The organism is Brevundimonas phoenicis, assembly GCF_047237745.1.
GTDB lineage: Bacteria > Pseudomonadota > Alphaproteobacteria > Caulobacterales > Caulobacteraceae > Brevundimonas.
The window spans coordinates 1,574,017-1,798,143 of sequence record NZ_JBDFLN010000001.1; the positions used below are offsets into that span (position 1 = coordinate 1,574,017).

The 224,127-nt window shown below is 66.6% G+C and carries 212 protein-coding genes, 3 tRNA genes and 1 pseudogene (2 of these 216 cut by a window edge); 115 read left to right on the forward strand and 101 right to left on the reverse strand.

Annotated elements, in window-relative coordinates:
* The 3 genes in view from rplI to rpsF are tightly spaced (at most 11 nt apart) and all read right to left on the reverse strand, a layout consistent with a single transcriptional unit that may run on beyond the window.
* Positions 1–573: the 5' portion of a 50S ribosomal protein L9 gene (gene rplI / locus ABC419_RS07800; protein ID WP_125899765.1), read on the reverse strand. The gene continues 12 nt to the left of window position 1, outside the view; the window shows 573 of its 585 coding nt (coding positions 1–573); it begins with the start codon at positions 571–573; the stop codon falls past the left edge of the window.
* Between the two features lies 1 nt (position 574).
* Positions 575–850, reverse strand: a complete 276-nt coding sequence (gene rpsR, locus ABC419_RS07805) for a 30S ribosomal protein S18 (RefSeq protein WP_003167100.1) — start codon at positions 848–850, stop codon at positions 575–577.
* Positions 851–861: 11 nt separating this feature from the next.
* Positions 862–1,239 carry a 30S ribosomal protein S6 gene (gene rpsF / locus ABC419_RS07810; RefSeq protein WP_087139219.1) on the reverse strand — a complete coding sequence of 126 codons (378 nt, stop codon included), beginning with the start codon at positions 1,237–1,239 and terminating at the stop codon, positions 862–864.
* A gap of 245 nt (positions 1,240–1,484) precedes the next feature.
* Between rpsF and ABC419_RS07815 the strand changes: the two genes are divergently transcribed.
* The 11 genes from ABC419_RS07815 (at position 1,485) to ABC419_RS07865 (ending at position 11,776) form a co-directional block, all read left to right on the forward strand.
* A complete protein-coding gene (locus ABC419_RS07815) occupies positions 1,485–2,768 on the forward strand; it encodes an Nramp family divalent metal transporter (RefSeq protein ID WP_412877822.1) in 1,284 nt (427 codons plus the stop codon).
* A gap of 100 nt (positions 2,769–2,868) precedes the next feature.
* On the forward strand, positions 2,869–4,299 hold the full coding sequence (locus tag ABC419_RS07820; protein WP_412877821.1) for a purple acid phosphatase family protein: 1,431 nt from the start codon (positions 2,869–2,871) through the stop codon (positions 4,297–4,299).
* Between the two features lie 77 nt (positions 4,300–4,376).
* Positions 4,377–4,745, forward strand: coding sequence for a hypothetical protein (locus ABC419_RS07825; RefSeq protein WP_412877820.1), 369 nt, complete (start codon positions 4,377–4,379; stop codon positions 4,743–4,745).
* A 179-nt stretch (positions 4,746–4,924) separates the two neighbouring features.
* Complete coding sequence (fabD, locus tag ABC419_RS07830; RefSeq protein ID WP_412877819.1) at positions 4,925–5,869, forward strand: ACP S-malonyltransferase; 945 nt, start codon at positions 4,925–4,927, stop codon at positions 5,867–5,869.
* 162 nt (positions 5,870–6,031) lie between these two features.
* Entirely contained in the window at positions 6,032–6,772 is a 741-nt protein-coding gene (gene fabG, locus ABC419_RS07835; protein ID WP_412877818.1) for a 3-oxoacyl-[acyl-carrier-protein] reductase, read from the forward strand.
* A gap of 185 nt (positions 6,773–6,957) precedes the next feature.
* Positions 6,958–7,197 carry an acyl carrier protein gene (locus ABC419_RS07840; RefSeq protein WP_003165440.1) on the forward strand — a complete coding sequence of 80 codons (240 nt, stop codon included), beginning with the start codon at positions 6,958–6,960 and terminating at the stop codon, positions 7,195–7,197.
* 118 nt (positions 7,198–7,315) lie between these two features.
* Positions 7,316–8,596 (forward strand): beta-ketoacyl-ACP synthase II, encoded by a 1,281-nt coding sequence (gene fabF / locus ABC419_RS07845; RefSeq protein WP_200215864.1) that lies wholly within the window; start codon positions 7,316–7,318, stop codon positions 8,594–8,596.
* Position 8,597: 1 nt separating this feature from the next.
* Positions 8,598–9,794: an endolytic transglycosylase MltG gene (mltG, locus tag ABC419_RS07850; RefSeq protein WP_412877817.1), complete on the forward strand. Its 1,197-nt coding sequence runs from the start codon at positions 8,598–8,600 to the stop codon at positions 9,792–9,794.
* Positions 9,791–10,687, forward strand: coding sequence for a YicC/YloC family endoribonuclease (locus ABC419_RS07855; RefSeq protein WP_412877816.1), 897 nt, complete (start codon positions 9,791–9,793; stop codon positions 10,685–10,687). Before mltG ends, ABC419_RS07855 begins: the two co-directional genes overlap by 4 nt.
* Positions 10,677–11,318, forward strand: coding sequence for a guanylate kinase (gmk, locus tag ABC419_RS07860; RefSeq protein WP_040345659.1), 642 nt, complete (start codon positions 10,677–10,679; stop codon positions 11,316–11,318). The genes ABC419_RS07855 and gmk overlap by 11 nt, the downstream gene beginning before the upstream one ends.
* 5 nt (positions 11,319–11,323) lie before the next feature.
* Positions 11,324–11,776 (forward strand): nucleoside deaminase, encoded by a 453-nt coding sequence (locus tag ABC419_RS07865; protein ID WP_412877815.1) that lies wholly within the window; start codon positions 11,324–11,326, stop codon positions 11,774–11,776.
* On the opposite strand, the gene ABC419_RS07870 is transcribed toward ABC419_RS07865, so the two are convergent.
* The 8 genes from ABC419_RS07870 to ABC419_RS07905 form a co-directional block, all read right to left on the reverse strand.
* On the reverse strand, positions 11,773–12,813 hold the full coding sequence (locus ABC419_RS07870) for a L,D-transpeptidase family protein (protein ID WP_412877814.1): 1,041 nt from the start codon (positions 12,811–12,813) through the stop codon (positions 11,773–11,775). The two genes, ABC419_RS07865 and ABC419_RS07870, sit on opposite strands and share 4 nt — an antisense overlap.
* Positions 12,814–12,849: 36 nt before the next feature.
* The gene (locus ABC419_RS07875; RefSeq protein ID WP_412877813.1) at positions 12,850–14,007 is read right to left on the reverse strand and encodes a pyridoxal phosphate-dependent aminotransferase; all 1,158 of its coding nucleotides are present in this window, start codon (positions 14,005–14,007) and stop codon (positions 12,850–12,852) included.
* Positions 14,004–14,816: a 16S rRNA (adenine(1518)-N(6)/adenine(1519)-N(6))-dimethyltransferase RsmA gene (rsmA, locus tag ABC419_RS07880; RefSeq protein ID WP_412877812.1), complete on the reverse strand. Its 813-nt coding sequence runs from the start codon at positions 14,814–14,816 to the stop codon at positions 14,004–14,006. Before rsmA ends, ABC419_RS07875 begins: the two co-directional genes overlap by 4 nt.
* 8 nt (positions 14,817–14,824) lie before the next feature.
* On the reverse strand, positions 14,825–15,844 hold the full coding sequence (gene pdxA, locus ABC419_RS07885) for a 4-hydroxythreonine-4-phosphate dehydrogenase PdxA (RefSeq protein ID WP_412877811.1): 1,020 nt from the start codon (positions 15,842–15,844) through the stop codon (positions 14,825–14,827).
* Positions 15,841–17,217 (reverse strand): peptidylprolyl isomerase, encoded by a 1,377-nt coding sequence (locus tag ABC419_RS07890; RefSeq protein ID WP_207896327.1) that lies wholly within the window; start codon positions 17,215–17,217, stop codon positions 15,841–15,843. Before ABC419_RS07890 ends, pdxA begins: the two co-directional genes overlap by 4 nt.
* 102 nt (positions 17,218–17,319) lie before the next feature.
* Entirely contained in the window at positions 17,320–19,794 is a 2,475-nt protein-coding gene (locus tag ABC419_RS07895; RefSeq protein WP_412877810.1) for an LPS-assembly protein LptD, read from the reverse strand.
* A gap of 56 nt (positions 19,795–19,850) precedes the next feature.
* Positions 19,851–20,954 (reverse strand): LPS export ABC transporter permease LptG, encoded by a 1,104-nt coding sequence (lptG, locus tag ABC419_RS07900; RefSeq protein ID WP_125899773.1) that lies wholly within the window; start codon positions 20,952–20,954, stop codon positions 19,851–19,853.
* Positions 20,951–22,084, reverse strand: a complete 1,134-nt coding sequence (locus ABC419_RS07905) for an LptF/LptG family permease (RefSeq protein ID WP_200166836.1) — start codon at positions 22,082–22,084, stop codon at positions 20,951–20,953. Before ABC419_RS07905 ends, lptG begins: the two co-directional genes overlap by 4 nt.
* A 157-nt stretch (positions 22,085–22,241) precedes the next feature.
* On the opposite strand from ABC419_RS07905, the gene ABC419_RS07910 reads away from it, so the two are divergent.
* The 4 genes from ABC419_RS07910 to ABC419_RS07925 are packed head-to-tail and all read left to right on the forward strand — an operon-like array spanning position 22,242 to position 24,863.
* Positions 22,242–23,717, forward strand: a complete 1,476-nt coding sequence (locus tag ABC419_RS07910; RefSeq protein ID WP_412877809.1) for a leucyl aminopeptidase — start codon at positions 22,242–22,244, stop codon at positions 23,715–23,717.
* Positions 23,718–23,743: 26 nt separating this feature from the next.
* The gene (locus ABC419_RS07915) at positions 23,744–24,205 is read left to right on the forward strand and encodes a DNA polymerase III subunit chi (RefSeq protein WP_412877808.1); all 462 of its coding nucleotides are present in this window, start codon (positions 23,744–23,746) and stop codon (positions 24,203–24,205) included.
* An 8-nt stretch (positions 24,206–24,213) separates the two neighbouring features.
* Positions 24,214–24,543: a hypothetical protein gene (locus ABC419_RS07920; RefSeq protein ID WP_292057351.1), complete on the forward strand. Its 330-nt coding sequence runs from the start codon at positions 24,214–24,216 to the stop codon at positions 24,541–24,543.
* Between the two features lie 17 nt (positions 24,544–24,560).
* On the forward strand, positions 24,561–24,863 hold the full coding sequence (locus ABC419_RS07925) for a hemolysin (RefSeq protein WP_412877807.1): 303 nt from the start codon (positions 24,561–24,563) through the stop codon (positions 24,861–24,863).
* Positions 24,864–24,988: 125 nt separating this feature from the next.
* Here ABC419_RS07925 and ABC419_RS07930 read toward each other — a convergent pair whose 3' ends face one another.
* Positions 24,989–25,231, reverse strand: coding sequence for a DUF2164 family protein (locus tag ABC419_RS07930; protein ID WP_003165418.1), 243 nt, complete (start codon positions 25,229–25,231; stop codon positions 24,989–24,991).
* Complete coding sequence (locus tag ABC419_RS07935) at positions 25,231–27,111, reverse strand: ABC-F family ATP-binding cassette domain-containing protein (RefSeq protein WP_412877806.1); 1,881 nt, start codon at positions 27,109–27,111, stop codon at positions 25,231–25,233. Before ABC419_RS07935 ends, ABC419_RS07930 begins: the two co-directional genes overlap by 1 nt.
* Positions 27,112–27,214: 103 nt before the next feature.
* Here ABC419_RS07935 and ndk point away from each other — a divergent pair, with 103 nt between their 5' ends.
* Together ndk and ABC419_RS07945 are read left to right on the forward strand one after the other, a co-directional pair.
* On the forward strand, positions 27,215–27,634 hold the full coding sequence (gene ndk / locus ABC419_RS07940) for a nucleoside-diphosphate kinase (RefSeq protein WP_087139197.1): 420 nt from the start codon (positions 27,215–27,217) through the stop codon (positions 27,632–27,634).
* Between the two features lie 125 nt (positions 27,635–27,759).
* The gene (locus ABC419_RS07945) at positions 27,760–27,972 is read left to right on the forward strand and encodes a YMGG-like glycine zipper-containing protein (protein ID WP_040346808.1); all 213 of its coding nucleotides are present in this window, start codon (positions 27,760–27,762) and stop codon (positions 27,970–27,972) included.
* A gap of 194 nt (positions 27,973–28,166) precedes the next feature.
* Here the strand turns inward: ABC419_RS07945 and ABC419_RS07950 are convergent, their stop codons facing one another.
* Positions 28,167–30,224, reverse strand: coding sequence for a M13 family metallopeptidase (locus ABC419_RS07950; protein ID WP_412877805.1), 2,058 nt, complete (start codon positions 30,222–30,224; stop codon positions 28,167–28,169).
* A 115-nt stretch (positions 30,225–30,339) separates the two neighbouring features.
* Positions 30,340–30,924: a phosphoribosylglycinamide formyltransferase gene (purN, locus tag ABC419_RS07955; protein WP_412877804.1), complete on the reverse strand. Its 585-nt coding sequence runs from the start codon at positions 30,922–30,924 to the stop codon at positions 30,340–30,342.
* Positions 30,925–31,126: 202 nt separating this feature from the next.
* Between purN and ABC419_RS07960 the strand changes: the two genes are divergently transcribed.
* Positions 31,127–32,719 carry a S10 family peptidase gene (locus ABC419_RS07960; protein ID WP_412877803.1) on the forward strand — a complete coding sequence of 531 codons (1,593 nt, stop codon included), beginning with the start codon at positions 31,127–31,129 and terminating at the stop codon, positions 32,717–32,719.
* Between the two features lie 232 nt (positions 32,720–32,951).
* On the opposite strand, the gene purM is transcribed toward ABC419_RS07960, so the two are convergent.
* Complete coding sequence (gene purM / locus ABC419_RS07965) at positions 32,952–33,989, reverse strand: phosphoribosylformylglycinamidine cyclo-ligase (protein ID WP_412877802.1); 1,038 nt, start codon at positions 33,987–33,989, stop codon at positions 32,952–32,954.
* An 81-nt stretch (positions 33,990–34,070) separates the two neighbouring features.
* Between purM and rnd the strand changes: the two genes are divergently transcribed.
* Entirely contained in the window at positions 34,071–35,225 is a 1,155-nt protein-coding gene (rnd, locus tag ABC419_RS07970) for a ribonuclease D (RefSeq protein ID WP_412877801.1), read from the forward strand.
* A 235-nt stretch (positions 35,226–35,460) separates the two neighbouring features.
* On the opposite strand, the gene ABC419_RS07975 is transcribed toward rnd, so the two are convergent.
* The 3 genes from ABC419_RS07975 to ABC419_RS07985 all read right to left on the reverse strand — a co-directional run bounded on the left by ABC419_RS07975 (position 35,461) and on the right by ABC419_RS07985 (position 40,063).
* Entirely contained in the window at positions 35,461–36,951 is a 1,491-nt protein-coding gene (locus ABC419_RS07975) for a Ppx/GppA phosphatase family protein (RefSeq protein WP_412877800.1), read from the reverse strand.
* Positions 36,951–39,182 (reverse strand): RNA degradosome polyphosphate kinase, encoded by a 2,232-nt coding sequence (locus ABC419_RS07980; RefSeq protein WP_412877799.1) that lies wholly within the window; start codon positions 39,180–39,182, stop codon positions 36,951–36,953. The genes ABC419_RS07975 and ABC419_RS07980 overlap by 1 nt, the downstream gene beginning before the upstream one ends.
* A 221-nt stretch (positions 39,183–39,403) precedes the next feature.
* Positions 39,404–40,063 carry a P-loop NTPase family protein gene (locus ABC419_RS07985; protein ID WP_292057372.1) on the reverse strand — a complete coding sequence of 220 codons (660 nt, stop codon included), beginning with the start codon at positions 40,061–40,063 and terminating at the stop codon, positions 39,404–39,406.
* A 196-nt stretch (positions 40,064–40,259) separates the two neighbouring features.
* Between ABC419_RS07985 and aspS the strand changes: the two genes are divergently transcribed.
* The gene (gene aspS / locus ABC419_RS07990; RefSeq protein ID WP_412877798.1) at positions 40,260–42,092 is read left to right on the forward strand and encodes an aspartate--tRNA ligase; all 1,833 of its coding nucleotides are present in this window, start codon (positions 40,260–40,262) and stop codon (positions 42,090–42,092) included.
* Between the two features lie 64 nt (positions 42,093–42,156).
* On the opposite strand, the gene ABC419_RS07995 is transcribed toward aspS, so the two are convergent.
* From ABC419_RS07995 to ABC419_RS08005, 3 genes are all read right to left on the reverse strand, one after another.
* Positions 42,157–43,056: a pentapeptide repeat-containing protein gene (locus ABC419_RS07995; protein WP_412877797.1), complete on the reverse strand. Its 900-nt coding sequence runs from the start codon at positions 43,054–43,056 to the stop codon at positions 42,157–42,159.
* 65 nt (positions 43,057–43,121) lie between these two features.
* Positions 43,122–43,616 (reverse strand): pentapeptide repeat-containing protein, encoded by a 495-nt coding sequence (locus ABC419_RS08000; RefSeq protein ID WP_087140316.1) that lies wholly within the window; start codon positions 43,614–43,616, stop codon positions 43,122–43,124.
* A gap of 85 nt (positions 43,617–43,701) precedes the next feature.
* A complete protein-coding gene (locus ABC419_RS08005) occupies positions 43,702–46,311 on the reverse strand; it encodes a TSCPD domain-containing protein (protein ID WP_412877796.1) in 2,610 nt (869 codons plus the stop codon).
* A gap of 207 nt (positions 46,312–46,518) precedes the next feature.
* On the opposite strand from ABC419_RS08005, the gene ABC419_RS08010 reads away from it, so the two are divergent.
* Genes ABC419_RS08010 through ABC419_RS08020 form a run of 3 tightly spaced genes read left to right on the forward strand, consistent with a single transcriptional unit; the run spans position 46,519 to position 47,941 of the window.
* On the forward strand, positions 46,519–46,911 hold the full coding sequence (locus ABC419_RS08010; protein ID WP_040346802.1) for an NADH:ubiquinone oxidoreductase subunit NDUFA12: 393 nt from the start codon (positions 46,519–46,521) through the stop codon (positions 46,909–46,911).
* Positions 46,908–47,606 carry a DUF2155 domain-containing protein gene (locus tag ABC419_RS08015; RefSeq protein ID WP_200166863.1) on the forward strand — a complete coding sequence of 233 codons (699 nt, stop codon included), beginning with the start codon at positions 46,908–46,910 and terminating at the stop codon, positions 47,604–47,606. The genes ABC419_RS08010 and ABC419_RS08015 overlap by 4 nt, the downstream gene beginning before the upstream one ends.
* Positions 47,607–47,617: 11 nt before the next feature.
* On the forward strand, positions 47,618–47,941 hold the full coding sequence (locus ABC419_RS08020; protein ID WP_368923869.1) for an EF-hand domain-containing protein: 324 nt from the start codon (positions 47,618–47,620) through the stop codon (positions 47,939–47,941).
* Positions 47,942–48,062: 121 nt separating this feature from the next.
* Here the strand turns inward: ABC419_RS08020 and lepB (ABC419_RS08025) are convergent, their stop codons facing one another.
* The 5 genes from lepB (ABC419_RS08025) to aroQ are packed head-to-tail and all read right to left on the reverse strand — an operon-like array spanning position 48,063 to position 51,943.
* A complete protein-coding gene (lepB, locus tag ABC419_RS08025; RefSeq protein WP_412877795.1) occupies positions 48,063–48,848 on the reverse strand; it encodes a signal peptidase I in 786 nt (261 codons plus the stop codon).
* A gap of 19 nt (positions 48,849–48,867) precedes the next feature.
* Positions 48,868–49,593 (reverse strand): leucyl/phenylalanyl-tRNA--protein transferase, encoded by a 726-nt coding sequence (aat, locus tag ABC419_RS08030; RefSeq protein WP_412877794.1) that lies wholly within the window; start codon positions 49,591–49,593, stop codon positions 48,868–48,870.
* 7 nt (positions 49,594–49,600) lie between these two features.
* Positions 49,601–50,953, reverse strand: coding sequence for an acetyl-CoA carboxylase biotin carboxylase subunit (accC, locus tag ABC419_RS08035; protein ID WP_412877793.1), 1,353 nt, complete (start codon positions 50,951–50,953; stop codon positions 49,601–49,603).
* A gap of 5 nt (positions 50,954–50,958) precedes the next feature.
* The gene (accB, locus tag ABC419_RS08040) at positions 50,959–51,447 is read right to left on the reverse strand and encodes an acetyl-CoA carboxylase biotin carboxyl carrier protein (RefSeq protein WP_003165401.1); all 489 of its coding nucleotides are present in this window, start codon (positions 51,445–51,447) and stop codon (positions 50,959–50,961) included.
* Between the two features lie 40 nt (positions 51,448–51,487).
* Complete coding sequence (gene aroQ, locus ABC419_RS08045) at positions 51,488–51,943, reverse strand: type II 3-dehydroquinate dehydratase (RefSeq protein WP_368923862.1); 456 nt, start codon at positions 51,941–51,943, stop codon at positions 51,488–51,490.
* A gap of 741 nt (positions 51,944–52,684) precedes the next feature.
* Between aroQ and thiS the strand changes: the two genes are divergently transcribed.
* On the forward strand, positions 52,685–52,882 hold the full coding sequence (gene thiS / locus ABC419_RS08050) for a sulfur carrier protein ThiS (protein ID WP_412877792.1): 198 nt from the start codon (positions 52,685–52,687) through the stop codon (positions 52,880–52,882).
* A 197-nt stretch (positions 52,883–53,079) separates the two neighbouring features.
* Positions 53,080–53,868: a thiazole synthase gene (locus ABC419_RS08055; RefSeq protein ID WP_003168099.1), complete on the forward strand. Its 789-nt coding sequence runs from the start codon at positions 53,080–53,082 to the stop codon at positions 53,866–53,868.
* A 25-nt stretch (positions 53,869–53,893) separates the two neighbouring features.
* On the opposite strand, the gene ABC419_RS08060 is transcribed toward ABC419_RS08055, so the two are convergent.
* The 3 genes from ABC419_RS08060 to ABC419_RS08070 are packed head-to-tail and all read right to left on the reverse strand — an operon-like array spanning position 53,894 to position 58,886.
* The gene (locus ABC419_RS08060) at positions 53,894–54,691 is read right to left on the reverse strand and encodes a DsbA family protein (protein ID WP_412877791.1); all 798 of its coding nucleotides are present in this window, start codon (positions 54,689–54,691) and stop codon (positions 53,894–53,896) included.
* Positions 54,692–54,734: 43 nt separating this feature from the next.
* Entirely contained in the window at positions 54,735–56,159 is a 1,425-nt protein-coding gene (locus ABC419_RS08065; protein WP_412877790.1) for a M48 family metalloprotease, read from the reverse strand.
* 54 nt (positions 56,160–56,213) lie between these two features.
* Positions 56,214–58,886, reverse strand: a complete 2,673-nt coding sequence (locus tag ABC419_RS08070) for an Rne/Rng family ribonuclease (protein ID WP_412877789.1) — start codon at positions 58,884–58,886, stop codon at positions 56,214–56,216.
* Between the two features lie 449 nt (positions 58,887–59,335).
* Here ABC419_RS08070 and ABC419_RS08075 point away from each other — a divergent pair, with 449 nt between their 5' ends.
* The gene (locus ABC419_RS08075) at positions 59,336–60,547 is read left to right on the forward strand and encodes an N-acetylmuramoyl-L-alanine amidase (RefSeq protein WP_412877788.1); all 1,212 of its coding nucleotides are present in this window, start codon (positions 59,336–59,338) and stop codon (positions 60,545–60,547) included.
* Between the two features lie 136 nt (positions 60,548–60,683).
* Here ABC419_RS08075 and ABC419_RS08080 read toward each other — a convergent pair whose 3' ends face one another.
* Together ABC419_RS08080 and ABC419_RS08085 are read right to left on the reverse strand one after the other, a co-directional pair.
* On the reverse strand, positions 60,684–61,328 hold the full coding sequence (locus ABC419_RS08080; protein WP_368925403.1) for a uracil-DNA glycosylase: 645 nt from the start codon (positions 61,326–61,328) through the stop codon (positions 60,684–60,686).
* Positions 61,325–61,906 carry a LabA-like NYN domain-containing protein gene (locus ABC419_RS08085; protein WP_368925401.1) on the reverse strand — a complete coding sequence of 194 codons (582 nt, stop codon included), beginning with the start codon at positions 61,904–61,906 and terminating at the stop codon, positions 61,325–61,327. Before ABC419_RS08085 ends, ABC419_RS08080 begins: the two co-directional genes overlap by 4 nt.
* Positions 61,907–61,941: 35 nt before the next feature.
* Between ABC419_RS08085 and folK the strand changes: the two genes are divergently transcribed.
* The 11 genes from folK to ABC419_RS08140 all read left to right on the forward strand — a co-directional run bounded on the left by folK (position 61,942) and on the right by ABC419_RS08140 (position 71,872).
* A complete protein-coding gene (folK, locus tag ABC419_RS08090; protein ID WP_412877787.1) occupies positions 61,942–62,484 on the forward strand; it encodes a 2-amino-4-hydroxy-6-hydroxymethyldihydropteridine diphosphokinase in 543 nt (180 codons plus the stop codon).
* A 128-nt stretch (positions 62,485–62,612) separates the two neighbouring features.
* Positions 62,613–62,972, forward strand: coding sequence for a DNA-directed RNA polymerase subunit omega (gene rpoZ / locus ABC419_RS08095; protein WP_125899808.1), 360 nt, complete (start codon positions 62,613–62,615; stop codon positions 62,970–62,972).
* Positions 62,973–63,139: 167 nt separating this feature from the next.
* Positions 63,140–65,293 (forward strand): RelA/SpoT family protein, encoded by a 2,154-nt coding sequence (locus ABC419_RS08100; RefSeq protein ID WP_200166889.1) that lies wholly within the window; start codon positions 63,140–63,142, stop codon positions 65,291–65,293.
* 37 nt (positions 65,294–65,330) lie between these two features.
* Positions 65,331–66,110, forward strand: coding sequence for an LOG family protein (locus tag ABC419_RS08105; protein WP_412877785.1), 780 nt, complete (start codon positions 65,331–65,333; stop codon positions 66,108–66,110).
* A gap of 45 nt (positions 66,111–66,155) precedes the next feature.
* On the forward strand, positions 66,156–66,740 hold the full coding sequence (gene pyrE, locus ABC419_RS08110; RefSeq protein ID WP_412877784.1) for an orotate phosphoribosyltransferase: 585 nt from the start codon (positions 66,156–66,158) through the stop codon (positions 66,738–66,740).
* 15 nt (positions 66,741–66,755) lie between these two features.
* Positions 66,756–67,514 (forward strand): pyridoxine 5'-phosphate synthase, encoded by a 759-nt coding sequence (locus tag ABC419_RS08115; RefSeq protein WP_412877783.1) that lies wholly within the window; start codon positions 66,756–66,758, stop codon positions 67,512–67,514.
* The gene (acpS, locus tag ABC419_RS08120; protein ID WP_128116208.1) at positions 67,511–67,912 is read left to right on the forward strand and encodes a holo-ACP synthase; all 402 of its coding nucleotides are present in this window, start codon (positions 67,511–67,513) and stop codon (positions 67,910–67,912) included. The genes ABC419_RS08115 and acpS overlap by 4 nt, the downstream gene beginning before the upstream one ends.
* 112 nt (positions 67,913–68,024) lie before the next feature.
* Positions 68,025–68,951 (forward strand): signal peptidase I, encoded by a 927-nt coding sequence (gene lepB, locus ABC419_RS08125; RefSeq protein ID WP_412877782.1) that lies wholly within the window; start codon positions 68,025–68,027, stop codon positions 68,949–68,951.
* Positions 68,951–69,667: a ribonuclease III gene (gene rnc, locus ABC419_RS08130; RefSeq protein WP_412877781.1), complete on the forward strand. Its 717-nt coding sequence runs from the start codon at positions 68,951–68,953 to the stop codon at positions 69,665–69,667. Before lepB (ABC419_RS08125) ends, rnc begins: the two co-directional genes overlap by 1 nt.
* Positions 69,664–70,629, forward strand: a complete 966-nt coding sequence (gene era / locus ABC419_RS08135; protein ID WP_200215878.1) for a GTPase Era — start codon at positions 69,664–69,666, stop codon at positions 70,627–70,629. The genes rnc and era overlap by 4 nt, the downstream gene beginning before the upstream one ends.
* Positions 70,630–70,633: 4 nt before the next feature.
* On the forward strand, positions 70,634–71,872 hold the full coding sequence (locus ABC419_RS08140; protein ID WP_412877780.1) for a serine hydrolase domain-containing protein: 1,239 nt from the start codon (positions 70,634–70,636) through the stop codon (positions 71,870–71,872).
* 6 nt (positions 71,873–71,878) lie between these two features.
* Here the strand turns inward: ABC419_RS08140 and scpC are convergent, their stop codons facing one another.
* Both scpC and ABC419_RS08150 read right to left on the reverse strand, forming a co-directional pair.
* Complete coding sequence (scpC, locus tag ABC419_RS08145; protein WP_412877779.1) at positions 71,879–73,387, reverse strand: succinyl-CoA:acetate CoA-transferase ScpC; 1,509 nt, start codon at positions 73,385–73,387, stop codon at positions 71,879–71,881.
* Positions 73,388–73,501: 114 nt separating this feature from the next.
* A complete protein-coding gene (locus tag ABC419_RS08150; RefSeq protein ID WP_412877778.1) occupies positions 73,502–73,942 on the reverse strand; it encodes a VOC family protein in 441 nt (146 codons plus the stop codon).
* Positions 73,943–74,033: 91 nt separating this feature from the next.
* Between ABC419_RS08150 and ABC419_RS08155 the strand changes: the two genes are divergently transcribed.
* On the forward strand, positions 74,034–74,489 hold the full coding sequence (locus ABC419_RS08155; protein WP_412877777.1) for a nuclear transport factor 2 family protein: 456 nt from the start codon (positions 74,034–74,036) through the stop codon (positions 74,487–74,489).
* Positions 74,489–75,220, forward strand: a complete 732-nt coding sequence (gene recO, locus ABC419_RS08160) for a DNA repair protein RecO (protein ID WP_412877776.1) — start codon at positions 74,489–74,491, stop codon at positions 75,218–75,220. The genes ABC419_RS08155 and recO overlap by 1 nt, the downstream gene beginning before the upstream one ends.
* 75 nt (positions 75,221–75,295) lie before the next feature.
* Here the strand turns inward: recO and ABC419_RS08165 are convergent, their stop codons facing one another.
* The gene (locus tag ABC419_RS08165) at positions 75,296–76,369 is read right to left on the reverse strand and encodes an NAD(P)H-dependent flavin oxidoreductase (protein ID WP_412877775.1); all 1,074 of its coding nucleotides are present in this window, start codon (positions 76,367–76,369) and stop codon (positions 75,296–75,298) included.
* A gap of 103 nt (positions 76,370–76,472) precedes the next feature.
* On the opposite strand from ABC419_RS08165, the gene parC reads away from it, so the two are divergent.
* The 3 genes from parC (at position 76,473) to ABC419_RS08180 (ending at position 80,534) form a co-directional block, all read left to right on the forward strand.
* Positions 76,473–78,674 (forward strand): DNA topoisomerase IV subunit A, encoded by a 2,202-nt coding sequence (gene parC, locus ABC419_RS08170; RefSeq protein ID WP_412877774.1) that lies wholly within the window; start codon positions 76,473–76,475, stop codon positions 78,672–78,674.
* Positions 78,675–78,929: 255 nt separating this feature from the next.
* Complete coding sequence (locus ABC419_RS08175; protein ID WP_046654201.1) at positions 78,930–79,499, forward strand: LemA family protein; 570 nt, start codon at positions 78,930–78,932, stop codon at positions 79,497–79,499.
* A 6-nt stretch (positions 79,500–79,505) separates the two neighbouring features.
* Positions 79,506–80,534 carry a M48 family metallopeptidase gene (locus ABC419_RS08180; protein WP_412877773.1) on the forward strand — a complete coding sequence of 343 codons (1,029 nt, stop codon included), beginning with the start codon at positions 79,506–79,508 and terminating at the stop codon, positions 80,532–80,534.
* 16 nt (positions 80,535–80,550) lie between these two features.
* On the opposite strand, the gene ABC419_RS08185 is transcribed toward ABC419_RS08180, so the two are convergent.
* Positions 80,551–81,282, reverse strand: a complete 732-nt coding sequence (locus ABC419_RS08185; RefSeq protein WP_412877772.1) for an arginyltransferase — start codon at positions 81,280–81,282, stop codon at positions 80,551–80,553.
* Positions 81,283–81,415: 133 nt separating this feature from the next.
* On the reverse strand, positions 81,416–82,318 hold the full coding sequence (locus ABC419_RS08190; RefSeq protein WP_412877771.1) for a flagellar motor protein MotB: 903 nt from the start codon (positions 82,316–82,318) through the stop codon (positions 81,416–81,418).
* 122 nt (positions 82,319–82,440) lie between these two features.
* Between ABC419_RS08190 and ABC419_RS08195 the strand changes: the two genes are divergently transcribed.
* Positions 82,441–82,953 (forward strand): flavin reductase family protein, encoded by a 513-nt coding sequence (locus ABC419_RS08195; RefSeq protein ID WP_412877770.1) that lies wholly within the window; start codon positions 82,441–82,443, stop codon positions 82,951–82,953.
* A 15-nt stretch (positions 82,954–82,968) separates the two neighbouring features.
* Here ABC419_RS08195 and hemB read toward each other — a convergent pair whose 3' ends face one another.
* Complete coding sequence (gene hemB / locus ABC419_RS08200) at positions 82,969–83,970, reverse strand: porphobilinogen synthase (protein ID WP_412877769.1); 1,002 nt, start codon at positions 83,968–83,970, stop codon at positions 82,969–82,971.
* A 301-nt stretch (positions 83,971–84,271) separates the two neighbouring features.
* Between hemB and ABC419_RS08205 the strand changes: the two genes are divergently transcribed.
* The gene (locus ABC419_RS08205; RefSeq protein ID WP_412877768.1) at positions 84,272–85,408 is read left to right on the forward strand and encodes an acyl-CoA dehydrogenase family protein; all 1,137 of its coding nucleotides are present in this window, start codon (positions 84,272–84,274) and stop codon (positions 85,406–85,408) included.
* A 3-nt stretch (positions 85,409–85,411) separates the two neighbouring features.
* Here ABC419_RS08205 and ABC419_RS08210 read toward each other — a convergent pair whose 3' ends face one another.
* The gene (locus tag ABC419_RS08210) at positions 85,412–85,843 is read right to left on the reverse strand and encodes a hypothetical protein (RefSeq protein ID WP_412877767.1); all 432 of its coding nucleotides are present in this window, start codon (positions 85,841–85,843) and stop codon (positions 85,412–85,414) included.
* 110 nt (positions 85,844–85,953) lie between these two features.
* Between ABC419_RS08210 and ABC419_RS08215 the strand changes: the two genes are divergently transcribed.
* The 7 genes from ABC419_RS08215 (at position 85,954) to ABC419_RS08245 (ending at position 92,125) form a co-directional block, all read left to right on the forward strand.
* A complete protein-coding gene (locus ABC419_RS08215) occupies positions 85,954–87,009 on the forward strand; it encodes an enoyl-CoA hydratase/isomerase family protein (RefSeq protein ID WP_412877766.1) in 1,056 nt (351 codons plus the stop codon).
* A 51-nt stretch (positions 87,010–87,060) separates the two neighbouring features.
* The gene (locus ABC419_RS08220) at positions 87,061–88,431 is read left to right on the forward strand and encodes a class II 3-deoxy-7-phosphoheptulonate synthase (RefSeq protein ID WP_087140277.1); all 1,371 of its coding nucleotides are present in this window, start codon (positions 87,061–87,063) and stop codon (positions 88,429–88,431) included.
* Entirely contained in the window at positions 88,428–88,994 is a 567-nt protein-coding gene (locus tag ABC419_RS08225) for a prephenate dehydratase domain-containing protein (RefSeq protein WP_200166950.1), read from the forward strand. The genes ABC419_RS08220 and ABC419_RS08225 overlap by 4 nt, the downstream gene beginning before the upstream one ends.
* 309 nt (positions 88,995–89,303) lie before the next feature.
* Positions 89,304–90,065: a chorismate mutase gene (locus ABC419_RS08230; protein WP_200166952.1), complete on the forward strand. Its 762-nt coding sequence runs from the start codon at positions 89,304–89,306 to the stop codon at positions 90,063–90,065.
* 49 nt (positions 90,066–90,114) lie between these two features.
* Positions 90,115–90,735 (forward strand): SPOR domain-containing protein, encoded by a 621-nt coding sequence (locus tag ABC419_RS08235; RefSeq protein WP_412877765.1) that lies wholly within the window; start codon positions 90,115–90,117, stop codon positions 90,733–90,735.
* A gap of 120 nt (positions 90,736–90,855) precedes the next feature.
* Positions 90,856–91,689 carry a division plane positioning ATPase MipZ gene (locus ABC419_RS08240; protein WP_412877764.1) on the forward strand — a complete coding sequence of 278 codons (834 nt, stop codon included), beginning with the start codon at positions 90,856–90,858 and terminating at the stop codon, positions 91,687–91,689.
* A gap of 7 nt (positions 91,690–91,696) precedes the next feature.
* On the forward strand, positions 91,697–92,125 hold the full coding sequence (locus ABC419_RS08245) for a J domain-containing protein (protein ID WP_412877763.1): 429 nt from the start codon (positions 91,697–91,699) through the stop codon (positions 92,123–92,125).
* Between the two features lie 12 nt (positions 92,126–92,137).
* Here ABC419_RS08245 and ABC419_RS08250 read toward each other — a convergent pair whose 3' ends face one another.
* On the reverse strand, positions 92,138–92,908 hold the full coding sequence (locus ABC419_RS08250; protein WP_412877762.1) for a tRNA1(Val) (adenine(37)-N6)-methyltransferase: 771 nt from the start codon (positions 92,906–92,908) through the stop codon (positions 92,138–92,140).
* 142 nt (positions 92,909–93,050) lie between these two features.
* On the opposite strand from ABC419_RS08250, the gene ABC419_RS08255 reads away from it, so the two are divergent.
* Both ABC419_RS08255 and ABC419_RS08260 read left to right on the forward strand, forming a co-directional pair.
* Entirely contained in the window at positions 93,051–94,025 is a 975-nt protein-coding gene (locus tag ABC419_RS08255) for a polyprenyl synthetase family protein (RefSeq protein WP_207896330.1), read from the forward strand.
* A complete protein-coding gene (locus ABC419_RS08260; RefSeq protein WP_412877761.1) occupies positions 94,025–94,438 on the forward strand; it encodes a hypothetical protein in 414 nt (137 codons plus the stop codon). The genes ABC419_RS08255 and ABC419_RS08260 overlap by 1 nt, the downstream gene beginning before the upstream one ends.
* Positions 94,439–94,442: 4 nt before the next feature.
* Here ABC419_RS08260 and ABC419_RS08265 read toward each other — a convergent pair whose 3' ends face one another.
* Positions 94,443–95,648, reverse strand: coding sequence for a pyridoxal phosphate-dependent aminotransferase (locus ABC419_RS08265; RefSeq protein ID WP_412877760.1), 1,206 nt, complete (start codon positions 95,646–95,648; stop codon positions 94,443–94,445).
* Positions 95,649–95,769: 121 nt separating this feature from the next.
* Here ABC419_RS08265 and ABC419_RS08270 point away from each other — a divergent pair, with 121 nt between their 5' ends.
* From ABC419_RS08270 to ABC419_RS08305, 8 genes are all read left to right on the forward strand, one after another.
* Entirely contained in the window at positions 95,770–96,492 is a 723-nt protein-coding gene (locus ABC419_RS08270; RefSeq protein ID WP_165906513.1) for a TVP38/TMEM64 family protein, read from the forward strand.
* A gap of 13 nt (positions 96,493–96,505) precedes the next feature.
* Entirely contained in the window at positions 96,506–97,123 is a 618-nt protein-coding gene (locus ABC419_RS08275; RefSeq protein ID WP_125899841.1) for a glutathione S-transferase family protein, read from the forward strand.
* Between the two features lie 252 nt (positions 97,124–97,375).
* Positions 97,376–98,416: a rod shape-determining protein gene (locus ABC419_RS08280; protein WP_003164688.1), complete on the forward strand. Its 1,041-nt coding sequence runs from the start codon at positions 97,376–97,378 to the stop codon at positions 98,414–98,416.
* A 118-nt stretch (positions 98,417–98,534) separates the two neighbouring features.
* Positions 98,535–99,686, forward strand: coding sequence for a rod shape-determining protein MreC (mreC, locus tag ABC419_RS08285; protein ID WP_412877758.1), 1,152 nt, complete (start codon positions 98,535–98,537; stop codon positions 99,684–99,686).
* Positions 99,687–99,706: 20 nt separating this feature from the next.
* Positions 99,707–100,201 carry a hypothetical protein gene (locus ABC419_RS08290; RefSeq protein ID WP_003164690.1) on the forward strand — a complete coding sequence of 165 codons (495 nt, stop codon included), beginning with the start codon at positions 99,707–99,709 and terminating at the stop codon, positions 100,199–100,201.
* Entirely contained in the window at positions 100,198–102,198 is a 2,001-nt protein-coding gene (gene mrdA / locus ABC419_RS08295; protein ID WP_125899843.1) for a penicillin-binding protein 2, read from the forward strand. Before ABC419_RS08290 ends, mrdA begins: the two co-directional genes overlap by 4 nt.
* Positions 102,195–103,352 (forward strand): rod shape-determining protein RodA, encoded by a 1,158-nt coding sequence (gene rodA / locus ABC419_RS08300; RefSeq protein ID WP_046653517.1) that lies wholly within the window; start codon positions 102,195–102,197, stop codon positions 103,350–103,352. Before mrdA ends, rodA begins: the two co-directional genes overlap by 4 nt.
* Positions 103,353–103,380: 28 nt before the next feature.
* Positions 103,381–103,857: a DUF6173 family protein gene (locus ABC419_RS08305; protein ID WP_368922392.1), complete on the forward strand. Its 477-nt coding sequence runs from the start codon at positions 103,381–103,383 to the stop codon at positions 103,855–103,857.
* A 21-nt stretch (positions 103,858–103,878) separates the two neighbouring features.
* Here the strand turns inward: ABC419_RS08305 and pip are convergent, their stop codons facing one another.
* A complete protein-coding gene (pip, locus tag ABC419_RS08310) occupies positions 103,879–104,850 on the reverse strand; it encodes a prolyl aminopeptidase (RefSeq protein ID WP_412877757.1) in 972 nt (323 codons plus the stop codon).
* 24 nt (positions 104,851–104,874) lie between these two features.
* On the reverse strand, positions 104,875–105,246 hold the full coding sequence (locus tag ABC419_RS08315) for a DUF423 domain-containing protein (RefSeq protein ID WP_412877756.1): 372 nt from the start codon (positions 105,244–105,246) through the stop codon (positions 104,875–104,877).
* A gap of 47 nt (positions 105,247–105,293) precedes the next feature.
* Here ABC419_RS08315 and ABC419_RS08320 point away from each other — a divergent pair, with 47 nt between their 5' ends.
* On the forward strand, positions 105,294–106,463 hold the full coding sequence (locus tag ABC419_RS08320) for an MFS transporter (protein WP_412877755.1): 1,170 nt from the start codon (positions 105,294–105,296) through the stop codon (positions 106,461–106,463).
* Here the strand turns inward: ABC419_RS08320 and ABC419_RS08325 are convergent.
* The 3 genes from ABC419_RS08325 to ABC419_RS08335 form a co-directional block, all read right to left on the reverse strand.
* A complete protein-coding gene (locus ABC419_RS08325) occupies positions 106,449–107,048 on the reverse strand; it encodes a hypothetical protein (protein WP_125899920.1) in 600 nt (199 codons plus the stop codon). The genes ABC419_RS08320 and ABC419_RS08325 overlap by 15 nt on opposite strands.
* Positions 107,049–107,144: 96 nt before the next feature.
* On the reverse strand, positions 107,145–109,730 hold the full coding sequence (locus ABC419_RS08330; protein WP_412877754.1) for a tipN: 2,586 nt from the start codon (positions 109,728–109,730) through the stop codon (positions 107,145–107,147).
* 145 nt (positions 109,731–109,875) lie between these two features.
* The gene (locus ABC419_RS08335) at positions 109,876–110,058 is read right to left on the reverse strand and encodes a hypothetical protein (RefSeq protein WP_125899849.1); all 183 of its coding nucleotides are present in this window, start codon (positions 110,056–110,058) and stop codon (positions 109,876–109,878) included.
* Between the two features lie 163 nt (positions 110,059–110,221).
* Between ABC419_RS08335 and ABC419_RS08340 the strand changes: the two genes are divergently transcribed.
* Positions 110,222–111,700, forward strand: coding sequence for a phospholipase D-like domain-containing protein (locus ABC419_RS08340; RefSeq protein WP_412878771.1), 1,479 nt, complete (start codon positions 110,222–110,224; stop codon positions 111,698–111,700).
* On the opposite strand, the gene ABC419_RS08345 is transcribed toward ABC419_RS08340, so the two are convergent.
* From ABC419_RS08345 to folD, 5 genes are all read right to left on the reverse strand, one after another.
* Positions 111,685–112,440 carry an endonuclease/exonuclease/phosphatase family protein gene (locus ABC419_RS08345; RefSeq protein WP_412877752.1) on the reverse strand — a complete coding sequence of 252 codons (756 nt, stop codon included), beginning with the start codon at positions 112,438–112,440 and terminating at the stop codon, positions 111,685–111,687. The two genes, ABC419_RS08340 and ABC419_RS08345, sit on opposite strands and share 16 nt — an antisense overlap.
* An 82-nt stretch (positions 112,441–112,522) precedes the next feature.
* Positions 112,523–113,206 (reverse strand): TPM domain-containing protein, encoded by a 684-nt coding sequence (locus ABC419_RS08350; protein ID WP_412877751.1) that lies wholly within the window; start codon positions 113,204–113,206, stop codon positions 112,523–112,525.
* Complete coding sequence (locus ABC419_RS08355; protein WP_412877750.1) at positions 113,206–114,072, reverse strand: TPM domain-containing protein; 867 nt, start codon at positions 114,070–114,072, stop codon at positions 113,206–113,208. The genes ABC419_RS08350 and ABC419_RS08355 overlap by 1 nt, the downstream gene beginning before the upstream one ends.
* Before the next feature lie 7 nt (positions 114,073–114,079).
* Positions 114,080–114,772: a LemA family protein gene (locus ABC419_RS08360; protein WP_087139498.1), complete on the reverse strand. Its 693-nt coding sequence runs from the start codon at positions 114,770–114,772 to the stop codon at positions 114,080–114,082.
* A gap of 247 nt (positions 114,773–115,019) precedes the next feature.
* Entirely contained in the window at positions 115,020–115,943 is a 924-nt protein-coding gene (gene folD / locus ABC419_RS08365) for a bifunctional methylenetetrahydrofolate dehydrogenase/methenyltetrahydrofolate cyclohydrolase FolD (protein WP_200167500.1), read from the reverse strand.
* 93 nt (positions 115,944–116,036) lie between these two features.
* On the opposite strand from folD, the gene ABC419_RS08370 reads away from it, so the two are divergent.
* The 3 genes from ABC419_RS08370 to ABC419_RS08380 are packed head-to-tail and all read left to right on the forward strand — an operon-like array spanning position 116,037 to position 119,713.
* Positions 116,037–117,851, forward strand: a complete 1,815-nt coding sequence (locus ABC419_RS08370; protein WP_412877749.1) for a PPC domain-containing protein — start codon at positions 116,037–116,039, stop codon at positions 117,849–117,851.
* Positions 117,852–117,886: 35 nt separating this feature from the next.
* Positions 117,887–118,900 carry a type 2 isopentenyl-diphosphate Delta-isomerase gene (gene fni, locus ABC419_RS08375; protein ID WP_412878282.1) on the forward strand — a complete coding sequence of 338 codons (1,014 nt, stop codon included), beginning with the start codon at positions 117,887–117,889 and terminating at the stop codon, positions 118,898–118,900.
* Positions 118,901–118,951: 51 nt separating this feature from the next.
* Positions 118,952–119,713: a peptidase gene (locus ABC419_RS08380; protein ID WP_412877748.1), complete on the forward strand. Its 762-nt coding sequence runs from the start codon at positions 118,952–118,954 to the stop codon at positions 119,711–119,713.
* Positions 119,714–119,747: 34 nt separating this feature from the next.
* Here ABC419_RS08380 and ABC419_RS08385 read toward each other — a convergent pair whose 3' ends face one another.
* The 3 genes from ABC419_RS08385 to hutU are packed head-to-tail and all read right to left on the reverse strand — an operon-like array spanning position 119,748 to position 123,488.
* A complete protein-coding gene (locus ABC419_RS08385) occupies positions 119,748–120,230 on the reverse strand; it encodes a hypothetical protein (RefSeq protein WP_368922411.1) in 483 nt (160 codons plus the stop codon).
* 56 nt (positions 120,231–120,286) lie between these two features.
* Positions 120,287–121,819 carry a histidine ammonia-lyase gene (gene hutH, locus ABC419_RS08390; protein ID WP_412877747.1) on the reverse strand — a complete coding sequence of 511 codons (1,533 nt, stop codon included), beginning with the start codon at positions 121,817–121,819 and terminating at the stop codon, positions 120,287–120,289.
* A gap of 4 nt (positions 121,820–121,823) precedes the next feature.
* On the reverse strand, positions 121,824–123,488 hold the full coding sequence (gene hutU, locus ABC419_RS08395) for a urocanate hydratase (RefSeq protein WP_412877746.1): 1,665 nt from the start codon (positions 123,486–123,488) through the stop codon (positions 121,824–121,826).
* 89 nt (positions 123,489–123,577) lie between these two features.
* Between hutU and hutC the strand changes: the two genes are divergently transcribed.
* The 7 genes from hutC to ABC419_RS08430 all read left to right on the forward strand — a co-directional run bounded on the left by hutC (position 123,578) and on the right by ABC419_RS08430 (position 135,182).
* Positions 123,578–124,279, forward strand: coding sequence for a histidine utilization transcriptional repressor HutC (hutC, locus tag ABC419_RS08400; protein ID WP_164918018.1), 702 nt, complete (start codon positions 123,578–123,580; stop codon positions 124,277–124,279).
* A gap of 5 nt (positions 124,280–124,284) precedes the next feature.
* Positions 124,285–125,175: an agmatinase family protein gene (locus tag ABC419_RS08405; RefSeq protein ID WP_412877745.1), complete on the forward strand. Its 891-nt coding sequence runs from the start codon at positions 124,285–124,287 to the stop codon at positions 125,173–125,175.
* Positions 125,175–126,386: an imidazolonepropionase gene (gene hutI, locus ABC419_RS08410; RefSeq protein ID WP_412878021.1), complete on the forward strand. Its 1,212-nt coding sequence runs from the start codon at positions 125,175–125,177 to the stop codon at positions 126,384–126,386. Before ABC419_RS08405 ends, hutI begins: the two co-directional genes overlap by 1 nt.
* 36 nt (positions 126,387–126,422) lie before the next feature.
* Positions 126,423–128,009, forward strand: coding sequence for a phytoene desaturase family protein (locus ABC419_RS08415; protein WP_412877744.1), 1,587 nt, complete (start codon positions 126,423–126,425; stop codon positions 128,007–128,009).
* Positions 128,010–128,102: 93 nt separating this feature from the next.
* On the forward strand, positions 128,103–131,570 hold the full coding sequence (locus ABC419_RS08420; RefSeq protein ID WP_412877743.1) for a class I SAM-dependent DNA methyltransferase: 3,468 nt from the start codon (positions 128,103–128,105) through the stop codon (positions 131,568–131,570).
* A 136-nt stretch (positions 131,571–131,706) separates the two neighbouring features.
* Entirely contained in the window at positions 131,707–134,451 is a 2,745-nt protein-coding gene (locus tag ABC419_RS08425; protein ID WP_412877742.1) for a valine--tRNA ligase, read from the forward strand.
* Positions 134,448–135,182 carry a TlyA family RNA methyltransferase gene (locus tag ABC419_RS08430; protein WP_412877741.1) on the forward strand — a complete coding sequence of 245 codons (735 nt, stop codon included), beginning with the start codon at positions 134,448–134,450 and terminating at the stop codon, positions 135,180–135,182. The genes ABC419_RS08425 and ABC419_RS08430 overlap by 4 nt, the downstream gene beginning before the upstream one ends.
* A 73-nt stretch (positions 135,183–135,255) precedes the next feature.
* On the opposite strand, the gene ABC419_RS08435 is transcribed toward ABC419_RS08430, so the two are convergent.
* Complete coding sequence (locus ABC419_RS08435; protein ID WP_412877740.1) at positions 135,256–135,909, reverse strand: YMGG-like glycine zipper-containing protein; 654 nt, start codon at positions 135,907–135,909, stop codon at positions 135,256–135,258.
* Positions 135,910–136,062: 153 nt separating this feature from the next.
* Here ABC419_RS08435 and ABC419_RS08440 point away from each other — a divergent pair, with 153 nt between their 5' ends.
* A complete protein-coding gene (locus ABC419_RS08440; protein WP_412877739.1) occupies positions 136,063–137,307 on the forward strand; it encodes a class I SAM-dependent RNA methyltransferase in 1,245 nt (414 codons plus the stop codon).
* Positions 137,308–137,313: 6 nt separating this feature from the next.
* Here ABC419_RS08440 and ABC419_RS08445 read toward each other — a convergent pair whose 3' ends face one another.
* From ABC419_RS08445 to ABC419_RS08465, 5 genes are all read right to left on the reverse strand, one after another.
* A complete protein-coding gene (locus ABC419_RS08445; protein ID WP_412877738.1) occupies positions 137,314–138,144 on the reverse strand; it encodes an alpha/beta hydrolase in 831 nt (276 codons plus the stop codon).
* Positions 138,145–138,204: 60 nt separating this feature from the next.
* Positions 138,205–139,281, reverse strand: a complete 1,077-nt coding sequence (locus ABC419_RS08450) for a PA0069 family radical SAM protein (protein WP_412877737.1) — start codon at positions 139,279–139,281, stop codon at positions 138,205–138,207.
* Positions 139,282–139,367: 86 nt separating this feature from the next.
* Entirely contained in the window at positions 139,368–143,606 is a 4,239-nt protein-coding gene (locus ABC419_RS08455) for a translocation/assembly module TamB domain-containing protein (RefSeq protein ID WP_412877736.1), read from the reverse strand.
* Positions 143,603–145,390: an autotransporter assembly complex protein TamA gene (locus tag ABC419_RS08460; protein WP_412877735.1), complete on the reverse strand. Its 1,788-nt coding sequence runs from the start codon at positions 145,388–145,390 to the stop codon at positions 143,603–143,605. The genes ABC419_RS08455 and ABC419_RS08460 overlap by 4 nt, the downstream gene beginning before the upstream one ends.
* Before the next feature lie 56 nt (positions 145,391–145,446).
* Positions 145,447–145,704, reverse strand: coding sequence for a hypothetical protein (locus ABC419_RS08465; protein ID WP_234287756.1), 258 nt, complete (start codon positions 145,702–145,704; stop codon positions 145,447–145,449).
* 244 nt (positions 145,705–145,948) lie between these two features.
* Here ABC419_RS08465 and ABC419_RS08470 point away from each other — a divergent pair.
* The 3 genes from ABC419_RS08470 (at position 145,949) to ABC419_RS08480 (ending at position 148,425) form a co-directional block, all read left to right on the forward strand.
* A tRNA-Lys gene (locus tag ABC419_RS08470) sits at positions 145,949–146,025 on the forward strand.
* A gap of 1,094 nt (positions 146,026–147,119) precedes the next feature.
* Positions 147,120–147,689, forward strand: coding sequence for a hypothetical protein (locus tag ABC419_RS08475; RefSeq protein WP_412877734.1), 570 nt, complete (start codon positions 147,120–147,122; stop codon positions 147,687–147,689).
* 187 nt (positions 147,690–147,876) lie between these two features.
* A complete protein-coding gene (locus ABC419_RS08480; RefSeq protein WP_412877733.1) occupies positions 147,877–148,425 on the forward strand; it encodes a hypothetical protein in 549 nt (182 codons plus the stop codon).
* Here ABC419_RS08480 and tgt read toward each other — a convergent pair.
* Positions 148,422–149,534 (reverse strand): tRNA guanosine(34) transglycosylase Tgt, encoded by a 1,113-nt coding sequence (gene tgt / locus ABC419_RS08485; protein WP_412877732.1) that lies wholly within the window; start codon positions 149,532–149,534, stop codon positions 148,422–148,424. The two genes, ABC419_RS08480 and tgt, sit on opposite strands and share 4 nt — an antisense overlap.
* A 195-nt stretch (positions 149,535–149,729) precedes the next feature.
* Here tgt and ABC419_RS08490 point away from each other — a divergent pair, with 195 nt between their 5' ends.
* Positions 149,730–152,336 (forward strand): TonB-dependent receptor, encoded by a 2,607-nt coding sequence (locus tag ABC419_RS08490; RefSeq protein WP_412877731.1) that lies wholly within the window; start codon positions 149,730–149,732, stop codon positions 152,334–152,336.
* Positions 152,337–152,343: 7 nt separating this feature from the next.
* Here the strand turns inward: ABC419_RS08490 and ABC419_RS08495 are convergent, their stop codons facing one another.
* Both ABC419_RS08495 and queA read right to left on the reverse strand, forming a co-directional pair.
* Positions 152,344–152,820 carry a hypothetical protein gene (locus ABC419_RS08495; RefSeq protein WP_412877730.1) on the reverse strand — a complete coding sequence of 159 codons (477 nt, stop codon included), beginning with the start codon at positions 152,818–152,820 and terminating at the stop codon, positions 152,344–152,346.
* Positions 152,817–153,911 (reverse strand): tRNA preQ1(34) S-adenosylmethionine ribosyltransferase-isomerase QueA, encoded by a 1,095-nt coding sequence (gene queA, locus ABC419_RS08500; protein WP_412878020.1) that lies wholly within the window; start codon positions 153,909–153,911, stop codon positions 152,817–152,819. Before queA ends, ABC419_RS08495 begins: the two co-directional genes overlap by 4 nt.
* A 113-nt stretch (positions 153,912–154,024) precedes the next feature.
* Here queA and ABC419_RS08505 point away from each other — a divergent pair, with 113 nt between their 5' ends.
* Entirely contained in the window at positions 154,025–154,483 is a 459-nt protein-coding gene (locus tag ABC419_RS08505; RefSeq protein ID WP_125899882.1) for a MaoC family dehydratase, read from the forward strand.
* On the opposite strand, the gene ABC419_RS08510 is transcribed toward ABC419_RS08505, so the two are convergent.
* Positions 154,480–154,908 carry a GNAT family N-acetyltransferase gene (locus ABC419_RS08510; RefSeq protein WP_412877729.1) on the reverse strand — a complete coding sequence of 143 codons (429 nt, stop codon included), beginning with the start codon at positions 154,906–154,908 and terminating at the stop codon, positions 154,480–154,482. The two genes, ABC419_RS08505 and ABC419_RS08510, sit on opposite strands and share 4 nt — an antisense overlap.
* 93 nt (positions 154,909–155,001) lie before the next feature.
* On the opposite strand from ABC419_RS08510, the gene ABC419_RS08515 reads away from it, so the two are divergent.
* Together ABC419_RS08515 and ABC419_RS08520 are read left to right on the forward strand one after the other, a co-directional pair.
* Complete coding sequence (locus tag ABC419_RS08515) at positions 155,002–156,669, forward strand: lysine--tRNA ligase (RefSeq protein WP_412877728.1); 1,668 nt, start codon at positions 155,002–155,004, stop codon at positions 156,667–156,669.
* 180 nt (positions 156,670–156,849) lie between these two features.
* On the forward strand, positions 156,850–157,329 hold the full coding sequence (locus tag ABC419_RS08520) for an SH3 domain-containing protein (protein WP_412877727.1): 480 nt from the start codon (positions 156,850–156,852) through the stop codon (positions 157,327–157,329).
* A gap of 62 nt (positions 157,330–157,391) precedes the next feature.
* Here ABC419_RS08520 and ABC419_RS08525 read toward each other — a convergent pair whose 3' ends face one another.
* From ABC419_RS08525 to ABC419_RS08545, 5 genes are all read right to left on the reverse strand, one after another.
* Positions 157,392–158,024: a S24 family peptidase gene (locus tag ABC419_RS08525; RefSeq protein ID WP_412877726.1), complete on the reverse strand. Its 633-nt coding sequence runs from the start codon at positions 158,022–158,024 to the stop codon at positions 157,392–157,394.
* A gap of 41 nt (positions 158,025–158,065) precedes the next feature.
* Complete coding sequence (locus tag ABC419_RS08530; RefSeq protein ID WP_125899887.1) at positions 158,066–158,500, reverse strand: hypothetical protein; 435 nt, start codon at positions 158,498–158,500, stop codon at positions 158,066–158,068.
* An 89-nt stretch (positions 158,501–158,589) separates the two neighbouring features.
* Positions 158,590–158,925, reverse strand: a complete 336-nt coding sequence (locus tag ABC419_RS08535; RefSeq protein ID WP_200167545.1) for a hypothetical protein — start codon at positions 158,923–158,925, stop codon at positions 158,590–158,592.
* A 113-nt stretch (positions 158,926–159,038) separates the two neighbouring features.
* On the reverse strand, positions 159,039–159,443 hold the full coding sequence (locus tag ABC419_RS08540; protein ID WP_200167546.1) for a PaaI family thioesterase: 405 nt from the start codon (positions 159,441–159,443) through the stop codon (positions 159,039–159,041).
* Entirely contained in the window at positions 159,440–159,919 is a 480-nt protein-coding gene (locus ABC419_RS08545) for a PaaI family thioesterase (RefSeq protein WP_412877725.1), read from the reverse strand. The genes ABC419_RS08540 and ABC419_RS08545 overlap by 4 nt, the downstream gene beginning before the upstream one ends.
* A 72-nt stretch (positions 159,920–159,991) precedes the next feature.
* Here ABC419_RS08545 and ABC419_RS08550 point away from each other — a divergent pair, with 72 nt between their 5' ends.
* Complete coding sequence (locus ABC419_RS08550; protein WP_412878019.1) at positions 159,992–161,032, forward strand: ligase-associated DNA damage response exonuclease; 1,041 nt, start codon at positions 159,992–159,994, stop codon at positions 161,030–161,032.
* A gap of 2 nt (positions 161,033–161,034) precedes the next feature.
* Here ABC419_RS08550 and ABC419_RS08555 read toward each other — a convergent pair whose 3' ends face one another.
* Complete coding sequence (locus tag ABC419_RS08555; protein ID WP_412877724.1) at positions 161,035–162,621, reverse strand: response regulator; 1,587 nt, start codon at positions 162,619–162,621, stop codon at positions 161,035–161,037.
* Positions 162,622–162,824: 203 nt separating this feature from the next.
* On the opposite strand from ABC419_RS08555, the gene queC reads away from it, so the two are divergent.
* Together queC and queE are read left to right on the forward strand one after the other, a co-directional pair.
* The gene (queC, locus tag ABC419_RS08560) at positions 162,825–163,532 is read left to right on the forward strand and encodes a 7-cyano-7-deazaguanine synthase QueC (protein ID WP_412878018.1); all 708 of its coding nucleotides are present in this window, start codon (positions 162,825–162,827) and stop codon (positions 163,530–163,532) included.
* Positions 163,529–164,164: a 7-carboxy-7-deazaguanine synthase gene (queE, locus tag ABC419_RS08565; protein ID WP_200167553.1), complete on the forward strand. Its 636-nt coding sequence runs from the start codon at positions 163,529–163,531 to the stop codon at positions 164,162–164,164. Before queC ends, queE begins: the two co-directional genes overlap by 4 nt.
* Before the next feature lie 3 nt (positions 164,165–164,167).
* On the opposite strand, the gene ABC419_RS08570 is transcribed toward queE, so the two are convergent.
* The 4 genes from ABC419_RS08570 to ABC419_RS08585 all read right to left on the reverse strand — a co-directional run bounded on the left by ABC419_RS08570 (position 164,168) and on the right by ABC419_RS08585 (position 166,853).
* Positions 164,168–164,431: a hypothetical protein gene (locus ABC419_RS08570; RefSeq protein WP_200167555.1), complete on the reverse strand. Its 264-nt coding sequence runs from the start codon at positions 164,429–164,431 to the stop codon at positions 164,168–164,170.
* 96 nt (positions 164,432–164,527) lie between these two features.
* Positions 164,528–165,223 (reverse strand): pirin family protein, encoded by a 696-nt coding sequence (locus tag ABC419_RS08575; protein ID WP_412877723.1) that lies wholly within the window; start codon positions 165,221–165,223, stop codon positions 164,528–164,530.
* An 86-nt stretch (positions 165,224–165,309) separates the two neighbouring features.
* On the reverse strand, positions 165,310–166,395 hold the full coding sequence (aroC, locus tag ABC419_RS08580; RefSeq protein WP_412877722.1) for a chorismate synthase: 1,086 nt from the start codon (positions 166,393–166,395) through the stop codon (positions 165,310–165,312).
* A gap of 11 nt (positions 166,396–166,406) precedes the next feature.
* Positions 166,407–166,853: a DnaJ C-terminal domain-containing protein gene (locus ABC419_RS08585; protein WP_243637546.1), complete on the reverse strand. Its 447-nt coding sequence runs from the start codon at positions 166,851–166,853 to the stop codon at positions 166,407–166,409.
* A gap of 446 nt (positions 166,854–167,299) precedes the next feature.
* On the opposite strand from ABC419_RS08585, the gene pdxH reads away from it, so the two are divergent.
* The gene (pdxH, locus tag ABC419_RS08590) at positions 167,300–167,962 is read left to right on the forward strand and encodes a pyridoxamine 5'-phosphate oxidase (protein ID WP_412877721.1); all 663 of its coding nucleotides are present in this window, start codon (positions 167,300–167,302) and stop codon (positions 167,960–167,962) included.
* A 10-nt stretch (positions 167,963–167,972) separates the two neighbouring features.
* Here the strand turns inward: pdxH and ABC419_RS08595 are convergent, their stop codons facing one another.
* Positions 167,973–168,587 (reverse strand): TetR/AcrR family transcriptional regulator, encoded by a 615-nt coding sequence (locus ABC419_RS08595; RefSeq protein WP_200167653.1) that lies wholly within the window; start codon positions 168,585–168,587, stop codon positions 167,973–167,975.
* Positions 168,588–168,667: 80 nt separating this feature from the next.
* Positions 168,668–169,405 (reverse strand): uridine kinase, encoded by a 738-nt coding sequence (gene udk / locus ABC419_RS08600; protein ID WP_412878772.1) that lies wholly within the window; start codon positions 169,403–169,405, stop codon positions 168,668–168,670.
* Between the two features lie 80 nt (positions 169,406–169,485).
* On the opposite strand from udk, the gene ABC419_RS08605 reads away from it, so the two are divergent.
* Positions 169,486–171,117 (forward strand): long-chain-fatty-acid--CoA ligase, encoded by a 1,632-nt coding sequence (locus tag ABC419_RS08605; RefSeq protein ID WP_412877719.1) that lies wholly within the window; start codon positions 169,486–169,488, stop codon positions 171,115–171,117.
* Between the two features lie 47 nt (positions 171,118–171,164).
* Positions 171,165–171,815, forward strand: coding sequence for a DUF1499 domain-containing protein (locus ABC419_RS08610; RefSeq protein ID WP_412877718.1), 651 nt, complete (start codon positions 171,165–171,167; stop codon positions 171,813–171,815).
* 4 nt (positions 171,816–171,819) lie between these two features.
* Here ABC419_RS08610 and ABC419_RS08615 read toward each other — a convergent pair whose 3' ends face one another.
* Genes ABC419_RS08615 through ABC419_RS08625 form a run of 3 tightly spaced genes read right to left on the reverse strand, consistent with a single transcriptional unit; the run spans position 171,820 to position 173,695 of the window.
* Positions 171,820–172,740: an MBL fold metallo-hydrolase gene (locus ABC419_RS08615; RefSeq protein WP_412877717.1), complete on the reverse strand. Its 921-nt coding sequence runs from the start codon at positions 172,738–172,740 to the stop codon at positions 171,820–171,822.
* Between the two features lie 8 nt (positions 172,741–172,748).
* A complete protein-coding gene (locus tag ABC419_RS08620) occupies positions 172,749–173,153 on the reverse strand; it encodes a protein tyrosine phosphatase family protein (protein ID WP_412877716.1) in 405 nt (134 codons plus the stop codon).
* A complete protein-coding gene (locus ABC419_RS08625; RefSeq protein WP_412877715.1) occupies positions 173,150–173,695 on the reverse strand; it encodes a hypothetical protein in 546 nt (181 codons plus the stop codon). Before ABC419_RS08625 ends, ABC419_RS08620 begins: the two co-directional genes overlap by 4 nt.
* A 256-nt stretch (positions 173,696–173,951) precedes the next feature.
* On the opposite strand from ABC419_RS08625, the gene ABC419_RS08630 reads away from it, so the two are divergent.
* The 4 genes and pseudogenes from ABC419_RS08630 to ABC419_RS08645 all read left to right on the forward strand — a co-directional run bounded on the left by ABC419_RS08630 (position 173,952) and on the right by ABC419_RS08645 (position 178,260).
* Positions 173,952–174,188: a hypothetical protein gene (locus ABC419_RS08630; protein ID WP_412877714.1), complete on the forward strand. Its 237-nt coding sequence runs from the start codon at positions 173,952–173,954 to the stop codon at positions 174,186–174,188.
* A 27-nt stretch (positions 174,189–174,215) separates the two neighbouring features.
* Positions 174,216–174,368 (forward strand): annotated as a pseudogene (locus ABC419_RS16795) (transposase); the annotation flags it as partial.
* A complete protein-coding gene (locus ABC419_RS08640) occupies positions 174,335–175,402 on the forward strand; it encodes an IS3 family transposase (protein WP_250132254.1) in 1,068 nt (355 codons plus the stop codon). The pseudogene ABC419_RS16795 and the gene ABC419_RS08640, both read left to right, overlap by 34 nt.
* Complete coding sequence (locus ABC419_RS08645) at positions 175,399–178,260, forward strand: TonB-dependent receptor domain-containing protein (RefSeq protein WP_412877713.1); 2,862 nt, start codon at positions 175,399–175,401, stop codon at positions 178,258–178,260. Before ABC419_RS08640 ends, ABC419_RS08645 begins: the two co-directional genes overlap by 4 nt.
* Positions 178,261–178,489: 229 nt before the next feature.
* On the opposite strand, the gene ABC419_RS08650 is transcribed toward ABC419_RS08645, so the two are convergent.
* The 3 genes from ABC419_RS08650 to ABC419_RS08660 form a co-directional block, all read right to left on the reverse strand.
* Positions 178,490–178,566 (reverse strand) — tRNA-Asp (locus ABC419_RS08650).
* Between the two features lie 103 nt (positions 178,567–178,669).
* On the reverse strand, positions 178,670–179,212 hold the full coding sequence (locus tag ABC419_RS08655; protein WP_412877712.1) for a GNAT family N-acetyltransferase: 543 nt from the start codon (positions 179,210–179,212) through the stop codon (positions 178,670–178,672).
* The gene (locus tag ABC419_RS08660; RefSeq protein WP_412878773.1) at positions 179,209–181,383 is read right to left on the reverse strand and encodes a S9 family peptidase; all 2,175 of its coding nucleotides are present in this window, start codon (positions 181,381–181,383) and stop codon (positions 179,209–179,211) included. Before ABC419_RS08660 ends, ABC419_RS08655 begins: the two co-directional genes overlap by 4 nt.
* Positions 181,384–181,456: 73 nt before the next feature.
* On the opposite strand from ABC419_RS08660, the gene ABC419_RS08665 reads away from it, so the two are divergent.
* A complete protein-coding gene (locus ABC419_RS08665; protein ID WP_412877710.1) occupies positions 181,457–182,290 on the forward strand; it encodes a trypsin-like serine peptidase in 834 nt (277 codons plus the stop codon).
* Here ABC419_RS08665 and ABC419_RS08670 read toward each other — a convergent pair.
* The 3 genes from ABC419_RS08670 to ABC419_RS08680 all read right to left on the reverse strand — a co-directional run bounded on the left by ABC419_RS08670 (position 182,245) and on the right by ABC419_RS08680 (position 185,599).
* Positions 182,245–182,961 (reverse strand): energy transducer TonB, encoded by a 717-nt coding sequence (locus ABC419_RS08670; RefSeq protein WP_412877709.1) that lies wholly within the window; start codon positions 182,959–182,961, stop codon positions 182,245–182,247. The two genes, ABC419_RS08665 and ABC419_RS08670, sit on opposite strands and share 46 nt — an antisense overlap.
* Before the next feature lie 21 nt (positions 182,962–182,982).
* Positions 182,983–183,750, reverse strand: a complete 768-nt coding sequence (locus ABC419_RS08675; RefSeq protein ID WP_412878146.1) for an energy transducer TonB — start codon at positions 183,748–183,750, stop codon at positions 182,983–182,985.
* A gap of 64 nt (positions 183,751–183,814) precedes the next feature.
* Positions 183,815–185,599, reverse strand: a complete 1,785-nt coding sequence (locus ABC419_RS08680; protein WP_412877707.1) for an acyl-CoA dehydrogenase — start codon at positions 185,597–185,599, stop codon at positions 183,815–183,817.
* Between the two features lie 137 nt (positions 185,600–185,736).
* Between ABC419_RS08680 and ABC419_RS08685 the strand changes: the two genes are divergently transcribed.
* On the forward strand, positions 185,737–186,675 hold the full coding sequence (locus ABC419_RS08685; RefSeq protein ID WP_368922485.1) for an L-threonylcarbamoyladenylate synthase: 939 nt from the start codon (positions 185,737–185,739) through the stop codon (positions 186,673–186,675).
* A gap of 162 nt (positions 186,676–186,837) precedes the next feature.
* On the opposite strand, the gene ABC419_RS08690 is transcribed toward ABC419_RS08685, so the two are convergent.
* The 4 genes from ABC419_RS08690 to ABC419_RS08705 form a co-directional block, all read right to left on the reverse strand.
* Complete coding sequence (locus ABC419_RS08690; RefSeq protein WP_412877706.1) at positions 186,838–187,863, reverse strand: patatin-like phospholipase family protein; 1,026 nt, start codon at positions 187,861–187,863, stop codon at positions 186,838–186,840.
* A 40-nt stretch (positions 187,864–187,903) separates the two neighbouring features.
* Positions 187,904–188,701: a 3-hydroxybutyrate dehydrogenase gene (locus ABC419_RS08695; protein WP_412877705.1), complete on the reverse strand. Its 798-nt coding sequence runs from the start codon at positions 188,699–188,701 to the stop codon at positions 187,904–187,906.
* Between the two features lie 65 nt (positions 188,702–188,766).
* Positions 188,767–189,540, reverse strand: coding sequence for a peroxide stress protein YaaA (yaaA, locus tag ABC419_RS08700; protein ID WP_200167580.1), 774 nt, complete (start codon positions 189,538–189,540; stop codon positions 188,767–188,769).
* 95 nt (positions 189,541–189,635) lie between these two features.
* Positions 189,636–191,039, reverse strand: a complete 1,404-nt coding sequence (locus tag ABC419_RS08705; RefSeq protein WP_412877704.1) for an FAD-binding oxidoreductase — start codon at positions 191,037–191,039, stop codon at positions 189,636–189,638.
* Between the two features lie 77 nt (positions 191,040–191,116).
* On the opposite strand from ABC419_RS08705, the gene ABC419_RS08710 reads away from it, so the two are divergent.
* The 3 genes from ABC419_RS08710 to ABC419_RS08720 all read left to right on the forward strand — a co-directional run bounded on the left by ABC419_RS08710 (position 191,117) and on the right by ABC419_RS08720 (position 193,052).
* A complete protein-coding gene (locus ABC419_RS08710; RefSeq protein WP_412877703.1) occupies positions 191,117–191,551 on the forward strand; it encodes an NUDIX hydrolase in 435 nt (144 codons plus the stop codon).
* Between the two features lie 70 nt (positions 191,552–191,621).
* Entirely contained in the window at positions 191,622–192,590 is a 969-nt protein-coding gene (locus ABC419_RS08715) for an SPFH domain-containing protein (protein WP_313045405.1), read from the forward strand.
* Positions 192,591–192,593: 3 nt separating this feature from the next.
* Positions 192,594–193,052, forward strand: coding sequence for an NfeD family protein (locus ABC419_RS08720; RefSeq protein ID WP_200167587.1), 459 nt, complete (start codon positions 192,594–192,596; stop codon positions 193,050–193,052).
* Here the strand turns inward: ABC419_RS08720 and rnhA are convergent.
* Positions 193,049–193,501 (reverse strand): ribonuclease HI, encoded by a 453-nt coding sequence (gene rnhA, locus ABC419_RS08725; RefSeq protein WP_087139397.1) that lies wholly within the window; start codon positions 193,499–193,501, stop codon positions 193,049–193,051. The two genes, ABC419_RS08720 and rnhA, sit on opposite strands and share 4 nt — an antisense overlap.
* Positions 193,502–193,614: 113 nt before the next feature.
* On the opposite strand from rnhA, the gene ABC419_RS08730 reads away from it, so the two are divergent.
* The 4 genes from ABC419_RS08730 to ABC419_RS08745 are packed head-to-tail and all read left to right on the forward strand — an operon-like array spanning position 193,615 to position 196,035.
* Positions 193,615–193,830, forward strand: coding sequence for a twin-arginine translocase TatA/TatE family subunit (locus ABC419_RS08730; RefSeq protein ID WP_003164813.1), 216 nt, complete (start codon positions 193,615–193,617; stop codon positions 193,828–193,830).
* 23 nt (positions 193,831–193,853) lie between these two features.
* Positions 193,854–194,450 (forward strand): Sec-independent protein translocase protein TatB, encoded by a 597-nt coding sequence (gene tatB / locus ABC419_RS08735; protein ID WP_412877702.1) that lies wholly within the window; start codon positions 193,854–193,856, stop codon positions 194,448–194,450.
* On the forward strand, positions 194,447–195,334 hold the full coding sequence (tatC, locus tag ABC419_RS08740) for a twin-arginine translocase subunit TatC (protein ID WP_412877701.1): 888 nt from the start codon (positions 194,447–194,449) through the stop codon (positions 195,332–195,334). The genes tatB and tatC overlap by 4 nt, the downstream gene beginning before the upstream one ends.
* Positions 195,335–195,387: 53 nt before the next feature.
* Positions 195,388–196,035, forward strand: coding sequence for a CatB-related O-acetyltransferase (locus ABC419_RS08745; protein ID WP_200167592.1), 648 nt, complete (start codon positions 195,388–195,390; stop codon positions 196,033–196,035).
* Between the two features lie 59 nt (positions 196,036–196,094).
* On the opposite strand, the gene glnA is transcribed toward ABC419_RS08745, so the two are convergent.
* Together glnA and ABC419_RS08755 are read right to left on the reverse strand one after the other, a co-directional pair.
* Complete coding sequence (gene glnA / locus ABC419_RS08750; protein WP_412878147.1) at positions 196,095–197,504, reverse strand: type I glutamate--ammonia ligase; 1,410 nt, start codon at positions 197,502–197,504, stop codon at positions 196,095–196,097.
* 58 nt (positions 197,505–197,562) lie between these two features.
* Positions 197,563–197,901 (reverse strand): P-II family nitrogen regulator, encoded by a 339-nt coding sequence (locus tag ABC419_RS08755; RefSeq protein WP_125901264.1) that lies wholly within the window; start codon positions 197,899–197,901, stop codon positions 197,563–197,565.
* Between the two features lie 118 nt (positions 197,902–198,019).
* On the opposite strand from ABC419_RS08755, the gene ABC419_RS08760 reads away from it, so the two are divergent.
* Together ABC419_RS08760 and ABC419_RS08765 are read left to right on the forward strand one after the other, a co-directional pair.
* Positions 198,020–198,856, forward strand: a complete 837-nt coding sequence (locus ABC419_RS08760) for an NAD(P)H-hydrate dehydratase (RefSeq protein WP_412877700.1) — start codon at positions 198,020–198,022, stop codon at positions 198,854–198,856.
* A gap of 47 nt (positions 198,857–198,903) precedes the next feature.
* A complete protein-coding gene (locus tag ABC419_RS08765) occupies positions 198,904–199,125 on the forward strand; it encodes a hypothetical protein (protein ID WP_412878774.1) in 222 nt (73 codons plus the stop codon).
* Positions 199,126–199,150: 25 nt separating this feature from the next.
* On the opposite strand, the gene ABC419_RS08770 is transcribed toward ABC419_RS08765, so the two are convergent.
* Positions 199,151–199,235, reverse strand: a tRNA-Leu gene (locus ABC419_RS08770).
* Between the two features lie 141 nt (positions 199,236–199,376).
* On the reverse strand, positions 199,377–201,035 hold the full coding sequence (locus ABC419_RS08775) for an amino acid permease (protein WP_200167600.1): 1,659 nt from the start codon (positions 201,033–201,035) through the stop codon (positions 199,377–199,379).
* A gap of 157 nt (positions 201,036–201,192) precedes the next feature.
* Here ABC419_RS08775 and hrpB point away from each other — a divergent pair, with 157 nt between their 5' ends.
* Positions 201,193–203,628 carry an ATP-dependent helicase HrpB gene (hrpB, locus tag ABC419_RS08780; protein WP_412877699.1) on the forward strand — a complete coding sequence of 812 codons (2,436 nt, stop codon included), beginning with the start codon at positions 201,193–201,195 and terminating at the stop codon, positions 203,626–203,628.
* Between the two features lie 64 nt (positions 203,629–203,692).
* Positions 203,693–204,982 carry an MFS transporter gene (locus ABC419_RS08785; protein WP_412877698.1) on the forward strand — a complete coding sequence of 430 codons (1,290 nt, stop codon included), beginning with the start codon at positions 203,693–203,695 and terminating at the stop codon, positions 204,980–204,982.
* Here ABC419_RS08785 and ABC419_RS08790 read toward each other — a convergent pair.
* The 3 genes from ABC419_RS08790 to ABC419_RS08800 are packed head-to-tail and all read right to left on the reverse strand — an operon-like array spanning position 204,979 to position 208,104.
* Entirely contained in the window at positions 204,979–205,791 is an 813-nt protein-coding gene (locus tag ABC419_RS08790) for a TrmH family RNA methyltransferase (protein WP_412877697.1), read from the reverse strand. The genes ABC419_RS08785 and ABC419_RS08790 overlap by 4 nt on opposite strands.
* On the reverse strand, positions 205,788–206,687 hold the full coding sequence (locus tag ABC419_RS08795) for an RsmD family RNA methyltransferase (protein ID WP_412877696.1): 900 nt from the start codon (positions 206,685–206,687) through the stop codon (positions 205,788–205,790). Before ABC419_RS08795 ends, ABC419_RS08790 begins: the two co-directional genes overlap by 4 nt.
* Positions 206,688–206,703: 16 nt before the next feature.
* Positions 206,704–208,104, reverse strand: a complete 1,401-nt coding sequence (locus ABC419_RS08800) for a glycosyltransferase (RefSeq protein ID WP_289647759.1) — start codon at positions 208,102–208,104, stop codon at positions 206,704–206,706.
* Between the two features lie 123 nt (positions 208,105–208,227).
* On the opposite strand from ABC419_RS08800, the gene ABC419_RS08805 reads away from it, so the two are divergent.
* From ABC419_RS08805 to ABC419_RS08820, 4 genes are read left to right on the forward strand one after another with little or no spacing between them, the layout of a single operon-like run.
* Positions 208,228–208,863, forward strand: coding sequence for a TetR/AcrR family transcriptional regulator (locus ABC419_RS08805; RefSeq protein ID WP_125901279.1), 636 nt, complete (start codon positions 208,228–208,230; stop codon positions 208,861–208,863).
* Positions 208,860–209,657: an ABC transporter substrate-binding protein gene (locus ABC419_RS08810; RefSeq protein WP_289647758.1), complete on the forward strand. Its 798-nt coding sequence runs from the start codon at positions 208,860–208,862 to the stop codon at positions 209,655–209,657. Before ABC419_RS08805 ends, ABC419_RS08810 begins: the two co-directional genes overlap by 4 nt.
* Complete coding sequence (locus tag ABC419_RS08815; RefSeq protein ID WP_412877695.1) at positions 209,654–210,643, forward strand: FecCD family ABC transporter permease; 990 nt, start codon at positions 209,654–209,656, stop codon at positions 210,641–210,643. Before ABC419_RS08810 ends, ABC419_RS08815 begins: the two co-directional genes overlap by 4 nt.
* Positions 210,640–211,407 (forward strand): ABC transporter ATP-binding protein, encoded by a 768-nt coding sequence (locus ABC419_RS08820; RefSeq protein ID WP_412877694.1) that lies wholly within the window; start codon positions 210,640–210,642, stop codon positions 211,405–211,407. Before ABC419_RS08815 ends, ABC419_RS08820 begins: the two co-directional genes overlap by 4 nt.
* Here ABC419_RS08820 and ABC419_RS08825 read toward each other — a convergent pair.
* The gene (locus ABC419_RS08825) at positions 211,398–213,428 is read right to left on the reverse strand and encodes a lytic transglycosylase domain-containing protein (protein ID WP_412877693.1); all 2,031 of its coding nucleotides are present in this window, start codon (positions 213,426–213,428) and stop codon (positions 211,398–211,400) included. The genes ABC419_RS08820 and ABC419_RS08825 overlap by 10 nt on opposite strands.
* 115 nt (positions 213,429–213,543) lie before the next feature.
* On the opposite strand from ABC419_RS08825, the gene dapA reads away from it, so the two are divergent.
* The 4 genes from dapA (at position 213,544) to prfB (ending at position 218,580) form a co-directional block, all read left to right on the forward strand.
* Complete coding sequence (dapA, locus tag ABC419_RS08830) at positions 213,544–214,428, forward strand: 4-hydroxy-tetrahydrodipicolinate synthase (protein WP_412877692.1); 885 nt, start codon at positions 213,544–213,546, stop codon at positions 214,426–214,428.
* Positions 214,428–214,898 (forward strand): SsrA-binding protein SmpB, encoded by a 471-nt coding sequence (gene smpB, locus ABC419_RS08835; protein ID WP_412877691.1) that lies wholly within the window; start codon positions 214,428–214,430, stop codon positions 214,896–214,898. Before dapA ends, smpB begins: the two co-directional genes overlap by 1 nt.
* 71 nt (positions 214,899–214,969) lie before the next feature.
* Positions 214,970–217,390: a penicillin-binding protein 1A gene (locus ABC419_RS08840; protein ID WP_412877690.1), complete on the forward strand. Its 2,421-nt coding sequence runs from the start codon at positions 214,970–214,972 to the stop codon at positions 217,388–217,390.
* Between the two features lie 76 nt (positions 217,391–217,466).
* Positions 217,467–218,580, forward strand: a protein-coding gene (prfB, locus tag ABC419_RS08845) for a peptide chain release factor 2 (RefSeq protein ID WP_200167615.1) whose coding sequence is annotated in 2 segments (ribosomal slippage) — positions 217,467–217,535 and positions 217,537–218,580 — 1,113 coding nt in all. Because the reading frame shifts where the segments join, the coding sequence is not laid out codon by codon here.
* Positions 218,581–218,655: 75 nt separating this feature from the next.
* Here prfB and ABC419_RS08850 read toward each other — a convergent pair.
* The 3 genes from ABC419_RS08850 to tyrS form a co-directional block, all read right to left on the reverse strand.
* On the reverse strand, positions 218,656–219,222 hold the full coding sequence (locus ABC419_RS08850) for a bactofilin family protein (RefSeq protein ID WP_412877689.1): 567 nt from the start codon (positions 219,220–219,222) through the stop codon (positions 218,656–218,658).
* Between the two features lie 133 nt (positions 219,223–219,355).
* Positions 219,356–219,823: a thioredoxin-dependent thiol peroxidase gene (gene bcp / locus ABC419_RS08855; RefSeq protein ID WP_412877688.1), complete on the reverse strand. Its 468-nt coding sequence runs from the start codon at positions 219,821–219,823 to the stop codon at positions 219,356–219,358.
* Positions 219,824–219,836: 13 nt separating this feature from the next.
* Entirely contained in the window at positions 219,837–221,117 is a 1,281-nt protein-coding gene (gene tyrS, locus ABC419_RS08860) for a tyrosine--tRNA ligase (protein WP_412877687.1), read from the reverse strand.
* A 179-nt stretch (positions 221,118–221,296) separates the two neighbouring features.
* Here tyrS and ABC419_RS08865 point away from each other — a divergent pair, with 179 nt between their 5' ends.
* The 3 genes in view from ABC419_RS08865 to ABC419_RS08875 are tightly spaced (at most 57 nt apart) and all read left to right on the forward strand, a layout consistent with a single transcriptional unit that may run on beyond the window.
* Entirely contained in the window at positions 221,297–222,436 is a 1,140-nt protein-coding gene (locus ABC419_RS08865) for an anhydro-N-acetylmuramic acid kinase (RefSeq protein ID WP_412877686.1), read from the forward strand.
* The gene (locus ABC419_RS08870) at positions 222,436–223,392 is read left to right on the forward strand and encodes a DMT family transporter (RefSeq protein ID WP_412877685.1); all 957 of its coding nucleotides are present in this window, start codon (positions 222,436–222,438) and stop codon (positions 223,390–223,392) included. Before ABC419_RS08865 ends, ABC419_RS08870 begins: the two co-directional genes overlap by 1 nt.
* Before the next feature lie 57 nt (positions 223,393–223,449).
* A protein-coding gene (locus tag ABC419_RS08875; protein WP_412877684.1) for a DUF6624 domain-containing protein crosses the window boundary here: on the forward strand, positions 223,450–224,127 show its 5' portion. It continues 24 nt past the right edge of the window; only the first 678 of its 702 coding nucleotides appear in the window; it begins with the start codon at positions 223,450–223,452; its stop codon lies off the right edge, out of view.

The window sequence follows — 224,127 nt, forward strand, 5'->3', positions numbered from 1 at the left end:
GCCGAAGCCTTCCTGTTGGCCGGCTCCGCCTTCCAGCAGCTCCTGAGCGGCCTGGTCGGCGGCGTTGCGCTCGTCGTCGAACTGAGCGCGGATCACGTCCTCGCCCTTCGCTTGACGCTCGGCTTCGTCGGCCGAACGGGCGATGTTGATCTTGACGGTGGCCGAGACCTCCGGGTGCAGGCGAACCAGCACTTCGTGGACGCCCAGCGTCTTGATCGCCGTGTTCAGCACGACCTGCGAGCGCTCGACCTTGCCGCCTTCGGCGCGAACGGCCTCAGCGACGTCGCGGCCGGCGACCGAGCCGTACAGCTGGCCGGTTTCACCAGCCTGACGGATCATGACGTAGCTCTGACCGTCGATCTTGTCGGCGATCTTCTGAGCTTCAGCCTTGTTCTTGTCGTTGCGGGCCTCAATGGCGACGCGCTCGATTTCGAAGGCTTTCAGATTGGCTTCCGTGGCCCGACGCGCCTTGTCGCGCGGCAGGAGGAAGTTACGGGCGAAGCCGTCCTTGACGGTGACGACGTCGCCGATGGCGCCGAGGTTCTCGACGCGTTCCAGCAGAACGACCTTCATCTTACTTCACCACGTACGGCAGGAGGGCCAGGTAGCGGGCGCGCTTGATGGCCTTGGCCAGTTCGCGTTGCTTCTTGGCGGAAACGGCGGTGATGCGCGAAGGCACGATCTTGCCGCGTTCGGAGACGTAACGCTGCAGCAGCTTCACGTCCTTGTAGTCGATCTTCGGCGCGTTGGCGCCCGAGAACGGGCAAACCTTGCGGCGACGATAGAAGGGGCGACGGGCCGGGCCGGAGCCGGCCGGAGCGCCCGGGATGGGGGCAGTCGTATCGGTCATGATCCGGTTCCTTATTCCGAAGCCGCGGCGTCGTCGGTGCGCGGGCCGCTGCGGTCACGTTCGCGTTCGCGGCGGGCCAGCAGGGGCGACAGCTCCAGGTCGAGTTCCTCGACGCGGATGGTCAGCCAGCGCAGCACGTCTTCGTTGATCGACAGCTGACGCTCGACTTCGGCCATGGCGGCCGGCGGGCAATCAACGGCCATCAGCGAATAGTGAGCCTTGCGGTTCTTCTTGACCCGGTAGGTCAGGTTGCGCAGACCCCAGTACTCGATCTTGGCGACGGAGCCGCCGCCTTCTTCGATCAGAGCCTTGATGGTGTCGTTCAGCGCTTCGGCCTGTTGCGCCGAGATATCCTGGCGCGTCATGACCGTGTGCTCGTAAAGAGCCATGCGGCATTCTCCCTTGGCGGACATCGGCGCGGGCGAACCGGGTAGTTCGTCCACGATGGCTCCTGACACGGCGGACGGGAGTTTCCCGACCCTTTGACATTCCGCAGCAGGACCGAAGCCCTGGAAAGGGGGCGCCTATACGGGAAAAACCCCGGCAGGGCAAGGCGCGGGGGCCCTTGCGCCGGCGATTGGCAGGGGCGGCGAAGCGCGGCACGGTTGGGGCTCACGCAACCGGAGCCTTCAGCATGACGCAAACGCCGACGCCGAGGAACCGCTGGTCGCTGATCGGGCCGGGAATCGTGGTGGCCGCGACCGGGGTGGGGGCGGGCGATCTGGTCGCCACCCTGATCGCCGGATCGCGCTTCGGCTACGCCCTGCTGTGGGCCGCCGTCATCGGGACCGTGCTGAAGATCGCCCTGGCCGAGGCCGTGGGCCGGTGGACCCTGTCCAGCGAGCGGACAATGTTCGAGGGCTGGTCCAGCCTTGGGCGTTCTCGTTTGGGAGGCGGCTGGCTGGACGGGCGGCTGAACTGGGCCGGGCTCTATTTCGGCGTCTATGTGGTGGTCTGGGGCTTCGTCTATGGGGCGGCGGCCATGACCTCGACGGCCCTGCCGCTGGCGGCGCTGTTCCCCGTGCTGGACCTGAAGGCCTGGGGGATGTTGAGCGGGATCGCCGGGCTGATCTTCGTCTGGTTCGGCGGCTACGGCCTGTTCGAGAAGGTGATGACGGCCTGCGTCGGGGTGATGTTCGTCACCGTCGTCGGCCTGGCTGTGATCGTTACGCCGAACCTGCCCGAACTGCTGACCGGCATGTGGCCGAGCCTGCCGGAAGGGTCGGCCTTCTATACCCTGGGCCTGATCGGCGGGGTAGGGGGCACCATCACCATGGCGGCCTATGGCTACTGGCTGAACGCCAAGGGCTGGAAGGGGCCGGGCTGGATGGCCGTGATGCGGCTGGACAACCGGGTGGCCTATGTCGTCACCGGCGTCTTCGTGGTCGCCATGCTGATCGTCGGGGCCGAGCTGCTCTATAGCGCGGGCATCGCCTTGCAGGGCGGGGACCGGGGCTTGCTGGATCTGGACCAGGTGCTGCGCGAGCGGTTCGGGCGGCCGATCTCCATTCTGTTCCTGGTCGGCTTCTGGGCCACCAGCTTCTCCAGCCTGCTGGGCGTTTGGCAGGGCGTCAGCCTGATGTTCGCCGACTTCACCGCCCATGTGCGCGGGCGCTCCGACGATCCGAAGGCGCGCGGCGACAAGAGCCGGGCGTTCCGCGCCTACGCCCTGTGGCTGACCTTCCCGCCGATGCTGCTGCTGTTCATGGATCGGCCGTTCGGGCTGATTGTCGCATATGGGGTGTTGGGCAGCCTGTTCATGCCCTTCCTGGCCGGAACGCTTCTGTGGCTGCTGAACAGCGCCCGGACGCCGCAGGAATGGCGCAGCGGCTGGATTTCCAACCTGTTGCTGGGGGCGGCGGCCCTGCTGTTCGCCGTGCTGGCGGGCAAGGAGCTGCTGGGTCTGATCCCGTCGTAGGCGGCCTATTCCTCGCAGGAGTTTCACAAAAGCCCCGGCGAACCGTCGCATTGGGCCGTTAGGCCTCGCCCTCGACCATATCGGTTCGGGGAAAATCGTCATGAAGCTGTCCGTCGCTTGTCTGGCCGCATCCGTCCTGCTGGCCGCCGCGCCTTCGATGGCCCAGGTCGTCGCGCCGCCGGACCCCGATCAGCCGCCGCCGCCGCTGCACGCGCCGAACGGCCGCTGGGCCGCCAAGGGCTGGGCCGACCGCATCGTGCTGAGCCCGGCCGCCGACGCCGCACGCGGCGCCGCCGTCGCCTGGCGCACCGACACGCGCCAGACCGCCGCCGAGGCCCAGATCGCCGAGGAGATCGACGGCCCCCTGCTGGGCTTCGCCGCCCGGACCGTGGCCGGGACCACGGCGCCGATCGAGAACGAGAACGGCCGCGCCCTCTATCATCAGGCGCGCTTTGACGGGCTGAAGCCGGACACGCGCTATGTCTATCGCGTGCGCGCCGCCGACGGCTGGAGCGAATGGCTGCCGTTCCGCACGGCCAAGGCCGAGTTCGCGCCGTTCCGTTTCATCTACCTGGGCGACACGCAGAACGACATTCTGGAGATCGGTTCGCGCGTGATCCGCTCGGCCTTCAAGGAAGCGGGACCGGCGGCCCTGGTCGTCCACGCGGGCGATCTGGTGGCCCAGCGCGAGGTCAAGGTTCACGACGACGAGTGGGGCGAATGGACCGAGGCCGGCGGGCGCGCCTTCGCCATGACGCCGCAGCTGCCCGCCAGCGGCAACCATGAATACGTCGACCATATCTTGCCGAACGGCGAGGAAGCGCGCGTTCTCGGCCCGCACTGGCCGCTGCAGTTCGCCCTGCCGGACAACGGCGCCGAGGGAGCCAAGGCGACCAGCTATTACGTCGACTATCAGGGCGTGCGCTTCATCGTGCTGGACGGCACGGCGGCGATCGACCTGGGCGCCGGGGAAAGTCAGACGCGCTGGCTGGATCGCGTGCTGGCCGAAAGCCCGGCGCGCTGGAACGTCGCCCTGTTCCACCAGCCGATCTACACCTGCGCCCGGCCTGAAGACACCGAAGAGCTGAAGGCCGCCTGGAAGCCGATCTTCGACGCCCGCAACATCGATCTGGTGCTGCAGGGGCATGACCACTGCTATGGCCGCGTCTCCAACCCCGCCGGGGCCGAGGCTTCGCGCGCCGACAGTGATGCGGGCCGCCCGCAGGGGCCGGTCTATGTCGTCTCGGTCACCGGCTCCAAGATGTACGGGCTGAACGACCGGGCGGACACGCAGCCGGTGCGCGCGGCCGAGAACACCGAGCTGTATCAGTTGATCGACGTCGAGGCCGACCGCCTGTCGTTCCGCGCCTTCACGGCGACGGGCGGGCTGTACGACGCCTTCACGCTGGAGCGGCAGGCCGATGGGACGAAGCGATTGGTCGAGACGCAGGACACCCTGCTGGCCCTGCGTCGTTGCGACGGCGCGGCGGGGCCAGACGACCGTCCCTGTACGGCGGAAATCAAGGACTGAGGGGGAACTTCGACGCGAACAGCGGCTTTGGCTTGATCAACGGCGACGCCTGTCGCCTTACCGTTCAAGGGGGATTTATGCGTATCACCATCCTGGCCTGCATGGCCGCCTTCGTCGCCCTGGCCGCTTGCGGCAACGCCGCCCAAAGTCAGAACGATCCAGGTCGCTCTCCTAGCGGAGCCTACAAGGTCACGATGATGGACGGGACTGCAGTCGACGTCGATCTGAAGGCCGACGGCTCCTTCACCATGTCGGAACCCGGCGGTCCGGTGGCGCGTGAAGGCACGTGGCGTCGCGCCGACGGGCAGTTCTGCCTGAATGATACGGCGCGCCCGCGCGAGGTCTGCATGGATGAAGCGTCTGTGGGCGACAATGGCGGCTTCGACCTTAGCGGGCGAGGTAAGGTGGTGATGCAGTTCCGTCCCATGGCGGCTGCAAGCACCTGATTGAGACAGAGCGCCCGGCCTGAGCCGTGTCCTGTCGGCCTCAGCGCCTTGCAGCCAAAGCACTGAATCCCGGCGCCCGCCGGGATGAGCGGGGGTGAAACGGCGGCGTTCTTCTTGCCGTAGGGGAGGGATTCGCCTACCCCTCGCGGCTTGATTCAACGGATGACGGACGATCCCGGATGAGCCTCGCGCTTCTCTTTCCCGGTCAGGGTAGCCAGTCGGTCGGCATGGGCGTCGCCCTGTCGGACGCCTTCGCCAGCGCGCGCGAAGTCTTCGCCGAGGTCGATGACGCCCTGAACCAGAAGCTGTTCGAGCTGATGCGCGAAGGCCCGGAAGATCAGCTGACCCTGACCGAAAACGCCCAGCCCGCCCTGATGGCCGTGTCGGTCGCCACGGCGCGGGTGTTGAAGGTCGAGTTCGGCGTCGATGTGACGCGGGCGGCCTTTGTCGCCGGTCACTCTCTGGGCGAATATTCGGCCCTGGCCGCTGCGGGCGCGATCAGCCTGTCGGACACCGCGCGCCTGTTGAAGCTGCGCGGTCAGGCCATGCAGCGCGCCGTGCCGGTGGGCAAGGGCGCAATGGCCTCGCTGATCGGCCCCAAGACCGATCTGGCGCTGGCTGAAGAGGCCGCCAAGGCCGGTTCGGCGGCGGGCGTCTGCGTCGTCGCCAACGACAACAACAAGGGCAACGTCGTCATCTCGGGCGACAAGGCCGCCGTGGATCTGGCCACTGAAAAGGCCAAGGAACTGGGCGCGCGCGCCATTCCGCTGAACGTCTCGGCGCCCTTCCACTGCCCGCTGATGCAGCCGGCCGCGGACGAGATGGCCGCCGCTCTGGCGGACGCCAAGATCATCGCGCCCGTCGTGCCGGTGGTCGCCAACGTCACCGCCCGCCCGGAAACCGACGCCGAGGTCATCCGCCGCCTGCTGGTCGAGCAGGTCACGGGGCGCGTGCGCTGGCGCGAGAGCATGGAGTGGATGGCGACCGAAGGCGGCGTGACCCGCTTCGTCGAGGTCGGCTCGGGCAAGGTGCTGACCGGCATGGCCAAGCGTATCGCCCCCGACGCCGAGGCCCTGGCGCTGAACACGGCCGAAGAGCTGGAAGCTTTCGCGAAAAGCCTTTGATCCTTCTCCCCTTGCGGGAGAAGGTGGCTGGCGCAGCCAGACGGATGAGGGGTCGCTGCGGCCCCTCAAGATTGAAGACACGGCAGGGGTCGGCAAGACCCCTCATCCGGCCCTGACGGGCCACCTTCTCCCGCAAGGGGAGAAGGAAGAGGAGAGACAGAGATGTTCAACCTTACCGGCAAGACCGCCCTCGTGACCGGCGCCACCGGCGGCATCGGCGGAGCCATCGCGCGCGCCCTGCACGCGCAAGGCGCCACCGTCGTCCTGTCCGGCACGCGCGAAGCCGTGCTGGCCGATCTGGCGAAGGAGTTGGGCGAGCGCGCCCACTTCGCCACGGCGAACCTTTCGGACCCGGAATCGGTCGACAATCTGGTCAATGCGGCCGAGACGGCGGCGGGCGCGCCGCTGGACATCCTGATCGCCAACGCGGGCATCACCAAGGACGGCCTGCTGATGCGGATGAAGGACGAGGACTTCCAGTCCGTCATCCAGATCAACCTGGAGTCCTATTTCCGCCTGACCCGCGCGGCGGTGAAGGGGATGATGAAGCGCCGTTCGGGCCGCATCATCGGCATCACCTCGGTGGTCGGCGTCACCGGCAATCCCGGCCAGACCAACTATTCCGCCTCCAAGGCCGGGATGATCGGCTTCTCCAAGTCGCTGGCGCAGGAAGTCGGTTCGCGCGGGATCACGGTCAACTGCATCGCGCCGGGCTTCATCGCCTCGCCGATGACGGACGTGCTGAACGACCAGCAGCGCGAGGCCATCCTGTCGAAGATTCCGGCCGGACGTCTGGGCGCCGGTGATGAAATCGCCTCGGCCGCCGTCTATCTGTCGTCGGATGAAGCGGCCTACGTCACCGGCCAGACCCTGCACGTCAACGGCGGCATGGCGATGATCTGAACCCGTTGTGCGGCGTCATCACGACGCGCAACAGACTATTTCCACGCCGTCACCCTGTGCTAAAGGGCACGGACGTCTTTCGGGGGTGAGTCTCATTGAGGCTTGATCCCGGCAGGCAGCCGTGACACGGCGAAACAACCCAAGACCCGCCTTCACGGCGATTTCAAACAGGCAGAGAGACACTCATGTCCGACACCCTCGAACGCGTCCGCAAGATCGTGATCGACCACCTGGACGCCGATCCGGACAAGGTCACCGAGAAGGCTTCCTTCATCGACGACCTGGGCGCCGACTCGCTCGACAACGTCGAACTGGTCATGGCCTTCGAAGAAGAATTCGACGTCGAAATCCCGGATGACGCCGCCGAGCACATCCAGACCGTCGGCGACGCGGTGAAGTTTATCGACGAGAAGCTGGCCGCCTGATCCGGCTGCGATTCGTCGCACTTACCAGCTGATGGCCGCCGTGACGGACCCCTAGCGGGACCGTCCGGCGGCCATTAGTGTTTCTGGCTACGATTCTGACCAAGAAGGAGCGCGAACCATGCGCCGCGTCGTCATCACGGGCCTTGGCCTGGTCACTCCGCTCGGTTCGGGCGTCGAGCACGTCTGGCAGGGCATTCTGGACGGCCGGTCGGGCATCCGTCCGATCACCGCTTTTGACACCGAAGGCTACGGCTGCACCATCGCGGGCGAAGTCCCCAGCGTCGACGGACGCGGCGGCGGCGAGGCGGGTCAACCGGGCGTCTTCGATCCCGATCAGGTCATGTCGGCCAAGGACCGCAAGCGCGTCGACGACTTCATCCTGTACGCCATCGCGGCGGCGGACGAGGCGCTGGCCGACGCGAACTGGAAGCCGGAATCGGAAGACGACAAGGAAGCCACCGGCGTTATGGTCGGCTCCGGCATCGGCGGCCTGGGCCCCATCGCCGACACCGCCATCGTGCTGAAGGAACAGGGCGTCCGCCGGGTCAGCCCCTTCTTCATCCCCTCGGCCCTGATCAATCTGGCGTCGGGCCAGATCTCGATCCGCCACGGCCTGAAGGGGCCGAACCACTCGGTCGTCACCGCCTGCGCCACGGGCGCCCACGCCATCGGCGATGCGGCCCGGATGATCGCCCTGGGCGACGCCGACGTCATGGTGGCGGGCGGCGCCGAAAGCTCGGTCGTGCCGATCGGCATCGCGGGCTTCCTGGCCTGCAAGGCGCTGTGCACCGCCTATAACGACACGCCGGAGAAGGCTTCTCGCCCCTATGACCGGGGCCATGCGGGCTTCGTCATGGGCGAGGGCGCGGGCGTCATGGTTCTGGAAGAGTACGAACACGCCAAGGCGCGCGGCGCCAAGATCTACGCCGAGGTCGTCGGCTACGGCATGAGCGGCGACGCCTATCACATCACCGCGCCCTCGGAAGACGGCGACGGCGGCCTGCGGGCCATGAAGGCGGCGCTGAAGCGCGCCGGGATGCAGCCTTCGGACCTCGATTACGTCAACACCCACGGCACCTCGACCATGGCCGACTGGATCGAGCTGAAGGCGGTCGAACGGCTGGTCGGCGATCACGCCAAGGATCTGGCCGTGTCGTCCACCAAGTCCATGACGGGCCACCTGCTGGGCGCCGCCGGGGCGATCGAAAGCATCTTCTCGGTCCTGGCCATCCGCGACCAGATGGCGCCGCCGACCATCAATCTGGACGACCCGGAGATGGAGACGCCGATCGACCTGATCCCGCACAAGGGGAAGGCCAAGAAGATCGACGTGGCGATGTCCAACAGCTTCGGCTTCGGCGGCACCAATGCGGCCGTGATCTTCAAGAAGGTCGACTGACTTGGCCAAGGCTCCGCCCCCCCGCACCCCCAAGGTTCGCATTCCCAAGTCGCGCGTTCCGAAAAAGGGCGGCGGGGGCGGAGGCTCTCGTTTCGGCCTCGGCGTCGGTCTGATCACCGCCGCCGGGACGTTGGGCCTGTTTCTGGTCGCCGCGCTAGTGGCGTTCTGGGCCATCTACTGGGGACCGGGGCCGAAGGCGGTGGAAGGGGAGGCGACCATCGTCACCCTGCCGTCCGGGGCGGGCGTTCCGGCCATCGCGGCCAATCTGAAATCGGCGGGGGTGATCCGCTCCACCGACCTGTTCCGCGCGGCGATCAGTCTGACCGGCGCCGACCGCAAGATCCGCGCGGGCGAGTATGAGGTGCCGTCGGGCGCCTCTCTGGCGACGGTGGTGGGCCTGCTGGTCGACGGCAAGGCGGTCCGCCACTACGTGACCCTGCCCGAAGGCTGGTCCAGCGCCCAGGCGGTCGACATCCTGATGAAGCAGCCGGTCCTGACCGGCGAGGTCGAGGTTCCGCCCGAGGGCAGCCTGTGGCCGGAAACCTATGAGGTCACGCGCGGCGAGACCCGCGCCGCCGTCGTCGCCCGGATGCAACGCGCGGCCAAGACCAAGCTGGAAACCCTTTGGGCCGCCCGCTCGCCCGCCACAGTGGTCACGACGCCGGAAGAGGCCGTCATCCTGGCCTCCATCGTCGAGAAGGAGACGGGCATCGCCTCCGAACGGCCCGAGGTGGCGGCCGTCTTCACCAACCGCCTGCGTCTGGGGATGCGGCTGGAGAGCGACCCGACCATCGTCTATGGCGTGACCAAGGGACGGCCGCTGGGACGCGGCATCCTGTTGTCCGAACTGCGCAATCCGACGCCGTGGAACACCTATCTGATCGACGGCCTGCCGCCGACGCCCATCGCCAATCCGGGTGAGGAGGCGATCAAGGCCGTGCTGAACCCGCCGCGCTCGGAATACGTCTTCTTCGTCGCCGACGGTACGGGCGGCCACGTCTTCGCCCGCACCTATCAGGAGCACCTGCTGAACGTGGCCCGCTGGCGCGAGATCGAGCGCCGCAAGGCCGGTCTGGCGGCGGGTGAGAGCGCGCCGGAGACCTCGCCTGCGCCGATGACGGACGAAGCCGCCGGCCCGGCCATCGCCATTCCGCCGGGCGCCAAGGTCATTCGCGTGCCGACGGAGGCCGGACGATGAGTCAGATTTCAGGCCAAATTTCAGGCATGACCGGCTTCGGCCGGGCCGACGGGGCGCTGGACGGCTGGACGTGGACGGTCGAGGCGCGCTCGGTTAACGGGCGCTCGCTGGAGACGCGCTTTCGCGGCCCGCACGGCTTCGACAATCTGGAGCGGCTGGCCAAGGCGGCGGCTCAGACGCGGCTGAACCGGGGGCAGGTGACGCTGGGCCTGCAGGCCAAGCGCGCCGAAGGCGCCGAGCCCGCACCGCGCGTCAATGAGGCGGTGCTGGCGACCTATCTGCGGCTGGCCAACCAGTTGGCGGAGGAGGGGGCGACCCCGCCCTCGGCCGACGGCCTGCTGGCCCTGCGCGGCGTCATCGAGGTCGCCGAAGAGGATGAGGACGCCGAAGGCCGCGCCGCCTTGGAAAGCGCCATGGCCGTCACGGTCGAACAGGCGCTGGACGCGTTGAAGGCCTCGCGCCAGCGCGAAGGCGAGCAACTGACGCCGGTCATCCACGACTTTGTCGGGACCATCGAGGCTCTGGTCGCCCGCGCCGAGCTTGAGGCGTCGGCGCAGGTCGAGGCCATCCGCGAACGCTTCACCCGCCGCATCAGCGAACTGGCGCCCGATGCGCCCGGCCTGGACGAGCGCGTCTTCCTTGAGGCCGCCGCCCTGGCGACCAAGGCCGATGTGCGCGAGGAGCTGGACCGGCTGACGGCCCACGTCGCCTCGGCCCGCGCACTGTTGCAGCAACCCCCCGCCGGTCGAAAACTCGACTTCCTGATGCAGGAATTCATGCGCGAGGCGAACACCCTCTGCTCGAAATCCGCTACGACCGCGCTCACCGGAATCGGCCTGGAGTTGAAGGCCGTCATCGAGCAGCTTCGAGAACAAGTTCAGAATGTCGAATAACCGCACCCCCCGCCGTGGCGTCCTGCTGATCGTGGCCAGTCCGTCGGGGGCCGGAAAGACCTCGCTGTGCCGCCGCCTGATGGCCGACCACAAGGGGCTGGAGCTGTCGGTCTCCATGACCACCCGCGACATCCGTCCGGGCGAGGTGGACGGCCGCGACTACAACTTCGTCAGCAAGGAGCAATTCCAGCGCCTGGTCGATGCCGACGCCTTCCTGGAATGGGCCGACGTGCACGGCAATCGCTACGGCAGCCCGGCCGCTCCGGTGGAGCGCGCGCTGGCGGAAGGCCGCGACGTCCTGTTCGACATCGACTGGCAGGGCGCCCGCGACGTGGCCGCCAAATGCCCCGGCGACGCCGTGCGGGTCTTCATCCTGCCGCCCAGCCTTGAGGAGCTTCGCCGCCGTCTGGTGACGCGCTCTCAGGACGCCGAGGACGTGATCGAGCGCCGCGTCGCCAACGCCAAGGGCGAGATCGAGCACTGCGACGACTTCGACTATGTGCTGGTCAACGAGGACTTCGACCGGTCCTACGCCGAACTGGCCCACATCTATCACGCCGAGCGCAGCCGCCGTCATCGCAATCTGTGGGTCGACGGCTACAAGCAGGCCCTGCTGAAGGAAGTGGTCTGACGCCCATGTCCGAGGCCGAACACCGCCGCTGGCTGGCCCAGGCCGTCGATCTGGCGCTGGAGAACGTCAGGGCGGGCGGTCGGCCGTTCGGGGCGGTGCTGGTCAAGGACGGCGCCCTGATCGCCAGCGGCGTCAACCGGATGCTGGCGACGAACGATCCCAGCTCCCACGCCGAGATGGAGGCCCTGCGTCAGGCCGGGCCGGCGCTGGGCGGCGTCGATCTGTCGGGCGCGATCCTCTACGCCAGCGGCCACCCGTGCCCCATGTGCCTGGCGGCGGCGGTGATGACGCGGGTCAGCGCTGTCTATTACGCCTTCAGCAATGCGGATGCCGAGCCTTACGGCTTCTCCAGCGCGGCGACTTATCAAGCCCTGGGCGTGACGCTGGACCCGCCGCCGCTGCCGCTGACGCAATTGGACGCGCCCGGTCGGACGGCGGCTGATCTCTACGGCGGCTAGCGGAAAGTCACCCGTACGCCCGGCTTGACCTTGGACGCCAACTGCTCGGCGTCCCAGTTGGTCAGGCGCACGCAGCCGCTGGAGAAGGTCTTGCCGACCTTGGATGGGTCCGGCGTGCCGTGGATGCCGTAGGTGTCGCGCGACAGGTCGATCCACACCGAACCGACCGGATTGTTCGGCCCCGGCGGCACGATGACCTTGCGGTCGCCTCGGTCATAGCTGACCCGATCCGGGTCGTAGGTGTAGTTCGGCTCGGGCGCGACGCCGACGACAGTCAGTTCGCCCGAAGGCGCTGGGCGCGTCGAACTGCCGATGGTGGCCGGATAGAAGGCCAGAAGCCTGTCCGCTGCGTCATAGACCCGCACCGACCGCTCGGCCTTGTCGACGACGATATGGGCCACGTCGCCCGTCAGCTCGGTCTGGGCCACGGCGGCGACGACGATGCTCTGGCCCGCCTTGCCGAAGTCGATGCCGGGGTTGAGCGCCTGCAGCAGGCCCTCGGTCATGTGGAATTTCTCGGCCAGCATCTCTAGCGGCGTGGCGTAGCCGACGGTCTGGAGCTTGGCCATGTCGGCCAGATCGGCCGGAACCTGGCCGATGAAGGGACCGGCCAGGTCGGCGGCGGTGATCGTATAGTCGGTCAGGACGCGGCCGTCGTCGCCGGCGGTCAGGCGGCGGAAGACCTCGGCGTCCAGCACACCGTCCTGGGGCAGTCCGGCGGCCTTTTCGAAGGCGGCGATCGCCTGGCGGGTGTTGTCGCCGCCCAGGCCGTCGATCACGCCGGGCGAGAAGTTGGCGCGGTCCAGCAGGATTTGGGCGCGCGCCGTCGCCGCGTCGGGCCGCGCGGGTTGACCCTCGACGGGGGCGGCAACGGTCTCGAAGACGGCCGCCTCGACCGCCTGTCGGGTCAGGGGCGCGGCGGCGCCTTGAGCGGCCGGGGGCTGTTCGGGATTCGGCGTCTCGGCAGGCGATCCGCAGGCCGTGAGGACGGCCGCGACGAAGGGCAGGGCAGAGACGGCGAGGCGCGATTTCGACATGAAAGCTCCGAAGGTTCCGGGGCTTGTCGAACGCTTCTAGGCTGTCCGCTGTTCCTGCGCTTCCTCGGTGCGGGCAGCGAAGAAGGGCTTCAGACGGCTGAGGGCGTCCTCGATCTCGGGCGTCGAGACGGCGAAGCTGAAGCGGATGAAGCGGTTGCCGTTCACGGGGTCGAAGTCCACGCCCGGCGCCGTCGCCACGCCTGTTTCGCGCACCAAGGTCTCGCAGAAGGCCATGCTGTCGTTGGTCAGGTGGCCGATGTCCGCATAGATGTAGAAGGCGCCGTCCGGCGGGGCGATCGAACGCAGACCCATGGCGGGCAGGGCCTTCAGCATCAGCTCGCGGTTGGCGCGATAGACGTCGATGTTGGCTTCCAGCTCTTCTTCGCAATCCATGGCGGCCAGCCCCGCGAACTGGCTGAGCGTCGGCGGCGTCAGGAACATGTTGCCCATGCGCGCGCGGGCCTGCTGGACCTCTTCTTCCGGCAGGATCAGCCAGCCCAGGCGCCAGCCCGCCATGCTCCAGTATTTGGAGAAGCTGTTCACGATCATGGCCTTGTCGTCGAACTGCAGCATGCAGGGCGTGTCGTGGCCGTAGGTGATGCCGTGATAGATCTCGTCAGAGATGATGCTGATGTTGCGCTCGCGGCAGACCTCGACGATGGCCTTCAACTCGTCCTCGGCGATGACGGTGCCGGTCGGGTTGGCGGGGCTGGCGATGATGACGCCCTGAGGCGCGGGGTCCAGTTCGCGCAGGGCCTTGGCCGTCAGTTGGAAGCGCACGTCGGGGCCGCAGTCGATCTCCTGCGGGACGATGTGCAGGGCCTTCATCGTGTTGCGATAGGCGACATAGCCGGGGCGGGCGATAGCTACGCGGTCGCCGGGGGCGAATCGCATGTTCAGCGCCACCACCAGGGCGGGCGAGGCGCCCGCTGTCATGATGACGCGCTCGGGATCGATGACGACGCCGTAGCGGTCCTTGTACAGCTTGGCCACGCGGGCGCGCAGGTTGGGGCTTTCCCAATAGCCGCCGGCCTCGGCGTCGACCACGCGGTGCGCCTCGGCGATGGCGCGGCTGGGGGCGCCGGTCGAGGGCTGGCCGAACTCCATATGGATGACTGACTGACCTTCAGCCTTCATCTCATGGGCGATGCGGCTGATGGCGATGGCGCGGAAGGGTTCGATTTCTACTGTCATGTCAAAGCGTCGGCCAATCTGAGGAAGCCCGCCACGTCGATGGTCTCGGCGCGGGCGTCGGGTTCGATTCCAGCGGCTTCGCACAGGGCGGCGCCGCCAAGTTGTTTCAGGCTGGAGCGCAGCATCTTGCGACGCTGGCCGAATGCGGCCGCCGTGACCCGTTCCAGCCGCTTCAGGCGGTCGGGGGCGGGGCGCTCGGCCAAGGGTATCAGATGCACCACGGCCGACGCCACCTTCGGCGGCGGGGTGAAGGCGGCGGCGGGCAGGTGCATGACGATGCGCGCCTCGGCCACGGCCTGGCTGATGACGGCCAGACGGCCATAGGCGTCCTCGCCCGGCTGGGCCACCACGCGTTCGGCGACTTCCTTCTGGAACATCAGGGTCAGGGCGCACGGCGTCCACGGCCCCGTCAGCCACTTGATCAGCAGCGGCGTGCCGACGTTGTAGGGCAGGTTGGAGACCAGGTGCGCCGGTCCCTCGACCAGATCGGCTTCCTTCACCTTCAGGGCGTCGGCCTCGACGATGGTCAGGCGGCCCGCGCCGTCGTCCAGTTCAGACAGCAGGGGGATGAAGCGCGGATCCTTCTCGACCAGCACCACCTTGCCCGCATCGCTTTCCAGCAGGGCGCGAGTCAGGCCGCCGGGGCCGGGACCGACCTCAATGACGGCGCGGCCCTCGAACGGTCCGGCGTAGCGGACGATCTTCCGCGTGACGTTCAGGTCCAGCAGGAAGTGCTGGCCGAAGCTCTTCTTGGCCGACAGGCCGTGGGCGTCGAGCGTTTCACGCAGGGAGGGCAGATGATCGGTCACGAGGCCTGTTAGCGCGCCGCGCGGGCGGACGCCATCTCAGAAGCCAGGCGGACGGCGGCGATGAAGCTGTCGGCGCGGGCGACGCCCTTGCCGGCGATGTCGAAGCCGGTGCCGTGATCGGGAGAGGTGCGGACGATGGGCAGACCCAGGGTGGCGTTGACTCCGCCCCAGAAGTCCAGCGTCTTCACCGGGATCAGGGCCTGATCGTGATAGAGGCAGACGACGGCGTCGTAACGCGCCCGCGCCTCTTCGTGGAACAGGGTGTCGGCGGGCAGGGGGTCGGTGATGTTCAGGCCTTCGGCGCGCAGGGCCTCGGCGGCGGGGCGCAGCACCGTCACCTCCTGCAGCCCGATGGCGCCGCCTTCGCCCGCGTGGGGGTTCAGGGCGGCCAGGGCCAGGCGCGGGGCGGTGATGCCGAAATCGCGCTTCATCGATTCGTGGACGACGCGGGCGACGCGAGCGACGCGCTCGCCCGTCACCAACTCGGGCAGCTGGTCGATCGGCACATGGATGGTGACGAGGCAGGCGCGCAGGTTCTGAGCCGTCAGCATCATCACCGGGCCGCGCGTGCCGCTGAACGGGACGTCGGCGGTCAGTTCGGCGATGAACTCGGTGTGGCCGGGAAAGCGGAAGCCGGATGCATACATCGGCGCTTTGGCGATCGGGGCGGTCACAAGGCCGCAGCCTTCACCCGACAACACCAGATCGACGCCGCGTTCGATCCAATCCGCCACGGCGACGGCGTTGGCGGGCTCAGGCTGGCCCGCCGTCACGGGCGCGGGCGCCGGATGGTGCAGGACAGGGATGGCGCGGCCGAAGACACCGGCCGCATCGGCAGGGCTGATGACGGCTTCCACCGGCTGGCCCTGCGCCTTCAGAACATCGGCGTCGCCGACCACGACGAAGGGCACGACCGGCGGCAAGGGGCCGGGCGCGGAGCCCAGCACCGACCAGGCGCGGGCGATGATTTCCGGCCCCACCCCGGCGGGGTCGCCCATCGTGACGATGAGCGGCCGGATCATCGTCATTGCTTGATTTCGATCAGGGCGTCTTCGCGCAGATCACGCAGATAACGCCGGCCCAGCATGGCGTAGTTCTGATTCTGCAGACGCGCCTCGACCTGTTGCGACGAAGGGGCTTCCGGACCACCCAGGCGACGGTCGCAGACGGCCAGCAGGTGGACGCCCAGCGGGGTGCGGACGGGCGTGCTGATCGAGCCGAGTTCGGCAGAGCGGGCGACCTGTTGGAACTGCGGCGCCAGGTCATCGACGTCGCTTTCGCCCAGGTCCGCGCCCAGCAGGCCGGTTTCCGAACGGGCGCGGTCCAGAATGTTGTCGCAGGTCAGTTGGCCGCGCAGGGCCTCCAGGCGCTGGGTGGCGGCGGCTACTTGGGCGTCGTCAGCATTTTCCGGCACTTCGACCATGATCTGCTTCATCTTGACCATACTGGTCGAAGCGCCCGAACGCTTGTCGCGCATGTACAGGATGTAAACGCCGCCATCGACCGGGATGGGGTTCGACAGCTGGCCGACTTCCAGCGTGTCCATGACGGTTTGCAGCGCAGGCTGAACCGTGCCTTGAACCACCCAACCGGCGTCGCCGCCACGCGCGGCGGAAGGAGCCGCCGAGAATTGACGGGCGACGGCCATGAAGGGCGCGCCCTGGATCATCTGCTGCACCAGTTGGCGCGCGCCGTTCACGGCTTCCTGCATGCCGCCGACGCGAGCAGCCTCGATATAAATCTCACCAACCAGATATTGGGGCTTGGTGGCGGATTCCGTCAGCTGACGCATGGCCTGATCGACCTGGCTCTTGCTGACCCGCGCGCGGTCGCGGAAACGGCCGCCGACCAGATCGCGCCAGCCGACCTCGGTGCGAATCTGTTCGCGGAAGGCCGGAATGGCGATGCCGCCTTGCTGAAGGAAGGAGACGAAGGCGTCGGGGCTGGCGCCGGTCTGGCGCGCCATGTCCGCGATTTCGCGGTCGACTTCTTCGTCAGTGATCTTCAGCTGATCGAATTTGGCGATTTCCTGGGCCTGCAGATGCTGCTCGATCAGATCGTTGAGCGCCTGCTGCTGGATGGCGGCGATGTTCTCTTCGGTCGGCTGCATCTGCGACATGGCCATGACGACCAGCATCCGCTGACGCAGGTCGAAGCCGGTGATGATGCGGTCATTGACCGTGGCGATGATGCCATCGGCCATGCGGAACTGAGGCGCGGCGGTCGCGCGCTGGGGCGCTTCTTCCGCCGCTGGGTTCAGGGCGCCTGCGGCCGGTTGCGCTTGGGCGCCTTGCTGTTGAGGCGCGGGTGTCGAGGTCGCCTGAGCCCATGAAGGCTCCACGGCTGCAACGACCATCAGGGCGGCCAGTGCGGCTCCCGTAGAGTAACGCTTCAAACGCATCGTCAGTCCTGATTCCCTAAAGCGGTCCCAACCCGATGTGCGACGCCGTCAGCGCCGCCACGCCAGGGCGCACGTCCCCGTAAGCCGCAATGCACGCCATGCCTACCGCATATTGTTGCGATCATAGCCTGAACCTCCAAAAGTGGCGAGGTTAAGACGAATATAGACGCCCTCGGTGGGGCCGGTGGGGCGCACCCGAGTGTTGTCGCGACGCCAGCCCAGTTCGATTCGGAAGCAGTCGTCATCGAACAGAAGTCCGACTTCCGAACGAGTGATGATGTCTCGCTCCAGATCGGCGATGCCGGTCACCGCCACGCCCCAGTTGCCATAAACGAACTGGTGTCCCGAGAGCTGAACAAACTCGTAGTTGCGGTTCTCCGGACCGTTCAGCGGGTTGGAGTTGTCCACGATATAGCTCAGACTGGCCAGGTTGCGACGACCCCAGCGGCCATCGACCGTCGCCTCGGCGCGACGAATCTCTCCGTTGCCGTCGATCGTGGCGTGGAACCAGCCGCGCATGCGATCCGAGGGATTGAACGTGCCTTGCACCACCCAGTCCGACGTCCGTCCGGCCAGGCCAGAGGGGTCGTAGAGACGCGTCGGATCGTCAGGAATGGGCGTCAGATATTCGTCCTGGTCATCGGCGCGCATGCTGCGGCCGATGAAGAAGCTGGCTGAACGCACATCGTCCCAGCGCAAGGTCGCGCGGGCGCCCGCCGTAAAGCGCAGACCGCCTTCCAGCAGATCGTAACCAGGGAAGCGGTCCATGCGGAAAAGGGACAGGTGATCCAGTTCCGTGATCTGACTGTCCTCGTTCGGAATGCGCGGATCCAGGTCGGCCTTGTTGGAGATCGACATCTGGGCCATCGGCTCCAGAATCAGGTCCGACGAGGCGCTGAGACGACGGTACAGGGGATAGCTGATATCGACACCGGCGCTCGCCCGGGCGCGAGTGTAGGTCTCGGTTCCCACGCCCATGGCGGGCGGCAGGTCACTCACTGAGTAGAAGTCGGTACGCAGGTCGACGAAGGGCTCCCAACGCACGCCGATGGGGGAAATCATCGTCCGGCGCCATTCCGCCTGGCCGGTGACGCGACGGCTGTCGACGCCGGGCAGGCCGTCGGTGGGACCGCCGGGAATCAACTCGGGCGCCAGGGTCGGGAAGCCGACATAGGCATCGCGAGTCAACGCCACGGCTGAGCCGCGCAGGCGCAGACGGCCGCCGAAGACGGGCCCGTCCGGTTCCCACCGGGCCTCGATCAGAGGCGCCACCAGCGGCAGAGTGTTGTCGTCCTCGAACACCAGATAGCCGTCGGCGTCACGGAAATCCGTGTCGGCATAGGACGGATCAAGCCGCAAGCTCTGCATGGAGAAGGCGGCGACCGACAGATAGGATCGTTCGGTCTGACGCTCTGCGTAGATCTGGCTGATTAGACGTCGGCTGTCGCCATAGTAAAGGCCGTTGTCCTGATAGGCGTTGCGCACGTCGTAACGGTCGAACAGCGTCTTGTCCGACACGCGCTCGGCCGTGAAGCCCCAGCGCCAGGGGCCTGCGGGATCGAACGCGCCGTGGGCCAGCAGATAGCTGCGGCTGGTCTTGTCGCCGAAGCGGACGTTGCTCTCGGCGTCGCCGTCGCCATCCAGATCAAAGTCGCCGAAGCTGCGGCCATAGGTATAGCCGCCGCGGGCCACGATCATGCCGTCGGCGAATCGCTTGCGCCATTGCAGGTTCAGCAGCGGCGCGACTTTGGTGTTGAATTGCGGGCTGAACAGCACGTCCTCGGATGGGGAAATGACGTGCAGATAGGGAATCTCCAGCGAAACGCCCCGACCTGCCTGGTAATCGCCCCAGGGGACCAGGAAGCCTGAGGCGCGATCAACGGTCGGGTCCGGGTGAGAGAAGGCCGGCAGGTAGAAGATCGGCACCCCGCCCACGCGGAACACCACGTCGCGATACAGGATCGCGCGCAGTTCTTCGTTCTGGACCGCCTTGGAGGCCTGGATGGAGACGCTGGGCGTCTTGCCGCCATCCGCCGCGCAGACGGGACAGGGCGTGAAGATAACCCGGTTTAACTCGCTGACGGTTTCAGAGCGCCGTACGGCGGTCGCCGCCATCAGGCTGGAGCCGTCGGCGAGGCGGGTCGCCAGATCGACGGCCACGCCGGCCTTGAGGTCGGAATCAAGCTCGATGCGCTCGGCGTGCACGACCGATCCGTCAGGCGCGGTCAGTTCGGCGTCGCCGGACGCCGTGGCGATACGGCTTTTCAGGTCGTAGGTGACGTCCTGGGCGCGCAGGCTGTGATCCTGAAAGCGCGCCAGCACGCGATCCTCGGCTGACCCCTGGGCGGAGACGACTTCGCCTTCACGCTGGGTTGCATCCGCGTCGACATAGACGGCTTCAGGCGTCAGGCCGTCGGCGTTGCGTGTCTGCGAAGGCGTCGCCGACGTCTGCGACGGGGCCTGAGCTTGCTGGGCTAAAACCGGGCTTGCGGCCAAGGGCGCGCCTATGACCAACGCCGCCCCGGTCAGCAACCGAAGGCGCAGGGCTCCCATGCGGGGGAGGCGGCGGTTGATCATGCACTATCCACTCTGTTGCCGGCTACTGTCATGCGAGGGCGGGCGAAACCGCTCGATTAGCCGTCTTCGGTATAGAACAGCAAGGTGAAGGCGGCGAGGGCCGTCAATACAGGCGGCAGCCAGGCGGCGATGATAGGCGGCACCACCTCAGCCGACCCCATGGCCGACGAGAACTGGTTCAGGAAGAAGAAGGCGAAGCCCAGCACCACGGCCGCGACCGTCATGCGCGCCAGATCGCCCAGGCGCATCAGTCGCAAGGAAAAAGCGGCGGCCAGGATCGACATGGCGCCGAACACCAGCGGCGTGGCCAGAAGTTGCTGCAGCCGCAGCCGATAGGCGGTGGAGGCGAACCCGGCGTCCTCGATCCGGCGAATCTGGTTGGGCAGGGACCAGAACGGCGTGGATTGCGGTCGGGCGAATCGCTGGAAGGCTTCCTTGTCGGCCAGGTTGGAGGGCAGATCCAGGGTGGCGTAGCGCACGGCCCGCTGTCCGGTCTGGGCGCCCCTGGCGTCGGTCAGGCGCCAGCGTCCGGCGTTCAGGGCGGCGGTGGCGGCGTCGATCCGTTCCGTGAAGACGCGCCGTCCCCCGGACGTCGTGGTGTAGATGAAGAAGGTCGCGTCCAGCAGACGGCCGGTGGCCTGTTCCTGGCGGCCGCCGCGAATGATCATCTGCCGGTTCTCGTCTCCTTCGCGAAGCCAGACCGACTCAGCGGTTTCTCCTCCGGGGACGGAACCGGAGATCCGACCGCGTTCGCGCTGCCAGATGCCGTCTCCGGCTGCGGCCATCGGGCCCAGAACCGTCACTGTGAGCGCGCCCATCAGCACGGCTGCGCCTGCCGCCGGAAGCACGAAGCGCCAGGCCGAGACGCCCGCCGCCCGCATGGCGATCAGCTCGCTGCGCCGGTTCAGGCTGACGAAGGCGCCCAATGTCCCGAACAGGAAGACGAAGGGCAGAAGCTGGAGGATGACGGATGGGGATTTGACCAGCACCAGGCCGAGGATCCGCGCGCTGGACAACTCGCCGGAAGAGTTCAGCCCGCGCGACACCTCGACGAAGTCGATCAACATGACCAGGGCGGCGATGACGGCCAGAGCCACGCCCAGCGACTTCATCTGCTGGATCAGCACATAGCGTTCGATGCGCCCGAGACGAAGCTTCATGCGGTCCTCGCCTTCACGCGGGCCAGCGGCGACAAGGCGCGGCGACGGCGCGGTTTGAGCGCGCGGAACAGGATGCGCAGGGCCAGGGCCGTGGCGGCCAAGGGCACGACGTATTGCAGGATGTTCAGGGCGCCGTTCCAGGCGCTGGCCGCGACCAGGCCGTAGCCGATGACGCGCAGGATCAGAAAGGCGCCCGCCGCCTTGGCGATTCGCCCTGTGTAGCCGATCCGGCTGAAGGCGCCGCCCAGGATGGCCGCCAGCGCAAAGGCCATGGCCGCCAGGGCGTAGAGGGGCGAGGCCAGGCGCGAATGCCCCTCGGCCGCCAGTTCGCCGCGCGTTCCGGCGGTCTCAAGCAGGGCGGGGGTGGGGTCGAACAGGTCCGTCAGCCATAGGTCCGATGGTTTGAAGCGGATTCTTTCGTTTGTCTGGGCGTAGGGCGACAGGTCGAACACCTGCTGGTCGAACGACAGCTGGTTCAGCACCTCGCGCGAGGAATAGCGCTGCATCGACCCGTTCTGCATGGTCAGCACCGGCAGGCCGTCGACGCGGCCGAAGCGGGCGGTCTCGGCGTCCCAGGTCGTGACCGTCTTGCCGTTATCGAGATAGACGAAGAGGTTCTTCATCAGGCCGTTCTGCTCGATTTGCTGGACGTAGACGGTCAGGCCGTCCGGCCCCTGGACGAAGCGGCCTTCCTCGACCAGCAGGGCGGCCAGATCGGTGCGGATGGCGAAGGCCTGGCGACGGCCCTCGCGTTGGGCCCAGGGCTGGACAAAGACGTTCACCAGCAGGGCGACGACCGTGACGATCAGGGCGATCTGCAGGGCGGGCCGGATCAGGGCCCAGCGGCTGACCCCGGCGGCGTAGGCGGCGGTCAGCTCCTGCTCGCGCTGCAGCCGCGTCAGGGCGATCAGGGCGCCGACGAACAGGCCGATGGGCAGGATGACGGCGATCAGCTGCGGCAGGGCCAGCAAGGTCAATTTGACCATGACCCAGACGCTTTGGCCGCGCTCGACGATGACCTCCAATTGGTCAAGGCTCTGACTCAGCAGGCCTATCCCGGCCAGCGCCGCGACCGCCGCCACGATGGGCAGGCCGATCTGGCGGAAAAGATACCTCTGAATCAGGGTCATGCGGCGGGTAAGGTCGTATAATCGGCTGCGAACGTGTTGCAGCCCAGGGCGATGCGAGCCATGTAATACACATCCGGCCGCCCCGACGAAACCGTCGCCGCGACCATGGCAAATTCAAGCGTCACCGGGGCATGATTTCTCGGTCTGGAGTCAGTTTATGAAAATCGAATTCGTCGCTTCGTCGGGCGCAGCCGAAATTCTCGCCGTGCTGGCGCACGAAGGACGAGCCCTTGCAGGCGCCGGTTCGGCGCTGGATCAGGCCGCATCGGGCGCCCTGGCCAAGGCGATGAAGAACAGCCGCTTCACCGGCGCGGCCAACAGCACCCTGAACGTCGCGGCCCCGGCCGGGATCGACGCGAACGCCGTCCTGCTGGTCGGCGCGGGCGCGGCGGACAAGCTGGACGATCTGGCGGTCGAAACCACCGCCGCCGCCGCCTATCACGCCGCCAAGCTGTCGGGCGCCGAAGTCCTGACCATCGAGGCGTCGCACCTGTCGCCGGAACTGGCCGCCCGCGCCGGTTTCGCCGTGCGCCTGGCCGCCTACCGCTTCGCCAAATACCTGACCAAGCAGAAGGCCGATAAGATCCCGTCGGTGACGACCGTGCGCGTCGTGACCTCGGACGTGAAGGCCGCCGAGGCCGCCTTCCAGCCGCTGTCGGCCGTGGCTGACGCCGTTCTGTTCTCGCGCGATCTGGTGTCGGAGCCCGCCAACATTCTGTACCCGGCCGAGTTCGCGCGCCGCGTGAAGGAGTTGGAGGCCCTGGGCGCCAAGGTCGAGATCCTGGGCGAGGCCGAGATGCAGAAGCTGGGCATGGGCTCGCTGCTCGGCGTCGGTCAGGGCTCGGTGCGTGAAAGCCAGCTGGCCGTCATCCAGTGGAACGGCGGCAAGGAAGGCGAGGCCCCCATCGCCTTCGTCGGCAAGGGCGTCTGCTTCGACACCGGCGGCATCAGCCTGAAGCCCGCCGATGGCATGGAAGAGATGAAGTGGGACATGGGCGGCGCCGCCGCCGTGGCCGGCCTCATGCACGCCCTGGTCGGCCGCAAGGCCAAGGTCAACGTCGTCGGCGTCCTGGGCCTGGTCGAGAACATGCCGGATGGAAACGCCCAGCGTCCGGGCGACGTCGTCACCTCCATGTCGGGCCAGACCATTGAGGTGCTGAACACCGACGCCGAAGGCCGCCTCGTGCTGGCCGACGCGCTTTGGTACACGCAGGACCGCTTCAAGCCGAAGTTCATGATCGACCTGGCCACCCTGACGGGCGCCATCATCATCTCGCTGGGCCTGGAATACGCGGGCGTCTTCACCAACAGCGACGAATTGGCCGCCAATATCGCCGACGCCGGTCCGAAGGTGGGCGAGAAATCCTGGCGCCTGCCGATCCCGGCGGAATACGAGCGTCACATCGACAGCCCGATCGCCGATGTGAAGAACATGGGCAACGGCCGCGCCGGCGGCTCGATCACCGCCGCCCTGTTCCTGCAACGCTTCACCAACGGCACGCCGTGGGCGCACATCGACATCGCCTCGACCGCCTGGGTGAAGGACTCCAAGAACCCGACCGTGCCGGACGGCGCCGTGGGCTATGGCGTGCGTCTGCTCGACCGCATGGTCGCCGACCACTACGAAGGCTGAACACGTCCTTGAAGGGGTAGGGCCGGGTGTCTGACGCCAAGCCGGAAATCTGGTTCTACCACCTGGAGCGCTCGACGCTGGACCAGGTGCTGCCGACCCTGCTGGAGCGCACGCTTCAGCGGGGCTGGCGCGCCTTGATCCGGGGCGCGACCTCGCACCGGCTCGACGACATCGACGAGCTGTTGTGGACTTATCGCGACGACAGCTTCCTGCCGCACGGACGGGCCGATGGCGACCATGCCGCGCGCCAGCCTGTGCTTCTGTCCGAATCGGGCGAGAATCTGAATGGCGCTCAGGCGCTGTTCATCGTCGATGATTCAGAGCTTGGGGCCACGCAGGAGTTCGCACGTTGCTTCATCATCTTCGACGGTCGGGACGAGCAGGCGCTGAACCACGCGCGCGGGCGCTGGCGGACGCTGAAGACGGACGGCGCCGACCTGGCCTACTGGAAACAATCGGACGAGGGCCGCTGGGAAAAGGCGGCCTGATCCTGGGCGTGGGCCTGGTCGCCCTGTCGGCCTGCGCCTCGCCGCCCGCCCGGCCCGTCGGCCAGCCGACCGCGCCCGTCCGGACGCCGGTCTCTTCGACCGAGCGGCCCTATCTTTCCGAACCGGGCGTTCGCAGCATTGACGGCGATATGTGCAAGGCCGGCGAGCTTCAGTGGCTGGTCGGGAAACCGCGCAGCCAGATTCCCGTTCCGGTGGATGTGGTGAACCGTCGCGTCGCTTGCACGACCTGTCCCGTGACTGAAGATTACTCGCCTTACCGCTTGAATATTTTCTATAATCAGCAGACGGGCCTGGTTGAACAGGTTCGCTGCGGCTGATCGAAAAGGACGCCGCCATGAAGACGATTCTGACCCTGAGCGCCGCTGTGGGCTTCCTCGCCCTGGCCGCCTGCGCCCCGACCCAGGGCGGCGGCGCGACACCGACGCCGGGCGGCGAGGCGATCCCCGTCGCCTGCAAGGCCAGCGACTATCAGGAGTATGTGGGCCGCAATCGCTCGACCATTCCGACCGCGCCGGAAGGCCGTATTTTCCGCGTCCTGTGCAGCAGTTGCGCGGCGACCATGGACTATCGCGAGAACCGCGTGACCTTCACCTACGACGACAAGACCAACGTCGTGACGCGCGTCAGCTGCGGCTGAGTTCAACCAATATCCGCTCATCCCGGCGGAGGCCGGGATCCAGTGCTTTGGCTGCAAACGCGGCGGATGAAGTTCTCACTGGGCCCCGGCGTCCGCCGGGGTGAGCGGAAAGCAGGGGCTGGGGCTTAGCGCTCCAGGCCGTAGAGGGCGTCGGCGACGTCCTCTACCTTCTGGCGCACCACGGTCTCCGCGTCGCGCAGGCCGCGGTTGTAGAACAGGCGGCCGATGTCGCGGCCGATGAACTCCACCAGCATCTCGGCGGGCAACTGGCCGACCTCCACCTCCATTTCGTCGCGCAGGTAGGCGCGCAGACGGGCGGACGCCTCCTGCATCTCGTCCTTGGTCAGCAGGGGCGGCGTTTTGCTCATCACGAGACCTCGGCCAGGGCTTCTTCGGCGGCGATCCAGTCGATCTCGGCCTGATCCAGGTCTGCCTGGGTCTTGGCCCGCGAGCGGGTCAGGCCTTCCAACTTCTTCGGATCGTTGACGGCGGCGTTGGCCAGATCGTCGTCCAGACGCGCCAGGTCGGCGGTCAGTTGGGCCATCTTCTCTTCCGCCTTCTTCACCGCATGGCGCAGGGTCGAGGGCGAGGGGCCCTTCTTCTTCTCGGCCTTGGGCGTGGGCGCGGGAGCCTCGGCCACGGCTTCTTCATGCTTGACTTGGCTCGGCTTCATCCCCGCCTGCTTGGCGCGGTCCAAAACGAACTTCTGATAGTCGTCCATGTCGCCTTCGAACGGCTTCACCGACCCGTCGGCGGCCAGCCACAGGCGGTCGGCCACCAGCTCCATCAGCGAGCGATCGTGGGTGATCAGGATGACCGCGCCCGTATATTCGTTCAGCGCGTCCAGCAGGGCGCGGCGGCTGTCGATGTCCAGGTGGTTGGTCGGTTCGTCCAGGATCAGGATGTGCGGCGCATCCATCGCCACCAGGTTCAGCAAGAGGCGCGCGCGCTCGCCGCCCGACAGGGACGCGACGGTGGTCTCCTGCTTCTCGAACGGCAGACCGAACTGGGCCAGACGGCTGCGGCGGCTGCTCTCCGAGGCGTCCGGCATGGCGCGGCGAATGATCTCCAGCGGCGTGTCGGTCGGGTCCATCGCTTCGATCTGGTGCTGGTGGAACCAGCCCACGCGCATCTTGCCGTCACGGTGGAACTCGCCCGTCTCGACGGTCAGGGCCTTGGCGATCAGCTTGGCGAAGGTCGACTTGCCCGCCCCGTTGACGCCCAGCAGGCCGATGCGGTCGTCCAGATCCATCCGCAGGTTCAGGTTCTTCAGGATCGGCTTGCCCGGCTCATAGCCGACGTTGGCCTTCTCCAGCCGGATCAACGGCGGGGGCAGGGGGCGTTCGGGCGAAGGCAGGGTGAAGGGGGCGACGCGCTCTTCCGGCGGCAGTTCGATGCGCTGCATCTTCTCCAGCCGCTTGACGCGCGACTGGGCCTGTGTGGCCTTGGACGCCTTGGCCTTGAAGCGGTCGATGAACTTCTGCAGGTGAGCGCGTTCGGCGTCTTGCTTGGCCTGGGTCGACGCCATCAGGCGCAGTTTTTCGGCCCGCGTCTTTTCGAAGGTGTCGTAGTTGCCGGTGTAGAGGTCCAGCTTGCGGTTCGACAGTTGCAGAATGTGGGTGCAGACGCCGTTCAGCAGCTCGCGGTCGTGGCTGATGATCAGGGCCGTGTGCGGATAGCGCTTCAGCCGCTGCTCCAGCCACAGGGCGCCTTCCAGATCGAGGTAGTTGGTCGGTTCGTCCAGCAGCAGCATGTCCGGCTCGGCGAACAGGGCGGCGGCCAGGGCTACACGCATCCGCCACCCGCCCGAGAACTCGGCCATCGGGCGCAGGATGTCGTCGTGGCTGAAGCCCAGACCCGCCAGGATTTCAGAGGCGCGGGCGGGGGCGCTGTCGGCGTCGATCTCGATCAGGCGGCCCCAGATCTCGCCCATTTCCTCGGGCTCGGCGGTTTCCAGCCGGGTCAGCAGGTCGTGGCGCTCGACGTCGGCTTCCAGAATGGTGTCCAGCACGCTGACGGGCGTCGCGGGGTGTTCCTGATCGACCGAGCCGATGCGGGCGGTCTTGGGCAGGGAGATTTCGTCGCCGTTGGCGGCCAGTTCGCCCAGGATCAGCTTGAACAGGGTCGACTTGCCAATGCCGTTGCGGCCGACCAGGCCGACCTTGGCGCCCGGCGGCAGGCTGACGGAGGCGTCGTCCAGGAACTCGCGGCCCCAGGCGTTGTAGGTCAGGTTTTTGATCTGCAGCATGGGAACCGGAAAGAAAAAGGCTTACGCGCGGGGATATTGGAAAGATGTGCGGCGCTCGCTATAAGCCGCCGACCCTCAAACTCCCAAACAAGAAGTCACTCCCATGACCGAACGTACGTTCTCGATCATCAAGCCGGACGCCACCCGCCGCAACCTGACGGGCGCCATCAACGCCGTCATCGAAGGCGCTGGCCTGCGTATCGTGGCTCAACGCCGCGTCAAGCTGACCGAAGCCCAAGCCAAGAAATTCTACGAAGTGCACGCCGAGCGTCCCTTCTACGGCGAACTGGTCTCGCAGATGATCGCCGAGCCGGTCGTCGTGCAGGTGCTGGAAGCCGAAGGCGCCGTCGCCAAGTACCGCGAAGTCATGGGCGCCACCAACCCGAACGACGCCGCTGAAGGCACCATCCGTAAGCTGTTCGCCCTGTCGATCGGCGAGAACTCGGTCCACGGTTCGGACTCGCTGGAGAACGCCGGCATCGAGATCGCCCAGTTCTTCACGGACGCCGACATCGTCGGCTAAGGGTTGAGGCAGGCCTCTCTGTGAGGCCTGACACAGCGATAAAGCGGCCCGCTCCCGGAACCGGGGGCGGGCCGTTTCGTTTTCATGGTCACGCTGTCTCTCGAAGAAGAACAAGGATGACCGCCATGAAGACGATGCTGAAGCTTGCCCCGGTGATCGGCCTGACGGCCCTGCTGGCCGCCTGCGGCACCACGACGGAACAACGCGCCGCCACGGGCGCCCTGGGCGGCGCGGTCGCCGGTCAGGCGATCGGCGGCAACACCGGCGCGACGGTCGCCGGCGGCGTCATCGGCGCCGTCGCAGGCGCCGCCACCACGCCGAAGAAGCCGCACGAGTAAGGCTTTCCGCCCCACTATGTGGTGAGGGGGACCACGAAGTGGTGGAGGGGCTTGCGACAGGTCGCGGCGCCAAGCGGCCCCTCCGTCTCGTCGCCTTCGGCGTCGATCCACCTCCCCATGAGATGGGGAGGAGAAAAAGGGCGTCGGCCGCGAAGCCGACGCCCTTTCCTTTTGTCCGTCGCCGGCCGCGCCGCTTACCAGATGCGGGCGCGCTTTTCGGGGGCGATGTACTCCGCCTGATCCGGGGTGACGCCGAAGGCGGCGTACCAGGCGTCGATGTTGCGCGGCGGGGTGGCGGCGCGCGCCATGCCGGGCGAGTGCGGGTCGGTGGTCAGCTGCTCTTTCAGAGCCTCTTCACGCGACTTCTCGCGCCACACCTGGGCCCAGCCCAGGAAGACGCGCTGCTCGCCGGTCAGGCCGTCGATCACCGGGGCCGGCTGGCCGTTCAGGCTGCGCTTATAGGCGTCCAGCGCCATCAGCAGACCGCCCAGGTCGGCGATGTTCTCGCCCATGGTCAGCTCGCCGTTGATGTGCGTGCCGGGGACCGGCTCCTCGGCGGCGTAGATGGCGCCCAGCGTCTTGGCGCGTTCCTCGAAGCGGGCGGCGTCCTCGGGCGTCCACCAGTCGCGCAGCACGCCGTTGGCGTCGGTCTTGCGGCCCTGATCGTCGAAGCCGTGGGTGATCTCGTGGCCGATCACGGCGCCGATGCCGCCGTAGTTGACCGCCGGATCGGCGTTCGGGTCGAAGAAAGGCGCCTGCAGGATGGCGGCCGGGAAGACGATCTCGTTGCGCGGCGGGTTGTAGTAGGCGTTCACCGTCTGGGGCGTCATGCCCCATTCCAGCGGATCGACCGGCTGGCCGATCTTGCTGCGGTTCCAGGCCCAGTCGAAGGCGGAGGCGCGCTCGACGTTGCCGTAGAGGTCGCCCGCCGTCAGCTCCAGCCCGTCATAGCTGCGCCATTTCTCAGGATAGCCGATCTTCACGCCGAACTTGGACATCTTCAGGATGGCCTGCTCGCGGGTGGCGTCGCTCATCCAGTCCAGGGCCTTCAGGCGCTCGGTCATGGCGGCGCTGAGATTGGCGACCAGTTGCTCCATCTGCGTCTTGGACGAAGCCGGGAAGTGCAGGCGCACGTATTCCTGGCCCAGAACCTCGCCCAGCTGGCCGTCGACCAGGGCGACGCCGCGGTTCCAGCGCGGACGGTTCTCGGGCTGGCCGCGCAGGGTCTTGCCGCGGAACTCGAAGCGCGAGTCGACGAAGGCGTCGGACAGGTAGGGGCTGGCCTGATCGACGGTCTGGAAGGCCTGCCAGGCCTTCAGCGTCTCGATCGGGGTGTCGGCGAACACCTGGGCGATGCCGGGGATGGCGGTATTCTCCATCAGCACCAGGGTCGGCACGCTTTCGACCTTGGAGGCCTGTAGGAAGGCGGCCCAGTCGAAGCCCGGCGCGAAGGTCGACAGCTGCGCGGCCGGGGTCGGGTTGTAGATCTTGTCGATCTGGCGGCGCTCGACCGTGGTCCAGTGCTTCTCGGCCACCTTGGTCTCGAAGGCCAGGATGTCGGCGGCGGCCTGGGCCGGGTTGCTCCAGCCGGCGGCGGTCAGGGCGCGCGTGACATAGCCGACATAGGCTTCGCGCTGGGTCGCGAAGTCAGGCTTCAGATAATAGTCGCGGTCCGGCAGGCCCAGGCCGCCCTGGCCCAGATAGGCCGAGTTGACGTTGGGGTCTTGCAAGTCCTCGAACACGGCCACTCCGAACAGGGAGCCGCCGAAGCCTTCGTGGCTGGCGCCCATCAGGCGGGCCATGTCGCTGTGGTTCGCCACGGCGCGGATGGCGGTCAGGTCTGCGGCCAGGGGCTGGGCGCCCAGCTGGTTCACGCGGGCCTCGTCCATGAAGCTGGCGTACAGGGCGCCGACCTTGCGGGCGTTGTCGTTGACCGGATTGGCGGCGCTGGCCTCGATGATGGCGCGAAGCTGGGCCTGCGAGTTCTCATACAGGACGTCGAACGGGCCGAAGCGGGCCTTGTCGGCCGGAATCTCGGTGTCGCGCAGATAGACGCCGTTGGCGTAGGCGTTGAAGTCGTCGCCCGGCTTCACCGTCAGATCGCGACCGTCCAGGTCGAAGCCCCAGGGCTTGATCTCGGGCGCGGTCGAGGCTGTGGCCGAAGCGTGGGCGTGTTGGGCCAAGGTCGGTTGAGCCGTGAAGGCGAGGGCGAGGGCCATGGCGGCGGCGCCCATCAGGCGAGTTTTCATCATCGGGTCTTTCCCAGTGGTGCAGACGTGCGCGATTGCGCCATCGGGACGGCGCATCCGTGCTTGCGGGCAACCTGCGCGGGCTGCGACCGGCTGTCGCATTAAAAATCGTTAAGGATCAGGCGCGGCGGATGAAATCGGCGAGCGCCTGGGGATAAAGGCCGTGCTCCGCCGCCTTGACCCGTTCGGCCAGGATGTCGGGCGTGTCGCCGGGCTGGATCGGCACGCGCGCCTGGCCCAGGATCGGGCCTTCGTCAACGCCCTCGGTGACGATGTGGACGGTGCAGCCCGCCTCAAGGTCGCCGGCCTCGATGGCGCGGGCATGGGTGTTCAGGCCGGGATAGAGCGGTAGCAGCGACGGGTGGATGTTCAACATCCGGTCCGCCCATTTGCCGACCAGCCACGGGGTCAGCAGGCGCATGTATCCGGCCAGGGCCACGACCTGGACGCCGCGCTCGACCAGCAGGGCGTCGAGGGCGCGTTCATGCGCCTCGCGGTCCTTGCCGAAGGGCTTGTGCTCGACGGTCAACGCCTCGACGCCCGCCGCCTCGGCCTTGGTCAGGCCGCCTGCGCCCGCGATGTTGGAGATGACGACCACGACTTCATAGGGCGCGTCCGCCGTCTGACCCGCTGCGATCAGGCTGGCCATGTTCGAGCCGGTTCCCGAGATCAGGACGGCGACGCGGGTTTTGGCGACGGACATGGGCGGCTCACGCGTTGAAAAAGGCGCGACTGCCATGCGGCCCCGACGGCGACTTAGCAAGAGGGACTGCAAGGCGAAGGGGAGGGCGCAGCGCCGCCGAACGAATATCGACCAACTGACGCAAACTCCGTTGCTTCTTCGGAAACGGCGGCGCTAGCGTCGATCCGCCGGAGAGTCCGGCATCCTAGGGGGAGTATCCTATATGCGTCGTCTGTTGACCGCCGCCTGCGCTGCGGCCCTGTTGGCCGCGCCGGCCGTTTCCATGGCTCAGGAAGCCGCGTCCAGCGGCGGTTCGGGGCCGGTCCGCTCGGCCTCTGATCGCCTGCGCAATGTCACCGCCGAACAGATCGAAAAGAACTGGGCGCGCGCCACGGCCGATGAAACGGAAGTGACCACCAGCCACTCGATCAACGCCCACGGCCGCACCCTGCGCTATAAGGCGACGGCGGGGACGCTGACAGTCCGCAACGACGCGGGCATGCCGACAGCCAGCCTCTTCTATGTGGCCTATACGCTGGACGGCCAGCCGGTCGGTCGTCGCCCGATCACCTATATGTTCAACGGTGGGCCGGGTTCGCCGACGGTGTGGCTGCACATGGGCGCCTTCGGCCCGATGCGGGTCCAGACCGACGCCCCGGTGGTCGAGCGTCCGGGGCCGTTCAACCTCGCGCCCAACGACATGACCCTGCTGGACAAGACCGACCTGGTCTTCATCGACATGGTCGGCGCCGGCTATTCGCGCCCGCTGGGCGAGACGCCGGGTTCGGCCTTCTGGGGCGTGGATCAGGACGCGGACACCTTCGCCCGCGCCATCATGCGCTACACGACCAAGTTCGACCGCTGGTCCAGCCCGAAATACGTGCTGGGCGAAAGCTACGGCACCTTGCGCGCGGGCGCCCTGGTGCATCAGCTGGAAAGCCGCGGCATGTCGCTGAACGGCGTGGTCCTGCTGTCGTCGATCATGAACTACGGCGTGCGCCAGCCGGGCTATCCGCAGAACTTCGTCACCCTGCTGCCGACCTATGCGGCGACGGCCTGGTATCACAACAAGATCCCGAACAAGCCCAGCCTGGAGGAACACGTCCAGCGCGCCCGTGAATTCGCCATCGGCCCGTACTCGGCCGCCCTGTCGAAGGGGCATCTGATCTCGGACGCCGAGCGCGCCCAGATCGCCCAGCAGATGAGCGCCCTGATCGGCATTTCGCCGGACGTTCTGGATCAGGCCAATCTGCGCCTTGAGCTGAGCCCCTTCCGCAAGGAGCTGCTGCGCGATCGTCGCCAGACGGTCGGCCGTCTGGACACCCGCTACCTGGGCATCGACGCCAATGCGGTCGGCGGCTCGCCCGAGGAAGACCCCTCCAGCAGCGCCATCACCGGCGCCTATTTCAGCATCTTCCGCGACTATGTGGCCACGACGCTGAACTACCGCACCGACATGGACTATCGCCAGTCGGCGCGCGGCCTGCCGGGCTTTGACTGGGACTGGAGCCACCGCCCGCCGGTCGGCGGCCCGCAGACGACGCCGAACACGGCGGTCGACCTGGCCACGACCATCCGCCGCAATCCGCACCTGAAGGTGCTGGCGCTGAACGGCTACTACGACGCCGCCACGCCCTTCTTCAGCACGGAGTACGACCTGGCCCAGATGATGCTGGAGCCGCACCTGCGCGGGAACCTGGAGTTCACCTACTATGAAGGCGGCCACATGATGTACACGGCCCGCCCGGCGCTGGAGCAGCTCTACACCGACATGGCCAAGTTCTACGACGAGACGCAGAACGGCGGCCTGCGCTGATCTTGGCGACAGTCTGAACAAGGAAGGCCCCGGTCAACGCGATCGGGGCCTTTTTCTCTTTATGCCCGCTCATCCCGGCGGACGCCGGGATCCAGTGCTTTGGCCTTCGGCTCGGCGCTTGAGGTTCTCACTGGGCCCCGGCGTCCGCCGGGGTGAGCGGAAGAAGCGTGGACGCAAAAAAGCCCCCGGCCGCGTTGACCGGGGGCTTTTGTCTTGTCGGAAGGCTGTCGCCTTACGCCGCCTGCAGTTGTCCGCAGACAAACGCCGTCTCGCCCGCGTTCAGCAGGGCGGCCAGCACCGGCTCGACGTTCTCCGGCGCGACGATCAGGATGAAGCCCACGCCGCAGTTGAAGGTGCGGCGCATCTCGTGGTCCGAAATGCCGCCCGTCTCGCCCAGCCACTGGAAGACCGCGGGCATCGGCCAGGAGTCCCAGTCGAAGCTGGCTTCCAGGCCCTCGGCGATGCAGCGCGGCGGGTTTTCGATCAGGCCGCCGCCCGTGATGTGGGCCGCGCCCTTGATCAGGTCGGCCTTCATCAGCGGCAGGACCGGCTTCACATAGATGCGGGTCGGCTCCATCAGGGCCTGGGCCAGGGTCTGGTCCTTGGCGAAGGGGGCGTCGTCGCCCCAGGCCAGGCCGGACTTCTCGACCACCTTGCGGATCAGCGAATAGCCGTTCGAGTGCGGACCCGAGGAGGCCAGGCCGATGATGACGTCGCCCGGCTTCTGCTGGTCCAGATAGGGCAGAACCTTGCCGCGCTCGACCGCGCCGACCGAGAAGCCGGCCAGGTCGTAGTCGCCGCCCGAATACATGCCCGGCATTTCGGCCGTCTCGCCGCCGACCAGGGCGCTGCCCGACTGGCGGCAACCCTCGGCGATGCCGGCGACGACGCGGCGCGCGGCGTCCACGTCCAGCTTGCCCGTGGCGTAGTAGTCCAGGAACATTAGCGGCTCGGCGCCCTGGGCCAGCAGGTCGTTGACGCACATGGCGACCAGATCGACGCCCACGCCATCATGGCGGCCGGTCTCGATGGCGATCTTCAGCTTGGTGCCGACGCCGTCCGTGGTGGTGACGATCAGCGGGTCTTCAAAACCGGCGGCCTTCAGGTCGAACAGGGCGCCGAAACCGCCCAGCGAGGCCTCTGCGCCGGGGCGGCGCGTGGACTTGGCCAGGGGCTTGATCGCGTTGACCAGCTGTTCTCCGGCGTCGATATCCACGCCTGCGTCGGCGTAGGTCAGACCGTTTTTCAGGGCCTCAGGGGTGTCGCTCATCGGTCACGGCTCGAAATCGGGGGCGAAAATATGTCGCGGCGCTCTTGCCACGACGGCGTCGCGCGGGGCTATAGCATCGGAATGACGCCAATCACCACCAATGACGCGCTGATCGCCTTCTGCGATCGTTTGGCCAAGGCCCCGTACATCACCGTTGATACGGAATTTATGCGGGAAACGACCTACTGGCCCAAGCTCTGCCTGATTCAGGCTGCGGCTTCGCCTACGGACGCCGCCATCATCGATCCGATGGCGGAGGGGCTGGATATGACGCCCTTCCTCGACATCCTGCGGGACGAATCGATTCTGAAGGTCTTCCACGCCGCCCGGCAGGACGTGGAGATCTTCAACAAGCTGGGCGCCATGCCGCGCCCGCTGTTCGACACCCAGGTCGCCGCCATGGCCGCCGGTTTCGGCGATCAGGTCAGCTATGAGGCCCTGGTCCGTCAGATGCTGGGTCAGGAGCTGGACAAGGGCAGCCGCTTCACCGACTGGGCGCGCCGTCCGCTGTCGGATGCGCAGCTGACCTATGCCCTTGGCGACGTGACGCACCTGTCGGCCCTCTATCCCAAGTTGCGCGACCGGCTGCAGAAGGAAGGTCGTCTGGACTGGGTCATGTCGGAAATGGGCGCCGTCACGGACCCGGCCCTCTACGACACCTCGCCCGAGAACGCCTGGAAGCGGCTGAAGCCGAAGAAGTTCAACGCCAAATATCTGGCCGCCTTTGTCGCTGTCGCCGTCTGGCGCGAGCGCGCGGCCCAGGAGCGCGACCAGCCGCGCGGCCGCATCCTGAAGGACGAGGCCATCGACGAGATCGCCGTCCAGGCGCCGACCGACCCGGACGCCTTCAACCGCCTGCGCTCGGTGCCCAAGGGCTTCGGCGGCTCGCGTCTGGGGCTGGAGCTGGCGGCGGAACTGAAGCGCGTCCTGGCCGACCCGGAAGCCCATGCGCCCAAGCTGGAGCGTCCGGCCAACAACCAGCCGGCGCCGCCCTCGGTGGTGGAACTGCTGAAGGTGCTGCTGAAGGCCAAGAGCGACAACGCGGGCGTGGCGGCCAAGCTGATCGCCACCGTCTCCGATCTGGAGAAGATCGCGCTGAACGACAACGCCGACGTCGAAGCCATGAAGGGCTGGCGCCGCCAGTTGTTTGGCGAGGACGCGCTGAAGCTCAAGAAGGGCGAGATCGCCCTGGTGCTGAACGGCGCCCGCGTCGAAGTGGTCGAGATCGAGGGCTGATCAACCCTCTCCCGGCGGGAGAGGGCTTGAGCGCACGAGAGTGTAGCGATCGTTCTTTGCGCGACCCGAAGGGCGGCGGGTAGCAGCCAAAGGGTGAGGGGTTTGTCCTGTCAGTCGGCGTGAGTCGTTGCGCGGGGGCCTGCGGCCGACTTCGCGCGCGAACCCTCACCCTTTTGCCTTGGCCAATCGCCTTCGGCTCTTGGAGGCTCAAGCCCTCTCCCATCGGGAGAGGGTTTTAGATTTTCAACGTCAGATCCATCGCTTCGGCCAGGGCCTTGGCCCGGCGTTTCGTCTGTTCGCCCAGCAGCATGTCGGCGTAGCCGTTGGCGGCGGTGACGCGCAGGGCGCCTTTCTCGACCGTGGCCGTGGCGTTGGCGAGAAGCTGCGGCGAGCGGCCGGACAGGTCGCAGGCCAGCCGCATGGCCAGGCCCAGGGCGCGGGCGCGCTTCTGGCCCTTTTCCGACAGCAGGCGGTTGACCGTGTCCGGCGCGGGTGTGCGCGCTTCGCCGCCATAGCGGGCGTTCATGGCCACGGCCATGAAGGCGCGTTCGGCGTGGGTCTGGCCCGGAATGGGCGACCACAGCACCTGATCGAACACCAGGTTGGTGCGGTGGTCCGGGTGCAGGCGCGCGCCCAGGTCGGCCAGGCGGCACACCGAGGACGTCAGCAGGGCGTCGCGTTCCTCGCCGAACACTTCAGGTAGGGCCGAGGCGACCGACTGCAGCCAGCCGTCCAGGGCGCGGGGCAGGGCGGGGTCCACGCCCTGGCGGCCGCCCCAGGCCGAACATCCGGCCAGCAGCGGATCGACGGCCCGCATGGCGGGCTCCATGCCGTCATACAGCAGCCCCTCGCGCACGCCCCAGGCCGAGAAGATGATCGAGCCAAGCCCCAGCCGGTCGATCAGCCCCTCCAGCACCAGGGCGGCGTAGGGCAGGGTCTCGGCGCGGCGCTTGGACAGGCCGGGCAGCTTCTCCAGCGAGGCGCGGGACTGACGCGCGACCAGCCGGGCCATATCGCGGGCGTCGGCGGCGTTCAGGACGTATTGGTGGACGATGCGGATCGGGTGCTCGACCATCGCCATATGCATCTGGGCCAGGCTGCGCCATGCGCCGCCGACGGCGTAGAGCGTCGAGGTCGCATAGTCGTCCTGGATCGGCTCCAGCCGTCTGGCGATGCGCGTCCGCAGGCGATCGGCGTCGAAGCCCTTGGCGTCTAGCAGGGCGAAGGGGCCCAGCGGCAGGGTCACGCCCTTGCCCCGCGGACCGTCGCCGATGCGCGTCAGCTCCAGACTGGCCCCGCCCATGTCGGCGGCCACGCCGCGCGCGCCCGGATCGCCCGCCAGCACGCCCAGCGCCGAATATTTCGCCTCTTCCTCGCCGCTCAGGACGCGGATGCGCAGCCCCGTCTCGGCGGCCACGCGCTCGCAGAACAGGGGACCGTCCTCGGCCTCGCGCACGGCGGCGGTGGCGGCGACCAGCACCTGATCCGGCTGGACGCCTTCGATCACGGCGGCGAAGCGGCGCAGCGCCGTCATGGCCATGACTACGCCCGGTTCGGACAGGCGCCGGGTGGCGGCCAGATCGCGGCCCAGACCGGCCAGAACCTTCTCGTTGAACATGGTCCAGACCGCGCGGCCTTCCAGCCGGTACAGCACAAGGCGCACCGAGTTGGAGCCGATGTCGATGACGGCGATCTGTTTCGATTCGTATTCGCGCTCGGGGCTCATCAGCGGCGCTTCCGCGGCTTGAGGCCTGGATAGGACAGGGCGCCGGGCAGGGTCTTCACCTTGCGGCCGCGCCCGGAGAGGCTGGGGTTGGTCATGAAGTACTTGTGCGCCGAGAAGGGCCGCTCCGACCCGCTGGGGATCACCCGCCGATACGAGCCGTCCGAGGCCAGAACCCAGCTCTGGGCGTCGTCCTTCAGATTGGCGACCATGATCTGGTCCAGCACCTGATCGTGGACGGTGGCGTTCAGGATCGGCGTCATCGCCTCGACCCGACGGTCCAGATTGCGCGGCATCCAGTCGGCCGAGGAGATGTAGACCCGCGCCCGGTTGCTGGGCAGATCGTGGCCGTTGGCGAAGGCGACGATGCGGCTGTGCTCCAGGAATCGGCCGACAATGGACTTGACCCGAATGTTCTCCGACAGGCCGGTCACGCCGGGACGCAGGCAGCAGATGCCCCGGATGACCAGTTCGATGCGCACGCCCTGTTGGCTGGCGCGATACAGGGCGTCGATGATCTCCGGGTCGACCAGGGCGTTCATCTTGGCCCAGATGGCGGCGGGCTTGCCCTTGGCGGCGGCGGCCATCTCCTTGCCGATCATCTCGATCAGGCTGGTCTTCATGTTCAGCGGCGAGACGACCAGGGCTTCCAACTCGTCCGGCTCGGCGTAACCGGTGATGTAGTTGAACACCCGCGTCGCGTCGCGGCCCAGCGCCTGGTCGCAGGTGAACAGGCTCAGGTCCGTGTAGATCTTGGCCGTGACCGGGTGATAGTTGCCGGTGCCAAAGTGGCAGTAGGTGCGAAGGCTGTCGCCCTCGCGCCGCACGACGACGCTCATCTTGGCGTGGGTCTTGTACTCGACGAAGCCGAAGACGACGTGGACGCCCGCCCGCTCCATCTGACGCGCCCAGCGCAGGTTGGCCTCTTCGTCGAAGCGGGCCTTCAGCTCGACCAGGGCGGTGACGTTCTTGCCGTTCTCGGCCGCCTCGATCAGGGCGGCGACGATGGGGCTGTCCTTGGAGGTGCGATAGAGCGTCTGCTTGATGGCGATGACGTGCGGGTCGCGCGCCGCCTGACGCAGGAACTGGACCACCACGTCGAAGCTCTCGAACGGGTGGTGGATCAGCATATCCTTTTCGCGCACGGCCGCGAAGATGTCGCCGCCGTTGTCGCGCACCCGCTCGGGGTAGCGCGGCTCATAACCCTTGAACTTCAGGTCGGGGTGGCCGCCGGGGATCAGTTCGGACAGTTGGGCCAGTCCCAGCATGCCGTCGACCAGCACCACGTCCTGCGGCTGGGCGTGAAGCTGGGCGATGATGAAGTCGCGCAGGTCGTCCGGCATGTCCGCCTGGATCTTGATGCGGACGACCGAGCCCATGCGGCGCTGCTTCAGCGCTTCCTCGAACTCCATGACCAGGTCTTCGGCCTCTTCCTCGATCTCGATGTCGGAATCGCGGATCAGGCGGAACAGACCCTTTTCCAGGATCTCGCAGCCCGGAAACATGTGGTCGATGAACAGCAGCAGCAGGTTTTCCAGCGAGACGTAGCGCGTGCGCCCCGGCGTGGAACGCCCGTCTGTCGCCAGCGCCCAGAAGCGCCGCACCTGCGTCGGCACCGGCACCAGAGCATAGAGGACGCGGTTGTCGCTGTTGCGCCGCAGCTTCAGCGCCAGCGAGAAGCCGAGGTTGGGCAGGAAGGGGAAGGGATGCGCCGGGTCGATGGCCATCGGCGTCAGGACGGCGAACAACTGGTTCAGGAACTCCGGCTCCAGCCGCTCGCGCTCGGTCTTGGTGATACGGCTGCGCTCGACGATCTCGATGCCCGCGGCGGCCATCTCCTTGCGCAGGACGCGCCACTGACGCTGCTGTTCGGCCATCAGGCCGCCTGCCGCCGCATTGACCTGCTCCAACTGTTCGGCGGGGGTCAGGCCGTCGGGCGAGACCACGCGGACGCGCTCGCGCACTTGTCCTTTCAGACCGGCGACGCGGGTCATGAAGAACTCGTCCAGGTTGTTGGCCGAGATGGACAGGAAGCGCACCCGCTCCAGCAGGGGGTGGCCCTCGTTCGCCGCCTCTTCCAGCACCCGGCCGTTGAAGGCCAGCCAGGACAGCTCGCGGTTGATGAACCGCTCGGGCGAGGCCATCAGCGCCTCGGACAGCTCCAGCTGCGGGGCGCGCGAGGAAGGGACTTCCTCGCCGGTGGTGTCGACGGCGATGGGCGCGAGATCAGTCATGATTCCGTTGTCGCTCGCGCCTGTGACGGCTGCAACCGCGATTGTGTCGCGGCGGGTGAGACTTTGGAGCGCCACCTATAATTCCGCTCATCCCGGCGGACGCCGGGATCCAGTAAGAGCCTCAGTCGCCCCGCTAAAAAAACCTGCTCACCCATCCACGCGCGAGTTTGCAGTCAAAGCACTGGATCCCGGCGTCCGCCGGGATGAGCGGGTAGGGGCGGCTACTCCCCGTCCAGCACCTGACGGGCCAGCACGCGCGTCACCGGGCGGTGCAGGGCGTCCAGGCGGTCGACCACGGCCTCGGCGGCGTCGGCCGAGCGGTCGATGCGGCGGACCAGATAGTCGATCAGTTCGTCGGCCGGGGTGATGTTCCGGCTGGCGAAGGCGCGGCGCAGCATGGCGGCGAAGACCACGTCGTCGGGCGCCTCGATCCCCACGGTGCGGATGGCGTTCAGGCGCGAGCGCAGGTCGGGCAGGTCCGTGGCCCATGATGCGGGCGGATCGCGCGACACCAGCAGTAGGGCGCCGCCGCCCGACTGGGTCAGGTTGATCAGGTGGAACAGGCTCTCGTCGTCGGCGTCCTGGGCCCGATCCAGCAGGACGGGGCGGCCCTCAAGCTCCAGCGGGTCGACCAGGGCGGCCTCGGCGCCGTGCAGGGCGATGGCGCCGGTGCGTTCGACCCAGGCGGCGGCCAGGTGGCTCTTGCCGCAGCCCGCCGGGCCGAACAGGGCCAGGATGGCGCCCGGCGCTTCCGGCCAGGTGGTCAGGGCGGCCACGCCCGCGGCGTTCGCTTCCGAGATCGCCAGGTCGGAGGCGCGTTGCGGCGTCTCCTGCTGCAGCGGCAGGCGCAGTTGACGGATTTCGGCGGCCGAGGCGTTCATGAGGACGGACCCTAGCCGGGCCGAGCCGTGGGCGTCTCTGTTGATAGGGCGGGATCACGGGGACAACCTGTCCGCCGCTGTGGATGGCGCGTCGTGGGCGATTCAGCCGCCAGCCTTGACTTTCGGGGGCGATGATGGGCCTTTCCCCGCTCCTAATTCACGCTGTTCGACAGCCGTTTTCAGACGAAAATCCGATATGCACGCCTATCGCTCCCATACCTGCGGCGCCCTCCGTTCGACGGATGCGGGCGCGAATATTCGTCTGTCGGGCTGGATTCACCGCAAGCGCGACCACGGCGGCCTGCTGTTCATCGACCTGCGCGACCACTACGGCCTGACCCAGCTGGTCCTGCACCCCGAGACGCCGGGCTTTGACGTCGTCGAGCGCCTGCGCGCCGAAAGCGTCATCAAGATCGACGGCGAAGTGGTCCTGCGCGAAGGCTCGACCGTCAACGCCAACCTGCCGACCGGCGAGGTCGAGGTGCGTGTCCAGTTGGTGGAAGTGCTGTCGGAAGCCGCCGAGCTGCCGTTGCCGGTCTTCGGCGAGCCGGAATACCCCGAAGAGATTCGCCTCAAGAACCGCTTCCTGGACCTGCGTCGCGAGACGCTGCATCGGAACATCGTCCTGCGTTCGCGCGTGATCCAGTCGATCCGCAACCGCATGTGCGCCCAGGGCTTCCTCGAGTATCAGACGCCGATCCTGACGGCCTCGTCGCCGGAAGGCGCACGCGACTTCCTGGTGCCGTCGCGGATGCACCCCGGCAAGTTCTACGCCCTGCCGCAGGCCCCGCAGCAGTTCAAGCAGCTGCTGATGGTGTCGGGCTTCGACCGTTACTTCCAGATCGCGCCCTGCTTCCGCGATGAAGACCTGCGCGCCGATCGTTCGCTGGAATTCTACCAGCTCGACGTGGAAATGAGCTTCGTCACGCAGGAAGACGTCTTCCAGGCGATCGAGCCGCTGATGCACGGCCTGTTCACCGAGTTCGGCGAAGGCAAGCCGGTGTCGCCGATCGACGGGACGCATACCTTTACCAACGACTTCGGCCAGACGATGGAGCACAAGGGCTTCGAGCGTCTGACGTTCGAACAGTCGATGAAGTGGTACGGTTCGGACAAGCCGGACCTGCGCAACCCGATCAAGATGCAGGACGTGTCGGACCACTTCCGCGACGGCGGTTTCGGCCTGTTCGCCAAGATCCTGGGCGCCGACGCCGCCAACGCCGTCTGGGCCATCCCGGCGCCGACGGGCGGTTCGCGCGCCTTCTGCGACCGCATGAACTCCTGGGCGCAGGGCGAGGGCCAGCCGGGCCTGGGCTACATCTTCTGGTCGGACGATCAGCAATCGTGGGGCGGCCCGATCGCCAAGAACCTGGGTCAGGAGCCGGCCGAGGCGCTGATGTCTTCGCTGGGTCTGGGCAAGGGCGACGCGGCCTTCTTCACCGCCGGCCTGCCGTCGGTCTTCGCCAAGTTCGCCGGTCTGGCCCGCACCCGCGTCGGCACGGAGCTGAAGCTGGTCGACGAAGACCAGTTCAAGTTCTGCTGGATCGTCGACTTCCCGATGTTCGAATGGTCGGAAGAAGAGAAGAAGGTCGACTTCAGCCACAACCCCTTCTCGATGCCGCAGGGTGGCATGGAGGCGCTGGAGACGCAGGATCCGCTGACCATCCGCGCCTATCAGTACGACATCGTCTGCAACGGCTATGAGCTGTGCTCGGGCGCGATCCGGAACCACAAGGCCGAGATCATGCTGAAGGCCTTCGAGATCGCTGGCTATGACGCCTCGGTGGTCGAGGAGCAGTTCGGCGGCATGCTGAACGCCTTCCGCTACGGCGCGCCGCCGCACGGCGGTCTGGCGCCGGGCATCGACCGCATCGTCATGCTGCTGGCCGGCGAACAGGCCATCCGTGAGGTCATCGCCTTCCCGCTGAACCAGCAGGGCCAGGATCTGCTGATGAGCGCCCCGGCCGAGGCCGAGGAGCGTCAGCTGAAGGAGCTGTCGATCCGCACCCAGCTGCCGATCAAGATCTGATCGCGGCGACAGCGCTGAAGTGGAAAAGGGAGGGGGCGACCCCTCCCTTTTTTGTGTCCGGTCCTCAGTTGCCCGAGGTGATGACCAGGTTGCGCTGGCGCGGAGGAATGGGCGGAACAGGCGGCGCGGGCGGCGTGCGGATGACGCGGACGCCGCCGCGGCAGTTTCGGGCCGTCAGGCCGCCCGGAAGGCGGGTCGAGGCGTCGCCGCAGGCCTCCTCGACCTGATCGGCGGTCAGGCCGCGCGCACGGGACAGGTCCAGGCCGCGAATGTCGGTACGGCGCAGGGAGGCGTCGCGGAAATCGGTGCGATTGAAGCTGCCGCCGGACAGGCGTGCGCTGTCCAGGTCGGCGTCGCGGAAGGTGGCGTTGTCGAAGTTTCCGCCCGACAGGTTGGACGCCTTGATGTCGGCGCCGGTGAAGTCTGCGCCGCTGGCGTTCACATTGGCCAGGGTGGCGCCGAAGATCTCCGCATCGTTCAGGCGGGCGCGGACCAGGACGGCGCTGTTCATGTTGACGCCCTGAAGCTCGGCGCCGGTCAGATTGGCGCCGGTCAGATTGGCCCGGATCAGGACGGCGCCGGTCGCTTCTGCGCCCATCAGTTGGGCGCCGGTCATATTGGCGGTGGTGAAGGTCGAGCCGACCATTTCGATGCCGCGCATGTCGGCCCGGCTGAAGTCGGCGCCGACGAAGTTCGAACCGACCAGTTCGGCGCCGCGCAGATTGGCTCCGACCAGGGTGGCGTTGGCGAAGTTGGCGCCGGTCAGGGTGGCGCCGGACAGGTCGCGGCCCGACAGTTCGCAACGGACGCAGCTGCCGCCCAGGGACACCATGCGGGCGACGTCGCGATCCTGGGACGAGGTCATGTCCACAGCGCCGGCCAAGGCGGGGGCGGCCGTCGTCAATCCCACAAGGGCTGAGGCGGCGAGGGCCAGACGGCGCAGGGGTGAAATCGAGCGTTTCATCACCCCTCTTGAATGCGCCTTAGTCCGTAAAAACCCTACTTAAATCGCGGTAACGAAGGCGACGCTCAACAGGCGGGAATGCGTAGTCCCGAAGGCAGAACCGTGTTCTGGTCGCCGCAGGCCTGATTGAGCTGCGACTGGGTCAGGCCGCGCGCGCGCGACATCTCGGCGCCCGACAGATTGGTCCCGTTCAGCTTGGCCCCGGCGAAGGCGGCGCCTTCCAGATAGGTTCCGACGAAGCTGGCGTTGGTTAGGTCCGCCCCGGTGAAGTTCGAGCTGGACAGGACGGCGCCGTAGGCCTCGACGTCGCGCAGGTCGGCGCGGCTGAAGTTGGTGCGGTTCATCACCGATAGGCTGATGTCCGCCTGACGGACGCGGGCGCCCGCCAGGTTCAGACCCGTGCGCTCCAGGCCCGAGAAGTCGCCCTGGAACAGGTTGCAGCCGGGGCAGGAGGCGCCGCGGCGCACCTGGCTGATCTGAGAGGCGTTCTGCGCCGAGGCGGGCAGGGCCGTCAGCGTCAGGCCGACGGCGGCGAGAAGGGCGATTGCGGGACGGATCATGCGGATGGCTCCAGGCTTTGCCGCCTCGCAGCAAGAAGCGGGCCGCCGTTTCGGGACAGTGCGTCCCGTTTCAGCCCTGAACTTGTTAACCCTGAACCTTGGGCGCCGCGCCGCAGGCCCCGCATACGGGCGTCCCGTTCCGATCCGTCAGCATCAGGTCGCCGCACTCGGGACAGGGGCCGGCCTGCGCCTGCGGCGTGGTGCGTGGCGACGGCTCCTTCCGGCCGAAGGGAGCGACGATCAGATTGTCGGGCGCCGCGCCGCGGGCGAAACCCTTGGAGATGAAGCGGGCGGCGGGCACGGGCTGGGGCGCGTCGGTCGGGGCGCCGTCCATACCGTCCAGATTGGCGGCCTCGGGCGTGACCTGCGCCAGTTCGCGACGGTCCAGATAGGAGACGCCCAGCTCGCGGAAGACATAGTCGAGGATGGAGGTCGCCGAGCGGATGGAGTCGTTGCCCGTGACCCGTCCCGACGGCTCGAAACGGGTGAAGACGAAGGCGTCCACGAACTCGTCCAGCGGCACGCCGTATTGCAGGCCGATGGAGATGGCGATGGCGAAGTTGTTCATCATCGAGCGGAAGGCGGCGCCTTCCTTGTGCATGTCGATGAAGATCTCGCCCAGTTCGCCGTCTTCGTACTCGCCGGTGTGGATGTAGACCTTGTGGCCGCCGACCGAGGCCTTCTGGATATAGCCCTTGCGGCGGTCGGGCAGGCGGCGGCGGGTGCGGTCGCGCTCGACCACCTTCTCGATCACGCGCTCGACGGTCTGGTGCGCGGCTTGCGGCGGGGCCTCGGCGCGGCGGGGGGCTTCAACTTCGGGCAGGGTCAGGCGGAAGCTGAGCGGGGCTTCCGCGCGGCGCAGGGCCACGGCGCGGCGATCGTCGCGCGCGCCGTCGGCGATGGCGCGGCTTATCTGCATGGCGTCGGAGCGCCAGTCCAGCAGGCGGGGGCGGGCGTCGGGGGCGTCGCTGAACGGCTCGATCGTCTGGCGCAGGGCCGCCTCGAGATCGGCGCCCGGCGTCGCCAACAGGGCTGTCAGCGAAGGCGGCGCCTGATCCCAGTCCGACAGGTCCGGTCGGCCGAAGACATAGGCGGTCGCGGCTTCGATCTCTTCAGCCGTGAAGCATAGACGAGGCAGCAAGGCGCCTTCGTCCGGCGTCAGCCCCAGCACGTCGCCGATGAAGCCCGCGTCCAGCACCGGCGGAGCGAAGGCGGGGCCGAAGTCCTCGACCAGGGCCAGGGCGCGCTCGATGGCCTCCAGCTCCAGATCGGTGAAGCCCAGTTCGCGCAGGCGTCCGTGGCTCACGCCCGGCGCCTCGGCCAGGGTGCGGCGGCCGAACAGATGGCGCTCCGCCGCCTCGACGTCGCCGCCCGCCGCGACGATGGCGGCGGCCAGGTCGGGCCTCAGGCGTCGGGCGATTTCGTCGTCGGCGGTCTGGAACACATCCGTCGCGCCGAACGGCGACAGGCCTAGCCGCAGGTCCAGCTCGGCCTCGTCGACGAACAGGCCGATCACGGCGTTGCGTCGCCCGTTCGACTCCAACGCGGCGGCGTCGCGCCCTTGCGCCTGAAGCGCGGCGATGACGTCGTCCTTGGCGGTCGCCCATTCGGGGCAGGGCGCCAGTCGGGCCGCCAGATCGCAGGAGGCTTGGGACGCCATGTCAGCGACGCGCCGCCCTAGCGCGGACGCCTGCGCGACAGGGTCGGCCCCGTCCTGGCTGACCGCCCAATCCGCCAGACCGCCGAGGCCCAGCGCGATGGGCCGCGCGGCCTGCGCCTCGGCCTGGCCTGCCTGGTCCAGTTCGATATCCAGCGCCGTGGTCCACAGGGCGACTAGCGCGTCTAGGGCAGAATCGAAGTCCGCCCCAGCCAGCGCCGCCAGCGCGGGCAGGTTCAGGATCGCGCGCGCGCCCGTCTGGGCGGCGGTCATGGCCTCGGCGTCGGCGGGTGAGAAGACGATCACGACCGGGCCTTCCTGCGCCGCCTCGGCCACGGCGGCGGTCTGGGGATCGCCTGAGGCGGTCGTGTCGCGCGCCGCCAGCACGGGCAGGGCGGCGGGCTGTTCGGCGGCTTCGATCGTGAGGTCGGCGGCCTCGCCCTGAATGGCGCGCAGGATGTCGGCGTCGCCGGCGCCGCAGCGGCGCGCCGCCACGGCCGCGCGGGCCAGGGCCGGGTTGGCGGCGGGATCGGCGCAGGCCTCGCGCGGGCCTTCGCAACGGGAGACGGCGTCGGCGACCTCGCCCAGCGCCTTGGCCAGGGCTTCGGTCGCGCGGGTGGATAGGCGACGCCCGCGCCAGGCGGCGGCCTGGGCCGACAGGGCCTGCGCCGCATCCGGTTCGGACAGGTCGATCAGCGGCCGGAAGCCGTTCGTCGTCGGCAGGGCGGGCGCAGCGAGGCCTAGCAGCATGGACGCGGCGAGTTCAGCAGCGAATCGCTCGGCCTCGGCGGCTGTGGTCAGGGCGCCGCTTTCGCGTCCATCAGATGCGAGTCGGGCGGCCCAGCCCTGGATGGCGTCGTCGAGGGCATGGGAGGACGACGACGCCTGGCTTTCAGCCCAGTCCAGCCAGGCTTCGACGCGAACGTCGGTCCACCCGGCGGGCGCTGCGACCGGCGTCAAGGCGCGGCCGCGCTCGATCTCGCGGGGCTCGAAAGCGAGCGTCGCGGCGAGAGGAGCAAAGCGAGCCTTGAAGCGCATTCCACGTCTCCACGCATGTCGTCTGAACCAGCTTACCGACAGACCTGACGGGCGTTCAACGTATGTTGTGGTTTGTGCGGGGGTTGCCCACAAGATGTTGAGGCGTTTCCCTTGCGCTCCCTGCTGGACGTAGGGCGTCGCGGTTTCTATGATCGCGCCGCGCCGCCGGACCTTCCCTGGGCGGTGGATTCGAGTGAGTTCGACGACGTGCTGAGCAAGATCTTCACCTGGTGGAACGGCGCCACGATCGGCACCCTGTTCACCGTCGGCAAACGCGGCCAACTGGTCGGCACGGACGAGTTCGGCAACCGCTATTACGAATCCCGCGACGCCGTCAGCTATGACGGCCGCAAGCGCCGCTGGGTCATCTATGACGGCTACGCCGAGGCGACCAAGGTGCCGCCGGAATGGCAGGGCTGGCTGCGCTACACCTATGACGAGACCCCGGCCGAGCGCCCGCTGCCGCGCCAGGCGTGGGAAAAGGATCACCTGCCGAACCTGACAGGCACGCCGATGGCGCGCCGTCCGCAAGGCTCGCTGGCGGCCCTGGGCCAACGCCCGGCCGCCACCGGCGACTATCAGGCCTGGAGCCCGGAATGACCCTTCGCCATGTCCTGCTGGCCGGGGTGGTCGTCGCGGGACTGGCGATCTCGGGCGTCGGCGTGGCCAGCGCCCTGATGGACCTGCCGCAGGACGCGACGCCGGCCCCGGCCGATCCGATCGGCGACCTGCTGCGCGACACCGGCCGCACGCCGCTGCAACCGACGCAGCCGCAGACTCCGCCCGCCAACGGCGGCCAGACTCCGGCGACGAACCCGACCACGCCTCCCGCCCCCGTACAACCGGGCGTCCCGACCGTCGCGGTCCAGGGACAGGAAGTCGCCGTTCAGGAAGAAGTGCCGGAAGACCTGACCGCCGAAGAGGAAGAGGCCGCGCCCGCGCCCGCCGCTCCGACCACGCCGCCGGGCGTGCGCCAGCGCCGCCGCGTCGCCGTCATTCAGGCGGTCGACAAGACGACGGCCGAGACCATGCGGTTCGAAGTCGAGGTGGGCGGTCGCCCGGTGCGTTTTGGCAAGACCCTAATCTTCAAGGCCCGCGCCTGCGAGGTCTCCGCTTCGGATGAAATGACCGAGGACGCCATCGCCTATATGGAGGTCGGGGTTCAGCCGCGCGGTCTGGCGGCGCCGACCGAGGCCCGTCAAGTCTTCAAGGGCTGGATGTTCGCCTCGTCGCCCAGCGTCAGCGGGCTGCAACACCCGGTCTACGACGCCTGGGTTGTCGGCTGTAAGGGCTAAGGGGCGCGCGAATGACGCATCGGAAATCCCCCAAGAAGACCGAAACCGTCGAAATTCGGCTTTCGCACGCCGCCAAGACCGCCTTCATGGCGCGATGCCGGGCCCAGGGCATGACGGCCAGCGAGGCGATCCGACGTTTCATTGATGCTGATCGGGCGGATGTTCGCGTTGCGTCGTGGCGCCAGATATGGATCGCAGCGGTCGCCGGGCTGGCGTTGGGTGCGATTGCGGCGCCGTCGCTGGCTCAGAGCCTCTCGCCGTCGCGCGCCGCATTCGATCGCCTGGACCGCGACCGGAACGGCGTCGTCACCTTTGAAGAGTTTCGCGCCCGCTAGAGCGAAATCGGTTCAGGTGCGATTGCATCTGAACTCAGGTATTCGCTCCAGCATCAATGCTGGAGCCTGATTCACGGCATCAGCGGAATCGCGAAGCGATTCCACCTCAACCGATCAGACTCTAGCGGATGGGTTTCAAAAACCGGTCGGTCTGAAGGTTCAGCCACGTCCCGGGTCTGGTCAGGCCGGCGCCCGGTTCCCATGACGCAAGCACGATCTCCGCTCGGCCGATGATGTTCTCGGCCGGCAGCAGACCGACGCCGACCTCGGCGGGCCATCGGCTGTCCAGCGAGTTGTCGCGATTATCGCCCATCACGAAATACCGGCCCGCCGGCACGCGATAGACGTCGGTGTCGTCGCCGGGCTGAGAAGGGCCGCCATCGTAGGTGACATAATCTCGACCGTCATCTCGACCGTCGCCCAGCGTTTCGTGCACGGCCAGCACCTGTCGCTCGGGCGCGTCGTGATCCTGGGTCAGACCCAGGGGCGTGCGTTTGACGGCGTGTCCGTTGATGAAAACCTGGCCGCTTCGAACCTGAACCGTATCGCCTGGCAGGCCCACGACGCGCTTAACCCAGGCGGTTGACGGGTCGTTGGGCCGACGAAAGACGACCACATCGCCCCTGGCCGGCGAACGCGCCAGAAGCCGCCTCGGCTTTATGGGCGGGTTGAACGGCAGCGACGCCGTGCTCCAGCCGTAGCTGTACTTCGACACGACGATGTAGTCGCCGGTGACAAGGCCCGGCTCCATCGATGAGGAGGGGATGGTGAACGGCTGGAACAGCACGGTCCTGACGACGAAGACGAGCAGCAGGGCGTAGGCCAGGGTTCGAGCGATATCGACGACTTCACGGCGCCAGGCGGGCGGTGCGTCTACAGGGGCGGGGGCGTTGGCGACATGGGTCATGACGCCATGGCGCGCCGGGTCAGTCGGTAAGGCCAGCCTTATCGTGTCCCGACAGTTGCAAAACCTGTCCGGACACGGCCGCCGCCACGGCTTCGACGCCTGTCAGCGGGACGAACAGTGCGGTGGAGTCCGGTACGACCTTCAGGGCCGGAGCCAGCATTCGCAGATAGGCCGTCTGCGGCGTCTCGACGGCCCCGAACTGGCTGAGGTGGTCGGTCAGGAACTGCGCGTCCAACAGGCGCCAGCCGCCCTTTCTCAGTCGTGCGACCAGATGGACCAGGGCGACCTTGGAGGCGTCCGTGGCCCGGCTGAACATGCTCTCGCCGAAGAAGGCGCCGCCCAGCGTCACGCCGTACAGGCCGCCAACCAGCGTCTCATCGTGCCAGCACTCGATGCTGTGGGCGAAGCCGCGCTGATGCAGTTCGACGTAAAGGCGACGGATCGGGGCGTTGATCCAGGTGTCCTCGCGCCCCGGCGCGGGCGCGGCGCAGGCGTCCAGCACGGCGGCGAAGGCCGTGTTCACCCGGACCTGAAACGGCTCGCCTCGCACGGTGCGGCGCAGGCGTGACGGAATGTGGAAGCGATCCAGCGGTATGACGCCCCGCTGGTCCGGCTCGACCAGGAAGACACGCGGATCATCGTGCGCCTCGGCCATGGGGAAGACCCCCCGCGCGTAGCAGGCGAGCAGCGCTTCCGGTCCGAAGACGTCGGAAGGGCCGCTCGCGCTGAAGCCCGGCTCGTCCAAAGGGCGCTTAGGCCTTGGCCTTGCGCGCCGCCGCCCACTTCTCCAGCCAGTGGATGTCGTAGTCGCCCGACAGGATGTCCGGCTCCTGCAACAGCTTCTGGAACAGGGGGATGGTGGTGTCGACGCCGCTGATGACCGTCTCGCCCAGCGAACGCTTCAGACGGGCCAGCGCCTCTTCGCGGTCGCGGCCGTGGACGATCAGCTTGCCGATCAGGCTGTCGTAATAGGGCGGGATCGAATAGCCGGCGTAGATGGCGCTATCCAGACGCACGCCCAGGCCGCCCGGCGCGTGGAACTCGGTGATCGTGCCCGGCGACGGGGTGAAGGTCTCCGAGTTCTCGGCGTTGATCCGCACCTCGATGGCGTGGCCCTTGAACTCGATGTCATCCTGCGTGAACGACAGCGGCAGGCCCGCGGCGATGCGGATCTGTTCGCGCACCAGATCGACGCCCGTGATCATCTCCGTGACCGGGTGTTCGACCTGCAGGCGGGTGTTCATCTCGATGAAGAAGAACTCGCCGTCTTCCCACAGGAACTCGATGGTTCCGGCGCCCAGGTAGCCGATGGCGGCGATGGCCTTGTTGACCGTCTCGCCGATCTTGGCGCGGCCCTCGGCCGACAGGGCGGGCGAGGGGGCCTCTTCCAGCACCTTCTGGTGACGGCGTTGCAGCGAGCAGTCGCGTTCGCCCAGGTGGACGACGTTGCCGTGGCTGTCGGCGATGACCTGGATCTCGATGTGGCGCGGCTTCTGGAGGTAGCGCTCCATGTAGACGGCGCCGTTGCCGAAGGCGGCCAGGGCCTCGGTCTGGGCCGTCTGGACGGCCTCGACCAGGTCGTCGGCCGTCATCGCCACCTTCATGCCGCGCCCGCCGCCGCCGGCGGCCGCCTTGACGATCAGGGGGAAGCCGATGGTCTTGGACGCCTCGATGGCCTGTTCGACCGTCTCGACCTCGCCGTCCGAGCCGGGGACGACGGGAATGCCCGCGTCCTTGACCGTCTGCTTGGCGGTGATCTTGTCGCCCATGACCCGGATATGCTCGGGCTTTGGACCGATGAAGGCCAGGCCGTGGGCCTCGACGATCTCGGCGAAGCGGGCGTTTTCCGACAGGAAGCCGTAGCCGGGGTGGATGGCCTGGGCGCCGGTGATTTCCGCCGCCGCGATGATCGAGGGGATGTTCAGATAGGACTTGGCCGCCGGCGCGGGGCCGATGCAGACGCTCTCGTCGGCCAGGCGCACCCACATGGCGCCGCGGTCGGCTTCCGAGTGCACGGCGACGGTGGAGATGCCCATCTCCTTGCACGCGCGGTGGATGCGAAGCGCGATCTCGCCGCGGTTGGCGATCAAAACCTTGTTGAACATGGGGCTCAGGCTTCCAGCACGACCAGGGCTTCGCCGAACTCGACCGGCTGGGCGTCGCCCACCAGGATTTCAGCCACCACGCCGTCGCGCGGCGACTGGATCGGGTTCATGGTCTTCATGGCTTCAACGATGACCAGGGTCTGACCCTTCTTCACCTTGTCGCCGACCTTGATGAAGGGATCGGCGCCCGGCGCGGGCTGCAGATAGGCGGTGCCGACCATCGGCGACTTCACCTCTTCGCCGGCGCGGGCGACGATGGTGGCCGGGTCCGACGGCATGGAGAGCGGCGCGGCGGCGGCCGGCGCGGCGTGGGCGACCGGGGCCGGTGCGGCGGCGTACTGGATCGGCGCGGCGGCGACGGTGACTTCGCGCTTCACCTTGATCTTCAGATCGCCGCGCTCGACTTCGATCTCGGTCAGGTCGGTGTCGTTCAGGATGTCGGCCAGGCTGCGGACCAGGTCGGCGTCGATGTTCTTGTTCTTGTCGTCGGACATGGGGGTCTCTTCTACTTGATCTTCAGACGGCGCGCGGCGGTCAGCCCTTGGCCCCGGCGCGGCGCGCCAGGTCCAGAGCGGCCCGGACGGCCAATTCATAGCTGCGGGGGCCGAAGCCGGCGATCACGCCGGTCGCGGCCAGGGACACATAGGAATGATGCCGAAACGCCTCGCGCGCAGCGGGGTTCGACAGGTGGCACTCGACCACGGGGATGCTCAGCGTCTTCAGCGTGTCCAGCAGGGCCACCGAGGTATGGGTGAAGGCGGCCGGATTGATGACCAGGGCGTCGGCCTCAGTCCTGGCTTCCTGGATCCAGTCGATCAACTGGCCTTCATGGTTCGACTGACGGAAGACGACGCGGGCGCCCTCGGCCGCCGCCTCGCACATGGCCTGAACGTCGGCCAGCGTCTCGCGGCCATAGATATCCGGCTCCCGAACCCCCAGCAGGTTCAGGTTCGGCCCGTTCAGGACATACAGGGTGAGAGTTTCGGGCATTCGCTCGCAAAACAGGCGCGCCGCCGCGCGGAATCGAGCGCGCGTTGTAGCCTAGGTGGCGCGCGGCGCAAAGCGGGCGGGGAAAAAGGTGACGTAGGGGGAGGGAAGCTCAGGAAAGTGGAACGATGGTGTCGCCGTGTGTGCGGATCCGTCGCCCTATGCGGCAAGCGTGTCGGCCGTCACGAATCTCGAACTCGACAGACGATCTATCCGCGATATCGTAAACCGTTATTGCATTGCCTTGTTCTATAACAAGATATCCTGGACTTCCAAACGTACAGCGCCCAGCGCTTGTCTGATGGAAGGTGCAGCGAATAGACCCCTTCTCGGTACGGATTAGCCAGTTGCCGATAAGCAAACTGTTTGAAAATTTTCACGATGAGTGAGCGTTGGCGCAATAGAGGGGCAAGGAACTTGACCTGAAGCTTCTGCGGGCACGTATGTCCATAGCATTTTTGGCACAACAGAATGTTGCTCGGATGAAGCGACTGCAGCGCTCGCGACCATGCCCGCGCCCGCGAGGGTCATGGAGTTTAGAAGGGTATTTAAAGCAAGCTTCATTCGCGGCTCCAAATTCGATGTGTATACTGGTTAATCGATCAGTGCGTTTCAATCTAAGAATTGCGAGTAACCTAAAAGCAGATTTTAATGGCGGGGTTTGATGTCTCACGCTCGAACTCCCATTATCAGACGTCTCCGGGAGGCTCTGCCTCTTCCCCTTCATTCCCTGGAGCGAACAGTTTGCGTATCGAAGTCAACGGCGAGGCGCGGGACACCGCCGCCACGACCATTCTGGGTCTGGTTCGGGAACTGTCGCTGGACCCCAAGAAGGTTGCGGTCGAGCGCAATCTGGAGATCGTGCCGCGGTCGCTGCACGGCGAGACGGTGCTGGCCGAGGGCGACAAGATCGAACTGGTGCAGTTCGTGGGCGGGGGCTGACCCTAACCCCCGCTCATCCCGGCGGACGCCGGGATCCAGTCCTTTGGCGACAGGTTCGCCCTTCAAAGGTTACGGGTGAGGCTCTCACTGGATCCCGGCGTCCGCCGGGATGAGCGGGAAGGGGGCGCAAGCGCAAGCCGATCAAATCCCGCAACGGCGCTTCCCCCCGGCGGCGGGCGGCGCTAGGTCACTAAACCATGACTGACACCGCTCCCCGCACCGACAGCTGGACCGTCGCCGGCCGCACCTTCAACTCGCGCCTGATCGTGGGCACCGGCAAGTATCGCGACTACGCCCAGAACGCGGCGGCGGCCGAGGCTTCGGGCGCCGAGATGGTCACCGTGGCCGTGCGCCGGGTGAATCTGACCGATCCGAACCAGCCGGTGCTGACGGACTTCATCGACCCGAAGAAATACACCTATCTGCCGAACACGGCGGGCTGCTTCACCGGCGAGGACGCGGTGCGGACCCTGCGTCTGGCGCGCGAGGCGGGCGGCTGGACCCTGGTGAAGCTGGAGGTTTTGGCGGACCCCAAGACCCTGTTCCCTGACATGGAAGAGACCCTGCGGTCGCTGAAGCTGCTGACCGCCGAGGGCTTTGAGGTCATGGTTTATTGCACCGACGACCCGGTCTATGCGCGCAAGCTGGAGGACGCGGGCGCTGTGGCCATCATGCCGCTGGGCGCGCCGATCGGCTCGGGGCTGGGGGTGCAGAACCCGATCAACATCCGCCTGATCGTCGAGCAGTCCAAGGTGCCGGTGCTGGTTGATGCGGGCGTGGGCACGGCCTCGGACGCCGCCATTGCGATGGAACTGGGCTGCGACGGGGTGCTGATGAACACCGCCATCGCCGAGGCGCGCGATCCCCTGCTGATGGCCAGCGCCATGAAGCACGCGGTCATCGCCGGGCGTGAATCTTATCTCGCGGGGCGGATGAAGAAGCGGTTCTACGCCGACCCGTCCTCGCCGTTGGCGGGGCTGATCTGAGAAGGCTCAGGGGCTGACCGGAAGGTCAGCCCTTTTTCTTGGCCGCTTCGATCAGGGCGCCGACCTCGCGCGGGTCGATGCCGGGGCTGGCGACGCCGTTGATGAAGAAGGTCGGCGTGCCCTGCAGGCCGAGCGCAGCGGCGGCGGCATGAATGTCGGTGACGTGGCGCGTCATCTCGGGTGCGGAGATGGCGGCGTTGGCCTTGGTCATGTCGACGCCGTTGTCGGATAGGATGCGGTCGATGGCGGCGCGGTCCAGCGCGCGTTCGGCCATCAGGGCGTCATAGACGGCCAGGTATTTGCCCTGCTGGTGCGCGGCCAGGGCGGCGCGGGCGGCGTACTGTGAGGAGACGTCCTCGCCCCGGTCCAGAATCGGCCAGTCCTTGAAGACGAAGCGCACGTCCGGGTGGGCGGCCATCAGGGCGCGGTAATCGTGTGCCACGGCCTTGCAGCCGGGGCAGCGGAAGTCGAAGAACTCGATCACCGTCACCTTGGCGTTCGCCGGGCCGAAGGCCGGATCGCGCGCATCGGCGGCCAGCAGGGCCGGGTTGGCGGCGGCGGCGGCGTTGATGGTCTGGACGCGCGACTGGGATTCCGCCGTCTCGCGCGCCGCCAGGATTTCATCCAGCACTTGCGGGTTCTGGATCAGATAGGCCCGCACCCGTTCGCCGAATCCGCCGGTCAGGTAAGGCGCGGCCGACAGGACCAGGGCGACGGCTGACATCCCTGCGGCGGCCCAGCCCAGCGTCGCGCCCGACAGGCCTAGGCGCGCCTTTCTCGGCGTAGCGGTCGGGGTGGGATCGTGGCGTGCGTCGTCGGTCATCAGTCTCTCGTCTTACTCAGTAAAGCCGTGGGGCGGGGCGGAATCAGCCGCCTCCTGGCGGGATAACGCCGGATCGGCTGCGCTGCTCATTGCGACGCTCGGCGTCCTGGATATCTTTCTCAGTCGCACCGGTCGCCAGTACGATGTCCGTCGCGCGGCGCCATTCGATCGAGCTGCGGTCCAGCATGTCGCGGGCGCGCATGGCGAACTGGGCGGCCTGGTCCGGACGGCGCAGAGCGAACCAGTATTCGGCCGAGGCCAGGCGCGCCTCGCCCTCCTTGCCCTGGCTGGAATAGGCCTGAGACAGCAGGCGCCAGGCCAGGTTGTTGTCGCCTTCCAGAGCCACGGCGCGCTTCAGCTGGTTTTCCGCTTCGGCCAGCTTGGTCGTATCGTTCGTCTCTATAAGGGCATGGGCCAGGTTGATGCGCAGAAGCGGAGCGTCGGGCTTGAGCTGCACAGAGCGTTCATGGGCGCCGATGGCTTCGGTCGGGCGGCCTTCTTCGAATAAAATCTGGCCCTTGAGTTCCCAGAAATAGGGGTTCTCGGGCTGTTCGGTCAGAAGCAGATCGACGGCGTCCAGCGCCTTCTGCGTCTGGCCGTCGCGGTACCAGGCGATGGCGCGAGCATAGCGGGCGGGCAGGGTGACGTTGCTGGACGGATAGTCGCGCAAGGTCGAATTGGGCGCGTCCATGAAGGCGCGGATCTTGGCCACGACCAGGGCGTGTTGAGCCATACGCTCGGCGCTATCGCGCTTGTTGTAGTTGGAGGCGGCTTCGACCGGCGGTCGCAGGGCCTCGATGCGTTGCGACGATAGGGGGTGGCTGCGGAAATAGGGGTAGCGGCGCTGGTCCGAGAAGATTTCCTGCGAGCGGAAGTTCTCGAAGAACTCGACCATGCCGCGTCCGGATTCCCCGGCGCGCTCCAGGGCGCGGGCGCCGGTGATGTCGGCCTCGCCCTCCTGGCTCTGCATGTAGCGCAGGGCGCCCAGAGTGCCGAAGTACTGGCTGGAGGCCAGCAGGGCCGCGCCCGCGTCGGGCGCGCCTGCGATCGCGGCCAGGGCGCCCAGCGCCATGGTCATGATCATCGGCTGCATCCCGGCGTTCTGGGCGCCGTCGCGCAGGGTATGCCGGTTCTTGATGTGCCCGGCCTCGTGGGCGATCACGCCCAGGAGCTGATTGGGGCTTTTGGTCCGCAGGATCAGGCCGGTGTTCAACCCCATGATCCGCCCGCGCGTGGCGAAGGCGTTCAGGTCGTTGTCGTTGACCAGCAGGATCTCCACCTCGTTCGGGTCCAGCCCCATGGCGTCGAGCACGGGCTCGGACCACTCGTGGATGATGCCCTCGATCTCGGTGTCCCGGATCAGGCTCTGGGCCTGGGCCGCGGCGGATGAAGCCAGCACCGCGAGGGCGCCGACGCCGGCGGCCAGATAGCGCCGAAAGCGGGTTGCGGCGGGGGGCGTCCTGGTCATGACGAACTCCAGAGCGATAGTCTCCCCCGCAGCTTCCAGCTTAATCGTGTCCGATCAACGGCGCCACCAGCCCCGCTTGGGCTTGGCGGGCGCTTCGCCGATCTGGTTCGGATCGTCGGCGATGATGGCCGCGATGTCGACCTCTGCGGCAGGCGTCGGTGTCGGTTCGGTCAGGACCACGGCTTGGGCCTGGTCTTTGACCATGACGTCTTCGATCACGACGTCTTCGGTCAGGGCCTCTTCGATCGCCTGCTCGATGCGGGCGGCGACGGCCGGGGGTACGTCCAGGTCGGCCGCGACCGGTTGAGGTTCCGGCTCGACCGGCGCTGCATCCTCGCTGGTCGTTTCCACGACAGGCTCAGCGGCGGTTTCAGACGCGACCTTGCGGCGAACGCGACGACGCTTGGGGGGCTCGATGGTTTCTACGACGTGGGGGACGTCGGCGGAGGTTTCCCCCACGGAATCACCATCGATCATCACGGCGATGGGCGTGTCCGGCGAACCGACGGGCGGCAGGCCTTCATTAAGGGCGCGATCCTCGACCTTGGCGTCGTGCGTCACTTCGCCACGACCGCGGCCGCGACCGCGACGACGACGCGAACGGCCGTTGCGGCCTTCGCCATCGTTCGCCTGTTCGACGGAGACTTCACGGATGTCCCCGTTCTCAGCCTCATCCCTTGCAGGGCGTTCGGCGATGATAGGCGCGGGATTGATCGGATCGAACCAGACGTAAGGATCCTGCAGCGAGGGCGTGCGGCCCCGCACCCAGGTGAAGACGTCGCGTTCGCCTTCCTCGCGCACGCGGCGACCGCCGCGACGGCCCCGACGGCGACGACCGCCGCGCCCGTCGTCATCGTCCTCGACAACAACGGCTTCGGCTTCTTCTTCACGACGACCGCCGCGACGGCGACGACGGCGACGACCGCCGCGACCGTCGTCGTCCTGTTCCAGGCGAGCGCGGGCTTCGTCGTCGTCTTCGTCTTCACGGTCCAGGTCAGCGTCGTCTTCATCGTCGCCGCCGAGGTCTTCGTCCTCGTCGACGTCCTCATCCTCATCAGCGAAGGCGCTGTCGTCGAAGCCGTCGTCGAGGTCAGCCAGGTCGATGTGGCTTTCCGGCGCGACGAAATCCTCGTTGGTTTCTGTGCGCTCGATCGAGTGCTCGCCCTGGGCCAGGCTGTCGTCGATCTGGATGACGACGTTCACGCCGCGCTGCTCCAGCAGGAACTGCAGATAGTCGCGCTTGTGGTTCAGAATGTAGAGGGCGACGGTCGTCGAGACGCGCAGGTTCACCGAACCCGCGCCGTTCTTGCCGGCTTCGATGTCGACGGCGCGCAGGGTGGTCAGCGCCGCGGATTCAGCCGAGCGGATACGTCCGGCGCCCTGGCAGCATTCACAGACCTCGGTCGCCCCTTCGATCACGCCCAGGCGGCGGCGTTGACGGCTGATCTCCATCAGGCCGAAGCCCGAGATGCGGCCCATCTGGATGCGGGCGCGGTCCTTGGCCAGGGCGTCCTTGAGGGCCTTCTCGACCGCGCGGTTGTTCTTGCCCTCGTCCATGTCGATGAAGTCGATGACGATCAGACCGGCCAGGTCGCGCAGGCGCAACTGGCGAGCGGCCTCGACGGCGGCTTCCAGGTTGGTCTTGGTGGCCGTGGCCTCGACGTTGCGTTCCTTGGTGGCGCGGCCAGAGTTCACATCGATGGCGACAAGGGCTTCGGTCTGGTTGATCACCAGATAGCCGCCCGACTTCAGCGGCACGACCGGCTGGTGAATCTGGGTCAGAATTTCTTCGATGCCGTTCGCCGCGAACAACGGACGCGAGCCCTGGTAGAGATGAATCTTCTTGGCCTGGGAAGGCATCAGCACGCGCATGAAGTCACGGGCCTGCTTGAAGCCTTCGACGCCCTCGACCTGAATGCCGTCGAAGTCCTTGTCGTACATGTCACGCACGGCGCGACGGACCAGGTTTTCTTCTTCGTAGATCATCGCCGGAGCGTTGGAGCTCAGCGTCGTCTCGCGGATCGTCGACCACAGGCGCAGCAGGTATTCATAGTCGCGCTTGATCTCGGCCTTGGTGCGCTTGGCTCCGGCCGTACGGATGATAAGACCCATCCCCTGCGGCACCTTCAGCGACGAGGCGGCGGCCTTGAGGCGGCGGCGGTCCGAGGTGTTGGTGATCTTGCGCGAAATGCCGCCGCCCTTGCCGGTGTTCGGCATCAGCACGCAGTAGCGGCCGGCCAGCGACAGCCAGGTGGTCAGGGCCGCGCCCTTGGCTCCGCGCTCATCCTTGACGACCTGCACCAGCAGGATCTGACGGCGCTTGATGACGTCCTGGATCTTGTAGCGACGCATCAGCCGACGCTTCAGGCGCTCTTCGTCGGCCAGACCGCCTTCGGATTCGTCGTCGCCTTCACGGCCTAGATCATCGTGATCGTCATCGTCCGACTGCGCTTCGGCCATGATGGCTTCGCGATCTGCGACCGGGATCTGATAATAGTCTGGGTGGATTTCGTTGAAGGCCAGGAAGCCGTGGCGGTTGCCGCCGTATTCGACGAATGCGGCCTGCAGGCTGGGCTCTACGCGGGTGACCTTGGCGAGATAGATGTTCCCGCGAAGCTGGCGACGCGCGCGGGATTCGAAATCGAATTCCTCAACCTGGCGGCCGTCCACGATCGCGACGCGCGTTTCTTCCGCGTGCGCCGCGTCTATCAACATGGTTTTTGACATTGAAGGTCTCTCTCAGGCGCGCCAGGCCGTGCGCCGCGATTTCAATCGCGGGAAGGGGGGCGGCTCGCCGAATGGAAATGGGGGCCAGGGCGCGCGTCATCCCCTCGCAGAAAGCGAGAGCGGCATGGTCTTGCCGGTGGGGATCGCAGGCGGGTCGGCCCATAAGGTTGTCGGTCCTGGGTCCGGACGCGCCGATCAAGGCCGCGTCCTGAACCCGTTCTTCGGATCGTCGGCCAGGCCGGGCAATCCTCGGAATAGGTGAAAAGTCAGCGCCGCGAGGAGGGCGCGGCCGATCCCGCAGGACTGCGGGCGGCGCGATCAGTCGCGTACGAAGTTCATAATAGGCATATGCGACGGAAAATAAAAGAACCGCGACGGTAAGAGGTCTTAACGAAATCCTTAATCCGCCGGGTCATCCTAGCGATGAAACTACAGGGTAACTTCGGTTCATGGCCGGTCGGTGGCGTGACAATCTGGCCCGTTGGGGCGTACGCGAATGGGCGATGACGGCCTTGGCCTTCATCGTCGTTTGCGGCGTCGTGCTGGCGGCTGGGCGCGGTCTCGCCTTTGGATCGGATGGCGAGGTCATGCGAATCCGTTTCGGCGGGGACGCTCAGCGGACTCGCATCGTGGTCGACTTGGGCCGGGCTACGCGGGGTCAGGTGGTCGAGGATGGAACGTCCGGGCGCGTCATTGTCGCCCTGTCGGGCGTTCAGCCGGCGCGGGGGCTGGACGGTGCGGGATCGGGACTGGTGCGCGGCTATGACGTGTCCGCTTCCGGTTCTTCGTCTCGGGTGCGGTTGGATCTGGCGCGAGGCGCGGAGATTGAGCGTCGTTTCCTGCTGCCGCCCGGCGATGGGGTTCAACACTATCGCTATGTGATCGACCTGAAGGCGACAGGCGCCGCCGCGGTGACGCCGGTCGCCGCCGCGCGCCGCGCGCCGGCGCGCGCTGAAAAGCCACTGATCGTCATCGATGCCGGTCATGGCGGTCGCGATCCGGGCGCTCAGGGCCAGCATGTTCAGGAAAAGGCCGTCACCCTGGCGGCCGCCCGCGAGTTGAAGACGGCGCTGGAACGGACCGGCCGCTATCGGGTGCGCCTGACCCGCGACGGCGACGTCTATGTGGTGCACGGCCGCCGAGTGCAGATCGCCCGCGACGCCGGGGCGGATCTGTTCATCTCGCTGCATGCCGACGCCGGTTCGGACCCGGCCCTGCGCGGCGCCAGCGTCTATACCTTGTCCGAACAAGGCGCCGGACGCGCCGTGCGTGAGTTCACCAAGGGCGACGACTGGCAGCGCGACCTGCGCCTGCCGGGGCGCGACCCTTCGGTCGACCGCATCCTCCTGGACATGACCCAGCGCGCCACCCAGAACCGCTCGGCCCAGTTCGCGCGCGTCCTGCTGACCCACATCGAGGGCGACAATCATCCCCTGCTGCGGCGCAGCCACCGCGACGCGGGTCTGGCCGTACTGCTGGCGCCCGACGTGCCGGCGGTTCTGCTGGAGATGGGCTTCATCACCAATCCGGAAGATGAGCGCGTTTTGACCGATGAGCGCGCTCGCCGTCGTCTGATGCGCTCGGTCGCCGATGGCATTGACCGCTACTTCCGCGAACCGGCGGCTCCCGTCATGGTCGCGGGCGAAGTCGCCGGGGGCTGATTTCCTCCCTATGCAACGGGGAGGTGGATCGACGGCGAAGGCGACGAGACGGAGGAAGCCGCTTGGTTTGGCTGTCGGCAGCCCTCCACTACTGCGTGGTTCCTCTCCCATCGGAATGGGGAGAGGGTGTTCTTTACTAGTCTTCTAGGGCCGCCCTGGCGCGAATGAAGATGTCTTCGAACATCTCTGCCGTCAGGCGCCCCGTATTCGTGTTCAGTCGCGAGCAGTGATAGCTGTTGATCAGGATGTAGCGGCCGGCCTTGCCTTCAACCCCATGTCCGGCGGGAATGGCCGAACCAGGATAGCCGAGCGTGCGCAGTATGCTGCGGCGTGACACGTCGCCCAACGTCACGATCACCTTCAGTCGGGGAAGGGCGGTCAGCCGGTCGACGAGGAAGGGACGGCACGTGTTCTCTTCCGCCGCCGTCGGCTTGTTCTGAGGCGGAGCGCAACGCACGGCGTTCGTGATCATGCAGTCGATCAGCGTCAGATCATCCTTGCCGTCAGGATCGTAGCGGCCTGTCGCGAAGCCGGTCTTCTTCAGCGTGTCGTAAAGCAGCCAGCCTGCATGATCGCCGGTGAAGGGGCGTCCGGTCCTGTTGGCTCCGGTGCGGCCGGGCGCCAGGCCTGCGACCAGCAGACGCGCGTTCGGATCGCCGAACGACGGCGCAGGACCGTTCCACCAGTCCGGGTTCTGACGAGCGTTCTCCGCGCGGTACTCGACCAGACGGGGGCACAGGGGGCAGTCGCGGGCAGGTTCAGGGTTCAGCCCGACCTTCACGCGCGGTCGCTCCGATCCAGGGTGCGGGTCACGCCCTGATTCATGGGCGCTTTGGGCTTGCCTATCTCGTTGATGATGTCGGCCAGATCGATGAAGGCGTCAGCCTGGCGGCGCAGGTCGTCGGCGATCTGCGGCGGCTGGCTCTTCACCGTCGAGACAACGGTGACGCGCACGCCTTTGGCCTGCATCGCTTGCGCCAGGCGGCGGAAATCGCCGTCACCCGAGAACAGCACCACGTGATCCAAGCGCGGCGCGAGTTCCAACATGTCCACTGCGATCTCGATGTCCATATTGCCCTTGGTGCGGCTATGGCCCTGAGCGTCGACGTAGCGTTTGACGGGTTTCGTCACTACGGTGAAGCCGTTGTAGTCGAGCCAGTCGACCAGCGGCCGGATCGGTGAGAATTCCTCGCCCTCGACCACGGCCGTATAATAGTATGCGCGGACCAGCCGGCTTTCGCCGGTGAAACGTTCCGTCAGCTTCTTGAAGTCCAGATCGCAGTTCAGGGCGCGGGCCGCCGAGTACAGATTGGCGCCGTCGATGAACAGGGCGATGCGGTCGTCGGGATGGTTGGTCATGAGCGAAAAATGAGTCCGTCGGTATGGTCGAGAAAATGAAGACCCAAAGCGAAACGGCCGAAAGCGCGCTCGATCTGGATGGCGCAGTCATCGTCGCACTTGGCTGTAATGACAAGGGCGATTGGTCATCGTGCGCCGAGGCGCTGGAGGCGGCGCTGGCGCGTTTTCGCGCGGAGGGCGTGGATGTGCTGGCCCGGTCGTCCTGGTGGGCGTCGCAGGCCTGGCCTGATCCGGGCGACCCGCCCTTCCTGAACGGGGTGGCGATCGTCAGCACGACACAGGACGCGCCGACCTTGATGCGGACCCTGGGGCGAATCGAGGATTTGTTCGGGCGTGTACGGACGGCGCGCAACGCACCGCGTACGCTGGACCTCGATCTGATCGCCTACGGACAACTCAGCGGCGATCTGGACGGGTTGATTCTGCCTCATCCGCGCGCGGCGGATCGGTTGTTCGTCATGGGCCCCCTGGCCGAGATCGCGCCGAACTGGCCACATCCGGTCTGTGGCGGACGAGCAGGGGATCTGGCCTTGCGCGCCGAGGTCGGCGACGATGCGAGGCCTGTTCCCAAGGCTTGACGTGGAGCGGGTCTCGGGCGAGGGAGGCGCAACTCACGCCGATCCGCCCCAATGCCGCCTTCGCGGCGTTGCACAATCGGCTTTCAACCTATATTTTGTGCGGTTCTCCCTGCCGCCAGAGGAATTTCATGGCCCGCGTCACTGTCGAAGACTGCATCGAGAAGGTGCCGAACCGCTTTGGTCTGGTTCTGCTGGCCGGTCACCGCGCCCGCAACATCGCCAACGGCGCGCCGCTGACGCTGGACCGCGACAACGACAAGAACCCGGTCGTCGCCCTGCGCGAACTGGCCGAGGACACCGTCACCCCGGAAGAACTGCGCGAGAACATCATCACCACGCTGCAGCGCGTCGACGAGCGTACCGAGGCTGAGGATGAAGCCGAAGTCGTGGCCCTGCTGGCCGAGCCGCAGCACATGAACATGGCCGAAGCCGAACTGATCCGCGCGCTGCAAAGCGATCGCGACGGGGGCCAGGAGGAACGCTACTGACGGCGCAGCCGGTCACTGGCGTCACTCCCTCAACGGCGCGGCCCCTGGCGGACACGCCGATGGACCAACCCGCGAATCTGCAAGACAAGTCGGCGTCGCCCCCTGCTGGGGCGGCGCCGAAGTCGTCTGAAGGCCCTGTATTGTCTGAACCCAAACGCGCACCGATCATGCGCCAGTTCGAATTGATCGAGGCGGTCAAGGCCTATGACCCGACCGCCGATGAGGCGCTGCTGAACCGCGCCTATGTCTATGCGATGAAGATGCATGGCTCGCAGTTGCGGGCCTCGGGCGATCCCTATTTCGCCCACCCGATCCAGGTCGCGGGCATCCTGACCGACTATCGGCTGGACACGGCGACCATCGTCACCGCCCTGCTGCATGATGTGGTCGAGGACACCTCGGCCACCCGCGAGGACATCGCCGAGATGTTCGGCGAAGAGGTCGCCGTCCTGGTCGAAGGCGTGACCAAGCTGTCTCGACTAGAGCTTCAGGCCGAGCACACACGCCAGGCCGAGAACCTGCGCAAGTTCATTCTAGCCATCTCGCGCGACGTGCGGGTGCTGCTGGTCAAGCTGGCCGACCGCCTGCACAACATGCGCACCCTTCACTTCGTGAAGCCTGAAAAGCGCGAGCGCATCAGCCGCGAGACGTTGGAAGTCTACGCCCCCCTGGGCCGGTCGATCGGCATCCACTCCATCGCCGCCGAGCTGGAGGAGTTGGCGTTCGAGCATTTGAACGCCACGGCGCGCGTCGCCATCCAGCGCCGCCTGGAGGCGCTGAAGCTGGAGAACGGCAGCGCCATCGAGGCCGTCTCGCCCGAGATTGAGCGGGTGCTGTCCGAGGCGGGTCTGACCGCGCGGGTCAAGGGCCGAGAGAAGACGCCCTATTCCATCTGGCGCAAGCTGCAGCGCAAGACGGTCGGCTTTTCGTCCCTGTCGGACATCTACGGCTTCCGCGTCATCGTCGAGAGCGAGGACGACTGTTACCGCGCCCTGGGCGTCATCCACCGCGCCTGGCCGATGGTGCCGGAACGCTTCAAGGACTTCATCTCGACGCCGAAGTCGAACAACTACCGCTCGCTGCACACGACGGTCGTCGGGCCGGGCGGCCTGCGCATCGAGATGCAGATCCGCACCGAGATCATGGACCGTGTGGCCGAGGACGGGGTGGCGGCGCACTGGGCCTACAAGAACCAGTCCTACGGCTTCGACCGCGAGGCGATGGAGGCCGACGGCGGCCGCGATCCCCTGTTGAACCTGCGCCATCTGGTTCAGGTGATCGAGCACGGGGAGGGGGGCGAGGACTGGGTCGAGCACGCCAAGCTCGAAATGTATCTGGATCAGGTCTTCGTCTTCACGCCGAAGGGGACGCTGATCACCCTGCCGCGCGGCGGGATGCCGCTGGACTTCGCCTACGCCGTCCACACCGAGGTCGGCGACACGGCGGTCGGGGTCAAGATCAACGGCGAACTGAAGCCCATGCGCACGGCGCTTCAGAACGGCGACGTGGTCGAGATCATTCGCGGGACCAAGCGCGAGGTGCCGACCGACTGGCGCAGTCTGACGGTCACGGGCCGCGCCCGCTCGGCCATCCGCCGCCACATCCGCACCTCGGAGCGCGAAGAGTTCGTGCGTCTGGGCAAGACGACGCTGGAGCAGACGCTGGAGCGGGCGAGCAAGTCGCTGGCCGACGTCAAGCTGACGGAGGTGCTGAAGACCTTCGCCATGCCGTCCGAAGACGACATGTTCGACGCCATCGGCCGGGGCCGTCTGACCGCCACGCGCGTGGCTGAGACCCTGTTCCCGGCGCTGAAGGGCCAGCTGAAGGCCGGTCCCGAGCGCAAGCGCATCGGCGCGGAATCTCCGCGCCTGTTTGTGCGCGGCAGCGGCCTGACGCCGGGCGTCAGCATCCACTTCGGCCAGTGTTGTTCCCCTGTGCCCGGCGACCGCATCGTCGGCATCCTTGAGCCGGACAAGGGGCTGACGGTCCACACCATCGACTGCCAGACCCTGGCCGACTTCGCCGACGACGATTCCGTCTGGCAGGATCTGCAATGGACGCCGCAGGCCGAGCGCAGCGCTGTCGGCGCGGTCAAGCTGCACGCCACCATGAAGAACGCCCCCGGCGTTCTGGGCCAGGTCGCCACCATCATCGGCGAGGCGGGCGGCAACATCCTCAATCTAAGCATGGCGCACCGCCAGCAGGACTTCTTCGACGTCGATATCGACGTGGAGGTTGAAGACGCCCGCCATGCGACCATGATCATCGCGGCCCTTCGGGCCAATCCGTCCGTCGACACCGTCGACCGCGCGCGCGGCTGAACGCCGCCGCCTCTTTGTGTTTTACGACAAGGCCGTCATGTCCCCCGAACAACAGAAGCTCGCCAACGAGGCCCAGATGGCCTCGCCCTCCTATCGTCTGGCCGCCCTGGATCAGGATTTCCTGCTGGGTGAGTCGATGCGCGGCGTGCGCTTCCTGATGGAGTACGAGAAGGCCGAGCAGGCGCTGAAGGCCTGGGGCGTGCGTTCGACCATCGTCGTCTTCGGCAGCGCCCGCGTCGGCGTGAACGGCGACGGTCGTCACGCCTATTGGTACGAGCAGGCGCGCGAGTTCGGCCGCATCGCCTCTGAACGCGGCGGCGCCTTCCGCGGCGAGCCGGGCGAGGTGCGCGACAACGTCATCGCCACGGGCGGCGGGCCGGGCATCATGCAGGCCGCCAACCAGGGCGCGCATGAGGCGGGGGCGCCGTCGATCGGCTTCAACGTCACCCTGCCGCACGAGCAGTTCCCGAACCCCTGGTCGACGCCCGAGCTGACGTTCCAGTTCCACTACTTCGCCATGCGCAAGATGCACCTGGCCATGCGGGCCAACGCCCTGGTGGTCTTCCCCGGCGGCTTCGGCACGTTGGACGAACTGTTCGAGATCCTGACGCTGCGCCAGACGGACAAGGCGCCGCCGATCCCCATCGTCCTGTTCGACGAGGCCTATTGGCGCTCGGTCATCAACTTCGACACCTTGATCGAGCATGGCATGGTCAAGGCGTCGGACATGGATCTGTTCGCCTTCGCTGACGACGCCGAGACCGTGTGGGCCAAGCTGCTGGAAGGCGGACTGAAGCCCAACTGCGAGATCAAATAGGGCGCGGGTTGAGGGCGACCGCCGCAGGGTCTAAGGACGGCTTTCATGAACACTGAAGACGTCCTCAACGAATTCCGCGACGCCGGCGCCCTGCGCGAAGGCCATTTCGTCCTCTCGTCCGGCCTGCACAGCCCGGTCTTCCTGCAGAAGAACCTGGTCTTCATGGACGGCGCCCGCTGCGCGCGCCTGTGCAAGGCGCTGGCGGAAAAGATCGTCGCGACGGTCGGGCCTGTCGATGCGGCGATCTCGCCCGCAGTCGGCGGCATCATCCCCGGCTATGAGACGGCCAAGCACCTGAACGTTCGCTCCATGTACGTCGAGCGCGAGGGCGGCGAGTTCCGCTTGCGTCGCGGCTTCTCGGTCGAGCCGGGCGAGAAGATCGTCATGGTCGAGGACATCGTCACCACGGGGCTTTCTTCGCGCGAATGCATCGCCGCGATCCAGAAGGCGGGCGGCGAAGTCGTCGCCGCCGCCTGCATCGTCGACCGCTCGGGCGGCAAGGTCGATGTGGGCGTGCCCCTGATCGCGTTGGCCTCGATGGAGGTGCCTGCCTATCTGGCCGACGCCCTGCCGCCGGAACTGGCCGCCCTGCCGGTCGAGGATCCGGGCAGCCGGCGCCTGTCCAAATAGGAAAGAGAGAACGGGATGAAGCGTCAGCGGGTTCGTCTGGGCGTCAATATCGACCACGTCGCCACGGTTCGTAACGCGCGCGGCGGCGCTCATCCCGATCCGGCTCGCGCGGCCGAGGCGGCGCTGGCGGCCGGCGCCGACGGCATCACCGCTCACCTGCGCGAGGACCGCCGTCACATCACCGACGCCGACATCGACGTGCTGACGGCCCTGTGCCGCCGCGCGGACAAGCCGCTGAACTTCGAGATGGCGGTGACGGAGGAGATGCTGGCCATCGCCCTGCGCCACCGTCCGCACGCCGCCTGTCTGGTGCCTGAACGGCGTGAAGAAGTGACGACCGAGGGCGGTCTGGCCGTCGCCGGTCACGAGGCCCGCATCGCCCCGGTGGTGAAGGCCCTGTCCGACGCCGGTATCCGCGTCAGCCTGTTCATCGAACCGTCCGAGGATCAGGTCGAGGCCGCCGCCGCCGTCGGCGCCCAGGTAGTCGAGTTCCACACCGGCCGCTATTGCCACCTGACCGACCCGGCCGTGCGCGCGGCCGAATTCGACCGTCTGGCCGCCGCCGCCGCACAGGCCGACATTCTGGGGCTGGAGGTTCATGCGGGGCACGGCCTCGACTACGCCTCGGCGAGCGAAATTCTGGTCATCCGTGAGATCGTCGAGCTGAACATCGGTCACTTCCTGATCGGCGAGGCGGTCTTCGTCGGTCTGGACGCCGCCATCCGCCGCATGCGCGCGGCGATGGACGAGGCGATTTCAGGATCGGGGTCATGATCATCGGCGTCGGCGCTGACCTGTCGGACATCCGCCGCATCCAGGCGTCGCTGGACCGTTTCGGCGACCGTTTCAAACAGCGCGTCTTCACCGAGCTTGAGCGCAGCCGCTCCGACCGCAAGGCCGATCCGGCGTGGAGCTACGCCAAGCGGTTCGCCGCCAAGGAAGCCTGCGCCAAGGCGCTGGGCACCGGCATGCGCTCCGACGTCTACTGGCGCGACATGGGGGTGGTGAACCTGCCTTCGGGTCAGCCGACGCTGGCCCTGACCGGCCACGCGGCCGAGCACTTGGCCCGCCTGACCCCGCCGGGGCATGAGGCGCGCATCCACCTGACCCTCAGCGACGAACACCCCTACGCCCTGGCCTTCGTGGTGATCGAGGCCCTGCCCAAGGCCTGACGCCGCCGCGAAGGTTGCGGTTCCTTCATCATCCAGAGTCTTGCTCGCGGCGGGTTCAGCGACTACGCCTCGACCTTCAAACCCCGCGTTCGGCGGGGGATTCGAGCAGACGATGAGCGACGACCCCAAGGCGAACGGCGGAGCAGCCGACCCAGCCCTCGATCCGGCTGACCAACGGCCGATCTGGAGCGACGACGGCGACGCCCCCTTCGACATGGGGGACGACCCCGAAGCCCTCGACAGCGAGACCCCGATCTATGCGCCCCGGCGCGCCAGGAAGGCCAAGCGAGTGAAGAAAGAAAAGTCCGCGAGCAACGAAACGGTCGAGATCATCAAGACCGTCGTTTTCGCCCTGCTGATCGCGCTGGTGCTGCGGGTGCTGCTGTTCCAGCCCTTCACCATCCCGTCGGCCTCGATGGAGCCGAACCTGTACGAGGGCGACTACATCGTCGTGTCGAAGTGGTCGTACGGCTATTCCAAGCACTCGATCCCGTTCAGCCCGCCGGTGTTCAACGGCCGCATCCTGGGCAAGGGCCCCGAGCGCGGCGACATCGCCGTGTTCAAGCTGCCGCGCGACAACAAGACCGACTACATCAAGCGCGTGATCGGCCTGCCGGGCGACAAGGTGCAGATGATCGCCAACAAGCTCTACATTAACGGCGCGCCGGTGCAGGACGCGGTGGTCAGCCGCGCCCAGATGGCCGACATGTTCGGCCCGCGCGCCGTGACCCAGCTGCGCGAGACCCTGCCGGGCGGCCGCACCTTCATGACGCAGGACTTCGGTCCCGGCGGCGATCTGGACGACACCCCGCTGTATGAGGTGCCGGCCGGTCACTACTTCATGATGGGCGACAACCGCGACAACTCGATCGACAGCCGTGTCGAGATGTCGGCGGGCGTGGGCATGGTTCCGGCCGAGAACCTGGTCGGCAAGGCCGAGATCATCATGTTCTCGTGGACGCCGGGGGCCTCGCTGTTCAACCCGGTCAGCTGGTTCGCCAATGTGCGCTTCAGCCGGTTCTTCAAGATCCTCGACTGATGGCCGGCGGACGCACGAACGTGCGCGCCGAGGCCGTGGCGGCCCTGCGCCAGCGCCTGGGTCATGACTTTGAAGACGCCTCCCTGCTGGAGCGCGCCCTGACGCACTCCAGCGTGGGCGAGGGGGCGGGGCCGCAGACGCCCGCCGACAATGAGCGGCTGGAGTTCCTGGGCGACCGGGTGCTGGGTCTGCTGGTCGCGGATCGGCTGGTGCGTGATTATCCGGCGGCTGACGAGGGGCAGCTTTCCGCCCGCCTGCACGCCCTGGTGGACAAGAGCGCCTGCGCCCGCGTGGGCGAACGGCTGGGCGTCGGCGACGCGCTTCGCCTGTCGCCGGGCGAAACCAAGACCGGCGGCCGCAGAAAGGCCGGAGTCATCGCCGATGCTGTGGAAGCGATCCTGGCGGCCGTCTATCGCGACGGCGGTCTGATCGCTGCTCAGGCCGTGTTCGAACGCGCCTGGGCCGAAGAATTGGCCGCACCTCCGAGTGCGGCGGTGACCAACCCCAAGTCCGCCCTGCAGGAATGGGCGCAAGGCCAGGGCCGACCGCTGCCGACCTATGAAGTGGTCCAGCGCACCGGCTCGGATCACGCGCCGACCTTCACGGTCGAGGCGACGGTGACGGGCTATGAACCGGCCCGCGCCCAGGGACGTTCGCGACAGGAGGCGGAAAAGGCCGCCGCCATCGCCTTATTGAAACGAGAAGACGTAATTTGACCGAGACCACCGAAACCGCCGAGATCACCGGCCAGCGCGCGGGCTTCGCCGCCATCATCGGCGCGCCCAATGCGGGCAAGTCGACGCTGGTGAACCGGTTGACCGGCTCCAAGGTCTCCATCGTCACCCAGAAGGTCCAGACCACGCGCTTCCCCGTGCGCGGCATCGCCATCAAGGGCGACGCCCAGATCGTGCTGGTGGACACGCCCGGCATCTTCACGCCGCGCCGCCGTCTGGACCGCGCCATGGTCGCCTCGGCCTGGGGCGGGGCGCAGGACGCGGACGTGGTCGTCCACCTGATCGACGCCCAGTCGCACATCGACGCTGAAGGTCGCGAAGGCACCGCCGCCGACCGCCGCTCGGCCGAGGACACAGAGACCATCATCGCCAATCTGAAGGCGACCGACACCAAGGTCATCCTGGCGCTGAACAAGATCGACGGGATGCGCCGCGACACCCTGCTGGCCCTGTCGCAGCGCCTGTTCGAGACGGGCGTGTATTCCGAGGTCTTCATGATCTCGGCACTCAGCGGCGACGGCGTGGACGATCTGAAGACGCGCCTGGCCCTGGCCATGCCCGAGGGGCCGTGGCTGTACCCGGAAGATCAGTCGGCGGACGTGCCCCTGCGCGTCCTGGCGGCCGAGATCACGCGTGAGAAGGTCTATCTGCGCGTTCACGAGGAACTGCCCTATTCGGCGGCGGTCGAGACGACCTCGTTCGAGGACAAGGCGGACGGCTCGGCCCGCATTGAACAGACCATCTATGTCGAGCGGGAAAGTCAGCGCCCGATCGTTCTGGGCAAGGGCGGCCAGACCCTGAAATGGATCGGCCAGAAGGCGCGCGAGGAGCTGATCGAGATCCTGGATCGGCCCGTTCACCTGTTTTTGACCGTCAAGGTCGATCCCAAATGGCAAGACTCAAAGGCATTGTACGCCCAGTTCGGCCTGGAGTTTGACGTCTAGTCTCGTGTTCATTGTTCCCAAGACCGCGGGCGGAAGGCCCTGGTTCCTCGGTTCCCTCGTCGCCGCCGGCCTGATTTCGGCCGGCGCGGGCGCGTGGTTCGTCAAGGCCGTCGCGCCGGAAACCCAGGCGGCCGCCGTTTATCGGACAGACCTGCCCAAGCGCCCGCCGGTTGAGGTGGTCGAGGCCCTGCCGCAGTTGAAGGAACGTCTGGACCACCTGGCGGCCAGCAAGCAGTTCACCGGCGCCGTCCTGGTGGCCCGGGGCGATCAGGTTCTGTTCCGCCAGGTCTACGGCAAGGCGAACTATGAGCAGGACACGCCCTTCGCCCTGGACACCCGTTTCCGCCTGGCCTCGGTGTCCAAACAGTTCACCGCCGTCGCCGTTCTGAAGCTTCAGGACGAGGGCAAGCTGTCGGTCGACGATCCGGTCTGCAAATGGATCGAGCCGTGCCCCGACGCCTGGCGGCCGCTGCGTATCCATCACCTGCTGTCGCACACTTCGGGCATTCCGGACGTGATGGCCCAGGCCGAGTGGGGCCGCATCCGCGTCACCCACCGCACGCCGCAGGAACTGACCGAGACCTCGGCCCGCTATGGCCTGCAGTTCGAGCCGGGGACGAAGGTCCGCTACAACAACGCCGCCTTCAACCTGGCGGCCGAGATCGTGTCAAAGGCCAGCGGCCAGCCGTTCGAAACCTATATGGAGCAGGCGATCCTCAAGCCCCTGGGCATGAAGGACACCGGCTCGGACGTGAATGACGACGCCCAGGGACTGGCCATGGGCTACGGGCTGTTTCCGGCGGGCCTGACGCCGCAGCCTATCGCCAACGTCAGCGTCGTTGCGGGCGCCGGGGCGTTGTATTCGACGCTGGATGACGTGCTGGCCTGGAACCGCTCCCTGCATCAGGGCCACATCCTGAGCGACAAGGCCTATGCCGACCTGATCGCCGATCACGCCCCGGACGACATGCCCGAGCGGCGCGGCCCTCATCGAGCCTATGGCTACGGCATCTACGTCAGCGCCTTGGGCGAGCGGACCTCATCGCCGTTCAGCGATCGCCAGATTTATCACACGGGCAGTTGGGCGGGCTTCCGCAACCTTGTGTCCTACCAGCCCGATCAGGAGGTGACGGTGGTGGTGTTGTCCAACAACTACCACCTGCGCGATCAGGTGCTGCTGATCAACCAGCAGGCCATGGCTGAGGCCCTGGGGCGTCCGTTCCCGGCGGCTCTGGCGCGCTAAGGCCGATCAGGCCTTCATCGACCCCGTCTCGATATAGCGTTGGTGCCACGACAGCGCCTCGGTCAGCAGGTGCGGCGACTGCAGGCCGTATGAGCCTTCCAGCGCGCGGTCGTAATAGTCCTTCAGCGCGTCGCGATAGTCGGGGTGGGCGCAGTTGGCGATGATGACCCGCGCGCGCTGTTTGGGCGACAGGCCGCGCAGGTCGGCCAGGCCCTGTTCCGTGACGATGACCTGCACGTCCTGGGTGATGTGGTCGACGTGGCTGGCCATGGGGACGATGGCCGAGATTTTTCCACCCTTGGCCGTCGACGGCGTGACGAAGCAGGAAATATAGGCGTTGCGCGCAAAGTCGCCCGAGCCGCCGATGCCGTTCTGGATGCGCGAGCCCATGACGTGGGTCGAGTTGACGTTGCCGTAGATGTCGGCCTCGATCAGGCCGTTCATGGCGATGCAGCCCAGGCGGCGGATGATCTCCGGGTGGTTCGAGATTTCCTGCGGGCGCAGGATGATCTTGCCGCGGAACTGCTCCATGCGGCTGTTCAGATCGGCGGCGGCCTCGGGGCTGAGCGAGAAGGCGGTGGCCGAGGCGACAGTCAGCTTGCCGCTATTCAGCAGGTCCAGCATCCCGTCCTGCAGCACTTCGGTATAGGCGGTCAGGTTCTCGAACGGGCTGTCGGCCAGACCGGCCAGCACGGCGTTGGCGACATTGCCCACGCCCGATTGCAGCGGCAGCAGATGGGCGGGCAGGCGGCCCAGCTTCACCTCATGCTGCAGGAACTCGATCAGATGCCCGGCGATGGCCGTCGCGCTGGCGTCCGGCGCGGCGAAGGGCAGGTTGCGGTCCGGGCTGTCCGTCTCGACGATGGCGGCGATCTTGGACGGATCGACGCGGAAGACCGTCTCGCCGATCAGGTCGGTCGGCTTGATCAGCGGGATCGGCACGCGCGCGGGCGGCAGGGCCGTGCCGTAGTAGATGTCGTGCATTCCCTCCAGCGCGGCGTTCTGCCAGCTGTTGACCTCCAGGATGATCTGGTCGGCGCGGTCGAGCCAGGTCTTGTTATTGCCGATGGACGACGAGGGGATCAGCGCCCCGTCCTCGCGGATGCCCGACACCTCGACCACCGCCGTCTCCAGCGGGCCGAGGAAGCCCTGCCAGGCCACCGGCGCCACCTGCGACAGGTGCATATCGAGGTATTCCATCTCGCCCTTGTTGATCTTCTCGCGGGCGATGGGGTCGGAGTTGTAGGGCAGGCGGAACTCGATGCCGTCGGCTTTTGCGAGCGCTCCGTCCAGTTCCGGCCCGGTCGAGGCGCCGGTCCAGACCTTCAGCTTGAACGGATTGCCCGCCGCGTGCTCGGCCTCGATCCGCTCGGCCAGAGCCATCGGCACGACCTTCGGGTAGCCCGAGCCGGTGAAGCCGCTCATGCCCACGGTCGAGTTGGCCGGGATCAGGGCGGCGGCGTCCTGGGCGGACATGATCTTCGACTTGAGGGCGGCGTTACGGACGCGGGACATCGCAAACCTGACGGCTGGAGCCGGGGAGGGCTCAAGGAACGACGCGGACATAGGCGCCGCATCACCCTGATTCCAATACGGCTTTGGTCGTAACGGTCCGTGATCACAAAGGCGTCAACCGCCGGGTTTCCACGCCTCTGTCGGGTTGGTGTTGACCATCCAGGGGATGCCGAACCTGTCGGTGAAGCTGCCGAAGCCGGGCGACCAGAAGGTTTCGGCGAAGGGCATCGACACCTTGCCGCCTTCGGACAGGGCGTCGAAGACCTGTCGCGCCTTGCCGAGGTCGTCGGTGTGATACGACACGTCGAAGCCGTTCTTGGGCTTGTCGATGTTCGGCGCGAACTCGGGCGGCAGGTCGGCGCCCATGATCGCCTGGTCTCCGATCTCCAGCCAGCCGTGCATCAGCCAGTCCTTGTATTTGGGATCGACCGGCATGTCGGGCGGGCCTTCGCCGAACGGAAAGGCGGCCGTGACCTTGCCGCCCAGCACGCGGGCGTAGAACTCCAGCGCCTCGCGGCACTGGCCCTGAAAGCTGAGGCTGGTGACGATCTTCATGGGATCCTCCTTCGGATGGAGCCGGAACGCGCCAGGCGGGCGTCGTTTCCCGGCGCTTCCCCCATTGACGGAACAGGACTAGAACAAAGCCATGATCACCGCCGCCCTGATGATGCTTCAACTGTCCGCCGCGCCCGCAGAGACCGCGCCGATCGAGCGCACGCTGGACGCCATGCACGCCGCCGCCTCGGTGGCGGACGGCGAGGCCTATTTCGCGGCCTTCACGCCGGACGCCCGTTTCATCGGCACGGATGCGGCTGAGCGGTGGAGCCTGTCGGAATTCCGCGCCTACGCCACGCCCTACTTCTCGCAGGGCAGGGGCTGGACCTATCGGCCGACAGCGCGGACCGTGACTATCGCCCCGATCGAGTGCCGCTGCGTCGCCTGGTTCGACGAGGTGCTGGACAATGACGCCTATGGGACGACGCGCGGCTCGGGCGTGCTGCGCCTGACCGACGAGGGCTGGAAGATCGAGCAATACGTCCTCAGCTTCGCCGTACCGAACGACAAGGCGCGCGCCGTCGTCGACGCCATCAAGGCCAACTGATGGAGGTTCAGGACGACGCCTTCGTTCTGTCGGCGCGGGCGCATGGCGATACGGGGGCGGTGGTCGATCTGCTGACTGAACGGCACGGTCGCCGCGCCGCCTATGTCGCGGGCGGGGCGTCGCGGCGGATGCGGCCCTTCCTTCAGCCGGGCGCGCGGGTCGTGGCCGATCTGCGGTCGCGGACGTCGGATCAGTTGGGCTCGGCGCGACTGGAGCCGGTGGGCGAAGGCCCGGCCGCACTGTTCGACGACCCGCTGGCCCTGACCGGGCTGAGCGCCGCCGCTGCGGTGGCGCAGGGCGCCCTGCCGGAGCGGGAGCCGCATCCGGGCGCCTTTTACGCCTTCGAGGCGCTGATGGGCGCGTTCGCCGTGCCCGAGGTCTGGCCCGCCATTTTCGTGCGGTTCGAGGCTGGGTTGCTGGAGGACTTGGGCTTCGGTCTCGACCTGTCGCGCTGCGCGTCAACGGGGTCGATGGACGACCTGGTCTGGGTCAGCCCCCGCACCGGCCGCGCCGTCAGCCGCGAGGCGGGCGCGCCCTATGCCGACAAGCTGCTGGCCCTGCCGCCTTTCATGCTGGGCGCGCAGGCGGGGCTGGGCGCGGGAGACGTGAAGGCGGGGCTGGAGCTGACGGGGCATTTCCTTGAGCAGTTCGTCTTCCACGCCCTGAACCGGCCGCTGCCGCCCGCGCGCGTTTGGATGATCGACAAGCTGGGCGAGGCGGGGCGGCTTTAACTCCGGTAAGGCGGTTGAAACCTCACCGTCACCCTTGGGCTTGTCCCGAGGGTGACGGGATTTGAGTGTGCGCGCTTACCGATTCAGCGCCGACAGCCCCGCAATCGCCTCGCGCGTTTCCCTTTCCAACATCGCGACCAGTTCAGGGGCAGGCAATGCCCGGCCTAGCGACGCGCCTTGTCCCGCCCAGTGCGGCGCATAGCCGTTGTCGCCCTTGGCCTTTGCCGCCGCGTTCAGCGCCTTGCCGAGGTCGTAGGCGTAAGGATAGGCGGCGATCTTCGTCTCATCGGCCCGGCGCATGAAGGCGTTCTCCACCCCGCGCGCCGGGCGGCCGGAGATGGCGGCGCTGACCCGCGTGCGCCCGGCCTCCTCGCCTGCCAAGGCCGCTCGATAGGCCGCATCCGCCGCCGATTCTGGGCACGATGCGAAGGCTGTGCCCATCTGCGCCCCGGCCGCGCCCAGCGCCAGCGCCGCCGCGATCCCGGCGCCGTCCATGATCCCGCCCGCCGCGACGACCGGAACCGACAGGTCGCGCGCCAGCAGGCGTGTCAGCGGCAGGGTGGCGAAGCGCGGATCGTCGGCCGGATCGAAGACGCCGCGATGGCCGCCCGCCTCGACCCCTTGCGCGATCACCATGTCGAACCCGGCGGCGACGGCGGCGCGGCCTTCCTCGGGCGTGGTGGCGCTGGCGATCAGGACGCAGCCCGCCGCCTTCAGCGCCGCGATCTGATCGGCGCGCGGCAGGCCGAAGTGGACGCTGACCACGGCGGGCCTTTCTTCGACCAGCACGGCCAGCTTGGCGTCGTCGGTCAGGAAGCTCTGATAGATGTCGTTGAGCCGTTCGGGCGGGGCCGCGCCGAACTCAGCGAAGATCGGGCGCAGGCTGTCGATCCATGCCGCGTCGCGCGCTGGATCGGCCGCGATCGGCGCGTGGCAGAACAGATTGACGTTGAACGGCCGGTCGGTCAGCGTCTTCACCGAGCGGATGGCCTTGCGGCTCGCCTCGGCGTCGATGGCCCCCAGGGCGATGGAGCCAAGCGCTCCCGCGTTCGACACGGCGGCGGCCAGTTCGGCGGTCGAGGTTCCGGCCATCGGCGCCTGGATCAGAGGAACGGAAAGGCCGAGGCGGTCGGTCAGGGCGGTCTTCATCGGCGCTCCTTCGCGCGTTTCTGCACAGATAGGCGCTGACAATCCCGGCGTCAGGCCCCGGCTGCGCTAGACTTTCCTCGCCCGATCATTGATTCGAAGTCGTATGACCATCCACACCCCGACGCCCGAAGGCGGCCGCATCGTCGAAGAACCGATGGGCGATGCGCTGTCGCGCCGCTATCTGGCCTACGCCCTGTCGACCATCACCAACCGCGCCTTGCCCGACGTGCGCGACGGCTTCAAGCCCGTGCACCGGCGCATCATGTACGCCATGCATCAGATGCGGCTGAACCCGCAGGCGGCCGCGCGCAAATGCGCCAAGGTCGTCGGCGAGGTCATGGGCGGCTATCACCCGCACGGCGACGCCTCGATTTACGAGGCTCTGGTCCGTCTGGCCCAGGACTTCGCCCAGCGCTATCCGCTGGTCGACGGGCAGGGGAACTTCGGCAACATCGACGGCGATAGCGCGGCCGCCATGCGCTACACCGAGTGCAAGCTGACGCCCGCCGCCGTCCTGCTGCTGGACGGCATCGATCAGGACGCGGTCGACTTCCGCCCCACCTATGACGATCAGGACGAAGAGCCGGTGGTCCTGCCGGCGGGCTTCCCCAACTTGCTGGCCAACGGGTCGTCGGGCATCGCCGTGGGCATGGCGACGTCGATCCCGCCGCACAACGTCGGTGAACTGATCGACGCCTGCCACCTGTTGCTGGAGCGGCCGGACGCCACGACCGAAGATCTGGTCAGGATCGTGCCGGGACCGGACTTCCCCACCGGCGGCGTGTCGGTCGAGAGCCAGGCCGCCATCCTCGATGCCTATGAGACGGGACGCGGGGGCGTTCGCCTGCGCGCTAAATGGGTCGAGGAAAAGCTGGATCGCGGCGCCTATCAGATCATCATCACCGAGATGCCGTATCAGGTGCAGAAGTCGCGCCTGATCGAGGCGCTGGCCGACCTGATCGAAAACAAGAAGGCGCCGCTTCTGGGCGACGTGCGCGACGAGTCGGCTGAGGACATCCGCCTCATCCTCGAACCGAAGAACCGCACCATCGAGCCTGAAATGCTGATGGAAAGCCTGTTCAAGCTGTCCGATCTCGAGGTGCGCTTCCCCATCAACATGAACGTGCTGGACGCCACCGGCACGCCGCGCGTCATGGGGCTGAAGGAGTGCCTGCGGGCCTTCCTCGACCACCGCCGTGTGGTGCTGAACCGCCGCAGCCAGTGGCGCATCGCCCGCGTCGAAAAGCGCCTGCACCTGTTGGAAGGCCTGCGCATCGTCTTCCTGAATCTGGACGAGGTCATTCGCATCGTCCGCGAGGAAGAGCAGCCCAAGGCCGAACTGATCGCCCGTTTCAGCCTGAGCGAGCTTCAGGCCGACTTCATCCTCGACACCCGCCTGCGTCAGTTGGCCCGTCTCGAAGAGATGACGATCGAGAAGGAATTCAATGAGCTGTCGGAAGAACTTGCGGCGCTGCAGGCGCTGACGTCCTCCGAGGCCAAGCAGTGGAAGGCCATCGGCAAGGAACTGGAGGCCGTGCGCAAGGCGCTGGTGTCGCCGCGCCGGACCGTGATCGGCGAGGCGGTTGACGCCTCGGCCTTCGTGGCGCCGGAAGCCTTCATCCCGCGTGAGGCGATCACCGTCATCCTGTCGGATCGCGGCTGGATCCGCGCCGCCAAGGGCAAGGTCGACGACCCCTCCGAACTGAAGTTCAAGGAAGGCGACAAGCTGGGCTTCCTGGTCCCCGCCTATACGACCGACAAGCTGCTGGTCGGGGCGTCGGACGGGCGCATCTTCACCATCGGCGCCGACAAGCTGGCGTCGGGGCGCGGGCATGGCGAGCCGTTGCGCCTGATGATCGACCTGGACGAGAAGGCCGACATCATCAACGTCGTGGCGCACGAACCGAACGCCAAACTGCTGGTCGCGTCGAAGGCGGGCTACGGCTTCGTGGCGCCCGAGAACGACCTGCTGGCCCAGAAGCGCGGCGGCAAGCAGGTGCTGAACGGCGAGATGCTGGCCATGCTGCGGATCAATGGCGATCACGTCGCGACCATCGGCGAGAACATCAAGACGCTGATCTTCCCCCTGGCCGAACTGCCCGAAATGGGCCGGGGCAAGGGCGTGAAGCTGCAGAACTACAAGCAGGGCGGCCTGGCCGATGTGACGGTGTTCAACGCCGAACAGGGGCCGGAGTGGGCCGACGGCGGCGGCCGCCGCCGCAACTGGCCGGACTGGAAGGACTGGCTGGGCAAGCGCGCCGGGGCGGGCCGCCAGGGGCCGCGCGGCCTGCGCAAGTTCCGCTGATTTATCTTTCTCCCTCCCCTTCATGGGGAGGGTGGTCGCGCAGCGACCGGGTGGGGAGAGGGCGCTGCGCCTGAATAGCTCTGTCGTCCCCACTCGGCTTCGCCTTTCAGGCTCAGCTACCCTCCCCATGAAGGGGAGGAAGAAGGCGCGCGCGTTTTCCTTCCTATTGCGTGGAGAGGAGAGGTGACGCCGAATTCACTGGTTGCGGCGTCTTTCGGCCTCCATATTCACACCTGATCTTTCGGAGGAGGCTCAATGATCACCTGGATCATCATCGGCGTCATCGTCGTCATTCTGCTGTTCGTCGTGGTCGGCGCGTACAACAGGCTGGTGAAGCTGGATCAGACGGCGAACCAGTCGTTCGCGGACATCGACGTGCAGCTGAAGCAGCGCCAGGACTTGATCCCCAATCTGGTCGAGACGGTGAAGGGCTACGCCACGCATGAGCGCGGCACCCTGGACGCCGTGACCCAGGCGCGCGCCGCTGCTGCGGGGGCCCGAACGGTCGATGAGAAGGTGCAGGCCGAGAACATGCTGACGGCGACCCTGGGCCGCCTGTTCGCCGTGTCCGAGGCCTATCCGGACCTGAAGGCCAACGCCAACTTCCAGCAGTTGCAGATGGACCTGTCGGACATCGAGAACAAGCTGGCCGCCGCGCGCCGCTTCTTCAACAACGCGGTCAGCGAGTTCAACGCCGTGCGCCGCCAGTTCCCGACCGTCCTGTTCGCCGGGATGTTTGGATTCGGCGCCGACAAACCCTTCTTCGACGTGGGCGAGGGCGAACGCGCCGCCCTGAACGCCGCCCCGCCGACGGTGAAGTTCTAAGCCCCAATGGCGGTTTTCGGTCAGGCCGTCGGCCTCAAGACCCACATCTGGCGAAACAATACCCGGTCGGCGATCTTGCTGGCCGGGTTCCCGGTGCTGCTGGTCGGCATATTGTTCGGCGTCCAGGTGCTGATGATGGGCTTCGGCCTGCTGCCCAACTCGGGCGGCGACCTGGGGCAGGATCTGGCGCTGGCGGCGTCCATGCTGGGCTGGACCGTGCCCTTCGCCGCCGTCGCGGCGGCGATCTGGTTCGTCATCGCCTATTTCGGCAATCAGATGATGATCGACGTCATGACCGGCGCGCGCAAGGTCGAGCGCCGGGTCGAGCCGGAGCTCTACAATCTGCTGGACAACCTGGCGATCTCGCGCGGGATGAAGACGCCCGCCCTGCGCATCATCGAAAGCCCGTCTCTGAACGCCTATGCGTCCGGCCTGCACGAGGGCAACTACAGCGTCACCGTCACGCGCGGCCTGATGCAGACCCTGAACCGGGACGAGATGGAGTGCGTCCTGGCGCATGAGCTGACCCACGTCATCAATAAGGACGTGCGGACCATGGTGATCGCCTCGATCTTCGCGGGGATCATCAGCGTGGTGGCCGAACTGGTGTTCCGCAGCCTGTTCTACATGCGCGGCGGGCGAGGGCGGGACAACAAGAACGCCATGCCGCTGATCCTGATCGGTCTGGCCATCGGGGTGATCGGCTTCGGCTTGGCCGCCGTCATCCGCATGAGCCTGTCGCGAACGCGGGAGTATGTGGCCGACGCCGGGGCGGTGGAACTGACCAAGAACCCGGATGCCATGATCTCGGCCCTGCGCAAGGTGTCGGGCCAGTCGAAGCTTGAGGCGCCGGATGAACTGCGCGGCATGTTCCTGGATAATACGGCGGAGAAGACGGGATTCTCAGGCCTGTTCGCCACCCATCCGCCGATCGAGAAGCGGATCGCCGCGCTGGTGCAGTTCGCCGGCGGCCGCGACGACGGCCCGTGGGGCGGAGCGCCGCAAGCGGCGGGCACGGCGGTCCCGACAACGTAGCTAGGGGAGAAGGGCTTTACAGCCGCTCCCAGCCCCAGGGCCGCAACGCCTCCAGCGGGCGGAACTCAGCCTTGTAGTCCATCTTGGGCGAGCCCTGGACCCAGTAGCCCAGATAGACATAGGGCAGTCCCACCGTCTCGGCCTGATGCAGGTGGTCCAGAATGGCGAACCGGCCCAGGCTGCGGCGCTCCAGATCCGGGTCGAAGAAGCTGTAGACCATCGACAGGCCGTCATGCAGCAGGTCGGTCAGGCAGACGCCGACCAGACGGCCGGGGCCGTCGTCCTGGCTGGGCAGGCGGTATTCGATCAGATGGGTGCGGACGGCCGTGTCCTCGACCATCGACACATAGTCCAGCCAGCTCATGTCGCTCATGCCGCCGCCGGGGTGGCGGGCGTTCAGATAGCGGCGCAGCAGGTCGAACTGCTCCATCGTCGCCTCGGCCTCGACCAGGCCGCGCGACAGGTCGGCGTTGCGCGCCAGGATGCGACGGCGTGAGCGCGAGAGTTTGAAGTCCGCCACCGGAATCCGCACCGAGACGCAGGCCGCGCAGGCCTCGCAGGCCGGGCGGTAGGCGATGTTCTGACTGCGACGGAACCCGGCCTGGGTCAGGGCGTCGTTGACGTCGGCCCCGTCGCTGAACGGCAGGTTGGCGAAGACCTTGCGCTCGAACTGACCCGGCAGATAGGGGCAGGGCGCGCTGGCGGTCATGAAGAAGCGGAGTTGGCGCGAGAAGAAGTGCTGGGTCACGGCTGTCGCTCCGTGACGGCGTCAGCGCCCGCACAGGGGCCGGATGAATAGGCGCGGCTCATATTCTGATTTGGCGCGCAACCGGCCGTTTTCGCAAGCCTTCTTCGCGCGGCGAGCGTATCGCCGCGCGCGGTCACAGGCTGGTGTCCGTGGGCAGGACCGGCGCCTCGCGCAGCAGGACGATGGCGATGCGGCGGTTGCCCGCCAGCGACGGGTCGTCGGGATAGAGGGGATCGGACCCCGCCTTGCCTGCGACGGAATAGACCCGGTCGCTGTTCACGCCAGCGCTTTGCAACGTCAGGCGCGAGGCGTCGGCGCGGGCCGAGGACAGGGGCCAGTCGCCGGGGCTGCTGGCGCGGCTGGAGCCGGCGACGGCGCTGGTGTGGCCGGTGATGGAGATGCGGTTGGGCAGTTGGTTGATCACCTTGGCCACGGCGCGCAGCAGCAGCTGGGCCCGCGGATTGGGACGCGAGGAGCCGTTCTCGAACATCGAGCGGCCTTCCTGATCCACCAGCTGGATGCGCAGGCCCTCGGGCGTCTGGTCGATGATCAGCTGTTTCGACAGTTCGGCCAGTTCCGGCATGGACTGCATGGCCTGGCGCAGGGATTCGGCGGCGCTGGCGAAGTCGGCGGCTTCGCGCCGGGCGATCTCGGCGCGCAGGGCGGCTTCGCTGGCCGAGGCCAGGTTGGAGTTCTGGCCCGCTTCCTGCGGCGCGTCGGGGGCTTCGGGGGCCAACTGTTCGATCACGGCGTTGGAGCCGGCGCCCTTGGCCCCTTCGGAATCGCCCAGCGAGGTGCCGCCCAGGATGCCGCCGGAGCCCGAGGTCGAGGCCGAGACGTTGGCCGGGGCGAAATATTCGGCGATGCCGCGCTTCTGCTCCGGGTCGGTCGTGTTGATCAGCCACATCAACAGGAAGAAGGCCATCATGGCGGTGACGAAGTCGGCGTAGGCCACCTTCCACGCGCCGCCGTGGTGGCCGTGTCCGGCAACCTTCTTCACCTTCTTGATCAGGATCGGGCGATCGTTCAGCGCCATGGGGCGGGTCCGTCTTAACCGTGTTCGTTCGCCCTAAATCCCATGCGGGGCTTAAGAAGCGGTTGCGGTGAGATGCGACGGCGCGCCGCGCCCTTGCCGATGCGGGCTTCACGGCCTAGCTGATGGCCATGTCACAGTCGCTCGCTTCCCCCGCCGCTGATTTCGATGCCCGCGCCTATCGCCGGGCGCTGGGCGGATTTGCGACCGGGGTGTGCGTGGTCACGGCCCATACCGTCGATGGGCCTCTGGGGATCACGGTGAACAGCTTCACCTCTGTGTCGCTGGACCCGCCGCTGGTGCTGTGGTGCATGGACATCAAGTCCGACCGTCATGACGCCTTCGCCGGGGCGGATCGGTTCGCGGTGCATATGCTGCCGGTCGAGGATCAGGCCATGTCGGACCGCTTCGCCTGGGGCGTCTGCCGCCTGTCGGACGACGAGTTCGCGGTCGATGATCCCGAGCCGCCGCGCCTGCTGAATGCGGTGACGCGCCTGACCTGCCGGACGCACGACCGCATTGTCATGGGCGACCACCTGGTCATCGTCGGCCGGGTCGAGGCGTTCGACACCCGGCCGGGCGATGCGCTGACCTATTTCCGCGGGAAGTACGGCAAGGCCGCCGATCCGACGGCCTGAGCCTTTGCGCGGGCTTCAGCCCATCATCCGGGCCGCTTGCGGCGCGAAGTAGCTGATGACGCCGGACGCCCCCGCGCGCTTGAAGGCGTGCAGGCTTTCCAGGATGGCGCGGTCCGGGTCCAGCCAGCCGTTGGTGAAGGCGGCCTGCATCATCGCGTACTCGCCCGACACCTGATAGGCGAAGGTCGGAACCTTGAACGTCTGCGACACCAACCGGACGATGTCGAGGTAAGGCAGGCCCGGCTTGACGATCAGGGCGTCGGCGCCCTCCGACAGGTCCATCGCCACCTCGCGCAGGGCCTCCTCGGCGTTGGCGAAGTCCATCTGATAGGTTTTCTTGTCGCCGGTCAGCGACTTGGACGAGCCGACCGCGTCGCGATAGGGGCCATAGAAGGCCGAGGCGTATTTGGCCGCATAGCTGATGATCAGGGTGTCGCTGAGGGCGTTGGCCTCCAGCGCCTCGCGGATGGCCTGGACGCGGCCGTCCATCATGTCGGACGGGGCCACGGCGTCGGCGCCTGCGTGGGCGTGGATGAAGGCCTGTTCGGCCAGCCGCTCCAGTGTCGGATCGTTGACGATGCGGCCGTTCTCCAGAACGCCGTCGTGGCCGTGGTCGGTGTAGCAGTCCAGCGCCACATCGGTCATGACGCCGATCTCGGGCGCGGCGTCCTTGATGGCGCGGATGCAGTCGGGGATCAGGCCGTCCGGGTCGGTGGCTGCGGTGGCGACATTGTCCTTCAGCCCGTCGTTCACGTTGGGGAACAGGGCGACCATCGGGATGCCCAGATCGCGCGCCTCGACGGCGGCCTTGGCGGCCTCCTTCGGCGACAGGCGGAAGACGCCGGGCATGGAGGCGACCGGCTGGCGGTCTTCCGGGCCGTCATGGACGATCAGCGGCCAGATCAGATCGGCCGGCGTCAGGGTCGTCTCGGCGACCAGACGGCGCACCCAGGGCTGCGAACGCAGGCGGCGCGGGCGGGCGTAGGGGAAGGCGGCGGGCTGGAAGGGCATGGTCATGCGCGCGGCTTAAAACAAAGCGCGTGGAGAGGCAAAAGACGAACTGTCCAAGCGGGCGCGCCCCCTTTCTTCCCGCTCATCCCGGCGGACGCCGGGATCCAGTGCTTTGGCCACAGGCTCAGCGTGTGAAGCCCACGCTCTTTTATCAATGCTGCGCGCGTTGCTCTTACTGGATCCCGGCATCCGCCGGGATGAGCGGAGTGTGGGTGCTGACGCATCTGCAAGGTGACGCGCGCTTCGCCAGCCGTTAGAAGCGCCCCGAACGCCCCGTCAGAGGGCAGGCTGTAATGCGGGAGCTTTCATGGACTTCGCCCTCACCGACGATCAACGCGCCATTCAGGACGCGGCCCGCGCCTTCGCCGAGGCTGAACTGGCTCCGCACTCGGCCCGCTGGGACGAGGACAAGCACTTCCCGGTCGACGTGCTGAAGGCCGCCGCCGAGATGGGCTTCGCCGGCATCTATACGGGCGAGGAACACGGCGGCCTGGGCCTGGGCCGTGTCGAAGCGGCGGTGATCTTTGAAGAGCTGTCGCGCGGCGATGTGGCGACGGCGGCCTTCATCTCGATCCACAACATGGCGACGTGGATGATCGACAGCTTCGGCTCGGACGAGCTGCGGGCGCGCTTCGTGCCGTCGCTGGTCGGGATGGAGAAGATCGCCAGCTACTGCCTGACCGAGCCGGGCTCGGGCTCTGACGCGGCGGCGCTGCGGACGACGGCGGTGCGCGACGGTGACCACTATGTGCTGAACGGCGCCAAGGCCTTTATTTCCGGCGCCGGGACGTCGGACGTCTATGTCGTCATGGTCCGCACGGGCGGCGAGGGCCCCAAGGGCATCTCGACCATCGTGGTCGAGGCGGGGACGCCCGGCCTGTCGTTCGGAGCCAATGAGAAGAAGATGGGCTGGAACGCCCAGCCGACCGCCGTGGTCAGCTTCGACGACTGCCGGGTGCCGGTCGCCAATCTGGTGGGCGAGGAAGGCGCGGGCTTCAAATACGCCATGGCCGGTCTGGACGGCGGACGCCTGAACATCGCCGCCTGCTCGCTGGGCGGGGCGCGTCTGGCGCTGGAGACGGCTCAGGAATACGTCGCCGGCCGCAAGCAGTTCGGCCAGGCCATCGGCCAGTTCCAGAACACCCAGTTCGAGCTGGCGGACATGGCGACGGACCTTGAGGCCGCCCGCCTGATGGTGCTGCGCGGCGCCTGGGCCATCGACACTGGCCACGCCGAAAAGACCAAGTGGTGCGCCATGGCCAAGCGCCTGACGACCGACGCCTGCTTCCAGATCGCCGATCAGGCGCTGCAACTGCACGGCGGCTACGGCTATCTGAAGGACTACCCGCTGGAGCGGATCGTGCGCGACCTGCGCGTTCACCGCATCCTGGAAGGCACCAATGAGATCATGCGTGTGATCGTGGCGCGCGAGCTGGCGCGCTAGGCGTTAGCCGCAGCGCCTCGCCAGATTCACCAGCGCGGCGGACTGGCCCAGATACCACGGCTCGTCCGCCTCGTTCGGGGCGTCCAGATCGACGTTGCGCGCCTGTTTCAACGCGGCCTTGCCTTCGGGCGACAGGGTGTAGACCTGCCGGTCCATGTCATCGACCGAGGGCGTCAGCCGGTAGTCGGCGCCGTCGACGGTCAGGGCCAGGGCGCGCTGACCGGGGGCGGGCGATCCCGGAAAGTCATAGAAATACTGGAACGTGACCTGGCCGCCTGCGCAGTGCGCGCGAGTGATGACGCTGGTGAAGTTCCAGTTCAGGAAGCTGGCGACCGTGCCTTCGCCGGATATGTCGTGCGTCACCCACTGGGCGCTGCGTTCATCGCCGGGCGCGGCGGTCAGGGTCAGGGCGGCAGTCATCGCGGCGATGAGCATGGGGGAGGTCTTTCGTGAGCGATACGGGCGACATACCAACGCTGCATCGCGTCGAATGCAAGACGGCTCTTCGGCTTTACCCGCGACGGCGCGGGCTCTAGACCCAAGACATGAGCACTGAATCCGAAGTCATCACCCGCATCGAAAATGGTGTCGGCCGCATCACCCTGAACCGGCCCAAGGCGATCCACGCCCTGAACCGGGCCATGTGCGAGGCGATGATCGAGGCCCTGCTGGCCTGGCGCGGGGACGACGCGGTTCAGTCGGTGCTGATCGACCATGCGGGCGAGCGCGGCTTCTGCGCGGGCGGCGACATCCGGATGATCGCCGAGAGCGGGGCAGGGGACGCCTCCGAGGCCAAGGCCTTCTTCAAGGCCGAGTATCAGCTGAACCATCTGATGTTCGTCTACCCCAAGCCGATCACGGCGGTGGTCGACGGCATCGTCATGGGCGGCGGCGTGGGCATCAGCGAGCCCGCCGACGTCCGCATCGCCACCGAGCGCACCACCTACGCCATGCCGGAGACGGGCATCGGCCTGTTCCCCGACGTGGGCGGCGGCTGGTTCCTGCCGCGCTTGCCGGGGCAGACGGGCGTGTGGCTGGCGCTGACCGGCGCGCGGCTGAAGGCGGCGGATACGGTCGCGCTGGGCATTCATACCCACTTCGTGCCGAGCGAGGCCGTCGAGGGCCTGAAGACCGAACTTCTGGCCGCGTCCGCCGACCCGAAGGCGGTCGCCGATCGCGCCGCCGGAGACGCCGGACCCTCGCCTTTGGCCCCGCACCGCGAGGCCATCGACCGCCTGTTCGCCTTCGACAGCGTGGAAGAGATCGTCGCCGCCCTTCAGGCCGACGGTTCGGACTGGGCGCAGAAGCAGCTCGACATCCTGAAGACCAAGTCGCCGCAGTCGTTGAAGGTGTCGCTGCGCCAGATCCGCACCGGGGCGACGCTGACCGACTTCGCTGACAACATGGCGATGGAATATGCGCTGGGCGGGCGCGTGGTTCAGACCCACGACTTCCAGGAAGGCGTGCGCGCCGTCATCATCGACAAGGACAACGCCCCCCAATGGTCGCCGGCCGAGCTTTCTTCGGTTTCGGACGCCCAGATCGAGGCTCTGTTCGCGCCCTTGCCCGTCGATGAGGCATGGAAACCGCTGATCGGCTGATTTCGCGCAAGCTTCATTGTTCAGGGCGGGGGAAAAGCCTATCTTGCCGGCATGAGTAAGCGCTGGACCCCAGAATCCTGGAGAAACAAGCCCGTCCTGCATATGCCGACGGACTATCCGGACGCCGCCGAACTGGCGCGCGTCGAAGACGAGTTGCGCGCGATGCCGCCCCTCGTCTTTGCCGGCGAGGCGCGCAAGCTTACGGACCATCTGGCCCAGGTCGAGGCGGGCAACGCCTTCCTGCTGCAGGGCGGCGACTGCGCCGAGAGCTTCAAGGAGTTCTCGACCGACAACATCCGCGACACCTTCCGCCTGATCCTGCAGATGGCGGTGGTCCTGACCTTCGCTGGTCGCAAGCCGGTGGTGAAGGTGGGCCGCATCGCCGGTCAGTTCGCCAAGCCGCGCTCGTCCCCGGTCGAGGAGATTGGCGGGGTCGAGCTGCCGTCCTATCGCGGCGACATCATCAACGGCATGGGCTTCACGCCGGAAGAGCGCATGCCCGATCCGCAGCGCCTGATCCGCGCCTATAACCAGTCAGCCTCGACGCTGAACCTGCTGCGCGCCTTCGCGGGCGGGGGATACGCCGACCTGTACAACATCCACCGCTGGACGCTGGGCTTCGCCGACGACGGCGCGGGCGCGGCCTACCGCGAACTGGCCGACAAGATCACCGAGGCGCTGGCCTTCATGGAGGCGGTCGGCGTCACGCCCGAGACGCATCCCGACCTGTCGCGCGTCGAGGTCTTCACCAGTCACGAAGCCCTGCTGCTGAACGTCGAGAGCGCCCTGACCCGTCTGGACGGCTCGACCGGCGAATGGTTCGACACCTCGGCCCACATGCTGTGGATCGGCGAGCGCACGCGCCAGCTGGACGGCGCCCACATCGAGTTCATGCGCGGCATCTCCAACCCCATCGGGGTCAAGTGCGGGCCGACCATGACGGCGGACGACCTGCTGCCGCTGATCGACGCCCTGAACCCGAACAACATCCCGGGCCGACTGACGCTGATCGGCCGCTTCGGCCACGACAAGGTGGGCGACCGCCTGCCGGGTCTGATGCGGGCGGTGAAGGCGGCGGGCAAGCGCGTCATCTGGTCGATCGACCCGATGCACGGTAATACGCTGAAGGCCGGCAACGGTTACAAGACGCGGCCCTTCGACCGCGTCATGGGCGAGGTCCGCAGCTTCATCGACGTGGCCGAGGCCGAGGGCGTCCACCCCGGCGGCGTCCATCTGGAGATGACCGGCCAGAACGTCACCGAATGCATCGGCGGCGCCCAGGCGGTCACGGAAGACGACCTGTCGAGCCGTTACCACACCCACTGCGACCCGCGTCTGAACGCGGATCAGGCGCTGGAGATGGCCTTCCTGGTCGCTGAGCGCCTCAAGGCCGGGCGGCAGGCCCGGTCCGAGGCCGCATGACGGCAGAAGACGAAACGCCCGGCCGCGTCGCCTATCAGGGCGCGCCGGGCGCCTTCAGCCATGAGGCCTGCCTGGACCTGCGCCCGTGGGACGAGGCCGTCGGCTATGAGACCTTCCAGGGCGCGATCGACGCCGTCCTGAGCGGGGATTGCCACTGCGCCCTGATCCCCGTCGAGAACTCGACCGTGGGCGTGGTCGAGCCTGCGGCCACCCTGGTGCGGCAAGCGGGACTGGTCGAGGTCAGCGAGGCCTGGCGGCCGATCCGCCTGGCCCTGCTGGGCGCGCCTGACGCGCGCCTCTCGGACGTGAAGACGGCCGAGAGCCACCCTGTCGCCCTGCAGCAGTGCTCCAAGGCGCTGAACGAGATGAAGATTACGGCCGTCGAGGTGTTCGACACAGGGGGCGCCGCCGCCGCCGTGGCCGAGGCGGACGACGCGACGCGCGCCGCCGTGGCGCCCGCCCGCGCGGCCGAGGTCTATGGGTTGGTGGTTCTGCGCAACGATTTGCAGGATTTCAGCGACAACCGGACCCGTTTTGTCCTGTTCACGGCCCCTCAGGGTTGACCGCGCATAAAGTTTGCGGCTTTAAGGTCCGGTCGGATCGACCTTGATCCAGAAACCGGACCGGATTCATGTCCTCGCTGCGCGCACAAATGACCGTTGAAACCACCACGCGCGCGGTGGCCGGCTTTTATTTTGGCTACGGCTATTACGGCTTTCGATACGCCGGCTGAGGCGTCGGGCTTCTAACCAACCCTGACTGTCTCACTGGCGACCGCTTCTCCCCAAGCGGCCATACCGCGCGTCCCTGCCTGATCTTCATCGGCGGACGCGGCTTCCTTATCGAAAATCCCATGCTGAAAGCCATTTCCCATGTCGCAATCCGCCATCCAGCAAGTCTGGCCCGCTGAAACCGTTGAATTGAGCGCCGAACAGAAGGCGCTGGCCGCCCTGCGCGCCGAAATCGACAATCTGGACGATCAGATCCTCGAACTGTTCGAGCGCCGCCTGTCCGTCGCCGCCCAGGTGGGCAAGGCCAAGGACGCCCCGACCGGCCCCCACACCAAGCTGCGCCCCGATCGCGAACAGGCCGTCCAGGCGCGCCTGCTGAAGCAGTGCGACCCTGAGAACCGCGAGGCGGTCGAGCATCTGTGGCGCGAGATCGTCGGCTGGGGCCTGGCGCGCCAGGGCCGTCTGCAGGTCCAGGTCTGGGCGCCCATCGACCCGGCCAAGGCCGTGGACGGCGCCCGCCTGCGTTTCGGCGCCGCCGCCGACATCAAGCTGGTCCTCGACCCGCAGGCGGCCCTGGCGCATGCGGCCGAGGGCAAGGGCGTGGCCGTCCTGTCGATCAGCGGCGACGATCCCTGGTGGATCGGCCTGCGCCGCGAATGGTCGATGCTCAGCGTGTTCGACGGCTATGGCGGCGAGACGCCGACGTCTCTGGCCGTGGGCAAGATCGATCCGCCGGCTCTGCCGAAGGGCCGCCGCGTCGTGGTTACGGCGGGCGGCGACGCGGGCGACGGCTCGGGCGCGCGGCGCTGGGGCCTGAACACCCACCACGGCTGGACCCTGGCCCTGACTGACGCCGATGTGGCGCCGGGCGATGTCGAGGGCGGCGTCGGCGCCATCGGCTGACCGCAGGCCGTTAACTCCGTCTCAAAGCCGGGCGGGCGAGGGTGGCTGCATGGCCCAGCCCGTCCTGCATCGACCACGCCTTGTCGTCGCCCTCTCAGCGGCGGCGCTGGCGCTTGCGGGCTGCGGCGTGAACGAAGCCGATCCGCACCGCTTCGAGAGTCTGGCGCAGTCGGTGGCCTCCATTCCGGTATCGGCGGAAGGCGAGGGCGAGGAGCGGCCGACGGTCACGCCCGATCCGCCGCGCGAGCGAGCCGCGCCGTTGAAGGTCGAACTGATGACTCCGCACGAGCTGTGGGACGCGCGCGAAGGCCTGAGCGCCAAGGTTCGCCTTGCCTCTGCGCCTGCATCGGCGCCGACGGCCTATGCCGACCCCGAGGCTCTGCCGCAGACCGTGACGGCGCCCAAGCCCGCCGTGGTCGCCGCGCGTCACGTGCAACTGGGCGCCTATTCCAGCGAGGACGGCGCCCGCGCGGCCTGGACGCGACTGAACCGCGGGCCGGGCGGGGCGGTGCTGTCGGGACTTCAGCCCGTCTATGAGGCGGTCGAGGTCGGCGGCCGTCGCCTGGTCCGGCTGAAGGTCGCCGCCTCCGTCGAACAGGCTCAGGCCCTGTGCCGCGACCTGGCGGCGTCGGACCCCTGGTGCGCGCGGTCCGGTGGCGCCGCAGCCTGATCGTCCACAGGCTCAGCTTAAGGTTTCGTTGACGATTGTCTCTCGGGGGCTGATCTTGCGGCCCATGGGCGGGCGACGGACGAAGATGAGTCGCGCCTGCTGATCACAGTAGGATTTCACATGGCGCAGCCTCAGGTCATCGTCATCGGCAATGAAAAGGGCGGGGCGGGCAAGTCCACCCTGGCCATTCACATCGTCACCGGCCTTCTGCACGCTGGACGCAAGGTCGCGGTCATCGACCTGGACCTGCGCCAGCGCTCGCTGGAGCGGTTCTTCGCCAACCGCGCCGCCTGGACCAAGGCCAACGGTCATGAGCTGCCGCAGCCGATCGTGCCGGACATGGGCGACGGCAAGGCCCTGCATAAGGCCGACGAGACCGAGCAGATGGCCCGCTTCGAGGCCGCCTTCGTCGAGGCCAAGGCTGTGGCCGACGTCATCTTGATTGACACGCCAGGCGGCGATACGGCCCTGTCCCGCGCCGCGCACGGGCGGGCGGACCAGATCGTCACGCCGATGAACGACAGCTTCGTTGACTTCGACCTGCTGGGCGAGGTGGACCCGGTGACGCTGGATCTGGTCAAGCCGTCCATCTATTCCGAAAGCGTCTGGGAGGCGCGCAAGCACCGCGCCATCACCGAGGGCCGTCAGGTGACGATCGACTGGATCGTGGTCACCAACCGTCTGGCCGTGGCCGAGGCCCGCAACCGTCGCCGTCTGGAAGCCCGCATGAACAAGCTGGCCAAGCGTGTCGGCTTCCGTGTCGGGCCGGGCCTGCGTGACCGGGTCATCTATCGCGAACTCTTCCCCTTCGGCCTGACCGTGGCGGACCTGTCGAACGACATCCGCCCGGTGTCGGTGTCGCTGGCCCATGTCGCCGCGCGTCAGGAGATGCGCAATCTGATGCAGGCCCTGGGTCTGGACGACGCCATCGCCGCCATGGACGCGGCGGCCTGATCACTTCATGGGGCTGATCTGGCTGGGTCTGGCCGCCGTGGCCCTGTGGGCCATGGTGCGTCTGGGCCGTCAGACCGAGCGCGCCAGGCGCGGTCACTGGCGCATCTCCGCGACCATATTGAGCGCCGCCCTGCTGGCCGGGGCGGTGTTCGCCGTCGCGCGCGGAGCGTGGCTGATCGCGGGCGGTATGGCGTCTGCGGGCGTCTGGCTGGCCGTGCAGTCGCGCATCCGCCCAGTGACGGTGAAGGCCCGTCCTGTCGAACGCATGAGCAAGGCTGAAGCCCGCGCTATTCTGGGCGTTGCGGCAGATGCGGACGTCCAGACGATCCACGCCGCCTGGCGCCGTCTGATGGCGCGCGCCCATCCAGACCAGGGCGGTACAGAAGGGCTGGCCGCCCGCGTCAACGCTGCGCGCGACCGTCTGTTGAAGGAGTAGGGGCGTTGTCCTCTAGAAACGGAGATCGGCCTCGCCGCGCAGGATCGCTTCGGCTTGCGGGCTGTGTTTGGCGCCGTCGCGGTCGTGCAGGATCAGGGGCGGCAGCAATCGCAAGGGCGCCTTGCCGGTCTTGATGGCCTGGACCAGCACGCGCTTGGCGGGTTGATCGGCGTAAGGGTGGATCGGGCGGACGGCGAAGGAGCCCGCCTTGGGCGCCAGCAGGCTCAGGATGTCGGCGAGGCGGTCGGCGCGGTGGATGACGACGATGCGTCCGCTCTCGCGCACCGCCTTCAGCAGGAAACCCGCCCAGGCGGTCAGGCCGTCGTCGGCCATCCAGGCGCCGAGCTTGCCCTCGGCGGGGGCGCGCAGGGCGCCGGGGTCGTCGAAGAAGGGCGGATTGCTGACCGCCCAGTCGAACGGCGGCAGGTCCAGGGCGCGAAAACCCCGCGCCACGTCGCCGTCCATGATAGCGGTGCGCGCCTCGGCGTTGTTCAGTTCGGCATTCTGACGCGCGAGGGCGGCGGCGGCTGTGTCGCGCTCCAGTCCCGTCAGCAGGACGCCGGGGCGTCGGGCGGCGATCTGCATCAGGACGGCGCCCGCGCCGCAGCCCGCTTCGATCAGTCGTTCGCCGGGGCGCGCCTCGACGGCGGCGGCCAGCAGGGCGGCGTCCATGCCCGCGCGATAGCCCTTCGTCGGTTGGCGCAAGCGGATGCGACCGCCCAAAAAGGCGGATTCGGCCACATCTGCGGCGACAGTAAGGGATGACTCGGCTTGACCCATCATAACGCCGCCACCATTGTGCGCCGCATCGCGTCCGGGCAAGCGGATGCGTGTGAATTTCGGGCGAATCTCCCCCTTCGCCCCTGTGCTGAAAGAGATTTCCGTGGACGCAGCTCTCGCCGTCGCTCCCCGTCCCAAGGGCGATGTGGACGCCCTGGTTCATCTGGCTAAGGACGACATGGCGGCGGTCGACGCCCTGATCATCGCGCGGATGCAGTCAGACGTGCCGGTGATCCCCCTGCTGGCCGAGCATCTGGTGTCGGCGGGCGGCAAGCGTCTGCGCCCGCTGCTGACCGTAGCGGCGGCGCGCGCGATCGGTCAGACAGGCGCCATCGAAGGCCCCAAGAAGCTGGCCGCCTCGGTTGAGTTCATCCACACCGCCACCCTGCTGCACGACGACATCGTCGACGGCTCGGAAATGCGCCGGGGCAAGGTCGCGGCGCACCTCATCTGGGGTTCGGCCTCGTCGGTGCTGGTCGGCGACTTCCTGTTCGCCCGCGCGTTCGAGTTGATGGTCGAGACCGATTCCCTGCGCGCGCTTGGCATTCTGGCGCGAGCCTCGGCCGTGATCGCCGAGGGCGAGGTGCTGCAGCTGACGCGCGCCCACGACCTGAACCTGGACCTCGACACCTATCTGCAGATCATCCGCGCCAAGACGGCCGAACTGTTCGCCGCCGCCGCCGAATCCGGCGCGGTCGGGGCGGGTGCGACGGACGAACAGGTCGCGGCCCTGCGCGACTACGGCATGGCGCTGGGCATCGCCTTCCAACTGGCGGACGACGCCCTGGATTACGGCGGCGCGACCGAGACCCTGGGCAAGAACGCGGGCGACGATTTCAACGAGGGCAAGGCCACCCTGCCGCTGTTGCTGGCCGTTCAGCGCGCCAAGGGGACCGAAGACCTGTTCTGGGATCGGGTCATCACCAAGGGCGACCGCAAGCCCGAGGACTTCGACCGCGCGCGGCAGTTGATCGTCGCCAGCGGCGCCGTTGAAGCCACGCTCGATACGGCGTCGGAATACGCCGACCGGGCCAAGACGGCCTTGCAGGTTCTGCCCGCCGGGCCGTGGCGCTCGGCGCTGGAAGCCCTGGCCGATTTCGCCGTCAGCCGGGCGATGTGATGCTGGCGGCGCTGCTCGTCGCCGGGCAACTGGCCGCGCAGGAGCCGCCGCGCTTCCTCATGCCGCAAAGGCCGGGGGACGGTTTGAGGGCTGAGCTGTTCCGTCTGGAGCCGGGCGATCCCGGCGGTCAGGCGCGCGCCCTGCTGGGCGAGGCGATGATGCGGGACGACGCCGAACTGGTGGTGCGCCCCGTGCCGCCGATCATCATGCTGTATCGCGAGGGCAGCCTGCCGGACGGCCCGATCGTGCTTTACGCCGGACCTGAGGTGGACGGCGAGCCGGACGCCGCCTGCCGTCTGTCACGCCTTTCCGGCGGAGAGATCGACAATTCGGAGCGTGCGCTGGCGTGGTGCGCGGGCTTCATCCTGAAAACGGCGCCGACGTTGAACATTCCGCCGGCGCCGGTTCACTGAAGGCTTATTTCAGGCTGGCGCAGAAGCGCTGGATGCGGGTGCAGCCTTCTTCCAGCACGGCTTCCGAGGTGGCGTAGCTGATGCGGAAATAGGGGCTGAGGCCGAAGGCCGCGCCCTGGACCACGGCCACGCCCTCGGCGTTCAGCAGTTCGGTGGTGAAGGTTTCGTCGTCGGTGATGACCACGCCCGACGGCGCCGTCTTGCCGATCAGGCCTTCGATCGACGGATAGACGTAGAAGGCGCCTTCCGGCTTCGGACAACGGATGCCCGCCGTCTGATTCAGCATGGAGACGACCAGGTCGCGGCGCTTCTCGAAGGCGGCGGCGCGCGGGGCCAGGAAGTCCTGCGGGCCGTTCAGGGCCTCGACGGCCGCCCACTGGCTTATGGACGAGGGGTTGGAGGTCGTCTGGCTGGCCACCTTGCGCATCAGATCGATCAGCGGCTTGGGCCCGCCCGCATAGCCGATGCGCCAGCCGGTCATGGCGTAGGCCTTGGACACGCCGTTGCAGGTCAGGGTGCGGTCGTACAGGTCCGGCGCGACCTGGGCCATGGTGACATAGTCGAAGTCGCCGTAGACGAGGTGCTCATACATGTCGTCGGTCAGGATCCAGACCTGCGGGTGCTTGCGCAGCACCACGGCCAGGGCTTCCAGCTCGGCGCGGGTATAGGCGGCGCCGGTCGGGTTCGACGGCGAGTTCAGGATGATCCACTTGGTCTTGGGCGTGATGGCGGCGTCCAGCACCTCGGGACGCAACTTGAAGCCGTCGGCTTCCTGACCGATCACGCTGACGGGTTCGCCGCCGGCCAGCAGCACCATGTCGGGATAGGACACCCAGTAGGGCGCCGGGACGATCACTTCGTCGCCGGGGTTCAGCGTGGCGACCAGGGCGTTGTAGATCACCGGCTTGCCGCCCGAGGCGACGTGGATCTGATTGGTTTCGTAGGTCAGGCCGTTTTCGCGGGCGAACTTGGCGGCGATGGCGGCCTTCAGTTCGGGCATGCCGTCGGCGTCGGTGTATTTCGTTTCGCCGCGATTGATGGCTTCGATGGCGGCGGCCTTGACGTTGTCAGGCGTATCGAAGTCCGGCTCGCCGGCGCCCAGACCGATGACGTCGCGGCCCTGGCGTTTCAGTTCGCGCGCCTGGGCGGTCACGGCCAGGGTGGCCGACGGCTTGACGCGAGCGAGGGAGGCGGACTGAAGGCTGGACATGTCTATCCCGTCTGGTGGAAGTGATGGGGCCGGGGAGGCTGAGGCTTGATACGCAACCCCGCAGGGGCGCACAACGTTTGTGCGCGGCCTGGACGATCAAAAGGCGATTTGGGCGAAATTTATGCGGCGGGTCGTCGATTTTCTGCTGAATATGGAGGCCAAGCGGTGGCGCACCCTGGCCGTGACCCTGCTGCTGCTGGCGGGAATCATCGCCCTGTTCGCCCTGGGCAAGACGCAGCTGGCGTTGGGGGCGGAGGACCGGCTGGAGCATTGGCTGGCCGGATACCGCATCGGCCCGTGGGGGCTGGCGGCGGCGGTGCTGGTCTTCACTCTGTCGGCCTTCATCGGCGTGCCGCAGTTCCTGTTGATCGCCGCCTGTGTCGTGGCCTTCGGGCCGTGGTTCGGTTTTCTCTATAGCTGGATCGCCACCATCGCCTCGGCGGCCGTCACCTATTGGCTGGGGCGCGGGCCGACCGCGCGCACGCTGGAACGCTACGGCGGCGGGACGGTCGAGCGCATCCGCAAATTCGTCGGCCGCAACGCCTTTTCGGCCAGCTTCATCATCCGCAACGTGCCCTCGGCGCCCTTCATCGTCGTGAACATGGCGTTCGGCGCGGTGCGGGCGTCGTTCCCGGCCTATCTGGCGGGGTGCGCTTTAGGAGTGCTGCCCAAGACGGCGCTAGTCGCCTTTTTCGGCGGGTCGTTCATGGCGGCGGTCAGCGGCGATGGAATCTGGACGTCGGTGATCCTGGCGGCGGTCGCGGGCGTTTGGCTTGTATTGATGCTGGCGGTGCGCGAGTGGGTGAAGCGCCGCGAGGCTGCACGCAACCTGCAAGTGGATTGATCGGAGAACGACGATGCTGAAGCTCTATTATTCGCCCGGCGCTTGCGCCATCGCTTCGCACATCGGCCTGGAAGAGGCGGGAGCGGAGTATGTGATCGAGAAGATCGACCTGCGCGCCGGCCAGCAGCGCACGCCGGAGTATCTGGCCATCAACCCGGCGGGCGTGACCCCGGCCCTGCAGACCCCCAAGGGGGTGCTGACCCAGAACGGCGCCATCCTGGCCTATGTCGCCCAGACTCATCCGCACGCCCAACTGGCCGATCTGGACGATCCGTTCGAGTTTGCGCGGATGCAGGCCTTCAACGGCTGGCTGGCGTCGTCGCTGCACCCGGCGATCGGCAAGGCGCTGTTCTCCAAGCCGCCGTTGGAAGGCGATGCCAGGGACGAGGCCGTGCGGATTGCGCTCGAGAAATATGACCTGGCTGAGAATCATCTGCTGGCCGGTCCGTGGGTCATGGGCGAAGATCATTCGATGGCGGACGGTTATCTGCTGGTCTTCACGCGTTGGGCGCGTCAGGCGGGCCTTCTGGACAAGGCGCGTTTTCCGAAGCTGAACGCCCATCTGGACCTGGTGCAATCGCGCCCGGCCGTGCAGCGCGTGCTCCATGCCGAGGGCATCACGGCGGTCTGAGCCGCGAACCCGCAAGCGGGGCTGGAAAGCTTGAGCGGCAAGGCTTTCAAGCCTTGCCGTGACAAGCCTGTGATCGAGGAGTCATAGGCGCTTGCAATCCCCGCGGCATGAGGGCAAACGGGCCTGTAGTCGGCTCGGCGAAGACGGTCAGGACAGCTTTGCGATCAACGTGAAGCGGGGGTAGGGCGTCGCCACAGCGGACGAATGAAATTCACGCCCTTGCAGGCCCGAACTAAAGCGGTACCGACGCCCATGCTTTCACCCCTCTTCGGCATGATTTCCAATGACATCGCAATGGACCTGGGGACGGCCAACACCCTGATCTACATGCGCGGCAAGGGGATCGTCCTGAACGAGCCGTCGGTCGTCGCCCTGCGTAACGTCGGCGGCCGCAAGATCGTCCACGCCGTCGGTCTGGAAGCCAAGCAGATGCTGGGCCGCACCCCCGGCCACATGGAAGCCATCCGTCCGATGCGCGACGGGGTCATCGCCGACTTCGAAGTCGCCGAAGAGATGATCAAGCACTTCATCCGCAAGGTTCACAACCGCAAGGGCTTCGTGAACCCGAAGATGATCGTCTGCGTCCCGTCGGGCGCCACGGCCGTCGAGCGCCGCGCCATCAATGATTCCTGCCTGAACGCTTCGGCGCGTCGCGTCGGCCTGATCGACGAGCCGATGGCCGCCGCGATCGGCGCCGGCCTGCCGATCCACGAGCCGACCGGCTCGATGGTCGTCGACATCGGCGGCGGCACGACCGAAGTGGCCGTTCTGTCGCTGTCGGGCATCGTCTATTCGCGCTCGGTCCGCGTCGGCGGCGACATGATGGACGACGCCCTGATCGCCTATATGCGCCGCAACCATAACCTGCTGATCGGCGAAACGACCGCCGAACGCATCAAGAAGGACATCGGCACCGCCCGCATCCCGGCCGACGGCGAAGGCCTGTCGATCGAGGTCAAGGGCCGCGACCTGATGCAGGGCGTGCCGCGCGAAGTGAAGATGAGCGAGCGTCAGGCGGCTGAAGCCCTGGCCGAGCCGGTCTCGCAGATCGTGGAGGCCGTGAAGGTCGCCCTGGAGGCGACGCCGCCGGAACTGGCCGCCGACATCGCCGACAAGGGCATCATGCTGACGGGCGGCGGCGCCTTGCTGCGCGGCCTGGACGCCGAGATCCGCGACCACACGGGCCTGCCGGTGCAGGTGGCGGACGATCCGCTGTCGTGCGTCGCCATCGGCTGCGGCAAGGTGCTGGAGCACCCGTCGTGGATGAAGGGCGTCCTCGAGTCGTCGCTCTGAGACTGATCGGCCTGCCGCAGGCGCCGCATTCCTGAAAAGGAGCGGATTTCTGAGGCAGGCTAACGCTTTCGGCGGGCTTCGCCCCGCCGATTCCTAAGCTCTAGCAGGAAGGCTGGCCGTGGCGTTTCGCGACGGACCGTTCGAGAATCTGAAGGTGCCGCTGGCCTGGACGGCGGCGGTCATGGTCGTCGGCGGAATTGTCGCCGCGGTCATGCTTCTGCTCGCCGATCGGCCGCAACCGGCGGCTGCTGACCTGGAGCCCGCGCGCGCAGCCTTCGACAGCGCCGCCGGGACCACGGGCGGCGTTCTGGCCGCGCCCGTCCGCTGGGGCGGCGACGCCGTGGATTACGTCAAAGGCTATTTCTTCGCCGTGTCGGAGAACCGCCGCCTGCGCCGCGAACTGGCGGAGATGAGCGCCTGGCGCGACGACGCCCTGGCGCTGAAGAACCTCAACGCCCGTTACGAACAACTGCTGGGCCTGCAGACCGAGCCGCCCATCGCCATGACGGCCGGACGCGCCATCACCGACGCGCGCGGACCGTTCGCTCGGTCGCGCCTGCTGAACGTCGGCGCCGGCAAGGGCGTGCGCGTGGGCAATCCGGTGCTGAGCGAGCACGGACTGGTCGGCCGCATCTCGGGCGTCTCGGGCGCACACAGCCGCATGGTGCTGCTGACCGACGTGGCCTCGCGCATTCCGGTGATGGTGGAGCGCACAGACGCCCGCGCCATGCTGACCGGCGACGGCAGCCGCAGTCCGCGCCTCGACTATGTGCGCGGGCAGGGCTCTGTGCAGGAAGGCGACCGCATCCTGACCTCGGGCGACGGCGGCGGTTTCCCGCGCGGCCTGCCGGTCGGCGTCGTGGCCAAGGGCGTGGACGGCTCGTGGCGGGTCAAGCTGTACAGCGACCGCACGGCCATCGACTATGTGCGCGTCCTGCTGTTCCAGGACTTCAGCCAGCTGGCGGATCAGAACGCCCTGAACGCAGCCCCATTGGCCAGTCTGAACACGGCGCCGCCGCCGAACGCCGCCCAGGCCGCCGCTATTCAGGACGTGGCCACGCGCCGCGCCGCCGCCGCACAGGCCGCCGCAGAGCGCGTCCGCGCCGCCAACGCCGCTCCGCCTCCGACGCCGGTTGCGCCCGCGACTGCGACGCCGCCTCAGGCCCAGCCGACGCCGCGTCCCGCCGCGCCCCGGCCGGCCGCCGCCACGCCGCCGCAACCTTCGGCGCAGGCTCCGGCGCCGACCGCGCCTGACGGAGGTCGCGAGTGAGACGGACGATCACCGTGCGGATGGTCGGTCCGATGCAGTGGATCGGCTACCCGGCGCTGATCGCCGCTGCGGCCACCATCCTGTTCGCCATTCCGCTGCGCCTGTTCGGCCTGACCCTGCCCGAGCCGGTCTGGCCCATGGTTCTGGCCTTCGCCTGGCCGCTGATCCGTCCGTCCATGCTGGCGCCGGCGGTGCTGTTCGGTCTGGGCGTGTTTCTCGACTTCTTCTGGGGCGGCCAGACCGGCATGTGGGCGCTGAGCCTGCTGCTGATCTATGGTGCGATGCTGTTGGCGTCGAAGTATCTGGCGGGGCAGGCGACGATCGTCCTGTTCGCCCTCTATGTCGCTTCGACGGGCCTGGCCTTCGCGGTCGCCTATTTCGTGACGCGCGGCAGCCTTGGGAATGCTCCCAATCTGCTGGCTGTTATGGGGCAGATGATCCCGACGCTTCTGCTCTTCCCCCTGGCTGACTGGTTGATCGAGCGTTTCGACGACGCGGACGTGCGATTCCGATGAGCAGCGAACCGCATATCTTCTTTTCCGATGTGAACGAGCGGCAGGGCTCCTTCCTGCGGCGCACCATGCTGCTGGGCGGGGCGACGGTCGTGGGCGGGCTGGCCCTGGTCGGGCGCCTGGCGCATCTGCAGCTCTTCAAGTCGGAAGAGTTCGCCACCCTGGCGACGCGCAATCAGTTCAACTTCCGTCAGGTGCCGCCGCCGCGCGGCCTGATCAAGGACCGCAACGGCGTGGTCATCGCCGGGAACCGGCCCAGTTTCCGCGTCCTGGTCGTTCGCGACGAGACCAAGGATCTGGACCAGACGCTGGACCTGCTGGGCCAGCTGTTGCCGGACACTCTGGAGCGCCGCCGCACCATCATTCGCGAGGTCAACGCCGCGCCGCGTTTCTCGCCGGTTCCGGTCAAGAGCGACCTGACCTGGGAGGAGTTCTCCAAGGTCAATCTGCATGCGGCGGAACTGCCCGGCGTCATGGCCGACATGAACGAGGCCCGCTACTATCCGCACGGCGGCGCCTACGCCCACGTGGTCGGTTATGTAGCCAAGGTGTCCGACCGCGACGTGAAGGCGATCCGAGACAAGGGCGAACAGCCGCCGGCCATCCTGTTCAACCCCGGTTTCCGCATCGGGCGTCAGGGCATTGAACGATCGCTGGATCTGGACCTTCGCGGCGTCGAAGGCGGCAAGCGGGTCGAGGTCAATGCGCGCGGCCGCGTCGTGGCCGAGGATATCGCCGGATCGCGTCCGGCGGTTCAGGGTTCCGAGGTGGTGCTGACGCTGGACAACGATGTCCAGCAGCGTGCGCTCGAGGTGTTCGGCGAAGAGGCGGGCAGCATCGTCGTCATGGATGTGCGCAACGGCGACATTCTGGCCATGGTGTCGTCGCCGTCTTTCGATCCCAATCTGTTCGTGTCGGGCGTTCCGTCCAAGATCTATCGCGCCCTGGCGGACTATGAGCGCCGCCCGTTGCTGGACAAGGCGCTGAGCGGCACCTTCGCGCCGGGCTCGACGTTCAAGCCGATCGTCGGCCTGGCGGCGATGAAGCGGGGCCTGGATCCCAGCCGCCGCATCTTCTGCAACGGCAGCTTCTATCTGGGGCGCCGGTTCGCCTGCCTGGGGCGGCACGGGGCGTTGGATCTGCGCGGGGCCATCAAGGCCTCCTGCAACGTCTACTTCATGACCCTGGCGACCGAGATGGGGCCGGACGCCATCGCTGAGACGGCGCGGGACATGGGCTTCGGCCAGACCTTCGACATCGGCATTCCCGGCCAGAAGGCCGGGTTGGTGCCTGACCGCGAATGGCGGCGGAAGAATCCCGTGCGCGGCGACGGCAAATGGTACCCGGGCGAGAACCCCAGCTATGGCATCGGTCAGGGCGCTCTGACGGTGAACGCTCTGCAACTGGCGGTCTATACGGCGCGCGTCGCCAACGGCTCCAAGGCGGTGTCGCCGCGCCTGATCAAGTCGATCGGCGGGGTGGAGCAGGGCGGCAGCGCCTTCGCCGATCTGCCCTATGATCCGCAGATGCTGCAGGTTCTGCGCGACGGGATGGAGGCGGTGACGGCCGCCGGGGGCACGGGCTTCCGCAACAGCCAGCTGGGCCTAGGCACGGTCAAGATGGCCGGCAAGACCGGCACGGCCCAGGCGCGCAACTACGGCTCAGGCTCGCGCAAGGGCGCCGGACGTCCCTGGGACCAGAAGGACCACAACCTGTTCGTGGCCTATGCGCCGACGGATAATCCGCGTTACGCCGTCTCGGTCATCGTTCAGCACGGCGGTCTGGGCGGCGGCACGGCCGGCGCGCCGCGCGCGCGCGAGGTGATGAAGGTCGCCCTGCTGAAGGATCCGGAAATCCGCGCCCGCATCGAATCGGCAGGCTTTGAGGCCCAGGAGGACGCCGGCGCGCGCGAAGCCGAGGCGCGAGGCGAGCCGATCGACGGCGCTGGCGTCGGCGTCGACGTCGTCGCGCCGCCGCCCCTGACGGAGCCCGGACAATGACCGCATCCGCCCTGACCCGTCCCGGCGAACGCGATCGCCTGTCCAGCAAGTTCGCCGAGCTGGATTGGCGCGTCATCGGCTTGCTGTGCATCCTGGCCGGGATCGGCACGGCCATGCTGTATTCCATCGCGGGCGGCCACTGGCAGCCCTGGGCGGCCAAGCATCTGATCCGTTTCGGCGTCCTGCTGGTCGCCATGATCGGCATGGCCATGGTTCACCCCAAGTGGTGGTTCCATGCGGCCTATCCGCTGTACGGCGTGCTGCTTGTACTGGTGCTGATGATCGAGTTCACGCCGCTGGGCTATACGGCGGGCGGGGCCAAGAACTGGCTGAACCTGGGCTTCACCCGCATCCAGCCGGCCGAGTTCGTCAAGATCGGCCTCGTGCTGGCTCTGGCGCGTTGGTACCACGGCCATTCGGCGCAGGAGGCGCGCTGGTCATGGAAGCTGCTGATCCCCGTGGGGATGATCGGCGTGCCCTTCCTGTTGGTCGCCAAGCAGCCGGACTTGGGTTCGGCCATGATCATCGGCCTGACCGGCGCCGCCGTCATGTTCATGGCGGGACTGAGCTGGCGCGTCATCGCCGCCGCCGTGGCCGCCGCCGTGGCCGTCATTCCGCCCTTCGTCATGTTCGTGATGCACGACTATCAGCGCAACCGCGTGCTGACCTTCCTGAACCCGGAGGCCGACCCCTCCGGCACCGGCTACAACATCATCCAGTCGAAGATCGCCCTGGGTTCCGGCGGCCTGATGGGCAAGGGCTACGGCCTGGGCAGTCAGAGCCAGCTGGAGTTCCTGCCGGAACGCCATACGGACTTCATCTTCTCGACCGTGTCCGAAGAGTTCGGCTTCCTGGGCTCTTTCACCGTTCTGGCCTGCTATGTCGCGCTGATCCTGATCTCGCTGCGGATCGCGGCCCTGTCGCACAGCCATTTCGGCCGGATCAGCGCGGCCGGCATGACGGCCTTCCTGGCGCTGTTCGTGCTGATCAACGGGGCGATGGTGATGGGGTTGGCGCCGGTCGTGGGCGTGCCCATGCCGCTGCTGTCCTATGGCGGATCGACCATGATGACGGTGATGATCGGCTTCGGCCTGATCCTGTCGATGCGGGTGCATCGCTATGTCGAGCTGCCGAAGGGGCAGGGGCTGTTCTAATCGGCAGTAGGGGCGTTAGGCTGTCGTCATGACTGTTCAGACGCCCGAAGCCGAAGCCGCCGACATCCCAAAGGCCGATCCGGCCATGTTCTCCGACTGCGGCGACACGCCCTGTCCGCAACCTGTGCTGGCTGATCCGAAGAATGAGGCGGCGGTCCAGGCCGAGGGGTTGCGGATGCGCGACAACCCGGCCGAGTGGGCCTTCGTCCGCCTGTCCAAGCTGATCGAGGAGTTCGAGGCCAACCTCGACAAGGACGAAGAGATCGGCGCGCGCGTCGTCGGCTTGCCGGGCGATGGGGCCATGCAAATCATGGACGTGGGCTTCTGGGGCCCGGACCTGATCATGTTCTTCGGCCGCAACGCTGACGGCAAGCCGGTGCGCCTGATCCAGCACTACAGCCAGATCAATGTGGTGCTCAGCGCCATGAAGAAGCCGGAGGAGCGCGAGGCGCGCCGTATCGGCTTCCAGCTCAGCGAGATGGTCGAGAAGACCAACCCGAAATAGCGCCTGAACGCGCTGTGACGCCTAGAGCGTCGCCGCCCAGTCGGTGGCGCGGATCAGGCTGTCGATGATGCCGGGCTCGCTGGAGGCGTGGCCGGCGTCGCCGATGATGTCCAGCTTGGCCTCGGGCCAGGCGCGATGCAGGGACCAGGCGCCCGAGATCGGCGTCACCACGTCGAAGCGCCCTTGCGCGATCCAGCAGGGGATATGGCGGATGGTCTCGATGTTCTCGAGGATCCAGTGCTCGCTGTCGAAGAAGCCGCCGTTGGTGAAGTACCAGTTCTCGATGCGGGCGAAGGCCACGGCGAAGTCGGGATCGGCGAACTTGTCGGGCTTGCCTGACGGGCCCTGGATGCTGACGGTCTCGCCCTCCCAGGTCGCCCAGGCCACGGCGCAGCGGTTGCGTTCCTCCACGTCGTCGCCGGTCAGGCGCTTGTAGTAGGCGGCCATCAGGTCGCCACGCTCGGCCTCGGGGATGGGCGCCAGGAAGCGCTCCCAAGCGTCAGGGAAGATCATCGAGGCGCCGTCCTGATAGAACCAGTGCAACTCCTTCTTCGTCAGCAGGAAGATGCCGCGCAGCAGCAGGGCCAGGCATCGATCCGGATGCTTGATGGCGTAGGTCATCGACAGGGTCGAACCCCACGACCCCCCGAACACCACCCATTTGTCGATGCCCAGCATTTCGCGCAAGCGCTCGATATCGGCGACCAGATCCCAGGTGGTGTTGTTCTCAAGCGAGGCGTTCGGCCGCGACAGACCGCAGCCGCGCTGGTCGAACATGACGACGCGGTACTTGGCCGGGTCGAAATAGCGCCGCATCCCCGGATTGACCGCCCCGCCGGGGCCGCCGTGCAGGACGATGACCGGCACGCCGTGCGGATTGCCGCTTTCCTCGTAGTAGATCTCATGGACGCTGTCGGTCTGCATCCAGCCCGAGGCGTAGGCTTCGATTTCCGGGTAGAGGTCGCGGCGGAGCGTGTCGTTCACGGAAAACATGCGTGGACCCTGTTCAGCTGAAGATCAAACGTTCGTCGGGGAGGGCTTGAGAGCGGCGGCGACGATCAGGCACCAGGCCGCGATCATCATGACTCCGCCGACTGGGGCGATGGCTCCCATTGCGGGAAGGCTCAACAGGCCGATCATGGCCAGGGCCAGGCAGAAGACCAAGCCGCCGCCGCTGGCCAGCCATCCCGCCAGCCGGGCCAAGCGTCCGCCGCTGTTCCATAGCGCCAGCGCCACGGCCAGGGCCGCATGGACCATCTGATACTGGCCGCCTGTGGTCAGCAGGGTTTTGACGGCAGGTGCAGCGCCGTGAGCCGCAAAGGCGCCCAGCGCTACGGCCATGGCGCCGTTGAACCCGGCGAAGACGAGAAGGTTGCGGTCGGGACTCATGGTTTATGTCTAGACCACAAATCGAGGGAAGTCTGCTATGGCGCGCCATGACGTCCGCCCCGCGCATGGCCCTGCAATACGTTCTGCTGTTCGGCGCCAGCGGGGTGACGCTTCCGTTCGCGGGCCTGTGGTTCCGAAGTCAGGGGCTGAGCGGGACGCAGATCGGCGTGCTGCTGGCGATTCCCATGCTGGCGCGGGCGCTGACTGGGCCGCTGATCGCCGTCTGGGCCGACGGCTTCACGCATCGGCGCTCGCCGATCGCCCTGCTGGGGCTGGCCATGGCTGCCGGCTATGGCGGGGCGGGGCTGGTTCAGGGGATCGTCCCCTGGGCTGTCTTCTGGCTGATCGGAGCGTCGGCGGCGGCGGCTCTGATCCCGCTCAGCGACGTGCTGACGCTGAAAGTCGCGCGACGCGAAGGCTTTCCCTTCTCCCTCCCGCGCGGGTGCGGCTCGGCGGCCTTCGTTATCGCCAACGTCGTCATGGGGGTGCTGCTGACGCGGACATCGACGGATGTGGTGATCGTCTGGGCGGTCTCGGCCTCGCTTCTGATCGCGGTGACGGCGTGGCGGTTTTTGCCGGCGGAGCGGGTAGGCGAGGACGGGCCATTATCCGGTTTCGAGCGCTTTAGAGGGTTGGGGCGGCTGGCGGCGGATCCCGTGTTCATGACGGCCATCTTCGCCGTGGGAGCAGTACAGGCGGCCCACGCCTTCTATTATGGTTTCTCCGCCATTCTCTGGCGGGCGCAGGGCGTGGCCGAAAGCATGACGGGCCTGTTGTGGGCCTTTTCCGTCATGGTCGAGATCGGCTTCATGTGGGTGGTCGAGCCATGGCGCCGAAAGAGAGGAATCGGCCCGTGGTTCATCCTGGCCTTGGGCGCAGGCGCTGCCGTGTTGCGCTGGACGGCAATGGCCTTCGCCCCGCCGCTGTGGCTGTTGTGGCCGTTGCAGGCTTTGCACGCCCTGACGTTCGCAGCCACCTTTCTGGCGGGTGTGCAGATTGTGGAGCGCCTGTGCCCGCCCGACAATCATACGGCGGCTCAGACGTTAAGTTCGGCGCTGTCTGCGGGGGTGCTGATCGGGCTGGCGACCTTGGCTGGCGGACCGTTGTACGATGCTTTCGGCCCGCGCGCCTACCTGGCCATGGCGGGGCTGGCGCTGGTCGGCGGAGTGACGGGGGTGGTGTTGGCGCGGCGGCTGGAGATCTCAGGCCGCGCTTGAACGGGGCAAGGGGGTGAGGTGGCGCGCCATTGCCGAGGCGGTGGTCTTGATCGCGGTCCGCACGGCGTCTTCCGTCGCTTCGTCGGGGATACGCAGGAGGCCGATAGAGGGCGAGTTCAGGCTGTCTGGCAGATCGGCCAGGACGCGATACAGAATATAGCTGCCCTGGTCGTCTTCTGCGTCGGACGCGGCGAGAACGGACAGGCCTGCCGCGGTCAATTCTCGTGACATTTCGGCGATCGGCGCGGTGACGCGCGCCACGCCGGGCCCGGTTTCATCCAGCCGGCCGGAACCGTCTAGACGGCGGTTTTCCGCGCGCATCTGAAGACGGAAGTCTCCGGAATGGATCGTGCGGCCGATCAGCAGCAGGGCGCCGCAGTTTCGGGCCTTCAGCGCGGCGATGAGGCGCTCGGCCAGGGCTTCGCCGTCGGCGTCGCCTGAAATCGGCTGAGTGCGGGCGCCGGGAGGGCTCCACGGCTCGCCTGACAAGTCCTCGACTAAATCCCAGGTCGGATAGGAGGGATTCCAGACGCAGATGGCGATGACAGGGCGTCGATCAGGACGGTTGCTGGAATCCGTGTCCACCAAGGGGCGTGGCTCCTATACGTCGGGATGGCGCGGGGCCCCTCGACCGTGCGGGTAAAAACGTCGTGAGGTCAAGTCTCAAGCCGCAGCGGGGACTCAGCTGAGATCGCCGATAGCGGCGTCCAGCAACATGAAGGCCCGGCCTTCGTCGGTCGCTAGGCGCGCCTGGATATCGTGGGCGTCGCCGCGATCGGCCTGAAGACTCAGCCCACGGGCGAAGGCGCGGACGTAGGCCTCGGCGTCGGCGCGCAAGGCGTCGTCGCCTAGGACGCGCCGCGAAACGCTGCGCACGGCGGCGGGGGCGACGCGGCGCACGATCTGGCGTGCGCGAGACGGGTCACGCGCGGCGAAGGCATGAGCCGTTTCCTCGATACGCGGACGCGGCAATAAGGCGTTGGGATCCACGCCCATGCGGCGGATAGCATCGGTGATCCGAGCCGCCAGAGCGTCGATCTGTTCGGGCGACGCGATGGGAGCGGACAGGTTCAGCGGGTCTTCCGGCATAGATGCGCCGTCTTGGCCGGCCGGGACGTTCCAGTCCAGATCGGCGGGAGCGTCATGGCGCGTCGCCGGGGCCGCAGGCGCATGGGGGGGCGACGGACGCGCGGTCGGCGCGACGGGAATCGCTTCGATCTCGCCCGCGGGCGCGTTCTGCGGACGCAGTCGGCCGCGCAGGCCGTCTTGCGTGCGTTCGGCGGGCGGGCGAGTGGCGCTGTCGGCGGCTTGAGAGGCAGCCTGGGGGCGGCGGCGCGAAAGGCCGCCTTCGCCGGACACGGAGCCCATCAGGCGCACGGCCTCGGTCAGCATGTCGTAGTTGCGTCGCACGCGCTCCTGGAAGCCCGACTCCAAGGCTTCGGTGTCCTCAGCCGCCTTGCGTGAGGCGGCGTTGAGCGCCGTCAGGCCGTTCTCGACGGCGGCGCGGACAGAATCCACGCGCGCCTGGGCTTCCTGGGGCAGGCGGCTGGCGCGTTCGTCCATGTCGGATACCGCCTGCTCGACCTGAGACAGGGCTTCGGTCACGCGGGCCAGCGTGTTCTGCAGACTGTCGATCAGTCGTTCGCCGGTCAGATCGACCATTTCGGCGGTCTGGCTGACGATGCGGCGAGCGCCGTCGATGCGCGCTTCAGCGGCGGCGTCCGCCTGTTGAGCGGCGTCGAACAGGGATTGGCCGAGACGGTCGGCGCGGATCTGGGCCTGTTCGATGGCGGCGTCGGCGGCGATGCGTTGATCGTCGGCGGTGGCCTGAAGAGCGGCCAGCGCACGGCGCGTCTCTTCGACCAGCAGATCGCGGGATTCGGCGGACAGGGTCTCGAACCGATCCAATGCCAGTTTGGTGGCGTGGTCGAAGCCGTCGGCTTCGCGCTGCGACATCTGGACCAGGGCCTGGAACTGATCGACCACGGCCTCGACCTGGGCCTTGATCGCCTGGGCCGCATCGCCGCCCCGTTGGGTCAGGTCGTCAGCGGCGGAGCGGGTTTGAGACAGGTGATCCAGCAACTGGGCGCGCTGGCTCTCGATCTGGGCCGAGAAGTCTTCCTGATCGGTGCGCAGGGCGTAGGCGGCGGTGACCAGGGCGGCGCGTTGCTGGCCCAGGCCTTCCTCAACGGATTGAATCTGTTCGGCTACACCAGAGCCGGCCGTCTCCAGCCGCAGGGTCTGGCGAGCCAGGTCGTCGGCGGCGGCGCGCGCTGCGTCCTGGGCTTCATTGGCGGCGGCGGCCAGGTCTGCGGCGCGGGCCGCCAGGGCGGCCTCAGCCTCGCGTAACTGGGTCTGGGCCAGGTCCGAGGCGTCGGCGACCATGCGCGACTGGCGCTCGACTGTTTCGACCACGGTCGAAGTCTGGGCTTCCAGACGTCCGCTGAGGCCGTGCATCTGTTCGCGTTCGACGGACATCTGCTCGGTCAGCTTGCGCGCCGTACCGCCAGCGCGTTCGGCCGCTTCATTCAGCAGGGTCGTTTCCTTGGCCAGGGCCTCGCGCAGCAGGGCCATGTCGTTGCGCGCGCGTTCGGCCGCCTGGGCCGCCTGGTTGATGTCGTCGCGCAGGGTGGTCAACACCTGGCCGGCTTCGTTGGCGGCCAGGGCGGCCGGACCGACCAGGGCGTCGGCCATGTCTCGCGCACGACGGGTTTCCTGGGCCAGACCGGCGCCTTGGCGCACGGCGTGGGCCAACAGGATCGACAACCCGACCGGAGCCAGCAGGATCAGGGCGTAAACGGCCAGACGAAGCGGGTCGATCTCCATCATGCCTGAGCCCAGTTCATAGGCGAACCAGGACGCGAGGCCGCCGACCCACAGGGCGGAAGCCAGGCCGGCGATCAGATAGGCGTGATTGCCGCCGCCCTTTGCAGGTTTGCTGCGCGAATCGGCGGGGACCGGCAGGGGCGCCTGTTCGATCGTGGCGGGCGGGGCGTCGGCCGACTCGCCGAGGATGGCCAAGGTGCGCGCAGCCTTCTCTGCTTCGGCGGCGCGCTGTTCGGCGATAGCCTGCTGCTCGGCTAGGCGACGACGCTGGCGTTCGGACATGGGGCGTGCCGGGGCGCGCTCCGATTCCGGCGAGGTCGAGGTCTCCAACTCTGCCGGATGGGGCAAGTCGTCTGCTTCGGGCGCGAGGACGGGCGCCTCATTTGAAGAAGCGGGCTCGGGATCGGTCAGATTGAGCGGCGGCCGATGGCTGGATTTCATGGGCGTCGATCTCGATTACTGGTCGCCTGGAGACGCGGGCGAGGTCGCATGCGGACCGACCCTAACGACTGGATCGAAAGGCGAAAAGGCTGGAGAGCGCATTATCCGGGCCGAAGGCGCAGCTTCACCGGACGGAAGTTGTGGATCAGCAGGAGGCGGGGGCGTTGACGTGGATGTGCGTCGAAGGCGCGTCAGCGCACTTTTTTTCGACCCGCTGAATCTCGCGTTCCGACTTCTTGGGCGAGCTCAGATCGACCCCGAACTGCGACAGCGCAACCGCAGCGAGCAGGGCGATAAGGCCGATCACCATTTCGATCAGAGCTTGCATGGGGCGCAATATGACAGATCACGGTTCCGGCGACAATGCGGCGAAGTAATGAAGCGTCGCCATTGACCCTGGTGATGCGGAAATGGAACGATCCTGTACTGATCGACATCTGCATCAAGGGGCCGAGTATCAGGCCGTCACGCGAATCGGTCATTGGAGGCTCATGCGGCCAGATCGTTCCTATGAAGGCAGTCTGATCGGACCTGGTCCCGGGGTGTGGCGCGCCGCGCCCGCGCATCGGCTCGCGCCTCTGATGGAGAACAAGGCTTATTTCGACGCCCTGTCGTCGGCCCTGCACAAGGCGAAGCGGTCGGTCCTGATCCTGGGCTGGCAGTTTGATCCACGCACGCGTCTGAATCCTGAGGGGCCGCTGACCGACCGCCGGGCTGAGATCGGCCATCAGTTGAAGGCTCTGGTGCGTCACAAGCCCGACTTGGACGTGCGCCTGTTGATCTGGCGCTCGCCGCTGCTGATCGCGGCGTCGCAAGGCTTCTATCCGCACAAGGCTCAGCGTTGGTTCCGCCGGCGCATTGTCGAGTTCCGGCTGGATGGGCCGGGCATCCTGGGCGCCTGCCACCATCAGAAGGTGGTGGTGATCGACAATCAGATCGCCTTCTGCGGCGGCGGCGACATCTCGACCGACCGCTGGGACACCGAAGAGCATTTCTCGGGCGATCCGCGTCGGTGCGAGCCGACGGGCGTCATCCCTGCGCCCCGGCACGAAGTCATGTGCGTGATGGACGGCCCGGCGGCGCAGGCTCTGGGCGAACTGGCGCGCGAGCGGTGGAGGCGGGCCACCGGCGAGGTGCTGGAAGTCTCCATGCCGCGCGGCGGCGACGCCTGGCCCGACGGCGTGGAGCCGGCTTTGCAGAACGTCCCTGTCGCCATCTCCCGCACGGAACCGCAGGTGCGGGGCCGACCGGAGGTGCGCGAGAACGAGGCCTTGCACCTGGAGGCCATCCGGCGGGCGCGCTCGCTGATCTATATGGAGAACCAGTATTTCACCTCGCCCCTGCTGGCGGCGGCGCTTGCTGCGCGGCTAGACGAGCCGGACGGGCCTGAAGTGGTGCTGGTCTCGACCGGCCGCAGCCCCAGCTGGTTTGACGGCCTGACCATGGATACCGCGCGCGCCGAAGTGCTCTACCGGCTGGAACAGGCGGACCGGCATGATCGCTTCACCGCCTTCTATCCGGTGACGGACGAGGGCGAGCGCATCATCGTCCACGCCAAGATGACCATCGTCGACGACAAGCTGCTGCGGATCGGGTCCAGCAATCTGAACAATCGTTCGATGGGGTTGGATACGGAGTGCGACGTCTCGGTCGAGGCTGAGACGGAAGAACAGCGCGAGGTGATCCAGCGTTTCCGCCGTCACTCGCTCGGTCATTTCATCGGCGTGTCAGGCGAAGCTTTCGCCGAGGCTGAGACCCTGCTGGGTTCAGTCGGGCAGGCGATTCAGACCTTCGGCCATGAGCGTATGAAGCCGCTGGGCGCGACCGAGCCGACGCGGGTCGAGCGGATGTTCGCCGAGTGGCAGTTCGGCGATCCGGTGTCGTCCACCGACGCCTGGCGGCCATGGAAGCGGCTGAATCGCTCGCACCGTACCCGGCCCAGGTCAGAGGGCGGTCAGGCGCCGGGTTGACCCTTGGGTTGATCGATTTCGAAGTCGATGATCAGCGGCAGGTGGTCCGAAGCGGCTCGCGCCAGGGGCGATGACGGCGTGCGGACGCCGGTCACGCGGATTTCGCGGCTGACGAAGCAGTGGTCGATGCGAATGGCCGGGAATGTGGACGGAAAGGTCTTGATCGAGGGCTTCAGCCCCAGCCGCCGCTGGGCGTCGTCCAGCCGCCGGGTCAGGGCCTGGTAGGGGCGGGTGATGGAGGTGGCGTTGAAGTCGCCGGTCAGGATGGTCGGCCCGTCGCACATCGGATCACCCAGCCAGTCCCGACCGATCAGGGCCGCGACCTGAAGCCGCTGCTCGCGCGGGACCAGGCCAAGGTGGGTGTTCATGATGTTGACGACCACGCCGTCGAAGTCGACCGCCGACCACAGGGCGCCGCGCGGCTCCAGTCCCTTGAGGCCAGGCAGGGTGGGCAGGGCGGCGGCGCGCACCAGCCGCTCGGGCCGGTGGGTCAGGATGGCGTCGCCGTAAAGCTCGGCCTCGACCTTCATGGCGGGATGGAACTGCACGCTCATGGCCAGGCGCTGGGCGATGGAGTCAGCCTGATCGACCCAGCCGGTGCGGGCGCGGCCGACGTCCAGCTCCTGCAAGCAGACGACATCCGGCTCATGCTCGGCGATGACGTCGGCGATGCGGTTCACGTCCAGCTTGCGGTCGACGCCGACGCAGCGATGGACGTTGTAGGTCAGAAGTCTCGGCATGAATTCCTTGCCCGCGATCGCAGCGACTGTCGCGCCTCAATGCGGCGGTCGCGAGGCCCCGATAGCGATCCTGATAACCGGACTAGATGACAACCAGCTTGTCGGGGATCTCGTTTTCATCAGCGGGCTTGGGCGGAAAGCGTTCCGTCAGAACCTGACCGCACAGGGCGATGGCCTTTTCGAAGCCCTCGACCGGCTGGTCACGCCGCAGGGCGCCGGTCAGGGCGGCCACGGCGTCGGCCCAGACTTCGGGACTGACGCAGGAGTGGATGCCCTCGTCGGCCACGACCTCGACCTGATGATCGGCCAGGGCGGCGAAGATCAGGACGCCGGTGCGCGCCTCGGTGACGTGCAGGCCGTGCGCCAGGAACTGCTGCATGGCGGCGCGGCGAACGCGCGTGCGGCGCAGGGCGGCGGGTGTCAGAAGCCGCCGCACCGCCGGGATCAGAGACAGCAGGAAGACGGCCACGAAGACGCCCGCCTGCACCAGTCCATAGGCCGCCAGGGCGCGTCCGATCTCGGCCGAGGCGGCGGGCGTGTGGGCGATCTCCCAACCGCCGCCGAACGTCAGCCAGTCGCCGTTGAAGCCGAGTGGAATCAAGCCCAGCGGCAGAAGCAAGGCCGCAGCGGCCGCCCAGCCCAGGCTGACGTCGCGATAGGAGGACACCTGCCGGGCCACGACGCAGAAGATCTCGCCGGAGGTGTTCGCCTCGGCCTGGGCGATGGCCTGAGCCACCCTTGCGTGGTCGTCGTTCGTGAACTGCATCACCATCCCCCCGAGGCGCCGCCGCCGCCGAAGCCGCCGCCGCCTCCGCCGAAACCACCGCCGCCGAATCCGCCGCCGCCGCCCCAGCCTCCACCGCCGCCCCAGCCGCCGCGATCATCGTCGTCGCGGTTGCGCAGAGCCTCGCTGGCGGCCCAGATCAGGATGGGCGACAGGCCGTCGCCGCGGCCGCGCCGCTTGCGGCCGCCCGCCGCGGCGCCGACCATGCTGAAGAAGATGAAGGCGAACACCAGCAGGATGACGATGGCGGGCAGGACCGGCTTGGTCGTCGCGGTCGCCGCGCTCTTGGCCTCTTCGGCGCGCGCCTGGGCCTCGGCCGGGTCGGCGGTCAGCTGGGTGATGATGGAATCGGTCCCGGCGATGATGCCGGCGGCGTAGTCGCCCTGGCGGAAGGCCGGCAGAATGTCGTTGCGGATGATGAGCGAGGAATAGGCGTCGGTCAGCACGCCCTCCAGCCCATAGCCGACCTCGATCCGCACCTTGCGCTCGTTCGGCGCGACGATCAGCAGGGCGCCGCCGTCGTTTTCCTTCTGACCGATGCCCCAGTGACGGCCCAGCTGATAGCCGAAGTCCTCGATCTCCTGATCCTGAAGCGAGGGCAGGGTGACGACGACCAACTGATCGCCGGTCTGCTGTTCCAGCGTCGCCAGCTTGCCGGTCAGGGCCTGTTCCTGTTCGGGCGTCAACAGTTGGGCGTCATCGACCACCCGCCCGCTCAGGGTCGGAAACTTGATCTCGGCGGCCAGGCCGGCGCCGGGCAGGGCGGCCAGCCACAGGACGAGGCCCAGCAGCAGCGCGGGCAGGCCCCGCGCCGCGCCTTCCCTCGGGGCGAGGGCGGAAGGGTTCATTTCAGGCTTACTGCGCCGCCGGGGCGGGCGCGGCCGCGGGCGGCGTGGATCCCGGCGCGGCGCTGGGGGCGGGCGCGCCGCCGCCGGGCTGGGCGCCGAGGTCGAAGTTTACCGTTGGCGCGGATTGAGCCTCGGCCGTGGCGGTGAACAACTGCATGGGCTTGGAACCGCCGTGCAGGGTCTTGGCCCAGATCACGCTGGGGAAGGTGCGCAGCGTCGTGTTGTAGTCGCGCACGGCCTCATTGTAGTCGCGGCGCGCCACGGAAATGCGGTTTTCGGTGCCTTCCAGCTGCGATTGCAGGGTCAGGAAGTTCTGGTTGGCCTGAAGCTGGGGATAGGCTTCGACCGTCACCAGCAGCCGCGACAGGGCGCTGGAAAGCTCGCCTTGCGCTTGCTGATACTGCTGGAAGGCGGCGGCGTTATCGAGATTGGAGGCGTCGATGTTGACGCTGGTGGCCTTGGCGCGGGCCTCGATCACCTGGGTCAGGGTGGTGCGTTCCTGAATGGCCGCGCCCTGGACGGTGGCGACCAGGTTCGGCACCAGGTCGGCGCGGCGCTGATACTGGCTCTGGACATCGGCCCAGGCGGCCTCGGCGCGCTCCTGCTTGGTCGGAATGGTGTTGTAGCCGCAGGCGCCCACGGCGGGGGCCAGGACGACGACAGCGGCGACGGCCGCGATGCGAGGCGAGAAACCAGCCATGAAGAAGCTCCTGCGGGCGGTCGTCAGGACCGCTGATCGCTAAAGACTATCGGGCCCGAAAGGCTCCGCTTCAAGGCTGGATTTGATGCGGTCGATCATGGAATTCGTCATTCCCGGGCTTGTCCCGGGAATCCATATACACGACGGCTGACGTTCGCGCGCAGCAGGGCGGCCTGATACGTCGGCGTGTCTGGATCCCCGGGACAGGCCCGGGGATGACGGGTGAAGGTGCGGGGAACGGCCGCTGTCAGCCGTTCAGGTCTTCCGGCTCGACGCCCGCCGCGCGGCAGGCGGCGGTGTAGGTGTTGGCCAGCAGGCAGGCGATGGTCATGGGGCCGACGCCGCCCGGAACGGGGGTGATGCGGCCGGCGACCTCGACCGCCTCGTTGAAGTCCACGTCGCCGACGACGCGCGTCTTGCCTTCAGCGGCCTTGACCGGATCGCGCGAGGGGACGCGGTTGATGCCCACGTCGATGACGGTCGCGCCCGGCTTGATCCAGTCGCCCTTGATCATTTCGGGGCGGCCGACGGCGGCCACCAGAATGTCGGCGGTGCGGCACAGGGCGGGCAGGTCGCGGGTGCGCGAGTGAGCCACGGTGACGGTGCAGCTCTCGCCCAGCAGCAGCTGCGCCATCGGCTTGCCGACGATGTTGGAGCGGCCGACGATCACGGCGTTCAGGCCCGACAGCTCGCCCAGTTGATCCTTCAGCAGCATCAGGCTGCCCAGCGGGGTGCAGGGGATCATGCCCGGCAGGCCGACGGCCAGGCGTCCGGCGTTGACCACGTGGAAGCCGTCCACGTCCTTGTCCGGCGAGATGGCGTCCAGCACGGGGGCCGAATCGATGTGCTTGGGTAGCGGCAGTTGCACCAGGATGCCGTGGATGCCCGCATCGGCGTTCAGCGACGCGATCAGGGCCAGCAACTCGGCTTGAGTCGTTTCGGCGGGCAGGCGGTGGGTGTCGGACCGCATCCCGGCCTTCAGCGTCGTCTCGCCCTTGTTGCGGACATAGAGCTGGCTGGCGGGGTCTTCGCCGACGATGACGACGGCCAGGCCGGGCTTGACGCCATGGGCGGATTCCAGCCGTGCGGCGGCCGCTGCGACGCGCTCCACCAGGGTCTGGGAGAAGGCCTTGCCGTCGATCAGCGAGGCGCGGGCGGGTTCGACAGCCATAATTGGCTCCATCTGCCGGGAACTGGAAAGCGTTGCCGCGATTTACAGGCGCTGCGGTTCGGCGTCTATGATGACGCCAGCAAAGAGGTTTTTATGCGTTATTCCCTGCTCGCGGCGGTCAGTGCTGTCGCTCTTCTGTCCACCGGCGCCGCCTGGGCCCAATCGGCGACCGACGCCAGGCTGGGGGATGACATCCGCGGTCGGCTGGAAGACGGCGATGCTCGCACGCGCGGCAGCGACGGCTATCGCTATGACGACTACCGCGTGAACCTGCGCGCCGGTCAGCGGCTTGAAGCCGAGATGACGTCGGACGATTTCGACACCTATCTGGAAGTTTACGCCGAAGGCTCCCTGCGGGAGTCGCTGGCCAGCGACGACGACAGCGCGGGCGACCTGAACGCGCGTCTGCGGTTCACCGCGCCCGAAGCCGGGGTCTACATCGTGCGCGCCCGCACCTTCTCCGGCATCGAGACCGGCGACTATCAGCTGTCGCTGAAGGAGCGCGCCGCGCCGCGGATGCCGCGGCCGGGCCGCATCGCCATCGGCCGCGATGAGACGGGCAGCCTGGGCTCCAGCAGCGCCGAGGATGACGACGGCAAGCGTTACGACGCCTACGCCTTCCGCGCATCGGCGGGCGAACGGGTGAAGATCGACCTGGAGTCCGAGGACTTTGACAGCTTCCTGCGTGTCGGCCGCATCGTGAACGGCGCCTTCTTGCAGATGGCCGAGAACGACGACGGCGGCTCCAGCCTGAACGCGCGCCTCGTGTTCACGGCGCCGCAGGCGGGGGAATATCTGATCCGCGCCACCTCCTATAACGGCTCGGCCGAAGGCGACTACCGCCTGTCGATGGAGCAGGGGCCGCCTGCGCCGACGGCGACGTCGGTGACGGTCGGCGAGGAGACGCGGGGCCGTCTGACCTCGGACAGCGCGACCAGCGATTCCGGCGCTCCGACCGACCTGTATCGTTTCAGCGGCCGCGCTGGGCAGCGTGTGGCGATCACCATGAAGGCGGACGGCTTCGACACCTATCTTGAGTTGTTCGACGCCAACCACAACAGCCTGGCGACGGACGACGACAGCGCCGGCGACCTGAACGCTCGCCTGACCCACACCCTGACCGAGGACGGCGATTACCTGATCGAGGCGCGCGCCTTCTCCAGCGGCGAGGGCCCCTACACGCTGAACATCGAAGAGATCGCACCGCCGCCGCCGCCTTCGGCCATCGCCTTCGGCCAGACAGTCGAGGGCGAACTGACCAACAGCGACGCCACCGATGATGACGGACGCCTGTATGACGCCTTCGTCTTCAGCGGAACCGAAGGGCAGCGCATCCAGGCCGTGATGCGGTCCGGCGATTTCGACGCCTATCTGCAGCTGAGCGAAAACGACGAGGAGTTCAGCGAGATCGCCAGCGACGACGACGGTCTGGGTCAGGGAACGGACGCGCGTCTGATCTTCACCCTGCCGGAAACCGGCGAGTATGTGCTGCGTGCACGGTCATGGTCGCGCGACGCCAAGGGCCTTTATGCGCTGGAGCTTCAGGATCTGGGCGACGAACCTTCGCCGGGCAGCCTGCTCATCGGCTCGACGGTGCGCGGACGGTTGAGCGAGCGGGCCAGCCTCACCGACGACGGCGTCTACTACGACGCCTATCACTTCAAGGCCAAGGCGGACGAGAAGCTGCGCTTCACCCTGATCGCCAGCAGCTTCGACGCTGTGGTCGAGGTCGGCGAGGACAAGGATGGCGACTACTTCAAGCTGGAGGAGGACGACGACAGCCTGTCGGACACCCACGCCCGCCTGAACTGGACGGCTCCGCGCGACGGTTCCTATGTCCTGCGCGCCCGTAGCTTCGGCTCCAACTCGACCGGCGACTATGTCCTGATCACGGAGCGACAGCCCTGAGCGAACCTGACGACGCCGCCGCCTCGGCCCTGATCCTGGGCCGGAAAGACCAGCACCTGGACGTGGTGCTGGCCGGCGGCGGGCGTCACGCCCTGTCGGCGGGGTTCGATGACTGGCGGTTCGTGCACGAGGCGCTGCCGGACCTGGACCATGCGCGGATCGATCTGGGCGTCGACTTCCTGGGACGGCGGCTTAAGGCGCCGTTTCTGATCAGCGCCATGACCGGAGGCCCGGCGCGCGCCGAGGCGATCAACGCCCGCCTGGCCGAAGCGGCTCAGCACCTGGGCATCGCCCTGGCGGTCGGCTCGCAGCGCGCGGCGCTGGAAGGCGGCGCGGCGGGCGGGCTGGACTTCTCGCTGCGGCTGAAGGCCCCGGATACGCCGATCCTGGCCAATATCGGCGCAGCCCAGCTGACACGCGGCTTCGGCCGGGACGAGGCGCGCCGGGCGCTGGACATGATCGGCGCGGACGCCTTGGTCGTTCACCTGAACCCACTTCAAGAGGCCTGCCAGCCTGAGGGAGATCGCGACTGGTGGGGCGTGGGCGCGGCGCTTCAGGCGCTGATCCGCGACCTGGACGCGCCGATCATCGTCAAGGAGACGGGGGCAGGGATCTCCGCCGTGACGGCTCAGCGCCTGGTGGCCATGGGCGCGGCGGGGGTCGATGTCGCGGGGGCGGGCGGCGCTAACTGGGGTCTGATCGAGGGCGAGAGGGCGACCGAGGCGGCGGACAAGGCGCATGCCCTGGCCTTCGCCGACTGGGGCATACCGACTGCGCGCGCCCTGGCCGAAACGCGCAACGCCTTGCCGGACGCCCTGCTGATCGGATCGGGCGGCGTGCGCGACGGGGTGGATGCGGCCAAGGCGATCCGTCTGGGCGCCGACGTCGTCGGCATGGCTTCGGGCGTCATCCAGGCGGCGACCGTCTCGACCGAGGCGGTCATCGAACAGTTCCAGCTCGCCATTCGGCAACTGCGAACTGTCTGTTTTTGCGTAAACGCTTCAAATTTAGCGGCGTTGAAACGAGTTCCATTGCTTCCTGTCAAATAAGCTGGGCATTTTCGCCCCCTGCGTTTTTGCGTCGCACCCAAGGAGATTCCCATGCGCGCCCTGTTGATGACGTCGGTCCTGACGTCCTCCCTGATTCTGGCCGGCGCCGCCGCGGCCCAGAGCTCCATCCGGCCTGGGCAGACCGTGACCGGCAATTTCAGCAGCAAGGACGCCCGTATGGACGACGGGTCGCACTACCGCTGCTATGTGGTGCAGACCCAGGCGGGTCAGGCCTATACGGTGACGATGCAGTCTGAGGACTTTGACACCTTCCTGATGGCGGGCGCCGGCACGGATTGCGACGAGACCTCGGTGACCAACGACGACGGTCCTGACATGGGCACGGACTCGCAACTGCGTTTTGTCTCCAACGGCGGAAACTGGATCATCCGCGCCAACACCCTGAGCGAAGGTCAGACCGGCGCCTTCCGTCTCAGCGTCTCGGAAGGCCAGCGCCTGCGCCCGACCACTCAGATCGTGCCGATCTCGGTCGGTGAAAGCCGCCAGGGCCGACTGGAGTTCAGCGATCGTCAGGCTGACGACGGCTCCTTCTACGACTGCTACGTCCTGAACGTCAGCCGCGGGGGCAATGTCTCGGTTCGCATGGATTCGGCGCAGTTCGACGCCTACCTCTCGCTGCACGAAGGGCCGCAGTGCGACGGCGACAGCCTGGCCTCCGACGACGATAGCGGCGGCGGCACCAGCGCCATGGTCACTCAGGATCTACGCCCCGGCTCCTATTCCTTCCGCGCCAACAGCCTCAGCTCGGCGCAAGAAGGCGACTACACCGTCTCTATCACGACGATGCGCTGACAAGGAAAAGGCCCCGGTTTCGCCGGGGCCTTTTTCAATAGAAGACGCTGTCTGATGCGGAAGGCTGGTCGAGCGCCGACTGACGCGCCTCGCGTTCGGCGGCGTAGTCGGGCTGAGGCGCATCGAACCCGAAGCCGTAGTCGTCTCGCTCTAACAGCGGCGCGGGCGGAGGCGGCGAGGGGCGGACGATGGTCGGCGGCGCGTCCTGTTCGGGCAACGGCGGCAAATCGGGCGTCAGCTCCAGCCAGGCGCTTTCGACATAGGGCTCGTACTCGCCGGGCAGGGCGGCGAGCCGTTCGGGATCGTGCTCGTAGCCGTCCCGCAACTCCCCAACAGCCATGATGGAGCCGACCGGCAGGTCCGGTTCGACGGGCGGCACGACGTCGATGGCGACGGCCGGGCCGGACGCTCGCCCGCCATGCGCCGCCGAAGTCGAATTCCAGGCGGCCCAGCCCGCCGCCCCCAGTCCGGTCAGGACCAGGGCGGCGGAGGCCAGAATGACGGCGCTTTTGTTCATGGTCGGCGGCGTCCTGCGTTCGCTCTAGATACGAAAGCGCTCAACCGCCGTCCGGTTCAAGCCGAAGGCAGTAGATCGCCGGCGAAGGCGCGGTAGCGACCCGCGCGCACGCCTTCCGTCGCACGGGCGATGTCCGGCGCGAAATAGCGGTCTTCCGTATAGGCGCCGCAGGCCTCGCGCACGATGGCATAGGTCTGCTCCAGTTCCGGCGACGAGGTCAGCGGACGGCGGAACTCGATGCCTTGCGCGGCGGCCAGCAGTTCGATGCCCACGACGGTCGCCGTATTGGCGGCCATGTCCAGCAGTCGGCGCGCGCCGTGGGTGGCCATCGACACGTGGTCTTCCTGATTGGCGCTGGTCGGCACGGTGTCGATGACGCAGGGGTGGGCGACCATGCGGTTCTCGGCCACCAGGGCCGCCGCCGTCACCTGGGCGATCATGAAGCCCGAGTTCACACCGCTGTCCTTGACCAGGAAGGCGGGCAGGTCGGTCATCTTGGGGTCGACCAGGATGGAGGTGCGACGCTCGCTGATATTGCCGATCTCGCACAGGACCATGGCGATCTGATCGGCTGCATAGGCAACAGGTTCTGCGTGGAAGTTGCCGCCCGAGATGACGTCGCCGTCTTCGATGAAGACCAGCGGATTGTCGGTCACGGCGTTGGCTTCACGCTCCAGCATGGCGGCGGCGTTGCGCAGAACGTCCAGCGTCGCGCCCATGACCTGCGGCTGGCAGCGCAGGGAGTAGGGATCCTGCACCTTGGCGCAGTCGTGACGATGGCTCTCGCGGATGGCGCTGCCGCTCAGCAGTTCGCGCAGGCGACGGGCCACGTCGATCTGACCGGGCTGGCCGCGCAGGGCGTGGATGCGCGGGTCGAACGGCGCGTCCGAGCCCAGCAGGGCGTCAACCGACAGGCCGCCCGCGGCGATGGCGGCGGCGAAGACGTCCTCGGCCGCGAACAGGCCGGTCAGGGCCAGGGCCGTTGAACACTGGGTGCCGTTCAGCAGGGCCAGGCCTTCCTTGGGGCCCAGGACGACCGGCTTCAGCCCGGCCTTGGCCAGGGCCGACACGGCGTCCAGCGTCTGACCCTGATAGCGGGCTTCGCTGACGCCGATCAGAACGCACGACATATGGGCCAGCGGCGCCAGATCGCCCGAGGCGCCGACCGAACCCTTGGACGGGATCAGCGGCAGGATCTCGGCGTTGACCATGCCGATCAGCGTCTCCAGCGTGTGACGACGCACGCCCGAAGCGCCCTTCGACAGGCTGGCGATCTTCAGCACCATCAGCAGGCGGGTGGTGTCGGCGCTCAGGGGTTCGCCGACGCCGCAGGCATGGCTGAGCACTAGGTTCTTTTGAAGGGTTTCGAGGTCTTCCGCCGCGATGCTGGTGTTGGCCAGCAGGCCGAAGCCGGTGTTGATGCCATAGACCGTGCGGCCTTCGTCCAGGATGGCGGCGACGGTCGCCGCGCCCTTTTCGACATTGGCCCAGGCGGCGTCGGTCAGGCTGACCGTGACCGGGCCGTTCAGGGCGGCGTGGAGCTGGGCGAGGGTGAGCGGCGCGGCGCCGATTTCAATGGTGGTGGTCATAGGCTTACAGGTCCAGCGAGGGCAGGTTTAGGCCGTGTTCGCGCGCGGCGTCCTTGGCGATGTCGTATCCGGCGTCGGCGTGGCGCATGACGCCGGTGGCCGGGTCGTTCCACAGCACGCGCTCCAGACGTTTGGCCGCTTCCTCTGTGCCGTCGGCGACGATGACGACGCCCGAGTGCTGGCTATAACCCATGCCGACCCCGCCGCCATGGTGCAGCGACACCCAGGACGCGCCCGAGGCCGTGTTCAGCAGGGCGTTTAGCAGGGGCCAGTCGGACACGGCGTCCGAGCCGTCCATCATGGCCTCGGTCTCGCGGTTCGGGCTGGCGACGGAGCCGCTGTCCAGATGGTCGCGGCCGATGACGATGGGGGCGCTCAGTTCGCCCGAAGCCACCATCTCGTTGAACATCAGGCCCGCGCGGTGGCGGTCGCCCAGGCCGATCCAACAGATGCGCGCCGGCAGGCCCTGGAAGGCGATGCGTTCGCCCGCCATGTCCAGCCAGCGGTGCAGGCCGGCGTTGTCCGGGAACAGCTTCTTCATCGCCTCATCCGTCTTGCGGATGTCCTCGGGATCGCCCGACAGGGCGGCCCAGCGGAACGGGCCGATGCCGCGGCAGAACAGCGGGCGGATATAGGCGGGCACGAAGCCGGGGAAGTCGAAGGCGTTCTCGACGCCTTCATCAAAGGCGACCTGACGGATGTTGTTGCCGTAGTCGGTGGTGGGGACGCCCATCTTCTGGAAGTCCAGCATGGCCTTGACGTGGGTGGCCATCGACGCGCGGGCGGCGGTCTCGACGGCGACCGGGTCGCTGACGCGCTTTTCTTCCCACTCGGCGACGGTCCAGCCCGAGGGCAGGTAGCCGTTGACCGGGTCGTGGGCGCTGGTCTGATCCGTCACCAGATCGGGGCGGACGCCGCGCTTGACCATTTCAGGCAGAAGATCAGCTGCGTTGCCCAATAGGCCGATCGACAAGGGCTTCTTGTCCTTGAACGACTGTTCCAGTAGGGCCAGAGCCTCGTCCAGAGTCTCGGCCATCACGTCGACGTAGCGGGTGCGCAGGCGGAACTCGATGCGGCTGCGCTGGCACTCGATGGTGATGCACGAGGCCCCGGCCATGGTCGCGGCCAGCGGCTGGGCGCCGCCCATGCCGCCGAGGCCCGCGGTCAGGATCCACTTGCCCGCCCAGTCGCCGCCGTAGTGCTGGCGACCCGCCTCCATGAAGGTCTCATAGGTGCCCTGAACGATGCCCTGGGTGCCGATGTAGATCCACGAGCCGGCGGTCATCTGGCCGTACATGGCCAGGCCCTTCTTATCGAGCTCGTTGAAGTGGTCCCAGGTCGCCCATTTGGGCACCAGGTTGGAGTTGGCGATCAGCACGCGCGGGGCGTCGACATGGGTGCGGAACACGCCGACCGGCTTGCCCGACTGAACCATCAGGGTCTCGTCGGCTTCCAGCTTCTGCAGTTGGTCGACGATGGTGTCGAAGGCCTGCCAGTTGCGGGCCGCCTTGCCGATGCCGCCATAGACGACCAGGTCCTCGGGGCGCTCGGCCACCTCGGGGTCGAGGTTGTTCATCAGCATCCGCATGGCGGCCTCGGCCGCCCAGGTTTTTGCGGTCTTTTCCGGCCCACGCGGGCTGCGAATGATACGGGTATTGGGCGTGGCCATCGAATCCTCCATGCGGCGTCAGCCGCCGTCGTGCGTTGGCTGTACTGTTATGTCTAGACAATATCGCGTGCAAGAGGCATTTTCGTTTCATGGATCAGGAGCCGCTTCATCGTCGCATCGCCGGCGACATCGAGCGCCGCATCGCCTCGGGCGAGTGGCGGCCGGGCTTCCGCATCCCGACCGAGGCGGAACTGACGGCGGAATACGGCTGCGCCCGCATGACGGTGTCGCGCGCCATGTCCGACCTGGCGGCGCGCGGGCTGGTGGTGAGGCGGCGTCGCGCCGGGACGGTGGTGGCCCACCCGCCTCTGCATTCCTCGGCCCTGGTGTCCATTCCTGACATTCAAGGCGAGATCGAGAGCCGGGGACTGGCCTATTCTCATCGCCTGCTGGGCCGAATCGTCCGCCCGGCGAGCGGGGAGGAGGACGGGCTGGGCGAGCGGGTGATCGAACTGCAGACCCTGCACCTGGCCGATGGTCTGCCGTTCGTCTTTGAGCGCCGCCTGATCTCCCTGTCCGCCGCGCCCGAGGCGGAAGCCGCCGACTTCACGACGCAGCCGCCGGGCGGCTGGCTGCTGGCCCACATGCCCTGGACCGAGGCCGAGCATCGCATCTCGGCCGTCGGCGCTGATCGCGAGACGGCGGCGGGCCTGGGTCTGGCCGACGGCGCGCCCTGCCTGCGGCTGGAGCGCCGCACCTGGCGCGACGGACAGGGCGTGACCTGGGCCTCACAGATTTTCCCCGGCGCGGCCTATGATCTGGTCGCGCGCTTCTCTCCGACCAAAGGATGACACCCATGAGCCAACCGTCTGAAGCCCTGGGGTGGCGTTCTGTCGGCGATCTGGTGGGGCGTCACCCCGACGCCCGCGTCGGCCTGATCGGCGCGCCGTTGAACGAGCGGTCGTTGACCCCGGGCCGTTGTGACCTGGGGCCGAAGGTGCTGCGTGGGGTTCTGCCGCGTCTGTCGACCTATGACGTTGAGACGGGGCTGGAGCTTGAGATCAAGGTTCATGACGCCGGCGATGTGGCGCTGAAGGCCGTCTCGCCGTTTGACGCCTTCGAGCCCGTGCGCGACGCCGTGGCGGCGCAGGCTCATCGCGACCTGACCATTCTGGTCGGCGGCAACAACGCCATCACCCGGCCGGGCGTTCATGCTCTGGGGCTGGACTGCGTCGGCGTGCTGACGCTGGACGCCCATTTCGACCTGCGCGACACGGACCAGGGCCTGACCAACGGCAACCCGATCCAGGCGCTGCTGGATGACGGCATGGACGGGCGCCGGATCAGCCAGGTCGGCCTCGCGCCCTTCGCCAACACCCGACGCGCTCATGAGAAGGCTGAGGCGGCCGGGATCAGCGTCCGCACCGCCCGCGAGTGCCGCCAGCGCGGCCTGGCCAATGTGGTGGTCGAGGAGCTGGAGCGCCTGTCGTCCCTGTGCGAGGTCATCTATGTCGACTTCGACATCGACGTGATCGACCGCAGCCAGTGGCCCGCCAGCCCCGGCGCGCGGCCGGGCGGGGTGTCGGTGCACGACTTCTTCGATGCCGCCCGCGCCATCGGCGCCCATGCCAAGGTGCGCGCCGTCGATCTGACCGAATACGATCCGTCGCTGGAAATCGGCGACCTCGGCTCCCTGACGGCGGGGCGCTGGTTCTGTGAAATCCTGGCTGGAGTAACCTCGCGATGATCGACGCCGATCTGCTGATCACCGACTGCCACGTCGCCGCCATGACCGAGGGCGGCGCCCCCTATGGCGCGATCGAGAACGCCGCCATCCTGATCCGGGACGGGCGCATCGCCTGGGTCGGACCGCGCGCGGATCTGCCTGTGCACAAGGCTGTGGAAACCGACCGTCTGGGCGGGCGCTGGGTCACGCCGGGGCTGGTCGACTGCCACACCCATCTGGTCTTCGGCGGCGACCGCTCGGGCGAGTTCGAGCGGCGGCTGGAAGGCGCGACCTATGAAGAGATCGCGCGCGCCGGAGGCGGCATCGTCTCGTCCGTGCGCGCCACGCGCGAGGAGAGCGAGGATCAGCTCTACGCCTCGGCTCTGGCGCGGCTGGAGGGGCTGAAGGCGACCGGCGTCACCACGGTCGAGATCAAGTCCGGTTATGGTCTGGATCACGACAGCGAGCTGAAGATGCTGCGCGTCGCCCGCCGCATCGGACGCGAGGCCGGGGTGCGGGTGCGCACCTCTTATCTGGGCCTGCACGCCGTCCCGCCGGAGCATAAGGTCGACCGCGCCGCCTATGTGGACAAGGCTGTGGACGACATCCTGCCTGCCGCCCACGCCGAGGGTCTGGTCGACGCCGTGGACGCCTATTGCGAGCCCATCGCCTTCTCGGTCGAGGAGGTCAGCCGCCTGTTCGACAAGGCCGAGGAACTGGGCCTGCCGGTCAAGCTGCACGCCGACCAGTTGTCGGACGGCGGCGGGGCGGCGCTGGCCGCGCGCTATCAGGCCCTGTCGGCCGACCATATCGAGCACACGACCGAGACGGGCGTGAAAGCGATGGCCGAGGCCGGCGTGGTGGCGGTGCTGTTGCCGGGCGCCTTTCTGATGCTGCGCGAGACGCAGGCGCCGCCGATTGCCCTGCTGCGCCAGCACGGCGCGCGCATGGCGGTGGCCACGGACTGCAATCCCGGCACCTCGCCGGTCGCCTCCATGACGGCGGCGATCAACCTGGCCTGCGTCCAGTTCCGTTTGACGCCGGAAGAGGCGCTAGCGGGCGCCACGCGAAATGCGGCCCGCGCGCTGCGCCTGCAGGACGAGATCGGCACGCTTGAGACGGGCAAGGCCGCTGACCTGGCTGTCTGGGACATCAGCCGCCCGGCGGAACTGGCCTATTGGTTGGGCAAGCCGCTACTGCATCGCCGCTATCTGGCGGGACGCGTAGCCTAGGACTAGCGTCGTTCCCTCAAGCGGGAGGGAGCGCGTATGGCGCAGGCGGAAACGGACGTCGTCATCCTGGGCGGCGGGCACAACGGATTGGTCTGCGCCTTCTATCTGGCGCGGGCCGGTCTTAAGGTCTCAGTGCTGGAACGACGCGGCGTCGTCGGCGGGGCGGCGGTGACGGAGGAATTCCATCCCGGTTTCCGCAACTCGACCGCCAGCTATACCGTCAGCCTGCTGAACCCGCGCGTCATCGCCGATATGGAGCTGGCCCGTCATGGCTTGCGCGTAGTCGAGCGCCGGGCGGCCAACTTCCTGCCCTTTGACGACGGGCGCTATCTGCTGACCGGCGAGGGACGGACCCAGGCCGAGGTGGCCAAGTTCTCTACGCGCGACGCCGAGCGCCTGCCGGACTATGAGGCGCGGCTGGAAACGGTCGCCGCCATCCTGCGCGACCTGATCCTGACCACGCCGCCGAACGTGGTCGAGGGCGGCTGGCTGGCTGCACTGCCGGAGTTGCTGAAGGCGGCGTCGTTGGGGCGGCGGGTTTCAGGGCTGGGGCTGGCGGCGCAGCGCGACCTGCTGGACCTGTTCGCCAAGTCGGCAGGCGACTGGCTGGACGGCTGGTTCGAGAGCGACCCGATCAAGGCCCTGTTCGGTTTCGACAGCGTCGTCGGCAACTACGCCAGCCCCTATACGCCCGGTTCGGCCTATGTCCTGCTGCACCACGTCTTCGGCGAGGTGAACGGCAAGAAGGGCGCCTGGGGCCATGCCATCGGCGGCATGGGCGCCATCACCCAGGCCATGGCCGCCGCCTGCGCCGAGCAGGGCGTCGACATCCGGCTGGATGCGCCGGTCGCCGAGGTTCTGACGGAAAAGGGCAGGGCGGTCGGCGCCGTAACCGAGGCGGGCGACGCAGTCCGCGCCCGGGCCGTGGTCTCCAACCTCCACCCGCGTCTGCTGTTCGACCGCCTGGTCGATCCGGCCGTGGTTCCGGCGGACTTCACCGAGCGGATGAGCCGTTACGCCTCCGGCTCGGGCACCTTCCGCATGAACGTCGCCCTGTCTGAACTACCGCGCTTCACCGCTTTGCCGGGGGCGGGCGATCACCTGACGGCGGGCATCATCATCGCGCCGACGCTGGCCTATATGGACCGCGCCCACGCCGAGGCGCGGCTGAACGGCTGGTCGTCAAAGCCGATCGTCGAGATGTTGATCCCCTCAACCTTGGACGACAGCCTGGCCCCGGCGGGGCGGCACGTCGCCAGCCTGTTCTGCCAGCACGTTTCACCGGATCTGGCGGACGAGCATCGCGACACGGTGGCTGACCTGATGATCGAGACGGTCGAGGCCCATGCGCCGGGCTTCAAGGCCTCCGTGGTCGGACGGCTGGCGCTGGGACCGCGCGATCTGGAGCGGCGCTTCGGCCTGATCGGCGGCGACATCTTCCACGGGCGGCTGACGCTGGATCAGTTGTTCAGCGCCCGGCCGGTGCTGGGCCACGCCGATCATCGGATGCCTGTGCCTGGACTCTATCTGTGCGGATCGGGCGCTCATCCGGGCGGCGGGGTGACGGGAGCGCCAGGACACAATGCGGCGCGGGCCGTGTTGAAGGATTTCGGCAGGCGCTGAGGCTTGTCGCGTGTAGGTTGTGTAGCAATGTAAGATTGTGTTTGTGCAAAAATTCAACCTAATATTGTTCTCTCAGGGGTGGGAGAACAATCTATGGATGTCGAAGCGTTCATCACGCGCTGGCGCAGCGCGACGATCAGCGAGCGTTCGCACTATCAGACCTTCATCAGCCAACTGTGCGCCCTGATAGGCGTGACGGCGCCGGATCAGGAGACGGTGGGAGATCGCGGCTACTGTTTCGAGCGGCGGGTGGAGTTTCGCTTTCACGACGGCGGCGCGCACCGGGGATTCATCGACTGCTATCGGCGCGGCGCCTTCGTGCTGGAGGCCAAGCAGTCGCAGAAGCGCGCGCCGGGCGGCGAGTTGGACCCTCAGCGGCATCTGGCCCTGTTCAACGGGCGCGGACGCAAACCGCCGAAGGGCGATGCGGGCGCAATCGAGCGGCTGATGCTGGACGCCAAGCGGCAGGCCGAGACCTACGCCAAGGCGCTGGACGAATGGCCGCCCTTCATCGTCGTCGTGGATGTTGGGCGCTCTATCCACCTGTGGGCCGACTTCGATCGGCAGGGGAAGGGCTATGTGCCGTTTCCTGACCTGGCGCGCTGTCGCATCACTATGGACGACCTGCGTGATCCGGCGGTGCGGGAGCGTCTGCGCCGGGTGTGGGACGAGCCGATGAGTCTGGATCCGGCGAGCCATGTGGCGGCCGTGACCAGCGACATCGCCGAGCGGCTGGCCTGGCTGGTGCGTTCCATCCGCAAGCGGGCGCCGACCGATTCCAGCGGTTGCGTCGATGTCGTGACGCGGGCGGCGTGGGACAAGCGCACTTCGCTGTTCGTCATGCAGTGCATCTTCGCCATGTTCGCCGACAGCGTGGGACTGATCGACGACCGGGGATTTCTACGTCTGCTGGAAAGCTATCGCGGGATGGCGGATCGCTTTCACGTCAGCGCGGCGGATTTCTTTCGCCGCATGAACAGCGGCGGGCATTGCTCGGCGGTTCGCCAGGATCTGCGGCGTTTCAACGGCGGCCTGTTCAAGGAAGAGGCGGCCGTGCCGGTGACGGAGGCGGAGCTGGAGGCTCTGATCGCCGCCGCCCAGCGCGACTGGGCTTCGGTCGAGCCGGCGATCTTCGGCGCCTTGCTGGAACAGGCGCTGGACCCGATGGAACGCGGTGAACTCGGCGCCCACTATACGCCCAAGGCCTATGTGCGGCGGCTGGTCGAGGCGACGATCATGGAGCCGCTACGCGCCGAGTGGGAGGCGGTCGCGGGGCTGGCGGTCGGCCATTACGCCAGCGGCGACGTGGTGCGGGCGCGCCGCGCCATGCGCGAATTCCACCATGCGCTGTGCACGACGCGGGTGCTGGACCCCGCCTGCGGCACCGGCAACTTCCTCTATGTGGCCATGGACATGATGAAAGATCTCGAGAGCGAGGTTCTGACCGCCCTGACCGACCTGGGGGACGCCCAAACGGCGCTCGGCCTGGAGGGGCATACCGTCAGTCCCGAGCAGTTCTGGGGGCTGGAGAAGAACGTCCACGCCGCCTGGATCGCCGAGATGGTGATGTGGATCGGCTATCTGCAATGGCATTTCAGGAACGCCGGCGACGCCAAGCCGACCGAGCCGATCCTGCGCAACTTCAACCGTATCCGGCATACGGACGCGCTGCTGACCTGGAAGGACGAAGAACTGGTGCGGGACGCGCGGGGACGGCCGCTGACCCATGCGCGGACGTTGAGTCGAAGCGGCGGTCTTTCGGCGGTTGTGGCGCACGAGGAGAGAGAGGTTACGCGATATATTGATCCGCGCCCGACAGCCTGGCCGACGGCGCACTTCATAATCGGCAATCCGCCCTTCATCGGTGGCAAGGACGTGCGCGGCGAACTGGGCGACGGCTATGTCGACGCCTTGTGGCGGGTGCGGCAGGGGCGGTTCCGCTCGGCGGATCTGGTCACGGCCTGGTGGGACCGCGCGGCCGAGATCCTGACGGCTAGGGGCAGTGTCCTGAGGCGGTTCGGCTTCATCACCACCAACTCGATCACCCAGACCTTTTCCCGGCGCGTGTTGGAACATCATCTGAACGGCGCGCCGCCCATGCGCCTGACCTTCGCCATCCCTGACCACCCATGGATCAAGGGCGCCGACCGCGCCGACGTCCGCATCGCCATGACCGTGGCGGAGCGCGGCGAGCCGAATGGGCAGGGCCGCCTGTTGACGGTGGTCGAAGAGAGAAGGAGCGACGGCGAAACGCCGGACATCGTCCTTCGCGAACAGCGCGGCGACATCGGGCCGGATCTGACCATCGGGGCGTCGGTCAGCGAGGCGCAGCCGCTGAAGGCCAATGCGCTGTTGTGCTCGCCGGGCGTGAAGCTGCACGGCGGTGGGTTCATGGTATCGCCGGACCGGGCGAAGCAGTTGCTGGAGGCGTCCAGCGATGAGGCGGAAAATCCGATCCGCGCCTATCGCAACGGGCGCGATCTGGCCTCACGATCGCGCGGCGTGAAGGTGATCGATCTGTTCGGCTGGACCGAGGAAGAGGCGCGCCGCAGTCACCCCGCCGTCTTCCAGCATCTGTTGGAGGCGGTGAAGCCCGAGCGTGACCGCAACAATCGCGCCGCCTACCGCGACAACTGGTGGGTGTTCGGCGAGCCGCGCAGCGAGTTCCGCCCGGCGCTGGAGGGGCTGTCCCGCTACATCGCCACGGTGGAGACGGCCAAGCATCGGTGGTTCCGTTTTCTGGATGCGGACATCCTGCCGGACAATACCCTGATCGCCGTCGCCTCGGACGATCCGCGCATCCTGGGCGTGCTGTCGTCGCATATGCATGGGGTTTGGGCCCTGGCGCGCGGCGGGCGGCTGGAGGATCGGCCCGTCTATAACAAGAAGGCCTGCTTCGACGCCTTTCCCTTTCCGGATCTGAACAGCGCCGCAGGCGAGGAGATCGGCGTCCTGGCTGAAGAGATTGATGAACGTCGCCGTCAGGTTCTGGCCCAGCACGAGGATCTGACGATGACCGGGCTCTACAACGTCCGGCGTCGCCTTCAGGAGGGGGGCGAACTGACCGGGGTCGAGCGCGATCTCTACGATCGCGGTCAGGTCGGCTTGCTGCACCATCTGCATCAGCGCTTGGATCAGCAGGTGGCGACGGCCTACGGCTGGCGCGAGGGCATTACGGATCAGGCGACGCTCGGCGCCTTGCTGGAACTGAACCGCACGCGACGGGTGCAGGAGGAGAGGGGCGAGATCCAGTTCCTGCGGCCGAGCTATCAGGCGGGACGGATCAAGTCGTCTGCACGCGCCGTGCAGATCGAGGCGCCGCTCGACAGGGCCAGCACACGAGCGCCGTTGCCCGATGCGCCTGCGGTTCTGGCGGGCGTGTTGCTGGAAGAGCTGCGTCGCGAAGGGCGGCCGCTGCAACCGCTGGAGCTGGCGCGTCGCTTCGATGGGCGGATCGGTCGCCGCAAGACGGACCGGATCGAGCAGACCCTGGCGATCCTGGCGGTGGCCGGATCGGTGCAGCACACGGATGAAGGCTGGTTCTCGCCGCGACGGCACTGATTTGGCCTAGCCGTGGGACGCGGCGATCATTAAGTCATTCAAGGGCGGTTCCGGCGGGACCGCCCTTTGCTTTACCGAAGAATTCCAGCCCCGATCGACGGCGCACCGCGTTGGTCGCCGGGGAAACGAGATGACCATGCTTGAGAAGACGTTCGAACCCAAGGCCGCCGAGCCGCGCATCTACGCCCAGTGGGAGGACAGCGGCCTGTTCGCTCCGCGCGCGGCCCAGCCGACTGACGGCGCCGCAGACGCCTATTCGATCGTCATTCCGCCGCCGAACGTAACGGGCAGCCTGCACATCGGCCACGCCCTGAACAACACGCTTCAGGACATCCTGGCCCGCTATCACCGCATGAAGGGCAAGGCCGTTCTGTGGCTGCCGGGCACCGACCACGCGGGCATCGCCACCCAGATGGTCGTCGAGCGCAAGCTGGCCGCCGAGGGCAATATCGGTCGCCGCGACCTGGGCCGCGACGCCTTCATCGAAAAGGTGTGGGAGTGGAAGGCCGAATCCGGCGGGACCATCGTGCGCCAGCTGCGCCGTCTGGGTTCGTCCTGCGACTGGTCGCGCGAGCGCTTCACCCTGGACGAGGGGCTGAACGCCGCCGTTCGCAAGGTCTTCGTGCAACTGCACAAGGACGGCCTGATCTATCGCGACAAGCGGCTGGTGAACTGGGATCCGCACTTCCAGACCGCCATCAGCGACCTTGAGGTCGAGCAGAAGGAGGTCGACGGCGCCTATTGGCACTTCGCCTATCGTCTGTCGGACGGCGTGACCTATCAGCACCCGGTCGCCTTCGACGAAGACGGCAAGGCGGCCGAGTTCGAGACGCGCGACTTCATCGTCGTCGCCACGACCCGGCCCGAAACCATGCTGGGCGACACCGGCGTGGCCGTTCACCCGGAAGACGAGCGTTATAAGGGTCTGGTCGGCAAGTTCGTGACCCTGCCGATCACCGGCCGCCGCGTGCCGATCGTCGCCGACGACTACGCCGATCCGACCAAGGGTTCGGGCGCGGTGAAGATTACACCTGCTCATGATTTCAATGACTTCGGCGTCGGAAAGCGTGCAGGACTTGAAGCTCTGAACGTCATGGACGCCTTCGGCCGCATCACCGCCGCCGACACGCCCGACGTGCCTGCGGAATACGAGGGCATGGATCGCTTCGCCGCGCGCAAGGCCATCGTCGCCCGCGCCGAGGAAGAGGGCTGGCTGCGCGAGATCGAGAAGACCAAGCACGTCGTCCCGCATGGCGACCGCTCGGGCGTCGTCATCGAGCCGTGGCTGACGGACCAGTGGTACGTGGATGCCAAGGTCATGGCCCAGCCAGCCCTGAAGGCGGTCGAGGACGGCGCCACCGTCTTCGAGCCGAAGTCCTATGAGAAGATCTACTTCGAATGGCTGCGCAACATCGAGCCGTGGTGCATTTCGCGTCAGCTGTGGTGGGGCCACCGCATCCCCGCCTGGTACGGCCCGAACGGCGAGATCTACGTCGCCGAGACGGAAGAGGACGCCCGCGAACAGGCGATGTCGGACTATGATTCCGAGGTCGCGCTGACTCAGGACGAGGACGTTCTGGATACCTGGTTCAGCTCGGCCCTGTGGCCTTTCTCGACCATGGGCTGGCCGGAGAAGACCGAAGACCTGCAGCGCTTCTATCCGACCAGCGATCTGGTCACGGCGGCGGACATCATCTTCTTCTGGGTCGCCCGGATGATGATGATGGGTCTTCACTTCATGGACGGCGAAGTTCCGTTCAAGCGCGTCATCATCAATGGTCTGGTCCGCGACGAGAAGGGCCAGAAGATGTCGAAGTCCAAGGGCAACGTCATCGACCCCCTGGGCATCATCGACGAGCTGGGCGCCGACCCCTTGCGCTTCACCATGGCGATCCTGTCGGGCACGCGCGACATCAAGTTGTCGAAGCAGCGCATTGAAGGTTATCGCAATTTCGGCACCAAGCTGTGGAACGCCGCGCGCTTCAGCCAGATGAACGAGGCGCGCCGCGTCGAGGGCTTTGATCCCGCGACGGTGCAGCAGACGATCAACCGCTGGATCCGGGGCGAACTGACCAAGGCCGAGCGTCAGGTGTCGGACGCCATCGAAGGCGGCCGTTTCGACGATGCGGCGGGCGCCCTGTACCGCTTCATCTGGAACGTCTTCTGCGACTGGTATCTGGAACTGGCCAAGCCGGTGTTCAACGGTTCGGACGAAGCCGCCAAGGCCGAGACCCGCGCCATGACCGCCTGGACCATCGACCAGACGTTGAAGCTGCTGCACCCGGTCATGCCCTACATCACCGAGGAGCTGTGGGCGGAACTGGGCAAGGAGGGTCCGGCTCGCAATGGCTTGCTGATGGGCGAGACCTGGCCGGTGCTGCCGGACGCCTTTGTCGATGCGGACGCCGAGGCCGAGATCGGCTGGCTGGTCGACCTGATCGGTGAAATCCGCGCCCTGCGGGCCGAGATGAACGTGCCGCCGTCGGCCAAGCCGCCGCTGGCCTTCGTCGCGCCGGACGCGGCCACGGCCGAGCGTATTGCGCGCCATCGCGACCTGATCCTGACCCTGGGCCGCGTGTCCGAGGTCGCCGTGGCCGAGGCCGCGCCCGCCGGGGCCGTGACCTTCGTCTCGGGCGGGGCGACGGTCGCCCTGTCGCTGGCCGGGATCATCGACCTGGCCGCCGAGCGCGCGCGTCTGGAGAAGGAGATCGCCGCCTTCGACAGCGACATCGGCCATGTGAACAAGAAGCTGGGCAACCCCAACTTCGTCGCCCGCGCCGCCGCTGAGGTGGTCGATGAACAGCGCGCCAAGCTGGCCGAGGCCGAAGAGGGCAAGGCCAAGCTGCAGGCTGCTCTCACCCGTCTGGACGCCATGGTTTGAGCCGGCTCCGGCTGGATCAACTCCTGGTCGCGCGTGGCCTGGCGGAAAGCCGGGCCAAGGCCAAGGCGGCGATCGAGGCGGGCGGCGTCACCGTGGACGGCGCGCCCGCCAGGGCGGCGTCTCAGGCCGTCAATGAAGACGCTGTCGTCACCTATGTCGACGCCTTCCGCTGGGTGGGGCGCGGCGCTTTGAAGCTGGAACGGGCGCTGGACCTGTGGCCGGTCGCGGTTGACAGCCGCGTCGTGCTGGATGTCGGCGCCTCTACGGGCGGATTCACCGAGGTCTGCCTGGATCGCGGCGCGGCGCGGGTGTTCGCCGTGGACGTGGGCACGGGGCAACTGCATCCGAAGGTCGCCGCCGATGCGCGCGTGCTGAACCTGGAGAAGACCGACGCTCGCGATCTGACGCCTGACGTCATCACCGAGGCGCCGTCCCTGATCGTGTGCGACGTCAGCTTCATAAGCCTGTCGAAGGTGCTGCCGACGGCGCTCGATTTGGCGGCGCCGGGGGCAGACCTAATCACTTTGGTCAAGCCTCAGTTCGAGGCGGATGGACCCAAGGCGGTCGGCAAGAAGGGCGTGGTCAAGGATCCGGAGGCGCACGCCGCCGCTGTGGCCAAGGTCCGCGACTGGCTGGACGAGAGCGGCTGGGCCGTGCGCGAGGTCGCCGACAGCCCGATCACTGGCGGCGACGGCAACGTCGAGTTTCTGCTCTGGGCGCAGAAAGCCTGACCCCAGACGATTTGAGGGCCGCCGGATATCCGGCGGCCCTCTTCACATCGTCGATTGACAGGGGGGCTGAAACTTAATCGACGACGCGATAGCGGCCCGATTGGTCGCGGCAGGAGCGGACATAGCGCGTCTCCATGCGACCGTCGGGAAGACGGATATTGCTCTCGGCCAGGCGGCATTCATCGCCATAGCCCTGATAGTTGTTGGTCTGGGGGCTGAAGCCCGGATCGATGGTTTGCGGATAATCGCGGTAGTAGTCGTAGCCGTCGCGACGATCGTCGTAGCGGCGGCCGTCGTCATAGCCGCGGTTGTCATAGCCATAGGCCGGCGGGACGTAGGTTCCCTGATAGCCATAGTTGGCGTCGCGGCGATAACGGCTGTCGCATGCGGCCGAGCTGTTGCCTACGCCTGCGCCGATCGCGGCGCCCAGAACGCCGCCCAGGGCGCTGCCCTCGGTGCGGCGGCCGCGCGCGGCCAGTTGCGAGCCGGCGACGGCGCCGATGGCGGCGCCCAGCAGACCGCCGGTCGTGGCGCGCTGGCGCTGATCCCGCGCGCAGGGATCGTAGTAGGTTCCCTGGCTGTAGCCGTTGTTGCCGTAGCCATAAGCTGGCGGATAGTCGTAGCCGTAGCTTTGGGCCGAGGCGACGCCGGGCAGGGCTACGGCCGAGGCGCAGGCCAGGGCGGCGATGGCGGCGGCCGAGGCTTTTTTCGAGATGAGAGCGATCATCGTTTGTTCCTTCGACGGATGCTGCACCTGAACGGATCAGGTCGCCGTCTGTTGCAGCCATTGATAGGGCCGTGAAGCTGAACGGCTTTTGATCGCCTCGTTCATCTTCGTTCATGTTTCGATTTTCGCGCGGAAGCCGTTAGAAGCCGCTGCATGACGCAGACGCTGACCATCGCCCGCATGGGCCATCAGGGCGACGGGATCGCCGACACCGCCAACGGCCCGGTCTTCGTGCCGGGCGCCCTGCCGGGCGAGGTGATCGCCGCTGAGGTCAAGGACGGCCGGGCCGAGCGGTTCGATCTGATCGAGGCCAGCCCCGACCGTCGCCCAATTCACTCGCAGATCTATGCCGAGTGCGGGGTCGCGCCACTGCAGCATTGGGCAGACGAACCCTATCTGGCCTGGAAGCGCGAGGTGGTGCTCCAGACCCTGGCGCGCGAGAGGCTGGAAACCGAGGTCGAGGCGACCGTGGCGACGCCGCTGGCCAGTCGTCGCCGCCTGGCGCTGCACGCGCGGCAGGGCGCGGACGGCCGCGTCATCCTGGGTTTCAAGGCGCGCAAGTCGTGGCGGGTGGTTGAACTGACGGACTGTCCGTTGTCGGACCCGCACCTGACGGCGGCTCTGCCCGCCCTGGCCAAGGTGGCGGCTCCCTTCCTGGGGCATCCGAAATCGGCGCCGACCCTGCACGTCACCCTGACCGACACCGGTCTGGACGTCGATGTGACGGGGGTGGAGAAGCGTTCGGGCGGCCTGAATGGAGACCAGTTGGCGCTGGCCATTGCGGCGGCGGCCGAGGCTGATCTGGCGCGGCTCAGCCTGGATGGCGACACGCTGGTCATGGCGCGCCAGCCGCGCGTGCGCTTCGGGCGCGCGTCCGTGCCCTTGCCGGCGGGCGGTTTCCTGCAGGCCTCTCCGGCTGCGGAAGCGGCCATGGTCGAACGCGCGATCGAGGTGGTGAGGGGGGCCAAGAAGGTGGCGGACCTGTTCTGCGGGGCGGGCACGTTCACCTTCCCACTGGCCGAGATCGCCAGCGTGACGGCCGCCGATTCCGCCGCCGCCTCTATCGCCGCCCTGAAAGCGGGCCTCAGCACGGCTCAGGGCCTGAAGGGGATCGAGGCCCAGGCGCGCGATCTGTTCCGCCGCCCGTTGTCGCCCTATGACCTGAAGGGCTGCGAGGCCATCGTGCTCGACCCGCCGCGCGCGGGCGCTCTAGAACAGACGCAGCAACTACCGGGGACGAAGGCGTCGGTCGTCGTCGGGGTGTCTTGCAACCCCCAGACCTTCGCCCGCGACGCGCGCGTTCTGGTCGACGCCGGTTTCCTACTGGAGAAGGTCACGCCCATCGACCAGTTCATCTGGTCGACGCACATCGAACTGGTCGGCGTGTTCCGGCGCTAGGCGAGACTAGGGACGGGCGAGGGCTTCGGTCATTCGGGGCGTGAAGTCGGGCTGGCTGTGCACGTCGTTGTGGCCGGCTTCGGCGAAGAGCAGATGATCGACCGATCGCCCGTTCTCCGTCAGGGCCTGGGCCAGACGGCGGCTCAGGATCGGCGGCAGAACCGTATCGCGTCCAGCCTCCAGGACGATGACCCGGCCTTGATAGTCGGCGAGCGTCGAGGGGATATCGATTTCAGCCAACGGCGGGGCCAGGCGAACGCGAACCAGCAGCCGTTTCCATCCCAGGGACTCTTCAATGACAGCGTCGGCCGAGGGGGTGGTCGTTTCCAGCACCAGGATGTCAGCCTTGGCGGTTGTCGCGGCCTGGGCGCAGACCGTTCCTCCAAGAGAATGTCCCCATAGGATGAGCGTGCGCTGCTCCTTGTCGGCCGTTACACGGGCATGCGCGGCAATGGCCTCGGCGGCCGCCTTCATGGAGGCGATGTCGGACGCGCCGGTCGAGGCGCCGTAGCCGGGGTAATCGAACAGCAGGACATCGCCGAAAGCCGAGAGCTGTTCGCCCACCAGTCCGCCATAGGCTGATTGTCGGAACATGTTGCCGCCGCAGAACAGGATCAGCGCCGCCTGATCGCCCTTTGCGGAAGACAGTCGGGTCGTGGCCAACTGGCCGCCGACATAGGGCAGGGTCAGGGTCTGCGCCGATGGCGGCATGGCCGGACCGGGGGTGAGCTCGATCTTCTCGGCTGCGATACGCGCATCGGGGTAGAGGAAGGCGTTCTCCGGCACGTTGACGGAACAACCAGCGACGCTGATGGCTGCGCCTGCGGCTATGATCACCCGGATTCCGCGCATGGAGATGGTCTCACCTTGCCTGCTGAAAGGGCATCCTAGGCGGCGTCAGGCGGGAATGTCGAATAGATCGAGCTGCGGCCGGGCGTCGGCGGGAACGCGGAACTGGGTGAGGTCCAGCGCCTGACGCGGCGCGTCCAGACCATAGCGCCTGGCCGCCGCCCTGAAGCGCGTGGCGATCAGCTCCGCGACGGGGCCGGTTCCCTTCATGCGTTGGGACCAGTCGGGGTCGTAATCCTTGCCGCCGCGCGTCTGGCGGATCAGGGACATGACGCGCGCAGCGCGGTCGGGACGGGCGTCGGCCAGCCATTCGCGGAACAAGTCCTTGATCTCCAGCGGCAGGCGCAGGGTCACATACATGGCCGAGGTCGCGCCGGCCTTCTGCGCCGCCTCCAGCACGGCTTCCAGTTCGTGATCGTTCAGGCCGGGAATGACAGGGGCGAAGCCGACGCCGACCGGGCATCCCGCGTCAGCCAGGCGGCTGATCGCCTCCAGCCGCTTGGCAGGGGTAGAGGCGCGCGGCTCCATCGCCCGCGCCAGCTTGCGGTCCAGGGTGGTGATGGAGACGAAGGCCGAGGCCAGACCCCGTCCCCCCATGTCGCCCAGGATGTCGGCGTCGCGCGCGATCAGCACCGACTTGGTGATGATGCTGAACGGGTGGTTGAAGCGTTGCATCACCTCCAGGATCGAACGGGTCGAATGCGTTTCGCGCTCGACCGGCTGATAGGGATCGGTGTTGCCGCCTATGTGGATGCGCCGGCAGACGTATCGGGGCTTTGAGAGCTCCTGTTCCAGCAGACGCGCGGCGTCTGGCTTGAAGAAGATCCGGCTCTCGAAATCCAGGCCCGGGGATAGGCCCATCCAGGCATGGGACGGACGGGCGTAGCAGTAGATGCAGCCATGTTCGCAGCCCTTGTAGGGGTTGATGGAGCGATCGAAGCCGACGTCGGGACTCGTGTTCTTGGCGATGATGGTGCGGGCGTGTTCCGGGGACAGGGTGGTGCGAAGCGGGGCCGCCGCCTCGTCCTGATCCGTCCAGCCGTCGTCGTAGGCCTCGCGTCGATCGGCTTCATACCGACCCGAGGCGTTGGAGCGTGCGCCGCGTCCGTTGATCGCCTTACTCATGTTCGCAGGATGCGGAACGAATAAGAACAAATCAAGAACAAAATGAACGAAAGAACGAGACCGGCTTTCAGCCAGCCTTGCTCGCGTTAGCGCCGGGCGGCGGCGTTGGGACGACGGTCGCCGCGATCGCCGCCGGGGCGGGGGCCTTCGCGACGCCAGCGGATCGACAGGGCGGTGTCGCCTTCGCCGCCGAACTTGGAGGTGATGGCCAGGTTGCGTCGCACTTGCCACTCCACATTGACGGCTGCGCCGCGCTCGGCCCCGCCGATGACCTCCAGATAGATGTCGTCGGTGATGTAGCGCCCGCCCGCAACGGTCAGGCTGGAGGCCTCGCCGCTGAAGGACAGACGGTCCAGACCGGCCAGTTCGCGCAGGTTGCCGACCACATCGAAGCCGCCGCCGCCCGCCAGGGACGCCACGGCCGAGGCCAACTGGGCCGCTTCGAACGGCGATAGTTGCGCCGCCGAACGTCCGAACAGCACCTGCGACAGGATTTCGTCCTGGGGCAGGTCCGGCGTGGAGGTCAGCTCGATCTTGGGCGAGACGGCGGTGCCCGTCACCTTGATCACGGCCGTCAGGGCCGGGTCTTCGCGGACGGCTTCCAGGTTCAGGCGGATGCGCGCCGGGTCGGTGGACAGTATGACCGAGCCTCGATCGTTGAAGACGAAGCGCTTGCCTGCGAACTCATAGTCGCCGCGCACCACATTGGCCGTGCCGCTCAACTCGGGCTGGGTGATGGTGCCGCGAACGCGGGCGTCGGCGCGCAGTTCGACGTTCAGGCCCCGGCCGCGCAAGTAGATTTCGCGCCCGGTCAGCGTCAGGTCCAGACCGATCTGCGGACCGGCGGCGGCCTTCTTTTCGGTCTCGACAGTGTCGCCGCCGGGACGGTTGATCTCGACCACGTCCATTTTGACGATGCCGGTGGAGCCGGGCAGATCGGGCGAAATCTCGGCCTCGTCGATGTTCACATTGCCGGTCAGGCGGATGTTGCCGTCTGCGCCGCGCACGGCGGTCAGGCGACCGTTGGCGCGCGCCTTGGCGATGTCGTTGTCGATGATCTGGAAGCGCGCCAACTCCAACCGCAGGGTCGAGGGCGAGCTCTGACGCAGACCCAGGTCGCCGCTGCCGGACACTTCGCCCTTCACGCCGTCGGTGGCTTGGAAGCGTTCGATCACCGCCTGGCTGTCGTTGAAGCGGCTGGCCAGGGTCATGTTCTCGAGACGCAGGCCCGTCGTTCCGTCACGGAACGCGCCTTCGTTCAGGTCCAGCCGGCCGTTCAGGCGCGGCGCGTTCAGGGTGCCGGCCAGGGTCGCCTGGCCGTTCACCTGCCCCGACAGCGATTGAGCGCCGCCCAGGAACAAGTCCCAGATGGGCTGGATCTGGCCGCGAATGGCGATCTGACCCGACAGGTTTTCGGTTCGGGCGATGGCTAGACGCAGGGGCGCGGCTGAGGTTTCGACCGGCAAGGTGACGTCGGCGGTAGCCTGAACGGCCGTGCCGTTGTGGGCCTCGGCGCGCAGGCGCAGGGCGTCGCCGGTCAGGTCGGCGTTCAGCGTGCCGTCGACGGCCAGGCCGCGTGGCGCGTCTAGACTGCGCAGTTGCCTGAGGTCGACGTTGGCGGAGCCGCGCAGCGTGTCACCTTGCCCTTGCATTGAGACACGACCCGTCACCTGACCGCGCAGGTCGGGGACGAGCGAGCCCATTTCGACATTGGTCATGTCGGCCTGGATGACGCTGCCTTCGCTGTCCTGCTTCAGTTCGCCGGTCAGGACGCCGCCGCCGACGCCCAGGTCCAGGCGCGCGACGCGGCCGTCGCCGTTGAGGGCGAAGACGGCGGGCGCGCGGGTGGTGAAGGCGATCTCGCGCACGCGGCCGCCCCCGCGCAGGGTCAGGCTCTGCGCTTGACCCTGGCGGGCGTATTCGCCCGAGCCGTTGAACTGCACCGGATTGGCGCCGCCCACGTCGGCCGCCAGGGTGAAGGGCAGGCGGTCCAGCGTGCCCTGGCCCTTCAGCGACAGGTTGCGCAGGGTCCAGTCCTGGCCGGTCAGGCGTACGTTGCGGCCCGTGACGTCCAGAACGGCGGTTTGGTCGCCCGCGCCTTCAGTCAGGCGGATGCGGCCGTTGGCTTCGCCCGAGGCCAGGAAAGCCCCTTGGCGTGCAGTGAAGGTCAGGTCGGCGCTGGAGGGGAAGTTGTTCGACAGGGCGACGTCGCCCTGAGCCGCGACGCCGCCGGCGTTCACATCGACGTCCGACAGGCGCAGGCGCGGCCCGCCCAGGAAGAAGTTGCCCGAGGCGTGAGCCGGTCCGTAGTTGGAGCCGGAGTTCAGCACCACGCGCCCGTCCGAAGCGTCAGCGCCCTTGCGGAAGCTAAGCACCAGATCGGCGTTGGTCAGGATCAGGCCGCCTGCCGCCACCTTGTCGAAGGCGGCGCGCAGGTCGGCGCGCGGCTGGGCCAGGGTGCCGGTCAGGGCGCCGTCGCCCGACATGGCGCCGTCGATGGCGACCGGGCCGACGCCGAACGGGCCCTGGGCGTTCCAGTCCAGCGCCAGCCGTAGCTTCGGCCCCTCGATCAGGCCCTTGGCGCCTGCGCGCCCGGCGGCGCCGGTCAGTTCGCCGCGATCAATGGAGACGACGCCGCCGTTCAGCGAACCGGCCAGTTGCAGGCGCGGCGTGGCGCCCAGCAGGCGATCCAGTTCTTCCATGCCGATAGCCATGCGCGAGCCGCGCCCGTCGAAGCTGAGGGTCCAGGGCGCGCCGGTCTTGGCCGAGGCCGCCCGGATCGGGCCGCCGAACGCGCCGCGCGCGCCGGGTTGAATGCGCGACAGATCGGTCAGGTCGGCGCGGCCGCTGAAGTTCAGGCCGCCGTTCAGGCTGCGCCCGCCCGAGCCGGTCAGGGTCAGCCCCTGTCCGCGCGCGTCGATCTTCTTCAGCAGCATGGCGCCGTCGGCCATGCGCGTGCCTTCCATCTGGATGCGCGGCGCAGAGCCCAGCAGGCCGCCGATGATGCCCGCCGATGAGCCGCCGACGGCGCGCACGTCGGTCGTCACGTCGATGCGGCCCTTGTTGGCGGCGATATTGACCGGGCCGGAGATGCGCGTGGCGCGATAGGAGGCGATGTCGGCGTTTAGCAGACTGGCCGAGCCTTGCAGGCTCCACACCTGGGCGTCGCCCTTGAACACGCCCGTATAGGCGGCGGGACCGGCGATCGGACTGCCGACCAGGCGGCTGAGCGAGGGGGTGTTCAGCTCCAGGCTGATGCCGTCAGGCGAGGTGTTGTCCGTGGTGCGGATCAGGCCGCGCGCGCTGGATTCGATGTTGTCGGCGTACAGGCGCCAGGCCACGCCCTGATAGCCTTCGCGCTGGGCGTCCGGCGTCATGGCGAAGCCGAAGCGGGCGGTGCGGCCGATGCGCTCGACGAACGGCTCCAGCAGGTCGGAGCCGGAGAAGTCGGCATAGCCCGAGACCTTGGCGCCGTTGTCGCCATAGGTTCCCTTGACCAACAGGGGACGGAACTGGCCGGTCTGGACGGCCACGTCGATGACCTCGCCGTTGACTACGGCGACAGCCGAGAAGGGCTGATCCGGGGAATAGCCCAACGAACCAGCGATCGGCCCGCCCTGGGCCTCATTGGCGCGCAGGTTGACGCGCAGGTGCTCGGGCTTGTCGCCGAAAGCGGCGGCCAGGCGCAGATAATCGCCCTTGCGGTTCAGGCTGTAGGCGTTGACGTTGGCGGTCTTGACGCCCTTGCGCGGAATGGCGGCGTCGCCGCTGAGGGTCCAACGGCCGTATTCTTTGGAGAAACCTTCCAGCAGTTCGACATTGGCGCTGAAGCGGTCGATGTCGATGGAGATGGCCTGCGGCCCGCCCGGTTCGCTCGGCGGCTCAAGTTCGGGACGGCGCAACAGACGAATCTGGCCGGCGCTGATTTCCGTCGCGTGGAAGCGCCGCGCCAGCAGAGGCCAGTAGGACCAGTCGACGCGGACGTCCGAGGCTTCCAACCAGACGCCCTTTTCGTCGGTCACGGTGACGCGCTTCAGGCGGAAATCGTTGAACAGATCGCCTTGCAGCCCCTCGACGTTGATCCGGCCGTAACGGCTGATCTTCTTGCCCGCGACGAAGCTGGTGATCAGTTCGCGCCCCGCATCGGACACCAGATACATCCGCCCGCCCACCAGGGCGACGACGATCAGGGCCAGCAGACCGGCGAAGGTCGCGCCCGCGATGAAGGCCGCCAGTTGCAGACGCGTGCGCTTGCGCTTGGCCTTCTTGGCCGGCGTGTCGGCGACGTCTGCGCCCGTTTCGTGAGGCGGAGGTGTGTCGGTCAAAACGCCTGGCCGATGCTGAGATAGAGTTGGAACCCGGAGTCGCCCTCACGCTTATTCAGCGGGAAGGCGATGTCGGCGCGAACAGGGCCGAACGGCAGTTTGTAACGCACGCCGACGCCCGCACCGTAGCGCATATTGGTCAGGTTGGGCGTTTCCTGGAAGCCGATGGCGCCGCCGTCGACGAAGGCCACGGCCTGGAACTTCTCGCCGATGTCGCGTCGCACCTCGATCGAGGTCTCGAACAGCGACAGGCCGCCGCGCGGTCGGTTGTTGGGCAGGCGCGGGTTGATGCTCTGATAGGAATAGCCGCGAACCGAGCCGCCGCCGCCCGAATAGAACAGGCGGTCCGACGGGACGGTCAGTTCTTCGCCGCCGATGATGGAGCCGATGCGGGCGCGTCCGGCCAGCACGGTCTTAGCGTCGTCCTGAATCGGCAGATAGGCGGTCGCCTGGCCCTCGGTGCGCAGGAACAGGACCGTATCCTCGCCCGCCACGGCGGTCGGCTGGGTCGATAGTGACAGACGATAGCCCGAGGTGGGGTTCAACGGATCGTTCGAACGATCCATGAAGGCGCTGCCGCGCAGGGTGACGATGGCCAGGTCGCGGTCGAAGGTGATCGGCGCCTGGGTCACCGGGTCGAACCGATATTCCGTGTAGCGACCCGCATCGACGCCTAGGCCGTAGCTGAACCAGGACGTCTTGCCGAGGCGCTGGGACAGGTCTGCGGCCATGGTGATGGCGCTGCGGTCGTAGGCGTCCGTCTGCTCGTTGACGATGAAGGACGACAGCTTCAGCGTCCGACCGGCCTTGCGCCAGTGCGGCTGGGACCACTCGCCGCCGATGCGGCTGTCGATGCTGGCGATGCGCGCGCCATAGCGCAGGGTGTCGGCGCGCCCGAACCGGTTGTAGCGCGTGCGGAAGACATCGACGCCGACGCCTTCATAGGTCGAATAGGTGGCGCCCGCCTCAAGCAAGCTGACCGGCCGGTCCGCGAGAGTGACGACGACCGGGCGCAGGCCGTCCGGCCGAATGTCGTCCAGCGGCGACAGAGCCACGCCCACGCCGTCATAGACGCCGGTGTCCAGCAGGCGACGTTCCAATTCGGCGATGTCCTCTGGATCGTAGCGATCGCCTTCCTTCCAGGGGACCAGGCTCTGGAGCCAGCTTTCCTTGGTCGGTCCGCGGGTCCGCAATTGAATCCCGTTCAGCCGCACCAACTCGCCGGAGTTGATGTTGAAGCCGGGTTGAACCAGGAAGGTGGCGTGATCCACGACCACGCGGCGGGGCAGGGCGACGGCGTCCGCATAGCCGCGCCTGGTCAGATCGGCGACGACGCGGCCTTCGGCTTCCAGAATGCCCGCGGCCCGGCCCGGCTCGCCGGGCTTGAGCCGGATGTCTTCAATGACAGCGGTGCTGGTTTCCGCGTCCGGCGCAGGCGCAGTCCAGTTGATCGTGGTTTCGCCCAGGACGAAGCGGCGACCCGGCGCGATCTGAACCACGGCGACAGGCTTGTCATCGCCCTCGACCTGATCCTCTACGGTGGCTTGGTAATAGCCTTCCGAACGCAGCAAGGCCTGAGCTGAAGTCAGCGCGGCACGGGCGCGACGACGCGCCTCGAAACGATTGGACGGCGCGCCGTCCACCTCGCCAATGGCCTGTTCGAGCTGGCGTTTGAGATCGCCGTCTATTTCACCGCGAATCTGAGCCCGGGGTTCGGCGGCGGCCTGGCTTGCAAGGGCGCATACTGCCGCGCCGGCAAGAAGGAGGGGAAGCCTCGACGTCAAATCCGAACCCTGGTTGCGAGACGATCATGAGCGATTAGCCCCGTTCGTCAGGAGAATCAGTAAAACAGCGTATCGCTTTCGGGTTGCACTGTCTCTTCGGAGGAACGCTGGTCCGGCGGCAGCGCCTCTACCGGCGTGGCCGCTTCGGGAGCGACGGGGGTCTCAGCAACGGCGGGCGCGGCGGCGTCTTCGGCGGCGGGGGCCTCAACGGGCGCCGGCGCTTCGACGGGCGTCGGTTCGCTGTAGGGTTGTTCACAGGCGGCCAGGAATCCGGTGGCGGCCAGCGCCGCGCCGATCATCAGACGATTCAACATGGATCGATTCATTTTTGATCCCCCTTCTAGGGGCTGGAAACGTGGAGAGGCGAAGCCGGTTCCTCTGGGCGCGCCTTTATAGGATTCATGTGAACCTGGGATGAATCGCGCGCTGGAATCGCCTTGATTTCGTGGCGGGGGCCGTCGTCAGAGCCTTGTTTGTGCGGTGAAAAATTTCCTGAAATTTCCACTTGCCCGCCGCGAAGCTCATCCGTATGTTCCGCGCTCTTCGCAAACGCGATGTGCGCCCCTAGCTCAGTTGGTTAGAGCATCTGACTTTTAATCAGAGGGTCCTCGGTTCGAGCCCGAGGGGGCGTACCATTTTCCCTTTTCAAAGGGTTAGTGGGCGGTCCCGCTGAAACCGGCGAGGTCATATACAGCGCCATATACACTTCTACAGCGCTATATACACTTCGCGTTCGCCCAGCGTTCTTGGCCTTGGCGCGCGTGCGGATCTTGATGACATTGTCAATCTTGTCCTGGGCGGCGTTGGCTCTTTTCCGGCAGTTGGCCTAGTGGCGGTGGGTTTTCGCTGCGGCTTCTGAGGTCTGCTCCAGCTGAGACATGATCTCGCTGTCTGAGGCGCCCGCCAGGGCGAACTCCACACCACGGGCATGTTAGCCGCACTTTAGAGGTGGTGCGAACGCAAGGTGAGACTGGAGTATCGTGGTTCAGTGAATTATATATTTTAGCATCGCTTTATTTTGAGGTGCCCCATGACCGATTCGCCACCAACTGAAGTGGATCCAATTTTTGTCAAGGGTCAGCGTAGAGCGCCTGGCGGAGTTTATCCTCCTGTGTCTTCAGGCGGTAGCGGCTTGGGACCAGTACAAGATGAATTAGACCCTTAACGGGCCTCCGATTGACGAACCGCATCCGTGCGATGATCCCGATAATGCGAGGGAATGGAATGCGGATGCCGCCGCAGCTGAAGCTTTCAGGCGGATAAGAAAATATATCGCCGATCAGATGGATTCTACCCACCATCTCGCAAACCGAGAGTACGGTGCGATGATATGCGAAAGGCCTAACGGTACATTTTTCATTGGTCCAATCGAGCACGGCCCGCCAATATTCGACGAGAATGGCGTGCAGCCGGATGGCAGCAATCGGCCATATGTCGATATAAAAATAGATAGTTGTGGTCTTGGCGCTATACCTATTGCAATGATTCACACCCATCCAAGTACTGGGCCATCCTCTGGAGTGCCGTCATCATCAGATGCTACATGGATTGCCGCTCTAAATGCTCGTCGAAATGATGAATACGGTCGCATTTATGTAGTGGCTATCGATGGGGGTAAACATAGAATCGAAATCTATGACAAGACTAATATCAGTGCGGCGCTTACGGGGGGGGGTGGACCGGAGGTTAACCAAAATGGAGTTCCTTGCCTTGCAGCTGGAGTCATAACGTGAGAGCAATATCGATTTTAATGTTTCTATTTATTGTATTTTTGACTAGTAATGCGCGAGCGCATGAAGGTCAATTTGAAGATATAGACAAAGATGTATTGCAAATACACGGAAAAACTCCCTTCTTTAGAATGCATGTTGAGGATGTTTTCGAGACAAGATCTATAAACATGTATTACTTTGGCAGTAATAAACTTGATGCGCAGTCTGAATCTCGATGGATTGTCGCGAGGTTCGTGCAAAATAAGAATTCTTCTATAACTGAAATTGATTACATAGATAGTATTAAATGCGATAGAGTTCATCCTATGTTGTGGGAGCTTTATGGTCTTCGCATTGCATCTTTTGATGTTCCTGGAATTACCCCACCACGGCCTATGGGGGTGGAATCTCGCGGTATTCCCACGCACGGACCGAGTTACACATTATGGGGAACAGTGACTGATCCTGAGGGAGGGTTTGCCTGGATCAATTTGAGGCTGTTCGGAGGCCAAGCGGCAGCCTGGGGTGTGCGAGCAGAGGAGTTGCTAAGAGGTTGCTGGCAAAGTTACGAACCATCAGCATTGTAGAGATGTCTGCTGTGTAAGCTTGCAGGATCGCTTTATGCGCCGACATCGGCTTCATACACTTTTGTGAAAATCGGAGGATCCTCGGTTCAAGCCCGAGGGGGGTGTACCGCTCCCTTTTCTTCGATAATCAGATCTGATCGCCCTTGCGGCTTGGCTTTCGTTGCGGTTGCGTGATTTAACATCGGTCATGCGCTCTCTTGCCTTGTCCGTCGTCGCCGGTTCTCTTTTGCTCGCCGGCTGCAACGCCGGCGCCTCCGCCCGAGACGGCGTGGACCAGGTGGGGGCGGGCTTGGGCGACGCCGTGGCTGCGCCGCTAGAGGATCTGAACCTCAAGCGTCAGGAAATACCGACCGTTCTGCTGCAGGCGGAATCCAATCCCTATGACGTGCGCAACATGACCCGATGCACTGTCATCGCCGCCGAGATCGCGCGCCTGGATGAGGCTCTGGGGCCGGACACGGACGCCGCGCCCACCGACGATGGAACCTTCATGAGCGAGCGCGCCGCTGACGCCGCCGCCGGCGCGACTCTGGACGCCGTGCGCGGCACGGTGACGGACTTCATTCCGGCCCGCAGTTGGGTGCGCCGCCTGACCGGCGCCGACGCGCACAGCAAGCACGTCCAGTCGGCCATTCAGGCGGGCCTGCGCCGCCGGTCCTTCCTGAAGGGCGTAGGAATGCAGCGCAACTGCGCGCCGCCGGCGGCGCCGGCCGGCTTCGTGCCGCGCCGCGGCTAGGTCTTCAGATGCCGCGCACGGAAGTCGCGGCGGAACTGTTCGAACCGACCCTCGGCGATGGCGGCGCGCATGGCGGCCGTCAGCGCCTGGAAGAAGGCGATGTTGTGCCAGCTCAGCAGGATCTTGCCGAGAATCTCATCGGCGCGGATCAGGTGATGCAGGTAAGCCTTTGAATAGTCTTGTGAGGCCGGGCAGGGGACTTCGACATCCAGCGGATCCTGATCCTCGGCGAAGCGGGCGTTCTTGAGGTTCAGCGGCCCGTCCCAGGTCCAGGCCTGTCCGTGGCGGCCGGCGCGGGTCGGCAGGACGCAGTCGAACATGTCGACGCCGCGATAGACCGCTTCGACCAGGTCGATCGGCTTGCCGACGCCCATCAGATAGCGGGGGCGGTCCTTGGGCAGGAACTCGGGCGCATAGTCCAGAACCTCGCACATGGCTTCGTGGCCTTCGCCGACGGCCAGGCCGCCGATGGCGTAGCCGTCGAAGCCGATCTCCAGCAGACGTTCGGAGGATTCACGGCGTAGGTTCTCATAGGTCGAGCCCTGCTGAATGCCGAACAGGGCCTGCGTGTCGCGCGTGCCGAAGGCGTTCTTGGAGCGCTGGGCCCAGCGCGCGGACAGCTCCATGCCTTCGCGCGCGCGCTTTTCCTCGGCGGGCCAGGCGACGCATTCGTCCAGTTGCATGACGATGTCGGAGCCCAGGCGGTCGGCCTGAATCTGGATCGAGCGTTCCGGCGTCAGGACGTGTTTCGACCCGTCGATATGGCTGGAGAAGGTCACGGCCTCCTCGGTCAACTTGGAGATGCCCGACAGGCTCATGACCTGGAAGCCGCCGGAGTCGGTCAAGATCGGCTTGTCCCAGCGCATGAAGTTATGGAGGCCGCCCAGGCGCTCCATCCGCTCGGGACCGGGCCGCAGCATCAGGTGATAGGTGTTGCCCAGCAGGATGTCCGCGCCGGTCTGCTTGACCTGATCCACCGTCATCGCCTTGACCGTGGCGGCGGTGCCGACGGGCATGAAGGCGGGCGTGCGGATGTCGCCGCGCGTAGTCTTCAGCACGCCGGTGCGGGCGCGGCCTTCGACAGCGGAGATCTCAAACGGAAAAGGCATGGGCGTTCCTTGCAGGGAGGCGCGTCTTAGGCCGAACGGGGGAAGGCCGCCAGTCCTTGGAGGCGTTCAGGCGAGGCGGTTCTGTGGCGGCAATCCGGCGTCGACGCCTTTGTTCGAATAGCGACGGTTATTTGGCAACCGAACGATCACGCAGCTGTTAGGGCCGCGCACAAAACCGTGAAAGTCGCCTGATTAATGCTGCTCCGTTCGGGAACCCTGGGTTCCGTCTCTCTGCTTGCGCTCGCCGTCGCCCATCCTGCCTGGTCTCAGGATTTCATTGAAGTCACGCCGCCGTCGGCCGCCTCCGACGGCCCGGTCCAGGTGCAGGACGTGGTGGTGACGGGCCTGCGCGGCAGCCTGCGCTCGGCCCAGGCGCTGAAACGCAACGCCGACGAGGTGATGGACGCCATCGTCGCCGAGGACATCGGCAAGCTGCCGGACGTGAACGCCTCGGAATCCCTGGCGCGGGTCACGGGCATCCAGGTCGAGCGCGGAGGCGGGGAGGCGTCGCGCGTGATCGTGCGAGGCCTGCCTGATGTGGCCACCACCTATAACGGCCGCGACATCTTCACGGATCAGGGACGTTCGGTCGCCATGCAGGACTTCCCGGCGGCGGCCATCTCTGCGCTGGAGGTCTATAAGTCCAGTTCCGCCTGGCGACTGGAGTCGGGCATTGCCGGCCTGATCAATGTGCGGTCTCGGCGGCCGTTCGACTTCGACGGCTTCGAACTGTCGACCTCGGTGAAGGGGTCATATGCGACCCAGTCTGAAAGCTATGACCCGAACAGCGACATCCTGATCAGTAACCGCTGGAATACCGGCGCGGGCGAGGTCGGAGCCTTGCTGAACCTGTCCTACACCAGTCTCCGCTACCTCGACTCCGTGCGCTGGGACAGCGGCGGCATCGTCGCCGTGGACGGGCAGTCGGCTGATCCTGCGGTGCAGGGCGCGCGATACCCGGATGCCGTGGGCATCTTCTACGGGACGGGCGAGCGCTGGCGGCCGTCGGCCAATCTGGCGTTGCAGTGGCGGCCGAACGACCAGTGGGAATTCTATGTCGACGCCCTCTATCAGGGCTATCGCAACAAGATTTCGGACCGCCAGTTCATCGTGCCGCTGAACCACGAGACCACCCGGTTCGAGGACGTGGCGCTGCGCGACGGCCGCAATGAGATTCAGAGTCTGACCCAGATCGCCGGGCGTCGTCCGGAGCAGTGGCAGGGCGCCTCGATCGGCAAGACGAACACCTGGCAGGCGGCCGTGGGCGGCAGCTACAACGCCGGGCCGCTTCAGATCGCCTTCGACCTGGCGCGCACCGACAGCACCTATGAGTTTTCGAACTACAGCTTCGACACGGCCTTTACCCATGCTCCGGTGACGCTGATCGATTTCGATACGCCGGGCGAAGACGGCGGGGCGACCTTCGAATTCCGCGACTTCGACGTTACGAACCCGGACAACTACGTCTATCGTGGTCTGTTCGATCGCCACTTCATCGGCGCGGGCGATGACTGGCAGGCGAAGATCGACCTGACCTATGACACGGGAAACAGCCTGATCCCGCAGTTGAAGTTCGGCGTGCGCTACGTCGACCGTAACGGCTCCTATCAGAACGGCGAGCGGTATCAGAACCAGGAAGGCCTGGGCCTGCCGCTGACCTCACTTCCGGTCGAACTGGCCCTGATCCCGGCCGGGTTCAACGGCAGCGACGTTCAGGCCATGCGCGCCTGGGTGTCGCCGACCTACGGCAGCCTGCGCTCCAACATGGACGCCCTGCGCGCCCTGGCCGGGTTCGAGCCGGGTCGCCCGCCGATCAACCCGGTCCAGACCTATGAAGCGTCCGAGACGGCCTATACGGCCTATGGTCAGGCCGATTTCGCCATCAACACCCGTATTCCGATCGAGGGCGAACTGGGCCTGCGGATCGTCGCCACCGACTTCACTGTGCGCGGAAGCAGCCGCTCGACCGAGGGGGAAGCCGAGGTCTTCACGCCGGTCGATCAGGGCGGACGCTACACCGACCTGCTGCCCAGCCTGGGCGTGCGATTCATGCTGGACGACGGCCTGATCCTGCGCATGGCGGCGAACCAGACGCGGACGCGCCCGGCCTTCGGTCAGCTGAACCCCAGCGTGTTCGTCAGCCCGTCGGCCGATACCTCCGGACGGCGCACGGCCTCGGGGGGCAATCCCGATCTGAAGCCGATCCAGTCGACCAACTATGACCTGACGCTGGAGCGCTATTTCGCCGATACCGGCGCCGCGACCCTGGCCCTGTTCCGGCGCGAGATTTCAGGCTTCATCGCCGATCAGACGATGGATGTGGACGATCCCGTTTATGGCGTCCTGCGCGTTACGCGGCCGGTCAATCTGAACGACGCCGTGCTGCAGGGCGTCGAGGCGTCGTTCACGACCTTCTTCGATTACGATTTCGTGCCGCAATGGGCGCGCTCGTTCGGGGTGCAGGCCAACGCCACCTACATCGACGGGGCGCTGCCCTATGTGTCGAAGTACTCCTACAACCTGACCGGCATGTATGAGAACGGGCCGTGGACGGCGCGGCTGGCCTATAACCTGCGGACCAAGTTCGGCAACGGCGTCATCGGCGAGTATGTCGACGACGTGGGGCGGTTGGACTTCTCGGCGGGCTGGTCGCCGACCGAGCGGATCACCGTCAGCTTCGACGCGACCAATATCCTGGGTCAGCCGTTCCGCTCGTTCTTCGACTATGGCGAGGGCGTCTATCCGCGCGATGTTCGCTACGAAGAGAGCCTTTACACCGTCGGCCTGCGCTTCCGGTATTGAGGCGGTCTCAGCGCCGGAGCGTCTCCAGGCGCTCCGCGCGCTGCAGATCCTTGGGGCGGCCGAACAGGCGGCACTTCTCGATCTGTTCGGCGACGGTGGGGATATAGAGCGTGCCCCCGTCCAGTTCGATCGACTGGCGCGTGGTGAAGATGACCGGCGTCCAGTCGGCGCCTGCGCGCACGTCCATCATCGCCATGACTTCGATAGGGACCGGCGTGGTAAGGATTTCGCCGAACACCTGCGACCGGAACAGGCCTTCGCCGGGGTCTTCGATGGCTTCGCCGTGCAGGGCCTCGATCAGGCGCCGGGCGTCGCGCGGGCTGGTCATCACATCGACGTCCGGCACGTGCCATTCTGACAGGCCCGACAACGCCATGCCCGCGCCCCCGAACACCCACCAGGGATCCTGAAGCTCACTGGCCGCTGAAGCCAGGATGTCGAAGGTCGCGGCCAGATTTTCGGGCAGGTCGTCGATGTGGCTCATTGGGCGTCTTCCCGAAACAGTAGGCTTCCATCGCCATAAGAATAGAAGCGGTAACCGCTGTCGATGGCGTGGGCGTAGGCGGCGCGCATTGTCTCCAGCCCGGCGAAGGCGCTGACCAGCATGAACAGCGTCGATTTCGGCAGGTGGAAGTTGGTCATCAGCACGTCGCAGGCGCGGAAGCGATAGCCCGGCGTGATGAAGATGGCCGTGTCGCCGTGGAAGGGCTGGACCCCACCCTCTTCGGTCGTGGCGCTCTCCAGCAGGCGAAGCGAGGTGGTGCCGACGCAGACGATGCGCCCGCCCGCCGCGCGCACGGTGTTCAGGGCGGCGGCGGTCTCGGCTGAGACCTCGCCCCACTCGGAGTGCATCTTGTGATCGGCCGTGTCGTCCGCCTTGACCGGCAGGAAGGTGCCCGCCCCGACGTGCAAAGTCACGGCGTGGGTCGTCACGCCGCGCGCCTGGATGGCGTCCAGCAGGGCGGGCGTGAAGTGCAGGCCCGCCGTCGGCGCCGCGACCGAGCCGTCATGCTCGGCGAAGACGGTCTGATAGTCCTTCAGATCCTGATCGTCCTCGGCCCGCTTGGCCGCGATATAGGGGGGCAGGGGCATGACCCCGACCTCGCGGATGGCGTCGTCCAGCGCCGGTCCGGCCAGATCGAAGCGCAGGGTGACGAGGCCGTCCTCGCCCTTGGCGGTGATCTCGGCGTCCACCTGGCCCAGGAAGCAGGCGTTGTCTTCCTCGCGCCCGAAACGAACGCGGTCGCCGACCTTCAGCCGCTTGCCGGGCTTCATGAAGGCGCTCCAGACATCGGGCGCGTCGCGGTGGTGCAGGGTGGCCTCGACCGGGACCGACAGCAGTTCGCCTTCCGGCCCGGTGCGGTGGCGGACGCCCGATAGGCGGGCGGGGATCACGCGGGTGTCGTTGAACACCAGGGCGTCGCCCGGTTGCAGAAAGTCCGGCAGGTCACGGATGATCCGATCTTGCAGATCTCCGCCCTTCACGATCAGAAACCGCGCGGAATCGCGCGGGTCGGCAGGACGCAGGGCGATGCACGCCTCGGGCAGGTCGAAGTCGAAATCGGATGTCCGCATGAGGCGGGCAATGCTCACGCCCCGCCTTTGCGGTCAAGCGAGTCCCGGCCGAAAGTCGACTGGCGAAAACCGCTCCAGCCGCTATGTCAGACTGAGCAATGGGAGTTGAGTGCATGACCGACCGCTATCTGGACGACCTGACCGTCGGCGAAAGCTGGGGCAGCGAGCCCTTCACGATCACCGAGGCCGAGATCATCGCCTTCGCGACGGAGTTCGACCCCCAGCCCATGCACGTGGACAAGGCGGCGGCCGAAGCAGGACGTTTTGGGGGCCTGATCGCCAGCGGATGGCATGTCTGTTCGCGCGTCATGCGCCAGTTCGTGGACGAAGCCTATTTCGGCCAGACGCCGCTGCTGGGCATGAACGTCGACGCCCTGTGGTGGGTGCGGCCTGTGCGCCCCGGCGACACCCTGACCGTGCGCCGTGAAATCATCGAAATCCGCCCGTCCAAGAGCCAGCCCGATCGCGGCGTCGTGCGCACCAAGACGACCGTCACCAATCAGGACGGTGATCTGGCGATGAGCTTCGAGAACCAGATGCAACTGCCCCGGAACGCCGAGGCGCGGCTCTAGGCCTCGTTTGGGCGCAAGAACAACGCCATGCCGATGGAGTTCGGCGCTGTGGGTTGGAAACCGTACTGTGCATAGAGGCGATGCGCCTCGCCGTCTGCGATCAGACTGATGTAGGCCTCGGCGGGCACGGTGGCGCGCAAGTGATCCACCAGAGCCTTCATGATCGCCTTCCCCAGGCCGCGCCCCTGGTGGGCAGGATCGACGGCGATGTCGACGATCTGGAAAAACAGCCCGTTGTCGCCGATGACCCGCCCCATGCCGACGGTCTCATCCGCCTGGTTTTCGATCACTACGGCGAAGACGGTGTTGGGCAGGCCGGCGGCTGCCGCTTCGGCGCTGCGCGGGGTGAGGCCCGAAATGGTCCTGAGGCGACGATAATCGTCGATGGCGGGCGTGCGAGCGACAATGCGGTAATCAGGACTCATTGCGTCTTGCTAGCCGATGTAAGGCCGGGGCGACAGGGAGATTCAAGGGATCAAAAGTTGACGTGATGCTGCGGAGCCTTCAAAGCCCGATGCATGCTTCAGAACCTTGAAACCCTGTCCCGTGAGGCCCGTTCGTGGCCGTTTGAGCAAGCGCGCAACCTGCTGGCCCACGTGCTCAAGAAACGGCTGTCGGATGCGGAGCGCGACGCCGCGAAACTGCTGATCGACGCGGGCAAGACGGACGAAGCTCTGGCGACCTTCGAGGCGCTGAATCGGCCTGTGATCTTGGAGACGGGCTACGGTCCGTCGGGCCTGCCGCACATGGGCACCTTCGGCGAGGTGGCGCGCACGACCATGGTGCGCAACGCATTTCGCGCCCTGACCGGCGATCACTGGGCCACGCGCCTGATCGCGTTCAGCGACGATATGGACGGCCTGCGCAAGGTGCCCGAGGGCGTGCCGAACCCGGAGATGCTGCGCGAAGATCTGCACCTGCCGCTGACCAAGGTGCGCGATCCGTTCGGCACGCACGACAGCTTTGGCGCGCACAATAACGCCCGCCTGCGCGCCTTCCTCGACAGCTTCGGCTTCGAGTACGAGTTCATGTCCTCGACCGAGACCTATCGGTCGGGCCGGTTCGACGCGACCCTGCTGACCCTGCTGGAACGCTTCGACAAGGTCATGGGCATCATGTTGCCGACCCTGGGCGAGGAGCGTCGCGCCACCTATTCGCCCTTCCTGCCGATCAGCCCGATCACCGGCCATGTGCTGCAGGTGCCGACGCTGGAGCGCAATGTCGAGCGTGGGACCATTGTCTTTGACGATCCTGCGGGCGGCCGCACTGAGGCGCCCGTCACCGGCGGCCATGTGAAGCTTCAGTGGAAGCCCGACTGGGCCATGCGCTGGACCGCGCTGGACGTCGATTACGAGATGTCGGGCAAGGACTTGATCGAGAGCGTGCGCGAGAGCGGCAAGATCTGTCGCGCCCTGGGCGGCACGCCGCCGGAAGGCTTCAACTACGAGCTCTTCCTCGACGTCGAGGGCAAGAAGATCTCCAAGTCCAAGGGCAACGGCCTGACGATGGAGGAGTGGCTGCGCTACGGTACGCCCGAGAGCCTGTCCTGGTACATGTTCCAATCGCCGAAGTCGGCCAAGAGCCTGCACTTCAACGTCATTCCGCGCGCGACGGACGACTATCTGTCCTTCATCGAGCAGTACAAGACGCAGGAACCGGCCAAGCAGATCGACAACGCCGTCTGGCACATCCACTCGGGTCAGCCGCCGCAGAGCGCCTCGCCGGTGTCCTTCGCCCTGCTGCTGAACCTGGTGGGGGTGGCCAACGCCTCCAGCAAGGACCAGCTGTGGGCCTATTTCGCCAAATACCTGCCCGACGCCACGCCCGAGAATGAGCCGGTTCTGGATCGGCTGATGGGCTATGCGCTGAACTACTACGAGGACTTTGTGAAGCCCTCGAAGACCTATCGTCTGCCCGACGACAAGGAAAAGGCGGCGCTACTGGACCTAGCGGAACGTCTGAAGGCCCTGCCGACCGACACGACCGACGGCGAGATCATCCAGGGCGAGGTCTATGCCGTAGGCAAGGCGCACGAGTTCGAGCCGCTGCGAGCCTGGTTCCAGGCGCTGTATGAGGTGCTGCTGGGCGCCTCGCAGGGGCCGCGCTTCGGATCGTTTGCGGCCATCTACGGCCTACTGCAGACAATCGCCCTGATCGAGGCCGGGGCGAACGGCGAACTGGCCTAGCACTGAGCATCGGGGCCGCCGTAGATACTGCGGCGGCTCTTTTTTCTATCGAGACCTCAAGCAGCGCGAAGCGCGGGAGGCCAACTCAACATGAACAGAACATAACGGCGCGACGGGGGGAGCCTTCAGCTTCGCCAGTGCATTGTCGCTCCATCGACAACTCGATGACAGGAGAGACGCATGTCGAAGTTCTTCAAGGCGGGTCTGGCCGCCACCGCCATGTTCGCCGCTCTGGGTTCCGCCGCCGTGCCGATGAGCGCCGACGCCATGCCCCAGGCTAACGGCATCACCAATTGCGACGCCCCGGGCGGTCGCCAGCAGGCCGGCGCCGCCATCGGCGCCGTGCTGGGCGGTCTGGCCGGTAGCCAGGTGTCCAAGAATGAACGCGCCCTGGGGGCGGTGGTCGGCGCCGGCGCCGGCGCTGCGGCTGGCTCATACATCGGCTGTAATCAGCAGCGCGCGCGTTCGGCCAATCAGGCAGCCGCCAACTCGTACCGCGCTACCTCGAACCTGCGTATCCGCACGGGCCCGGGCGCCAACTACCGCCAGACCGGCAGCTTGTCGGCAGGCCAGCCCTTCACCGCCATCGGCTCGCAAGGCGAGTGGGTCCAGATCGCGGGCGGCGGTTGGGTGAACGCACACTACGTCGCGCCGAACTGATCGGCTTTCTCCCCGCACCGATCATAGCGAAGGCCGTCCCGAAAGGGGCGGCCTTTTTCGCGTCACTGACTGACCCAGAGGATGCGGGCTATCCATAGAATCTGGTCGCGTGCGAGGTGGCGCGGCGGGTAGTCGGGGTTCATGGAGGCTAGGACCACTTCACGAACGTTCATGGTCGCGATTTCCTTGGCCAGAGTTTCCCCTGTCCGGGTACGCAAGGCCACACGGTCGCCACGCCGGACTTCGGTAGCGTCCAGATCGACGATCACGCGGTCGCCGGGGCGATAGAGAGGGGTCATGGAATCGCCTTCGATCCGCAAGCTGAATAGGCTGTCCTTGCGTGTCGGAAGCTCGGTTTGTTCCCAGCCATCAGCCAGCGGCAGGCCTGCGTCGTCGAAAAAACCTTCATTCCCCGCTCGCGCCAGCCCGAGCATAGGGATCGGCAGGGCGGCGGGGCCTGGATCATCAGCCATGCCGGCAAATTCACCCAGGCTGAGACCTGTGGCCTGAAGCACTCGCATCAGACTCTCGGTGGACGGCCAGCGCGGGCGCGTCGGATCACCGCTAAACCGCTTTGACGGATTGAAACTTGTGGCGTCCAGGCCAGCGCGCCGCGCCAATCCGGAAGCGGACAGGCCTTCGCGACGAGCCAGGACGTCGATGGCGTTCCATATCTGCGCATGAGACAGAGGCATGGGGAATGATACCATGCCGGGATGTGGATAGGAATATTCGCCTATTCAGCCTCTTCGCCCACGGCTCGACGCTCTTGCCAAGCGAGGACTGCGCCAATCGTGATGGCGAGCATGATGCCGTATCCGGTCATGTTGACGACCGTATAGAAGGCCGAGATGGTAGGCTGCATCTTCAGGAAAACCATCACGTGGCTGGCTACCGCGAGTAGTTGCAAGGCGCTGGCCCATACCGGCCACGATCGCGGGGATTTCCAGACTAGGGCGACGAAAACGCCCAGAACGATAATGTCGATGATGAACACCGGCCACTGCATGGCTTCGTAGCCGACCATCATCTGAGCGAGAATCGACAGGAACCAGGCGACAAGCATGGTGCCGGCGCCGATCCGCTCGGGCCTACCGCCCTTGGTGAGCGCGAACAGCCCAGCCAAGAGCATAATGGATATGCCGACGTACTCGGATACGAAGCCGAACATAGAAACCCCCTCCGCTGTCCAGCGAAGGGGGTATCATGTCACCAAAGCGCCGAAGGCGCACCTAACTCTAGGTGTGAGTTAGATTAAATTCACGCAACCCGCAGGTGACCCATGGGGCGGCTGTCCCATTCGTCCGGCTTGGCCAGCGGACCAGCGGCGTAAGTGCCGTAGCCGAGACGGCGGTGATCCTTGGCCATTTCATTGTGGCAGGCGACGATAGCCTCGCGCGCGGCGCTCAGAGCGGCGATGGATTCCATGGCCTTGGTCTGAGAGGCCGATGCGGCCACGGCGGAAACGGACAGGGCCGAACGGGCGCCGATCATCGACTGCACCAGGGCGGTGGCCTGCACGATCGCGTCGTCGATCGCTTTCTCGGTAGCGTGCAAATCACCGGCGACGGCGGCGATCACTTCAGTGCGGTCCATAGCATACCCCTCATCAAATCTGCGAGGAGCAATAGTTAACACGCGTTAAGGCTGTTTGGTAGGAATTTGTTTACCATTGGTTACTTTACGCGTTTTGCGTGTGAACGCTCACTTCAGGTTGTGATCTCTTCGTCCAGTAGGAAGTGGGCGGTCAGGCTGGCGATTGGTTGGGCGTGGTTTTCCTGCCAGGCCTCGGCGATGACATGAGCGACCCTGCGCCCGGCGCGGTTGATGCGGGCGCGAGCGAAGACGTGGATGGGCTTGCCAGAGCGAAGGTAGGCCACGGTGACGTTTATCGGGCGGGGCAGCCGCAGCCGCGGATAGGTCAGTGAGACCTGGGCCATGGCGGTCATCTCCAACAGCGCGGCTGTAGAGCCGCCATGCAGGGCGGGCAGGAGAGGGTTGCCGATGAGTTTGTCGTCGAACGGCATGGTCACGGTGACTTCATCGCCGTTCACCTGCGTCTGCAGACCGAGGAAGCGCGCATAGGGCAGGCTGTCCAGCAGGAAGGCGGTCATGCGGCGTCCTTCGCGCGACGAGGTTTCAGGTTGGCGCCGGTGCGGCTGTCGCCTTCTGCACTGACCATGTAGGCGGATTGGGCGGCGGCGACAGGGTCGCTTGGGTCGTTTTCGAACGCCCAGGCGCGCACGAAGGCCAGATTGCGGGTCAGGCGATAGCAGCGGGCTTCAGCCAACAGGTCGCGCCCAGGTTGTGCGGCTCTCATGTAATCTACGCGCAGGTCCAGTGTCGCGATCGGGCGAAAAGCGTCCAGCGCCACCCAGACGGCCAGCCCGCCCGCATGATCGAGCAGGGTCGTCACCAAGCCGCCGGCCAGGACGCCAGTCTCGGGGTCGCCGACCAGGTCGGCGTGATAGGGAACGCGCATCCGAACGCGGTCGCCCTCAAGGCCTTCATAGGCAAAGCCCAGGGCGTGGGTGTGGGCGGCGCCGGAGGCCAGTTGCGGCAGTAGGGTGGTGAGGAACGAATCCGTCATCAAGGCGTCCTTCTATGAGCTCCGCCCTTGGTCGCCTGTCCGGCGCAGTCTTGTCCAGCCAACCTTGATCTGATGATGCGCCCTCAGGATCTTTTACGACCCACGCCCGCAGGCCTCTATTGTTCTCCTGGTGATTTCTACATCGACCCGGTGCGGCCGGTGGATCGGGCGGTGATCACCCACGGCCATTCCGACCATGCGCGCGCCGGGCACGGTGCGGTTCTGGCGACGACTGAGACCCTGGCGATAATGGCCGTGCGATACGGCATGGATTTCTCCGGGCGGAGGCAGGCTGTCGACTATGGAGAGACGACATCCGTCGGCGGCGTTGATGTGCGGCTGGTTCCGGCCGGGCATGTTCTGGGTTCTGCGCAGGTCGTTGTCAGCCGCAACGGTCTGATCATGACTGTGTCTGGCGACTACAAGCGGCGTCGCGATCCGACCTGCGTCCCGTTTGAACTGACGCCTTGCCATGTCTTTATTTCGGAGGCGACGTTCGGCCTTCCGGTTTTCGTTCATCCCCCCGACGCCGATGAGATCGACAGGCTGATGCGTTCACTGGCGCAGTTTCCGGACAGGGCGCATCTAATCGGCGCCTATGCCTTGGGTAAGGCGCAGCGCATTATTTGCCTGTTGCGCGAGAGGGGTTGGGAGCGGCCGATCTACGTTCATGGCGTGCTGGAGCGGTTGAACGAGCTCTATCAGGCGTCGGGTGTCGGTTTGGGGGCGCTGAGGCCAGCCACGGGTCTGAAACCTGGAGCTCTTGGCGGTGAGGTGGTCATTGCTCCGCCATCGGCAGTGCAGGACCGTTGGGCGCGCCGCTTTGCTGAGCCGATCATGGCTTTTGCTTCAGGTTGGATGGGCGTTCGGGCGCGAGCGCTTCAGCGCGGCGTGGAACTGCCGCTGGTGATTTCCGATCACGCCGACTGGCCGGAGCTGACCCGCACCTTCAACGAGATCGCACCTGAAGAAGTGTGGATCACCCATGGTCGGGAAGAGGGGCTGCTGCGCTGGTGTGAACTGGCGGGCGTCAAAGCGCGCGCCTTGCGCCTTGTGGGATATGACGAGGAGGGCGGAGGCGAAGGAAAGATTTCAGAAGCCTTGCCTGACTAAGGTCAGGCTGCGCCGCGGTCCTTGTGAGCGACCGCAGGTTCGGCAGGTTCCAGGGCTGTATTCATGGCCAGACGCAGGCGCTCGGGCTTGATCGGCTTTTCGACCACGGCGGCCATGCCCGCCGCCAGATAGGCTTTGGCGTCGTCAGGGTCCGCGTTTGCGGTAAGGGCGATGATGGGCAGACGGCCCGCTGCGCCGGGGAGGGCGCGGATGGCGCGCGTAGCCCCGACGCCGTCCAGGCGAGGCATCTTGATATCCATGAGGATCAGGTCGAAGGGGCGAGACTGAGCGGCCTCCACGGCCTCTTGACCGTCCTCAACGGTTTCGGAGGTGCAGCCGAACATTTCGCAAAGGGCCTGAGCCACCACGCGGTTGGTGGCGTTGTCGTCGGCGATCAGGACGTGCGGCTGGGCCTGCAGGTGCAGGTGATCCAGATTCGCTACGTTTGAGGGGGTCTCCTGCTCCATCAGGGCGATGGGAGCTTCCAGATCAAAAGCGAAGGTGGCGCCGCGACCGATGTTGTTTTCGGCCCGCAGCCGGCCGTCCATGCACTGGATCAGGCGTCCACTGACCATCAGGCCGAGATCGCAGGATTCCTCGGTGTTCTCATCCAGTCGCCGCATCTCGGCTGACCCGTCGTCACGGACGCGGGCTTCTATCAACACGCGATCGCCGTGAGCGAGAGCCTTGAGGCTGGCTTCCACCATGCCGTGACGGGTGTTGCCCAGGGCGGCGCTGATCAGATTGTTGAACACCTGCTTCAACCGGTCGGCGTCGATCATGGCCGCCAGTTCGGTGTCGCCTTCATAGCCGACCATCAGGGTCACGCTGTCCTGGGCGGCGCGGGGGGACCAGTGGGCCTGCAACTCGTCCATCAAGGTGCGAAGGGGCGTAGGGGCGGGCGACAACTGCAATTCGCCAGCCTCTGCGCGCGCCAGATCCAGTGCGTCACGCAGGTTGTCGAGCAGGTCTTCCGCCGATTCCATGATGGTGCGAGCGTGAGCCTTGGCCGCTTCGTTCAATGGCTGCCGGTGCAGCAACTCGGCGACGGCGAGAACTCCGTTCATGGAGGTGCTGAGTTCGCGATTGAGCAGGCCCATGAAGCGGCTTTTTTCACGTGCGGCGGTCTGCATTGCGCTGTCGGCGTCGGCTGCGGCGCGCGCCTGCTCGGCCAAATGCTGGTTTTCATGCTTTTGCAGCTTGTTGACGGCGCGCAGCAGGGCCACCGCCGTGCCGACGCCGCGATAGGCGCCGTTGCGAGTGACGATGAAGCCGCGCATCAAGGTGCCCGGTCCGCTTTTCAGGATGATGTCGGCGAAGGCGTCGATGCGGACGCCGGATTCCACTACCGCAGGCTCGGGGTCCATCAGGTGGGCGATTTCGCGACCGCCATACAGACTGGGGCCCAGCGGCCCCGCTAACTTCATCAGGAAGTCGCTGCGTTCGATCAGGCCGACGGGACGCTCGCCGTCCACAACGGCGATCACCAGGGTGTCCGGCTCGCGCTCGAAACGCGCGAATATCTCTCCTGTTTTTGCAGAAGGAGATACGGGCTCCGCCCGCTCGGTCAGCACTTCGATCGTCGGCATTCGGCCGGACTCCTACTGAGACCATTTTACATTCTTTGAAAATATTTGCTGAACGGTTAAGCGCGACCGCAGATTCTGCGACATGGCTTTCTTTTGCCGGGCGGGCCGGTCTGGCCTATGCTGTGTGACTACCTATCTTCCGATCCTGGAACGTCCTTGGATGCGCGCGGCTGACGGCCGACCGCAGGTTTGTCATGAACGAAATCCCCCCCAACGCATTAACTTCCGCCCTGGTCCTCTTCTCAGGCGGGCAGGACAGCGCCACCTGCCTGGCCTGGGCGCTGGAGCGTTTCGATCGGGTGGAGACTGTCGGTTTCGACTACGGCCAGCGTCATGCGGTCGAGATGCAGGCGCGCCAGTCCGTTCGCGAGGAACTGGTTAAGGCCTTGCCGCAGTGGGCCGAGCGTCTGGGGGACGATCATGTGGTCGATCTGACGGGCTTCGGCGCCATCGGCGAGACGGCGATGACGACCGAGCGCGCCATCGAGGCGGATGCGCGCGGCCTGCCCAATACCTTCGTGCCGGGTCGCAATCTGATCTTCCTGGTGGCGGCGGCCGCGCTGGCGGATCGCAGGGGGCTGGAAGTCCTGATCGGCGGCATGTGCGAGACCGACTACTCCGGCTATCCCGACTGTCGCCACGAAACGATCCAGGCGACAGCGCGCGCCCTGTCGCTGGGCCTGGACAAGTCTGTTCCGGTCGAGACGCCCCTGATGTTCCTGACCAAGGCCCAGACCTGGGAATTGGCGGATCAGATCGGCGGTCGCGCCCTGGTCAAGGCCATCATCGAGTTCAGCCACACCTGCTATCTGGGCGACCGGACGCATCGCCATGTCTGGGGTTATGGCTGCGGCGCTTGTCCGGCCTGTGAACTGCGCGCGGCCGGTTATGCGCAATGGGCGGCCGCATGACCTATTCGGCCAAGGAAGTCTTCCTGACGGTGCAGGGCGAGGGCGGACAGGCGGGGCGCCCCGCGGTCTTCCTGCGCTTTGCCGGATGCAATCTGTGGAGCGGGCTGGAGCGGGACCGTGCAACGGCGATTTGCACCTTCTGCGACACCGATTTCGTCGGGGTGAACGGCGACGGCGGCGGCAAGTTCAAGACCGCCGACCTGATGGCCGACCACGTCGCGGGGATGTGGCGCGGCCGCGAAGGCGATCCGAAACTGGTGGTCTGCACGGGCGGCGAGCCGCTGATGCAACTGGATGCGCCGCTGATCGACGCCCTGCACGCACGCGGATTCGAGATCGCCATCGAATCCAACGGCACCCTGACGGCGCCGGACGGCATCGACTGGATCTGCATCAGCCCCAAGGCCGCCGCCCCCGTGGTTCAGACCTCAGGACAGGAGCTGAAGCTGGTCTTTCCTCAGCCGCTGGCCATGCCCGACCGCTTCGAACATCTCGATTTCGAGCGGTTCTGGCTTCAGCCGATGGATGGCCCTGATCAGGTCGCCAACACCGCCGCCGCCATCGAATACTGCCTGACCCACCCGCAATGGCGGCTCAGCGTCCAGACGCATAAATACATCGGGGTGCGCTAGGGATCAGCAGGTTTTGCCCTGACGCTGTCTTTCTTTGCAGCGGCGTTGTTCGCGTTCGTATTCGCGCTGCTCGCGCTCGCGCTTGGCCTTGGTTTCCTCGTCCGAGGTGGTGACGGCGTCGAAGCCCGCGCCGACGGCGGCGCCCGTCACCTTGGCCGCGCCGCCGACCACGGCGGCTCCGGCGCCGACGACGGCGCCCGCGACGCAGCCCTGAAGCATCAGGGCGCCGGACAGGCAGAGGGCGAGGGCGGTGAGGCGCTGGATCATGACGGCACTCTGCCGCGCCGCCTGCCTTCTGTCAGTGCGCAAAAGAAAGGGAGCGCTCTTTCGAACGCCCCCTGTGATCTTTCGATCAGCGTAGTCTTACAGGCTGTCGACCATGACCAGTTCGGCGTCTTCGGCGGCCGTGATGGTGATGGTCAGCTCGTCGATGATGCCGGCGCCGTCGCGGGCGTTCAGCGTGGTTCCGTTGACGTCCACTCGGCCCACGGCGGGCACCAGATAGGCGCGACGCCCGGCGGCCAGGTCATAGGTCAGGCTCTCGCCCGCCTTCAGAGTCGCGGCCAGGATCTTGGCGTCGGCGTTGATCGACAGGGCCCGGTCCGCCGGATCGCCCGAGGCGACGACGGTGAAGCGGCCTGAGCGGTCGTTCTTGGGGAACTCCCGCTGGCCCCAGGACGGCTGGGCGCCCGGTTTGTCCGTCTCGATCCAGATCTGGAACAGGGTGGTCGTCTCGTCCTCGAGGTTGAACTCGGAGTGACGCACGCCGGTCCCTGCGCTCATCACCTGAACGTCGCCCGCGCCCGTACGGCCCTTGTTGCCCATCGAGTCCTCGTGCGTGATGGCGCCCGTGCGGACATAGGTGATGATCTCCATGTCGGCATGGGGGTGGGGCGGGAAGCCCGACCGGGCGCCGATCTCGTCGTCGTTCCAGACGCGCAGACGGCCCCAGCCCATGCGCTTGGGATCATAGTAGTTGGCGAACGAGAAGTGGTGCTTGGCGTTCAGCCAGCCGTGGTCGGCGCCGCCGAGGGTGTTGAAAGGTCTGACGTCGATCATGGTTCGGTCTCCCATCCGAGGAATGCTTGAGACCTAGATAGGATCGCCAAATCTTATTTGCAACTGTGTTTGTTTCCTATTGAGCGTCAGCCCATCTGCGCCCGGTGCCGCAGCTTGGCGTCGGCCAAGACGATGGCGGCCATGGCTTCGACGACCGGCACGCCGCGCAGGGCGACGCAGGGGTCGTGGCGGCCCTTGGTGCGCAGATCGACTTCGGCGCCGTCGCGGTTGATGGTCTGGCGCAGGGTCAGGATGGACGACGTGGGTTTGAACGCCACGCGGGCCGTCAACGGCTGGCCGGTGGAGATGCCGCCCAGGACGCCCCCCGCCTTGTTCGACAGGAAGATCGGCAGGCCGTCGTCGCCCAGGCGCATCTCGTCGGCGTTGTCCTCGCCCGACAGTTCGGCGGCGCCGAAGCCCGCGCCGATCTCGACGCCCTTGACGGCGTTGATGGACATCAGGCCCGCCGCCAGCTCGGCGTCCAGCTTGGCGTAGAGAGGCGCGCCCCAGCCGGCGGGGGCGCCCGTGACCTCCAGCGCCACGACGGCGCCGATGGAGGAGCCGGCCTTGCGCACGCCGTCCAGATAGGCCTCCCAGGCGGGAACCACGTCGGCCGAGGCGGCGAACAGGGCGTTGTCATAGACGGCGTCGAAGTCGATCGCCTCGTCGGCGATGCGGTGCGGTCCCAGCTGGACCACGCCGGCGCGGATGCGGATGCTGTCGCCGAGAACTTTGCGCGCCACGGCTCCCGCCGCGACGCGGCTGGCCGTTTCACGGGCCGAGGAGCGGCCGCCGCCGCGATGGTCGCGGATGCCGTACTTGGCCTGATAGGCATAATCGGCGTGGCCAGGGCGGAAGGCGCGGGCGATCTCGCCGTAATCCTTGGAACGCTGGTCGGTGTTCTCGATCATCAGACTGATCGGCGTGCCGGTCGTGACCGGGCCGTTTCCGTCGTCGAAGACGCCGGACAGGATGCGGACCTGATCCGCCTCCTGCCGCTGGGTGACGAAGCGGCTGCCGCCGGGTTTCCTCAGATCCAGCCAGGGCTGGATGTCGGCTTCGGTCAGCGGGATCAGCGGGGGGCAGCCGTCGACGACACAGCCGATGGCCGAGCCATGGCTTTCGCCCCAGGTGGTGATGCGGAACAGGTGGCCGAAGGTGTTGTGCGACATGATGGCGAGGCTTAAGCCGCCATCCGCTCCGGCGTCCAGACCCGAGTGAAGCGAAGCAGCATGTCTTCCGCCGCCGAGGGCAGGTCGTCGGACGGCGTCAGCTTGACGAACAGGTCGCCGGCGGCGCGCTTGCCTCGCGCGGGCAGGCCCAGGCCCGGAAGGCGCAGTCGGACCGGCTCTACCATGTCCGGCACCAGCCAGGCGGCCTGCGATCCGGCATGGGTGTCGATCTCGATTCGCCCGCCGTCGCGCATCAGGCGTGAGGCGATGGGCCAGTCCATGAACACGTCTGCACCCAGCACAGAAAGTCCGTCTGCTGGCCGGATAAGGACCGAGATCAGGTCGCGCGCGCCTTTCAGGCGGATGCGGTCCGCCGTCCGGACGCCAGGCGGAACGTGAACCAGCAGGCGTCGGCCAAACGCCGTGACGGCGACAGTGCCGCCGCTCAAGGCCTGCATGGGCGTCAACACGATCAGAGGCGGGGCGCTCGTTGGCGAAGGCGAACACGAAGCTTCGACTTTGCTCGCAGTACGAACCGGCGCGGGCAGGGAAGGGGTGTGGGCCTGAAGAAGGCGGTAAGCTGCGATCGTGCGCCTGAAATGATCGGCATCGCCTCCTGGATGATCGGGGTGGACGGACTTCACCGCAGCGCGAAACGCGGCGGTCAGAGCCGCCCCGGTCGCTGGTCCGTCCAGTCCCAGCAGACGTCGCGCTTCATGCGTGGAAAGACACAGCTCCGCATCCATGCGCCCAACTTGTGACAGCTGTGGTCAAGACGAGGTTAACCGTCTTCGCGAAGCTCTGATATGGAACGACGCGCACTAGCGGCGCTTTGTCCTATTGACATAGGAGTCATGTCAGCGGCGGATGACCGTCGCCTTACGTGGCGTTAGGAAGCCCTTTCATGAACCAGCCGGTGATCCCGCCCAGTCCGTCCGCCGATGACTACGCCTTCCAATTGGCGGCCAATGCGGATGATGCGATCTTCAACCGCGACGAGCCGATCGGTCTTTTTATCGAATGGTTGGAAGAGGCCAAGCGCAGTGAAGTGAACGACGCCAACGCCATGGCGCTGGCCACGGTCGATCCGGCGGGCCTGCCTGACGTGCGGATGGTTCTGCTCAAGGATGTCGATGATCGGGGTTTTACCTTCTTTTCCAATCAGGAAAGCGCGAAGGGCGAACAGCTTTGGGCGCACCCTTCGGCCGCTCTGCTTTTTCATTGGAAAAGCCTGCGCCGTCAGGTCCGTATCCGCGGTGCGGTCGAGCCTGTGAGCCTGGATGAGGCGAACGTTTATTTCGCCAGTCGCGCGCGTGAGAGCCGTATCGGCGCCTGGGCGTCGGATCAGTCGCGACCGTTGAGCGACCGCGAGGCGCTGGAGGCGCGGGTCGCAGAGCAGACGGCGCGATTCGAGGGCCAGGACGTACCGCGCCCCGATCGTTGGACCGGATGGCGGGTTCGTCCCGAACAAATCGAGTTCTGGCGCGATCGGCCGTTCCGTCTGCATGACCGTTTGCGTTTTGACCGCGATCATGCCGCCTGGGTTACGAAGCGTCTCTGGCCGTAAGGTCTGACGGTCAGGCTTGATAGCGCGCCAGGAAGGTCTCGACCGCGTCGGCGGCGATGTCCGCCGGCGTGCGCTGGGCGATGACCTGGCCGCCTGTCACCATGGGCACGAAGAAGATGGGATGTTCGACCATGCCCATTAGCTGCCCAGCGGCCCAGGACGCCTTTTCGAACTTCAGTTCGCCATCGGTCTGCATGTCATTGAGCGCTTTGATCAATAGTGCGCCGAAGTCGCGCTTGGCCTTGTCGAAGAAGCCGATGGCGATGTCTTCGAAGCGCGATCGCTCGGCCATGACCAGGCGGAATATAGCCTGAACGAAGGCGTCGCTCATGAACTCGGCATAGGTCGTGAGGAAGCCTTGAAGACGTTCTCGAGGAGCCCCTGCATAGTTCTTGACGGCCGACATCCGCGTGGAGAAATCGGTCGCAGCTTCATCGATTACCGCCGCGAAGAGAGCGGCCTTATTCTCAAACATGGCGTAGAGCGTGGCCGTTGATACGCCGGCTTCGCGCGCAATGGGCTCCATCCGTGTGCCGACATAGCCTTCGGACACAAAATGTAGCCGCGCCTGACGCACCAGGGCCGTGCGTCGGGGGTCGTCTATGTCAGCAATCAGAGCGGTCATGGCGTTCACCAGCCTTTCGCCGGACAGTGCCTTTAAAACGCCTTAATTGCAATGGGATCGTTGTTCGCTGCGAATGAAAATCACCTGCTGAGCCAAGGTTCTAGCAGCGGGTGCGCAAGGACAGGCGCAGCCAGACGAACGACGGCTTGGGGGTCTTCGAGACGCACTGCGGCGGTTGCGTCGGCCACTATGAAGTCGGCATGAACCCGGGAGGGTTCGGTCAAACGTTCATGTCCTGGCCGCACGGTTCCCAGATACTGCTGGATAACCGATTCGGCCGTTCGGCCACGCTCGATCTGGTCGCGTAGAAGGCGGCGGATGAAGCGGATGTCTGCAGGCGTATCGACGAAGACCTTGATGTCGAACAGGGCGCTCAAGGCCGACGTGCACAGCAGGTGCGTTCCTTCGACGATTACGACATCGGTCGCGGTTACTGGCTCGCCCTGAGGTTCACGTCCGTGATGAATGAAGGAATAGACGGGCGCTGTGATCGCGCGGCCGCTCTTCAGGGCGCTCAGGTCTGCGATCAGCAGATCGTGATCACGCGCCGCCACGTCGTCAAAGTCGTGGGTCGCCGCGTCGAAGCCCGGGACCGAAGCTGCGTCCAGATAATAGGCGTCTTCGCGCAGCAGGGTGGCGACGCCCTCAGGAAGAGAAGAAACAAGGGCTTCCGCCAGGGTGCTCTTGCCCGAACCGGAGCCGCCGGTGATCGCGATCAGAATGGTCATGGCGCGCTCATTCACCCAGACGTCGCATGACGCAAGCCCGACAGCGGTTTGAAATGGCAATCTGTCGCGGCCAGCCTTCCCTTGCGTCACGTTGCCTGTGGCGGTTCTCCTGTCTTAGCGTGGGCGCAAGCGCTGCTTCCAATCAGGCGCACAGACGAGGGAAACGCCGAATGCTGGGTATGATGCAGGACTGGCCGCTGACGGTCGACAAGATCCTCGATCACGCGAAGAACTGGCATGGGCAGCGCGAGGTCGTCACGCGTTCGGTCGAAGGGCCGATCGTCCGCACCACCTACGCCGCCATCCATGAGCGGGCGCGTCGCGTGTCGAACGCCCTGCTGGCCTGGGGGATCAAGCCGGGCGACCGGGTCGCGACGTTGGCCTGGAACACCGCCAACCATATCGAGACCTGGTACGGCATTATGGGGATAGGGGCCGTGTGCCACACCCTGAACCCGCGCCTGTTCCCGGAACAACTGGCCTACATCATCAATCACGCCGAAGACCGGATCATCTTCACCGATCTGACCTTCGTGCCGCTGCTGGAAGCCATTCTGCCGCATTGCCCGTCGGTCGAGCGCGTCATTGTCATGACCGACGCCGCTCACATGCCTCAGGCCAAGCTGCCGAAGGCCGAAGCCTATGAGACGGTGCTGGAGCAGTCTTCGAGCGACGTGACCTGGGGCGGCTTTGACGAGCAGACGGCTTGCGGCCTCTGCTACACCTCGGGCACGACGGGCAATCCGAAGGGCGTGCTGTATTCGCACCGCTCCAACTTCATCCATACGCTGCTGGGGATGCAGGCGACGGTCGTCGGGGGTACGCCCAGCGAAGTCATTCTGCCCGTGGTGCCGATGTTCCACGCCAACGCCTGGGGCATCGCCTTCGTCGGCCCAGCGGCGGGCTCCAAGCTGGTCATGCCGGGCGCTAAGATGGACGGCGCTTCCATCTATGAACTGATTGAGACCGAGGGCGTCACCTTCTCGGCCGCCGTACCGACCGTGTGGCAGGGCCTGTTCGGTCACATGGTGGAGAACAACCTCAACTTCTCAACGCTCAAGAAGGTGCTGATCGGCGGCTCAGCCTGTCCTGAAGCCCTGATCCGAGGTTTCCAGGACAGGTTCGGCGTCGAAGTGGTTCATGCTTGGGGCATGACCGAGACGTCGCCCATCGGCACCATCGCCAATCTGACGCCTGAGCTGAAGGCGCTGCCGTATGACGAGCAGATGGCTTGGCGCATGAAGCAGGGCACGCCGCCGCTGGGCGTCGAGCTGAAGATCAAGAACTATGGCGGCCAGGAAATGCCGCACGACGGCAAGACCTTCGGCCGGGTCATGGTCAAGGGACCGACCATCGCCGGCGCCTATTTCAAGGGCGAGGGCGGCGATATCCTGGATCACGAAGGCTTCTTCGACACGGGCGATATCGCCAGCGTCGATTCTCACGGCTTCATGCAGATCACTGACCGCGCCAAGGACGTTATCAAGTCGGGCGGGGAGTGGATCAGCTCTATCGATATCGAGAACATCGCCGTCGGCCACCCCAAGGTCGCCCTGGCCGCCGTCATCGGCGCAGCACACCCCAAGTGGGACGAGCGGCCGGTGCTGCTGGTCAAGCTCAAGGAGGGGGAGGCCGAGGACAAGCAGGAACACCTCGACTTCCTGAAGGGCAAGATCGCCAAGTGGTGGATGCCGGACGACGTCGTCTTCGTCGATGACATTCCTCTGGGCGCCACGGGCAAGATCGATAAGAAGACGCTGCGCGAGCGGATGAAGGGTTACCAGCTACCCGCCACCGGCTGATCGCGACGGAGGACGCCATGTCGAATACGCGCCCCAAAGGGCAGGGTTTGGCCAAGCTGCTGCTTTTGACGGCGCTTCTGGCGCCGAGTTTGCTGTTGGTCGCGGTTTTGGGAACGGTGCTGGGGCTGTGGAGCGCAGATTTCGGCATGGGCGTGCTGGCGCTGAAAGCCGGTCGCGTTCTGGCCTATCTGGGTTTGGCTGGAGCCTTGATTGCGTGCCTGCTGGCGTTTCGAGAGCGGCGACTGCTGGGAATCGCCGGCGTGGCTCTGTTGTTCGCCGCGGTGACGCTCGGCGGGTACCTTGTACAGGAGCGCCGCTTTACCGACGCGCCCCGCGATGTGGCGACCGATTTGTCCGACCCGCCCGTCTTCGCGCGCGTCCTGGCGGCGGAGCGTCGCTTGGCCGGTGTGTCTGAAAGTCGGCCCCAGGCTTGTGAGGGCCTGGGCTCCGCGCCGACACAGGTCGCGTCCGAGACGGCCGCCTGGGCATTGGAGAAGGCCGGTTTCACGGTTCTTGGCACGGCGCCGTTCCGGGTGGATGGACGCAAGGAAGGCGCATGGTTCGGTCTGACGCATGACGTCACTGTTCGAATTCGTCCTGGCCGCACTGATGTGCGCGTCGCGGGCCGTGACAACCTTCAGGTCGGCGATGAGGCCTGCCGCCTCGCTAAGGCCGTGGTTGCGGAGTTGACGCCTTGAACCGTCAGAAAGCCGGGTCGGCCAGCCGCCAGGTCGAGCCCAGGTCCGGCCCAGGCGAAGCTTGAACCCGGCCTTCCTTCAGAAGTTTGATCAGGTGCGCCAGCACCGAAAGACTGGCGGCGGGCCACAGGCGCTGATCGACGGCGGCGTAGAGGACCGGAACCATGGCGGAGATCAGTCGATCTCCTGCTTCCAGGCGGGCCATGATCTGGGCTTCGCGTTCCAGACGGTGCGCGCGGTAGGCTTTCAGGAACGGCGCAACCTGGGTGATCGCTGGGCCGTGCGTAGGCCATATTGTCGAGAATCCGCGCGCCAGCACTGCGTCGAGGCTCTGCATATAGGCCGTCATGTCGCCATCGGGCGGGGCCACGACAGTCGTCGACCAGCCCATGATGTGGTCGCCGCTGAACAGGGCGTTTTCGTTCCGCAGGACAAAAGCCATGTGGTTCGAGGCGTGACCGGGTGTCGCCATGGCCTCCAGCGTCCAGCCGTCGCCCTCGATCCGCTCGCCGCCCTTCAGAACGATATCAGGATGGAAGTCTGCGTCCTCGTCCTCATCCAGGTCGCCGTCTGAGGCGTGAACCGTCCGCAGGGGCGGCTGCATGGCCAGAATCGGCGGATGCCCGACCGCTTCGGCGAACGGGCGAGCGAGGGGGGCGTGGTCACGGTGCGTGTGCGTGACCAGAACATGGCTGACTCGCCGCCCTGCGACGGCCCGCATCAGACTGTGCAGATGGGCGTCATCGAGGGGGCCGGGATCAATGACGGCCACTGCCGCGCCCGGTCGATCCCGCCCGACGATGTAGGTTCCTGTGCCAGTGAAGGTGAATGGTCCCGGGTTGTCCGCAATCACGCGCTGGATCAGCGACGAGACCTGATCTCGCCGGCCATAGGTGAAATCGAACTGGCGAACGTAGGGGATCATGGCGGTTCTCAGAGCGGTAAACGACTGAGATCGTACCCGGCGTCCAGGGCGAGCTGGCGAAGGGATGCCGCGTCTTCGCCCTTGAACCGTCGCGCAAGAGCCCAGGCCGCCGCTGAGCGCATGCCGGATCGGCAGAACATCAGGACGGGGCCGGTTGCTTCCAGCGCCTGCGCGACGCGCTGGACAGCATCGGCGTTCGGCATTCCGCTGACGGGGGCCCAGACATATTCGAGGCCCGTCGCTTCGGCTGCCGCCTGGATCTCTTCGCTTGTAGGTTGGCCCGGCTCCTCGTGGTCGGGGCGGTTGTTGATCACTTGCTTCAGGCCGAGGGTCTCCGCCAATTCGGCCAAGGCCGAAGGAGCGATCTGAGCGGAAATCCAGACGTCGGTCGTAAGGCGCGAGGGCGATGTCACTGTCTTCTCACTCTAATGGCGCGGGCGTCGCCCACATTTAGGAAATAGCTGCCAAAGGCCGCGCGGCGGACTCGCACTGGAACGCCGGTCTGGACACGAAGGCGCGGTGATTCATTGTCTATTTGTTTCCATTCGCTGTCGTCCGCTAGATAGAATGTCCATTGTCCGTGAGCATCTCTAGAGGCGCGGTTCAGTACCGTTTGTATTGAAGTCACCTCTTCCGACTCGCTCCCTCCGCCAAAGATGGAGGGCAATGCGGCGCCGCTGAAGCCAAACAGTTGACGACGGGCTTGCTGGATTTGCGCCCGATCCACGACGGTCAAGTCTCCACGTTCATGGGCCAGAAGCATGCGGCTTGCTGTTTGGTCAAAACAGGCCAAACGCGCTGTGTTGTCTGCAACGCTTCGACATGCTGCGAGTTCGGCCATCAACTCTGTGCGCTCTTGGGCAAAAGAATTGCCGGAAATCGCTAAATTAAGAAAAATAATTGCAGCTATGCCGAGAATTGACTTCTGGATTAATTTCGTAACAAGCGGCTTCATGGAGGTTTGTTCCTGTCAAAAATATGACTGACGAGTCGTCAATTACGGCCGACTACAATTAGCGTGGCGATTTTGCGACACAAGTAAGGCTCAATCGTTGCGTTCTAGTAATAATCCTAGGATTCGTTCGACTTGGGTGGTTATGAAGGGTGCAGTCATTCGTTTCGAATCTCCTGATACGGGGGCGAGCGGGGTGGCGGCGCAGGCAGATGACGCGAAATCGTCGTTGGGGGCCGTGCGCAACATAGGAGGACTTATGTTGAAGATTCAGATGAAGCGTGAGCGTCTGCTTGCGTCGACATTTATTGCGGGGCTGGCTTTTGCAGGTGTTGCGGCGCCAGCGATGGCCCAAAGCACCCCGGCCACGCAGAGTGGCGAACCGGCCAGCCAGGTGTCCGACGTCGTCGTGACCGGCTCGCGTATTGTCCGTCAGGACTATGACGCTCCGAGCCCCGTTGACGTGCCCCTGAGAATTTCCTCCACGCGGAGCTAGAGTCCGGCCCTTGAAAGGACGGACGGAATGAAACGAGCGAGATTCACGGAAGAGCAGATCATCGGGATCCTGCGGGAGAACGAGGCCGGCGCCAAAGCGGGCGAGCTGGCGCGCAAGCACGGCGTGTCGGAGGGCACGATCTACGCCTGGAAGGCCAAGTTCGGCGGGATGAGCGTGTCGGACGCCCAGCGCCTCCGGGCCCTGGAAGACGAGAACGGAAAGCTGAAGCGCCTGCTGGCCGACGCCATGCTCGACAAAGCCGCGTTGAACGATCTGCTGTCAAAAAAGTGGTAGGGCCCGCGGCGCTGCGCCAGGCCGTCGCCCATCTGAAGGCGGCGTTCGGCGTCAGCGAGCGACGGGCCTGCTCCATCATCAAGGCGGACCGTAAGTCGGTGCGCTATCGCTCCTGCCGACAGCCGGACACGGCGCTGCGGGAGCGGCTGCGCGCCCTGGCTGTCGAGCGGCGACGGTTCGGCTATCGGCGGCTGTTCGTGCTGCTGCGGCGTGAGGGAGAACCCTCGGGCAAGAACCGGATCTACCGGCTCTATCGCGAGGAAGGCCTGACGGTGCGCAAGCGCCGCTCACGTCGTCGCGCCATGGGCACGCGCGCGCCGATCCTGGTCGAGGCCAGGCCGAACGCCCGCTGGTCGCTGGACTTTGTGCACGACCAGTTCGCCACGGGCCGCCGCTTCCGCATTCTCAACGTGGTCGACGACGTCACCCGCGAGTGCCTGGCGGCGATCCCCGACACCTCGATCTCGGGACGCCGCGTCGCGCGAGAGCTGACAGCGCTGATCGCTCGGCGGGGCCGTCCTGCCATGATCGTCAGCGACAACGGCACGGAGTTCACGTCCACCGCCATCCTGGCCTGGGCGCAGGATCATGGCGTCGACTGGCACTACATCGCGCCGGGCAAGCCGACCCAGAACGGGTTTGTGGAATCCTTCAACGGCCGGATGCGCGACGAACTGCTCAACGAGAGCCTGTTCTTCAGCCTGGATCACGCCCGCCAGAAGGTCGCCGCCTGGGCGCTGGACTACAATACCCGCCGGCCGCACTCATCGATCGGCTACCTCACCCCGGAGGCTTTTGCCGCCAGTCTGACCGCAACAGGCCGACCCGCTGCGCAGGATGAAAGCTGCGCGGCCCGGCCTGTTGCTCACCCCACGCTGCGAGGCGTAACTAACCCAAGGACTCTGGTCGCCGCTGGATGAAAACTCAGGGGCACGTCACCGTCACCACGGTTACGGCTGAAACCATAGAACTGACCAGCACGCTGTCGGTCGAGAACCTCCTGAACGAACTGCCGTCGGTCGTAGCTGGCAACATGGCGACGTCCAACAACTCGGGCGGTGAGAGCTTCGCGACCGTCGACCTGCGTGGTCTAGGTCCGAACCGCACGCTGGTTCTGGTCAACGGCGAGCGCCTGCCAGCCTCGTCGACGACTGGCGTTGTCGACCTCAACACCATTCCGACGTCGCTTGTGAACCGTGTCGAAGTTGTGACCGGCGGCGCTTCGGCCGTTTACGGTTCGGACGCCGTGGCCGGCGTCGTGAACTTTGTCCTGAAGGACAACTATGAAGGCGCTGAACTTTCGGCGACTTACGGAGCTTCCTTCGACGGCATGCAGCCGGAAGTGTCGCTCTCGGGTCTGTTCGGCGGTAATTTCGCTGATGGTCGCGGTAACCTGACCGCCTATGCCAGCTACTACAACCGTGAAGGCGTGAGCCAGGCTGATCTGCCTTATTCGGCGGTATCCGGGGCGATCGCTTATGACGCCAGCGGGCGGCCGAAGGTTGTCAATTCTGCGCAAGAATATCTGGAATATACGGCCGGCGGCGGCGGGACTTCTTTCCCCGGCGGTTCTGGCACCTCGGCGTGGGGTACGGTTTACAACGACCCGAGCAACCCCTTCAGCAGCCTGAGCTCCCTCGTGGGCGCCACTGGGAACACCAACTTCGCAGCCGGCGGATATGATCGGAACTGCGACGGCGTGCCGGATGCCGCTGCGTTCAACAGCGGCAACCTGTCGTTCGACACCAGCGGCGCTTTGACCCCCCATGCAGGCCTCGGCGCCTGCGCGGTTCCTGATCGCGCAGCGGGCTCGTCGCGTTACAACTACGGTCCGGACAACTATCTGATCCTGCCGGCCGAACGTTTCAACATCACGACGATCGGTCATTACGACATCACCGACACGCTGCGTCTGGATCTCCAGCTGAACTATGCCAACACTTGGCAGGAAGTTTCGCTGGCCCCCACGCCTGCCACCGGTCTGACCGTCAACCTGACGCCGGCGATGCGGTCGCTGATTCAGACCAACCACGCCGATCTGTGGGCTGCTCTGCAGAGCCGTGCTGATCCCGACGCACCGTTCACCATGGATCGCCGTACCAACGAAGTCGGCGCCCGCTTCGGTGAAACGAAGAACAGTTCGCTGGCTATGCTGGCGACGCTCAGCGGCGACTTCGGCGACTCAGGTTGGGACTGGAGCCTGACCACGAGCTACGGCAAGAACCAGTTGCAAGATCTTGGCCGGAACAGCGTCAATAAGACCGCTATCCGCCAAGGTCTGGCAGGGTGCCAGGATCCAATATCGGGCGCTCCTCTGGGCATTAACGCCTTGCCGGGCTGCGTGCCGCTGGACATCTTTGGCGAAGGCACTCTGACGCAGGAGATGGTGGACTTCCTTACGGTCCCGACTTTCGCAACGACTGACATTGAAGAATCCCGCATTGCGGGCTTTGCTCGCGGCGATCTGCTGACGTTGCCTGCTGGCCCGCTGGCGGCGGTCTTCGGCTTCGAGTGGCGTGAAAGCCGTGCGGAGTTCCGCGTCGACAACGAGCAGCGGACGGGCAACATCTACGGCTTCAACGCCATCCAGGATCAGGGCGGCTCGATCAGCGTTTCGGAACTGTACGGCGAAATCTCGCTGCCGCTGCTTCGTGACCTGCCGGGCGCCAAGTATCTGGGTATGGACTTTGGCTATCGCTATTCGGACTACTCGTCAGTCGGTGGTCTCGATACCTACAAGATCGGTCTGGAGTATCAGCCGCTGGATTGGCTGAAGTTCCGCTCGGTGTTCAACTCGGCGGTTCGTGCGCCCAGCGTCTTCGAACTGTACCAGAACGGCGACCAGGGTTTCCCCAGCGCGATCGACCCCTGTATGGTGCAGGGCGGCTCGGCGCCTTCGAGCGCTGTGGCGGCCTTCTGCGCTCAGCAAGCGCCAGGCATCGACTTCACCACGGGCTTGACTCAGAACAATACCCAGGTTGAAGCCTTTGCGTTCGGTAACCCGAACCTGAAGCCTGAATCTGCTGAGACGCTGACTTTCGGCGTGGTGTTCCAGCCTGACTTCTTCCCGGTTGGAAACTTCCGGGCGACGGTTGACTACTATGATATCGAAATCACCGATATCATTGCATCGCTGGGCGCCACCTATTGGATCGACGAGTGCTATGACGATCTCAGCCTGACATCGGAAGCATGCCAGCGCGTCATTCGTGATCAGGTCACGGGTCAGATCGATTACGTGAACACGACGCGCACCAACGGCGGCTTCTATCGCACCAAGGGCATCGACACTCAGATCGACTGGTCGGTCGATATGGAGGAGTTTGGCCTGCCGGGTCGTTTGCGCGTCAATGAGCTGTTCACCTACGTCGATGAACTGAACTTCGACGGTGATGACACGGTTGGCTATGGCTACTCGGCCATCGGCGGCGCCAACTTCGACTGGAAGTCTGTCCTGTCGATCACCTACGACATTGCGGATTGGACGATCTTCGGCCGCTGGAGCTACACTCCGTCGCTGAAGGATCCGATCTTCACCAATGAAGTGGATGGTGTCACCGAGTACGACATGCCGGAGGCGAGCTACTTCGATCTGTCAGCACGGTGGAACGTTACGGATAACTTCCAGCTGACGGCCTTCATCGGCAACGTGTTTGACGAAACCGCACCGCAGACGCCGATCGGCGCCTACAACGGTCAGGCGAACACCGACACCCAACTGTACTATCCGGGTCTGCTGGGACGTATGTTCTCGATCTCGGCTCGCGCTCGCTTCTAAACTCAGAAGCTGGTCGACAATGGGAGGCGGCGAACCTTGGTTCGCCGCCTTTCTTTTTGTCGATTGAATCGCCAGGAGCGACTGCAGGTAGGGAAGGGCGCGTGCAACTCAAGCCGACCATGTTTGGCGGCGAGCGAACTTCCGGACATGCGGAGCACGTCCTTGGAAAAATTGGATGTCGGAAAAACAAGAAAGGGCGGTGCGCCACTCCCTCATTCCTGAGAAGGAGTGGCGCGAGTGACGGGGCTCGAACCCGCGACCTCCGGCGTGACAGGCCGGCACTCTAACCAACTGAGCTACACCCGCGTTTCTCTCCCCGCGAGGAGGAGAGGAGGGGCGAATACGGTTCGTCGCGCTTTCGGTCAAGCGCATTGTGGCGCTTTTGCTAAAAAATCTGCGAATTCAGACTCTAGCGGCCGCAATCCAGGCCGTCGGCGTCGGGTGGAGCCGCGCCGCCGGCGCCGAGCGCCTTCTGCATGAAGACGACATCGCGCCAGCCGTCGAACTTCCACCCGGCGTCGCGGAAGGCGCCGACATGGGCGAAGCCCGCCGCTTCATGCAGGGCGATGGAGCCGGTGTTGGCGCTGTCGCCGATCACCGCCACCATCTGACGCATTCCCAGGGCCTCGCAGGCGCTGAGCAGGGCGTCCAGAAGCGCCTTGCCGACGCCCCGTCCGCGAAACGTCTCTGCGACGTAGATCGAATCCTCGACCATGAAGCGATAGGCCGCACGCAGGCGATAGGGGGCGGCATAGGCGTAGCCCGCGACCGCTCCATCGATCTCGGCGACCAGGACAGGCAGGCCAAGCGCAGCGGGCGCGGCCAGCCGAGCGCGCATCTCGTCGGCTGAGGGGACGTCCAGTTCGAATGTCCCCGTGCCGTGCAGCACGCTGTCGGCGTAGATGGCCGTCACGGCCGCCAGGTCGGCTTCCGCGAACGGCCGGACGATCACGCCTTCTCCCAGCCCTTCTCGACCGCCCAGACGGCGAAGGCGTAGTCGTGGGCGATGTCCTTCAGATAGTCGAAGCGGCCCGATGAGGCGAAGTGACCCGCCTCCATATTGATCTTGAGCAGCACCGGCTTGCCGGAGGTCGAAGCCGGTCGCAGCTTGGCCACCCACTTCTCCGGCTCCCAATAGGTGACACGCGGATCGGAAAGACCGCCGGTCGCCAGCAGGGCCGGATAGGGCTTGGATTCGATCTGGTCGTAGGGGCTGTAGCTCAGCATGTAGTCGTAGGCGGCCGCGTCCTCCAGCGGATTGCCCCATTCGGGCCATTCCGGCGGCGTCAGGGGCAGGCTGGTGTCGCTCATGGTGTTGATGACGTCGACGAAGGGCACGCCGCCGATCACGCCGGCCCACAAGTCCGGCCGCATATTGGTGATGGCGCCCATCAGCAGGCCGCCCGCCGAGCGGCCCTCGGCGACGATGTTGCCGGCCTTGGTGTAATTCTGCGCGATCAGGTGGTCAGCGGCGGCGATGAAGTCGGTGAAGGTGTTCTTCTTGGTGAAGCGCCGGGCGGTCAGGAACCAGTTCCAGCCCTTGTCCGAACCGCCGCGGATGTGGGCGATGGCGTAGATGAAGCCGCGATCGACTAGCGACAGTCGGTTGGTCGCGAAACTGGCCGCCATCGGGATGCCGTAGGAGCCGTAGCCGTAGAGCAGCAGGGGCGCCGAGCCGTCGACCGGCGCGTCCTTGCGGCGCAGCACCGTCACCGGCACCAGTTCACCGTCCGAGGCCGGGGCGTTCAGGCGTTCGACCACATAGTCCGCCGGGTTATGGCCCGAGGGAATTTCCTGAACCTTGCGCAGGGTGCGTTCGCGCGTCTTTAGGTCATAGTCATAGGTCGAGGTCGGCGTGGACGGCGAGTTGTAGCCATAGCGCATGACTGTGGTGTCGAACTCCGACGCGCCGCCCAGCGACAGGGCGTAGGCGGGCTCGTCCACGGCGATCTCATGCTCGGCGCCGGCGCGGTCGCGAATAACGATCTTCGTATTGGCGTCGGCGCGCTCCTGACGGCCCAGATAGTCCTTCACCAGGGCCACGCCCTCGATGAAGCGACCCGGCGTGTGGGCGATCAGGTCTTTCCAGTTCGCCTTGGCGGGGGTCGCGGTGGGCGCTTCGACGACCTTGAAGTCGATGGCGTCGTCGGCGTTGGTGCGGATCACCCAGCGGTCGCCCCAGTGGTCCAGGTCATACAGGCGGCCGACATGGCGCGGCTCGGCCACCACGGGCGCGGCCGTGGGGTTGGAAGCCGGGATGATGCGGCTTTCCGAGGTTTCCTGGTTGCCGATGGAGATGACGATGAAGGCGTCGTCGGCGGTGCGGCCGATGCCCTGGAACATGCCCTCGTCGGTTTCTTCATTGACCAGGGCGGTTTCGCCGCCGCGCGCCGGGCGACGGAAGATCTTGTCCGGGCGGCCGTTGTCGTCGCGGTTGGTCCAGAAGATCCACTGGCTGTCGGGTGAGAAGGTGAAGTTGGCGCTGGCAGATTCGATCGGGTTGGGCAGCACCTCGCCGGTGGCCAGATCCTTCACATAGATCTTGTAGACTTCGGACCCTTGAGCGTCCTCGGCATAGCCGAACAGGGCGTGGTCGGGGCTGTGTTCGGTCGCAGAGACTTCCGAATAGGCTTTGCCCTCGGCCAGCTTGTTGCAGTCCAGAAGGATGACCTCGCCATCGGTCTTGCCGCGCGGGCGACGGCAATAGAGCGGGTGTTGGTCGCCGGTGTTGTAGCGGACATAGTATTCCCACGGCCCGTCGGCGGCGGGGACGGAGCTGTCGTCCTCCTTGATGCGGCCCTTCATCTCCTCGAACATCTGCGCCTGAAGCGGCAAGGTCGAGGCCATCATGGCCTCGCGATAGGCGTTCTCGGCGGTCAGATGTTCCTTGACGTCGGCCTTGATCAGCGACGGGTCGCGCAGCACGGCCTGCCAGTTGTCGTCCTTCATCCACTGATAGTCGTCGACGCGGACGCGGCCCAGCTGTTCGATGCGGACGGGGACTTTCTTGGCGACGGGCGGCGTGGGTTTGGACATCGAGGCTCCGGTACTCTGGCGGGCAAGGGCGGGGGAGGCGGCCAAGCCGACGGCGGCGGTCGAGGCGATCAGTTCACGGCGGTTCATGGCGTGGGCTTCCCCCTGGAATATGATTTGAGCCGGACCTTGTGCCCGGCGACGCTCGGCGTCAAATGGCGTCATGATCATTCAGGATCTTCCGCCCGAACAACCCGCCGTCGTCGCCGCCCCGCCGCCCGAATGGGATCTGACGGTCGGCGTCATCAACGCCACCGTGCAACTGGATCAGGCCCTCAACGGCGGCCAGAGGAAGGTCGGCACTGGCTTTCTGATCGCCGCGCCTCGGCCTGACGGCGCGCCGCGCGTGGTGCTGGTGACGGCGCGGCACGTGCTGGACGTAATGCCTGGCAATGAGGCGCGGATCGGCTGGCGCACGGCGGAGGCGGACGGCGCCTGGAAGTTCACGCCGGGAACCCTGGCGATCCGCGACGCAGACGGCGCGCCGTTGTGGACCGCGCACCCGGAACGTGACGTGGCGGTGATGGAGATTACGGCGCCGCCCGCCTTCGCCCAGGCGGCCATCCCTGCGGGATGGTTGGCTGACGCTGAGGCCTTCGATCGCTGGCGCATGGGGCCGGGGGACGAACTGCTGGCGCTGGGCTATCCGCATGGGCTGTCGGCCAATCGGGCGGGCTTTCCGATCCTGCGCCTAGGTCGGATCAGCTCCTGGCCGCTGACGCCGATCCGGCACTTCCCGATCTTCCTGCTCGACTTCGTGGTCGCCCAGGGCAATTCCGGCGGCCCGGTCTTCTGGACGCCCGCTGCGCGCCGCGTGCCTGGGGCGCCCGTGCCGGAACATCCCTTCATAGCGGGAGTGCTGGTTCAGGAAGTGCAGGGCGGCGGCGAAGGCATGGACCTGGGCGTCGTCGCCCACGCCCAATATGTGCGCGAGGCCATCGCCCTGCTGGATCAGTCCGCCGCCGCGCCGGAAACGCAGTCGAACGCTGCGCAGTAGCGGCGGCGCATCTCGTTCCTGATCAGGGCCGGGTCTTCCGGGCTAGCCTGTGTGACTTGAGCGTACCAGACATCCCATCCGATCGGCTTCTTGGTCGGCAGATAGTCCAGGCCGTGTCGAGCCAGGACGCGAGCGACCCCTGCAGCGTGCCAAGCCTTTTCGGCTTCAAGGTCGGGGTATAGCTCGGCCATCCAGGCGCGGAGAAGCGCCGCCTTTTCGGGCGGCATTTCGTTGACTTTCCAGTCGCGGATCGAGCGTTCGGCCGCAGAGCGGCTGCCGCCATAGAAGCTGTCGGTAAAAGCTTGGGCGACCCGGATATGTTCTAGGCCTGGTTCGGGGCCCTCCCACGGTTGGCGCAGCGGTTCGTCGCCTTCCGTCAGGATGTCGAAGGGCAGTTCGATCATGAAAGGGACGCCCGTGGGCTGGGCGACACGCCCTCGGAACACGATCGCCAGCGCTGCTTCCTGGAAACCCATGTCGGCGGGTCTGGCGGACATGGCGGCGCATCGGGTCAAGGCGCCGTCTTCGTTATTGACGCATTCGAGGGTGACGGTTCCGTTGACCCGCAAGTCCTTGGCCAGGGCCGGATAATCATGGCGTTCGACGACAGGGCGCGTCTCCCACAGAACAGGCTCCGTCAGTAGGGCCAGACTCGCTAGAAGCGTCATCATGTTCAGATTTTCCGTGGGTTCTCAGGGGGTGACGCCAGCCGTCGGCCCGCAGTCATAACGGGCGCAGTAGCGGCGACGTAGTTCGATCATCGGCTCGCGAGGATAAATATCGCGTCCGGCCTCTCGCAACTGGGGAGCCCAGGCTTCGCTCCAGTCATCCGGTTGCTTGGACGGCAAGGCGTCCAACTCGCGAAGGGCCAGGACCCGCGCCATCACCAGGCTCTGTCTTTGGCGCTCTGTCTCCAGGTTTCCGAACAGTTCGGCGATCCAGCCTTCGGTCGTGCGGCGCATCTCGAGCGGCATCTGGTCCAGCCGCCAATGACGTCTCAGGCGAACGACAGGCTCGACGCTGCGTCGGGCGAAACGGCGGCCGCCTTCCATTTGCGCGGCGTTAGGCGTCGGCCCGGACCAGGGCGTCGGCCCCTCCGTGTTGAATGGCGGAACGTTGAAGGGCACGCGCACCGTGAACTCGCGTTTCTCGGGCGAGGCGTCGGGCGCGGCGGGCGTTAGCCTTGCGCGTTCGATGATGCGGACAGCCGCTTCGGCGAAGCCCAGCCCGTCCGGGCGCGCGCGCATGGCGGTGCAGGCGTTCGGCAGTCCTTCTGACGTCACCAGGCAGTTCACCTCGACCCAGCCGCCGATGTTCAGGGCAGCGGCGAAGGGTGGGAAATCCTCAGGTGTCGGAACAGGGCGCGTGATCCAGGCGACCGGCTCTTGCGTTTTCGCGAAAGAGGCTCCGCTGAAAAAAGCAGCCAAGATAAAACTGGCAGCGCCAATCGCTCGATTCATACGAAACGCCTCCCGCGCCTAGGTGGCACGGGAGGCGCTTTACGCTCAAGCCATAGAACGATGATCAGCCCGCCAGGGCTTCGACGCTCATCCGCTGTAGCAGGTCGCCGCCCTGGCCGACGGCGGCCAGACGGCTGGAGACGTGGCCCAGGACGTTAGCGGCGTAGACTTCATAGAGGTCCAGCTTGCCTTGCAGCCAGGCGGCGTCGCCGTCATTGGCGTCCAGTTTCGCCTTCGCCGCCAGGGCGCCCTTGGCCAGCATCCAGCCGCCGACCACGTCGCCCATCAGCTTCAGATAGGCGTCGGCGCCCGACAGCACGTCGGCCGCGCGAGCGGCATCCGACTTGGCGTCCAGCAGCCACAGGGTGGCGTCTTCCACCGCCTCGATGGCGGTGGCGAAACGCTCGACCGGCTTGCCGGTATAGAGACGATCGATCTGGGCTAGCGTCGTCTTCATCTCGGCGATCAGGGCCTTGGCCGACTCGCCACCGTCCATCGACAGCTTGCGGCCCACCAGATCCATCGCCTGAATGCCGTTGGTGCCTTCATAGATCGGGGTGATGCGGGCGTCGCGATAGTATTGGGCGGCGCCGGTCTCCTCGATGAATCCCATGCCGCCGTGGACTTGAACGCCCAGCGAGGCGACCTCGCAGCCGACGTCGGTGGACCAGGCCTTGGCGATCGGGGTGAACAAGTCTTCGCGACCCTTCCAGACCTTGCGCTCTTCCTCCGTGGCGGCGTGGCGAGCCAGGTCGGCTGCGACGCCGGTCGACAGGCAGATGGCGCGGGCGGCGGCGACCTTGGCCTTCATCACCGACAGCATGCGGCGCACGTCAGGGTGGTCGAAGATCGGGGCGTCCTTCTCGCCGGTCCACACGCTGCGGCCCTGACGGCGTTCCAGCGCATAGGCCAGGGCGTGCTGATAGGCGCGCTCGGCGACGCCGACGCCCTCGACGCCGACGGCCAGACGGGCGGCGTTCATCATGACGAACATATGGGCCAGGCCCTGGTTCGGCTGACCGACCAGTTCGGCGCGGGCGCCCTCATAGCTCATGACGCAGGTGGGCGAGGCGTGGATGCCCAGCTTGTGCTCGACGCCGACCGGGCGGAAGGCGTTGCGCTCGCCCAGCGAACCGTCGGCGTTGACCGCGAACTTGGGGGTCAGGAACAGGCTGATGCCCTTGGGCCCGGCAGGCGCGTCGGGCAGGCGGGCCAGCACCAGATGGACGATGTTGTCCGTGGCGTCGTGATCGCCCCAGGTGATGAAGATCTTCTGGCCGGTCAGGGCGTAGGTTCCGTCGCCGTTGGGAACCGCCGTCGCCGTCAGGGCGCCCAGGTCGGACCCGGCGTGCGGTTCGGTCAGCACCATGGCGCCGGTCCATTCGCCTGACACCAGCTTGGGTAGATAGGTGGCCTTCTGGTGTTCGTTGCCGACCTGCTCCAGCGCCTCGATCGAGGCCAGCGACAGCATGGGGCACAGACCGAAGGCCATGTTGGCGGCGTGGACGGTCTCATAGGCCGCCAGCTCCAGCGCCTTGGGCAGGGCCTGTCCGCCGGCCTCGACCGAGGCGGTCAGGCTGGTCCAGCCGCCCGCCGCGAACTGCTGATAGGCGTCGGCGAAACCGGGCGCGGCCGTCACGGCGCCGTTGGCGTATTTGGCGCCCGCCAGATCGCCGGGGCGGTTCAGCGGGGCCAGAACCTCTTCGGAAAACTGACCGGCGGCGTCCAGCACGGCCGAGGCGACATCGGCGTCGTAATCGGGAAAGGCGCCGGTCGCCGCCACCTGGCCGATCCCGGCCACGGCGTCGAGGGCGAAGGCGATGTCACGAACGGGGGCGCGGTAGCTCATCGGTTATCCTCAGAAAGACGTTGCGCTTCTGTCGACCGCCACGCCCTTGGGCGCAAGCCTACTTGGACTTTGGTCGAGATTCCGCGCACTGTGGCCCCCTGTTTGAATGGCTGACGCCGCGTAAGGAAAGAGCGACCGTGCCCGCCGACCGACCCGCCAGGGGCGACAGCCCCGAAATCGCCGCCGAGGCGCTGAAAACGGGACGTCTGGTCATCCTGCCGACCGAGACGGTCTATGGTCTGGCGGCCGACGCCTCCAACCCGCAGGCGGTGGCGCGAATCTTCGAGGCCAAGGGACGGCCGCGCTTCAATCCCCTGATCGCCCACGTCGCCAACGCCGTGGACGCCGAGGCGATCGCCGTGTTCGACGCCAGGGCGCGCGCGCTGGCCGAGGCCTTCTGGCCGGGGCCGCTGACCATTGTGGCGCCGGTGCGCGACCGCGAGCGGGTGTGTGATCTGGCGCGGGCGGGGCTGGACAGCGTGGCCGTGCGCGTGCCGGGCCATCCGCGCGCGAGGGCGGTCATCGGCGCCTTTGGCGGGCCGGTCGTGGCACCGTCGGCCAACCGTTCGGGGCGGCCCAGTCCGACGACCTTCGCCGACGCTATGGAAGAGACGGGCCATGCAGTAGGCGCGGCGGTCGATGGCGGCCCTTGCGCTGTGGGAGTCGAGAGCACCGTCGTCTCGGTGCTGGACGGTCAGATCGCCTTGCTGCGTCCCGGCTCCGTCACGCGCGAAGAGCTTGAGGCTGTGGCCGGGCCGCTGACCGAAGGCGGGCAGGGGCATCGCTCGCCCGGCCGTCTGGCCCTGCACTATGCGCCCGATGCGCCGGTGCGGATTGAGGCGGACGAGGCGAAGGACGACGAAATCCTGCTGGGCTTCGGCGCAGGCGTCGGCGATCCGCGTTGGAGCCTCAGCCCGAGCGGCGACCTGCGTGAGGCGGCGGCCAACCTGTTTCGCCTGCTGCGTGAGGCGGATCGCACAAAGCCTGCCGGTATCGCGGTGTCGTCCATTCCGGCCAAGGGGCTGGGCGAGGCGATCAACGACCGCCTGCGCCGCGCGGCCGGGTTCGTGGGATAAACCTTATCCGTCACCCTCGGGCTTGTCCCGAGGGCCCATGATGCCGACAAGCTCAGCGGAATGTGTTTTGCTTAAGCGTCACATCATCACAGGCGCAGCATGATTAAACATGGCCCCCCGGGACAAGCCCGAGGGTGACGAGGATATGGAGTCGGAACGAGGCTAGAGAAACCGCGCCTTCACGTCCACGCTGGACGCCTTGCCGACCTTGGGCAGGCAGCTTTCAAGCCATATCTCGGCCGCTGTCCGGCCGTGCTGCTTCAGCTTGTTCAGATAGCGCCATTCCGTATCGAATTTGGAATGAAGCGACTCATCGCCTAGCCATTCGTCGGCCTCGATGACGTGGATGCGGATGCCGCGCCGACGGTCTTCGCCGGGCTTCAGCTTGCCCTCGGCGATCAGATCCTGAACGAAGGCGACGGCCCGTAGCTCGGCGACCAGAGGCGCGTTGAAAACGATCTCGTTCAAGCGGTCGTTGATGTCGCCAGCCTCGCGCGGCGCTTCGTCACGCTGGAACGGGTTGAGCGGCAGCAGCAGGATATCGTCCGGCGTGTCCATATAGAACAGCGGCCACAGCGCCGGATTGGCCAGGTAGCCGCCGTCCCAATAGGGCTCGCCCTCGATCTCGACCGCCTGAAACAGCTGGGGCAGGCAGGCCGAAGCCAACAGCACCTCGGGCGCCATTTCCGCGGACTTGAAGATGCGCGAACGGCCCGCGCGCACCGCCGTCGTCGAGACGAACATCTGAATAGAAGAGGCGCGCAGGGCCTCAAAGTCCACCGCCGTCTCCAGCACCCGGCGCAACGGGTTCAGGTTGAATGGGTTGAAGGAATAGGGGCTCATCGACAGGGCCAGGGTCTGCCCCGCCTGCCACATCGGCGTGCCCTTCAGCCAGTCGGGCGTCAGGGCCTTGGACCAGACAGAGCTGTCGCCGAAGACGTTGCGCCCGCCGGACTGGTTCACCTCGCGCCACAGGGTGTCCAGCGCCTCGCGTCCGCCCTCGGCGCCGCCGCGTTCCAGCCCTGTGATCAAGGCGGCGGCGTTCATCGCTCCGGCTGAAGCGGCCGTGACAGCGCGCACGTCCAGCACATCGGCTTCCAGCAGTCGATCCAGCACGCCCCATTGAAATGCGCCGTGGGCTCCGCCGCCCTGTAAGGCCAGACAGACGGGTTTGCGCTTTGCCGCCATCAAACTCTCCGTCGTTCGGCCTCTGCGGCCAAGGTGAAACCTATTGGGCCGTCCAGCCGCCGTCGACGGAGAAGTTGGCGCCGTTGGCCGAGGCGCCGAGATCAGACGCCAGATAGAGGAAGATGCCCGCCAGTTCGTCGGTCGTGACGAAACGCTTGGTCGGCTGCGAGCCCAAGATGACGTTCTTCATCACGTCTTCTTCGCTCATGTTGCGGGTGCGGGCCTGATCCTGAATCTGCTTGGCGACGATCGGAGTCTCGACGAAGCCGGGGCAGATGGCGTTGCAGGTGATGTTGTCCTGCGCCAGTTCCAGCGCCACCGTCTTGGTGAAGCCGATCACGCCGTGCTTGGCCGCGACATAGGCCGACTTGAACGGGCTGGCGACCAGACCGTGAGCCGAGGCGATGTTGATGATCCGGCCGCGGCCCTGCGCCTTCATGATCGGGATCGCCGCCTTGGTGGCGTAGAAGGTCGAGGACAGGTTGATGGCGATGATCTTTTCCCAGGCGTCGGCGGGGAAGTTCTCGACCGCTTCGACGTGCTGGATGCCGGCGTTGTTGACCAGGATGTCCAGGCGGCCCAGTTCGCGCTGCGTTGTGGCGATCATGTCCTCGATCTGATCCGGCTGGGTCATGTCGGCCGGGTGATAGAGGACGCGCACGCCGGTCTCGGCGGCCAGATCGGCGCGCGTCTTTTCGATCGCGTCGGCGTCGCCCAGGCCGTTCAGCACCACATCGCCGCCGCACAGGGCGACCGCCCGTGCAAACGCCAGTCCGATGCCCGAGGTCGAGCCGGTGACGACCGCGACGCGGCCCTTGAGATCGTTCATCGCGAACATGACAGAAAGAACCCGTGGCTGATGATGCTGCAATGCAACCTAACCGCAGTCGTTCAATCTGGCGATCAGGATTTTCCTTCCCTGATGAATATCCAGTCCGTGTCCGTCGATAGGCTCTTGTCGAAGCGGTAGCCGTCTCGATCGAAGGCCTTCAGGTCTTCGACTTTTTCGAGCCGGTTCTCGATGGCGTAGCGGGCCATGCCGCCGCGCGCCTTCTTGGCGTAGAAGGAGATGATGCGGGCCTCGCCGTCCTTCTTCTCCTTGAAGTGCGGGGTCACGATCGGCAGCTTCAGCGCCCTGGCGTCGACCGCGCCGAAATACTCATGGCTGGCCAGGTTCACCAGGGTTTGGTCGGACAGCTTTTCGGCGTCTTCGTTCAGGCGCAGCGAGATGCGCTCGCCCCAGAAATCATAGAGGGTGGCGCCGCGCTTGGTCTTCAACCGGATGCCCATCTCCAGCCGATAAGGCTGAATCGCATCCAGCGGCCGCAGCAGGCCGTAGAAGCCCGAGAGAATACGCAGGTGGTCCTGAGCCCACGTCAGGTCGTCGGTCGATAGGGTACGGGCCGACAGCCCTTCATAGACGTCGCCGGCGAAGGCGAAGACAGCCTGCAGCGCGCCCTCCGGCGTTTCGTTGTCGAAGGCCTGGAAACGTTGATAGTTCAACTCGGCCAGGGCGTCGGAGATCGACATCAGGCGGCGCAGGTCCGCACGGCTCAGCCCTCGCGTCACCTTGGCCAATTCGGCGGTTTCATCGGCGCATCGCCGTGGCGTCACGGGGGCGTCGGTGGCGGGCGGGTTGAAGTCCAGCTTTTTGGCCGGGGACAGGACGATCAACAAGACGATCGACTCCCTATGCGTCTCAAGAGCGGGCCTCATAGGCCGCTTCGATGACGTTTTGAACCGCCTGAAACGTCACATACGGTCGCAAGTCATCAGAAGAGGACCGCCGGATTCATGATCCTCTGCGGGTCGATGGCCTTACGGATCGCCTGCATGGTCGCGATTTCCAAGGGGGTTTTATAGCGCCGCGCTTCGTCTGTTTTCAGCCGTCCCAGACCGTGTTCAGCCGAAATCGAGCCGTCGTAACGGGCCACAACATCGTGGATGACCTCTGATCCCTCCATCCAGCGCGCGATGAAGGCGGCGACGTCCTCGCCCACGCCGGGGATCACATCATAGTGAAGATTGCCGTCACCCACGTGGCCGAAGACCGACACGCGGCAACTCGGATGGAAGCGCTCGACCGCCGCCGTGGCCTCGTCGATGAAGTCGGCGATTCGCGATACGGGAACCGAGACGTCGTGCTTCCAGCCGCCGCCTTCCGGCTTGAGGGCGGCGGAATGCTCTTCGCGCAGACGCCAGAATTCAGCCTTCTGGGCGTCGTTCTGGGCGATGGCGGCGTCGACGATCAGGCCTTCCTCGAAGGCGGCGGTCAGCAGGCGCTCCATCGCCGCCTCGGCGCCGTCCGGCTCGCCCGATGCCAGCTCGATCAGCACATACCAGGGCGGCGTGGATTCCAGCGGTTCGCGCGTGTCGGGAATGTTCTTCAGCACCAGGCTCATGCCCAGCCGCTTCATCAGCTCGAAAGCCTCGACCCCGCCGCCGGTCTCGGCCTTGGCGCGAGCCAGCAGCACCACGGCGTCGTGGTGACTTTCCAACCCGACGATGGCGGTGGCGCGGCTGCGCATGATGGGGAATAGCTTCAGCGTCGCGGCGGTGATGACGCCCAGAGTGCCCTCGGCGCCGATGAACATCTGCTTCAGGTCATAGCCGGTGTTGTCCTTGCGCAGGCGCTTCAGGCCGTTGAACACTTGACCGTCCGGCATGACCGTCTCGATGCCCAGCACCAGATCGCGCATCATGCCGTAGCGCAGGACGGCGGTGCCGCCCGCATTGGTCGAGATGACGCCGCCGATGGTGGCCGAGCCTTCAGCCGCGAGGCTGAGGGGGAAGAAGCGGTCCTTCTCCTTCGCCAGTTCCTGCGCCTCCAGCAGGGTCACGCCCGCCTCGACCGTCATGGCGTCGTCCAGCGGCGTCACGTCGCGCACCGTCCGCAGCTTGCGCGTGGACAGCAGAACCTCGCCATAAGGGATCTGGCCGCCGACCAGTCCGGTGCCGCCGCCCTGAGTCACCACGGCCACGCCGTGACGGGCGCAGATTTCGACGGCGCGGGCGACTTCCTCGGTCGTGCGCGGTTGCAGCAGCAGCGGCGTTTCGCCGGTCCAACGGCCGCGCCACTCGGTCAGCCAGGGCGCCATCTCGGCGGCGTCTTGCGTCCAAGCGCCGGGCAGGGCGTCCTTGAGTTCAGCGAGGGATTTTGGCGTCGGGAGGGTCATATCGGCCTTGTGGCAAAAGGCGCGCCGTGGTGGAAGCGCAAAACCTTGCCTTCTGGCGGTCAATTCAAGGGCAAAACATGATTCCGACGCCGGCCGTGGGCGTAGTGTGCCTGAAAGGCGACGAAGTGCTGCTGATCCGGCGCGGCACGCCGCCGCGTGTGGGCGAGTGGAGCCTGCCCGGCGGGCGTCTGGAGCCGGGCGAACGCCTGGCCGACGCCGCCCTGCGCGAACTGCGCGAGGAGACGGGCGCCGAGGCCGAGTTGATCGGCCTGATCGACGTGGTGGACGGGCTTTTTCCTGAGGCGGGGCGGCACTATGTCCTGATCGACTATGCGGCGGTCTGGACGTCGGGCGCGGTCGTGGCGGGCGATGACGCCGCCGATGCAGGCTTTTTCCCGTTCGAGACGGCTCTGGCCATGGTCGATTGGGATGAGACGCGACGCATCATTCGTATGGCGCGGCGAATGGCTGACGCGGATGTCATGCTGACGGAACCGGATTCTGTGGCGTGACGCACCCTGGGCGGCTAAGCTCCTTCTCCAACCGGAGGGCCTTATGAATTTTTCGCTGATTTTCTTTGTGATGTTCGCAGTCTTTGCGATCATCTTCCTGTTCAGCGTGATCAAGATCGTGCCGCAAGGCCGTGAATTCACGGTGGAACGGTTCGGCAAGTACACCAAGACCCTGACTCCAGGCATCCACATCCTGACCCCGTTCGTCGAGCGCGTGGGCCACCGCATGAACATGATGGAGCAGGTGCTGGACGTCCCGACCCAGGAGGTCATCACCAAGGACAACGCCATGGTGAAGGTCGACGGCATCGTCTTCATCCAGGTGATGGACGCCGCTCGCGCCGCCTATCGCGTCGATAACCTGCCTTACGCCATCGCCCAGTTGTGCATGACCAACCTGCGGACCGTGGTCGGCTCAATGGAACTGGACGAGGTGCTGTCGCAGCGCGACGCCATCAACACGCGCCTGCTGCACGTCATCGACGCCGCGACCGAGCCGTGGGGCATCAAGGCCAACCGTATCGAGATCAAGGATCTGACGCCGCCGGTGGACATCACCAACGCCATGGCCCGTCAGATGAAGGCTGAGCGCGAGCGCCGCGCCGTCATCACCGAGGCGGACGGCGAGAAGCAGGCCGCCATCGCCCGCGCCGAGGGCGCCAAGCAGGCGGCGATCCTGGAAGCTGAAGGCCGTAAGGAAGCCGCCTTCCGCGACGCCGAGGCCCGAGAGCGCGAAGCCGAGGCCGAGGCCAAGGCCACCGCCATGGTGTCGGAGGCCATCGCTCGCGGCGACGTCAACGCCATCAACTACTTCGTGGCCCAGAAGTATGTGGAGGCCTTCGCCGAGCTGGCCCGCAGCCCGCAACAGAAGACGGTCATCGTGCCGTCGGAAATGGGCGCCCTGGTCGGCACCATCGCCGGGGTCGGCGAACTGGTCGGCCTGGCCAAGGAGCAGCAACAGGGCCGCACGGACGCGCGTCAGGCCGCGCCGCGCGCCGCGCCGCGCCGTTCAGGCGGCTCTGTGCCGACAACGGAGTAAGCCATGGACTGGTTCGTCTCCCTCTACGCCGCCCAGCCGTTCTGGCTTTGGCTGGCGGTTGGCGTGGTGCTGCTGGGGATAGAGGCGGCGGCCTCGACCGAATGGCTGCTGTGGCCGGCGGTGTCGGCGGGGCTGACGGCCCTGCTGTCCGCCCTGGCGCCGCAACTGGGCCTACCGGTCGAGATCGGCGTCTTCGCGGCGCTGACGGTGGCCTCGACCATTCTGTCGCGTCGCCTGATCAAGCGGGTGAACCCTGAGGATCAGCCCGACATCAATGATCGCGACATTCGTCTGGTCGGTGAACGCGCTCGGGTGGTCGAAGCCTTTGTCGGCGGGCGCGGCCGGGTTTTCGTGTCGGGATCGGAATGGCCCGCCGAAATCGAGGGCGCGTCGCCGCTGGCGGGCGAGAGCGTCGTCATCGAATCGGTGTCGGGCCCCTTGCTGAAGGTGCGGGCGCTTTAGCGTCCGCGCATCTCCGCCACGCCGCGATTGGCCAGGCCGTCGGCCCGCTCGTTCAGGGCGTGACCGGCGTGGCCTTTCACCCAGTGCCATTTGACCTCGTGGCGGTTGCGGGCCTCGTCCAGGCGCCGCCACAGGTCTTCATTCTTCACCGGCTTCTTGTCTGCGGTCTTCCAGCCGCGCGCTTTCCAGCCGCGCATCCATTCGGTCACGCCCTGCATGACGTATTTGCTGTCGGTGTGCAGATCGACGCGGCAAGGGCGTTTCAGCGCCTCCAGCGCCATGATCGCCGCCATCATTTCCATGCGGTTGTTGGTCGTCAGGGGCTCGCCGCCCCAGAGTTCCTTCTCGTGACCTCCGCCGGTTTGCAGGATCGCCCCCCAGCCGCCGGGGCCGGGATTGCCCTTGCAGGCGCCGTCGGTGTGGATGATGACGTGATCGTTGAGACTCATGGCCGCGATGCGTACAGCGTCCCTTGGCGCGTCGCCATCACTCAGCCTATATGACGCACAACAATCAGTCGGTGGGGCCGCGTCTCGGTGAGTCCCCTTGAGGAGGTATCGCCATGGGCTCCATGAGCATCTGGCATTGGGCCATCGTCGTCGTCGTCGTGCTGGTCCTGTTCGGCGGCCGCGGCAAGCTGTCCGGCATCATGGGCGACGCCGCCAAGGGCATTCGCGCCTTCAAGGACGGCCTGAAGGACGACACGGGCGCCAAGGACAAGGAAGCTCCGGGCGCCTTGCCGCGCACGGACGCCGAAAAAGAAGAACTGAACCGCTGATCCTCGCCGGAAGACGCTGAATCATGGGTGGTCTTGGCCCCGGAATCGGCGGGTTCGAAATCCTTGTCATCGGTCTGGTGGCCCTGCTTGTCGTAGGGCCCAAGGACTTGCCTATGCTCATGCGCAAGGTCGGCCAGTTCGTCGGCAAGGCGCGCGGCATGGCCAATGAGTTCCGCGCCAGCTTCGACGAGATGGCGCGCCAGTCCGAGCTGGACGACCTTCGCAAGGAGGTCGAGGCGTTGCGGTCGGGGCAGGGGATGTACGCCCTGGGCGCGGATGCGGACGAGGCCTTCAAGGACATCCGCAAGGAGCTGGAGGCGCCGATTGAGGCGCCGGCCTCCACGGTGCCTGTTGAGCCCGCGCCTGAAGCGCTTGCTCAGACTGTGGCCACGGGCGTTGACGAATGGCCGGATATGGCGCCGGCCGTCGCCGTTGCGCCTGAACCTGAGACGAAACCAGCCGCCAAGCCGCGAGCCAGGAAAGCGAGCGCCGCTTCTTCTGCCGATGGGGCGCTGAAGCCCAAGGCGCGCAAGCCGGCCGCAAAACCTGCTGCGAAGTCTGCGACGAAAGCCGACGCCTCTCGCCCCACGGTCGCGCGCACCAAGAAGGTTGATCTATGAGCCGCGCTGATCACGACGAAGCCGATATCGAGGCTTCGCGCGCGCCCCTGATGGATCACCTGATCGAGCTGCGTTCGCGGCTGATGATCTGCGTGGTCGCCTTCATCATCGCCTTCATCGGCTGTTTCGCCTTTTCAGAGACCCTCTATCTGTTCCTGGTGAAGCCCTATGTGGTCTCCGCCGCCTTCCACCAGACGGTGGGGGCCCACGGCCATGTGTCGCCGTTCAGCCTGATCCTGGGCACCGCCGGGCTGATCCCTGTGCCGGACGTGGACCACAACAGCGTACGCCTGATCTATACCGCGCCGCTGGAGATCCTGTTCACCAAGATGAAGCTGGCGGGCCTGGGCGCCGTCATCGTGGCCTTCCCGGTGCTGGCCTGGCAGCTGTACCGCTTCGTCGCGCCGGGTCTGTACCGCAACGAGAAGGGCGTCTTCCTGCCGTTCCTGATCGCGGCGCCGGTGCTGTTCCTGCTGGGCGCGGCGCTGGTCTATTACGTCATGCTGCCGTTCGTGATGTGGTTCTCCCTGAGCCAGCAGATCATCGGCGAGGGCGTGGCGGCCGAGCTGCTGCCCAAGGTGTCGGACTATCTGAACCTGGTGACGGCCCTGATCCTGGCCTTCGGCCTGTGCTTCCAATTGCCGGTCGTGATGACCCTGCTGGGGCTGGCGGGCCTGATCAACAGTCAGATGATGGCCAAGGGCCGTCGATACGCCATCGTCGCCGTGGTCGTGGTCGCCGCCGTGGTGACGCCGCCCGATCCGATCAGCCAGCTGATGCTGGCCGTGCCGATGGTCCTGCTCTACGAAGTCTCCATCTGGTGCGTCCGCATCATCGAACTGCGCCGCAAGAAGGCCGATACGGCCGACGGGCTGGCGGCTTGATCAATGGGGCAGTGAGGCGATCCGAGCGCTGACAAGCATCTTGAGGTCGCTTCATGTCCCATACCGCCCCGGACCGGCATTGGTCCAAGGTTGAGCTGCTGCACGAAACGGTCGCCAATCCGAACATCCACATCAAGGGCCGGCGCAGCTATTACAGCAACGCCTGGACGGGCTCGTTCGAGGAAAGCGTGGTCCGCTACCTCTATGGCGATCCCTACAGCCTGAAGGCATGGGAGCCGCAGTGGCCGATCGACCAGTTGCACATCGGCGACTGCGTCTGCATCGGCGCCGAGGCGGTGATCCTGCTGGGCGGCAACCACACCCATCGGACGGACTGGTTCAGCCTCTATCCCTTCGCTGAGGTCATCCAGGACGCCTATCAGGGGAAGGGCGACACCGTGATCAAGGACGGGGCCTGGATCGGCATGCGCGCCATGATCATGCCGGGCGTCACGATCGGCGAGGGAGCCGTGGTCGCTTCCGGGGCCATCGTCACCAAAGATGTGGCGCCCTACGCCATCGTGGCGGGCAATCCGGCGGTTCCGATCCGCAAGCGGTTCTCCGACGCCGTGATCGAGGCTCTGCTGGCGCTCGACGTCTATGATTGGCCTGAGAAGAAGTTCGAGGCCTTGCGTCCGCTTCTATGCGCTGACGACATCGAGGCCTTGGCGGCGGCGTCCGTTCGTTACGATCAGGCTTAAATGAAAAAGCCCCGGACGGCGAACCGCCCGGGGCTTTCCGTGCCAGGCCGATCCGAGGATCAGCAGCTGTAATACATGTCGAACTCGACCGGGTGCGGGTGCAGTTGCAGCCGGGCGACCTCTTCCTGCTTCAGCGTGATGTAGGCGTCGATGAAGTCGTCATCCATGACGCCGCCCTTCTTGAGGAAGGCGCGGTCGGCGTCCAGCGCCTCAAGGGCTTCCTTCAACGAACCGGCGACTTCCGGGATCGAATGACGCTCTTCCGGCGGCAGATCGTACAGGTTCTTGTCGGCGGCCGCGCCCGGATCGATACGGTTCTCGATGCCGTCCAGGCCCGCCATCAGCAGGGCCACGAACGTCAGATAGGGGTTGCCCATCGGATCGGGGAAGCGGGCTTCCAGGCGCTTGGCCTTGGGCGATGTGACGTGCGGGATGCGGATCGAGGCCGAGCGGTTGCTGGCCGAATAGGCCAGCTTCACCGGCGCCTCATAGCCCGGCACCAGGCGCTTGTAGGAGTTGGTGGTCGAGTTGGCGAAGGCGTTGATGGCCTTGGCGTGCTTGATGACGCCGCCGATGTACCACAGGCATTCCTGCGACAGGCCGGCGTACTGATCGCCGGCGAACTGAGGCTTGCCGTCCTTCCAGATCGACATGTGGACGTGCATGCCCGAGCCGTTGTCGCCGAACATCGGCTTGGCCATAAAGGTCGCCGACTTGCCATAGGCGTGGGCCACGTTGTGGATCACGTACTTATACAGCTGCATCCGGTCGGCCATGGTCAGCAGGTCGCTGAACTTCAGGCCCAGTTCGTGCTGCGCAGGGGCGACCTCGTGGTGGTGCTTTTCGGGGTCAAGGCCGAGATCCCGCATGACCGCCAGCATCTCGCCGCGCAGATCCTGGCCGGAATCGACCGGGTTGACCGGGAAGTAGCCGCCCTTGGTCGACGGTCGGTGACCCAGGTTGCCCTCGGCGTATTCGGCGCCCGTGTTGGCCGGCAGCTCGCTGGAGTCGAAGCTGTAGCGGGTGTCGTGCGGCGCGGTGTTCCAGCGCACGTCGTCGAAGACGAAGAACTCGGCTTCCGGGCCGAAGAAGACGGTGTCGCCCACGCCCGACGACTGAACATAGGCCAGGGCCTTCTTGGCCATGGAGCGGCTGTCGCGGTTGTAGGGTTCGGCCGTGTCCGGGTTCAGGACGTCGCAGAACATGAACAGGGTCGTCTGCTGGTAGAACGGATCGACATAGGCGCTCGCGAGGTCCGGCTTCAGCAGCATGTCTAACTCATTGATGGCCTTCCAGCCGGCGATCGACGAGCCGTCGAACATGGTGCCTTCTTCCAGGAAGTCCTCGTCCACCATGCCGATGTCGAAGGTCACGTGGTGGACGCGGCCGCGCGTGTCGGTGAAACGGAGGTCGACGTACTGGACGTCTTTGTCCTGGATTTCTTGCAGGATCTTTTGGGCGGCGCTCATGGGGGAGGTCCTGTAGCTGGGGAATTGAAATCGGCCGCCTCAGGAGGCGGCCGTCAGACTAGATGGCTTGGGCGCCGGTTTCGCCCGTGCGGATGCGGATGACGTCGTCGAGGTTGGTGATGAAGATCTTCCCGTCACCGATCTTGCCGGTGCGGGCGGCGTTCTGAATCGTCTCGACCACGGCAGGGGCCAGGTCATCCGCCACCACGACCTCGATCTTGATCTTGGGCAGGAAGTCGATGACGTACTCGGCGCCGCGATAGAGTTCTGAATGGCCCTTCTGGCGGCCATATCCCTTGGCCTCCAGCACGGTCATGCCCTGCACTCCGATATCTTGGAGAGCGTCCTTCACTTCATCCAGCTTGAACGGCTTGATGACGGCTTCAATCTTCTTCATGGCGGATCCCGAGCCGGCTCCTTTGTTGGTCCGACGCTCGGGTGGTAAAGGGACATTGCATTGCACAATATGGCAAGCGATTTTCGTCCGTTGAGGCCTTCCGTGAACGGAAATCCACATGAAGTCGCATAACGACCCCGTTCAATGGCGCGATCGCCTGCCGTGGCCGACGGATGAGACGCACAAACATATGCGCGGACGACTGGGCGTGGTGTCGGGCGGCGTGCTGTCGACGGGCGCGGCGCGATTGGCCGCACGGGCGGGTCTGAGGATCGGCGCGGGTGTGGTGAAGGTCTTCTGTCCGCCCGACGCGGCGGAGATTATGGCGCAGAGTCTGGAGGCCGTGATGCTGGCCGCCTTCGCCGGGCCGGAGCAGCTTCAGGCCCTGGCCGAGCCGATGGACGCCGTGGTGGTCGGCCCAGCGGCGGGGCTGACCGATGCGACAGCCCACAACCTTGCGGCGCTGGCGCGAACAGGGGCGGTCCTGATTGTGGACGCCGACGCCCTGACGCTGTTTCAGAACCGTCCCGATGAGCTTTTCGCCTTGCTGGATCGGGATGATGTCCTGACGCCGCATGAAGGAGAGTTCGAACGCCTGTTTCCTGGCCTTTTGGCCGCGCTGGGGCGCGAAGAAGCGGCGGTCGAGGCCGCGCGCCGCGTCGGCGTCGTCGTGGTGCTGAAAGGCTCCGCCACCGTTATTGCTGCTCACGACGGGCGCGCTGTGGTCAATGCGCATGGTTCGCCCTGGCTTGCGACCGCGGGCAGCGGCGATGTTTTGACCGGCCTTATCGGCGGACTGGTCGCCCAGCATATGGACAGTTTCGACGCCGCCTGCGCCGCAGTATGGATGCATGGCGATGCGGCGGTGCGTTTCGGGCCGGGGTTGATCTCCGAGGACTTGCCCGATCTGATCCCGGTCGTCCTGCGCGGATTGGGTGACGCCCGTGATCGATAGACTGTTTCTAGCTGGACAATAGCCCGCATCCTCCGCATGACATCGACATGCGAAAACGGCAATCTTCGAAATTCATGGCTCAGGGGCTGATCGCTCTGGTCATCGTCACGCCGTTGGCGGCGGCTGTCGCGGCGTTCGCGCTCTCGAACTGGCATGCAGGCGTCTTCGGCGGCGCTTTCGCGGCCGCCGGGCTAACGACAGGTTTTCTTATGCGGTTGCCGCGCGTCAAGGCGGCCTTGCGGCGTCTTCTGCCTCAGCCGGCGAAATGAGGCGACCGTTTTCAGGAAACGAGCTTGGTGCGGATGAGAGGACTCGAACCTCCACGCCTCGCGGCGCCAGAACCTAAATCTGGTGCGTCTACCAGTTCCGCCACATCCGCATAGGTTCGCCCGACGCTGTAGGCGAGGGCGGCGGTTTCGGCAATCCCGTCTGGACATGAAAAAAGGCCCCGGATCGTTCCGGGGCCTTCTCATTATTGGGCCTACCGCGCTTTGCGCTGCTCGAGGCCGACTGATCGAAATCAGTCCTTCTTGTTGTCCACGCCGTGGCCCATGGCCTCGACCGCCGATTCCAGAGTCGTGTCCTCGGTGATGTCGATGCCCTTGGCCAGCTTCGAGTGGGCGAAGCCGTACAGGCCGTAGATCAGAGCGCCGACCAGGGCGTAGACGCCCAGGATGGTCAGCGGCAGCGGGTTGTCGTTCAGGGCGTGCGTCACCATCGGGATGAAGTTGAACGACGCCAGCGTCAGGCAGGCCAGGATGCCCAGCACCGCCGTGACGATGCCGCCCGGTACGCGGAACGGACGTTCCATCTCCGGGTGCTTGATGCGCAGGACGATGACCGACAGGCAGACGATGGCGAAGGCCGTCGCCGTGCCCAGCGACACCAGGTCGCCCAGGATCGAGATGGGCAGGAAGGACGCTGCGATGGCGATGACGATGCCCAGCAGGATGGTGCCGATCCACGGGGTGCGGAACTTCTGGTGCACCATGGCGAACGCCTTGGGCAGCAGGCCGTCGCGCGCCATGGTGTAGAAGATGCGCGTCTGGCCGTAGCACAGCACCAGCATGACCGAGGACAGGCCGGTGATGGCGCCGATCTTGATCAGGAAGGCGATCAGGTTCAGCTGACCGCTCGGCGCGCCGGCCAGCGGCACATTGGCCCATTCCAGGCCCATACGGTCGATGGCGACGGCGATCGGCGCCGGCGAGGCCAGCTCTAGGTAGGGAACGACGCCGGTCATGACGGCGGCCACGACCATGTAGATCAGGGTGCAGACGAACAGAGCGCCCAGGATGCCGATCGGCACGTCCTTCGACGGGTTCTTGGCTTCAGCGGCGGCGGTCGAAACCGCTTCAAAGCCGACGTAGGCGAAGAAGATGATCGAGGCGCCGCGGAAGATGCCGCCGACGCCGAACTGGTCCCAGCTCTCGCCCTGCGGCGGGATGAAGGGATCCCAGTTGGCCGGGTTGATATACTGCAGACCCACGGCGATGAAGGTCAGCAGGACGATGATCTTGATGACGACGATGGCGTTGTTGATATTCGCCGATTCCGACACGCCCAGCACCAGCAGGCCGCACACGGCGGCGATGCCGACGGCCGCGACCAGGTTGAAGGTGCCCGTCAGCGGGAAGCCGGCGTTCTCGCCCGAGGAGACATACTGGATCAGCGGAGTGGCCCACTGAGGCCCTTCGCCGCCTGGATAGGTTATTGTCGGGAACAGACTGGCGCTTACGCCGAAGTCATTCAGGATCGACACCACATAGCCGGACCAGCCGACCGCCACGGTCGAGGCTGCGACGCCGTATTCCAGCACCAGAAGCCAGCCCATGACCCAGGCGAAAACCTCGCCCAGGGTGCCGTAGGCGTAGGTATAGGCCGAGCCGGACACCGGCATGGTCGACGCCAGTTCGGCGTAGCACAGGCCCGCCAGGGCGCAGGCGATGCCGGCGATGACGAAGGAGAACATGATGGCCGGGCCGGCGTGGGCCGAGGCCACCTGACCCGTCAGAACGAAGATGCCGGCGCCGATGATGGCCCCGATGCCCAGGCTCATCAGATTCATCGGACCGAGGGTCCGTTTGAGCTCGCTCTTGGCGGCTTCTTTCTGAATCTGGGCGATGGATTTTTTAAGAAATAGCCGGCTTCCGGCTGGCTTTACGCCATCTGCAGACATGCAGGTGCGCCCCCAACTTATTGCGACGACCCCTCCCGGGTCGCCTTCTTGGGCGGGGACGCTAGCCATCTGCGGGCCTTGGCGCAACGCGGTTTACGAAGGATGACGTGCGGACGACGCTTTCGTGACCCCGGCTGAAGGCGCTACAGCCCGTGTCATGCTGCCGATTCACGCCGTTCTGGAACCACTGAAGGCCGCCCTGACCCAGAGCTCTGCGGTCGTGCTGGCCGCACCGCCGGGCGCGGGCAAGACGACAGTCGTGCCCCTGGCCCTGCTGGACCAGCCCTGGCTGGGCGACGGCAAGGTGCTGGTTCTGGAGCCGCGACGACTGGCCGCGCGCGCCGCAGCCGACCGTATGGCCGCCACCCTGGGCCAGAAGGCGGGCGGAACCGTCGGCTATCGCACCCGCCTTCAAAGCCGGATCGGCCCGGATACGCGAATCGAGGTCGTCACAGAGGGCGTCTTCACGCGCATGATTCTGGACGATCCGGCGCTGGAAGGCGTCGGCGCCGTCCTGTTCGACGAATTCCATGAACGCAGTCTCGACGCTGACCTGGGTCTGGCCTTGGCGAGAGATAGCCAGTCGGTGCTGCGCGATGACCTGCGTCTGCTGGTCATGTCGGCGACGCTCGACATCGCTGGCGTGTCGCGCCTGCTTGAGAATGCGCCCGTCATCGAGGCCGAAGGGCGCATGTTCCCGGTCGAGACCCGCTATCTGGGCCGCAACCCGGTCGAGCGGTTCGAGGACGCCATGGCCAAGGCCGTGATGCAGGCCCTGCATGACGAGACCGGCTCCATCCTGGCCTTCATGCCGGGACAGGGCGAGATCCACCGCACCGTTCAGCGTCTGAACGAGCGGTTGCGCGATCCGAGCGTCGATGTCGTCGCCCTGTACGGCGCCCTGGACAAGGGCGAGCAGGATCGCGCCATCGAGCCTGCGGCGCCCGGCCGCCGCAAGGTGGTGCTGGCGACCTCCGTCGCCGAGACCAGCCTGACCATCGAGGGCGTGCGCGTCGTCATCGACGGGGGCCTGTCGCGCGTGCCGCGTTTCGAGCCCTCCAGCGGCCTGACCCGTCTGGCGACGGTCAAGGTCAGCAAGTCCTCGGCCGAGCAGCGGCGAGGGCGCGCAGGCCGGGTCGAGCCCGGCGTCTGCTATCGCCTGTGGGACGAGGAGCAGACGCGCGGTCTGGTCGCCCATCAGCGACCTGAAATCCAGGAGGCGGACCTCACCGCCTTCGCCCTTGATCTGGCGCGATGGGGAGCGAAGTCGGTCGAGGGGCTGGCCCTGCTGGACCCGCCGCCCGCCGGGGCGATGTCCGAGGCGCGCAAGGTTCTGACGCGGCTGGGCGCGCTCGACGCCAAGGGCGATCTGACGCCGCACGGTCGGCGGTTGACCCGCATCCCCCTAGCGCCGCGCCTAGCGCACATGGTCGCGGTCGCCTCGGATCAGGGCGACGCTCTTGAAGGCGCGAAGATCGCGGCGGTGCTGAGCGAGCCCGGTCTGGGCGGCGGCAGCGTTGACCTGCACGATCGTCTGAAGGGGCTGGAGCGAGATCGCTCGCCGCGCGCTCGCGATGCGATGAAGCTGGCCGAACGCTGGGTGCGAGCAGCGGGCGGAGGGCGCGACGGAGAGGCGTACGCCGGGCTGCTGCTGGCCGAGGCTTTCCCCGAACGCATCGCGCGCGCCAAGGGCAAGCCGGGCGAGGTGCTGCTGGCCTCGGGGCGCGGCGCCTTCATCGAACCGACGGATCATCTGGCGCGCGCGCCCTGGCTGGCGGTGGCCGAACTGGGCGGCGGCGATGCGCGCGACCGCATCCGGCTGGCGGCGGCGCTGGATGCGGCGACGCTGGAAACCGATCTGGCCCATCTGATCGAGGTCGAGGATCGGTTGGCGCGCGAACCGTCGGGCAAGCCGGTGATCCGCCGCATTCGGCGCATCGGCGCCCTGGTGCTGGATGAAAAGGTCGTCGGCGCGCCGGATCGGGCGACCATGACGGCGGCGCTGAAGTCGGAGATCGAGACCGGGGGGCTGGGCGCGCTGAAATGGGGGGAGCAGGCGGGGGCGCTGCGGGCGCGCCTGGCCTTCCTGCGCGGACTGGATGACGCCTGGCCCGACGTCTCGGACGAAGGTCTGCTGAACGCGCGCGAGGATTGGCTGTGGCCTCTGCTGGACGGGGCGCGGTCGCTGGCCGACATCGGCGACGGCAAGCTGGCCGAGGCCTTGCGTGGTCTGATCCCCTGGGATCTGCAACGCAAGCTGGATGATTTGGCGCCGACGCGCCTGACCACGCCGCTGGGCAGCGCGGGCATCGACTACGACGCCGAGGGCGGGCCGCGCGTCGAAATCCGCGTGCAGGAACTGTTCGGAGTGAAGACCCATCCGACCGTGGGCGGCGGCCGCGTTCCCCTAACGCTCAGCCTGCTTTCACCTGCACGAAGGCCGGTGCAGGTGACGAAAGACCTGCCGGGGTTTTGGGCCGGATCATGGACGGCGGTGCGCAGCGAGATGCGCGGCCGCTATCCGCGCCATCCTTGGCCGGAAGACCCGGCCAATGCGGCGCCGACCAATAGGGTCAAGCCTCGCGGAAGCTGATCCTGCGCTTGACGCATGGATGCGCAGCGCCGCAAAGATCGTGCGTCAACCGTAAGGATTTCGCGTGACCGACGCCGCTGTTTCACCGCCGTCTGCCTCCAAGCGGCGCGTTCTGTTCGCCAGCCTGATCGGCACGACGATCGAGTTCTACGACTTCTACATCTACGCCACGGCGGCGGTGCTGGTCTTTCCAGACCTGTTCTTCCCTGGCGGCGATCGGATGACGGCCATGCTGGCTTCTTTCGCCACCTTCTCCATCGCCTTCTTCGCCCGACCGATCGGGGCGGTCGTCTTCGGCCATTTTGGCGACCGGGTGGGGCGCAAGGCGACCCTGGTGGCGGCCCTGATGACCATGGGCCTGTCGACCATCGCCATCGGCCTGCTGCCGACCTGGCATTCGGTCGGGGTGATCGCGCCCCTGCTGCTGGCCCTGTGTCGGTTCGGTCAGGGCCTGGGTCTGGGCGGCGAGTGGGGCGGGGCGGTCCTGCTGGCGACCGAGAATGCGCCTCCGGGCAAGAAGGCCTGGTTCGGCATGTTCCCCCAACTGGGCGCGCCGATCGGCTTCATCCTGTCGACCCTGAGCTTCATCCTGCTGGGACAGGTGATGAGCGAGGATCAATTCATGGCCTGGGGTTGGCGCGTCCCCTTCATCGCCAGCGCTCTGCTGGTCATTGTCGGCCTGTGGATGCGGTTGAAGATCACCGAAACGCCCGAGTTCAAACGCGCGATCGACCGCGCCGAACGGGTTCAGGCGCCAGCCCTGATGCTTGTAGCGCACCACAAGTTCGCCCTGCTGACCGGGACGCTGGCTGGACTGGCGACCTTTGTCCTCTTCTATCTGATGACGGTCTTCGCCTTGGGCTGGGGCACGACGAGCATGGGCTATACGCGGGAGCAGTTCCTGCCGATCCAGTTGCTGGGCGTCTGCTTCTTCGGCCTGTTCATTCCGCTGGCGGCTCTGGCGGCGGATCGGTGGGGGCAGGGCAGGACGCTGCTTGTGACAACCGTCGCCATCGCCCTGTTCGGCCTGGCCCTGGCGCCGCTGTTCGGCAGCGGCGGGATGGTCGGCGTGATCGCCTTCTTCATCATCGGCTTCAGCCTGATGGGCTGCACCTACGGACCGCTGGGCGCGGCGCTGGCGCGGCCCTTCCCGACGACGGTGCGCTACACCGGCGCGTCTATGACCTTCAACCTGGCCGGCATTCTGGGGGCGTCGTTGGCGCCCTACGCCGCGACGTGGCTGGCGGGCCATTACGGCCTTCAGGCCGTCGGCGCCTATCTGACGGCGGCGGCCGTGCTGACGGTCCTGGCCCTGATCGGCATGGGCCGCATCAAGACCGACGGCGAGGCCTAGAGGCTGGAGCCGTAGGCCGCGTCCGTCACGGCATAGACCATGACCCCCGTGGCGACGGCCAGGTTCAGGCTGTCGGCCCGGCCGCGCATGGGAATCTTGACATTCAGGTCGCAGGCGGCGGCCAGTTCGTCGGTCAGGCCCGCCTGTTCATTCCCCATCATGATGATGGCGGGGTGGCGCACAGGACTGTCGCGATAGCCGTGTGTCGCGTCCAGGCGGGTGCCGATGACGCTGCCCGGCCATGAGGCGCGCCAGACCAGGAACTCTTCGCGCGAGGCCTTGCTGATGGTCACGGCGAAGACCGAGCCCATGGTGGCGCGCACGGCCTCGACCGAAAACGGGTCGACGCAGTCGCCGATCAGGATGACGCCGCCGCAACCGGCCGAGTCGGCCGTGCGGATGATGGTGCCCAGATTGCCCGGATCACGCACCTGTTCCAGCGCCACCCAGCAGGGCTTGGCGTCGGGCTGGATCGCTTCCAGCGGCGTGTAGACCTGTTCGAATACGCCCAGCACCGTCTGGGGATTGTCGCGACGGCTGATCTTTTCGAGGATGGCGTGGGTGACGACGATGATCTGGCCGCCGCTTTTCAGCGTCTCGGCCTTGGCGCGGTCCAGCAATGGATGCGGGCGGGCGTCCTGACCGACCAGCAGCATGACCGGCGCGCGGCCCTGATCCAGCGCCTCGCCGATGAACTTCAGCCCTTCGGCCAGAAAGCGGCCGGTGGCTTCGCGTTCCTTGCGCATATGCAGGGCGCGGACGGCCTTGATGGTGTCGTTGGTCAGGGAGGTGATGAGGCGTTCGGTCATGAGGCGCTCCATCTGGCGAAGAAGGACAGGCCGATGGCGCGGGCGTGCTCGCTGTCTTCGGACAGGGCCAGCTCGCCCCAGTCGATGCGCCCGTCGCGATCATGCGTCGCCTCGGCCATCATGTGCGCCAGCGACAGGCCGGAAATCCGCGCCGCATAGGCGTTCAGAAGCAGGAAGGAGGCGTCGTCGGACAGCAGGGCGGCGCAGTCCTTCAGCAGTTCGGGCATGTCCTCGAACAGGCGCCAGACCTCGCCGTTGGCGCCGCGCCCGTATTTCGGGGGGTCGAGGATGACGCCGTCGTATTTGCTGCCGCGACGGACTTCGCGCGCGACGAATTTGCGGGCGTCCTCGACGATCCAGCGGATCGGGCGGTCGGCCAGGCCTGACAACTCGGCGTTCTCGCGCGCATAGGCGACGGACTTCTTGGAGGCGTCGACGTGGGTCACGTGGGCGCCGGCCGCCGAACAGGCCAGGCTGGCCACGCCGGTATAGCCGAACAGATTCAGGATCTTCGGTTGTTTGAGCGTGCGGACCCGTGCGTCCAGCCATTCCCAGTTGGCGGCCTGCTCAGGGAAGAAGGCCAGATGCCGAAACGGGGTGAAGCGCCCCATGAAGCGCACGTCGCGCCATTTCAGCGGAAAGGCGTCGATCGGGCCATGGGCGTCAAAGCGCCAGCGGCCGGAATCCTCTTCCTCCTGCTGCGGGTCGAACAGGGCGTTGGCGTTTTCAAAGGCGGTCTCGTCATGCGCTTTCCAGAAGCACTGAGGCTCGGGGCGCACGACGGTATAGCGGCCGTAGCGCTCCAGCTTGCGGCCGTCGCCGCTGTCCAGAAGGGCGTAGTCCGACCACCCGCGCGTGACGAGGGTTTCGGGCGAGGAGGAGAGAACCGGAGCCATGCGCGCTGATAGGCGCTCAGGCGGCCGCTCGTCCAGCGTCGGAATAGAGGTCAGGGGCTGCGATCGGCTCGACATCGACTTGATGCGGGGTCTTGTCCCAGTGATGCGGTTCCAGCGCCAGACGGACGGCGGCGTGTACGAAAGCCAGGCTCAGCAGCGACCAATAGGGCAGGGAAACCAGCATATCGATCGGTCCATAGGGTGTCCCGGCGATCCGCGAACCGCGCAGCTGGATGATCCAGGCGGCAGCGAGGCCGACGATCAGGACCGTCCAGCCCATGATCGACAGCGACGGCAGGCGACCGTCCATCACTGCCATCAGGGAAATGACCGCGACCCACGCCATGCAGCCTGCATGCACGGCGGCAGACCCCAACCCCGCCCCGATGGTCAGGATCAGAGCGATCCAGCCGCGCCAGCCCATGCCGCCCCTAGAACGCGTATGAACGGCCAGAGTTTGCAGATAGCCTTTCAGCCAACGCGTTCTTTGCGGCAGCCACAAGCGCAGCGGGCCTGGCGGCGTCTCATAGGTCGGGCGGCTGATGACCCCCAGTCGATAGCCTGAACGCCAGATACGAAAGCCCAGGTCTGCGTCTTCCGTAACGTTCCAGGCGTCCCAGCCGCCTAAAGCCTTCAATACAGAGACGCGGAAATGATTGCTGGTGCCCCCTAGCGGGAACGGCAAACCCAGTCGCGCCATAACAGGTAGGGTAATCTCGAACAGGGCGGCGTATTCCGCCGCGAATTGCCGATCGAGCAACGGGTGCGGGCTTGCCTTGCGACGGCTACGGATGCGCAGCGGGGCCTGGACGCAGGCCAGGCGTTCGCTCTCGATTCGAAAGCGCGCTGCGGCCTCCTTCAACTGCAGCGGGTCCGGGTCGTCCTCGGCGTCATAGATGGTCAGAAAGTCGCCGGTTGCGAGCGACAGGGCGTGGTTCAGGGCGCGCGGTTTGGTTTTCGGCGCCCCGGCTGGCACGACGAGAACCGTTAGCCATTCCGGCAGATGCAGCTGGGACGCGGCTGTAATGGTGGCATGGTCGTCAGTCTCCAGCGCCAGGAAGCCTTGTAGTCGTTCTGCCGGATAATCGATGGCCGCCAGCCGCTCGACCAAATGGGGCAGTATCTCTGCTTCCTGATAGAGGGCCGCGACGATCGTGTAGCGCGGCCATTCTTCATTCCATGAATGGAGCAGCGGCTCGGTCGCGAGCACAGGCGGCCGAAGGGCGACCAGACTCAGCCTCCATGCCGCCAGCGCCAGAAAGCTGATCTGGACGCCGAACAGACAAAGAGCGGCGAAGTCTTGAAGGAAAACCGCGCCCAGCAGGCTGCTCAGCCCGAAGATGCACATCGCTGCCATCTGGCCGAGCGTGAGGGTCGTCCGCGCGGTGGCGAGCGTCTGAAGATAGGTAGCCGTCACCCCGTGTTCTCACTTAATGGGTTGTTAATATCATTGATACTTCAAACCTCGGATTTGGCTAGAGGGGGCGTGCGGGCTAACGTCGGCGAGGGACTCATGTCCTTCGTTCAGGGAGTCATCTGATTGTCGGTCGTCCCTTCAGCCCCCGCGCCGCGTTCGAGCCGTAAACCCAAGGGAGAGGGGCACGAACGTCGCGCCGAAATCCTGGCGGCGGCCGAGCGTATTTTCGTTGAGAGCGGCTATGACGGCGCCACGATCCGCAAGATCGCGGACAAGGTCGGATTGTCGTCAACGGCCCTTTACATGCACTTCGCCGATAAAGGCGAAATCCTGAACGAAATCTGCCGCAACACCTTCGAAGGCCTAGCGGGACGCAATCGTGCGATTCTGGCAGATCCGGCGCCGCCCCTGGCGCGTCTGCGTCGGATCGCTGAAGGCTATGTGGCTTTTGGCTTCGAAAACCCCAACGCCTATCGCCTGGCCTATTTGACCCCTGCCGTCGAAACGCGCCATGGGGCCGAGACCATTGCGCAAAGAGCTGGGGCGGAGCTGTTCGCGGCCGTGGTGGCGGTTGTCGAGGATGCCGTGGCCGAAGGCGTTCTGCGAGGCGACGCGCGCGTTCTGGCGCAGGTGATATGGGCCAGTGTTCACGGCCTGGTCTCCATAATGATCACCAAGCCCTATTTCGACTGGGCGGATCGGGACGTGCTGATCCGCACCCAGTTGGACGTCCTGTTCAAGGGATTGACCGCCCAGTGAAACGGCGTCTTTGCGCGCTCGCAGCACTGTTGTCCGTGGGGGGGGCTGAAACGGTGCAGGCGGCGGCGCTGCGCGTGATGGCGTTGGATCAATGCGCAGACCAATTCGTTCTCGCCCTGGCGCCCGAAGCGGACATCGCTCTTTCGCCGCGCGCCGATGATCCGGACGCTTGGATGCGCGAGGCGGCTAAAGGACGGCGGCAGGTGCGGCCGACTTTGGAGGCCGCGACAGGGTTCCAGCCGGACGTAGCTGTACGTTACTGGGGCGGCGACGCCCGCCTCCTGGGGGTGCTGGATCGGCGCGGGGTGCGAACGGTCGGCATCGACGATGCGACGGACATGGACGGAGTGAAGGCTAATATCCGCAAGGTGGCCGCAGCTCTGGACCGTCGCGACAGGGGCGAAGCCTTGATCCGCCGGATGGAGGCGCGTCTGGCCCATGCCTCCAGCGCCGGACGAGGCCGGACGGCGGTCTATGTGACGGCCAGCGGTTTCACCAGCGGGCCGGGTTCGTTGATGGATGCGATTCTGCGGTCGGCGGGGTTTCGCAACGGAGTGAAACGACCCGGCTATCAGCCGCTGGGGCTTGAACGGGTGCTGCTGACGCCGCCCGCCCTCTATGTGAAGGGGTTCTTCGATCTGGCGCGTTCGGATTGGCGCGGGGCGGGACGGCATCCCGTCATGCGACGGGCGACGGCTGAACACACCGCCGCCAGCTTGCCAGGCGCGGCCTTGACGTGTCCGGCCTGGTTCGCGGCGGATGCGGCCGCCCTGCTGGCGGAGCAGGCGAAATGAGGAGCGTGACGAGGCTGAATATCGGTCTGGGTCTGGCGATCCTGGTCGCTTTGACGGCGGCCGTTACCCTGGGGGAAGCCCTCTTCGACCGCGCGCAGTATTCCGAGGCCTTGGCCAACCCGGCTTCCGGCCCCGGCCAGGTGCTGTGGCTCGTGCGCGCGCCCCGAGCGGTCTGCGCCCTGTTCGTCGGTGCGGCTCTGGGGCTTGCGGGGGCGGTGATGCAGGGGCTGTTGCGCAACCCGTTGGCGGAGCCAGGCGTGCTGGGCGTGTCAGCAACCGCGGCCCTGGCCGCTGCGACGGCCATCGTGCTGGGGCTGGCGGCGATCCCCGGAGCGGTGGAGGTTTCGGCCCTGTTTGGTGCGACGGTCGGCGGCGGGCTGCTGATCGCCCTGGCCGCACGGGTGCGGACGCCCGAGGCGCTGATCCTGTTCGGCGTGGCTCTGTCCAGCTTCGCGGGCGCATTGACGGCCCTGATCTTCAACCTGTCGCCGTCGCCGATCGCTTCAGCCGAGGTGATGAACTGGCTGTTGGGTTCGGTCGAGAACCGTAGCTGGATCGATGTCGCCTGGGTGGCGCCCGCCGCCCTGATCGCCGCCTTGCTCGCGCGCAGCGCGTCGCCGGGCCTGCGGATGCTGACCCTGGGCGAGGAGGCGGCGCGAGCGTCGGGCCTGCCGATGGGGCGAATGCGGGTGCTGGCGTTGGCGGCTGCCGCCGTTGCGGCGGGCGCTGCAGTGGCTGTGGCGGGCGTCATCGGCTTCGTCGGTCTGGCGGCGCCGCATCTGGTGCGAACGGCGGTGCGCGGTGATCCGGGGCGACTGCTTCTGCCATCGGCCCTCGCGGGAGGTTTGATGCTGGTCGCCGCCGATCTGGCGGCGCGGATGCTGCCGACGGATCAGGAGTTGAAGCTGGGCGTTTTCACCGCCCTGGTCGGCGCGCCGCTGTTCGCGCTGATCGCCTGGCGCGCGGCTCGGGAGTGGCGGCTGTGAGTCTTCTGCTACAGCTTGAGGACGCCCACGCCCGCGTCGGCGGCGTCGAAGTGCTGAAGGGCGCGTTCCTGTCGGTGCGGCCGGGCGAGGTCGTGGCTTTGTGCGGGCCGAATGGGGCGGGCAAGTCGACGGCGGTGCGCGCGGCTCTTGGCCTGACCCCGCTGACGCAAGGCTCGGCTCGTCTGGGCGACGATGAGGCGCGGCGTCTTACTGAACGTCAGCGCGGCGAGCGTGCGGCCTATCTGCCGCAGGACCGTTCGATTGCGTGGAACCTGCCAGCGGTCGAGCTGGCGGCGCTGGGCGCGCCCTTCTTGGCGGGCGCGGCCGCGCTGGACCGTGCGCGTGTCGCGCTGGGCGAGGTCGGCGTCGGCCATCTGGCGGATCGCGGCGTGGCCGAGATGTCGGGTGGAGAGCGGGCGCGCGTTCTGCTGGCCCGCGCCCTGACGGTTTCCGCTCCCTTGCTGGTGGCCGACGAGCCGATCGCCGGTCTGGACCCCGACGCCCAGCTTCTGGTGCTTGAGCGGCTGCGGGCGCGCGCCGACGGCGGGCATGGCGTCCTGGTCAGCCTGCATGACCTGACGCTGGCCGCGCGCTTCGCTGATCGGGTCGTGGTGCTGGATCAAGGGCGGACGGCGGCGGAGGGGGCGCCGACCGAGGCCCTGTCGCCGCGCGTGCTGAAGACGGTGTTTAATCTGGACGCCGTCTGGCTAGAGGCGTTGGACGGGCCGCTCCTGGCGGCCCGCCGTCTGTCGCCTCAGGGTTGATAGGGACGCGGGCCGGTGTTGGGCGGCGTGCCCCGCGCCAGGTCCGCTGAAGGCGTCAGCGGCGCCGAGCCGCCGTTCAGGCGGGCGCGATAGACCTGCATGTTCTCCATCACCCGCATCATGTAGTTGCGCGTCTCGGTGAAGGGGGCGCATTCGATGAAGTCGATGGGATCGACCTGGGCCTGGCGCGGGTCGCCGCAGCGCGCGGTCCATTGCGGCGGTCGGGCCGGGCCGGCGTTGTAGCCGACGGCGGCCAGCAGCGGCGATCCGCCGAAGTTGTTCATCAGTTCGCCCAGGTGATAGCTGCCCAGGGTCATGTTGACCTCCGGATCCCACAGCTGTTCGGAGCTGAACGAGCGGCCCATGCGGCGGGCCACGCCCTGCGCCGTCGCGGGCAGAAGCTGCATCATGCCCCGCGCATCGGCGTGCGAGCGGACCAGAGGATCGAAGCTGGATTCCTGACGGGTGATGGCCAGGGCGAACTCGTTCGGCGCCATGCCCGGAACCTGTTGCGGCAGGCGGATCGGATACATGCGCTCGGGCATGACGAAGCCGCGCTGGCTGGCCGCGCGCCCGACCATCATCGAGCCGAACTGGTCCCCGTAGCCCTGCATCAGGTCGAACAGCTGCGACAGGTCGTAGGGTGAGGGCAGGGTGTCATCCAGATGATAGGCGAAGACCCGCATCAGGGTCTTCTCGCCGATCTGGCCCAGGATGCGGGTGGCGCGCACCACCTCATTGCCCTCGAAGCGGTTGACGTCTTCCGCCGACGGCGACGGTTCGCCCGGAAGGGTCAGGGTCGTTGCGCCCGCCTTTTCCGCCGCCAACTGGCCGTAGAAGGTCTGCCAGTGCTGGGCGCCCGCCTGATACCACCGCTGAGCGCCCTCGCGATCGCCCCGCGCCTCGGCCGCCCGGCCCAGCCAGTACAGCGCGCGGCCCTGGGTGATGGGGGTCGAGGAGGCGTTGCGCAGGACTTCGAAATGCTGGGCCGCCGTCGCCGGGTCGTTCAGCTTGGTCAGGGCGACCCAGCCTGCGAAGAACTCGGCGTCGACCTTGCGTTCGCCCGAGGGGAAGCCGTGGCCGTTCATGGAGGCGTAGGCGGCGCGGGCGTTCCCTTGCTGCAGGGCGTCCAGGAAGTAGTTGCGGCGCTCGCTCCACAGGGTGTTCTGGCCGTCCGTGTGCGACGGCGCGGCGGGCAGGGCGGACAACAGCGGGAAGGCCTCGGACTGACGCCCGGCCGAGCGCAACAGGCGCACCCGCTCCAGCACCACGGCCGGATCATTAGCCTGGGCGGACGACAGGCCGCTGACGATCACGTCAGGGGCGTAGGCGGTGCGCAGCGCCATCACGGTATTGGCGACGGCCTGGCGGTCGGCCGGGACCAGAGCGAGCATGGCGCGCGTCGCCGGGCCGTGCGGCCCCAGCAGCAGCATGTTCAACCGCGTCACATGGTCGTCGCTCGTCAGCCAGCCGCCCCAGCGCGCATAAATTCGGCTTTGCTGAGCCTCTTCAAAGCTCTGGGTGCGCCACCAGTCGCGAATCAGGGCCTGGGCCTCCTGACGGCGACCCGTCTGCTCCAGCGCGCCGGCCAGGGCGATGGCGCCCTGAGCCGTGGTCGGTGCGGTTCCGCTGAAGAAGGCCAGGACGGCGTCCGGCGATTGACCCGCCATGTCCAGCGCACGCTCGCCCGCCGCCCGACGCGAATCGCCGCGCGGCCAGTTGGCCAGGTCGGTCTGGGCCAGCGCCAGGTCGCTGTAGGACATCTGCTTGTCCGAGGTGTCGACCAGCGCCCACTCGACCAGCTTGCGCGCGGTCGGATCGGAAATGCGCGCCATGATGGACTGCGTGCCCACGACGTCGCGCGCCCGCGCGGCCGTCAGCCCTTGCTGCACCAGGGCGGCGTCCTGGTTGCTGATGATCCCGCCCTGACTGGCGGAATAGGGCGTCGGCGTGCTGTTCAGCACGTCCTGAGCCGGTGGAGTCAGTATCGCCAGGGCGGCGGCCACGGTCGTCGCGATCATCAGATATCTGATCCTCATTCATCTTTGGTTGCGGCCAAGCGGCGGGCAACCTACCCTTTGCCGATTAGTGACGGGCGGAACGCCGCCCATTTCTCCGCACAGGTATGTTGTTCCCATGACCGCCCCCTTGTTCAAGGGCGTGATCACCGCCCTGATCACACCTCTTCGTGACGGAAACGTGGACGAGGCCGCTTTCAAGCGCCTGTTGGAACGCCAGATCGCCGCTGGAGTTCACGGCGTCGTACCGATGGGCACCACGGGCGAGAGCGCCACCCTGCACCTGGATGAACACAAGCGCGTGGTCGAACAGTGCGTCGAGATCGCCGCCGGGCGCATCCGCGTCATCGCGGGCGCGGGTTCGTCCGCGACGGACAAGGCGATCGAGCTGACCCGCTTCGCCAAGACGGTCGGCGCGGACGGCGCGCTGGTTGTCACCCCTTATTACAACCGTCCGTCGCAGGCCGGGATGCAGGCGCATTTCGAAGCCGTGGCCGACGCCGTGCAACTGCCGATCCTGCTCTACAACGTGCCGGGACGCACGGGCGTGGACCTGGCGAACGAGACGACAGCGGCCCTGTCGGCGCACCCGAACATCGTCGGCATAAAGGACGCCAGCGGCGACGTGGCGCGGGCCAGCTGGATGCGCGCCAACATCGACGGCGCCTTCGACCTGATCTCGGGCGATGATTCCAGCTATCTGGGCTATGCCGCACATGGCGGCGTCGGCGTCATCTCCGTGACCTCGAACGTCGCGCCCGAGGCCATGGTCGCCCTGTATGACGCCATCCAAGCCGGCGACTTCGCCGCCGCCCGCTCGTGGCAGGAGCGCCTGATCGGCCTGCACAAGGCGCTATTCCTCGACAACTCGCCGTCGCCGACCAAATACGCCCTGGCCAAGCTGGGCCTGTGCACGGAAGAGGTTCGCCTGCCGCTGTCGCTGACGGCCGACGCCGTGAAGCCCGCCATCGACAAGGCGCTGGCCGAGGCCGGGGTCGCCTGATGGCCGCAGACGCGCCCAAGCAGAAGACGATCGCCGAGAACCGGCGCGCGCGCTTCGACTATTTCCTCGAGGACCACATCGAGGCCGGGATCCAACTGTTGGGCACCGAGATCAAGGCGTTGCGCGACGGTCGGGCCAATATCGCCGAAAGCTACGTCTCGCCTGAAGGACGCGAGATGGTGCTGATCAACGCCGACATCCCGCCCTACAAGATGGCGAACCGCTTCAATCACGAGCCGCGCCGCCATCGGAAGCTGCTGCTGCACCGCAAGCAGATCGACAAGCTGATCGGCGCCGTTCAGCGTGACGGCCGCACCATCGTGCCGGTGCGCCTGTATCTGAACGAGGCGGGCAAGGCGAAGCTGGAAATCGCCCTGGCCAAGGGCAAGAAGCTGCAGGACAAGCGCGAAGCCTCGGCTGAGCGCGACTGGCAGCGCGACAAGGCGCGCCTGCTGCGCGACAAGGGATAAGTGCAGTTCCGCTTTGCGCGCCGCGCGACGCGCGATAAACGACGGATCATGGGGCGCGTCTTGCGGAGTTCATGGTGAAGATAGCCGAACGCTGGTTCGTCATGGCGGGCGTGGCCCTGCTGGGCGCCATCGCCGTGGCCGGTGTGGTGGTGGCGATCTACGCCGCCTGGGTCTTGCACGACATGCCGGACGCCTCCGAGCTGGCGGACTATCGCCCGGCGACGGCGACGCGCGTCTATGCCGAGGACGGCACCCTGATCGGCGAGTTCTCGGATCAGCGCCGAATCTACGTCACCTATGATCAGGTGCCGCAGACGGTTGTTCACGCCTTCCTGGCGGCCGAGGACCAGAACTTCTTCAGCCACGGCGGCATCGACGTGTCCGGCATCGGCCGGGCCATGTTCAAGAACGTCTTCAACGTGCTGTCCGGCCGTCGTCTTGAAGGCGGCTCGACCATCACACAGCAGGTGGCCAAGAACGTCCTGCTGACCAGCGAGACCAGTCTGAACCGCAAGCTCAAGGAAGCGGTGCTGTCCAGCCGCCTGGAAGCGACGCTGAGCAAGGAACAGATCCTCGAGCTGTACCTGAACGAGATCTACCTGGGCTATCGCTCCTACGGCGTGGCCTCGGCGGCCTACAACTATTTCGGCAAGTCGCTGGATCAGCTGACGCCGGACGAGGCGGCCTTCCTGGCGGCCCTGCCCAAGGGGCCGACCAACTATCACCCCAAACGCTATCCCGAGGCCGCAGTGGGGCGTCGGAACTGGGTGCTGGGCGAGATGGCCGACAACAAGTGGCTGTCGGACGAACAGTTGCAGACGGCTCTTGCCCGTCCCCTGAGCACTCGTTCGGCACCGCGCCGCGCCGAATACGCCGACGCCGACTTCTTCGTCGAAGAAGCGCGCCGCCGCGCCATCGCCCTGTTCGGTCAGGAAGAGGTCAACCGAGGCGGCTATTATCTGCGCACCACCCTGGACCCGCAACTGCAATCGGCGGCGCGCGACGCCCTGATGCGCGGGCTTGAGGACTACGACCGTCGTCACGGCTGGCGCGGCGCCTGGGGCACGACCGATTTCGCCGAAGGTTGGCAGGCCGAAGCCCAGAAGCGCACGACCCCGCCCGAGCGTCGCTCGTGGCAGGCCGCCGCCGTCGAGAACGTCAGCGGAAGCACGATCCGGGTCCGCACGGCCAAGGACGATCAGACGGGCACGCTGCGTGCGACCGACGTGACCTGGTCCAACGCAGGGCGTCGCCCGCTGAAGCGCGGCGATCTGATCTTCGTCGAGCGGCAGGGCGGCCAGTTCGCCCTGAAGCAGGCGCCTGCCGTCAATGGCGCCCTGGTCGCCATCGAGCCGCAATCGGGCCGCGTCCTAGCGATGGTCGGCGGCTATTCCTACGCCCTGTCCAGCTTCAACCGCGCGACCCAGGCCCGCCGCCAGCCCGGTTCGGCCTACAAGCCCTTCGTCTATGCGGCGGCGCTGGAAGGCGACTTCACCCCCGCCTCGATCGTTCTGGATGCGCCGATCAGCTTCCCCGGCGGTCCTGGCGGTCGCGCCTGGACGCCTCAGAACTACAGCCGCCAGTTCTACGGCCCGCAAAGCCTGCGTCGCGGCCTGGAGTTGTCGCGCAACGTCATGACCGTGCGTCTGGCCCAGGCAGTGGGCATGAAGAACGTCGTCGACCTGTCCAAGAAGATGGGCGTGGTGGACGACATGTCGCCGAACCTGGCCATGTCGCTGGGCGCGGGTGAAACGACGCCGTACCGCATCACCGCCGCCTACGCCGCCTTTGTCAACGGCGGGCGCCGGGTCGATCCCTATCTTATCGAGTTGGTTCAGGACCGGAACGGTCAGACCATCCATCGTGCTGATCGCCGCCAGTGCCGTGATTGCGCGCGGGGCTTCAGCGGCCAGGAATCGCCGCGCCTGCAAGATCGCGGAACCCAGGTGATCGACCCGATCACCGCCTATCAGATGAGCTCCATGCTGGAAGGCGTCATCCAGCGCGGCACCGGCGCCCGCGCCCGCAGCCTGGGCCGTTGGGTCGGGGGCAAGACGGGCACGACCAATGAATACCGTTCGGCCTGGTTCGTCGGCTTCTCCAGCGACATCGTCGTCGGCGTCTTCGTCGGCTTCGACGACAACCGCTCGCTAGGCGGGGGCGAGGCGGGCGCCTCGACCGCCGTGCCGATCTTCATCGACTTCATGGAAGACGCCCTGAAGGAACGCCCCGCGCGTCCGTTCGTGAAGCCGAAGAACGCCATCTTCCGCACCGTGAACGGCATCGAGGAAGCCTTCCGTCCCGGCACCGAGCGCCAACTGCGTGAAGAGGCGCCGCGTCCGGCTGCGCCTGAAGGACCGCAGAACTACTACGACGTGATCCGTCGCGAGCAGGAAGTCCGTACGCAGACCCCGACTCCGGCTGCGCCGCCGCCTGTCGCGCCGCCTCCGCCCAAGAAGGAGCCAGCCGAGGACTTGAGCGGTCTCTACTGACGCTCTAGTTACACCCCTCTTCGGCGCGCCGGACATTCTGGCGCGCCTATCCACCCCTGTATCGCTGGAGATTGCGATGAGACCGGATGTCGAGGCCATGAAGGCCGACATCGAGCAGAGCGTCGCTCTGCTCAGGAGGCGACTTTGACTGGGATGTCGCTCTAAGAAAGCTCGATGAGCTGAACGCGCGGGTCGAGGATCCGACGCTGTGGGACAATCCCGAACAGGCTCAGGCCGTCAGCCGCGAACGCTCGCGTCTGGAAGCCCAGGTCAGCGCCGTCAAGGAAATGGAGCAGGGTCTCGAAGACGGGATCATGCTGGCCGACATGGCCGACGAGGAGGGCGACGAAGCCACCCTCGAGGATGCCCGCGAGCAGTTGAAGGCCATCAAGGAACGCGCCGCTCGCGCCGAACTGGAAGCCCTGCTGTCCGGCGAGGCCGACGGCAACGACGCCTATCTGGAAATCAACTCCGGCGCCGGCGGTACCGAGTCCAATGATTGGGCCGGGATGCTGATGCGGATGTACAGCCGCTGGGCCCGCGCCCACGGCTATGAAGTCACGATCGAGGCCGAGGAACAAGGCGAACAGGCGGGCATCAAGTCCGCGACCCTGCAGATCGCCGGGCCGAACGCCTATGGCTGGTTGAAGTCGGAATCGGGCGTTCACCGCCTGGTCCGCATCAGCCCCTACGATGCGGCGGCCAAGCGCCACACCAGCTTCGCCTCCATCGGGGTGTCGCCGGTTGTGGACGATACGATCGAGATCGACATCAACCCGGCCGATGTGCGCACCGACACCTATCGCGCGTCCGGCGCCGGCGGTCAGCACATCAACAAGACCGACTCGGCTGTGCGTCTGACCCACATTCCGACCAACACGGTCGTGGCCTGTCAGGCCGGTCGTTCGCAGCACCAGAACCGCGAACAGGCCTGGAAGATGCTGCGGGCGCGTCTGTACGAGCTTGAACTTCAGAAGCGTGAGGCCGCAGCTCAGGCTCTGGCTGACGCCAAGACCGACATTGGCTGGGGGCACCAGATCCGCTCCTACGTCCTACAACCGTATCAGATGGTGAAGGATCTGCGGACCGAGGTCGAAACCTCGGACACCCAGGGCGTTCTGGACGGCGACCTGGATCCGTTCATGGGCGCCGCGCTCGCGGCCCGCGTGGGCGAGACTCGCGAGGGCTAATCGACCCGTGGGTCAACGCAAAAAAAAGGGCGGCCTTCGCGGGCCGCCCTTTCTCGTTTCTGGCCGCCGCGCCGATCAGGCTGCGGGCTTGGCTTCGACCTTGGCGTCCGTCTTGGCGGGCGCGGGCTTTTCGGCCGAGGTGGGAGCTTCCAGCATGTTGGCGCCCGGCGTATCGCGCTTGGCCTGGGTGCAGCGGCCCTGGAACCAGGCGCCTTGTTCGATCGAAAGCTGCTCCTGGGTGATGTCGCCCTCGACGCGCGAGGTCGCGAACAGCTTGACCTGCTTGGCGACGATGGCGCCCGAGACGCGGCCGCGAACCTCAAGGATGTCGGCGTGGACCGTGCCCTCGACCGCGCCGCCTTCGCCGATCACGACGCGCACCACGCGGATGTCGCCCTTCAGCGAGCCATCGACCTGAAGTTCGCCGGCGCCTGAGATGTTGCCCTCATATTTCACGCCGGCCGACAGGGTCGACAGGCTGGACGACCGTGCGGCGGCGGGACGCGCCGGCTCAGGCGTCCGCACGGGCGCAGCAGCGATCGGAGCAGCGGGTGCGGGCGTCGGCTTGGCCGGTTCGGGCGGCGTCGGAATGCCCAATCCGCTCGAAGTACTGTTGTCGAGGGGTTTGTTCTTGTTGAACATCTATACTCTCCGCGTCACGCCGGAACGACCGGCGTTTGGTCAATGTCAGCCCCTGAGGATACAATCCCTGACAATACTTAGGGGGGGCTGAGGCGGAGAGGTCAAGCGGGGCCTTCCGAACCCCGCTCGCCGATCAGAGCGCTTCGACGGCGGCCAGCACCTCTTCGGCGTGGCCCTTCACCTTGACGTTCCGCCAGACGCGGCGAACCACGCCCTGACCGTCGATCAGGAAGGTGGCGCGCTCAATGCCCATATATTCGCGGCCATAGAGCTTCTTCTGAACCCACACGCCCCAGCCTTCCGTGACCGCGCCGTCCTCATCCGAACCGAGCACGATCTTGAGGTCATGCTTGGCCTTGAAGCGGTCCAGCTTCTTCACCGAGTCGCGCGACACGCCGATCACCACGGCGTTCGCCGCCGAGAAGCGGTCGATCAGATTTGAGAAGTCCTGCCCCTCGGTCGTGCACCCCGGCGTGTCCGCCTTGGGGTAGAAATAGAGGACGACGTTCTTGCCCTTGAACCCATCCAGCGACACGTGCCCGTCGCCGTCGGTCTCCAGATCAAAAGGGGGGGCAGGGGTGTTTTCGGTGATGTCGGTCACAGGTCTTTCTCCCTTACACCGGCCGCACCAGCACCAGCTTCTTCTTGCCGGCGCCGAGCTTCAGCACGCCGTCGGCGTTCAGATCGGCCTCTTCGATCAGGCGGGCGCCGTCGTTGACGACCTCGTCGTTCAGGCGAAGGCCGCCGCCCTGGGCCAGGCGGCGCGCTTCGCCGTTGGAGGCGCTGAGGCCCGCCTTGGTCGTGACGGCGGCGATCATGGCGCCGATGACCTCGTCGCGCGGCAGTTCGACGGTCGGCAGGTCGGCGGACAACTGGCCTTTCTCGAAAGCGGCCTCGGCGGCGGCGCGGGCGGCCTGAGCGGCCTCGACGCCGTGCAGCATGGAGGTGGTTGCGTCGGCCAGCGCCTTCTTGGCGTCGTTGATCTCGGCGCCTTCCAGCGCCTCATAACGCTCGATTTGGTCCAGCGGCAGGTCGGTGAACAGGCGCATGAACCGGCCCACGTCGCCGTCCTCGGTGTTGCGCCAGTATTGCCAGTAGTCGAACGGCGACAGGGCGTCGGCGTTCAGCCACACGGCGCCGCCGACCGTCTTGCCCATCTTCTGGCCCGAGGCGGTGGACAGCAGCGGCGTGGTCAGGCCGAAAGCGGCCTTGTGGTCCACCTTGCGGGTCAGTTCGACGCCGTTGATGATGTTGCCCCACTGGTCCGATCCGCCCATCTGCAGGGCGCAGCCATAGCGGCGGTTCAGCTCCAGGAAGTCGGTCGCCTGCATCAGCATGTAGTTGAACTCGAGGAAGGTCAGCGGCTGTTCGCGATCCAGGCGCAGCTTGACCGAGTCGAAGCTCAGCATGCGGTTGATGGTGAAGTGCGTACCGTAGTCGCGCAGGAACTGCAGGTAGCCGAGTTGCGACAACCACTCGTCGTTATCCAGCATGACGGCGTCGGTCGGGCCGTCGCCGAAAGTCAGGAATTTCTCGAACACGCCTTTGATGCCGGCGATGTTCTCGGCGATCTTTTCCTCGTTCAGCAGGGGGCGTTGGGTGTCCTTGAAGCTGGGGTCGCCGACCTTGGTCGTACCGCCGCCCATCAGGACGATCGGCTTGTGCCCGGCCTGCTGCAGACGGCGCAGCAGCATGATCTGGATCAGGTGGCCGACGTGCAGAGACGGCGCCGTCGCGTCGAAGCCGATATAGCCCGTGACCACGCCGGCCGCCGCCGCCTCGTCCAGTTCGACCGGGTGGGTGATCTGGTGGATATAGCCGCGCGCCTTCATCAGGCGCAGGAAGTCCGACTTGAAGGCGGTTTCGGAAGCGGTTTGGGTCGTGGGCTCGGTCATGGTCGGGTCCGTAGCATCAGAACCGGCGGCCGTCTTCCGAGGAATAATGCCGCCGAGGGAAGGGCGGCAAGGATCGCGGCCGCTCTCTAGTAGAGGCCGTAGTAGTAGGCGGCGAAAAGGGCCGGTTGCGCGATCATGGGCGCTAGCTACGTCGCGCTCGACGTGGCAGTCAAGCCGCCATGACGACCTCCCCGAAAAAGACCCTCCGCGTGCTCGGCTTCATGACCGGCACCTCGCTGGACGCCGTGGACATGGCGGTGATCGAGACGGACGGCCATGACATTCTGGCCTTTGGTCCCGCCGGCGAGATGAAGCTGGACGGCGAGACCCGCGCCATCGTCGAGGACGCCATCGAGGACGCCTTCGACTGGGAGCGTGACGAGGAAGAGCCGGACAGCTTCGAGGACGCGCGCATGGCGGTGGCCGATGCGCACCTGGCCGCCGCACTCGGCTTCATGGCGGTGAACGGGGTGAAGTCCCGCGCGCTCGATCTGGTCGGCGTTCACGGTCAGACGGTGCTGCACGAGGCGCCGACGCCCGACGCTCCGGGCCGTACCGTCCAACTGATCGACGCCGTCAGTGTGGCTGAAGGCCTGAGCGTGCCGGTGGCCTACGACTTCCGCAGCACCGACGTGGCGGCGGGCGGACAGGGCGCGCCGCTGGCGCCCGTCTATCACGCGGCGCTGGTCCGCAAGGCGGGGGTAGAGGGGCCGGTCGCCGTGCTGAACCTCGGCGGCGTGGGCAACATCACCCTGATCCGCGCCGACGGCGGGCTGGAGGCCTTCGACACCGGCCCGGCCAACGGCATGGTCGACCTGCTGGTCCAGTCTCGCATGAACAAGCGGATGGACGAGGGCGGCCGTCTGGCGGCGGCGGGAACGGTCGACTCGGCCGTACTGGACGCCTATCTGGCCCACCCCTATTTCGCGGCGACCGGGCCGAAGTCGCTGGATCGGTTCGATTTCTCGCTGGACCCGGTGGCGGAACTGTCGCTGGAAGACGCCGCCGCGACCCTGACCGCCTTCGCGGCGCAGGCCGTGGCGCTGGGCGTCGCTCGCTGTTCGGAACAGCCGAAGGAGATCGTCGTCTGCGGCGGCGGTCGCCACAACCCTGTGCTGCTGGCCGCCATTCGCGAGCGTGTCGGCGTTCCCGTCTCGACGGCTGAAGACAAGGGTTGGCGCGGCGACTCGATCGAGGCTGAGGCCTTCGCCTTCCTGGCCGCGCGCTGTCGTCTGGGACTGCCGATCAGCTTCCCCGGCACGACAGGCGTTCCGACGCCCATGACCGGCGGCCGCATCGTCGAGCCGGGAGCGGAATAGTGGCGGCGTCCTCGCGCTTCTGGGGTATCGCCAGTGGTCTGGCGGCGGGCGCTCTGTGGGGGCTGGTCTTCCTGGCGCCCAAGGTCGTGCCCGAGGCCTCGCCCCTGCTGCTGACGGCGGGGCGCTATCTCGCCTATGGCCTGATCGCGGTCCTGCTGATTGCCCCCCGCTGGCGGCGGGTGACGGGGGCCCTGACGCGCAAGGCGTGGGGCGCTCTGGTGTGGCTGAGCCTGGCGGGAAATCTCGTCTATTTCGCCTTCCTGGTGGTCGGGGTGCATTACGCGGGCGTTGCGGCCTCGGCCCTGATTGTCGGTATGGTGCCCGTGGTGGTGGCGCTATGGGGGCTGCGGGACAAGGAGTCGCCGCCGCTGTCGCGTGTCGCGCCGCCCATCGCCGTGGCGGCGCTGGCCGTCGGCCTGATCGGCTGGGAATCGCTCAGCCAGGGCGGCGGCGCGGCGGCGCAAAGCGGAACGGCTGCCCTGATCGGCCTGGGTTGCGCCGTGGCGGCCCTGCTGTCCTGGACCGCCTTCGCTGTCGGCAACAGTCGCTGGATGGGACGCCTGCCTGACGTCACCCCGCATGAGTGGTCGCTGCTGACCGGCGTAGTCACGGGCGCGCTGGCGCTGCTGCTGGTCATCCCGTCGCTGTTCATGCTCGGGGGCATGACGGACGACGCCTGGCTGCGCCTGATCGGCGTCAGCGCAGGGGTGGCCATCCTCGCCTCCGTCATCGGCAACGCCTTCTGGAATCAGGCCAGCCGCCTGTTGCCCCTGACGATGCTGGGCCAGATGATCGTCTCCGAGACGCTGTTCGCCTTCATCTACGGCTTCATCTGGGAACAGCGCGGCCCGACCATAATCGAGATCGTGGCCATGATTTTGATGATCGTCAGCGTCGTCTGGTGCGTTCGCGCCCACCGCCCGGCGGCTATGGCGGCTGCGGAAGGCGAACATTAGAGAACGACGTAATTTCGTCTTAATCTACGGTCCAAGTTCTTCATCAGGGAGGGACGCATGATTGCATGGATCGCCACACTGTTTCTGTTGGGTCAGGCAGAGGTCTCATCGCCCTCCGGTGAACTGAGCGCCGAGGCGCGAGCCCTGATCGCTCCCGTGCTCGAAACAATTACCGAGGAACAGCGACGACAGACGCAAGCGCCGCCTCCTCAGGATCACGAGGAACGCTTTCTGCGGATGTATCGCCTGGATCAGATGGGGCGACAGGCGATGCAGAAAGTCGATCTGAGCATTCTGCCTCCGGATCAGGAGCAGGCCGCCAACAAGGCGATGTGGCAGGTTCAGGAGGACGCGGACGAGGCCAATCTCACCGCCTTGCTTGCCATGCTGCCGCCGGAGGGATGGTTCCTCAAAAGCCGCTATGGCGAGGGGCCGTCGCAAACGGCCTTTCTCATCATCCAGCATTCAAACCTTGAGCAGTGGCGACGTTTCGTGCCGGTGCTCGAGCCTCTCGTGGCGGCGGGCGAGGTTGATGGGGCGCAGTTCGGTCTGATGTACGATCGGCTGGCGGTGAACGAGGGGCGTCCGCAACGCTACGGGACGCAGGTGACCTGCAAGAATGGGCGCTGGGTCATCGACTACGACAACCTCGAGGATCCCGCGAACGCCGATCGTCGTCGCGCGGAAGCAGGATTTCCCCATACGCTGGCGCAGTATGAAGCGCGTTTCGCCTCG

Bases quoted from the DNA above. Each gene is read 5' to 3' on its own strand.
- rpsR (WP_003167100.1), bottom strand. From the start codon at position 850: ATGACCGATACGACTGCCCCCATCCCGGGCGCTCCGGCCGGCTCCGGC.
- rpsF (WP_087139219.1), bottom strand. From the start codon at position 1,239: ATGGCTCTTTACGAGCACACGGTCATGACGCGCCAGGATATCTCGGCG.
- ABC419_RS07815 (WP_412877822.1), top strand. From the start codon at position 1,485: ATGACGCAAACGCCGACGCCGAGGAACCGCTGGTCGCTGATCGGGCCG.
- ABC419_RS07820 (WP_412877821.1), top strand. From the start codon at position 2,869: ATGAAGCTGTCCGTCGCTTGTCTGGCCGCATCCGTCCTGCTGGCCGCC.
- ABC419_RS07825 (WP_412877820.1), top strand. From the start codon at position 4,377: ATGCGTATCACCATCCTGGCCTGCATGGCCGCCTTCGTCGCCCTGGCC.
- fabD (WP_412877819.1), top strand. From the start codon at position 4,925: ATGAGCCTCGCGCTTCTCTTTCCCGGTCAGGGTAGCCAGTCGGTCGGC.
- fabG (WP_412877818.1), top strand. From the start codon at position 6,032: ATGTTCAACCTTACCGGCAAGACCGCCCTCGTGACCGGCGCCACCGGC.
- ABC419_RS07840 (WP_003165440.1), top strand. From the start codon at position 6,958: ATGTCCGACACCCTCGAACGCGTCCGCAAGATCGTGATCGACCACCTG.
- fabF (WP_200215864.1), top strand. From the start codon at position 7,316: ATGCGCCGCGTCGTCATCACGGGCCTTGGCCTGGTCACTCCGCTCGGT.
- ABC419_RS07855 (WP_412877816.1), top strand. From the start codon at position 9,791: ATGAGTCAGATTTCAGGCCAAATTTCAGGCATGACCGGCTTCGGCCGG.
- gmk (WP_040345659.1), top strand. From the start codon at position 10,677: ATGTCGAATAACCGCACCCCCCGCCGTGGCGTCCTGCTGATCGTGGCC.
- ABC419_RS07865 (WP_412877815.1), top strand. From the start codon at position 11,324: ATGTCCGAGGCCGAACACCGCCGCTGGCTGGCCCAGGCCGTCGATCTG.
- ABC419_RS07870 (WP_412877814.1), bottom strand. From the start codon at position 12,813: ATGTCGAAATCGCGCCTCGCCGTCTCTGCCCTGCCCTTCGTCGCGGCC.
- ABC419_RS07875 (WP_412877813.1), bottom strand. From the start codon at position 14,007: ATGACAGTAGAAATCGAACCCTTCCGCGCCATCGCCATCAGCCGCATC.
- pdxA (WP_412877811.1), bottom strand. From the start codon at position 15,844: ATGACGATGATCCGGCCGCTCATCGTCACGATGGGCGACCCCGCCGGG.
- ABC419_RS07890 (WP_207896327.1), bottom strand. From the start codon at position 17,217: ATGCGTTTGAAGCGTTACTCTACGGGAGCCGCACTGGCCGCCCTGATG.
- ABC419_RS07895 (WP_412877810.1), bottom strand. From the start codon at position 19,794: ATGATCAACCGCCGCCTCCCCCGCATGGGAGCCCTGCGCCTTCGGTTG.
- lptG (WP_125899773.1), bottom strand. From the start codon at position 20,954: ATGAAGCTTCGTCTCGGGCGCATCGAACGCTATGTGCTGATCCAGCAG.
- ABC419_RS07905 (WP_200166836.1), bottom strand. From the start codon at position 22,084: ATGACCCTGATTCAGAGGTATCTTTTCCGCCAGATCGGCCTGCCCATC.
- ABC419_RS07910 (WP_412877809.1), top strand. From the start codon at position 22,242: ATGAAAATCGAATTCGTCGCTTCGTCGGGCGCAGCCGAAATTCTCGCC.
- ABC419_RS07925 (WP_412877807.1), top strand. From the start codon at position 24,561: ATGAAGACGATTCTGACCCTGAGCGCCGCTGTGGGCTTCCTCGCCCTG.
- ABC419_RS07930 (WP_003165418.1), bottom strand. From the start codon at position 25,231: ATGAGCAAAACGCCGCCCCTGCTGACCAAGGACGAGATGCAGGAGGCG.
- ABC419_RS07935 (WP_412877806.1), bottom strand. From the start codon at position 27,111: ATGCTGCAGATCAAAAACCTGACCTACAACGCCTGGGGCCGCGAGTTC.
- ndk (WP_087139197.1), top strand. From the start codon at position 27,215: ATGACCGAACGTACGTTCTCGATCATCAAGCCGGACGCCACCCGCCGC.
- ABC419_RS07945 (WP_040346808.1), top strand. From the start codon at position 27,760: ATGAAGACGATGCTGAAGCTTGCCCCGGTGATCGGCCTGACGGCCCTG.
- ABC419_RS07950 (WP_412877805.1), bottom strand. From the start codon at position 30,224: ATGATGAAAACTCGCCTGATGGGCGCCGCCGCCATGGCCCTCGCCCTC.
- purN (WP_412877804.1), bottom strand. From the start codon at position 30,924: ATGTCCGTCGCCAAAACCCGCGTCGCCGTCCTGATCTCGGGAACCGGC.
- ABC419_RS07960 (WP_412877803.1), top strand. From the start codon at position 31,127: ATGCGTCGTCTGTTGACCGCCGCCTGCGCTGCGGCCCTGTTGGCCGCG.
- purM (WP_412877802.1), bottom strand. From the start codon at position 33,989: ATGAGCGACACCCCTGAGGCCCTGAAAAACGGTCTGACCTACGCCGAC.
- rnd (WP_412877801.1), top strand. From the start codon at position 34,071: ATGACGCCAATCACCACCAATGACGCGCTGATCGCCTTCTGCGATCGT.
- ABC419_RS07975 (WP_412877800.1), bottom strand. From the start codon at position 36,951: ATGAGCCCCGAGCGCGAATACGAATCGAAACAGATCGCCGTCATCGAC.
- ABC419_RS07980 (WP_412877799.1), bottom strand. From the start codon at position 39,182: ATGACTGATCTCGCGCCCATCGCCGTCGACACCACCGGCGAGGAAGTC.
- ABC419_RS07985 (WP_292057372.1), bottom strand. From the start codon at position 40,063: ATGAACGCCTCGGCCGCCGAAATCCGTCAACTGCGCCTGCCGCTGCAG.
- aspS (WP_412877798.1), top strand. From the start codon at position 40,260: ATGCACGCCTATCGCTCCCATACCTGCGGCGCCCTCCGTTCGACGGAT.
- ABC419_RS07995 (WP_412877797.1), bottom strand. From the start codon at position 43,056: ATGAAACGCTCGATTTCACCCCTGCGCCGTCTGGCCCTCGCCGCCTCA.
- ABC419_RS08000 (WP_087140316.1), bottom strand. From the start codon at position 43,616: ATGATCCGTCCCGCAATCGCCCTTCTCGCCGCCGTCGGCCTGACGCTG.
- ABC419_RS08005 (WP_412877796.1), bottom strand. From the start codon at position 46,311: ATGCGCTTCAAGGCTCGCTTTGCTCCTCTCGCCGCGACGCTCGCTTTC.
- ABC419_RS08015 (WP_200166863.1), top strand. From the start codon at position 46,908: ATGACCCTTCGCCATGTCCTGCTGGCCGGGGTGGTCGTCGCGGGACTG.
- ABC419_RS08020 (WP_368923869.1), top strand. From the start codon at position 47,618: ATGACGCATCGGAAATCCCCCAAGAAGACCGAAACCGTCGAAATTCGG.
- lepB (WP_412877795.1), bottom strand. From the start codon at position 48,848: ATGACCCATGTCGCCAACGCCCCCGCCCCTGTAGACGCACCGCCCGCC.
- accC (WP_412877793.1), bottom strand. From the start codon at position 50,953: ATGTTCAACAAGGTTTTGATCGCCAACCGCGGCGAGATCGCGCTTCGC.
- accB (WP_003165401.1), bottom strand. From the start codon at position 51,447: ATGTCCGACGACAAGAACAAGAACATCGACGCCGACCTGGTCCGCAGC.
- aroQ (WP_368923862.1), bottom strand. From the start codon at position 51,943: ATGCCCGAAACTCTCACCCTGTATGTCCTGAACGGGCCGAACCTGAAC.
- ABC419_RS08055 (WP_003168099.1), top strand. From the start codon at position 53,080: ATGACTGACACCGCTCCCCGCACCGACAGCTGGACCGTCGCCGGCCGC.
- ABC419_RS08060 (WP_412877791.1), bottom strand. From the start codon at position 54,691: ATGACCGACGACGCACGCCACGATCCCACCCCGACCGCTACGCCGAGA.
- ABC419_RS08065 (WP_412877790.1), bottom strand. From the start codon at position 56,159: ATGACCAGGACGCCCCCCGCCGCAACCCGCTTTCGGCGCTATCTGGCC.
- ABC419_RS08070 (WP_412877789.1), bottom strand. From the start codon at position 58,886: ATGTCAAAAACCATGTTGATAGACGCGGCGCACGCGGAAGAAACGCGC.
- ABC419_RS08075 (WP_412877788.1), top strand. From the start codon at position 59,336: ATGGCCGGTCGGTGGCGTGACAATCTGGCCCGTTGGGGCGTACGCGAA.
- ABC419_RS08085 (WP_368925401.1), bottom strand. From the start codon at position 61,906: ATGACCAACCATCCCGACGACCGCATCGCCCTGTTCATCGACGGCGCC.
- folK (WP_412877787.1), top strand. From the start codon at position 61,942: ATGAAGACCCAAAGCGAAACGGCCGAAAGCGCGCTCGATCTGGATGGC.
- rpoZ (WP_125899808.1), top strand. From the start codon at position 62,613: ATGGCCCGCGTCACTGTCGAAGACTGCATCGAGAAGGTGCCGAACCGC.
- ABC419_RS08100 (WP_200166889.1), top strand. From the start codon at position 63,140: ATGCGCCAGTTCGAATTGATCGAGGCGGTCAAGGCCTATGACCCGACC.
- ABC419_RS08105 (WP_412877785.1), top strand. From the start codon at position 65,331: ATGTCCCCCGAACAACAGAAGCTCGCCAACGAGGCCCAGATGGCCTCG.
- pyrE (WP_412877784.1), top strand. From the start codon at position 66,156: ATGAACACTGAAGACGTCCTCAACGAATTCCGCGACGCCGGCGCCCTG.
- ABC419_RS08115 (WP_412877783.1), top strand. From the start codon at position 66,756: ATGAAGCGTCAGCGGGTTCGTCTGGGCGTCAATATCGACCACGTCGCC.
- acpS (WP_128116208.1), top strand. From the start codon at position 67,511: ATGATCATCGGCGTCGGCGCTGACCTGTCGGACATCCGCCGCATCCAG.
- lepB (WP_412877782.1), top strand. From the start codon at position 68,025: ATGAGCGACGACCCCAAGGCGAACGGCGGAGCAGCCGACCCAGCCCTC.
- rnc (WP_412877781.1), top strand. From the start codon at position 68,951: ATGGCCGGCGGACGCACGAACGTGCGCGCCGAGGCCGTGGCGGCCCTG.
- scpC (WP_412877779.1), bottom strand. From the start codon at position 73,387: ATGTCCCGCGTCCGTAACGCCGCCCTCAAGTCGAAGATCATGTCCGCC.
- ABC419_RS08150 (WP_412877778.1), bottom strand. From the start codon at position 73,942: ATGAAGATCGTCACCAGCCTCAGCTTTCAGGGCCAGTGCCGCGAGGCG.
- ABC419_RS08155 (WP_412877777.1), top strand. From the start codon at position 74,034: ATGATCACCGCCGCCCTGATGATGCTTCAACTGTCCGCCGCGCCCGCA.
- recO (WP_412877776.1), top strand. From the start codon at position 74,489: ATGGAGGTTCAGGACGACGCCTTCGTTCTGTCGGCGCGGGCGCATGGC.
- ABC419_RS08165 (WP_412877775.1), bottom strand. From the start codon at position 76,369: ATGAAGACCGCCCTGACCGACCGCCTCGGCCTTTCCGTTCCTCTGATC.
- parC (WP_412877774.1), top strand. From the start codon at position 76,473: ATGACCATCCACACCCCGACGCCCGAAGGCGGCCGCATCGTCGAAGAA.
- ABC419_RS08175 (WP_046654201.1), top strand. From the start codon at position 78,930: ATGATCACCTGGATCATCATCGGCGTCATCGTCGTCATTCTGCTGTTC.
- ABC419_RS08180 (WP_412877773.1), top strand. From the start codon at position 79,506: ATGGCGGTTTTCGGTCAGGCCGTCGGCCTCAAGACCCACATCTGGCGA.
- ABC419_RS08190 (WP_412877771.1), bottom strand. From the start codon at position 82,318: ATGGCGCTGAACGATCGCCCGATCCTGATCAAGAAGGTGAAGAAGGTT.
- ABC419_RS08195 (WP_412877770.1), top strand. From the start codon at position 82,441: ATGGCCATGTCACAGTCGCTCGCTTCCCCCGCCGCTGATTTCGATGCC.
- hemB (WP_412877769.1), bottom strand. From the start codon at position 83,970: ATGACCATGCCCTTCCAGCCCGCCGCCTTCCCCTACGCCCGCCCGCGC.
- ABC419_RS08205 (WP_412877768.1), top strand. From the start codon at position 84,272: ATGGACTTCGCCCTCACCGACGATCAACGCGCCATTCAGGACGCGGCC.
- ABC419_RS08210 (WP_412877767.1), bottom strand. From the start codon at position 85,843: ATGCTCATCGCCGCGATGACTGCCGCCCTGACCCTGACCGCCGCGCCC.
- ABC419_RS08215 (WP_412877766.1), top strand. From the start codon at position 85,954: ATGAGCACTGAATCCGAAGTCATCACCCGCATCGAAAATGGTGTCGGC.
- ABC419_RS08220 (WP_087140277.1), top strand. From the start codon at position 87,061: ATGAGTAAGCGCTGGACCCCAGAATCCTGGAGAAACAAGCCCGTCCTG.
- ABC419_RS08225 (WP_200166950.1), top strand. From the start codon at position 88,428: ATGACGGCAGAAGACGAAACGCCCGGCCGCGTCGCCTATCAGGGCGCG.
- ABC419_RS08230 (WP_200166952.1), top strand. From the start codon at position 89,304: ATGTCGCAATCCGCCATCCAGCAAGTCTGGCCCGCTGAAACCGTTGAA.
- ABC419_RS08235 (WP_412877765.1), top strand. From the start codon at position 90,115: ATGGCCCAGCCCGTCCTGCATCGACCACGCCTTGTCGTCGCCCTCTCA.
- ABC419_RS08240 (WP_412877764.1), top strand. From the start codon at position 90,856: ATGGCGCAGCCTCAGGTCATCGTCATCGGCAATGAAAAGGGCGGGGCG.
- ABC419_RS08245 (WP_412877763.1), top strand. From the start codon at position 91,697: ATGGGGCTGATCTGGCTGGGTCTGGCCGCCGTGGCCCTGTGGGCCATG.
- ABC419_RS08250 (WP_412877762.1), bottom strand. From the start codon at position 92,908: ATGATGGGTCAAGCCGAGTCATCCCTTACTGTCGCCGCAGATGTGGCC.
- ABC419_RS08260 (WP_412877761.1), top strand. From the start codon at position 94,025: ATGCTGGCGGCGCTGCTCGTCGCCGGGCAACTGGCCGCGCAGGAGCCG.
- ABC419_RS08265 (WP_412877760.1), bottom strand. From the start codon at position 95,648: ATGTCCAGCCTTCAGTCCGCCTCCCTCGCTCGCGTCAAGCCGTCGGCC.
- ABC419_RS08270 (WP_165906513.1), top strand. From the start codon at position 95,770: ATGCGGCGGGTCGTCGATTTTCTGCTGAATATGGAGGCCAAGCGGTGG.
- ABC419_RS08275 (WP_125899841.1), top strand. From the start codon at position 96,506: ATGCTGAAGCTCTATTATTCGCCCGGCGCTTGCGCCATCGCTTCGCAC.
- ABC419_RS08280 (WP_003164688.1), top strand. From the start codon at position 97,376: ATGCTTTCACCCCTCTTCGGCATGATTTCCAATGACATCGCAATGGAC.
- ABC419_RS08290 (WP_003164690.1), top strand. From the start codon at position 99,707: ATGGTCGGTCCGATGCAGTGGATCGGCTACCCGGCGCTGATCGCCGCT.
- mrdA (WP_125899843.1), top strand. From the start codon at position 100,198: ATGAGCAGCGAACCGCATATCTTCTTTTCCGATGTGAACGAGCGGCAG.
- rodA (WP_046653517.1), top strand. From the start codon at position 102,195: ATGACCGCATCCGCCCTGACCCGTCCCGGCGAACGCGATCGCCTGTCC.
- ABC419_RS08305 (WP_368922392.1), top strand. From the start codon at position 103,381: ATGACTGTTCAGACGCCCGAAGCCGAAGCCGCCGACATCCCAAAGGCC.
- pip (WP_412877757.1), bottom strand. From the start codon at position 104,850: ATGTTTTCCGTGAACGACACGCTCCGCCGCGACCTCTACCCGGAAATC.
- ABC419_RS08315 (WP_412877756.1), bottom strand. From the start codon at position 105,246: ATGAGTCCCGACCGCAACCTTCTCGTCTTCGCCGGGTTCAACGGCGCC.
- ABC419_RS08320 (WP_412877755.1), top strand. From the start codon at position 105,294: ATGACGTCCGCCCCGCGCATGGCCCTGCAATACGTTCTGCTGTTCGGC.
- ABC419_RS08330 (WP_412877754.1), bottom strand. From the start codon at position 109,730: ATGAAATCCAGCCATCGGCCGCCGCTCAATCTGACCGATCCCGAGCCC.
- ABC419_RS08335 (WP_125899849.1), bottom strand. From the start codon at position 110,058: ATGCAAGCTCTGATCGAAATGGTGATCGGCCTTATCGCCCTGCTCGCT.
- ABC419_RS08340 (WP_412878771.1), top strand. From the start codon at position 110,222: ATGCGGCCAGATCGTTCCTATGAAGGCAGTCTGATCGGACCTGGTCCC.
- ABC419_RS08345 (WP_412877752.1), bottom strand. From the start codon at position 112,440: ATGCCGAGACTTCTGACCTACAACGTCCATCGCTGCGTCGGCGTCGAC.
- ABC419_RS08350 (WP_412877751.1), bottom strand. From the start codon at position 113,206: ATGCAGTTCACGAACGACGACCACGCAAGGGTGGCTCAGGCCATCGCC.
- ABC419_RS08355 (WP_412877750.1), bottom strand. From the start codon at position 114,072: ATGAACCCTTCCGCCCTCGCCCCGAGGGAAGGCGCGGCGCGGGGCCTG.
- ABC419_RS08360 (WP_087139498.1), bottom strand. From the start codon at position 114,772: ATGGCTGGTTTCTCGCCTCGCATCGCGGCCGTCGCCGCTGTCGTCGTC.
- folD (WP_200167500.1), bottom strand. From the start codon at position 115,943: ATGGCTGTCGAACCCGCCCGCGCCTCGCTGATCGACGGCAAGGCCTTC.
- ABC419_RS08370 (WP_412877749.1), top strand. From the start codon at position 116,037: ATGCGTTATTCCCTGCTCGCGGCGGTCAGTGCTGTCGCTCTTCTGTCC.
- ABC419_RS08380 (WP_412877748.1), top strand. From the start codon at position 118,952: ATGCGCGCCCTGTTGATGACGTCGGTCCTGACGTCCTCCCTGATTCTG.
- ABC419_RS08385 (WP_368922411.1), bottom strand. From the start codon at position 120,230: ATGAACAAAAGCGCCGTCATTCTGGCCTCCGCCGCCCTGGTCCTGACC.
- hutH (WP_412877747.1), bottom strand. From the start codon at position 121,819: ATGACCACCACCATTGAAATCGGCGCCGCGCCGCTCACCCTCGCCCAG.
- hutU (WP_412877746.1), bottom strand. From the start codon at position 123,488: ATGGCCACGCCCAATACCCGTATCATTCGCAGCCCGCGTGGGCCGGAA.
- hutC (WP_164918018.1), top strand. From the start codon at position 123,578: ATGGATCAGGAGCCGCTTCATCGTCGCATCGCCGGCGACATCGAGCGC.
- ABC419_RS08405 (WP_412877745.1), top strand. From the start codon at position 124,285: ATGAGCCAACCGTCTGAAGCCCTGGGGTGGCGTTCTGTCGGCGATCTG.
- ABC419_RS08415 (WP_412877744.1), top strand. From the start codon at position 126,423: ATGGCGCAGGCGGAAACGGACGTCGTCATCCTGGGCGGCGGGCACAAC.
- ABC419_RS08420 (WP_412877743.1), top strand. From the start codon at position 128,103: ATGGATGTCGAAGCGTTCATCACGCGCTGGCGCAGCGCGACGATCAGC.
- ABC419_RS08425 (WP_412877742.1), top strand. From the start codon at position 131,707: ATGCTTGAGAAGACGTTCGAACCCAAGGCCGCCGAGCCGCGCATCTAC.
- ABC419_RS08435 (WP_412877740.1), bottom strand. From the start codon at position 135,909: ATGATCGCTCTCATCTCGAAAAAAGCCTCGGCCGCCGCCATCGCCGCC.
- ABC419_RS08440 (WP_412877739.1), top strand. From the start codon at position 136,063: ATGACGCAGACGCTGACCATCGCCCGCATGGGCCATCAGGGCGACGGG.
- ABC419_RS08450 (WP_412877737.1), bottom strand. From the start codon at position 139,281: ATGAGTAAGGCGATCAACGGACGCGGCGCACGCTCCAACGCCTCGGGT.
- ABC419_RS08465 (WP_234287756.1), bottom strand. From the start codon at position 145,704: ATGTTGAATCGTCTGATGATCGGCGCGGCGCTGGCCGCCACCGGATTC.
- ABC419_RS08480 (WP_412877733.1), top strand. From the start codon at position 147,877: ATGCGCTCTCTTGCCTTGTCCGTCGTCGCCGGTTCTCTTTTGCTCGCC.
- tgt (WP_412877732.1), bottom strand. From the start codon at position 149,534: ATGCCTTTTCCGTTTGAGATCTCCGCTGTCGAAGGCCGCGCCCGCACC.
- ABC419_RS08490 (WP_412877731.1), top strand. From the start codon at position 149,730: ATGCTGCTCCGTTCGGGAACCCTGGGTTCCGTCTCTCTGCTTGCGCTC.
- ABC419_RS08495 (WP_412877730.1), bottom strand. From the start codon at position 152,820: ATGAGCCACATCGACGACCTGCCCGAAAATCTGGCCGCGACCTTCGAC.
- queA (WP_412878020.1), bottom strand. From the start codon at position 153,911: ATGCGGACATCCGATTTCGACTTCGACCTGCCCGAGGCGTGCATCGCC.
- ABC419_RS08505 (WP_125899882.1), top strand. From the start codon at position 154,025: ATGACCGACCGCTATCTGGACGACCTGACCGTCGGCGAAAGCTGGGGC.
- ABC419_RS08510 (WP_412877729.1), bottom strand. From the start codon at position 154,908: ATGAGTCCTGATTACCGCATTGTCGCTCGCACGCCCGCCATCGACGAT.
- ABC419_RS08515 (WP_412877728.1), top strand. From the start codon at position 155,002: ATGCTTCAGAACCTTGAAACCCTGTCCCGTGAGGCCCGTTCGTGGCCG.
- ABC419_RS08520 (WP_412877727.1), top strand. From the start codon at position 156,850: ATGTCGAAGTTCTTCAAGGCGGGTCTGGCCGCCACCGCCATGTTCGCC.
- ABC419_RS08525 (WP_412877726.1), bottom strand. From the start codon at position 158,024: ATGCCTCTGTCTCATGCGCAGATATGGAACGCCATCGACGTCCTGGCT.
- ABC419_RS08530 (WP_125899887.1), bottom strand. From the start codon at position 158,500: ATGTTCGGCTTCGTATCCGAGTACGTCGGCATATCCATTATGCTCTTG.
- ABC419_RS08535 (WP_200167545.1), bottom strand. From the start codon at position 158,925: ATGGACCGCACTGAAGTGATCGCCGCCGTCGCCGGTGATTTGCACGCT.
- ABC419_RS08540 (WP_200167546.1), bottom strand. From the start codon at position 159,443: ATGACCGCCTTCCTGCTGGACAGCCTGCCCTATGCGCGCTTCCTCGGT.
- ABC419_RS08545 (WP_412877725.1), bottom strand. From the start codon at position 159,919: ATGACGGATTCGTTCCTCACCACCCTACTGCCGCAACTGGCCTCCGGC.
- ABC419_RS08550 (WP_412878019.1), top strand. From the start codon at position 159,992: ATGATGCGCCCTCAGGATCTTTTACGACCCACGCCCGCAGGCCTCTAT.
- ABC419_RS08555 (WP_412877724.1), bottom strand. From the start codon at position 162,621: ATGCCGACGATCGAAGTGCTGACCGAGCGGGCGGAGCCCGTATCTCCT.
- queE (WP_200167553.1), top strand. From the start codon at position 163,529: ATGACCTATTCGGCCAAGGAAGTCTTCCTGACGGTGCAGGGCGAGGGC.
- ABC419_RS08570 (WP_200167555.1), bottom strand. From the start codon at position 164,431: ATGATCCAGCGCCTCACCGCCCTCGCCCTCTGCCTGTCCGGCGCCCTG.
- ABC419_RS08575 (WP_412877723.1), bottom strand. From the start codon at position 165,223: ATGATCGACGTCAGACCTTTCAACACCCTCGGCGGCGCCGACCACGGC.
- aroC (WP_412877722.1), bottom strand. From the start codon at position 166,395: ATGTCGCACAACACCTTCGGCCACCTGTTCCGCATCACCACCTGGGGC.
- ABC419_RS08585 (WP_243637546.1), bottom strand. From the start codon at position 166,853: ATGCAGGCCTTGAGCGGCGGCACTGTCGCCGTCACGGCGTTTGGCCGA.
- pdxH (WP_412877721.1), top strand. From the start codon at position 167,300: ATGAACCAGCCGGTGATCCCGCCCAGTCCGTCCGCCGATGACTACGCC.
- ABC419_RS08595 (WP_200167653.1), bottom strand. From the start codon at position 168,587: ATGACCGCTCTGATTGCTGACATAGACGACCCCCGACGCACGGCCCTG.
- ABC419_RS08605 (WP_412877719.1), top strand. From the start codon at position 169,486: ATGCTGGGTATGATGCAGGACTGGCCGCTGACGGTCGACAAGATCCTC.
- ABC419_RS08615 (WP_412877717.1), bottom strand. From the start codon at position 172,740: ATGATCCCCTACGTTCGCCAGTTCGATTTCACCTATGGCCGGCGAGAT.
- ABC419_RS08625 (WP_412877715.1), bottom strand. From the start codon at position 173,695: ATGAAGCCGCTTGTTACGAAATTAATCCAGAAGTCAATTCTCGGCATA.
- ABC419_RS08630 (WP_412877714.1), top strand. From the start codon at position 173,952: ATGTTGAAGATTCAGATGAAGCGTGAGCGTCTGCTTGCGTCGACATTT.
- ABC419_RS08645 (WP_412877713.1), top strand. From the start codon at position 175,399: ATGAAAACTCAGGGGCACGTCACCGTCACCACGGTTACGGCTGAAACC.
- ABC419_RS08660 (WP_412878773.1), bottom strand. From the start codon at position 181,383: ATGAACCGCCGTGAACTGATCGCCTCGACCGCCGCCGTCGGCTTGGCC.
- ABC419_RS08665 (WP_412877710.1), top strand. From the start codon at position 181,457: ATGATCATTCAGGATCTTCCGCCCGAACAACCCGCCGTCGTCGCCGCC.
- ABC419_RS08670 (WP_412877709.1), bottom strand. From the start codon at position 182,961: ATGATGACGCTTCTAGCGAGTCTGGCCCTACTGACGGAGCCTGTTCTG.
- ABC419_RS08675 (WP_412878146.1), bottom strand. From the start codon at position 183,750: ATGAATCGAGCGATTGGCGCTGCCAGTTTTATCTTGGCTGCTTTTTTC.
- ABC419_RS08680 (WP_412877707.1), bottom strand. From the start codon at position 185,599: ATGAGCTACCGCGCCCCCGTTCGTGACATCGCCTTCGCCCTCGACGCC.
- ABC419_RS08690 (WP_412877706.1), bottom strand. From the start codon at position 187,863: ATGGCGGCAAAGCGCAAACCCGTCTGTCTGGCCTTACAGGGCGGCGGA.
- ABC419_RS08695 (WP_412877705.1), bottom strand. From the start codon at position 188,701: ATGTTCGCGATGAACGATCTCAAGGGCCGCGTCGCGGTCGTCACCGGC.
- ABC419_RS08705 (WP_412877704.1), bottom strand. From the start codon at position 191,039: ATGACCCTCCCGACGCCAAAATCCCTCGCTGAACTCAAGGACGCCCTG.
- ABC419_RS08710 (WP_412877703.1), top strand. From the start codon at position 191,117: ATGATTCCGACGCCGGCCGTGGGCGTAGTGTGCCTGAAAGGCGACGAA.
- ABC419_RS08715 (WP_313045405.1), top strand. From the start codon at position 191,622: ATGTTCGCAGTCTTTGCGATCATCTTCCTGTTCAGCGTGATCAAGATC.
- ABC419_RS08720 (WP_200167587.1), top strand. From the start codon at position 192,594: ATGGACTGGTTCGTCTCCCTCTACGCCGCCCAGCCGTTCTGGCTTTGG.
- rnhA (WP_087139397.1), bottom strand. From the start codon at position 193,501: ATGAGTCTCAACGATCACGTCATCATCCACACCGACGGCGCCTGCAAG.
- ABC419_RS08730 (WP_003164813.1), top strand. From the start codon at position 193,615: ATGGGCTCCATGAGCATCTGGCATTGGGCCATCGTCGTCGTCGTCGTG.
- tatB (WP_412877702.1), top strand. From the start codon at position 193,854: ATGGGTGGTCTTGGCCCCGGAATCGGCGGGTTCGAAATCCTTGTCATC.
- tatC (WP_412877701.1), top strand. From the start codon at position 194,447: ATGAGCCGCGCTGATCACGACGAAGCCGATATCGAGGCTTCGCGCGCG.
- ABC419_RS08745 (WP_200167592.1), top strand. From the start codon at position 195,388: ATGTCCCATACCGCCCCGGACCGGCATTGGTCCAAGGTTGAGCTGCTG.
- glnA (WP_412878147.1), bottom strand. From the start codon at position 197,504: ATGAGCGCCGCCCAAAAGATCCTGCAAGAAATCCAGGACAAAGACGTC.
- ABC419_RS08755 (WP_125901264.1), bottom strand. From the start codon at position 197,901: ATGAAGAAGATTGAAGCCGTCATCAAGCCGTTCAAGCTGGATGAAGTG.
- ABC419_RS08760 (WP_412877700.1), top strand. From the start codon at position 198,020: ATGAAGTCGCATAACGACCCCGTTCAATGGCGCGATCGCCTGCCGTGG.
- ABC419_RS08765 (WP_412878774.1), top strand. From the start codon at position 198,904: ATGCGAAAACGGCAATCTTCGAAATTCATGGCTCAGGGGCTGATCGCT.
- ABC419_RS08775 (WP_200167600.1), bottom strand. From the start codon at position 201,035: ATGTCTGCAGATGGCGTAAAGCCAGCCGGAAGCCGGCTATTTCTTAAA.
- hrpB (WP_412877699.1), top strand. From the start codon at position 201,193: ATGCTGCCGATTCACGCCGTTCTGGAACCACTGAAGGCCGCCCTGACC.
- ABC419_RS08790 (WP_412877697.1), bottom strand. From the start codon at position 205,791: ATGACCGAACGCCTCATCACCTCCCTGACCAACGACACCATCAAGGCC.
- ABC419_RS08795 (WP_412877696.1), bottom strand. From the start codon at position 206,687: ATGGCTCCGGTTCTCTCCTCCTCGCCCGAAACCCTCGTCACGCGCGGG.
- ABC419_RS08815 (WP_412877695.1), top strand. From the start codon at position 209,654: ATGAGGAGCGTGACGAGGCTGAATATCGGTCTGGGTCTGGCGATCCTG.
- ABC419_RS08825 (WP_412877693.1), bottom strand. From the start codon at position 213,428: ATGATCGCGACGACCGTGGCCGCCGCCCTGGCGATACTGACTCCACCG.
- dapA (WP_412877692.1), top strand. From the start codon at position 213,544: ATGACCGCCCCCTTGTTCAAGGGCGTGATCACCGCCCTGATCACACCT.
- smpB (WP_412877691.1), top strand. From the start codon at position 214,428: ATGGCCGCAGACGCGCCCAAGCAGAAGACGATCGCCGAGAACCGGCGC.
- ABC419_RS08840 (WP_412877690.1), top strand. From the start codon at position 214,970: ATGGTGAAGATAGCCGAACGCTGGTTCGTCATGGCGGGCGTGGCCCTG.
- ABC419_RS08850 (WP_412877689.1), bottom strand. From the start codon at position 219,222: ATGTTCAACAAGAACAAACCCCTCGACAACAGTACTTCGAGCGGATTG.
- tyrS (WP_412877687.1), bottom strand. From the start codon at position 221,117: ATGACCGAGCCCACGACCCAAACCGCTTCCGAAACCGCCTTCAAGTCG.
- ABC419_RS08865 (WP_412877686.1), top strand. From the start codon at position 221,297: ATGACGACCTCCCCGAAAAAGACCCTCCGCGTGCTCGGCTTCATGACC.